General features: G+C 45.1%; 175 protein-coding genes, 3 tRNA genes, 1 other RNA gene and 10 pseudogenes (1 of these 189 running past the window's edge). 136 read left to right on the top strand and 53 right to left on the bottom strand.

Annotated elements, in window-relative coordinates; translation table 11 throughout:
* Together C400_RS0102995 and C400_RS0102990 are read right to left on the bottom strand one after the other, a co-directional pair.
* Positions 1-385: pseudogene (locus tag C400_RS0102995) on the bottom strand (IS110 family transposase); the annotation flags it as partial.
* Between the two features lie 408 nt (positions 386-793).
* Complete coding sequence (locus tag C400_RS0102990) at positions 794-2,266, bottom strand: amidase family protein (RefSeq protein ID WP_017425934.1); 1,473 nt, start codon at positions 2,264-2,266, stop codon at positions 794-796.
* A gap of 445 nt (positions 2,267-2,711) precedes the next feature.
* Between C400_RS0102990 and C400_RS27305 the strand changes: the two genes are divergently transcribed.
* The 3 genes from C400_RS27305 to C400_RS0102975 all read left to right on the top strand — a co-directional run bounded on the left by C400_RS27305 (position 2,712) and on the right by C400_RS0102975 (position 4,235).
* The gene (locus C400_RS27305) at positions 2,712-2,882 is read left to right on the top strand and encodes a hypothetical protein (protein WP_414085906.1); all 171 of its coding nucleotides are present in this window, start codon (positions 2,712-2,714) and stop codon (positions 2,880-2,882) included.
* A gap of 344 nt (positions 2,883-3,226) precedes the next feature.
* Complete coding sequence (locus C400_RS0102980) at positions 3,227-3,736, top strand: RNA 2'-phosphotransferase (protein ID WP_017425932.1); 510 nt, start codon at positions 3,227-3,229, stop codon at positions 3,734-3,736.
* A gap of 196 nt (positions 3,737-3,932) precedes the next feature.
* The gene (locus tag C400_RS0102975; RefSeq protein WP_017425931.1) at positions 3,933-4,235 is read left to right on the top strand and encodes a YunC family protein; all 303 of its coding nucleotides are present in this window, start codon (positions 3,933-3,935) and stop codon (positions 4,233-4,235) included.
* A gap of 147 nt (positions 4,236-4,382) precedes the next feature.
* On the opposite strand, the gene mtnA is transcribed toward C400_RS0102975, so the two are convergent.
* Together mtnA and mtnK are read right to left on the bottom strand one after the other, a co-directional pair.
* Positions 4,383-5,495: an S-methyl-5-thioribose-1-phosphate isomerase gene (gene mtnA, locus C400_RS0102970; protein ID WP_017425930.1), complete on the bottom strand. Its 1,113-nt coding sequence runs from the start codon at positions 5,493-5,495 to the stop codon at positions 4,383-4,385.
* Positions 5,492-6,724: an S-methyl-5-thioribose kinase gene (gene mtnK / locus C400_RS0102965; protein WP_017425929.1), complete on the bottom strand. Its 1,233-nt coding sequence runs from the start codon at positions 6,722-6,724 to the stop codon at positions 5,492-5,494. Before mtnK ends, mtnA begins: the two co-directional genes overlap by 4 nt.
* 309 nt (positions 6,725-7,033) lie before the next feature.
* Here mtnK and C400_RS0102960 point away from each other — a divergent pair, with 309 nt between their 5' ends.
* From C400_RS0102960 to C400_RS0102930, 7 genes are all read left to right on the top strand, one after another.
* Entirely contained in the window at positions 7,034-7,504 is a 471-nt protein-coding gene (locus tag C400_RS0102960; protein ID WP_013309551.1) for a Dps family protein, read from the top strand.
* 393 nt (positions 7,505-7,897) lie between these two features.
* Positions 7,898-8,680, top strand: coding sequence for a Fe-S cluster assembly ATPase SufC (sufC, locus tag C400_RS0102955; RefSeq protein WP_017425928.1), 783 nt, complete (start codon positions 7,898-7,900; stop codon positions 8,678-8,680).
* A gap of 23 nt (positions 8,681-8,703) precedes the next feature.
* On the top strand, positions 8,704-10,008 hold the full coding sequence (sufD, locus tag C400_RS0102950) for a Fe-S cluster assembly protein SufD (protein WP_017425927.1): 1,305 nt from the start codon (positions 8,704-8,706) through the stop codon (positions 10,006-10,008).
* A complete protein-coding gene (locus C400_RS0102945; protein WP_016819589.1) occupies positions 10,005-11,228 on the top strand; it encodes a cysteine desulfurase in 1,224 nt (407 codons plus the stop codon). Before sufD ends, C400_RS0102945 begins: the two co-directional genes overlap by 4 nt.
* Positions 11,218-11,640, top strand: coding sequence for a Fe-S cluster assembly sulfur transfer protein SufU (gene sufU / locus C400_RS0102940; RefSeq protein ID WP_013309555.1), 423 nt, complete (start codon positions 11,218-11,220; stop codon positions 11,638-11,640). The genes C400_RS0102945 and sufU overlap by 11 nt, the downstream gene beginning before the upstream one ends.
* 30 nt (positions 11,641-11,670) lie before the next feature.
* Complete coding sequence (sufB, locus tag C400_RS0102935; protein ID WP_016819590.1) at positions 11,671-13,068, top strand: Fe-S cluster assembly protein SufB; 1,398 nt, start codon at positions 11,671-11,673, stop codon at positions 13,066-13,068.
* A gap of 257 nt (positions 13,069-13,325) precedes the next feature.
* Positions 13,326-13,688, top strand: a complete 363-nt coding sequence (locus C400_RS0102930; RefSeq protein ID WP_016819591.1) for a YmaF family protein — start codon at positions 13,326-13,328, stop codon at positions 13,686-13,688.
* A gap of 213 nt (positions 13,689-13,901) precedes the next feature.
* On the opposite strand, the gene C400_RS0102925 is transcribed toward C400_RS0102930, so the two are convergent.
* A complete protein-coding gene (locus C400_RS0102925; RefSeq protein WP_016819592.1) occupies positions 13,902-14,741 on the bottom strand; it encodes a manganese catalase family protein in 840 nt (279 codons plus the stop codon).
* A 227-nt stretch (positions 14,742-14,968) separates the two neighbouring features.
* Here C400_RS0102925 and C400_RS0102920 point away from each other — a divergent pair, with 227 nt between their 5' ends.
* A complete protein-coding gene (locus tag C400_RS0102920; RefSeq protein ID WP_017425926.1) occupies positions 14,969-15,823 on the top strand; it encodes a manganese catalase family protein in 855 nt (284 codons plus the stop codon).
* A 171-nt stretch (positions 15,824-15,994) separates the two neighbouring features.
* Here the strand turns inward: C400_RS0102920 and C400_RS0102915 are convergent, their stop codons facing one another.
* Entirely contained in the window at positions 15,995-17,059 is a 1,065-nt protein-coding gene (locus C400_RS0102915; RefSeq protein ID WP_017425925.1) for an HD-GYP domain-containing protein, read from the bottom strand.
* Positions 17,060-17,329: 270 nt separating this feature from the next.
* Between C400_RS0102915 and C400_RS0102910 the strand changes: the two genes are divergently transcribed.
* From C400_RS0102910 to C400_RS0102875, 7 genes are all read left to right on the top strand, one after another.
* Positions 17,330-18,784, top strand: a complete 1,455-nt coding sequence (locus C400_RS0102910; RefSeq protein WP_017425924.1) for a bifunctional metallophosphatase/5'-nucleotidase — start codon at positions 17,330-17,332, stop codon at positions 18,782-18,784.
* Positions 18,738-19,898, top strand: a complete 1,161-nt coding sequence (locus C400_RS0102905) for an HD-GYP domain-containing protein (protein WP_017425923.1) — start codon at positions 18,738-18,740, stop codon at positions 19,896-19,898. Before C400_RS0102910 ends, C400_RS0102905 begins: the two co-directional genes overlap by 47 nt.
* A gap of 97 nt (positions 19,899-19,995) precedes the next feature.
* Positions 19,996-21,126, top strand: a complete 1,131-nt coding sequence (gene yfkAB / locus C400_RS0102900) for a radical SAM/CxCxxxxC motif protein YfkAB (protein WP_013370310.1) — start codon at positions 19,996-19,998, stop codon at positions 21,124-21,126.
* Between the two features lie 106 nt (positions 21,127-21,232).
* Entirely contained in the window at positions 21,233-22,591 is a 1,359-nt protein-coding gene (locus C400_RS0102895) for a hemolysin family protein (RefSeq protein WP_016819598.1), read from the top strand.
* A gap of 293 nt (positions 22,592-22,884) precedes the next feature.
* A complete protein-coding gene (locus C400_RS0102885; protein WP_016819599.1) occupies positions 22,885-23,109 on the top strand; it encodes a spore coat associated protein CotJA in 225 nt (74 codons plus the stop codon).
* 1 nt (position 23,110) lies between these two features.
* Complete coding sequence (locus C400_RS28380) at positions 23,111-23,593, top strand: spore coat protein CotJB (RefSeq protein ID WP_016819600.1); 483 nt, start codon at positions 23,111-23,113, stop codon at positions 23,591-23,593.
* A 40-nt stretch (positions 23,594-23,633) separates the two neighbouring features.
* A complete protein-coding gene (locus tag C400_RS0102875) occupies positions 23,634-24,203 on the top strand; it encodes a manganese catalase family protein (RefSeq protein WP_016819601.1) in 570 nt (189 codons plus the stop codon).
* A gap of 162 nt (positions 24,204-24,365) precedes the next feature.
* Here C400_RS0102875 and C400_RS0102870 read toward each other — a convergent pair whose 3' ends face one another.
* Positions 24,366-25,439 (bottom strand): glycosyltransferase family 2 protein, encoded by a 1,074-nt coding sequence (locus C400_RS0102870; RefSeq protein WP_016819602.1) that lies wholly within the window; start codon positions 25,437-25,439, stop codon positions 24,366-24,368.
* 394 nt (positions 25,440-25,833) lie between these two features.
* On the opposite strand from C400_RS0102870, the gene C400_RS0102865 reads away from it, so the two are divergent.
* The 3 genes from C400_RS0102865 to C400_RS0102855 all read left to right on the top strand — a co-directional run bounded on the left by C400_RS0102865 (position 25,834) and on the right by C400_RS0102855 (position 30,149).
* Positions 25,834-28,677: a bifunctional glycosyltransferase/class I SAM-dependent methyltransferase gene (locus C400_RS0102865; RefSeq protein ID WP_017425921.1), complete on the top strand. Its 2,844-nt coding sequence runs from the start codon at positions 25,834-25,836 to the stop codon at positions 28,675-28,677.
* A 24-nt stretch (positions 28,678-28,701) separates the two neighbouring features.
* A complete protein-coding gene (locus C400_RS0102860) occupies positions 28,702-29,364 on the top strand; it encodes a class I SAM-dependent methyltransferase (protein ID WP_017425920.1) in 663 nt (220 codons plus the stop codon).
* A gap of 83 nt (positions 29,365-29,447) precedes the next feature.
* Positions 29,448-30,149, top strand: a complete 702-nt coding sequence (locus C400_RS0102855; RefSeq protein ID WP_016819605.1) for an HAD family hydrolase — start codon at positions 29,448-29,450, stop codon at positions 30,147-30,149.
* Between the two features lie 102 nt (positions 30,150-30,251).
* Here C400_RS0102855 and C400_RS0102850 read toward each other — a convergent pair whose 3' ends face one another.
* From C400_RS0102850 to C400_RS0102825, 6 genes are read right to left on the bottom strand one after another with little or no spacing between them, the layout of a single operon-like run.
* Positions 30,252-31,430: a YheC/YheD family endospore coat-associated protein gene (locus C400_RS0102850; protein WP_017425919.1), complete on the bottom strand. Its 1,179-nt coding sequence runs from the start codon at positions 31,428-31,430 to the stop codon at positions 30,252-30,254.
* Entirely contained in the window at positions 31,412-31,927 is a 516-nt protein-coding gene (locus C400_RS0102845; RefSeq protein WP_016819607.1) for a GNAT family N-acetyltransferase, read from the bottom strand. Before C400_RS0102845 ends, C400_RS0102850 begins: the two co-directional genes overlap by 19 nt.
* An 18-nt stretch (positions 31,928-31,945) precedes the next feature.
* The gene (locus C400_RS0102840) at positions 31,946-33,052 is read right to left on the bottom strand and encodes a YheC/YheD family endospore coat-associated protein (protein ID WP_017425918.1); all 1,107 of its coding nucleotides are present in this window, start codon (positions 33,050-33,052) and stop codon (positions 31,946-31,948) included.
* A complete protein-coding gene (locus tag C400_RS0102835) occupies positions 33,049-34,419 on the bottom strand; it encodes a YheC/YheD family endospore coat-associated protein (protein WP_016819609.1) in 1,371 nt (456 codons plus the stop codon). Before C400_RS0102835 ends, C400_RS0102840 begins: the two co-directional genes overlap by 4 nt.
* A 12-nt stretch (positions 34,420-34,431) precedes the next feature.
* Positions 34,432-35,586 carry a YheC/YheD family endospore coat-associated protein gene (locus tag C400_RS0102830; RefSeq protein ID WP_017425917.1) on the bottom strand — a complete coding sequence of 385 codons (1,155 nt, stop codon included), beginning with the start codon at positions 35,584-35,586 and terminating at the stop codon, positions 34,432-34,434.
* Between the two features lie 43 nt (positions 35,587-35,629).
* On the bottom strand, positions 35,630-37,009 hold the full coding sequence (locus C400_RS0102825) for a YheC/YheD family endospore coat-associated protein (RefSeq protein WP_016819611.1): 1,380 nt from the start codon (positions 37,007-37,009) through the stop codon (positions 35,630-35,632).
* A gap of 162 nt (positions 37,010-37,171) precedes the next feature.
* On the opposite strand from C400_RS0102825, the gene C400_RS0102820 reads away from it, so the two are divergent.
* The 3 genes from C400_RS0102820 (at position 37,172) to C400_RS0102810 (ending at position 39,363) form a co-directional block, all read left to right on the top strand.
* Entirely contained in the window at positions 37,172-37,516 is a 345-nt protein-coding gene (locus tag C400_RS0102820; RefSeq protein ID WP_016819612.1) for a YlbF family regulator, read from the top strand.
* Between the two features lie 72 nt (positions 37,517-37,588).
* Complete coding sequence (locus C400_RS0102815) at positions 37,589-37,873, top strand: hypothetical protein (RefSeq protein ID WP_017425916.1); 285 nt, start codon at positions 37,589-37,591, stop codon at positions 37,871-37,873.
* 155 nt (positions 37,874-38,028) lie between these two features.
* Positions 38,029-39,363, top strand: a complete 1,335-nt coding sequence (locus C400_RS0102810; protein ID WP_013370334.1) for a DRTGG domain-containing protein — start codon at positions 38,029-38,031, stop codon at positions 39,361-39,363.
* A gap of 44 nt (positions 39,364-39,407) precedes the next feature.
* Here the strand turns inward: C400_RS0102810 and C400_RS0102805 are convergent, their stop codons facing one another.
* Together C400_RS0102805 and C400_RS0102800 are read right to left on the bottom strand one after the other, a co-directional pair.
* Entirely contained in the window at positions 39,408-39,905 is a 498-nt protein-coding gene (locus tag C400_RS0102805) for a hypothetical protein (protein ID WP_016819615.1), read from the bottom strand.
* A 12-nt stretch (positions 39,906-39,917) separates the two neighbouring features.
* On the bottom strand, positions 39,918-40,247 hold the full coding sequence (locus C400_RS0102800; RefSeq protein WP_013309582.1) for a YtrH family sporulation protein: 330 nt from the start codon (positions 40,245-40,247) through the stop codon (positions 39,918-39,920).
* A gap of 137 nt (positions 40,248-40,384) precedes the next feature.
* Between C400_RS0102800 and C400_RS0102795 the strand changes: the two genes are divergently transcribed.
* The 6 genes from C400_RS0102795 to pyk all read left to right on the top strand — a co-directional run bounded on the left by C400_RS0102795 (position 40,385) and on the right by pyk (position 48,672).
* Complete coding sequence (locus C400_RS0102795) at positions 40,385-44,050, top strand: DNA polymerase III subunit alpha (RefSeq protein ID WP_017425915.1); 3,666 nt, start codon at positions 40,385-40,387, stop codon at positions 44,048-44,050.
* A 168-nt stretch (positions 44,051-44,218) separates the two neighbouring features.
* The gene (locus C400_RS0102790) at positions 44,219-44,716 is read left to right on the top strand and encodes a phosphatidylglycerophosphatase A family protein (RefSeq protein ID WP_025364511.1); all 498 of its coding nucleotides are present in this window, start codon (positions 44,219-44,221) and stop codon (positions 44,714-44,716) included.
* A gap of 153 nt (positions 44,717-44,869) precedes the next feature.
* Entirely contained in the window at positions 44,870-45,058 is a 189-nt protein-coding gene (locus tag C400_RS0102785; RefSeq protein ID WP_007429680.1) for a hypothetical protein, read from the top strand.
* Positions 45,059-45,238: 180 nt separating this feature from the next.
* Positions 45,239-46,132, top strand: coding sequence for an acetyl-CoA carboxylase, carboxyltransferase subunit beta (accD, locus tag C400_RS0102780; RefSeq protein WP_016819618.1), 894 nt, complete (start codon positions 45,239-45,241; stop codon positions 46,130-46,132).
* Complete coding sequence (locus C400_RS0102775; protein ID WP_016819619.1) at positions 46,133-47,116, top strand: acetyl-CoA carboxylase carboxyltransferase subunit alpha; 984 nt, start codon at positions 46,133-46,135, stop codon at positions 47,114-47,116.
* A gap of 125 nt (positions 47,117-47,241) precedes the next feature.
* Positions 47,242-48,672: a pyruvate kinase gene (gene pyk, locus C400_RS0102770; RefSeq protein ID WP_016819620.1), complete on the top strand. Its 1,431-nt coding sequence runs from the start codon at positions 47,242-47,244 to the stop codon at positions 48,670-48,672.
* A 95-nt stretch (positions 48,673-48,767) separates the two neighbouring features.
* Here pyk and C400_RS0102765 read toward each other — a convergent pair whose 3' ends face one another.
* Positions 48,768-49,655 carry a LysR family transcriptional regulator gene (locus C400_RS0102765; protein WP_017425914.1) on the bottom strand — a complete coding sequence of 296 codons (888 nt, stop codon included), beginning with the start codon at positions 49,653-49,655 and terminating at the stop codon, positions 48,768-48,770.
* A gap of 206 nt (positions 49,656-49,861) precedes the next feature.
* On the opposite strand from C400_RS0102765, the gene C400_RS0102760 reads away from it, so the two are divergent.
* From C400_RS0102760 to C400_RS0102730, 7 genes are all read left to right on the top strand, one after another.
* On the top strand, positions 49,862-50,785 hold the full coding sequence (locus C400_RS0102760; protein ID WP_016819622.1) for a phosphate ABC transporter substrate-binding protein: 924 nt from the start codon (positions 49,862-49,864) through the stop codon (positions 50,783-50,785).
* 105 nt (positions 50,786-50,890) lie between these two features.
* Positions 50,891-51,823 carry a phosphate ABC transporter permease subunit PstC gene (gene pstC, locus C400_RS0102755; protein ID WP_013370343.1) on the top strand — a complete coding sequence of 311 codons (933 nt, stop codon included), beginning with the start codon at positions 50,891-50,893 and terminating at the stop codon, positions 51,821-51,823.
* Positions 51,823-52,719, top strand: coding sequence for a phosphate ABC transporter permease PstA (gene pstA, locus C400_RS0102750; RefSeq protein WP_016819623.1), 897 nt, complete (start codon positions 51,823-51,825; stop codon positions 52,717-52,719). Before pstC ends, pstA begins: the two co-directional genes overlap by 1 nt.
* A gap of 17 nt (positions 52,720-52,736) precedes the next feature.
* Positions 52,737-53,579 (top strand): phosphate ABC transporter ATP-binding protein PstB, encoded by an 843-nt coding sequence (pstB, locus tag C400_RS0102745; protein WP_016819624.1) that lies wholly within the window; start codon positions 52,737-52,739, stop codon positions 53,577-53,579.
* 206 nt (positions 53,580-53,785) lie between these two features.
* A complete protein-coding gene (pelA, locus tag C400_RS0102740; RefSeq protein ID WP_017425913.1) occupies positions 53,786-54,994 on the top strand; it encodes a pectate lyase in 1,209 nt (402 codons plus the stop codon).
* Between the two features lie 135 nt (positions 54,995-55,129).
* Positions 55,130-55,648: an acyl-CoA thioesterase gene (locus C400_RS0102735; RefSeq protein WP_017425912.1), complete on the top strand. Its 519-nt coding sequence runs from the start codon at positions 55,130-55,132 to the stop codon at positions 55,646-55,648.
* Complete coding sequence (locus C400_RS0102730; protein WP_013370347.1) at positions 55,645-56,043, top strand: FxsA family protein; 399 nt, start codon at positions 55,645-55,647, stop codon at positions 56,041-56,043. Before C400_RS0102735 ends, C400_RS0102730 begins: the two co-directional genes overlap by 4 nt.
* Before the next feature lie 29 nt (positions 56,044-56,072).
* Here the strand turns inward: C400_RS0102730 and ytvI are convergent, their stop codons facing one another.
* Positions 56,073-57,191, bottom strand: coding sequence for a sporulation integral membrane protein YtvI (gene ytvI / locus C400_RS0102725; protein ID WP_017425911.1), 1,119 nt, complete (start codon positions 57,189-57,191; stop codon positions 56,073-56,075).
* A gap of 344 nt (positions 57,192-57,535) precedes the next feature.
* On the opposite strand from ytvI, the gene citZ reads away from it, so the two are divergent.
* The 15 genes and pseudogenes from citZ (at position 57,536) to C400_RS0102650 (ending at position 74,409) form a co-directional block, all read left to right on the top strand.
* Positions 57,536-58,648 (top strand): citrate synthase, encoded by a 1,113-nt coding sequence (gene citZ, locus C400_RS0102720; protein ID WP_017425910.1) that lies wholly within the window; start codon positions 57,536-57,538, stop codon positions 58,646-58,648.
* Positions 58,649-58,795: 147 nt separating this feature from the next.
* Positions 58,796-60,091, top strand: coding sequence for an NADP-dependent isocitrate dehydrogenase (gene icd, locus C400_RS0102715; protein ID WP_016819629.1), 1,296 nt, complete (start codon positions 58,796-58,798; stop codon positions 60,089-60,091).
* A 16-nt stretch (positions 60,092-60,107) separates the two neighbouring features.
* Complete coding sequence (gene mdh / locus C400_RS0102710) at positions 60,108-61,049, top strand: malate dehydrogenase (RefSeq protein WP_016819630.1); 942 nt, start codon at positions 60,108-60,110, stop codon at positions 61,047-61,049.
* A 387-nt stretch (positions 61,050-61,436) separates the two neighbouring features.
* Positions 61,437-61,853, top strand: a complete 417-nt coding sequence (locus C400_RS0102705; RefSeq protein WP_017425909.1) for a hypothetical protein — start codon at positions 61,437-61,439, stop codon at positions 61,851-61,853.
* 218 nt (positions 61,854-62,071) lie between these two features.
* The gene (locus tag C400_RS0102700) at positions 62,072-62,941 is read left to right on the top strand and encodes an SDR family oxidoreductase (RefSeq protein ID WP_025364514.1); all 870 of its coding nucleotides are present in this window, start codon (positions 62,072-62,074) and stop codon (positions 62,939-62,941) included.
* A gap of 120 nt (positions 62,942-63,061) precedes the next feature.
* A pseudogene (gene pnpS / locus C400_RS0102695) lies at positions 63,062-64,865 on the top strand (two-component system histidine kinase PnpS).
* A 128-nt stretch (positions 64,866-64,993) separates the two neighbouring features.
* The gene (locus C400_RS0102690; protein WP_017425908.1) at positions 64,994-65,725 is read left to right on the top strand and encodes a response regulator transcription factor; all 732 of its coding nucleotides are present in this window, start codon (positions 64,994-64,996) and stop codon (positions 65,723-65,725) included.
* 157 nt (positions 65,726-65,882) lie between these two features.
* Positions 65,883-67,007: a methyl-accepting chemotaxis protein gene (locus C400_RS0102685; protein WP_017425907.1), complete on the top strand. Its 1,125-nt coding sequence runs from the start codon at positions 65,883-65,885 to the stop codon at positions 67,005-67,007.
* 127 nt (positions 67,008-67,134) lie between these two features.
* Positions 67,135-67,893, top strand: a complete 759-nt coding sequence (pstB, locus tag C400_RS0102680; protein ID WP_016819635.1) for a phosphate ABC transporter ATP-binding protein PstB — start codon at positions 67,135-67,137, stop codon at positions 67,891-67,893.
* A gap of 40 nt (positions 67,894-67,933) precedes the next feature.
* Positions 67,934-68,593, top strand: coding sequence for a phosphate signaling complex protein PhoU (gene phoU, locus C400_RS0102675; protein ID WP_016819636.1), 660 nt, complete (start codon positions 67,934-67,936; stop codon positions 68,591-68,593).
* Between the two features lie 175 nt (positions 68,594-68,768).
* A complete protein-coding gene (gene polA / locus C400_RS0102670) occupies positions 68,769-71,423 on the top strand; it encodes a DNA polymerase I (protein ID WP_016819637.1) in 2,655 nt (884 codons plus the stop codon).
* A gap of 71 nt (positions 71,424-71,494) precedes the next feature.
* Positions 71,495-72,325, top strand: coding sequence for a DNA-formamidopyrimidine glycosylase (mutM, locus tag C400_RS0102665; protein WP_016819638.1), 831 nt, complete (start codon positions 71,495-71,497; stop codon positions 72,323-72,325).
* A 111-nt stretch (positions 72,326-72,436) separates the two neighbouring features.
* Positions 72,437-73,241: pseudogene (locus C400_RS0102660) on the top strand (MntP/YtaF family protein).
* Positions 73,242-73,251: 10 nt separating this feature from the next.
* Positions 73,252-73,849: pseudogene (gene coaE, locus C400_RS0102655) on the top strand (dephospho-CoA kinase).
* On the top strand, positions 73,846-74,409 hold the full coding sequence (locus C400_RS0102650; protein WP_013370365.1) for a lytic transglycosylase domain-containing protein: 564 nt from the start codon (positions 73,846-73,848) through the stop codon (positions 74,407-74,409). Before coaE ends, C400_RS0102650 begins: the two are co-directional and overlap by 4 nt.
* Before the next feature lie 118 nt (positions 74,410-74,527).
* Here the strand turns inward: C400_RS0102650 and C400_RS0102645 are convergent, their stop codons facing one another.
* Positions 74,528-74,752: an alpha/beta-type small acid-soluble spore protein gene (locus C400_RS0102645; protein ID WP_013309613.1), complete on the bottom strand. Its 225-nt coding sequence runs from the start codon at positions 74,750-74,752 to the stop codon at positions 74,528-74,530.
* A gap of 105 nt (positions 74,753-74,857) precedes the next feature.
* Between C400_RS0102645 and nrdR the strand changes: the two genes are divergently transcribed.
* The 3 genes from nrdR (at position 74,858) to C400_RS0102630 (ending at position 75,614) form a co-directional block, all read left to right on the top strand.
* Positions 74,858-75,325 (top strand): transcriptional regulator NrdR, encoded by a 468-nt coding sequence (gene nrdR / locus C400_RS0102640; protein WP_013370366.1) that lies wholly within the window; start codon positions 74,858-74,860, stop codon positions 75,323-75,325.
* 129 nt (positions 75,326-75,454) lie between these two features.
* Positions 75,455-75,530 (top strand) — tRNA-Ala (locus C400_RS0102635).
* 11 nt (positions 75,531-75,541) lie between these two features.
* A tRNA-Lys gene (locus tag C400_RS0102630) sits at positions 75,542-75,614 on the top strand.
* An 85-nt stretch (positions 75,615-75,699) separates the two neighbouring features.
* Here C400_RS0102630 and C400_RS0102625 read toward each other — a convergent pair.
* Genes C400_RS0102625 through C400_RS0102615 form a run of 3 tightly spaced genes read right to left on the bottom strand, consistent with a single transcriptional unit; the run spans position 75,700 to position 78,129 of the window.
* Positions 75,700-76,704, bottom strand: coding sequence for an alpha/beta hydrolase family protein (locus C400_RS0102625; protein WP_017425905.1), 1,005 nt, complete (start codon positions 76,702-76,704; stop codon positions 75,700-75,702).
* Positions 76,688-77,353, bottom strand: coding sequence for a GNAT family N-acetyltransferase (locus tag C400_RS0102620; protein WP_017425904.1), 666 nt, complete (start codon positions 77,351-77,353; stop codon positions 76,688-76,690). The genes C400_RS0102625 and C400_RS0102620 overlap by 17 nt, the downstream gene beginning before the upstream one ends.
* Positions 77,350-78,129: a helix-turn-helix domain-containing protein gene (locus tag C400_RS0102615; protein WP_017425903.1), complete on the bottom strand. Its 780-nt coding sequence runs from the start codon at positions 78,127-78,129 to the stop codon at positions 77,350-77,352. The genes C400_RS0102620 and C400_RS0102615 overlap by 4 nt, the downstream gene beginning before the upstream one ends.
* 169 nt (positions 78,130-78,298) lie before the next feature.
* Here C400_RS0102615 and C400_RS0102610 point away from each other — a divergent pair, with 169 nt between their 5' ends.
* From C400_RS0102610 to C400_RS0102600, 3 genes are all read left to right on the top strand, one after another.
* Positions 78,299-79,177, top strand: a complete 879-nt coding sequence (locus C400_RS0102610) for a radical SAM/SPASM domain-containing protein (RefSeq protein WP_016819646.1) — start codon at positions 78,299-78,301, stop codon at positions 79,175-79,177.
* A gap of 101 nt (positions 79,178-79,278) precedes the next feature.
* A complete protein-coding gene (locus tag C400_RS0102605; RefSeq protein WP_017425902.1) occupies positions 79,279-81,189 on the top strand; it encodes an AraC family transcriptional regulator in 1,911 nt (636 codons plus the stop codon).
* 414 nt (positions 81,190-81,603) lie between these two features.
* The gene (locus C400_RS0102600) at positions 81,604-83,298 is read left to right on the top strand and encodes a methyl-accepting chemotaxis protein (RefSeq protein WP_017425901.1); all 1,695 of its coding nucleotides are present in this window, start codon (positions 81,604-81,606) and stop codon (positions 83,296-83,298) included.
* Between the two features lie 98 nt (positions 83,299-83,396).
* On the opposite strand, the gene C400_RS0102595 is transcribed toward C400_RS0102600, so the two are convergent.
* The 3 genes from C400_RS0102595 to C400_RS0102585 all read right to left on the bottom strand — a co-directional run bounded on the left by C400_RS0102595 (position 83,397) and on the right by C400_RS0102585 (position 85,459).
* The gene (locus C400_RS0102595) at positions 83,397-83,807 is read right to left on the bottom strand and encodes a DUF4183 domain-containing protein (RefSeq protein WP_017425900.1); all 411 of its coding nucleotides are present in this window, start codon (positions 83,805-83,807) and stop codon (positions 83,397-83,399) included.
* Between the two features lie 89 nt (positions 83,808-83,896).
* Positions 83,897-84,709: a DNA alkylation repair protein gene (locus C400_RS0102590; RefSeq protein ID WP_017425899.1), complete on the bottom strand. Its 813-nt coding sequence runs from the start codon at positions 84,707-84,709 to the stop codon at positions 83,897-83,899.
* Positions 84,710-84,784: 75 nt separating this feature from the next.
* Entirely contained in the window at positions 84,785-85,459 is a 675-nt protein-coding gene (locus C400_RS0102585) for a Crp/Fnr family transcriptional regulator (protein WP_017425898.1), read from the bottom strand.
* 205 nt (positions 85,460-85,664) lie between these two features.
* On the opposite strand from C400_RS0102585, the gene C400_RS0102580 reads away from it, so the two are divergent.
* Positions 85,665-86,747: an ankyrin repeat domain-containing protein gene (locus C400_RS0102580; protein ID WP_017425897.1), complete on the top strand. Its 1,083-nt coding sequence runs from the start codon at positions 85,665-85,667 to the stop codon at positions 86,745-86,747.
* Positions 86,748-86,834: 87 nt separating this feature from the next.
* Here C400_RS0102580 and C400_RS0102575 read toward each other — a convergent pair whose 3' ends face one another.
* Entirely contained in the window at positions 86,835-87,722 is an 888-nt protein-coding gene (locus tag C400_RS0102575; RefSeq protein ID WP_017425896.1) for a LysR family transcriptional regulator, read from the bottom strand.
* Between the two features lie 126 nt (positions 87,723-87,848).
* On the opposite strand from C400_RS0102575, the gene C400_RS0102570 reads away from it, so the two are divergent.
* From C400_RS0102570 to C400_RS0102555, 4 genes and pseudogenes are all read left to right on the top strand, one after another.
* Positions 87,849-88,520 (top strand): O-methyltransferase, encoded by a 672-nt coding sequence (locus C400_RS0102570; RefSeq protein ID WP_017425895.1) that lies wholly within the window; start codon positions 87,849-87,851, stop codon positions 88,518-88,520.
* A gap of 358 nt (positions 88,521-88,878) precedes the next feature.
* Positions 88,879-89,626: pseudogene (locus C400_RS0102565) on the top strand (DeoR/GlpR family DNA-binding transcription regulator).
* Between the two features lie 2 nt (positions 89,627-89,628).
* Positions 89,629-90,539: pseudogene (gene pfkB, locus C400_RS0102560) on the top strand (1-phosphofructokinase).
* Between the two features lie 68 nt (positions 90,540-90,607).
* Positions 90,608-92,536 carry a PTS fructose transporter subunit IIABC gene (locus C400_RS0102555; RefSeq protein WP_017425894.1) on the top strand — a complete coding sequence of 643 codons (1,929 nt, stop codon included), beginning with the start codon at positions 90,608-90,610 and terminating at the stop codon, positions 92,534-92,536.
* A 105-nt stretch (positions 92,537-92,641) separates the two neighbouring features.
* Here C400_RS0102555 and C400_RS0102550 read toward each other — a convergent pair whose 3' ends face one another.
* Positions 92,642-93,550, bottom strand: coding sequence for a LysR family transcriptional regulator (locus C400_RS0102550; RefSeq protein ID WP_017425893.1), 909 nt, complete (start codon positions 93,548-93,550; stop codon positions 92,642-92,644).
* A 112-nt stretch (positions 93,551-93,662) separates the two neighbouring features.
* On the opposite strand from C400_RS0102550, the pseudogene C400_RS0102545 reads away from it, so the two are divergent.
* The 8 genes and pseudogenes from C400_RS0102545 (at position 93,663) to C400_RS0102510 (ending at position 101,806) form a co-directional block, all read left to right on the top strand.
* Positions 93,663-94,050: pseudogene (locus C400_RS0102545) on the top strand (tautomerase family protein).
* Positions 94,047-94,382: a carboxymuconolactone decarboxylase family protein gene (locus C400_RS0102540; protein ID WP_016819660.1), complete on the top strand. Its 336-nt coding sequence runs from the start codon at positions 94,047-94,049 to the stop codon at positions 94,380-94,382. Before C400_RS0102545 ends, C400_RS0102540 begins: the two are co-directional and overlap by 4 nt.
* Positions 94,383-94,624: 242 nt before the next feature.
* Positions 94,625-95,482 carry a BglG family transcription antiterminator LicT gene (licT, locus tag C400_RS0102535; protein WP_017425892.1) on the top strand — a complete coding sequence of 286 codons (858 nt, stop codon included), beginning with the start codon at positions 94,625-94,627 and terminating at the stop codon, positions 95,480-95,482.
* Positions 95,483-95,664: 182 nt separating this feature from the next.
* Positions 95,665-97,545, top strand: coding sequence for a beta-glucoside-specific PTS transporter subunit IIABC (locus C400_RS0102530; RefSeq protein ID WP_017425891.1), 1,881 nt, complete (start codon positions 95,665-95,667; stop codon positions 97,543-97,545).
* A 74-nt stretch (positions 97,546-97,619) separates the two neighbouring features.
* On the top strand, positions 97,620-99,029 hold the full coding sequence (locus C400_RS0102525) for a glycoside hydrolase family 1 protein (RefSeq protein WP_017425890.1): 1,410 nt from the start codon (positions 97,620-97,622) through the stop codon (positions 99,027-99,029).
* Between the two features lie 136 nt (positions 99,030-99,165).
* On the top strand, positions 99,166-100,068 hold the full coding sequence (locus tag C400_RS0102520; RefSeq protein ID WP_017425889.1) for a LysR family transcriptional regulator: 903 nt from the start codon (positions 99,166-99,168) through the stop codon (positions 100,066-100,068).
* Positions 100,069-100,193: 125 nt separating this feature from the next.
* Entirely contained in the window at positions 100,194-101,333 is a 1,140-nt protein-coding gene (locus C400_RS0102515) for a 5-methyltetrahydropteroyltriglutamate--homocysteine S-methyltransferase (RefSeq protein WP_017425888.1), read from the top strand.
* Between the two features lie 218 nt (positions 101,334-101,551).
* Positions 101,552-101,806 (top strand): YciI family protein, encoded by a 255-nt coding sequence (locus C400_RS0102510; RefSeq protein WP_017425887.1) that lies wholly within the window; start codon positions 101,552-101,554, stop codon positions 101,804-101,806.
* 145 nt (positions 101,807-101,951) lie between these two features.
* On the opposite strand, the gene C400_RS0102505 is transcribed toward C400_RS0102510, so the two are convergent.
* Entirely contained in the window at positions 101,952-102,290 is a 339-nt protein-coding gene (locus C400_RS0102505) for a helix-turn-helix domain-containing protein (RefSeq protein WP_017425886.1), read from the bottom strand.
* Positions 102,291-102,637: 347 nt separating this feature from the next.
* Here C400_RS0102505 and C400_RS27295 point away from each other — a divergent pair, with 347 nt between their 5' ends.
* The 3 genes from C400_RS27295 (at position 102,638) to C400_RS0102490 (ending at position 103,780) form a co-directional block, all read left to right on the top strand.
* Positions 102,638-102,907, top strand: coding sequence for a hypothetical protein (locus C400_RS27295; protein ID WP_231124964.1), 270 nt, complete (start codon positions 102,638-102,640; stop codon positions 102,905-102,907).
* Positions 102,908-103,007: 100 nt separating this feature from the next.
* Complete coding sequence (locus C400_RS27290; protein ID WP_014599622.1) at positions 103,008-103,106, top strand: hypothetical protein; 99 nt, start codon at positions 103,008-103,010, stop codon at positions 103,104-103,106.
* A 227-nt stretch (positions 103,107-103,333) separates the two neighbouring features.
* Positions 103,334-103,780, top strand: coding sequence for a DUF6386 family protein (locus tag C400_RS0102490; protein ID WP_016819669.1), 447 nt, complete (start codon positions 103,334-103,336; stop codon positions 103,778-103,780).
* A 130-nt stretch (positions 103,781-103,910) separates the two neighbouring features.
* Here C400_RS0102490 and C400_RS0102485 read toward each other — a convergent pair whose 3' ends face one another.
* Entirely contained in the window at positions 103,911-105,044 is a 1,134-nt protein-coding gene (locus C400_RS0102485; protein ID WP_017425884.1) for a phosphodiester glycosidase family protein, read from the bottom strand.
* A gap of 132 nt (positions 105,045-105,176) precedes the next feature.
* Here C400_RS0102485 and C400_RS0102480 point away from each other — a divergent pair, with 132 nt between their 5' ends.
* From C400_RS0102480 to nspC, 7 genes are all read left to right on the top strand, one after another.
* On the top strand, positions 105,177-105,650 hold the full coding sequence (locus C400_RS0102480) for a DUF7716 domain-containing protein (protein ID WP_017425883.1): 474 nt from the start codon (positions 105,177-105,179) through the stop codon (positions 105,648-105,650).
* Between the two features lie 55 nt (positions 105,651-105,705).
* The gene (locus tag C400_RS0102475; protein ID WP_017425882.1) at positions 105,706-107,019 is read left to right on the top strand and encodes a PQQ-binding-like beta-propeller repeat protein; all 1,314 of its coding nucleotides are present in this window, start codon (positions 105,706-105,708) and stop codon (positions 107,017-107,019) included.
* Positions 107,020-107,175: 156 nt separating this feature from the next.
* Positions 107,176-107,799: an SMI1/KNR4 family protein gene (locus C400_RS0102470; protein ID WP_016819673.1), complete on the top strand. Its 624-nt coding sequence runs from the start codon at positions 107,176-107,178 to the stop codon at positions 107,797-107,799.
* Between the two features lie 181 nt (positions 107,800-107,980).
* Positions 107,981-109,861: a molecular chaperone HtpG gene (htpG, locus tag C400_RS0102465; RefSeq protein WP_017425881.1), complete on the top strand. Its 1,881-nt coding sequence runs from the start codon at positions 107,981-107,983 to the stop codon at positions 109,859-109,861.
* A 155-nt stretch (positions 109,862-110,016) separates the two neighbouring features.
* Positions 110,017-110,277: a bacteriocin immunity protein gene (locus C400_RS0102460; protein WP_016819675.1), complete on the top strand. Its 261-nt coding sequence runs from the start codon at positions 110,017-110,019 to the stop codon at positions 110,275-110,277.
* A gap of 316 nt (positions 110,278-110,593) precedes the next feature.
* Positions 110,594-111,793: a saccharopine dehydrogenase family protein gene (locus C400_RS0102455; RefSeq protein ID WP_016819676.1), complete on the top strand. Its 1,200-nt coding sequence runs from the start codon at positions 110,594-110,596 to the stop codon at positions 111,791-111,793.
* Between the two features lie 8 nt (positions 111,794-111,801).
* Positions 111,802-112,941 (top strand): carboxynorspermidine decarboxylase, encoded by a 1,140-nt coding sequence (gene nspC, locus C400_RS0102450; protein ID WP_017425880.1) that lies wholly within the window; start codon positions 111,802-111,804, stop codon positions 112,939-112,941.
* Between the two features lie 93 nt (positions 112,942-113,034).
* Here the strand turns inward: nspC and C400_RS0102445 are convergent, their stop codons facing one another.
* Together C400_RS0102445 and C400_RS0102440 are read right to left on the bottom strand one after the other, a co-directional pair.
* Positions 113,035-113,529, bottom strand: coding sequence for a hypothetical protein (locus tag C400_RS0102445; protein ID WP_017425879.1), 495 nt, complete (start codon positions 113,527-113,529; stop codon positions 113,035-113,037).
* A gap of 335 nt (positions 113,530-113,864) precedes the next feature.
* Positions 113,865-114,368, bottom strand: coding sequence for a hypothetical protein (locus C400_RS0102440; RefSeq protein ID WP_017425878.1), 504 nt, complete (start codon positions 114,366-114,368; stop codon positions 113,865-113,867).
* A gap of 298 nt (positions 114,369-114,666) precedes the next feature.
* Between C400_RS0102440 and C400_RS0102435 the strand changes: the two genes are divergently transcribed.
* Positions 114,667-115,182, top strand: coding sequence for a hypothetical protein (locus C400_RS0102435; protein ID WP_017425877.1), 516 nt, complete (start codon positions 114,667-114,669; stop codon positions 115,180-115,182).
* A gap of 71 nt (positions 115,183-115,253) precedes the next feature.
* Positions 115,254-115,763 carry a GNAT family N-acetyltransferase gene (locus tag C400_RS0102430; protein WP_017425876.1) on the top strand — a complete coding sequence of 170 codons (510 nt, stop codon included), beginning with the start codon at positions 115,254-115,256 and terminating at the stop codon, positions 115,761-115,763.
* A gap of 102 nt (positions 115,764-115,865) precedes the next feature.
* Here the strand turns inward: C400_RS0102430 and C400_RS0102425 are convergent, their stop codons facing one another.
* A complete protein-coding gene (locus C400_RS0102425) occupies positions 115,866-116,300 on the bottom strand; it encodes an N-acetyltransferase (RefSeq protein WP_017425875.1) in 435 nt (144 codons plus the stop codon).
* 379 nt (positions 116,301-116,679) lie between these two features.
* Between C400_RS0102425 and C400_RS0102420 the strand changes: the two genes are divergently transcribed.
* Positions 116,680-116,764, top strand: a tRNA-Leu gene (locus C400_RS0102420).
* Positions 116,765-116,856: 92 nt separating this feature from the next.
* Here C400_RS0102420 and C400_RS0102415 read toward each other — a convergent pair.
* Positions 116,857-117,387 (bottom strand): NAD(P)H-dependent oxidoreductase, encoded by a 531-nt coding sequence (locus C400_RS0102415; protein WP_017425874.1) that lies wholly within the window; start codon positions 117,385-117,387, stop codon positions 116,857-116,859.
* Positions 117,388-117,584: 197 nt separating this feature from the next.
* Between C400_RS0102415 and C400_RS0102410 the strand changes: the two genes are divergently transcribed.
* Both C400_RS0102410 and fabV read left to right on the top strand, forming a co-directional pair.
* The gene (locus tag C400_RS0102410; RefSeq protein WP_017425873.1) at positions 117,585-117,941 is read left to right on the top strand and encodes a winged helix-turn-helix transcriptional regulator; all 357 of its coding nucleotides are present in this window, start codon (positions 117,585-117,587) and stop codon (positions 117,939-117,941) included.
* A gap of 215 nt (positions 117,942-118,156) precedes the next feature.
* Positions 118,157-119,335: an enoyl-ACP reductase FabV gene (gene fabV, locus C400_RS0102405; RefSeq protein WP_017425872.1), complete on the top strand. Its 1,179-nt coding sequence runs from the start codon at positions 118,157-118,159 to the stop codon at positions 119,333-119,335.
* A 109-nt stretch (positions 119,336-119,444) separates the two neighbouring features.
* On the opposite strand, the gene C400_RS0102400 is transcribed toward fabV, so the two are convergent.
* On the bottom strand, positions 119,445-119,648 hold the full coding sequence (locus C400_RS0102400) for a hypothetical protein (RefSeq protein ID WP_016819686.1): 204 nt from the start codon (positions 119,646-119,648) through the stop codon (positions 119,445-119,447).
* Between the two features lie 167 nt (positions 119,649-119,815).
* Here C400_RS0102400 and C400_RS0102395 point away from each other — a divergent pair.
* The 3 genes and pseudogenes from C400_RS0102395 to C400_RS26535 form a co-directional block, all read left to right on the top strand.
* Positions 119,816-120,966, top strand: a pseudogene (locus C400_RS0102395) (sn-glycerol-1-phosphate dehydrogenase).
* 191 nt (positions 120,967-121,157) lie between these two features.
* Positions 121,158-122,243: a GntR family transcriptional regulator gene (locus C400_RS0102390; protein WP_017425871.1), complete on the top strand. Its 1,086-nt coding sequence runs from the start codon at positions 121,158-121,160 to the stop codon at positions 122,241-122,243.
* A 273-nt stretch (positions 122,244-122,516) separates the two neighbouring features.
* Positions 122,517-122,684, top strand: a pseudogene (locus C400_RS26535) (FGGY-family carbohydrate kinase); the annotation flags it as partial.
* Positions 122,685-122,883: 199 nt separating this feature from the next.
* Here the strand turns inward: C400_RS26535 and C400_RS0102380 are convergent.
* Positions 122,884-123,468, bottom strand: coding sequence for a helix-turn-helix domain-containing protein (locus C400_RS0102380; protein WP_013370447.1), 585 nt, complete (start codon positions 123,466-123,468; stop codon positions 122,884-122,886).
* 987 nt (positions 123,469-124,455) lie between these two features.
* Here C400_RS0102380 and C400_RS0102370 point away from each other — a divergent pair.
* From C400_RS0102370 to C400_RS0102305, 14 genes are all read left to right on the top strand, one after another.
* The gene (locus tag C400_RS0102370) at positions 124,456-124,767 is read left to right on the top strand and encodes a hypothetical protein (RefSeq protein ID WP_017425868.1); all 312 of its coding nucleotides are present in this window, start codon (positions 124,456-124,458) and stop codon (positions 124,765-124,767) included.
* Between the two features lie 818 nt (positions 124,768-125,585).
* A complete protein-coding gene (locus tag C400_RS0102365; protein WP_231124965.1) occupies positions 125,586-126,107 on the top strand; it encodes a hypothetical protein in 522 nt (173 codons plus the stop codon).
* Positions 126,108-126,618: 511 nt separating this feature from the next.
* Positions 126,619-127,758 (top strand): polysaccharide deacetylase, encoded by a 1,140-nt coding sequence (locus C400_RS0102360; RefSeq protein WP_017425866.1) that lies wholly within the window; start codon positions 126,619-126,621, stop codon positions 127,756-127,758.
* 333 nt (positions 127,759-128,091) lie between these two features.
* Positions 128,092-128,517 carry a phage holin family protein gene (locus tag C400_RS0102355; RefSeq protein WP_017425865.1) on the top strand — a complete coding sequence of 142 codons (426 nt, stop codon included), beginning with the start codon at positions 128,092-128,094 and terminating at the stop codon, positions 128,515-128,517.
* 81 nt (positions 128,518-128,598) lie between these two features.
* On the top strand, positions 128,599-128,886 hold the full coding sequence (locus tag C400_RS0102350) for a Dabb family protein (RefSeq protein ID WP_017425864.1): 288 nt from the start codon (positions 128,599-128,601) through the stop codon (positions 128,884-128,886).
* Between the two features lie 24 nt (positions 128,887-128,910).
* Positions 128,911-129,351: a DUF86 domain-containing protein gene (locus C400_RS0102345; RefSeq protein ID WP_016819696.1), complete on the top strand. Its 441-nt coding sequence runs from the start codon at positions 128,911-128,913 to the stop codon at positions 129,349-129,351.
* 8 nt (positions 129,352-129,359) lie between these two features.
* On the top strand, positions 129,360-130,007 hold the full coding sequence (locus C400_RS0102340) for a helix-turn-helix transcriptional regulator (RefSeq protein WP_016819697.1): 648 nt from the start codon (positions 129,360-129,362) through the stop codon (positions 130,005-130,007).
* A gap of 97 nt (positions 130,008-130,104) precedes the next feature.
* Positions 130,105-130,428, top strand: a complete 324-nt coding sequence (locus tag C400_RS0102335; protein ID WP_017425863.1) for a YtxH domain-containing protein — start codon at positions 130,105-130,107, stop codon at positions 130,426-130,428.
* Positions 130,429-130,638: 210 nt separating this feature from the next.
* Complete coding sequence (gene racE / locus C400_RS0102330; RefSeq protein WP_016819699.1) at positions 130,639-131,448, top strand: glutamate racemase; 810 nt, start codon at positions 130,639-130,641, stop codon at positions 131,446-131,448.
* A gap of 120 nt (positions 131,449-131,568) precedes the next feature.
* A complete protein-coding gene (locus C400_RS0102325) occupies positions 131,569-132,822 on the top strand; it encodes a M14 family metallopeptidase (RefSeq protein ID WP_017425862.1) in 1,254 nt (417 codons plus the stop codon).
* 136 nt (positions 132,823-132,958) lie between these two features.
* Positions 132,959-133,225, top strand: coding sequence for a hypothetical protein (locus C400_RS0102320; RefSeq protein WP_017425861.1), 267 nt, complete (start codon positions 132,959-132,961; stop codon positions 133,223-133,225).
* Positions 133,226-133,432: 207 nt separating this feature from the next.
* Positions 133,433-133,735 (top strand): heme biosynthesis protein HemY, encoded by a 303-nt coding sequence (locus tag C400_RS0102315; protein WP_013370462.1) that lies wholly within the window; start codon positions 133,433-133,435, stop codon positions 133,733-133,735.
* A 23-nt stretch (positions 133,736-133,758) separates the two neighbouring features.
* A complete protein-coding gene (locus tag C400_RS0102310; protein WP_013370463.1) occupies positions 133,759-133,980 on the top strand; it encodes a DUF1450 domain-containing protein in 222 nt (73 codons plus the stop codon).
* A gap of 93 nt (positions 133,981-134,073) precedes the next feature.
* Complete coding sequence (locus tag C400_RS0102305) at positions 134,074-134,343, top strand: hypothetical protein (protein WP_017425860.1); 270 nt, start codon at positions 134,074-134,076, stop codon at positions 134,341-134,343.
* Between the two features lie 92 nt (positions 134,344-134,435).
* On the opposite strand, the gene C400_RS0102300 is transcribed toward C400_RS0102305, so the two are convergent.
* Positions 134,436-136,418 carry an LTA synthase family protein gene (locus tag C400_RS0102300; protein WP_026065346.1) on the bottom strand — a complete coding sequence of 661 codons (1,983 nt, stop codon included), beginning with the start codon at positions 136,416-136,418 and terminating at the stop codon, positions 134,436-134,438.
* A gap of 186 nt (positions 136,419-136,604) precedes the next feature.
* On the bottom strand, positions 136,605-137,765 hold the full coding sequence (locus C400_RS0102295) for a THUMP domain-containing class I SAM-dependent RNA methyltransferase (protein ID WP_017425858.1): 1,161 nt from the start codon (positions 137,763-137,765) through the stop codon (positions 136,605-136,607).
* Positions 137,766-137,921: 156 nt separating this feature from the next.
* Between C400_RS0102295 and C400_RS0102290 the strand changes: the two genes are divergently transcribed.
* A complete protein-coding gene (locus C400_RS0102290) occupies positions 137,922-138,566 on the top strand; it encodes an O-methyltransferase (protein ID WP_017425857.1) in 645 nt (214 codons plus the stop codon).
* Positions 138,567-138,671: 105 nt separating this feature from the next.
* On the opposite strand, the gene C400_RS0102285 is transcribed toward C400_RS0102290, so the two are convergent.
* The gene (locus tag C400_RS0102285) at positions 138,672-139,892 is read right to left on the bottom strand and encodes an MFS transporter (RefSeq protein WP_016819707.1); all 1,221 of its coding nucleotides are present in this window, start codon (positions 139,890-139,892) and stop codon (positions 138,672-138,674) included.
* Between the two features lie 231 nt (positions 139,893-140,123).
* Here C400_RS0102285 and hemE point away from each other — a divergent pair, with 231 nt between their 5' ends.
* From hemE to C400_RS0102240, 9 genes are all read left to right on the top strand, one after another.
* Positions 140,124-141,170 carry a uroporphyrinogen decarboxylase gene (hemE, locus tag C400_RS0102280; protein ID WP_017425856.1) on the top strand — a complete coding sequence of 349 codons (1,047 nt, stop codon included), beginning with the start codon at positions 140,124-140,126 and terminating at the stop codon, positions 141,168-141,170.
* A gap of 32 nt (positions 141,171-141,202) precedes the next feature.
* Complete coding sequence (gene hemH, locus C400_RS0102275; RefSeq protein ID WP_017425855.1) at positions 141,203-142,144, top strand: ferrochelatase; 942 nt, start codon at positions 141,203-141,205, stop codon at positions 142,142-142,144.
* Between the two features lie 7 nt (positions 142,145-142,151).
* Positions 142,152-143,597, top strand: coding sequence for a protoporphyrinogen oxidase (gene hemG, locus C400_RS0102270; RefSeq protein ID WP_017425854.1), 1,446 nt, complete (start codon positions 142,152-142,154; stop codon positions 143,595-143,597).
* A gap of 137 nt (positions 143,598-143,734) precedes the next feature.
* Positions 143,735-145,108 (top strand): CapA family protein, encoded by a 1,374-nt coding sequence (locus tag C400_RS0102265; protein WP_017425853.1) that lies wholly within the window; start codon positions 143,735-143,737, stop codon positions 145,106-145,108.
* A gap of 81 nt (positions 145,109-145,189) precedes the next feature.
* Entirely contained in the window at positions 145,190-145,960 is a 771-nt protein-coding gene (locus tag C400_RS0102260) for a glycerophosphodiester phosphodiesterase (RefSeq protein ID WP_017425852.1), read from the top strand.
* 39 nt (positions 145,961-145,999) lie between these two features.
* A complete protein-coding gene (locus C400_RS0102255; protein WP_017425851.1) occupies positions 146,000-146,623 on the top strand; it encodes a fumarylacetoacetate hydrolase family protein in 624 nt (207 codons plus the stop codon).
* Between the two features lie 165 nt (positions 146,624-146,788).
* Positions 146,789-147,595: a DUF92 domain-containing protein gene (locus C400_RS0102250; RefSeq protein WP_017425850.1), complete on the top strand. Its 807-nt coding sequence runs from the start codon at positions 146,789-146,791 to the stop codon at positions 147,593-147,595.
* A 65-nt stretch (positions 147,596-147,660) separates the two neighbouring features.
* Entirely contained in the window at positions 147,661-148,239 is a 579-nt protein-coding gene (locus C400_RS0102245) for a TetR/AcrR family transcriptional regulator (protein ID WP_017425849.1), read from the top strand.
* 121 nt (positions 148,240-148,360) lie between these two features.
* Positions 148,361-150,310, top strand: a complete 1,950-nt coding sequence (locus C400_RS0102240) for an ABC-F family ATP-binding cassette domain-containing protein (protein WP_016819716.1) — start codon at positions 148,361-148,363, stop codon at positions 150,308-150,310.
* Between the two features lie 89 nt (positions 150,311-150,399).
* Here the strand turns inward: C400_RS0102240 and C400_RS0102235 are convergent, their stop codons facing one another.
* The 5 genes from C400_RS0102235 to C400_RS0102215 form a co-directional block, all read right to left on the bottom strand.
* Positions 150,400-151,437, bottom strand: coding sequence for a M42 family metallopeptidase (locus C400_RS0102235; RefSeq protein WP_017425848.1), 1,038 nt, complete (start codon positions 151,435-151,437; stop codon positions 150,400-150,402).
* A 13-nt stretch (positions 151,438-151,450) separates the two neighbouring features.
* The gene (locus C400_RS0102230) at positions 151,451-151,873 is read right to left on the bottom strand and encodes a LapA family protein (RefSeq protein WP_016819718.1); all 423 of its coding nucleotides are present in this window, start codon (positions 151,871-151,873) and stop codon (positions 151,451-151,453) included.
* A 56-nt stretch (positions 151,874-151,929) separates the two neighbouring features.
* On the bottom strand, positions 151,930-153,726 hold the full coding sequence (gene pepF / locus C400_RS0102225) for an oligoendopeptidase F (RefSeq protein WP_017425846.1): 1,797 nt from the start codon (positions 153,724-153,726) through the stop codon (positions 151,930-151,932).
* Positions 153,727-153,925: 199 nt separating this feature from the next.
* Positions 153,926-154,114, bottom strand: a complete 189-nt coding sequence (locus C400_RS0102220) for a hypothetical protein (protein WP_016819720.1) — start codon at positions 154,112-154,114, stop codon at positions 153,926-153,928.
* A gap of 7 nt (positions 154,115-154,121) precedes the next feature.
* Complete coding sequence (locus tag C400_RS0102215) at positions 154,122-154,355, bottom strand: hypothetical protein (protein WP_014599632.1); 234 nt, start codon at positions 154,353-154,355, stop codon at positions 154,122-154,124.
* A 173-nt stretch (positions 154,356-154,528) separates the two neighbouring features.
* On the opposite strand from C400_RS0102215, the gene C400_RS0102210 reads away from it, so the two are divergent.
* The 5 genes from C400_RS0102210 to C400_RS0102190 all read left to right on the top strand — a co-directional run bounded on the left by C400_RS0102210 (position 154,529) and on the right by C400_RS0102190 (position 158,989).
* Positions 154,529-154,726 carry a cold shock domain-containing protein gene (locus tag C400_RS0102210; RefSeq protein ID WP_016819721.1) on the top strand — a complete coding sequence of 66 codons (198 nt, stop codon included), beginning with the start codon at positions 154,529-154,531 and terminating at the stop codon, positions 154,724-154,726.
* Positions 154,727-154,934: 208 nt separating this feature from the next.
* Positions 154,935-156,350 (top strand): MATE family efflux transporter, encoded by a 1,416-nt coding sequence (locus tag C400_RS0102205; protein ID WP_017425845.1) that lies wholly within the window; start codon positions 154,935-154,937, stop codon positions 156,348-156,350.
* A gap of 237 nt (positions 156,351-156,587) precedes the next feature.
* Complete coding sequence (locus tag C400_RS0102200) at positions 156,588-157,667, top strand: tetraprenyl-beta-curcumene synthase family protein (RefSeq protein WP_016819723.1); 1,080 nt, start codon at positions 156,588-156,590, stop codon at positions 157,665-157,667.
* 23 nt (positions 157,668-157,690) lie between these two features.
* A complete protein-coding gene (gene pfkA / locus C400_RS0102195) occupies positions 157,691-158,662 on the top strand; it encodes a 6-phosphofructokinase (protein ID WP_016819724.1) in 972 nt (323 codons plus the stop codon).
* 117 nt (positions 158,663-158,779) lie between these two features.
* The gene (locus C400_RS0102190) at positions 158,780-158,989 is read left to right on the top strand and encodes a DUF3906 family protein (RefSeq protein ID WP_017425844.1); all 210 of its coding nucleotides are present in this window, start codon (positions 158,780-158,782) and stop codon (positions 158,987-158,989) included.
* On the opposite strand, the gene C400_RS0102185 is transcribed toward C400_RS0102190, so the two are convergent.
* From C400_RS0102185 to C400_RS0102170, 4 genes are all read right to left on the bottom strand, one after another.
* On the bottom strand, positions 158,986-160,356 hold the full coding sequence (locus C400_RS0102185) for an MATE family efflux transporter (protein ID WP_017425843.1): 1,371 nt from the start codon (positions 160,354-160,356) through the stop codon (positions 158,986-158,988). The genes C400_RS0102190 and C400_RS0102185 overlap by 4 nt on opposite strands.
* Positions 160,357-160,549: 193 nt before the next feature.
* Positions 160,550-161,728 carry a putative glycoside hydrolase gene (locus C400_RS0102180; protein ID WP_017425842.1) on the bottom strand — a complete coding sequence of 393 codons (1,179 nt, stop codon included), beginning with the start codon at positions 161,726-161,728 and terminating at the stop codon, positions 160,550-160,552.
* A gap of 217 nt (positions 161,729-161,945) precedes the next feature.
* On the bottom strand, positions 161,946-162,134 hold the full coding sequence (locus C400_RS0102175; protein WP_014599634.1) for a hypothetical protein: 189 nt from the start codon (positions 162,132-162,134) through the stop codon (positions 161,946-161,948).
* 172 nt (positions 162,135-162,306) lie between these two features.
* Positions 162,307-163,128: a YitT family protein gene (locus tag C400_RS0102170; RefSeq protein ID WP_026065345.1), complete on the bottom strand. Its 822-nt coding sequence runs from the start codon at positions 163,126-163,128 to the stop codon at positions 162,307-162,309.
* A gap of 326 nt (positions 163,129-163,454) precedes the next feature.
* Between C400_RS0102170 and C400_RS0102165 the strand changes: the two genes are divergently transcribed.
* The 4 genes from C400_RS0102165 (at position 163,455) to C400_RS0102155 (ending at position 166,872) form a co-directional block, all read left to right on the top strand.
* Positions 163,455-165,032 (top strand): DEAD/DEAH box helicase, encoded by a 1,578-nt coding sequence (locus tag C400_RS0102165; RefSeq protein ID WP_013370492.1) that lies wholly within the window; start codon positions 163,455-163,457, stop codon positions 165,030-165,032.
* A 217-nt stretch (positions 165,033-165,249) separates the two neighbouring features.
* Positions 165,250-166,011: a YesL family protein gene (locus C400_RS0102160; RefSeq protein WP_016819729.1), complete on the top strand. Its 762-nt coding sequence runs from the start codon at positions 165,250-165,252 to the stop codon at positions 166,009-166,011.
* A gap of 58 nt (positions 166,012-166,069) precedes the next feature.
* Positions 166,070-166,264, top strand: a non-coding RNA gene (ssrS, locus tag C400_RS26425) — 6S RNA.
* A 215-nt stretch (positions 166,265-166,479) separates the two neighbouring features.
* Positions 166,480-166,872: a DUF1499 domain-containing protein gene (locus C400_RS0102155; protein ID WP_017425840.1), complete on the top strand. Its 393-nt coding sequence runs from the start codon at positions 166,480-166,482 to the stop codon at positions 166,870-166,872.
* A gap of 94 nt (positions 166,873-166,966) precedes the next feature.
* On the opposite strand, the gene tpx is transcribed toward C400_RS0102155, so the two are convergent.
* On the bottom strand, positions 166,967-167,485 hold the full coding sequence (gene tpx, locus C400_RS0102150; protein ID WP_013370495.1) for a thiol peroxidase: 519 nt from the start codon (positions 167,483-167,485) through the stop codon (positions 166,967-166,969).
* A 121-nt stretch (positions 167,486-167,606) separates the two neighbouring features.
* Here tpx and C400_RS0102145 point away from each other — a divergent pair, with 121 nt between their 5' ends.
* Positions 167,607-168,230 carry a rhomboid family intramembrane serine protease gene (locus tag C400_RS0102145; RefSeq protein WP_016819731.1) on the top strand — a complete coding sequence of 208 codons (624 nt, stop codon included), beginning with the start codon at positions 167,607-167,609 and terminating at the stop codon, positions 168,228-168,230.
* Between the two features lie 98 nt (positions 168,231-168,328).
* Positions 168,329-169,258, top strand: a complete 930-nt coding sequence (locus C400_RS0102140; RefSeq protein ID WP_025364562.1) for a LysR family transcriptional regulator — start codon at positions 168,329-168,331, stop codon at positions 169,256-169,258.
* A 97-nt stretch (positions 169,259-169,355) separates the two neighbouring features.
* On the opposite strand, the gene C400_RS0102135 is transcribed toward C400_RS0102140, so the two are convergent.
* Both C400_RS0102135 and C400_RS0102130 read right to left on the bottom strand, forming a co-directional pair.
* The gene (locus C400_RS0102135) at positions 169,356-170,027 is read right to left on the bottom strand and encodes a zinc metallopeptidase (protein ID WP_016819733.1); all 672 of its coding nucleotides are present in this window, start codon (positions 170,025-170,027) and stop codon (positions 169,356-169,358) included.
* A gap of 42 nt (positions 170,028-170,069) precedes the next feature.
* Positions 170,070-170,501 carry a MerR family transcriptional regulator gene (locus C400_RS0102130; protein WP_023988024.1) on the bottom strand — a complete coding sequence of 144 codons (432 nt, stop codon included), beginning with the start codon at positions 170,499-170,501 and terminating at the stop codon, positions 170,070-170,072.
* A gap of 294 nt (positions 170,502-170,795) precedes the next feature.
* Between C400_RS0102130 and C400_RS0102120 the strand changes: the two genes are divergently transcribed.
* From C400_RS0102120 to C400_RS0102105, 4 genes and pseudogenes are all read left to right on the top strand, one after another.
* Positions 170,796-172,199 (top strand): ammonium transporter, encoded by a 1,404-nt coding sequence (locus tag C400_RS0102120; protein WP_017425837.1) that lies wholly within the window; start codon positions 170,796-170,798, stop codon positions 172,197-172,199.
* A gap of 48 nt (positions 172,200-172,247) precedes the next feature.
* Positions 172,248-173,330 (top strand): DUF294 nucleotidyltransferase-like domain-containing protein, encoded by a 1,083-nt coding sequence (locus C400_RS0102115; RefSeq protein ID WP_017425836.1) that lies wholly within the window; start codon positions 172,248-172,250, stop codon positions 173,328-173,330.
* A pseudogene (locus C400_RS0102110) lies at positions 173,327-174,063 on the top strand (exonuclease domain-containing protein). The gene C400_RS0102115 and the pseudogene C400_RS0102110 overlap by 4 nt, the downstream one beginning before the upstream one ends.
* Positions 174,064-174,266: 203 nt before the next feature.
* On the top strand, positions 174,267-174,866 hold the full coding sequence (locus C400_RS0102105; RefSeq protein ID WP_232795299.1) for a TlpA family protein disulfide reductase: 600 nt from the start codon (positions 174,267-174,269) through the stop codon (positions 174,864-174,866).
* Positions 174,867-174,922: 56 nt separating this feature from the next.
* Here the strand turns inward: C400_RS0102105 and cimA are convergent, their stop codons facing one another.
* Positions 174,923-176,539 carry a citramalate synthase gene (gene cimA, locus C400_RS0102100; protein WP_016819740.1) on the bottom strand — a complete coding sequence of 539 codons (1,617 nt, stop codon included), beginning with the start codon at positions 176,537-176,539 and terminating at the stop codon, positions 174,923-174,925.
* Between the two features lie 292 nt (positions 176,540-176,831).
* On the opposite strand from cimA, the gene C400_RS0102095 reads away from it, so the two are divergent.
* The 3 genes from C400_RS0102095 to C400_RS0102085 all read left to right on the top strand — a co-directional run bounded on the left by C400_RS0102095 (position 176,832) and on the right by C400_RS0102085 (position 180,102).
* Positions 176,832-178,112, top strand: a complete 1,281-nt coding sequence (locus C400_RS0102095) for a DNA polymerase IV (RefSeq protein ID WP_016819741.1) — start codon at positions 176,832-176,834, stop codon at positions 178,110-178,112.
* A gap of 160 nt (positions 178,113-178,272) precedes the next feature.
* Positions 178,273-178,515 (top strand): ferredoxin, encoded by a 243-nt coding sequence (locus tag C400_RS0102090; protein ID WP_013309730.1) that lies wholly within the window; start codon positions 178,273-178,275, stop codon positions 178,513-178,515.
* A gap of 156 nt (positions 178,516-178,671) precedes the next feature.
* A complete protein-coding gene (locus tag C400_RS0102085; RefSeq protein WP_017425833.1) occupies positions 178,672-180,102 on the top strand; it encodes a L,D-transpeptidase in 1,431 nt (476 codons plus the stop codon).
* 27 nt (positions 180,103-180,129) lie between these two features.
* Here the strand turns inward: C400_RS0102085 and C400_RS27285 are convergent, their stop codons facing one another.
* Positions 180,130-180,327, bottom strand: coding sequence for a hypothetical protein (locus C400_RS27285; RefSeq protein ID WP_162472768.1), 198 nt, complete (start codon positions 180,325-180,327; stop codon positions 180,130-180,132).
* A gap of 166 nt (positions 180,328-180,493) precedes the next feature.
* On the opposite strand from C400_RS27285, the gene C400_RS0102075 reads away from it, so the two are divergent.
* From C400_RS0102075 to C400_RS0102065, 3 genes are read left to right on the top strand one after another with little or no spacing between them, the layout of a single operon-like run.
* Positions 180,494-181,588, top strand: a complete 1,095-nt coding sequence (locus C400_RS0102075) for a quinone-dependent dihydroorotate dehydrogenase (RefSeq protein WP_016819744.1) — start codon at positions 180,494-180,496, stop codon at positions 181,586-181,588.
* Positions 181,589-181,622: 34 nt separating this feature from the next.
* Positions 181,623-182,435 (top strand): GTP pyrophosphokinase, encoded by an 813-nt coding sequence (locus C400_RS0102070; protein ID WP_016819745.1) that lies wholly within the window; start codon positions 181,623-181,625, stop codon positions 182,433-182,435.
* Positions 182,436-183,005 carry a DUF309 domain-containing protein gene (locus C400_RS0102065; RefSeq protein WP_017425832.1) on the top strand — a complete coding sequence of 190 codons (570 nt, stop codon included), beginning with the start codon at positions 182,436-182,438 and terminating at the stop codon, positions 183,003-183,005.
* Positions 183,006-183,090: 85 nt separating this feature from the next.
* Here C400_RS0102065 and C400_RS0102060 read toward each other — a convergent pair whose 3' ends face one another.
* Entirely contained in the window at positions 183,091-183,561 is a 471-nt protein-coding gene (locus C400_RS0102060) for a thioredoxin family protein (RefSeq protein ID WP_017425831.1), read from the bottom strand.
* Between the two features lie 221 nt (positions 183,562-183,782).
* Between C400_RS0102060 and C400_RS0102055 the strand changes: the two genes are divergently transcribed.
* On the top strand, positions 183,783-185,450 hold the full coding sequence (locus C400_RS0102055; protein WP_017425830.1) for an RsmB/NOP family class I SAM-dependent RNA methyltransferase: 1,668 nt from the start codon (positions 183,783-183,785) through the stop codon (positions 185,448-185,450).
* Complete coding sequence (locus C400_RS0102050; RefSeq protein WP_016819749.1) at positions 185,447-186,229, top strand: pseudouridine synthase; 783 nt, start codon at positions 185,447-185,449, stop codon at positions 186,227-186,229. Before C400_RS0102055 ends, C400_RS0102050 begins: the two co-directional genes overlap by 4 nt.
* A gap of 125 nt (positions 186,230-186,354) precedes the next feature.
* On the opposite strand, the gene C400_RS0102045 is transcribed toward C400_RS0102050, so the two are convergent.
* Positions 186,355-186,570 carry the 3' portion of a GGDEF domain-containing protein gene (locus C400_RS0102045; protein ID WP_016819750.1) on the bottom strand. The gene runs 966 nt beyond the window's last position, so 216 of the gene's 1,182 nt are visible here — the last part of the coding sequence; its start codon lies off the right edge, out of view — the gene reads right to left on this strand; the stop codon is at positions 186,355-186,357.

Raw genomic sequence — 186,570 nt, 5'->3', positions numbered from 1 at the left:
TGCACACCTCTTTTTTTAAAAGGTTCAAACTCTTCCTTGTAGTACAACTCTCCCAATAGGTAAGCGTCCGCAGCATCCGTCTTTACTTTACGAAGTTGAGACTTTCTAAGCCGATTGAGATGAGCGGATTAATGATAATGTAAATGTAGTGATGTTCTTCTAGGAACTGAACAACGGGACTTTGGTAATGGCCGGTTGCTTCTAGAATAAGCAGAGGACGTAGTTTGGATGCAGTCTCAACATCCTTCAAAACTTGATGTAAATTTGCTAGGCCATCACGAGTGTGCTCGAAGTGGAATGTCCCTCTGAAAGGCTTTCCGCGCGCTAAAAAGGCTTGTCCATGACTTTCTTCTTTTGAAATATCTAGACCGACAACTGGATTCATTTCATCTCTCCCTGTAAGTTTAGGTTCCCCGGCATCCCTAAGGTTCTTCTTGTCGCTCCATAGCATCGCTTGTTATACGGGATCTTACGTCCCAACCAGCCTCAATCATGGTCATGACAAGTAGGGCGAACACTATAGCGCTCGGGATCAAGTCCCACAGGCAGGTACGTTCGACCAGGCTACCTTAATCCTCTATGCAAATGAAAAAAGGATCAACCAGAAAGAACTGGTTGATCTCATAATACGAACGGGCAGTATGGCGTAGCCATGATATTTGAATATATGATACGGTTCACCGTACCGTAGTGTATTTAAACACAAAGTACAATTTGACCACAAAATATACCTCTATATAAAGACAAAGCCACTCCTTACAATGAAGTGGTTTCTTTGCATGGAACTTCTCTTTTACTTATAACTAAGTAACGGCTTTTTTCTATGTTTTGTTCGTTGTTCATATGCAAATGCTATACGAATTAGCATAGGTTCACTAAATGCCTTTCCTGCAAACGTAACTCCAAATGGTCTGCCGTTGTCTTTGAAGCCAGCGGGAACAGCTACTGATGGATACCCTGCCCTTGCACAAATTTCTGCTCCCACATATGATGGAAACATAATTGCATCCAATCCGTATTTCTCTATGGCATAATCTATGCCTTCATTCTGGGAATAATATAAATCAGTTAAAGACTCTAATATATAGTTCGGATTCTTCAATGGATTCACTAAATGTTGACGGTTCTCCAGTAAATCTTGTCCATATTTCAAAGCCTTCTCGGAGTTTTTTTCGTTCCACTCAACCAATTCACTAAATGTATGTACAGGCATACTTTGTGGAAGGTTTCGGAGATAGTTATCAAGACCATGCTTAAATTCGTTATTCAACTTGTTCCAATTCCATTTCCTATCGAAGGCTGGCATTTCAATGTCTTCAATGACGATTGCTCCCGCTTTTGTTAGTTCCTTTACAGAATTATTAAATAATATTTTATCATATTCGTCAGGGTCACGAAATTGCTCTAATGGTACATCTCTATAAACCCCAATTTTCGCCCCTTCTAAGCCATTCTTGTCTAAGTAAGTTGAATAGTCAATCGTATCATCATTTTTCCATGTAGCAGGGTCATTATCGTCTTTACCTGCAAGTACACTAAGTAAGATTGACGCATCTGATACGGTCCGTGCAATTGCTCCAGCGGTATCTTGAGAATAGGAATAAGGTATTATACCTGTACGACTTATAAGCCCAACTGTAGGCTTTATACCAACAATCGAGTTTTGAATAGCTGGACTTAAAATTGATGCTGAAGTTTCCGTTCCAACTGCAACACTTGTAAAATTTGACGCCACAGCTACAGCAGAACCAGAACTTGACCCACCCACGAAAAAGTCACCGTATGGATTTAATACTTGTCCGCCTTTAGAACTGTAACCTGCCCACATTTTTGAGGATACGCCGTTTGCCAATTCAGTCATGTTTGTTTTTCCAAGGATAATGGCTCCAGCTTCTCTAAGTTTTTTTACAAGAAAGGCATCCGTTTCGCTAATGTTGTTTTCCAGTGCCAACGCTCCTGCACTCGTCCGCATTTTGTCCTTTGTTTCAATATTTTCTTTCAACAAAACAGGTATACCATGTAAATACCCTCTAATTCCTCTTGTTTTTCTTTCTTTGTCTAGGGCTTCTGCAATAAAAATCGCATCTGGGTTGATTTCCATTATAGAATTTATATTTTGACCACTCTGGTCGTGTGTTGCAATACGATACATGTAGTACATAACAAGTTCCCTAGAAGTAACCTCCCCTTTTCCCATTGCTTCTTGCAATTCAAAAATGGTTACTTCCTCACCATTTAGATTCTTAAGTTTAAAATTAGGTTCCATTTAGTTGCTCCTTCCAATGATGAACTTTTCTATTAGAAATCACATGAAATCTATGCTTTGTATACTATCTTCTATACTACCATATGTTGGAACTCCCTACTATATCCGTTATCGCTTCATATTCTGCTTATAGTCGGTCTATGGAAGTGCCTACGGTATATGTGATAACTCTGATTACGAAATAGCTCAAGTATGGGACAGATTACAAAAAAGGATTACAAACAGAAAAAGATATGGATTTGCTTAACCATGAATTGTTTGAATCCAGATTTGAGGGTATATTTAAAACAGACTATGAGACTGCTCATAAAGCTGCGGTAAGGTCGGGTCGTCCATGGGAAATAGAGTAGAGGAGATTTTATAATGGGAGCATTTGTTTTACTTTTTAAAAGAACATGAAGATGAGAATGTAGTTATTTATAGATATGGCCCTAATGAACACATTATGGGGAAAATTCAATTGAACAAAGAGACTAAGTTATTCTCTGAAATTGAACCTTTACCAGATCCGAGCCATTCAAATAAATTTTATTTTGATAGGGCTGCACAGCGGATGGCACGTTGCTTCGTTAAAGAAGGGGGGATATTTCCCGATAAGATGACATTTGAATCATAAAGTAATTTAATAATATGAACCAAGCTTGCTCCTTTGATAATAAAATGAGAGTAGGCTTTTTTTCATAGCAATCCATCTGATAAAGAGGAAAATTCTCATCTACCCTAGAATTAAGAGACGATGTTAAAAAGGAGAATCTTCAATTACACAGTTAGTTAAACGAAGAAACTTTCAACTCGTGATCCCTCAATTCGGTGAAATGCTCAATACTTTCAATCATGGTGGACTATTTAAAGGATGGAAAGCTATATCTAAAATTCCAGATCAATATAGATAAACAAATATTTTATTAGAAGGAGTACATCATGTTAACATCAAAACAAGAATAGAGCCTCAGTAAATTTATGAGTAAGATTCTTAGGCATACACCAGAACAGTTTGGTCTTGAGCTGGACCATGAGGGTTATTGTGACGTTCAAGACCTGATTCAAGGAATAAGATCAGAGAATAGATGGTCTGAGGTCAGTGAGTCGGATATCAAGCAAGTAGTAAGCCATTGTCCAAAACAAAGATATGAAATGGTTAATGGGTACATAAGAGCTAATTATGGGCACAGTGCAGGCAGATTAAATTATGAGGAAGCTACTCCACCAACGATTCTCTATCACGGTACAAACACAAAGGTAATCCATAACATTTTCACCGAAGGAATTAAGCCGATGGGGAGAAAGTATGTACATCTGTCTGAATCGCTTGAGTTTGCAATTTTAGCAGGCAAAAGACGTGGAGAACTAGTGATCCTCGAAGTCGACACAGCAAAGGCATTAGCTAATCAAGTGAAGTTTTATAAAGCCAACCATGGTGTTTGGCTTGCCGACTTTGTACCGCCACAGTACTTAAAGAAGTGTGAATAAAGCACAGAGCTAGAACATTAACGATGATCATAGAGACTAGATGGAATGATTTTGTCTAGTCTTTTTGATATTGCCTGTTTTGCTGTACATACGTGATCCGCCTAAAATTTTGAATGTATCCACGGGTGTCCACACCCACCTGCAAATGCCGCATAAAATATTCCGGATGAACAAAGAGGAGGTGCATGTAATAACCATGATACACATGGAACCCATTCAAGTGGGTGAGCATACATTTATCGGAGTCGAGGTCAAACTGCCTAAAACAACGCTGTTGACGATCTCCAACTCCCGTGGTTACATCATGTGTGGTGCGCTGGATGTCGGATTGCTCAATGAACGGTTGGCGGATCGGAAAATTCTGGCCGCACGAGCTGTGGGGGTAAAAACACTAAAGGAACTGTTGGAAGCACCAATGGAGTCAGTGACGACGGAAGCTGAGCAACTTGGAATTAAGCCAGGGATGCCAGGCTATGAAGCATTATTGAAACTGGTGTAAGAAGCCTAGTAATAGTTGTTGGATAAAAGCAAAAAAGAAAAAGTTAAAAAACCGGGCGCTACAGCTCCGGTTTTTTCTGTGAAATTTTCCATTCTATCGAGTATAACTATTTGAATTATATACGAAGTGTATAACCTGCAAGAACAATTAATCGGCGGCAAACAAAGCGGTGAGGTTCTCGCTAAATGGGGCCTGGACAATTCCCTTTTCGGTAATGATGGCGGTAATGTACTCATGTGGTGTAACGTCGAAAGCCGGGTTGTAGACTTTGATACCTTGTGGGGCAGTTCTTTTGCCAAAGCTCTCGGTAACTTCCTCCGCAGAACGCTCCTCAATCGGAATATCTGCGCCTGTAGCGGTCTGTAAATCAATGGTAGATAGTGGCGAAGCAACGTAAAAAGGTATACCATGCGCCTTCGCCAACACTGCCAGGCTATAGGTGCCGATTTTGTTGGCCACATCCCCATTAGCGGCGACTCTGTCTGTACCGACAATGACAGCTTGCACCCATCCTTTAGACATCACCATGCCTGCCATATTGTCACAGAGCAGGGTGACATCTATGCCTGCCTGCTGAAGCTCAAAGGCGGTCAGACGCGCACCCTGCAATACGGGGCGGGTTTCATCAGCAAATACTTTCAGGTGGATTCCGTTCTCCTGAGCCAAATACATAGGCGCGAGCGCTGTTCCGTATTTCGCTGTTGCCAAGCCGCCTGCGTTGCAATGAGTGAGTACGCCCATCCCATTCTCGAACAGAGGTAAAGCATGGATGCCGATTAGGCGGCAAACTTCTTCATCCTCTGCCTGAATGGCTATAGCTTCACGCTCCAGCCCTGCATTCCAGTCTTCGATCTGGCCCACCTCAGCCTCTGTGACGAGTTCGCCGGCTCGCTTCTTCATGCGGTCCAGAGCCCAGAACAGATTTACGGCAGTCGGCCGTGAGGTAGCCAAATGTCCGCACACCGCGTGTACATGCTCCAGCCACCCAGCAGCGTCATTGCCGCGATAGGAGGCAGCACCCAGTACAACACCATAGGCTGCGGCCATCCCGATGGCGGGGGCACCCCGTACCTTCATGGCATGGATGCCTTCCCAAACTTCCTCGGTCGTGAATAAATCCAGCATGACTATCTTTTCGGGCAGTAGACGCTGATCCAGCATGGACAAGTGGTTTCCCTTCCATACCAGTGAAGATAGAGCCTGTTCAGACACAGTTGCTTCATGGGAGGATGCGGGGAGAGATTCTTTATTTTCACTCATATGCGTGATGCTCCTTTAGTTTGGGTCGCTGTTGCTGTCCGAACAATATCTTCTAGTTCCCAGATCGAATGAAGCTCGCGATTGCGCAGAACCAAGGCTTTTCCGATCGATAACGCAAGACGTTCCGCAGCTTCCTTGATATCAGGATCGGCAATGGTATCGATATCCGCCACATGCGACAGGCTGATGATCCGGCGAATCACTTTGCACCCTGCAAAGCCAATCGTATCCTGCAGTACTTTCTGGAGGTACAAGTCCTGATATCCGGGTGTACGTGCCAAATGATCGGTGACGTGCTCGTTCCACAGTGTACGAAACCTGCTCTCAAACTGCTTCCATACTTGAATGGCAGTCTCCAGGAGCCAGTCACGTCGTTCCTTTAGCGCCGTCTCGCTAGAAGTCCATCCGGGCTGTGCTGCGTAGTTCAACAGCAGATTGGCGATGACCGCTCCGATATCAAACCCCATGGGGCCGTAATAGGCAAATTCAGGATCAATGACTTTAGTCGATTCAGCTGTTACAAAAATACTGCCTGTATGAAGGTCGCCGTGTAGCAGTGCTTCTGTTCGTGTCATAAACTTTTCTCGCAGCAAAGCTACTTCCAGATGAAGCAACTGATCTGTACGGAGTGCCTCTGCTTCGTCTTCAATGTACATACCATAGTTGTTATTATCTGAAAATCGGTAGGGTTCATCCAAAATCAGATCCTCAGTTATTTTGCAGAGTTCAGGGTTAATAAAGCGTTTAACCAGCTCTTTTTTAGCCTGCTGATTCATGCCCAAATCTGAGGTGAAAAAGAGCGTGCGTGCCAGAAATTCGCCAATATGATTAGCAAAAAGAGGGTATGTGTTGCCTTCAATTAGTCCCTTACGCATGATTGTGTGTGAGCTAAGATCCTCCATCACGGTTAACGCAAGCTCATCGTCATAGCCTAGTACCGCAGGAACCAATTCGGGGCAAAGCCGGTGCTCCTGCTGAAGTGCCTCGCGTTCAATACGGGCGCGATCCAGCGACAACGGCCAGGATTCACCCACAATTTTTACATAGGGAAGTGCCTGCTTGGCAATGATACTCTTGTTAGATTTGGAATCTGTAATATGAAAAACCAGATTTAAGTTGCCATCGCCGATTTCTCGGCATTCCAGATGAGCTTCCTGGCTAAAAAATCCGGGAATGTTCTTCACGAATTCGATTGCTTCTTCGGTCGTTAAGGGATGATATTTGGACAATGAGGTCACCTCCGTAAATTGCGCACATGTAAATGGTAAGAAAAAACATCACAATATTAAACCAAGTATTTTGATAGGATAGAGAAAGTATAACGAAAATCACTGAATTTTTGTACATTTTTTTTATGATGGATTGGAAGAGGTGGGCTTCTTCTTTTTGTTTCGTCTCTGTATAGAAAGGGTAAATATGAAACAGACGTCCGGCAGGTGATATTCAAATGCCCGCTGGCGTCTTACCGTCAGCAGGGACGGTGATGAATACGTAAACGCTTCTGAAAGTCAATTTGATGAAAAAGGAAGGGATTTATGATGGCTAAAACAACAAGTAACTCGAAAAATACGCAAACCAAATCGGTGGAGGAACTTTTAAACCGTCAAGTCGCTAACCTCAATGTGTTATATGTAAAAATTCATAACTATCACTGGTACGTGAAAGGCTCCAGCTTTTATACACTCCATGTTAAATTCGAAGAATTATACAATGAAGTGACATTGAAAATGGATGAGATTGCCGAGCGCTTGCTTGCCTTGAAAGGTTCTCCTTCCGCAACATTGAAGGAATACCTGGAGCTGTCCTCAATTCAAGAGGCTACCGGTAATGAAGATGCTCCAAAAATGGTGCAAACCCTGATTGAGGATTTTGCGACGGTATGTGAGGAGTTTCAGGAAGGTATCGAATTGGCGGAAAGTAATTCCGACCAGCCTACTGCAGATTTGCTGATCGGCTACAAAGCAGATTTGGAGAAACACATGTGGATGCTTCGCTCTTATTTGGGCTAACTCATCAGGCTTTCGCACTAAAATAACCCCTTTACATGTAAAACGCTACTGACGTCAAGCTGTCAGTAGCGTTTTTTATGGCTAAAAAAGAGATTATGTATCCCATGGTTTTTGTACTACACTATAACTATGTAATCATTCGAAGGATGTATTTTGCCATTTGTGTGATTGGTAGGATGAACATTTTATGAAGAAAGGTGGATAACGTGCGTCTGTTGGTTGCACCCTTAAAGATATTTATTATAAAATAACTTGAGAATCATTGAGAATCAGTTTAGAATGATTATAAATAAATTTTTAATTATTACATTTGCTTGAAATCAGGGGGCTCCCCTGTTTAAATATCTTTCTGATTTCGACACCACACTACATTTTTTGGAGGGTATTGCGAATATGGCTACAAACTTTAAGATTGAAGGTCTCAAAGCGACCATTGAAGGTAAAGAAATTTTGAAGGGGATTAACCTCGAAATGAAGGGCGGAGAAATCCACGCCATCATGGGTCCTAACGGAACGGGTAAAAGTACGCTCGCATCTGCTTTGATGGGTCATCCTAAATATGAAGTCACAGATGGCAAAGTAACTTTGGATGGAGAAGACGTGCTGGATATGGAAGTGGATGAGCGTGCACGTGCAGGATTGTTCCTGGCGATGCAGTATCCAAGTGAAATTGCAGGGGTAACAAACTCCGACTTTTTGCGTAGTGCTATCAACGCGCGCCGTGAAGAAGGACAAGAGATTTCCCTGATTAAGTTTATCCGCCAAATGGAAGGCAAAATGAAAGAGCTTGAAATGAATCCTGAGTTTGCTCACCGTTACCTGAACGAAGGTTTTTCCGGTGGTGAGAAAAAGCGGAATGAAATTCTGCAAATGATGATGCTTGATCCCAAAATTGTCGTTCTGGACGAAATTGACTCCGGTCTGGATATCGATGCTTTGAGAATCGTAGCTAACGGCGTAAACGCTATGCGTTCTGAAGACCGTGGCTTCCTTGTGATTACTCACTACCAACGTCTGTTGAACTATATTAAACCAGATTATGTACACGTAATGATGCAAGGACGTATCGTTAAATCCGGTGGTCCTGAGCTTGCTGAGCGTCTGGAAGCGGACGGTTACGACTGGATCAAGGAAGAGCTGGGTATCGTTGATGAAACTGTAGGACAAGAGGCGTAAGCCGGAAGCGAGGAGGAAAACTGATGACAACACAAACAATCCTTCCGGTAGATTCCGAGCAACTGCGTGTTCTGTCCGAACGTAATGGCGAGCCATCTTGGCTGGCCGAAGACAGACAAAAAGCACTTGAGCTTGCAGGCCAACTGGAGCTTCCGGTATTTGAAAAAACAAAAATCGAACGTTGGGATTTAAACGACTACGGTCAACATAAATTGAGCGAGGTCATTGCATCTGTAGGCGAGGTTCCTACAGCCATTGCTGATCTGGTTAAAGAACAGCAAGAGGGCGGTCTGATCATCCAGCGCAACTCTGGTGCGGTATACGTGAAGCTGAGCGAGGAATTGGCGGCGCAAGGCGTCATTTTCACGGATTTGCAAACGGCGGTCAAAGAGCATGCTGATTTGGTCAAAGCTCATCTGAACACTGTTATTAAGGCTGAAGAAAATTCATTGTCGGCATTGCATGCAGCACTCTGGAACGGTGGAGTATTTGCTTATGTGCCTAAAAATGTAGAACTGAACGTACCGCTTCAAGCTGTGTTCCTCACGGATGATGCGACTGCAACTTTTGCGCCGCATGTGCTGCTCATAGCTGAAAACCATAGTTCCGTGACGTACGTAGACAACTATGTATCTGCAGATTTGGCGGCACCTGTTCTTCATAACGGTGCGGTAGAAGTGGTTGCGAATGCAGGCGCTAAAGTACGCTATGCGACAGTGCATCAGTTTGGAGAGCAAGTAACGGATATTTCCATTCGTCGTGCCACGCTCGGAAATGACGCTGCTATCGAATGGATTGTAGGCGAAATGAACAACGGCAATACAGCGAGCAATACCATGTCTGTGCTCAAAGGCAATGGCTCCAACTCGGATGCCAAGGTTATTGCTGTAGGTTCTGGTTCACAAAAGCTGAACTATACGACACAAGCACAGCATTTTGGTAAAAATTCTGCTAGTCAGATGATTACACGCGCAGTTATGCGTGAAGAAGCATCTTCCATCATTAACGGAATTACGAAAATTGAAAAAGGCGCTACCAAAGCAGACGGTCAGCAAACGGAGCGTGTACTGATGCTCAGCCCGAAAGCACGTGGTGACGCTAACCCGATCCTGTTGATTGATGAAGATGATGTAACGGCTGGACACGCAGCCTCGGTTGGTCAGGTTAACCGTGAGCAAGTGTATTACTTGATGTCCCGCGGAATTAGCCGTGCAGAAGCTGAACGACTGATTATTTATGGCTTCCTGGCACCTGTCGTATCTGAAATTCCGCTCGAAGGACTTCAACATCAGCTGCAAAGCCTTGTTGAAAGGAAGTTAGGCCAATGAACACTGCATTGATCCGTGAACAATTCCCGATTTTACATCAGGAGATTAACGGTCATCCGCTGGTTTATTTGGATAATGCGGCCACTTCGCAAAAGCCGCTAGCGGTCATCGAGGCGATCAAGCACTATTACGAGTTTGATAATTCGAATGTACACCGTGGTGTGCATACCTTGGGTAGCCGTGCTACGGATGCTTATGAAGGTGCGAGGGAGAAGGTAGCCCGTTTTCTGAATGCCAAGCGCAGTCAGGAAATCATTTTTACACGCGGGACAACAACCGCGCTGAATCTGGTGGCTTCTTCTTACGGTAGAGCTAACTGTAAGGAGGGTGATGAAATTGTCATCACTCCGATGGAACATCACAGTAATCTGATTCCGTGGCAACAGGTAGCCAAAGCCACTGGTGCGACTTTAAAATATATTCCGCTTCAAGAGGACGGTAGCGTTGATCTTGCAGACGTGGAGAAAACCGTCACAGAACACACAAAAATTGTTGCGATTGCGCATGTCTCCAATGTGCTTGGCGTTGTGAATCCGGTCAAAGAGATTGCTGCTATTGCACATCGCAAAGGTGCAGTTATCGTTGTCGACGGTGCACAAAGTACGCCACATATGAAAGTAGACGTGCAAGACATAGATGCTGATTTTTATGCTTTCTCTGGTCACAAAATGTGTGCTCCTACAGGAATTGGTGCACTCTACGGCAAGAAGGCGTTGCTGGAAAACATGGAGCCCGTTGAGTTTGGCGGTGAAATGATCGACGATGTGGGATTGTATGAATCCACATGGAAGGAGCTACCTTGGAAATTCGAAGGTGGCACCCCGATTATTGCTGGGGCAGTTGGCTTGGGAGCTGCCATTGATTTTCTGGAAAGCATCGGACTAGACGCCATTGCACAGCATGAGAGCCGTCTATCGAATTATGCACTCAAACGTCTCCGTGAAGTGGAGGGTTTGACGATCTACGGACCTGCTGAACGTCATGTCGGGCTTGTAACATTCAACTTGGATGATGTGCATCCGCATGATGTAGCTACTGTACTGGATAGCAAAGGGGTGGCCATACGTGCGGGCCATCATTGCTGCCAGCCATTGATGCGCTGGTTGAAAGCCAGTGCAACTGCACGTGCCAGCTTTTACCTCTATAACACGGAATACGATATCGACGCTCTGGTCAGCGCCTTAATCCAAACGAAGGAGTATTTTGGCGATGCAACTTGATGACTTGTACCGACGCGTGATTATGGATCATTATAAAAATCCGCGCAATCGCGGACGTTTTGAGGACGATGCTGTTACGGTGGATTTGAATAATCCTACGTGTGGTGACCGGATATCCCTTCAACTCAAAACGAAAGACGGCGTAGTCGAGGATGCCCGTTTTACAGGTGAAGGCTGCTCGATTAGTATGTCCTCGGCTTCGATGATGACAGAAGCGGTCAAAGGAAAAACGATTGATCAGGCCTTGGATATGGCGAGTCGCTTCTCCTCTCTGATGAAGGGCGAAGCGGTCGAATTTGATGATTATGAAGAATTGGAAGCTTTGTCAGGGGTCAATAAGTTCCCGGCTCGCATTAAATGTGCGACATTGGCTTGGAACGCGCTGCGCAAAGGGATTGACGAAGATAAATAATTTAAATAGAACAGAGGAGGTTTGAGAAACATGGCCAAGAAAGCACCGGAAATGGAAGAGTATAAGTATGGCTTTCGTGACGAGCACAAGTCCATTTTCCAAACAGGTAAGGGTCTCACTCCGGAAATTGTAAAGGAAATCTCCAAAATTAAGGGTGAACCGGATTGGATGTTGGAGTTCCGTCTGAAAGCATTGAAGCAATTTGAAAAAATGCCAATGCCAAAATGGGGCGGAGACATGGATGAACTGGATTTCGATGATATCCAGTACTATGTAAGACCTTCCGAGAAGCAAGGGAAAACGTGGGAAGAGGTTCCTACAGAAATTAAGGAAACCTTTGATAAACTAGGGATTCCTGAAGCGGAACAAAAGTTTTTGGCTGGTGTATCCGCACAGTATGAATCCGAGGTTGTCTACCACAGCATGCAAAAGGACCTGGAAGAGCAGGGTGTCATTTTCATGGATACCGATACAGCGTTGCGTGAGCATCCTGAGATTCTGAAAGAGTATTTTGCCACAGTCGTACCTCCTGCGGACAATAAGTTTGCGGCCCTGAACAGTGCGGTATGGTCAGGCGGTAGCTTTATCTACGTGCCTAAAGGTGTGAAATGTGAAGTTCCATTGCAGGCTTACTTCCGTATCAACTCGGAAAACATGGGTCAATTTGAGCGTACGCTCATTATTGCTGACGAAGACAGCTTTGTGCATTATGTAGAAGGCTGTACAGCTCCAATTTACAGCACGAACTCGCTGCATAGTGCTGTGGTTGAAATTATTTGTAAGAAAAACGCACGCGTTCGTTACACAACGATTCAGAACTGGGCACCAAACATTTACAACCTGGTAACTAAACGTGCGGTTGCTGAAGAAAATGCAACGATGGAATGGGTTGATGGCAACATCGGTTCCAAGCTGACAATGAAGTATCCTGCCGTTGTATTGAAAGGTCGTGGAGCGAAAGGGATGGTCTTGTCCATCGCTGTTGCAGGCAAAGGCCAGCATCAGGATGCAGGTGCGAAAATGATCCACTTGGCACCAGATACTACATCCACCATTGTATCCAAATCGATCAGTAAGCACGGTGGTAAAGTAACGTATCGCGGATTAGCTTCCTTTGGTCGTCAGGCTCAAGGTGCAAAATCGAATATTAAGTGTGATACGTTGATTTTGGATAATCAGTCAACTTCAGATACTATTCCTTATAATGAGATCATGAATGACGATATTACACTTGAGCACGAAGCAACGGTGTCCAAAGTATCGGAAGATCAACTCTTCTATCTGATGAGCCGTGGTCTGACCGAAGCTGAGGCAACACAAATGATCGTTATGGGCTTCATTGAGCCGTTCACCAAAGAACTACCGATGGAATATGCGGTAGAAATGAACCGCTTGATCAAGTTCGAAATGGAAGGTAGTATCGGTTAAAACGCGGTAACCCTTTGTGAGACAAGGTACTTGAGGTAATTAAAGCTGTTTAATCCGAGTCGTGCCGATTTTGTGCCGACTCGAATTTCCTTTTAAATGTAGAAGGCGAACTTTTTAAGTTCGTCTTCTTCTTTTTTTCTAATGCCATGTGAAACCAAAAATTTATTGTTAGGACTGCAGATAATCGCCTAGCACGTAACTATGTTTGCTTAATAGGATACTGTAAAAACTGCAAAACATAAGGAGGCAGGCAACGGATGCAGAAGAATAAACCTGTAGTCAAGAAGAAAACAATCTCAGCTAAACAGACACAGAGGCATGTACATGAATTTGAAGGTAGTACCAAACTGGCTGAAGCAGGCGCAGACCGACATAACCACCGCTTTGCAGGTGTTACTGGGCAAGCGATTCGAGTTGGAAGAAGTCATGTCCACGAAATTGATCTTACGAAAACTGATTTTGTGAACCATTTTCATAATCTGAGAAGGATTAGAACAGGACCAGCTATTCCAGTCGGAAATGGAAAACACGTACATTTCGTTACGGGCCAGACTACATTAAATGATGGTCATGTACACCAGTTTAATTTCGCAACATTGATTGAGGAACCTCTTGTTTAATGAACGATGGTTTGACTGAAGCAGAGGCCGATTGTGTACCGACTCGGATCTCCTGCTAGTATAGAAGGCGAACTTTTTTAAGTTCGTCTTTCTTCTATTTTTTTTGGTTACGTGTAAATACGTGTTTACGTTTGAAGTGGGTTTACAGATCCTTAATAGGTCGACAAAAAGCCAAAGCCGCCCCAAAAGTTGGGACAGCTCGCTTCTACATATTTATTTATCTGAAGTTTTATGGTCTAAGTCATGATGCAACTCGGTTGCTGGTATTTTGGCATTATAGATCTGTCCTTTGGCAATGGGGTTAGAGATGTATACATAGCTTCCGGTTCCATCCGGCGCACTTCCTGTTGCCCACAGACCTTCACTAGATTCTTCGCCTTCTGACAAGTTCCAAAACTCATATGCTTCAGGCTGAGATTCTTGCTCTGCTTCAGGAGGGAAGGAAGCCGGTACCACAACACCATTTTTTTCTTCTAATTCTTGAATTGCCGCCATCCATTGATATTGATGATAGCGGTCGCGTGCTAGCATTTTCCGTAATGTAGCCCTAACGCTTTCGTCTTGCGTCATATGATATAGTCTTGCTACCTGCAATCGACCTTGGCTCTCTGCATGCAGGTTGGACCGCATATCTGCCAAAAGATTGCCACTAGCCACAATGTAAGAACCATTCCATGGAACTCCATTGGAATTAGTAGGCAATCCACCAAGACCGCTGACCAGCAGGTGCTGCGGGTTAATTCCTCCCATAATGGCAGCTGTAACAGGGTCTTTGGCAGCTTGCTCCTGATCTTCTGGTTTAGCCCCATCAAGTAATTGACTAATTAAAGCACACAGCATCTCCACATGTCCTATTTCTTCTGTTCCAATATCCATTAACATATCTTTATATTTTTCATCACCGCGACAGTTAAACCCCTGAAACAAATATTGCATCATCACGGTCATTTCTCCAAATTGGCCTCCCAAAACTTCTTGTACCTGTCGGGCAAATAGAGGGTCAGGTCGCTCTACTTTCACTTCGAACTGCAACTCTTTTTGATGTCTAAACATAATTAGTCCTCCTATAGGTTAAAAGCAGTTTAGTGAATCCATGCTATATTAACCCATTCAATGCGCAACAAAACGAGGATATGCCTAACCATAAAATCCCCTAATACTGCTAGAATGATAGAATCCTTCATGAAAATAACTTTTCTGGTTCTTTGACTTGTATAAAAATGATAAAAAAGGGTAGCATATGTTTCACTTCAAAATAAAACTCTAAGGGGGTTTTGGTATTGTATTTTTATAAAGAAGATTTAATTAACATAATAGTACCTGATAAACCCGACCCAGCTGCTGCAAAAGTGATTCAGGAGGTATTGGGTGGTCGATTTGGAGAAATGCGTACCATGATGCAGTTTTTCTTTCAAAGTAATAATTTTCGTGGTAATGCTGTTCAATATAGGGATTTGATTCGAGGAGTTTTTCTAGAGGAGCTTAGTCATGTTGAACTGGTCCAACATACCATAAATCAACTTCTGACTGGCTCAGGTGAAGACCAAGCCGGCGATGCTGGAGTTGATCATGCTCCTTTGGATGAAGCGATAAAATATGCCAACCCTCATCATTTTATTATGGGAGCTCAAAGTTCCTTACCCGTTGATGCAAGTGGTAATCCTTGGTTAGGCAGTTATGTCTATTCCCACGGCAATCTGATTAGTGATTTGCTTGATAATCTCGTACTCGAATCTACAGGGGTTCTGCAAAAATCTCGAATTTACGAAATGAGCTCGAACAAAACATTCCGGGAAACATTGGCTTTTTTGATTGTACGGGATAATGCTCATCAAAATGCATTTGCCAAAGCATTAGAGACACTTGGAGTGGATTGGGGAAAATTGTTCCCGGTTCCAAACTACGATATTAACAAGTATCCAGAATGTCGGAAGTATGTTGAAATGGGCTTTCACAATGCACAGTTTAATTTTCGATTGGATTCTACCCGTATTGGAGAAATATTCAATGGGCAAACTCCAAGCAGAAACGGTGGGGATTTGAATGTCATTGACCCTCCAGAAGGCTTCCCTCTTCCGTATATGCCTGAATTGCCTAATGAACATAGCCCAGGTCTACAAGATCTTAATTCCTAGGATTAAATATATAAATACAGATAGTAACTAGGCTTATGTCCGTAACACAAAAAGAGGCTGTCCTTTGTAGGAAAAACCTACGGATTAAGGACAGTCTCTTTTCATTCGTGTAACCTATGCTTCGAACAATCATTCCATACAAACAAAGTAACGCCGGGTGGCAGTGGCAGATCAGGATTCCAGATAAATCTCATCAATGGATACATGGCGTTCCCTGGATAAATCTATATATTCATCGTCGTTAATTCTTACTAACGGTCTGAAGTAATCCACAGGATTGTTCAGAATAATGGTTCCTGTCTGGCCTGTAGTCAATAGAACCTGCTTATTAATAAAATTCGGAAGCATATGTCTGATGAACACTTGGGTAGTTTCTGGATTCAGATGTCCAAAACTCATACTGTGCAGCTCACGTAATACGGTGAGCAACTCCTGTTTTGTCTGATACACACGGTTGGAAATCATCGCGCTGTATACGTCGGCAACAGCTGTTATGCTGGCAAAAGGATGAATCTCTTCCTTGAACAGTCCGTGGGGGTATCCACTTCCGTCTTCGCGTTCGTGATGCTGCAAGGCGACAATTGCTGAAATATCATCGCTGGTTGAATTGCGAATAATATCATAGCCATACAGAGAATGTTTCTTCATCTCATGAAATTCTTCAGGTGTTAGTTTATCCGGTTTATTTAAAATTTCATCTGGTATCATAGACTTGCCTATATCGTGTAAATATCCAGCTTTTCCCGCGGCATATGCCTCTTCCTCTGTATATCCAAGCCAAGTGGCAATGTAATATGACAGTATACCTACTTGGAGAGAATGGTTATAGGTATAGTGATCTCCCCGTTCCATAATTAACAGTAGAGATACGACATCTTTTTGACGAGCCAGCTCTGAAACAAGAGGGGCGAACAGCTCATCAACTCGATGTTCATCAAATTTTCCAGTTGAGGAAGCTTCGAGGAACATGCTTTCAAAGCCACTGATCGTTTGCTCCATGAGGGGAACGGCGCGTTTGAGGGACTCGGGGGAAGCAGGAACATCGGGGGCAAAGCCAACCGGAATGCTCGTAGAACCAGCATCAATGTCAATATAATCGACACCATGCATAATGAGCTTGGAAATATCGTCATGCTGAAGCTCGGTGCCCTGAATCAAGACAGGTACACCGTGCCCATTGTATGTATCGGATTTGAGGCGATCTCCCGGCTTGGCATCGGTAACGTGAACTCTCATGTGCTAACCTCCTTGTCGTAAATTTGTCGAAAATACGAAACAAACTTAATATATCAAGAATTATATGGGATGACAACGACTAATTTACTATTATTCCAAGCTGTAAAATAGGTCCCAAGGACCCGTCTCCTCTGAGTTACATATAGAAGGCAATGTCAATGATTTTCACTATCTATGTCCACCTCATATGTACCATATTGCTAAATAACATGGTATGCTTAAACATTAGAAGCTCCAAAGTCGATATATAAAATATAGAGGAGGGCGGTTATGGAGATGACGACTCGGCAAACGTTGACCATTTTGCATACCAATGATATCCATAGTCATTTTGGCAGTATGCCTTCGATAGCCGCGATGATTAATGAACGAAAAGCTGCATCAGGGGATGCGCTTCTTGTGCTGGACATAGGAGACCACATGGATCGGATGGCCCCCGAAACGGAAGGAACGCTCGGTGGGGCAAATGTGGATGTGATTAATCTGACAGGATACGATGCAATTACGATCGGTAATAATGAGGGACTGACTTTTACCTCGGATATGATTGAACAGGCATATGCGGGCATTCATTGTCCAGTTGTATGTGGCAATCTGACAGAGCGTGCTACGGGGAGGATTCCTTTGTGGATGAAGGAATCTGTTATTCTAAACAAAGCAGGAATCAAGATCGGTTTACTAGGTGTGACGGCTCCTTTTACAGAGTTTTATCAATTGTTGGGCTGGGATGTGCTCGATCCGTTTGAGGTGCTGGGGAAGCAGATCGCGTCACTCAGAAAGCAGGTGGATGTGGTGGTCGTGATGTCTCACCTGGGTTTACCCTCTGATGAGAAATTAGCGTCCCAGTTTCCTGAGATTGACGTTATCCTTGGTGGTCACACCCACCATGTGCTGGAGGAACCGCTTCGGATCGGGAACACCGTTTTATGTGGGGCTGGGAAGTTCGGAACGTTGCTCGGTGAAGTGACGCTAACCCGTAACCATAGTCTTGAACCGTTTCGAGTTACCTCAGGCGGCGTAGTTCCTGTGGATCAGACGCTGCTAGACGAAAAAGTGGCATCGGCCATTGTGTTGCATCGCAGACAAGCAGAACGCGCCATGGAGAGCACGGTAGCAGTAACAGATCGGGAATTGGAGATCGCCTATAATGAGGAGTCCCCTTTCGGGAATTTGCTGGCACAATCGGTGTCCCATTTTACAGGAACCGAAATTGCCCTCGTCAATGCAGGTCAACTGCTTGGTCCATTGCCTCAAGGAGATATTAGCAAAGGAATACTGCATTCCTTATGCCCATCGCCGATTAATCCCTGTGTTATGAAGTTGCGGGGAAGAGACATTCGGTTGGCCCTGGAGCAATCTTTGCTGCCTGAATTTACAGACAAGCCCATGTCGGGCTTTGGCTTCAGAGGCAAAGTGCTGGGCACGATGTGTGTGGAAGGGTTGACCATTCAGTATGATCCGGACCGTGCTCCTTATGAAAAAGTGACGGACATTCGTGTAGCGGGTCAACCTTTGGAAGAAGATGAGGAATACACAGTGGGCACGTTGGATATGTTCACTTTCAAAGCAGGCTATAAGGTGCTTGCGAACGGAACAGATCTCCGATTTATGCTTCCAGAATTTTTACGGGATTTGATTGAAATGGAGTTGAAGCGTCCGGGCGCGATGGAAGAATGTTTTGCAGCTAGGTGGCTTCAGGTATCAAAACAATCGGGAGAGGATTAAGCTGCGACTGGTACCTGTTACATTATTGAGAGCCGGCATGAAGCTGGGCAAAAAAATATACAATGAAAATGGAATGGTGCTGCTCTCGGAAGGTGTTGAGCTTACTTCGCGATTGATTGAACGTCTAGGCCAAGTCGGAATTGGATATGTATACATTGAGGATGCTGTGACAGAAGATATCGTCATACCCGAGATGATCCATGAACAGACAAGGGCGGCGGCGCTACAGGAAATCAAAAAGCAGTTTCAGGGTTTGTCATCCTACTCCGTAGATCATAAGCACAAATATTTTGGCAAGTCATTTTATAAGGTCATGGAATCGATTCTGGACGATATTGGAGGCCGCCAGGATGCCATCATTATGTTGATGGATATCGGGGCCGCGGATCAGGATTTGTATCATCATTCTTTGAATGTATGCTTGTATTCACTAGTCCTGGGGATATCCAATGGCTACGATAATAATCAGCTCATGGAGCTAGGGATAGGTTCATTACTGCACGATATCGGTAAAATGAAGATTTCACCTCAAGTGCTCTATAAGCCGGGTAAATTGACGGACGAGGAATATGAGCATATGAAAACACATACAGTGATCGGCTATAAGCTACTTAAAGACGAACCCGGGATTCCCTTGTTGTCAGCTCATTGTGCATTACAGCATCATGAGCGTATTGACGGTAGTGGATACCCACACGGTTGGAAGAAGGACCAAATCCACGAATATGCGAAATGGATCGGTCTGGCGGACTCGTATGACGCGATGACGGCAAGTCGAATCTACAAGCAGGCTTTGTTGCCTTATGAAGCAATGGAGGTGCTATACGCCGGGGCAGGAACGCTGTATGAGCAGCGGATGCTGGAAGCCTTTCGTGACTGTGTAGCTATTTACCCTCTGGGGCTTTCTGTAATGCTCAACACAGGGGAAGAGGGAGTCGTAGTGCGTATACATTCCAAAATCCCGCAAAGGCCTGTCATTCGTATTGTAAGAGACCGGGATGGGCAGGAACTGAAGGCGCCTTATGATGTGGATTTATCCGTATCCCTTTCGGTTATGATTACAAATACATTAGGCGCTGCTACCGGCCCTTTCGGAGGAGTACGCGTAGATTAGCAGAGGATGTGGAAGAAAGCATGCAGGCACTTTACACATCATGATATGATAATTATACGTCTTTTGAGGTTAATAACAGAAATAAGGTGAAAACATAATGACAGTTCTACAAAATAACACACTACCCCAAATATCGCCAACGTATGATCCGTGGGACCCGATTGTCTCACTGCGTACACATGGTCGTCATTTGCTTACAAGTGTGGAAATGACCGTAACACATTTATGTAATATGCGCTGTGAGCATTGCGCTGTCGGCGATATGCTGGTTATGAAGGAGGCCCCTTTCCTTCCTTTAGATTTGATGCTGAAGCGGCTGGATGAAGTTGAGCATCTGGAGACAATAAGTATTACAGGCGGAGAACCTGCATTGCTTGATAAAACAGTGGACGATGTGATCGTTCCGCTGTTGAAGTATGCTAAAGAGCGCGGTATTCGTTCGCAAATTAACTCCAACCTGACATTGGATATCAGAAGATATGAGAAGATGCTTCCGTATCTGGATGTCATGCATATATCGTTTAATTATTTAAATGCAGACGATTTTTATGAAGTGGGATTTGCAAATACCGGACGTCCGACTCCACGCGCGGGTGCTGTGCGCCTGTATGAAAAAATGATAGAGAATGCACGCAGATTGAGCGAAATGGGGATGTTCATTTCAGCTGAGTCCATGATTAATTATCGGACACATACGAAGCTAGAAGGCATTCATCAGTTGATCAACGAAATGGGATGCCGCCGACATGAGGTTCATCCGATGTACGCATCGAATTTTGCTTCTGCCTTGCCTGTACTGTCCCTTGACGATATGCGGAACTCTATTGATAAGCTGCTGGATGTGCGAAATCAGGACATGTGGATGTTATTTGGGACACTACCGTTCTTTGCTTGTTCTGAGCGGGAGGAAGACCGTAAATTGCTTCGTCGCTTGCGTCAAGAACCGAATATTACGGTGCGTAATGATCCAGACGGAAGAAACCGTGTAAATGTGAATATGTTCACGGGTAGCGTATATGTGACGGATTTTGCAGACATTCCAGCTTTCGGAAACATTCAGGAAAACAGTCTGGACAATATTTTCGGTGAATGGCTGAATGAGCATCCGCTGAATCAGACCGTGAACTGTCATTGCGATGCGGCTGCGTGTTGCGGACCGAATCTACTCGTAGCAGATATGTATTACAAGGGTGTAGACTTTAAATCAAGAAAAGCTTTGCAATTATAAGCATTTTTACATGATTACAATTACAGTTTTCAATCATAAATACTGAATTGAATAACTTACAAGTCGAATGGTGCAAAATGCTAACTAAAGAAATGGGGAGTTCGTATTGGATGGTCATACCGAGTTTCATTGGGGATTGCTAGGGGTGAATCTCTTCTTGGTACTGCTGCTTGTCTTTCTAAACGGTGTTTTTGTGGCCGCAGAGTTTTCGCTGGTCAAAATGCGCCAATCCCGATTGACGCAGCTCCAAAGTGAGGGTCATCGCCTGGCAGGCTATGCGCTGAAGGTGAACCAAAAGTTGGATGCTTATCTGTCTGCCACCCAATTGGGCATTACGCTGGCCTCATTGGGGCTAGGCTGGATTGGTGAGCCAGCAATATCCGGCTACCTGATAGAGCCACTCATGCACAAACTCGGTGTAACTGACGGTACACTGATTACAACGGTATCCGTTGTCGTCGGATTTTGCGTCATTACTTTTTTGCATATTGTATTGGGCGAACTGGCTCCCAAGTCTTTGGCGATTCAAAAGACTGAAGGTGTGGCGTTGTTTTTATCGGCGCCCTTGCTGCTTTTTTATAAGGTTTTTCTACCTGTAATCTGGGTGTTAAATGCTGCCGCAAACATGTTGTTACGGGCATTCGGCATTCAGCCGGCGAGTGAAGCCGAAGCGGCACATTCTGAGGAAGAGATCCGTATATTGATGAATCAGAGCGCCAAGAGTGGTGTAATCGATAAGGATGAAATCAAGCTGATGGATAATATCTTTGATTTTTCCGACTTGCTTGCTCGTGAAATCATGTTGCCGCGTACTGATATGGATTGCTTGTACACGAATTTGTCGTTTAAGGAAAATTTGAAGATTATCAGTGAGACCAAGCATTCCCGTTACCCGGTAGCAGTCGAGGATAAAGATCAGATTATCGGTTTTGTCCATATTACAGATCTTCTGTTAGCCGAGCAGGGTGAGCAACTGGATCTGGCCTCGGTGGTGCGTCCTATTCTGAACGTGCCTGAGTCCATGGAAGTAAGTCATGTGCTACGCCTTATGCAGAAAAAGCATTCCCAAATGACTCTCGTGGTGGATGAATACGGTGGAACCGCCGGTCTGCTGACAGCGGAGGAAATTCTGGAGGAAATCGTCGGGGATCTCTATGATGAGTTTGAGGATGAACGTCCAAGCGTGGAAATGAAGGAAGACTTTATCTCTGTGGACGGTCGTATGCTCATTGAGGATGTGAATGATTTAACTGGAGTGAACATTGAAGACGACGAAGTGGATTCCATCGGAGGCTGGCTGTTCAAGGAATTGGAAGGCAGTCCGGTGAAAGGGAAGAAAATAGAGTTTTATAATCTGACCTTTGAAGTGGAGGAAGCAACAAGGCTTCGCATTATGAGAGTGAAAATTCACCGTAAAACTGAGCCTGTCATTGAAGATGAGCTTTCTAACGATGAGGAATCCTAATCCACAGAGATAGCCATGATTAGTTCAGATATGTAGTTATATAGAGTGCTGAAAGAAAGAGCCTTTAAATCCACGTTATCGTGGTTTTAAAGGCTCTTTTTGAGTTAGTTACTACTGCAATTCAATCGAAATATAGATAGCGGGGAGGATGCCATAATCAGCTTGAGCAGCAGTTCGATAGTTTATTTCTTTGAACAAAAATTTGTATCCGTTATTTTTTTGTTCGAGACTTGGGCGATGCGGCATATGTTGAATAGTAAAGCAGATGGATCAATTAAAGGAGGTCCCGGCCCGTGAAATTTCCACAGCAAGGTCAGTATGCCCCGTTTGTCGGCCCGTTCGATCCGTGTCCGCCCGTTCTGTGCAAGACTTATGTGCTCCCGCCAAACTTGTTTATACAATTTCAGCCCCCTGGTCTGCCACAATTCAGTCCAGAGGAAGCACTGACGAAAGGAACGCTATGGCCATTGCTTTACAGTCCTTATGAGCCTAGGAGAAACCAGGGGGGAGGCGAATAAAATGGAGAATCCAAATCAGGGTCAGTCCCCAAATCAATTCCAACAGCCAAATCAGCCTGAGGGTGGACATCAACAGCCGAATCAGTCTCAAAGCCCTTATTCAAATTCATATCAATACCAGAACCAATATCAATATCAGAACCAGTATCAAAATCAAGCCCAGGACTATAGTCAACCCAGAGAACCGATCCAAGGTTATACGCCCCAAGCCTATGCGCCTCAAACCAAGCCGGGTGATGCCCAGTTTTATGCGCTATTGGAGAAGCTCCAAGCGGTGGATTTTGTGCTGGTGGAACTGAATTTGTATCTGGATACACACCCGGATGATTTGCAGGCCATCGAACAGTTCAACAAGCTGACACAGGAAAGAACGGCGATTGCTAACGAGTATCAACTCCTATATGGACCCTTACAGAATTTTGGTCGTGCCTATTCCAAGTATCCTTGGGAGTGGAGCCAATCACCTTGGCCGTGGCAGGTATAGGTAGGGAATCGTCAACCTTTTGTATAAAGGAGGAACATAAATGTGGGTATATGAGAAAAAACTGCAATATCCCGTACGTGTCAGCAAATGTGATCCTCATATGGCTAAACTGCTGATGGAGCAGTATGGCGGAGCGGATGGCGAGCTGGCAGCGGCATTGCGCTATCTGAATCAGCGGTATACGATTCCCGATAAAGTGATCGGTGTACTCAATGACATCGGCACTGAGGAATTTGCGCACCTCGAGATGATTGCGACTATGATTTACAAGCTAACCAAGGATGCGAGTGTGGAGCAAATGGAGGCAGCCGGTCTAGGCGAATATTATGCGGCACACGACCATGCGTTATTTTACCAAAACGCTTCCGGAGTGCCTTTTACAGCGGCCTATATCCAAGCTAAAGGTGACCCGATTGCTGATCTGTATGAGGATATTGCGGCAGAGGAAAAGGCGCGAGCTACATATCAGTGGCTGATTGATTTGACAGACGATGTGGATTTGCAGGATAGTTTGAAGTTTCTGCGTGAACGTGAGGTGATTCATTCGTTGCGTTTCCGTGAGTCAGTAGAAATTTTGAAGGGAGAAAGAGACCGGAAAAAGGTGTTCTGAAGGAGTCTTGTATGACGAATAGGAAAGGCCATCTGCAAGCATCACGTGCAGGTGGCCTTTCCTATCTATAAAACTAGTAACTTGTAAACAAAGCAGATTGTAGCTAATAAAGTCGATTTACTACAAAAGAAATCGACTTTTTTAATGGCGCTCAACAGAATATTATTTTTGGTCTAGCTGTGCAAAATACTGCTCGTTATATAAAACACTTGGATGAGTAGGATGGTGCAACTGGGCTATGCGATGATGCGATTTTGCTTTTTCGATGTCACCGATTCGGTCATAACAGAGACATAATTGCAAGTGTGGAAACCAGGTATAGTACGACGAATTGGTTAAGGCCATCACATTTTGCGGGGGCTCAATCAGCGTCGCCTGACGAAACCAATAAATGGCTTGAGCATACTGCTCATCTTCAATGAACAAATTGCCGAAAGCACAGCAGAATTGGGCGCGTGGTACATCGAGGGTAAGTGTGCGGAGCAGTGCCATCCGTTGCTCCTGTTTTTGTGCTTGACGACCGTAGCAATCCGCAAGCTTAAAGCAAGCAGCAATCCGATCTTCTATCCATCCTTGATTTAGCCCTAGATAATGTTCGTACTGCTGAATGGCTTCTAGTGTGCGTCCGTTATCATATAATTCATTGGCGAAGTAGTAGTGATCTCGTTCAGAAAATACGGTGCCCTGCTCCCGATGCTTGAGATATATGTGCAAATTACGAGCAGTATAAGCTCGTGTTTTGTTATGAGTCACCGCCATATTACTATGAAAGATGCTGCCTGTTACATTCAGGAACTCGTGAACAAATCCGGTCCATCTGAATCTGCGATCACGCCGTACAATTCGGTTTCTTTTGAGCTTATACAACGGCTGTCCTTGTTCATCTACGGATAGCACATAATCCATTGTAATGCTGTCATAAGAGAGGGTGGCTTGTTTTTTCCAGTTGAGAAAGGATAGTCGATCTTTTTCTTCCAGTATGTCATCGGCATCCAGCCAAAATTGATATTCTTGCGTGGCCTGATCAAACGCATAATTACGGGCAGCGGAGAAATCATCGCACCACTCAAAGTTGTATATCCGAGCGTTGAATGATGCAGCGACCTCTTGGGTTCTATCGGTAGATCCAGTATCAACGATAATGATTTCATCCACCAGGTCATGGACTGATTTCAGACAGGTATGAAGGGCTTCTTCTTCGTTTTTGACAATCATACATAAGCTGACAGTCACCATGCTCTTTGTCCCTCCCCAAAAAACTTGGTATAATTTCCATTTTATTAGGATAGCTTGCTCATTATGTAGTAATTCGGTTTGAACATGTAAGGGGATATGATGATCATAAATTCAGTTCTGCTCTAATAAATTAGAAAATCAAAGCTGGATGTTTGGGGGAAGGGTATGGATTGAAGATGTGGGTGACGTTCCGGGTTAGGATGTGCGACAGGATGGGTTTTATCGTTGAATGGGGAGATTGTATTTTGTATTGATGTCGTTTTCATTGATATTTCCAGGTGTAAGTCCATTCATACTACGCTCACTCCCATATCGCTTGGTCGCAATTATGGTATGCGTTAGGACATGGAGGGGGAATGGTTATGAGGCTTCCGCCTGATGGAGGCGTTGACACATGCGTATACTAATCGGCAGCCCGGTGCACCAGAAGCCGGAAATTTTGTCTTTGTTCCTTCAAGCATTGGAGCGTCTGGAGGCACCTGACGTGCTACCGGATTATTTGTTTGTCGATGATAATGACAATCCGATTTCAAGCCAGTGGCTAGTTGACTTTTCCAATCGACTTCCGGGACGGGTTTTACCCTTGTTAACAGGCTCGCAGCAAGTGGAAACCCGAAGTGATGAGCACACTCATTATTGGCCGCCTGCGCTTGTCTGGAAAGTGGCTGGCTTTAAAAATCGTCTTATTGATTATGCACTTCAGCACAATTATGACGCGTTGTTTCTGGTCGATTCAGACCTGGTTCTCCATTCCCGTACCTTGTGCAGGTTGGTGGAGACGGAGAAGGATATTGTATCAGAGATTTTCTGGACACGCTGGCAACCGGAAGGACCGCTATTGCCTCAAGTGTGGGTTAGTGATGAATATAACTTGTTCCATCGTGAAGATGGCGAAGTGTTGTCGGCAGAGGAGCGAGCGCAACGTGAGTTGCATTTTATACACCAGTTGCATGTTCCAGGTTTGTATGAGGTGGGTGGTCTAGGCGCGTGTACCTTAATCCGCAGACGGGCGCTGGAAGCAGGGATTCATTTTGGTAAAATCAAAAACGTTTCTTATTGGGGAGAAGATCGACATTTTTGTATTCGAGCGGCTGCATTTGGATTTCCACTTTTTGTAGACACACACTATCCGGCAATGCATCTATATCGGGAAGCCGATCGAATGAAGGCAGAACAGCTATTATTCACCCTAAAGTACTTTACATCGAACCGCCCAGAGCATGTAACACATGCGGAACACTCCGATATTTCTCCAAGCTCTCCAGCCTTCAATCGTCCCGCATCGTCAAGAACCCCTAAATTCAACGAACCTCCAGTTATACCCGATGATCTCCGCGAAACTGCTGTCTTTGCCAAGTACACGGCAGATTCGTTTGTTGTACCCCCGGCGTTCACTGGTCCACGACAAAGTGAGCTTTATACACCGCCTGTCTCTAATCCTAAATTGACGCTGACCATGACGGTATGCAATGAGGCAGATCGCAAGCTTACAGACGTGCTGCTGAGTCACCGGGAATACATTGATGAAGCAGTCATTATTGATGATGGTAGTCATGACGATAGCGGAGCGTTGTGCCGGGAAATCTTACAAGGAATCCCTCTGCGTCTGATCCGCAATGAAACACCCTCTTTTATCAATGAAGTCGAACTTCGAAAGCAGCAGTGGAGAGAGACATTGGCTTCCTCTCCCGAATGGATATTAAGCATGGATGCTGACGAAATGTTCGAATCCCGCTTTGCCCAAGGGGTACATTCTTTGTTAGCGGGAACGAAAGCGGATACGATTTGTTTCAGGTTGTTTGATATGTGGTCTTCGACGCATTACCGTGATGATGACTATTGGCAGGCTCATCGGTATTACCGTCCTTTTTTAATTCGATATAAAGAGGGGTTCCCTTATAAATGGAAGGAGCAGTCCTTGCACTGTGGGAGATTACCCGAAAATGTACTTGACCTTCCCACAGAGATCAGCAACTACCGTATTCAGCATTGGGGATGGTATACACCTGCTATTCGCATGGCTAAATTTGAGCGGTACCAGCTGCTTGACCCAAGTGCTCGTTATGGATGGAAAGAGCAATATGAATCCATTTTGGACTCGAATCCACGACTCACGCTCTGGGTGGATCAGGACAACAAAAATACAGAAAAAGAACCTACATCAGAATATGAACCTGACCATCAGGTGAACGCCTTGGATGTCGCCAAGGTGGCTAGTGTACAGGTCATGAACAAACCCGAACTACAAATAAAAAGTGAAGCCAAGGACACCTTTTATGCTACGGAGAAGGGGAAAGGAGCAGAGCAGAGTGTAAAATGCAAACTGTGTGGCTTATCTGACACGGTAGTATTTCATGATTATCAACGCTTTACCTTGATGGGATGCGGCTCCTGTGGATTGGTTTTTCGTAAGGATGTAGATCATATTCAGTCTGAGGAAATGATAGCAGAGATTTATAATGCCAATTGGGTTGCTATGCGGGATAGTGCGGCGACGTCCACCTATGGGGATCATGCTCTTTTTGGACTTATGTTGCTCGATATGTTCAGTCCCAAAAAAGGAAAGCTGCTTGAGATTGGTTCAGGGACTGGAGAATTTATCCATGCTGCCCTTCAAGCTGGCTGGAATGCAGTGGGCATTGAGCCGTCCAGTGAATCGCGTGCCTATGCCAAGTGCAAATATGAGGTGGAATTATTACCGGGTTATTGGAACGGTGAAACAGAGCTAGATGCTCAAATTCAACAATCTCTAGAAATTAATCAAGATTATAAAGATCAGGAAGCGATTGAGACTGAAAGTTTAGAGGAAGAAGCCGACTTACCTCTGGAGCACCAATACGAAGCCATAGCATGCTGGCATGTACTGGAGCATATCGCGGACCCGATCAAATTTTTGACGGATTTGCGTGATCAGCTTCAACCTGATGGAACGTTATATATTACGGTGCCCAATAAAAACTCGTTTACCAACGAGGCTTATGGCGTTCACTCACCTTTATTTACGGAGGAAGATCATTTGTACCATTATTCGGATCATACACTGACGCTCTTGCTGGAAAAGTCCGGCTTGCGCCCGGTGGCTTTGTTCACCCGCCAGCTTCCTGCTGGTTTGGATGCCTTGCTGCAAGCACATCCTTTGTACGGTGAGCTTGCCTTTACAGAGCAAATGGGATTGTTGGCTAAGCTTCAAGGTGAGAAACGGGGTCATGAATTATGCTGTGTAGCAAGAGTAATCTAAACATCTCCAAAGGAGGCTACATTCATGAATATGGCTGACCCGTATCTGTCTCGCTTTTTTGTATATTCTGATCCCAATTCGTCCAATATGATTTACAGACTCCCTCAAAGCTGGTGGAGTCGTCCCTATGAGTATGAGTGGTGTCTCCAATTTATGTCCGGGCAAGATACAGTATTGGACGCGGCATGTGGAATCCCTCATCCATTCAAATTTGAGCTGGCCCGTCGTTGCGCTCAGGTCTATGCCTGCGATCTGGATATACGAATCGTTTCTGTAGATGCTATCTTGGCCGAGGTGCGGCGGAATATTGGAGAGGAGGCTGCTGAGCGCATTCAGGAGATTTTACCGGTTCGGCTCCACTCCGCACATGCCAATTTAACTGCTCTGCCCTATGAGGATGCCAGTTTTGACAAAATTGTATGTATATCAGTGTTGGAGCACTTAACCCCCGATGAATCTTTGGCAGCTTTGCGTGAATTTCACCGAACTTTACGGGATGACGGCATGCTTCTGTTGACATTTGATTATCCTACAGTGGATCTTTCAACGATGGAACAATGGATAGAAGAAGCGGGGTTTTCGTATTGGAGTGGTGTGGATCTTAAGCTTCCACGGGGGGCTCTACACACAGATATGTGGGGCGGTTTACATTGTTTTAGGACTGTTCTAAAAAAATATAAGAGTTAACGGTATGCGCAATGAGGTTTACACAGACCTCTCTTATTGCTTATCATGAGAGGGGTTGGAGTGTAAACTTACATAGGAAAGGAATGACTGATAACTACATGAACAATGCACCTGTGTTGAAGAAACCTGAGGCTATGGTATTTGATATGGACGGTACGCTTTTTCAGACAGAGACGCTATTGCTTCCTGCGTACCACAAGCTGTTTGATACGCTGCGCGCCGAAGGGCTTTATGAAGGAGAGACTCCTCCCGAGGAGCTTATTTTGAATAGTTTGGGTATGCTGCTGGATGAAATCTGGAGAAGAGTGATGCCAGAAGCCAGTGAAGCGGCTCACAGAAGAGCGGACGAGTTGTTGCTTCAGCTGGAGCTGGAGGGATTGAAGAATGGAAGTCATGCTCTGTATCCACATGTAAAAGAAACACTTCAGGCACTTCATGAGCAAGGTGTCCGATTATTCGTAGCCAGTAACGGGCTGGAGGATTATGTAAAGGGGATCGCTGCAGCGTATGAAATGGTTCCTATTTTTGAAGGACTGTACAGCGCTGGGGAATACAGTACGCTTTCCAAAGTGAATTTGCTAGAAATTCTGTTGAGCAAGCACGATATTTCGAATGTATGGATGGTAGGAGATCGTTCCTCAGATGTGGAAGCTGGCAAAAAGAACGGACAGACAGTGATCGGCTGTGCTTATGCTGGATTTGGTGTGAATGATGAGTTGGAAGGGTCCGATGCGATTATTACAGACTTTACGCAGTTGCTTACGCTTTATAAAAACGCAGAGTAACGGTGAAAACGCAGATAAGAGTTATAAATCGCTGTGGCGTACCATATAAATAATACATGCAAACGATGTTAAGCAGATAACAAAACAAAGGAAGGCAGCCACTTAGGCGGAGCCTTCCTTTGTTTTACTTTCTGTCTTATCTTCTGTTTGTTCTTCTGCTTTTTGTTCCGTCTGCGGCTTCGGATTAATCTGAGTGTGGTAGACCCATAGGGCATATTCCATAGGTTTGGTGATGGCACGACGATAGGTTTCTTTTTCGCCAATGCGTGAAAATACCTCGCGAGCCGGCTTCGGGTTGACCTCAAGCACGTAGATATGACCGTCCTTATTAATTGCCAAATCGAGCGCAAGCTCACATAATGCCCCATAGCTTTCTTCCAGATATGCAGCAATGTCCAGTCCGAGCTTTTCCCCTTGCTTGATGATTTTCTCTCTGTGGCCTTCATCACGAATCCATTGCGTCAGCAATTGCTTCATCGGTACTGCCTTGCCTCCGCCATGCAGGTTGGAAGTGACACTCCGATGTGCCCCGATGCGCCCGGCACATCCCGTTAGCTCCCATACTCCCTGGCTATTTTTCTGTACCAGCATACGGTAATCATGGACCCTGCCATTCGGCAACTGCACAGGAATGCCTTCCTGAACAATATAGTTATCCATGTTCCAGCTGCTCAGACGCGGCTCCAGACGATCCAGACGTACCCGTTGCTGGGGAATAATATGGCGCTTGCGATTGCGTCCCTCAATCAGATACAGGCCACTCTGCTTGTTAACAGGCTCAATGCGTAAAATGCCGCGGCCTCCTGTGCCGTTAATTGGCTTGAGGTATACTAGTGAATTCTGTTTGAGCATTCGCTTTACACTATGAAATCCATCGAACGGCTCTGTTGCAGGCAGATGGGGGCGAAAGGCAGCCTTTCTCGCAAGCTGCTGATGAATGGCCCATTTATTGCTCAGCGGTCGGTTTAAATAAACAAGGTCTGTATACTGCAATCGGAATTTCTTTAATTGACGATACCGCTCACTGCGCTGCACTCGGCAGCGGTCGAAAATCATATCCGGAAATTCCCGCCATTTTCGAGTCCATTTACCGCTATGTGGATCATAAATTTGGGCAAGGAGCAGTCTGCGATCCTTATGGACATCCGCAGGAGTGAACACATACATATCCAGCCCCAGCCTTTTGCCTTCTGCGATCATGCGTTCATATATGTCACGTTCCTCCAGTTGCTTCTTACTGTTCAAATACAAAGTCATGATGCCTAGGACAGGTTTTGGCACAGCATTCCACCTTCCTCTGCCGTCTGCTCATCTTCGGACAACTCCCCACAAAATATCAGCGTGGGCTTTCCCGTCGGTCCAGTCGTCATTTCATGCGCAATAAGTCCAGCGCCGAAACAGGTTTTGAGACTGGCCATATTGTCGGTGGCTACGCTGCACGTCAGACGGCGCAGCTGTTGGAGCTGGGCGGACAGCAGTCTAGCGCCCAGTCTGCGGCCCCGGTAAAGCGGACGAACAATCACGATGCAAGCATCTTTCCCATAATTCAGAGCGAGGGAAAATCCCGCAATCCGTAGCCCCTTCTCCGTGCGCACATATGCGCACAGGAGGGAGGAGCCAGGGGTGTTCAATTGCTCCGGCGTTAAAACAGCCAACTGCCGCAGAGCATTGCGAGTAATGCGCATGCCGCCCGAACTGCGAGCCAGAAACAGCAACTGTCGTCGTCTCAGTACCCAACTCCGGGCAGGCAAATGTTGAACATCGCTAATTTGCGGCATGATTCCACTTCCTTGAGATTATTTCATTCGTTCGGCCAAAAAGGAGCTGTATTGAAATATACGTCTAAGTGATTTTTGACGGATTTCGGGCTCGTCGAATTTCATCGGTTTGGCATTGGCTTCAAAAAACCAGAGGGTCCCGAGTGTGTCTACGCCCAAATCCATAGACATTTCACCGTGAGAAAGACCGGATGCGCGTTCAATTTGACGTGCAATCTGAATGGCCGTACTTTTAACCTTATCCAGCAAATCTGTGCTGTCCTCAGGTCCAAAGATTGAGGATAGCAGCTTGAACGGATCCTCCACACTTCCCCCACGCGGAACATGTGTTGTAATACTTCCCTTACCCGCTAGTCTGGCGCCTACTCCGGTAATGCTCCATGCGCCACGGGCATTTTTTTGCACCAGAAGCCGCAAATCGAAGGGCTTTTTCTGATAGGTTGCCAGATCGATACCCTGCTGAATGATATAAGGCGAGTTGCCTGTTTCTCGGCGAATACGTCCCCATAACCGAGACAAGGATACAGATCGGTAGGTTATGCTTTTTTTGTCATGTTGAATGGTCAATCTGTATGCCATCAGATGCTCAGGGTTGAATCTGAGAATCATAATTCCCTTTCCGGCTTTACCGTTTTCCGGTTTGAGATACAGGTATGGATATGCAGACAGCATTTTTCCTAAGGAAGACAGGTTGCTCAACCGTTTGGTAATTGGAACAAGCTGACGAGTGGATTCCGAGGTACGGAGCCATTTGAACAGTTCCCATTTGTTAAAAAAGCCCGGATTGTACAGCTCAACACCTGAGGCATGTGAAATTTCATCCAGCTTTGCGCGCACAGAAGTTTTAAGTTCATAATTACGGTTGGGGATACGATTATAAATGACCTGTGGAGATGGGAAATCTTGTTCCTCCCATATCTGTGAGTTTTTGTTGTAGATGTAGCCCTTCACTGTTTCATCTGCCAGCTTCAAGTCCCTGACAGTAACAATGTACACCTGATACCCCATGCGCGTTCCCGTTTCTAGAATATCCCTGAAGTTTCGCTGATTTCCCTTGAAAAATTGTTCATCGTCGTGCACTGTCAATACAGCAACAACTGGTTTTTGCTCCGCCCGGGTATTCATAGTTCCTCTTTTCTGCGGAATTTACTGAGGTAAAGACAGTGGTCCAAAATATGCTCCACGGATGCTTTACCCTCCGCACGCAACGATGGATGCTGAAAAATGGATCGACCTGGCTTAGAATTGGCTTCAAACATCCATACCTTTTCATCCTGATCAATGCCCAGGTCGAATCCGATTTCACCCAGTAGATGCTGGTGGTGATATTCAATGGCTTCTGCTAGCGTAACTGCTACATTCTTGGCACGTTGAAGCACTTCACCCGCTCGGTCTCCGAATACCCGACCGAGCGCTTGCTCGGGTGTCATCAGGGAACCGCCGTTTTTGATATGAGTCGTGACACTGCCACGTCCGGCTTTTTTGGCTCCAATGCCAACGACGACCCATTGGTTATTGCCGTCTTTGTGCATATGAAACCGGAAATCAATCGGGCAATTATCAATCTCGATCAGCTGAATGCCCTGCTGAATGACGTAGCCTTTTAGCGTCTGTCCCTTATTGGAGTGAAGCATCCGCAGCATGGAGTTAAAAGTGGTAAACCGCAGCAGTACATTGCTATTTTTCTTCCGATACCTCACATAGTATCCTTGCTTGGGGACATAGGACAGACGATAGATTCCTTTGCCCAGACTGCCGCTACTTGGCTTATAATAAGCAAATTGATGCCGCTCCAGCATACCTCGGATACGTTCAGAGCTGGGATTCATATAGGATTCAGGGACATAACGGTTAACCTCTGGATTATTTTCTAGCAGATGATAGATATCGGATTTATTGAAAAAGCTCCAGTTAAAGAAAGGAATTCGTTTGCGGGAAAAGCGTTCGCGTAGTTGATTAATCGCTGGGGAAAAATCTGAGCGGCGGCTCGGCAAACGATTATAAATTACGTCCGGCAGAGGTACGAGTTTACGTGTAAACTCCCCGCTGGATGACAGGAAATAGCCGTTAATCGTATCATTTTGCCAGTTGATATCCCGTGGGGTGAAGGCAAAAATATAAGATTTTTTGCTGCCTTCCTTCAAAAGTTGTTTAATAAAGCCTGTGCGTGATCCGAAAGGGCGGGTGGTGGAGTTAGTAGCATCAGACAATACTCCAATCAACGGTCCAAGCTGAACATCTCCGTCCAGATTCCGCAAATAAATAGACCCGCTTTTGGGAACACGGATTGCGTTGCGCAAGCCGGAGGTCAAGTATAGATGACGTCCCGCCTTCTGAATGGGTTTTACTGTTGCGGGAATCTGATCCTTGCCAAGTCGCAGACGAATGGACTTGGCTCCAGATAACTTAAGGCTTTTCAACAAGGCAGTGGATATATACGCCACCTTGTCGGGCTGCTGTGAGAAATGCACATTGCAATGCGTTAAACTCATCTGTTTATCCTCCTATACCGTATGTTCAAGGGAGGCGCCCGCGCCCTTTGGCCCTGTCGCTTTGGAATGGGTCATTAAATATCGAGCATATTCGAGCGGGCGGTTGACCGACCGAAAAGCGCACTCTGGCTGACGAGTCTGAAAAAAGGAGGCCCGGCCAGGGCGGGAATTAACCTCCAACAGCCAGATATTCCCGCTCCGGTCAATACCATAATCAATTCCCAACTCGCCAAGGCGGCCATAGCGTTCCTCCAACGCCCCGGCAATGGTCAAGGACAGCTCTATCATCTGTCCGATGATGAGACGTGTGCTGTCCACACCAAATTGTTCACGAAGGTAAGGCTCTGCCGGATGGGCTTCGCCCCCACCGTGCAGATTGGAAGTCAGAGTTCCTTTTCTGCCTTCCCTCACGGCAAAGCCCGTCAGGCGCCAACAGCCGTTGCCGTCCTTTTGCATGAGCGCGCGAACATCAAAGGGATGATTGCTTTGGCTTGTTAATTTCAAATAAGGCTGCACGATATAGGCGCGTTTGTGTGCAATACCGTCAATCCATGACAATCCTGCATCCAATTCAGTAAACAAGCGACGGAACGGGCGGTTTTGGGAGTTCCTGCCTTGTACGTACAGTCCCTGCCCTCCTTCCGCCAGCCGGAGATACAGCGTGCCCTTGCCATGTGTTCCGGACTGTGGTTTCATAAATAGCTCCGAATGGCGTTGCAGCCACTCCACAAGCTGGGTCGTATCCCGGTATGGGGCCGTAGGCGGTACAAAGGGCCGTACTTTATCTACCGTATGCAGAGCGCGATACACCTGCCATTTGCCTGGCAAGTTACGCGACCAGTAGATGAGCTTGCGCGACTTTTGCTCCGCTATGTCTCCCAGTGTGCGCTTGACATTCTGGCTCTCATGGATATGGAGACAGCGGTTATAAATAATATCCGGCAAGGGAAAGCGGCCAAATGTCCATACTCCAGCACGATAAACATAACCCCGTATGGAATGATCTTCAGGTGAAACTCCTTCGGCGGTAAACGCCATTACGCTAATACCAGAGCGCTTGCCCAACAAGCTTAGCCTGCGGCAGAAGTCGGCTTCGGTAATAGGGGGAGTAGCGTCCTGCTTTCGGCTAACAAGCACGCCCAGCATGCCTGGCATAACAAGAGACACCGACAACAGCTCCTTTGGCAGCCGGACTCTGGAAGAGATGGATTCATTTGAATCCGGCTGAATAACAGCAATATTCAATCATTTTTTTTACGGACGGGCGGGTTTTCTGATCGTTTAACGGCGTATTGTCATTTTTTGATGGTTTGGAATTGACCTCCAGCAACCAGATACGCCCCGTGCTGTCAATCGCCAAATCAATACCAAATTCCGCGAAATGGGCGGGAATTGCCTTTTCTACTCCGCTTGCGATATCCAGTGCTGCTGTTTTAAGAGAGGTAAGACCATTCGATTTAACAGTTGCGGGCAGCGTGGTTTTGGCCAGTGCTTCCTTGACTGTACTGAGCGTACCGCCTCTTGCCAGATTGGATACAAAGTGGCTGCCTCCGGCGATCCGAGCGACAATGGATGTTACGGTCCAGGTTCCAGACGCATTTTTTTGTACAAGCGCGCGAAAATCGACCGGACGTTTACCGTGATCAATCAAGGTAAGACCCTGTTGCAGCTGAAAGCGTGTTGATTTCATTTTTCCCGCTAAGCTTTTGTACAGTTTATCGACATTGGCGTACGTTTGCTTTCGGGGTGTGCCTGCTGTCGTGGATAGCACTGAAAAGGTACCATCGGTTTGCTTGTTAATGCGCATGATGCCTTTACCAAGGCTTCCGCGCACGGGTTTGAGAAAAACAGAGGGATACTGGGTGCACATTTTTTTGAAAACGGCAAAGGTTTGCAGCAAGTGGGACTCGGGTAAATACTTGCGTAGGGAAGAATTCGATTTGAGTGCATCAAACACTTCATTCTTATCCAAAAACTTTTCATTAAAAAAGGCTGTGCCGTACTGCGATTTTACTTCTTTCATGAAATGCTGTACGCTAGTTCTGTTCTCGAGTTTACGGGAGGTAAGCCGGTTATTGACGACATCGCCGGCAGGCATGACCGTCTTTTTCCAGCCTCCGTCATACACCCATCCCTGAACTCGCCCGGGCTGACTTCCGATATGCTCCGGGGTGAAGAAATACACATATGCTCCTTGTCTGCGGCATTCCCCGACTAGTTCACGGCAGAACAGGGTGATCGACCCGAAAGGCTTGTCGGGTTGTTCGGGATAATCCCGACTAACCAGCACGCTAATAAGTGGGCCCACTCGAAGTGTCCGGCGGCCTCGGCTGTAGGTTACTCGCAGATTACAACTGTCATGACTGGCATGAAGCCCCATTTTTCGGGCCAGTACGCTTCCCACGCGTAGACCGCTGTATCGGGGTACCGATATGACGGTAACCTCTTGGCGGAACGAACCGAAGGCGAGCTGAACGGGGTGGCCTGCGGATATTTTCCATTTGCGAAGCAGGGACTCGCCGACCATGAGTACGTCATCCTGCAAGATGCCCGATCCGATGATTTGAATCGTTGTTTTTTTGATGGACATCGTGGATCTCCTTCCGGGCAGCAACTTGATGTCTTGAAAGTAACGGGAAACGTGAATGGGCTGTAATAGCACTGATTCATCATATGAGGACATATATACCTTGGTGATTGACGGACAATGTGAAATGTTGACACAAAACTTGTAATGGAGGAATGAACAATCATGAATATCTATGACAAAGCCCATGATTTAGCAAAAGCATTGAAAGAAAGCAAAGAGGTAGAGGAAATTACGTCAGCGATGAAGCTGATTGAAACGGATCCAGAAGCCAAGAAAATGCTCGACGATTTCCGTGAACGCCAAATGGAAGTGCAACAGCGGATGATGAGCGGCGATATGCCAGCACAGGAAGAGATGGAAAAGATGGAAAAAATGTTCGAGGTACTCAGCTTGAACCTCAACATCCGTCGTCTGTTCGACGCTGAACGTCGCTTGAGCGTGATTATTGAGGACGTAAATAAGATTATTGCGGACAGTCTTCAACATTTGTACGGTTCGTCTCTGTAAGTTTGTCTCATATTCCTTCCTGTCCTCTCATAGACTAGATACATAGAGTCACAGGGAGAGGAAGGGATACGATTGGGTTCATTTAAGAAATGGAAACACGGTTTGTACACACTGATTGCATTGGCTATGGTATTGGTCGCATTACCACGCATCTCGTTGGCAGGTGGTTTGAACTGGGTCAACGGCTTTGGGATGGTATGGGTACTTTTTGCATTGCTTGTCATCGGAGCGAACCTCCATTTTTTGCTGGGTGTAGATGAGGAAAAGCGTAAAACGCTGGAGCGTGTGCGACGGGCCAAAATGCAGCAGTGGCAGATGAAATGGGATAACAAAGCTGACAAAGGCAAAATGCTGTAAGTGTTTCTAGTACGAAGCGGTCTCTTGTAACAAGGGACCGCTTTTTTGTTATTTTCAAAGCAAAGATATCCTAATAACAAGGGTCTAAAACAAAGGGGTTTTGTGGTATAATAGATACAGAATGATACAGATTGAACGTTGGGGGTGTAACAGAGTTGGACGGGCTAGATGAAACAGTTACGAAGCATGAGCAGCTATTGCGTCATATCGAGCAGTTAAAAATAGGCTCCAAAATTTCTGTGCGCAGGTTGGCTAAAGAAATGAGCGTTAGCGAAGGCACGGCTTATCGGGCTGTGAAAGAAGCAGAGAATTTGGGAATTGTCATTACCAAGGAACGGATCGGAACAGTACGAGTGGAGAAGCGTCCACGCGGCTTGTCTGAGCAGCTGACCTTTGCGGATGTTGTGAATATTGTAGAGGGACATGTGCTGGGCGGAAGCGAGGGGCTCGAGAAGCCGCTGCACAAGTATGTGATCGGGGCGATGCGTGAGGAAGCCATGGCTCGTTATATTGACGCAGGCAGTTTGCTGATCGTAGGTAACCGAGAGGATGCGCATTCGCTTGCATTAGAGCAAGGAGCAGGTGTGCTGATTACAGGGGGGTTCGGTACGAGTCGGGAGGTTAAGCAGCTTGCAGACCAGATCAGTCTGCCGATTATTTCCTCGCGTCATGATACATTTACCGTGGCTTCTATGATTAATAGGGCGATATTTGACCGCTTGATCAAAAAGAAAATTATGTTGATTGAAGACATTGCGGCCAGCAAACCGAAGACGCTGACCTTGAAAATCAACAGCACGCTGACCGAATTTGAAGAGCTATCAGCGACCACGGGATATCATCATTTTGCCATAGTGGATGAATGGAATCGTTTAATTGGTATCGTCAGCCGTAAAGATGTGGAAGGACTTCAACCTGAGCATACGATGGATAAATGTATGATCCGTAACCCAATTACGGTCACCTACCAGACCTCGCTGGCTTCTGCTGCTCAAATGATGGCATGGGAAGGTGTAGATTACTTGCCGGTCGTGGACCGCAACCGTAAGCTGCTCGGGTCCGTTACACGGCGTGAGGTGCTGGAGGCGCTGCGTAACGCCCAAAAGCAGCCACAACTTGGCGAGACGTTCGACCAGCTGATCTGGAACGGTTTTGCTGAGGAGCGTAATGAGGACGGATCATTATTTTTTCGCGGCTTTATCATTCCACAGATGGCTACCAATTTAGGGACGATCTCGGAAGGCGTACTGGTCAACGTGATGACACAAGCGGGCTACCGGGCAGCTAGAGATATGAGCGGCAAGGATTATGTGCTGGATAATTTGACAACTTATTTTATTCGACCAGTACAGATTGAGGATGCTGTCGTTCTTCGTCCTTTACTGCTTGAGATGAGTCGCCGCACATGCAAGCTAGAAATTGCGATTTCTCGGGAAAATCATTTGGTGTGCAAAGCAGTGATGACGCTTCAATCCATTGAACATGGTTAATCCACCTCTGGATTGGAGCAGAAGATGGAGTTAAATAGATCGACTTAGTGGCTTTGAGGCAGTCTTTCTTTGGCCTCCAGCCAGATTTGCAGCACACCTTCCATTACAAGCATCGTTTTGACCTGGATTGTATACTCCTTGTCACGAACGGTGTATTTTTTTTGGTGCAGCAACATACGTACCAGCTTGCTGTCAGAGTCAATCTCAAACATATCTCTGCCGCGCAGCACCTCCAGATCACGACTGACGCGGCGAAGAAGCTCTTTCAGATTAATAGAGTCAATTTTTTCAGCCGTGGCTTCCTCCGCAATCAGCTTGATTTCTTTGATGACGGTTTGGCGCTTGCTGTATTTACGTAATGTTTTGTTGTCCTCTTCAGCTTGCTGGAGCTGGAATTGAAGGTCCTGGTTGTTCATCCACAGCTGATTGAAGCTCGCATGCCAGATGGCATTGTAGATCAATCCTCCCGTAATCATACCGAGTACAAAAACGGAGGATAATTGCATAAAAGGGCGCAGGCGCTCAAAGGGAGGGACTCTCATAGTCGTTTCACCTCACGGCCGTCCGTTGCCGCATACCCACTTGACCAGCTCTGCACCCATATGAGCGCCTAAAAAGGCGAAAATCAAATACAATATCTGCTTAATGGCAGGTGACAAATTACCATCCAACATATTGCTCTCAATGACCCGGATCGGGTCCATCGTTCCTCCCACAGCGGCGGCAAGCGCCCATATTTTAATCCTTCCTGCAACCTCCAGCATCGTCTGGGTAGGCGGCTGAAGCGATACTACAGCTCCCATTCCGCCGAGCATGGCTCCTCCGAGCACGATGCCGAAGGCAATGAAGAAGTCGAGAATCGCTTTGGATATAAAAGTGCTCATGCTCTTTTCCTCCTTGGGTATACGAATCAGGACCGCGCTTGTCCGCCCGGGTCTGTACTTTTATTCTATGGGCGCTACTAACGTGGATATGATAAAATAGTTTGAAGAAAATCAAGCGGTGAAGGGAAGAGAAGCGCATGAGTTCATTTGTGCATTTGCATGTTCACAGCGAGTACAGCCTGCTGGACGGCGCGGCTCGTACCGCGGAATTGGTCAAACAGGCATCAGCTTATGGAATGGAGGCGCTGGCTCTTACAGATCATGGGGTCATGTACGGTGCCATTCCTTTTTATAGAGCATGTGTAGAGAACGGCATTAAGCCGATTATCGGGTGTGAGGCTTATATGACGGCAGGATCGCGCAAGGAGCGTGGCAGCCGGAAGGATCAGCCCATATATCATTTAATTTTGCTCGCCAAAAATAAAACAGGCTATCAAAATTTGATGAAGTTGTGCTCCATTGGCCATTTGGAGGGTTTTCACTATAAGCCGCGCATCGATATGGATGCTTTGGCTGCCCATCATGAAGGCATCATATGCTTGAGCGCTTGCTTGGGCGGTGAAGTGCCGCAGCATTTGCTGCATGGTCGGGAAGCCGAAGCACGGCGTGCGGCCGAACGATACCGTAGCATTTTTGGCGAAGATTTTTATCTGGAGCTTCAGGATCATGGTCTGTCGGAGCAAAAACGCGTAAATCCTCAATTGATCGCATTGGCGAAGGAACTGGATATTCCGCTAGTGGCGACGAATGACGTGCATTACTTAACCGAGCCGGATGCTGATGTCCAGGACGTTCTGATTTGTATCGGAACAGGGAAGACAGTTGACGATGAGGAGCGCTTGCGTATACCAACACGTCAGTTGTATCTGAAAAGTCAAGAGGACATGGCTCGTTTATTTCCACATGTAGCAGAAGCCATTGCTAATACGGTGCGTATTGCTGAAAAATGCGAGCTGGAGCTGGAATTCGGCCAATCGATTTTGCCTGAATATCGCCCGCTGCCAGAGGACATGACATCTTCGTCCTATTTGCGTAGTCTGTGTATGCAAGGGCTAGAGCGTCGCTACGGAGGCGATCCTGTATGGGAGCAGCCGGAGGAGCGGGAAAGACTGGACCAGCGGCTAAACTACGAATTAAATACGATTGACAGTATGGGCTTCAGCGATTATTTCTTGATTGTATGGGATTTTATTGCTTTTGCTCATAAGCATAAGATTGCAACCGGTCCGGGACGGGGTTCCTCCGCTGGTAGTTTGGTCGCCTATGTGCTTAATATCACGAATGTCGATCCGATAAAATACAATCTGCTCTTTGAACGGTTTCTGAACCCTGAACGGATCAGCATGCCAGATATAGATATTGATTTTAGCGATGAACGCCGTGACGAGGTTATCGACTATGTAGTACAGAAGTACGGAAATGAGCATGTTGCGCAAATTATTACCTTTGGGACATTAGCGGCAAGAGCCGCAGTCCGTGACGTCGGCCGTGTATTGAATGTGCCGTATGGTGAGGTGGACAAGGCGGCCAAGTTGATCCCGGCGCAGCTCGGTATTAATATCCGGCATGCGCTGGAGATTACCCCTGAGCTGAAGGCTCTGTATGAAACGAAGCCCAAGACACGTGAACTGCTGGATATGGCGATCAAAGTAGAAGGAATGCCTCGCCATGCTTCGACACATGCGGCGGGTGTTGTCATCTCGCGGACTCCATTGACCGATGCGGTTCCGCTGCAAGAGGGGAGCGAAGGGGTTCCTTTAACGCAGTACTCAATGGAAAATCTGGAGCGCATTGGTTTGTTGAAAATGGATTTTCTTGGACTACGTACGCTCTCCATTATTGAACGGTGCATGCGCTGGGTTGCGGAGCAGCATGGAGAAACACCTGACTTTAGCCGTATTCCCGACGATGACCCGCATACCTATGACTTGCTGGGCAAAGGGGATACAGGGGGCGTGTTCCAGCTGGAGTCGGCCGGTATACGCCGGGTACTCAAGGATTTGAAACCGAGTGTTTTCGAGGATATCATTTCTGTCCTGGCTTTGTATCGTCCGGGCCCAATGGGTTTTATCCCCAACTTTATACAGGCTAAGCACGGACAGATTGAGGTTTCTTATCCGCATCCTGATCTTGAACCGATCTTAAAGGATACGTACGGTATTATTGTGTATCAGGAACAAATCATGCAGATTGCATCGCGCATGGCTGGCTTTTCCTTGGGAGAGGCCGATCTGCTGCGCCGCGCGGTGTCTAAGAAAAAACGCGAGGTGCTGGATCTGGAGCGGGGTCATTTTGTCGAAGGCAGTATTAAACAGGGGTACACAGAGGAGGAAGCCGGCAGGGTTTACGATATGATCGTCCGTTTTGCTGACTACGGTTTTCCGCGTGCCCATGCAGCTGCTTATGGTGTGCTAGCATTCCAGACGGCTTATCTTAAGGCCCATTATCCAGTACAATTCATGGCTTCCATGCTGACGGCCGTCATGGGAAGTCATCGAAAAGTGGCTGAATATGTCGTCGAATGCCGTCGTATGGATATCGCAGTGTTGCCGCCTGATGTGAATGAGAGTGGGGTGCTGTTTACCCCATTACAGCAGGGTGATATCCGCTTTGGACTGGCTGCCATTAAAAATGTCGGCACACAAGCAATGGAAAGCATTCTTGCTGTTCGTAAGGAACGCCCTTTCGACAGCTTGCTCGATTTTTGTCGACGCGTTGATTTGAGGGTGTGTAATAAGAGAGTGATTGAATCGCTCATTCAGGCAGGGGCATTTGATTCATTGACAGGCCATCGGGCACAGTTGCTTGCCATGCTGGATGAAACGGTGGATGCAGCTGCCAAATGGCGCAAGGAACGTGACGATTTGCAAATTGATATGTTTGGCTTTGTGGAAATGCCTAATTGGGATATTGAATACCCCAATGTACCTCCATTTAGTACCAGCCAGCAATTAGAGCTGGAACGCGAACTGCTGGGACTGTATTTGTCTGGGCATCCGCTAGATGATTTTGAGTCGCTGCTGGAAAGCAGCCAAGCGGATCGTCTGATGGAGCTGAGCGACGTGCCAGATGAAACAGTTATTGTAACCGCAGGCATGGTGGTGTCACTCAAGACGATTACGACCAAGCAGGGAAAGGCCATGGCCTTCATTGAGCTGGAGGATCAGATTGAGCGCTGTGAGGTTGTGCTGTTTCCTGAGGTATGGAAGCGAAGCCAGCAGTGGATTGAAAAGGGTGCCTTGCTTGCACTACGTGCCAAGATGCAGCAGCAGGACGAGCACTTCAAGCTCCTTGCGGATGAGGCAGCCCCGCTGGCGGAAGACGCGTTGGCAAGGCTTCTTCAGCGCCGGCGTACCGGCGCACGTTCGTCCGCAGCAGCTGGAACATCCGTGCCAGCTGCTGGCAGTCCGGGCGGGAGAGCGCCGCGTACGTCGCCCTTGCCTTCAGCAGCCGCTCCATCAGCTTCGCCGCAGCAGAAGGCGGCTCGTCCCGTAGCGGCCCCCTCACAACGCGGAGGCGAAGCGGCTCACGGTGAGCAGGTGCCTTCCCCGCGCGGCTCGGAAGCGTCCGCCCGTCAGCGGGTGTTTGTCAAAATCACCCGCCAGGCCGAGGCGGACGCCAGCTTGCTGGTCAGCCTCAAGGCGTTGCTACAGGAGCATCCCGGTGCTGTGCCTACCGTACTTTTTTACGAGAGCAACCAGCGTCTGCTGGCGTTGAGTGATGCTTACAGCATTAAGCCTTCTCCTCAGCTTTTTGATCGAATGGAGTTGATGCTAGGTGAAGGCACCGTGAAAGTCAAATGACAGACACACAGCAACCCGCCCTTATTGTAACGGTTTAATGAACATTTTCCTTCCCTTTCGCATACACTTGGAAAACTGGCGGAACAGGAGATTCAACACGTGTCCTGCACCATTAGGTCCCGCACGGTGGAAGAATTAGAACTGCATGGTGAAAGCGGGAGGGAAATTATGTCCTATGAATATGCAGAAACCTTGTTAAATCGCAGAGGCATTCGGATCGAGTCCATTGCGGACATTGTTTTTCAGCTTCAGCTAAAATATTATCCTCATTTGACTATGGAAGAATGTGTAGAAAGTGTCAAAGCGGTTTTGCAAAAGCGAGAGGTACAATATACACTGCTGACTGGCATTGCACTCGATGAGCTGGCCGAAAAAAAACTTCTTCCCCAGCCACTTCAAGCCATTATGGAGGCAGACGAACCGCTGTATGGAGTGGACGAGACAATGGCTCTTGGCATTACGAGCGTGTACGGCATGATTGGCTTGACCAGTTTTGGCTATCTGGATAAAGAAAAGATTGGAATTATCGATAAGCTGAACCAAAAAGGCAGTGGCATTCATGTGTTTTTAGACGATCTTGTCGCCGGATTGGCTGCCGCCGCTTCTTCGCGTATTGCCCATCGGAGCCTTCATGCCAAGCATTATCCTGCATCATTGGATGTTTAATTGGCCTGAATAAACAGAATTAATGATTATCTAGGCCCTCCGACGGAACTTGAATGATCAGGAGGGCTTTTGTTGCGGGAAAAAAGTAAGGTATGTTATCATGAGTCTATTATATGGGCTCAAAACTTGAGGCTTAGGGGGTAGAAACAAGGCATGTGGACGGTGATATATATTGCACCGACGGCCAGACTGGCTGACATGATTAAGCTCAAACTGTCTGAAGAAGGTTTTATGGTGCAGACCCGGGCCATCAGTGCATCCAAGCAACAGTTTGAGATACTTGTGCCTTCGGGTGAAGTCGAAGAAATACAGGAAGTGCTTAATTCGATTTTGCGCCCTTGAGTCCGGAACGGCGGAAGTGATACAGCAGCATGAATGGAACAAAGGATGCACGATCGGCGGTAATGTTGTATTAACAGGCGTTGACGTGTGTATGAACATAATGCTTAGAGGTGCCGCATCGACGGCAGAGGACCTTGTATCGGTTACGGCTGACAAATAAACGGCTGGAGAGGTGTAGTTGTGTTTAAAGATTTATTCCAAAAGAAGCGTAAATACGCGACCATCCCTTCGGAACGGGCGCTGAGCGGCGATCAAGCGGACATGCCGGATCGTCCCAAACGGGAAATTCCCGAAGGTCTTATGACCAAATGTGGCAAGTGTGGAAGTATTCAATACAGCAAAGAGTTGGAGAAAAATTTGAAAGTGTGTCCGGTGTGCGGATACCATATGCGTTTGAATGCAATGGATCGCATTCGCATGGTGCTCGACGAAGACACGTTTACGGAATATGATGCCGATATGATTTCGGTTGATCCGCTGGACTTTCCGGGATATGCAAGTAAGTTGGAGCAACAGACCCTGAAATCTGGCCTGCGCGAGGCTGTCGTTACGGGCGACGGCCTTATTCATGGGCATCCTGTTGTCGTAGCGGTGATGAGCTTTGACTTTTTTACAGGCAGTATGGGCTCGGTCGTAGGAGAGAAAATTACGCGTGCCATTGAGCAGGCGATTGACAAGCGCTTGCCGCTTATCATCTTCTCCACATCCGGTGGGGCACGTATGCAGGAAAGTATTCTGAGTCTGATGCAGATGGCCAAAACAAGCGCTGCTCTCGCTCGTCTGGACGAGCAGGGATTGCTCTATATTTCTGTGATCACTGATCCGACTACAGGTGGAGTCTCCGCCAGCTTTGCTATGCTTGGAGATATTATTATTGCAGAGCCAGGTGCTGTATTTGGTTTTGCAGGTCGTATTGTAATTGAGCAAACGATCAGACAGAAGCTGCCGGATGATTTCCAAACTTCCGAATTTAATTTGCAGCACGGACAATTGGATATGGTTGTACATCGCAAGGAACTGCGTGATACCCTTGGGCAATTGCTTGATCTGCACAGTGTGAAAGGGGAGGAATAAATGGCTGGCGAATTGCCTTATGAAAAGCCCCTGGTCGAGATGCGACAGAAGATCGAAGAACTTAAGCAATTCGGACAGGACAAGCAAATTGATTTTACAGATGAAATTAACCGTCTGGAAGAACGTTATCTCCAGATGGAAGAAGAAATATACACGAACATTACAGCATCGCAAAAGATGCATCTGGCTCGTCATCATCAAAGACCAACGTCCCTTGATTTGATCGAGCAGGTGTTTACAGATTTTATTGAATTGCATGGCGACCGCTTGTTCGGAGACGATCTGGCGGTTGTGGGCGGGATTGCCAAGCTAAATGGTATTCCGGTGACCGTCATTGGTCAGCAACGTGGTAAGGATACGAAAGATAACATTGCACGCTTTTTTGGTAGTGCTCATCCGGAAGGATTCCGTAAAGGCTTGCGGCTGATGCAGCAGGCTGAAAAATTTAAGCGTCCTATTATTACATTTATTGATACGAAGGGCGCTTATCCGGGTAATACAGCAGAGGAGAGAGGTCAATCGGAAGCGATTGCCCGCAATTTGCGGGAGATGGCAAAGCTTTCGGTGCCTGTTATTTGTGTGGTCATCGGCGAGGGTGGAAGCGGCGGTGCGCTTGCGTTTGCAGTGGGTAACCGTGTGCTGATGCTGGAACACGCCATTTATTCGGCCATTTCTCCGAACGGCGCAGCCTCGATTCTATGGAAAGATGCTTCTAAGGCAGATCAGGCAGCTGAAGCGATGAAGATCACCGCTAATGACCTCCTGCGCATGGAGATTATCGAGGATATCGTGCCAGAGCCGAAAGGGGGCGCACATCGTAACTATGAAGTGACTGCTGCCGCAATCAAGGAGTTATTAGAACGTCATTTGGCAGACCTTACGAATATGAGCTGCGATGAATTGAGAGAAGACAGGTATCAAAAATTCCGGAAAATAGGACAATATACTTTCTTAAAACCTTCGGAATCTGAACCTATGTTGTAATACGCTGGAAACGGGTAACAATAAATATGACGAACTTCCTATACAAATAGGAAAAAGTGTAGTAGATTTAATTGTTGGAAAAAGATATAAAGAGTAGCACCTTTGAAAACGGAGGAAAAACCCAAATGCGCAAAACTAAGATTGTATGTACCATCGGTCCTTCCAGTGAATCATTGGAAAATGTGAAGAAACTGATTATGGCTGGTATGAACGTAGCCCGCCTGAATTTCTCTCACGGTGATTTCGAGGAGCATGGCAACCGGATTAAAAACATCCGTCAAGCTTGTAAGGAGCTTAACAAAAATGTTGCTATTTTGCTCGATACGAAGGGGCCGGAAATCCGGACAGGAAAGCTCGAAGTTGAACCTATTGAGCTTGTTCAGGACGAGTTCATTACGCTGACAACGGAAGAAATTCTCGGTACGCAAGATCGTATCTCCATTACGTACAAGGATCTTCCCTCGGACGTGGAGCCCGGCTCCACCATTCTGATCGACGATGGTCTGATCGGACTCACCGTTATTGAAGTATCAGGCACTGAAATCAAATGCCGCATTGTCAATGGCGGAACGATCAAAAGCAAGAAGGGCGTTAACGTTCCAGGCGTTGCTATTTCATTGCCTGGTATTACGGAGAAAGATGCGAATGATATCATTTTCGGTATTGAGCAGGACATTGATTTCATCGCGGCTTCTTTTGTTCGTAAAGCAAGTGATGTACAGGAAATTCGTGAATTGCTGGCGAAGCACAACGCAAGCCACATTCAAATCATCTCCAAAATAGAAAATCAGCAAGGTGTTGACAACCTGGATGAAATTTTGGAAGCTTCGGATGGTCTGATGGTTGCCCGTGGTGACCTCGGTGTGGAAATTCCTGCTGAAGAAGTACCTCTGGCGCAAAAATTGATGATTAACAAATGTAATGTAGCTGGCAAGCCTGTTATTACAGCAACACAAATGCTGGATTCCATGCAACGTAACCCGCGTCCGACTCGTGCGGAAGCAAGTGACGTAGCCAATGCTATTTTTGACGGAACAGATGCAATTATGCTGTCCGGCGAAACAGCTGCGGGTAAATATCCGGTAGAATCTGTATTGACCATGTCACGTATTGCCGAAAAAGCTGAGTCTTCTCTGAACTACCGCGATTTGTTCAAAAAACAAAGAACGGCTCAAGAAATTAGTATTACAGAAGCAATCAGCCAATCCGTTTCTATTTCTGCACTTGACCTGCATGCCAAAGCAATCCTGACGTCCACACAAAGCGGAACAACGGCGCGTATGATCTCTAAATACCGTCCAGAAGCTCCGATTGTCGCTGTGACAACACAGGAAAGAACCGTTCGCCGTTTGGCTCTGATCTGGGGCGTACATGCAGTACAAGGCAGACCCATCGTTGACACAACAGATAGTCTGTTTGACAATGCGCTGGAAGGTGGTCGCAAATCTGGCCTCGTTAAAGAGGGCGATTTGGTTGTGATTACAGCGGGCGTACCTCTTGGTGATTCCGGTTCCACGAACCTGATCAAAATTAGCTGCGTACCAGCACAAGCGTAATTGTAGTCCCCGCAAAGTAATACAGGGATGGCATTTACTCGTTACAATAAGTAAAAGAGCATTCAGGTCCATAAGACCTGAATGCTCTTTTTTTGTTAACTAGTTTTTATTCCTTCTCGTCGTATAAAATCAAGGAATGTCTGTTGCATCATGTTCCTATGTGTATCTTGTTGATACACGATGTTTATTTGATAATAGCTCTTTTTTTTGTCAGCTTCGGGAAAAGGAAGCCATTCCACCGAGGGGACAGTATGATCCTCGCTACGAACTCCGCAGGCAGGAAAGAAGGCAAGCGCGTCACCGCCACTTACCACTTGCTTTACTGCTTCCCAAGAGTTAATTTCCAGATGGGATTTAATTAGCGAAGAATAGGAATCTACAACGGATGCCCCGCTATATTTTACCCATATGTGCTTATCCAGCGTATCGAGCCCATTGATGTCCAATGACTTGGATGTCTCAGCCGATGCAGAGCGGATAATCCCCACCTGATCTGAAGCCACTGGTTCTGCCACCGTATTCTCCAGAAGAGATTCTCCATCGTCGAGAAAAGCAAAATCAATATCTCCCTCTTTCAGTAGCTGCTTGATTACATCCGGAGATTGAATCTCTAACTGAATACGCCATTCTGGATATTGTTGTGCAAATTCAGCCATGATAGTTGGGAGAAGATACATGCCTGAAATCGACTCTGCGCCCAGATGTAAGAGGCTCTGAGATTCTTCTGTCTGTTCATCTACAGCTTGTCGGGCCTCTTGCTCAAGAGAGAGAATCTGCTTTGCGTAAGGCAACATTTTTTTACCAGCCTCGGTTAGCATAATTCTGCCTTGTTGGAGAGAGAACAGAGTCGCACCTATTTCCTTTTCCAGACTTTTCATATGAAAGCTGACGGTGGGCTGTTTGATTTGTAAAGTTTCGGCCACCTCCGTCGCTTTATGGTATTTATCGATCAGCACTAAGATGCGCAATTTTAAAATATTCATAGAATCGAACAACTCTCCTTACTTGATATTTATGCGTGAATTTAAACTATAGATTAATTATATACCGAAAAATAATTTATCTATCAATATTTTATATTTGTTTTACAAAACCTAGTCGTTCGTCTAACATTCCGGGCCTACAATGTAAAAGTGTTGATGGTCATAAATAAAAAACCGTCACTTAACTAAGGGGAGGACAATAAAAAATGTTGAAAAAATGGCCGTTCATTCTGATGACTCTCACCATGGTATTTGCACTTGCAGCTTGCGGATCCGGTAACAATGCTGCACCACAAGGAGACGCTGCTGCAGGAACAGACAATAAAGCAGCTGCTGAACTGACAGGTAACATTCTGGCTGTTGGCTCCACTGCACTTCAACCATTGGTAGAGCAAGCGGGACAAAAATTTATGGCTGTCGATAAATATAAAGGCATTGCGGTTCAAGTGCAGGGTGGCGGTAGCGGTACTGGCTTGACCCAAGTTTCCGGTGGACAAGCGGATATCGGTAACTCTGACGTATTTGCAAAGGAAAAACTGGAGAGCGGCGCAGAAGAGCTGGTCGATCACCAAGTAGCTGTTGTAGCTATGTCAGCGGTAGCGAATCCTAAAGTAGGCGTAACAGACCTGAAAAAAGATCAACTGGTACAAATCTTCACAGGTAAAATTACGAACTGGAAAGAAGTTGGTGGTGCAGATCAAAAAATCGTGATCGTGAACCGTCCAAGTAGCTCCGGTACTCGTGCAACCTTTGAAAAATACGCGCTGGGACAAAAAACAGAAGATCTGCCAGGCTCCATTCAGGAAGATTCCTCTGGTACTGTGAAAAAGCTGATTGCTGAAACACCTGGTGCGATTGGTTACCTGGCTCTGTCCTACATCGACAACACAGTAACTGCTTTGAAGTACGACGGTGTGGAAGCTAACGTTGAAAATGTAGAACAAGGTAAATATCCAGTGTGGGCATATGAGCATATGTACACTAAAGGTGAGCCAAAAGAACATGTAAAAGCATTCCTGGACTATATTCTGTCTGATGAAATCCAAAAAGCAGACGTTGTAGACCTGGGATACATCCCGGTATCAGGTATGCAAGTGAAACGTGATGCTGACGGTAATATCACGAAATAAGGAGAGCGATCTCCTGTTCGGATGAACGCAGCTAACGCGAGTATATTCACGAAGAAGAGGCGGACTAACGTCCGGCCTCTATTCTTCGCTTAAAGGAGTTACAGTATGGAACCAATTGAAGGGAAGGCATACATGGAACAGAATAAACGATCCCGAGTTATGAAAGAAAGACATTACTGGGAAGAATGGACCGGCCGCATCTATACGTCGGTTTGTGTCGTTTTTTTAGTTGCAGTCATTGTCTCCATCGTATATTTTGTTGCCTCCAAAGGTGTAGCTACATTTGCGGTGAATGGAGTCAGTCTGCGAGAATTTTTCTTTGGAACCAAATGGAGCCCGGATGGCGAGCCCAAGTCCTTCGGCGCGCTTCCGTTCATTACGGGTTCTTTTGCCGTAACCATACTAGCGGCCTTAATTGCCAGTCCGCTTAGCTTGTGCGCAGCTTTGTTTATGACGGAAATCGTGCCGAAATCGGGTAAACGTATCCTTCAGCCTGCCATTGAATTGTTATCCGGCATTCCGTCGGTTGTCTATGGCTTTGTCGGCTTGACCGTAATCGTCCCATTGCTGCGAAACGTGTTCGGGGGACAAGGCATCGGTATTCTCGCAGGTTGCCTTGTGTTGTCGGTTATGATATTACCGACGATTACGAGTATTATGGCGGATGCGTTGTCTTCCCTGCCGGGGGGACTGCGAGAATCCTCTTATGCATTGGGGGCTACCCGCTGGCAGACAATTGCCCGTGTTATTATCCCGACGCTGCTGCCTGCTCTTTTAACAGGAATTATTCTCGGGATGGCTCGTGCCTTCGGAGAAGCGTTGGCTGTACAGATGGTCATCGGGAATGCTCCGCACATACCGCATTCCTTGCTGGAATCCGCTTCGACCTTGACCAGCGTCATTACACTTAGCATGGGCAACACAGCGATGGGCTCCGTTCATAACAATGCACTCTGGAGTATGGCGCTTGTTCTTCTGCTCATGACATTTATTTTCGTGCTGCTGGTAAGGCTGCTTGAAAGGAGAAACCGGGTTTGATGAAAGCTAAAACGACCGACAAGATCGCTACATTTGTAATCTGTTTCTTCGCCTTGTTCATTGTTGCACTTTTGGTGGGATTGCTGGGCTTCATTTTGGCCCGTGGAGTCAGTCATATTTCTTTTGACTTTCTAACCAGTGCTCCGCAAACGTTACGTGCAGGTGGCGGCATTGGTCCGCAACTGTTTAATTCTGTATTTTTGCTAATCTTAACTTTGATTATCACCATTCCAATTGGCTGGGGCGCCGGCATTTACATGGCGCAATATGCAAAGCCGGGAAAAATTACGGACTTCATACGACTTGTCGTCGAAGTATTGTCCTCGTTCCCGTCGATCGTCATTGGATTGTTTGGACTATTACTCATCGTCAATACATTTAATTTTGGCTTTTCCCTCTTGTCAGGGGCGCTGGCTCTAGCCGTATTCAATCTGCCGCTGATGGTTCGCACAACTGAGCAGGCTTTCCGTGCTGTACCGAAGGAGCAAAAGGAAGCCGGACTTGCGCTCGGATTGTCCAAGTGGAAAATCATTACTTCCATTTTGTTGCCAGCAGCGCTGCCAAGCTTGATTACGGGTACCATCTTGGCCGCAGGCCGTATTTTTGGGGAAGCCGCCGCATTGCTGTTTACAGCAGGGATGAGTACACCGCCGCTTGATTTTACCGATTGGAATCCATTGCATGCCAGATCGCCTATTAATCCGATGCGACCTGCCGAAACATTGGCTGTTCATATTTGGAAGGTCAACAGTGAAGGCATTGCTCCTGACTCCAAAGATATCGCCGCAGGCGCTTCTGCGGTATTGGTGCTGCTCGTTCTGGTCTTCAACTTGAGTGCAAGATGGTTCGGAAGAGTCGTTTACCGTCGGTTGACAGCTGCCAAACGAATGGATTAGAAAGGGGATGGAGAACAATGGAACATGTGATTACACGAACGGCAAAAACCGCCACACCAGCAACATCCGTTCAGTCTACGCGTTCAGAACAACTTGCGGGGCAAGCGCCACATCCGTTCAGTACTGAGGATTTGAGTATTTATTACGGAAGCTTTGAGGCCGTGAAAAAAGTAAACTTAGCTTTTCCAGAGCAGACCGTGACCGCCCTGATTGGGCCTTCCGGCTGTGGTAAATCGACTTTTTTGCGTTCCCTTAACCGAATGAATGATGAGATTGCGTCTTCATCGACAACGGGACATATTTGGATGGACGGACAGGATTTAACGGCACCTGAGACGGACGTGATCAAGCTGCGTCAGCAAATAGGCATGGTGTGGCAACGGCCTAACCCTTTTTACAAATCGATTTATAATAACATTGCGTTCGGTCCTAAATACCGGGGAGTGCGCAAAAAGAAGCAGCTCGATGAAATCGTCGAAAGCAGCCTGCGTAAGGCGGCATTATGGGATGAGGTCAAGGATCGTCTTCACGATTCGGCTCTTGCTCTGTCTGGCGGGCAACAGCAGCGGCTTTGTATTGCACGTGCACTTTCCGTTCAACCGAAAATTCTGTTGCTTGACGAGCCAGCTTCCGCGCTGGACCCTGTGTCTACAGGCAAGGTGGAAGAGCTTATTACCGAATTGAAAAAAGAACTGCGCATCGTTATTGTGACGCACAATATGCAGCAGGCTGCACGAATTTCCGATTATACTGCCTATTTTTATGTTGGAAGTTTGGTGGAACATGGGAAAACAAACGATATATTCACCAATCCTGAAAACGAGTTGACTCAAGAGTATATCATGGGTCGCTTTGGATAAGCCGTCCAGATTGACGACTTGTTATAGATATAAAACATGATAAACATCTTACTAATCTAGTATTGGTAAGATGTTTTTTTATTAGTTTAGTAAACTCTTACATTTGTATATAATAAAATATATTGATTATTTGGTTATATTTTCATATAATACATGTGTTTAATAGTTCTTGAAATACCACAATCCAATTAAAGGAGAGGTTTGCAATGAAGTTTAACGTTAAAAAATCTGTCAAATGGATTGCTTTTTCTGGAATGGCTATTACCCTAACAACTGGACTTGTTAGCCCTTCATGGGCAGCAGCTGAGCAGAATGTGACTGATGCAGGTGCGAGTGTTACCCAAGCCGTATACAATGATGCAAACGTTTACAAAAATGCTGTTGTTCCACTGGCTAGTGTGAATGTGAGTAGTTTGCTGGATAAGTATCGTGATTTTAGTAAATTTTCTACAGGAAATACATCCAAGGACACTACGCTTGCTTTGAATATTGTATCGTGGCAATTGCCGCATGGTGGATTCTTCAAAGCGATGGAAAAGAATTATAAATCCAAATGGGATGGCAAGGCAGCACGTTCTACATGGAAGAGCAAGGATGGTGTTGAACTCGGAACGTTTGATAACGAGGCCACGACAACCGAGATCCGCTTTTTAGCGGATGTATACAAAAAAACTAAAAACAAAGACATTAAAAACAGTGTACAAAAAGCAGTTGATTTCGTACTAACCTCTCAATATTCCTCTGGCGCTTGGCCGCAGGTATACCCTAAACGTGGTAATTATTCTGATGCCGCAACCTACAACGATGATGCTATGGTTAGAGTGATGGTACTGGCAGATGACATTGTAAACAAAAGGCAGCCGTTTGATAGCGATATTCTTGACAATACATATCGCTCCAGACTTCAGCAGGCTCTGAATAAAGGCGTACAGTATACACTAAAAGCTCAAATTGTAAACAATGGCACACCAACAATTTGGGGAGCACAGCATGATCCGGTTACTTATGAATCTGTGCCTGCGCGAGCATTCGAGCTTGCTTCCAAAACAACGACGGAATCGGTAGGCATTACCGCATTCTTAATGTCTCAACCTCAGACGACTGAGGTGAAAAAAGCAGCTCAGAGTGCCTTGAAATGGTTTGACACGAATCGGATCGACGGCATGAAATACAATCGTCAAGGTCCGGAGTTTTTCCAAAAGGATGCATCAAGCGTGATGTGGTATCGTTTCTACAACGTGGAGGACAATAAGTATTTCTTCTCAGACCGAGATGGCAAAAAGTATACGGACATCATGAAAATTAGTGAAGAAAGACGACTTGGTTACGCCTGGGCGGGAAGTCAGGCAAAGAGCTTACTGAAACTGGCTTCGGAAAGTGGATATTATAAACTGTCCAAGCCGTTGCCACAATAATAAAGCCATCATTCTAAATGCTTTGAGAGGGAGAGCCGTATGGTTCGGCCCTCTTTTTGTTCCCAGGCGGTAAATATGGTTTAATGGAGAGAGGGCAAAATAGAGATAAAGATGCACAAAGATAGGAGAGCTTGTATGACTCAAGAGGAGAAACAAACGCAACTACGATGGTATGGCGCACCTCTACGTGTCCGTTATCAGGAAAGCGACCAGATGGGGGTCGTGTATCATGCGAATTATTTAAACTGGTTTGAGATCGGGCGTACGGAAATGATTCGGCAGGCAGGCTTTAACTACCGGAGCATGGAGGATCGAGGAGTTTTGCTGCCAGTTATTGAAATCAATGCGAAATATGCGAGCCCTGCTCGATATGATGATTTAGTTACTATCTATACCGCTATTACGGACTTCTCCAGACTACGTCTGAACTATACTTATGAGGTTCGACGGGTAACGGATGAGGAGCACCAAAACAATGTGGGAAAGGTATGGACAGAGGCTGACACGCTGCCGGGAGAACTGCTGGTCACAGGATCGACACGACATGTGTGGTTGAATACCGACTGGAAGCCCGTTCGGCTCGATCAGGCACTGCCTGAGTTGTACACTGCGTTAAGGTCTGCTTTTACAGGCGGGGAGGGACAGAAGTCATGATGATGCGTAAACGTCTGTGGCTGTTGCTGCTGCTCATTCCTTTGGCGGAGCTGTACGGGTTTATATGGGTAAGTCACTGGATTGGAGCGGGGAAAACTATTCTGCTCATTATTCTGACGACCCTGATTGGCGCTGCCATGATGCAATTTGAAGGTCGAAAGGTGATTGCCGATGCCAAAAATGAAATGAACCGGGGCCAAATGCCTGGCCGTAAAATGCTGGATGGATTATGTGTGTTTTTCGGCGGGAGCTTGCTGCTTATCCCTGGATTTATAACGGATATTATTGGTTTTACGTTGGTGTTTCCTTTAACACGAGTATTGTACCGACGTTTTTTATTAAAGTGGCTGGAGAAAAAAATGAAAAACGGCAGTATTACGTTTCGGCGGTTTTGACTGAGCTGCCGTTGTCCCCTCTCTATAACCTAGCGGACTCTTCCAGCAAGAATGTAGTTGCGCAAGTCCTGAATGACATTTGCACGATTCAGTGCATCAAGAACGATGAGTGATACAGGTCCGATAATGAGTCCTAAAACGCCAAACAGCTTGAGCCCGATGAACATACCGATGAGGGTGGGAAGCGGGTTCAATCCCACGCTGCTGGCCAGCACCTTAGGCTCCACGATCTGCCGTCCAATCAACAGGATGGCATAGAGGATCGACAATCCAACCCCTAGTGCCAAATTCCCTGACATATACGCATACAGTGTCCACGGAATCATCACAATGCCAACCCCTAAATAAGGTAACAAATCCACCAGCCCGATCATCAAACCGATGGTAAAGGCCGATTCCACACGCAAGATGAACAGCCCAATGATAACCGTTAATGCCGTAATGGAAATGATAATAAACTGTGCACGCAAATAGCCGTACAATGCTTTACGCAGATCGTGCCAAATATCTGACAATGGTTTGCGGATCGTATCAGGAACCGTATTCGAAAGTATTCGACTATGTCGATCCCAATCCTTACTAATAAAAAAGGCCGCTAATACAATAACCATTAGCACAGCTCCCATATTAGGCAGAGAGGTTAGCAAATTTAAAACCCCATTAAAAAATTGACCGACTAGCGTAGTAACAGCAGAACTGACGGTTTGAGTCGTTTTATCAATATTGCTGTTAATGGTGTGTTGGTAATCGGGATTATCCCGAATAAAATGGTTGATTTCAATAATTATATTTTGGATTAAATCGCTTTGCGTCCAATCAATAAACAGGCTTTTAAAACGCTCGATATGCCCGTCAAAAGTCATGGCCAGCTTAATCATTTCTCGAACCATTCGGGTGATTGCAGCAGACAGGATGATTGTGATTCCGCCTAAATATACAAATAAGGAGACCGTGACAGCCGCCCAACGTGGCATACGAGCCTTGTTACGCAAAAAAACGACCAATGGGTTCATAGCATAGGCCACAAGCCAGGCGAATAGGAAAGGATAAACGAGAGGGAACAGCATATATATGCCCAGCAAGAGAGCTACAATCACGATTACGACCCATAGAGCACGAAATATGCGATTCAAGATTAACCGACTCAAGCTCTCACGACTCCTTTCTTTTCGATGGCACTCCTTAAAGGAGGTGCTCTACTATACTTATGCGGGAGGAGAGGAAGACAAGACCTATGTAAAAAAGTGCAAATGAACGCATATATTTTGTAAGGGGTTTCAAAAATTTCTTTATAGATGCGATAAAACATTTGAATGTGTTGGAATAGCCCTCAATGTTCACATAAACGACAAAATCCAGTATAGTGAAAGAAGGTTTAAATATTGACATATGGCGTTAACATTACTCAGCTAAATAAAAGACATATCTTACTTTTGAAAATGTTTACATTGCAAGTCCGTTCACAATGTTTTTACAAAGGAGAGATGTAACGATGACAGCGACTAAAGGTCTGGAAGGGATCGTAGCGACCACTTCCTCCATAAGCTCTATCGTAGATGGCGTTCTCACGTACCGGGGTTATAACATTGATGATTTGGCTGTTAACGCCGATTTTGAAGAGGTAGCTTATTTGTTGTGGTTTGGAAAATTACCTGACCAAGAGCAATTGCAAGAGCTTCGCAGCCAGTTAAACGAATATGCTGCTATTCCGGATGAAATTATTACTCAATTAAAGTTATACCCGAAAGAATTGAGTACGATGGCTGCCTTGAGGTCAGCTGTATCGTCTCTTGCTTTGTATGACCCAGAGGCGGATGATATGTCAAGAGAGTCCAATGTGACCAAAACCGTCAAGCTTCAGGCGCAATTGCCCACAATTGTGGCAGCCATAGCGCGTATACGCGAAGGCTTGGAACCAATTGCGCCTAAAAAAGGTGTTTCCATTGCTGAAAACTTTTTGTATCAGCTGACTGGCAAGGACCCGGAGGAGACGGCTATTAAGGCGTTCAATCAGGCTCTCGTGCTGCATGCCGATCATGAATTGAATGCTTCGACCTTTGCTGCGCGTGTAACGGTAGCCACTTTATCAGATATTTATTCCGGGATCACGTCTGCCATTGGGGCCTTAAAAGGACCGTTACATGGTGGGGCCAATGAGGCTGTTGCCAAAACACTAGAGGAGATTGGCGGATTGGATCAGGTGGACTCCTATATTCAGGCCAAACTGGATAACCGCGAAAAAATTATGGGCTTTGGGCACCGTGTCTATAAAAACGGTGATCCGCGTGCCAAACATTTGCACAAAATGTCCCGCGAGCTGGGAGAAATGAACGGCGACACTACGTTGTTTGATATGTCAGTTCGAATTGAGAGTATTGTAACAGGGCAAAAAGGCTTGAAGCCGAATGTGGATTTTTATTCTGCCTCCGTATATACCCAGTTGGGTATCAAGAGGGATCTGTTTACTCCTATCTTTGCTGTAAGCCGTGTATCGGGGTGGACTGCACACATTTTGGAGCAGTATGAAAATAACCGTTTGATTCGTCCGCGTGCGGAATACACAGGTCCGATGGATCAAAAATATGTGTCCCCAGAGCTGCGCTAACCTTTGGAGGAAGATTGAGGTTGTATACCCTGAATTTAAAAAATAAGGTACAATAGAAGGGTCGGCGAGAGATATACGTTTTTGTCTGTGATAAAGATCATGTCTTTCGTCCTGTACCCATTCATATCTGAGGAGGAAAAGGAACTTATGGCGAAATTTGAAAAGTTTGAGCTCCCAACTGAAGGCGAAAAAATTACAATTGATAACGGTCAACTGCAGGTTCCAAATCATCCGGTAATTCCGTTTATCGAGGGTGACGGCACAGGTCGCGACATCTGGAAAGCTTCCAAGCGCGTACTGGACGCGGCTGTAGAAAAAGCATATAACGGCACGAAAAAGATTGCCTGGTATGAAGTATTCGCTGGTGAGAAAGCTTTCAATACATACGGCGAGTGGCTCCCTAACGATACTTTGGAAGCCATCCGTGAGTATATTGTAGCCATTAAAGGTCCACTTACGACACCTATTGGCGGTGGTATCCGTTCATTGAATGTGGCATTGCGCCAAGAACTGGACTTATACGTATGCCTGCGTCCTGTTCGCTACTTTAACGGTGTCCCATCTCCAGTAAAACGTCCTGAGTTGGTAGACATGGTCATTTTCCGTGAGAATACAGAAGATATTTACGCAGGGATCGAATATGCCGAAGGGTCTGAAGACGTGAAAAAGGTAATTCAGTTCCTTCAGCAAGAGCTGGGCGTGAATAAAATCCGTTTCCCTGAAACCTCAGGAATTGGGATTAAGCCAGTTTCCTCCGAGGGTTCAAAGCGTCTGGTACGGGCAGCTATTCAGTATGCCGTTGACCATGGGCGCAAGAGTGTAACGCTCGTACACAAAGGTAACATTATGAAATTTACCGAAGGTGCCTTCAAAAACTGGGGTTATGAAGTAGCTGAGCAAGAGTTTGCAGATAAAGTATTTACTTGGGCTCAGTATGATGTCATCAAGGAAAAAGAAGGTGAGGATGCGGCAAATGCAGCTCAAAAAGCAGCTGAAGATGCAGGCAAAATCATTATTAAGGATGCGATTGCTGATATTGCACTTCAACAAGTGCTGACTCGTCCTTCTGAATTTGATGTCATTGCTACGCTGAACCTGAACGGGGACTATCTGTCCGATGCTTTGGCTGCTCAAGTTGGTGGAATTGGGATCGCGCCAGGTGCAAACATTAACTATGTAACCGGGCATGCTATCTTTGAAGCTACGCATGGTACAGCTCCAAAATATGCAGACAAAGACGTAGTGAACCCTGGTTCCGTAATTCTGTCCGGCGTTATGCTGCTTGAACATTTGGGCTGGAAAGAAGCAGCTGACCTGATTTACAAGGGGCTGGAGACGTCCATTAATAAAAAGATCGTAACTTATGACTTTGCCCGTCTGATGGACGGTGCTACACAGGTGAAATGCTCCGAGTTCGCGGACACTATTATTAGTAACCTGTAAGGAAGGGGAATACTACTTGACCATTCAACGCAAAAAAATATCCATTGTTGGCGCCGGTTTTACCGGTGCCACTACCGCATTGCTGCTGGCTCAAAAGGAGTTAGGTGATATCGTACTCATTGATATTCCGCAACTAGAGAATCCGACTAAAGGCAAAGCGCTTGATATTTTGGAAGCTGGTCCAGTGCAGGGATTTGACACCCAGATCATGGGCACTTCTAATTATGAGGATGCAGCCAACTCGGATATCGTCATTATTACAGCCGGGATCGCGCGCAAGCCGGGGATGAGCCGTGATGATTTGGTCAATACGAACGCAGGAATTATAAAATCCGTATGTGAGAATGTGAAGAAGTACGCGCCCAATGCTATCGTCATTATTCTGAGTAATCCGGTCGATGCTATGACCTATACGGCGTACCAAACGCTTGGCTTCCCGAAAAATCGGGTTATTGGCCAATCAGGTGTGTTGGATACGGCTCGGTATTGTACCTTTATTGCACAGGAACTGAATGTTTCGGTTGAAGACGTGCGCGGTTTCGTTATGGGAGGGCATGGTGATGATATGGTACCGCTCGTACGCTATTCCAGCGTAGGAGGTATACCTATCGATAACCTGATTTCTCAGGAACGTATCGAAGCGATTGTACAACGTACACGAGTGGGTGGCGGAGAAATCGTTAACCTATTGGGTAATGGCAGCGCATATTATGCTCCAGCAGCTTCGCTTGCGCAAATGACAGAAGCGATTGTAAAAGATAAAAAGCGGATTATACCAGTCATTGCTTACCTGGAAGGAGAGTATGGCTATCAGGACCTGTTCCTCGGTGTACCTACACTTCTTGGCGGGAACGGCATCGAAAAAGTGTTCGAGTTGGAATTGACAGCTGCAGAAAAAGCAGCGCTCGATCAATCTGCCGAAGCGGTTCGTAATGTGACTAAAATAGTCAACGTATAAATACGATTTGCTACTAAAACGGTATACTTTTTTACTTAAAGAGGTGTCCACAAGTCATAGTTATGGCTGTCGGTCACCTCTTTTATTTTTAAATAGTCTATTGTTTTCTTCCTTTTCTTTTAATATTGAAAGTTTCAGTTTGGATTTGCTGGCACCAGCGGAGCGAACGGAATGATTGCGGACAAGTATCCACCCGAGTTGAAACTTTCCCCCTCATATTCCTTTGCTTTGACCCACTTCCCCGGTATAATAGAGTTCATATGCACTAATAGTTACATAGAAAAGCATGTCCCAAAACATTGCAAAGATGCTAGTCATTCGTTGGAATATGATCGTTCTATGGAAAAATCAGTTTGTAAGAAAACAAAGAATTGGAGGTTATAAAGAATGTTTTTTATTCACATTATTGGATCACTGGCAATGGGCTTTTATTTATTGCTTCCCTTCGTCGTGGGCAAAATCGACAAATTGGCTCCAAGTGCGCAGGAGGGAACGATATCGGCTGTGCAGCTATTGAACCGTTTGGCGCAATTTGCACTAATCCTTGTGCTTATTAGCGGCATCTATATGATTTTTGCTTGGAAGTCTTATTCGGTAGCATGGATCGTTGTCGTGTTGTTGTTGTTTCTTGCTATTTCTGGTATCGCAGGTGCTATGGGTAAGCCATTACGATTGTCACTGGAAGCGGTTCGCAACCAACAGCCAATTACGCAATACGCTGGTAAAGTGCGAATGTTCAGTACACTGTTGGCCGTCTTCATGATCTTAATTACGTTTTTAATGGTATACAGCCATATTATTTAATGAATCATTTTATGAGCGGTTGGAATTGAATAATAACAACGGCTAACGTTGAAAAAAACGGTCTGTGCAGAATAAGCATAGGTCGTTTTTTTTGTGTACTCACATAGCTGGATTTTTCTTTTTTCGTTTAACGGATAAGTTTGTGTGGTAAATCAGGAGTAGAGTGGATGCAAATGTTGCATCCTAAAAAATATCTGATTTTGAAGGGAGAATGTACAATGGCTAAAAGCAACCAACCTCAGCAAACCTTGCCCCCGCAGCACCAGGAACAGCAACCGGGGATTGAGTCCAAAATGACGCCTGCACCGCAATTTGAAAAACCAACTTACAAAGCGGCTGGCAAGCTAACAGGCAAAGTTGCACTGATTACTGGTGGAGACAGTGGAATTGGGCGGGCTGTAGCTGTCACGTATGCCAAAGAAGGTGCGGATGTAGCTATCGTCTACTTGAATGAGCATAAGGATGCGGAAGAAACCAAACGTCAGGTCGAACAGGAAGGACGCAAATGCGTGTTGATTCCTGGCGATATCGGAGATGACCAATTTGCCAAAAAAGCGGTGCAACAGACGGTGAACGAATTGGGCAAGCTTGATATCGTCGTGAACAATGCGGCCGAGCAGCATCCACAGCAAAAGCTGGAGGATATCACCAAGGAACAGCTGGAGCGCACGTTCCGCACGAATATCTTCGGTATGTTCTTCCTAACACAAGCGGCATTGCCGCATTTGAAGAAAGGGAGCGCGATCGTCAACACAACGTCAATTACCGCATACGCTGGGAATAAGACGCTCATTGATTATTCTTCCACCAAAGGGGCAATCACATCATTCACTCGTTCCCTATCACTCAATTTGGCGGATCAAGGTATTCGAGTGAACGCTGTAGCCCCAGGGCCGATCTGGACACCGTTAATCCCGTCTACCTTTGATGCCAAGACGGTCAGCGAATTTGGAGGAGCACAGCCCATGAAGCGACCGGGTCAGCCGGAAGAACTGGCGCCAGCTTATGTGTACCTTGCTTCAGACGATTCGTCTTATGTAAGCGGGCAGGTTATTCATATCAATGGCGGTGAAGTTGTAAACGGGTAAGAGGATAAAGAAAAGGTTGGGGCAGTCTTTTGCTCTGGCCTTTTTTCTTTTCACAGTGGAACATAATGCAGGTAGCCTGTAGAATGAGATTAACTTACATAAAAGGATGGGCAAATTTCTATGAAATCGTTTCGTTTCAGGCTTACCCTGATCATGCTGATTTTGATTGGCGTATCTGTCCTTGCTGCTGGGATCACTATGGGACAAATTTTTAAAAATTCGAATATGAAGGTGCTAGAGGAGAACATGGGTCGTGAGATCGATCTGCTTCGCGCTACTTTCCCATTTGTTAATGCTGATGCCCTATCCAGCACAGATTACGTCTCCTATTATTCTCAGAAGGCGAAGGAAATTGCCCATCTGACCGATTCGCGAGTGACCTTCATTCGTAAGGATGGAACGGTGGTGGGTGATTCGTTAAGCGATCCACGCAAGATGGAAAACCATGCATCGCGTGAAGAAATACGGCAAGCTACGTCGGAGGGAATCGGACGGACGATACGCTACAGTGAAACTTTGCAACGAAACATGCTATACGTCGCTGAGTCTGTTGTATCGGACAAGGGCTTTGACGGATATATCCGTTTGTCCATGAGTCTGAAAGCGGTGGAAGAGGGAATGCAGCGAGGCTGGACGGCCATCGGGATCGGTCTTGTGTTGCTGTTTATTGCTGCTGGACTGATGAGCTATCGTATTGCTCGCAGCCTCACCTCGCCCATTGAACATATTACAGGGGTAGCCAACCGCATTTCAGGACTAGATTATGACGCTAGGGTCGGTGTACAGCGCCGGGATGAGGTAGGACAACTAGGTGAAGCCATTAATCGTATGGCTGACAGCCTCCAAAACCAAATGAAAACGATTCGTGACAATGAGGATCTGCTGCAAAGCGTCATGAGTAATATGACAGGCGGGATTCTGATGATTGATGCTCGTGAATGCATAGCGCTTGTCAACCGTGAGTCTGAGCGAATGCTCGGTGTCGTGGGTAAGCGGGTGACAGACAAGCCGTATCATGAGCTGAAGAAGCACTATGAGCTCACAAAGCTTATTGAAGGTAGTATACAAAGCCGAGAAAGGCTGCATGGTGAGGTGCATTTGTACAATCCTGAGGAACGACTCGTTTTGCTGGATGGTGTCCCTATGTATGAGGATGAAGGGGGATACCGGGGGATGCTGTTCCTTTTGCAGGATATTACAGCTATTCGACGGTTGGAAAATATGCGAAGCGAATTTGTGGCAAACGTATCCCATGAGCTAAAAACACCGATTGCCGCAGTCAAGGGTTTTGCCGAGACATTGCTTGGTGGTGGGGTTAAAGATGAGGAAACGGCCCGTTCCTTTTTGCAAATTATATATGACGAAAGTGAACGACTGAATCGACTGATCGGCGATATTCTGGAGCTTTCCAAAATCGAGTCCAAACGGTCCCCCCTGGATTGCTCTCCAATTCATATCTCATCTTTTATAGAATCATTGCTGGAGAAACTGAATAATGTAGCAGCCAAAAAAAAGAATTACGCTGCACATGGATATCCCGGATGAACTGTTTATGGAGGCAGATGAAGATAAGCTTCAGCAGATTTTCCTGAACCTTTTGTCTAATGGCATTAACTATACCCTTGATGGCGGCAAGGTAAAGATCAAGGTTATAACGTTACAACGGGACAATGACACAGAAAAGGTCGTATTTACAGTCAGTGATACGGGTATTGGGATACCGAAGAAGGACCTGCCACGTATCTTTGAGCGCTTTTACCGGGTGGACAAAGGACGCTCGCGCAACTCGGGCGGAACGGGACTGGGATTGTCCATCGTCAAGCACCTGGTCGATCTACATCATGGTACACTCTCGGTCGAAAGCGAGCTTGGTTTGGGTACCACGTTTACCGTTGAATTACCATTATTGCAACAGGAAGAATGAACTATAACATTTTTTACATTGTGTTAACAATGCCGTGATAAAATAAACGGGTGTCGCATGAGTATGGAAAAGATTTCAGGATTTTGACCAATGCGCCTTTAACAGGTAAACAGGAGATGAAGTTATTAATGGGACAACGTTTGCTGGTTATTGAGGATGAACCAACGCTTGCCAGATTGCTATCCTACAATTTGATACAAGAAGGTTTCGAAGTGGACACGGAGGATCATGGCAGTGCTGGGTTTGAAAGAGCCTCCAGAGAATCCTACGATTTGATCCTGCTGGATTTGATGCTGCCGGGGATGAATGGACTGGATATTCTCAGCAGACTTCGCCATCAGGGGCTGACAACACCTATCATTATTCTAACCGCTAAAAACGGGGAGGCTGAGGTGGTCCAAGGACTGAAGTCGGGTGCTGATGACTACATCACCAAGCCTTTTGGCGTTTCTGAGCTACTGGCCCGCGTAACGGCTGTACTGCGAAGAACATCCGGAGGGGATGAAGGAGTGTTGTCTGAACAGAAAGATGGCTCCAAAATTCAACTGGGCGAGCTGGAGATCTACCCTGAGAAATATGAAGTCATTCTTGGAGGTCAGTCCATCAACTTAAGACCGAAGGAATTTGAGGTGCTCCTCTATTTGTCCCGCAAGCCGGGTGTGGTCCTGACTCGGGATGATCTAATGAATGCCGTGTGGGGCTTTGACTACATCGGCGGTCAACGGACAGTGGATGTACACGTCAGTTCCTTACGTAAAAAGCTGGAGCTTGATCCCGACTCGGTTCATATTGATTCAATCCGTGGAGTGGGGTACAAGCTGGTTGTAAATAAAAAAAGAAGCGCTTCTCATTTGTTATAAATGAGGAGCGTTTTTCTCTTTCCAGGCAGTAGCAGCGACTTTTATGTCCATTTTGTGATTTTACATTTCATTAACAAAAATAGTCGTTAAAATCAACAAATGACCGATATGATGTTCCCGTCACTTCAAGTAGTAAAAAAAAGGGGACTTCAGAACGATGATAACGGAACCAAAGACCCAGACGAGTTCCACTGCCGTGATTGAACGTGAAACGTTCAAGCCGATTACTACCTATGTGCCATGCCGGGAGGTTCCGATCATTGGCACGGATATGTCTTGCAAAGAACTGTTAGCACTCATGAAAACACAGGGAGATATTCCCTGTGTCATCGTCGTGGATAAAAATGATCTTCCTTTGGGCATCATCATGAGAGATGCGTACAATCGTCATTTTACGGGCAGGTTTGCTGCGGCATTGTTCTATGACAAACCGGCTTCCCTATTTGCCGATCCGAATACATTAATTGTGGATTTGAAAAGTCCAGCAACGGAAATTGTAGAACAGGCGATGATGCGTGAAGATCAGCGTTTTTACGATTGTTTATTGATAAAGGAAGGGACAAGATTACTCGGTGTACTCACAATTCGTGATATCCTGTCTGTCGTTCAGCGAATGCAAAGAGAAGCAGACGAAGATCGGGGCGATGTGATTCGACATAGCTATGACGGAGTCCAGCGTATTCGGATGACTGTTTTGGATGCAGCGAAAGAGGCGGATGACAGTGTGCAGCTAACTCGCTCAATGAGTGAATTATCCCGCCGTGGTAAAGTGGAACTGGAGGATGTTCTGCTTTCTTATCATGCAGTAACGGAACAAATGAAGCGCCAGCATGAGCAGATGACAGCCTTAACCCAATCGCTGAATGATATTGCGGGCATGGCCTCATCCATTCGTGCATTGGCAGATCACAGCGGATTGCTGGCGATCAATGCGTCTATTGAAGCGGCCCATGCTGGCGAACACGGGCGTGGCTTTCAGATTGTGTCTCAAGAGGTTCGGAATATGTCACTCCAGACCAAAGCTTTTTCTGTACAGATTACCGGCTTACTCACTCATATTGAGCAAATGCTGCGTGACACTGCTGAACTGACGGATACGAGTATGCAGCAGATTCATACAGGCTCTAAATTTATATCTGCCGGAACCCAAACGTTTGCCAAATTATTGCAGGCAGTCGATGAAATAGAGGCTAAAAATAGTGAAATGTCCCGTTCCGCAGAAGAAGCGGCCTTGAATGCAGCTGGAATAGCACAGGAGCTTGAGCTCATGCTGAGTTCTTGATCATTTTACATACCGTTAACAAATCCACCACACTGAATTTACACACAGCTTATATAATCTTCATATTGTGCAAATCAGGTGCAATGCTTGAGGACCATAACTGCAACACGAAGGAGATCATAAATCCATGAATGATTCCGTAATCCGGATTGATAAGCTGAATTTGTATTATGAAAAATTCCACGCGCTGAAACATATAAACCTGGATATTCCTGAAAAAACGGTAACAGCCTTCATCGGCCCATCCGGCTGTGGAAAATCAACCTTGCTGCGTACGCTAAACCGGATGAATGACATGATACCGGGAACGCGTATTGAAGGCACCGTGAGCATCGCAGGTCAGGATATTTACGGCGATACTATGGAAGTAGAAACGCTGCGTAAACAGGTGGGAATGGTTTTTCAACAGCCTAACCCGTTTCCCAAATCCATTTATGATAACGTGGCCTATGGTCCGCGGTTGCATGGAATCCGGCAAAAGGACAAGTTAGATGAACTGGTAGAGCAAAGCCTACGGCAGGCAGCACTTTGGGAAGAGGTTAAAAATTTTCTCAAGCGTTCTGCTCTGAGTTTGTCCGGCGGACAGCAACAACGGCTATGTATTGCCCGGGCGCTTGCTGTACAGCCAGATATTTTACTTATGGATGAGGCTACATCTGCGCTGGACCCGATCTCGACGATGAAAATTGAAGAGCTGGTTCAAGAATTAAGAGACACGTATACCATCGTCATGGTGACGCATAACATGCATCAGGCAGCGCGTGTGTCTGGTCGAACTGCGTTCTTTTTGAATGGGGTTGTAGTAGAGGCAGCGGATACAGAGGCGATGTTTTCCACGCCACAGGATTCACGTACGGAAGATTATATTTCCGGGCGTTTTGGCTAAAGCCAAATTTGATGATTATGCGAGAAGGGGTGACTTCGAAATGATACGTAGAAAAGGTTTTGATGAAGGATTAGAAGAACTGAGAGCCGTACTGCGCGAAATGGGTGCACACGTTTCGAAGGCGCTCGATCAGGCTATTGAATGTTTGCAGACCAAAAATACAGAAATGGCCCAACAGGTAGTCAAAAATGATGCATCCCTTAATACAATGGAAGAAAATATTCTGGATATGGGCTCCAAGCTCATTATTACCCAGCAGCCAGTAGCGAAGGATTTACGCCGGATCATTGTTGCATTTAAAATTTCCAGTGATTTGGAACGTATGGGTGATTTGGCACTTGATATTGCCAAGGTCACACTTCGCTTGGAAGGACAGCAGGCGATGAAGCCGTTGGTGGATATTCCACACATGGCTTCCATTGTTAAAGAAATGATCGACAATGCGATCAAATCCTATTTGGATGAAAATACAGATCTGGCCTACAAAATGGCTAAAGAGGATGATCGGGTGGATTCCTTGTACAGCCACATGATCAGCGATCTATACGCTTTTATGGTAGAAAAGCCAGCAGAGGCTTCACAAGCCATGCTGCAACTGCTCGTAGGACGTTACATTGAACGCATTGGCGACCATGCTACGAATATCGGTGAAAGCACTGTATATCTCGTGACAGGAGAGCGGCCAGATTTGAACCAGTAAGGCTTTTAGTATATAGCGGTTGTTTCTAATCCAGATTTGTCTTTGAGCAAAAGGCAAATTTGGCTAGGAAACAGCCGTTTTTTTCTGAAAAAGAGTCTTGTATGTTAAGATAGGAAGAGGAATGCGTAATACGTAAGAACGTTACGAATGCATTGATGAACTTGCGAGGTGCGAAATGGATAAACTCATGCTTATAGATGGTAACAGTATCATATACCGGGCGTTTTTTGCTATGCCGCCGTTGACGAATTCAAGCGGACAGCAGACGAATGCGGTGTACGGATTTACGACAATGTTATTGCGGCTTTTGGAGGAGCACAAACCAACGCATATTTTGGTTGCGTTTGATGCTGGTAAAATTACGTTTCGCCACAAAGGGTACGAGGATTACAAAGGTGGACGGGAGAAAACGCCGCCGGAGCTGTCCCAGCAATTTCCGCTGCTGAAAGAGCTATTGACCGCCTTCGGCATTGCCCAATTTGAACTGGATGGCTATGAGGCAGACGATATTATAGGCACCCTGTCCAAAACAGCGGACGAAGCGGGTTTTAATGTGCTGGTTGTGACCGGCGACAAGGATATGCTTCAATTGGCTTCAGACCATGTCACAGTCGGCTTGACCCGCAAAGGGGTTACCGAGGTGGAAACGTATGGACCTGAGCAGATTCAGGAACGTTACGGCTTAAAGCCGCTGCAAATCATAGACCTTAAGGGCCTAATGGGCGATACGTCGGATAACATTCCTGGTATTCCGGGCGTGGGTGAGAAAACAGCGCTCAAGCTGCTGCATCAATATGGTTCAGTTGAAGAGGTGCTGGCGCATACGGATGAGCTGAAGGGTAAAATGAAAGAACGCGTGGAGACTCATGCTGACGATGCGCGAATGAGCAAGGATTTGGCGACCATTTATCGGGATGTAACGTTGGACAAGCAACTGGAAGATGTGGTTTTCAGCGGGCTACAGGCAGAGACGGCTGGACCAGCTTTGGCGAAGCTGGAGTTCAAGTCCCTGCTGGAGCGTTTATCCTTTTCGGGCGAGGTCGGCAGTGCTGGAGTCGGCGTAGAGGAAGCCGTAGCAGACGTGACTGTGCTGGATGAACAGCGGATCAGCGAATTGGTAGAAGTGCTGAATAACGTAGATGTGCTGCATGTTGAGACGCATGGTGATAATCCGCATCATGCTGAGATTGTAGGCTTGATATTTGCCGCAACAGGGCGTCAGTTTTTTATGACACTGGAAGTTCTACAAAGTGATGCAGCTACCCCTATTCGGGAGTGGCTTGCCGACCCTGAACGCAAAAAACGCGGTCATGATCTGCATCGTACGGACTTGGCTTTACACTGGCATGGAATTGAGTTTGCTGGAGCTGAGTTTGATGTGCAGCTGGCCGGATACTTGCTAGATCCGACAGACGCCAATCAGACATTGAGTGGGCTGGCAGCCAAGTATGGCTTGTCATCGATTCGTCCAGACGACGAAGTGTTTGGTAAAGGAGCTAAATATAAAGTTCCTGACGTAGATGTACTATCCGATCATGTGGCGCGTAAGGCAGCGGTGATCGAAGCGTTGGTACCTGTGCAGCAGGCGGAGCTGGAAAAAACGGAAATGCACAAGCTGTTCCATGAGCTTGAGATGCCGTTATCCCGCATTCTGGCGGATATGGAGAAGCAGGGTATTTTGGTGAATGTAGAGGAACTGCGCGCTTTGGGAAAAGAATTTGAAGCCCAGATTACAACGTTGGTGGGTGAGATCTACAGTATTGCAGGGGTAGAGTTCAATCTTAATTCGCCTAAGCAGTTGGGTGAGATTTTGTTTGATAAGCTGGGTCTGCCCGTTATTAAAAAGACAAAAACCGGGTACTCGACCGATGCAGAGGTGCTGGAAAAGCTTGCGCCATATCATGATATTGTGCAAAACATATTGCAATATCGCACCATTGCCAAACTTCAATCGACGTATGTCGAAGGATTGCTTAAAGAAATTTCGGAGAAGACAGGTAAAGTGCATACGTATTTCCGGCAGACGGTTGCAGCAACTGGACGCTTGAGCAGTCAATTTCCGAATTTGCAAAACATTCCGATCCGTCTCGAAGAAGGACGCAAAATCCGCAAAGTATTTGTTCCATCGGAGCCGGGCTGGTCGATTTTGGCGGCAGACTATTCACAAATCGAGCTGCGGGTGCTGGCTGATATTTCGGATGATGAGCGTTTGAAAGAGGCTTTTGTTCACGATATGGACATCCATACCAAGACCGCATCCGATGTGTTCGGTGTACCGGCAGAGGCTGTAGACTCCGATATGCGCCGTTCTGCAAAGGCGGTCAACTTTGGGATTGTTTACGGGATTAGTGACTATGGTCTGTCGCAAAATTTGAATATTACGCGGAAGGAAGCGGCTCGCTTTATCGACCAGTATTTTGACGTGTTCCAGGGTGTTCGCCGTTACATGGATGATATTGTGAAGGATGCGAAGAGGGATGGATACGTAAAAACGTTGTTGGAACGCAGACGATATTTGCCAGAGATAAACGCCAGCAATTTCAACCAGCGTTCGTTCGCCGAGCGTACAGCGATGAATACGCCGATTCAAGGTACCGCAGCCGATATTATCAAGCTGGCGATGGTGCAGATGGACGCAGCGCTGCGTGAGCGCAATCTTCGCAGCCGTATGCTGTTACAAGTACATGATGAGCTTGTATTCGAGGTTCCGCCTGAGGAAATGGAAACGATGAAAGAGCTTGTTCCCGCTACCATGGAAGCTGCATTAAAGCTGGCTGTGCCGCTTAAAGCGGAAGTAAGCTATGGCAGCAATTGGTATGAGGCCAAGTAAGATATTTCAATGAGTAGATAGTCCCAATTTGACGTTGCTTCCGTTATAATATAGGGTGAGGTGAAGACATCATGCCGGAATTACCGGAAGTAGAAACCATTAAACGAACACTAAACGAGCTTATAGTCGATAAACATATAGATCATGTAACCGTAAATTTGCCGCGTATTATCCAACGTCCCGATGATATTCACGCATTTGCGATGGAATTGGCTGACCACCGGATTATTGGGGTGGAAAGACGCGGTAAGTTTCTGCGGATTTTGCTGGACGGGCTAGTGCTTGTCTCCCATCTTCGAATGGAAGGACGCTATGGATTGTATTCACAAGATGATCCTGTGGAAAAGCATACCCATGTCATCTTTCATTTTAAAGATGGTACAGAGCTGCGTTATCAGGATGTGCGCCAATTTGGTACAATGCACTTATTTCCGGCAGGACAGGATTTGCTGGAAAAGCCGCTGAATAAACTCGGTCTGGAACCGATGGACGAGGCTTTTACACCTGAAATGCTGCGTGCCGCTGTTGGAACTCGTTCGACTTCGATCAAGGCAGCGCTGTTAAACCAGTCATATGTGGTAGGCATCGGGAATATTTATGTAGATGAATCGTTATTTAAGGCAGGGATTCATCCGGCACAGCCAGCCAAAAGCCTAACGGATAGCCAATTTCGAGTACTGCATGAAGCTATTGTCTCCACGCTGGGCGCGTCGATTCAGGTTGGTGGCTCGTCCATCAAATCTTTCGTTAACGGACAGGGCAAAACGGGCGATTTCCAGCATCAGTTGCAAATCTATGGACGCAACGCGAAGCCTTGTATTAACTGTGGTACATTGATCGAAAAATCCGTCGTAGCTGGACGTGGCACACATCATTGCCCGGTCTGCCAGCCTTTGCGCTAAACAGGCACAGTCACCCCAAGCCCATCCCTCTCATATATTGTTCCAAGTACCAATACTGCGAAGGGAGTCGGTTGCTGTAAGGCCCAGCCTTCGCAATGGGAGGGAATTGGAGTGGCTAATCATTGGGGAGCCCTGCTGTTACTGGCATTTGCGCTAAGTTTGGACAGTTTCGGAGTCGGTGTTACATATGGTCTGCGCAAAATGAAAATTCCATTGTTGTCGATTGCTATCATCTCCGTATGTTCAGGTTTGGTGATCGGCATATCCATGCAGCTCGGCGCATTACTATCCCGTGTCCTGTCTCCTGTATATACGACGGTTTTCGGTGCTGTCATTCTGATCTGTATCGGCTGTTACTCTTTGATTCAGGCTCTGCAACGCAAGGAAGATTTGACGGAAGAAACAGCGGAAGTCCCTCGGGATCTGCACCTTACGGAACAGGTTGATTCAGATTCAGGGCATATATCAGCTCTTGCGGAGAAAAAAAAGTGCTGAGAATGCTAATACAGAGTCTCTAACCAGCTCAGGAAGAGATCTATCGACAGAGACTTCTTTGGAGCTACAGCAGGAGGAGCGAACGTTATTTTCGCTGGAGTTCCGCAAATGGGGGCTTGTTATTCGGATTCTTCGAAGCCCGTCTGCTGCGGATATGGACCGTTCCGGCAGTATATCTGCTACCGAAGCGGTTTGGTTAGGTATTGCATTATCGGTCGATGCGTTCGGAGCGGGCTTAGGTGCAGCCATGCTTGGTTTTCAGCCCCTGTCTACTGCGCTGGCTATTACGTTATTCAGTGGTGTATTTTTGATTGCTGGTATGAAGGCAGGGTTCTTCCTGTCAGCATTTCGATTTATGAAGGCGCTCGGCGTATTGCCGGCATTATTACTGATTATGATGGGTATATTGAAGCTGTTATGAGGTGAAGAGCATGAATATCGGATTAACCGGAGGGATCGCTACCGGAAAAAGCACCGTGTCGGCTCTTTTGGTCGCCAAGGGTGCGCTGCTGATCGACGCAGATGCCATTGCCCGGGAAGTTATGCTTCCGGGGCATCCGGTGCTGGCGGCGGTCATACAGCATTTTGGACAAGCTATAGTGAACAGTGACGGAACCCTGCACCGCAAAAGACTGGGAGAGATTGTATTCAGAGATCCTGTACAGCGACAGGCACTTAACGATATTACGCATCCTGCTATTCGTGAGGAAATGCGTCTGCGCATGGAAGCTTATGAACGGGAGCAGCCGGACAAGCTTGTTTTGGCAGATATCCCGTTAATGTATGAGTCTGGGCTGGAGAGCCTGTACGAGGAAATTATGGTTGTATATGTACCACGTGATGTTCAGCTCCGACGTCTGATGCTCAGAGACGGTCTGACAGAAGAGCAAGCCGAGCTTCGTTTGTCCGCACAAATGGATATCGAGCAGAAAAAAAAATTTAGCTGATATTGTTATTGATAATAGCGGAACACAGACTGAGACGAAGCGGCAAATTGATCAGTTTTGGCAGCGAAAGGGACTTGCATGAACATTTTACGTAAGAAAAGAGTCCTGCTCATTTTGTTTGTCGGATTTGTCCTGATTCTGTTCCTCAACTCAAATTGGATGTCGTGGTTTTACCCGATTCAATATAAGGATGAAATTCGGCAATATTCACAGACGTATGAAGTGGACCCATTTTTGGTGGCATCTATTATCCGCGTGGAAACAAACTTTAAAACCAGCAAGCAGTCACACAAGGGTGCACTGGGACTTATGCAGATTATGCCGAATACCGCCAATTGGATTATGGACAGTGCCCAGATTCAGAAGGTCCCGCTGGACAGTGTAAAGCACGAGCCCGGCACCAACATTGAGCTGGGAACCTGGTATCTGCATAACCTGTCTATGAAGTTTCAGGATAATCCTGTGGTCATCGTAGCGGCATACAATGCTGGTCCAGGTAAAGTTAAGGAGTGGCTGGATCAAGGGGTGTGGGATGGCAAAGAAGAGTCCATTAAGCAAATCCCTTTTGGTGAGACACGGCATTATGTACAGCGAGTCATCTACTATTACAGGCAATATACAAAAATTTATAATGAGTTTTAAGTGACAGGTTAATGACAATATGAACCTTTTCGCTTTAAAATGAAAAAAGCGCAGGACAGGCTGTTTTTAGCAGCCTATCCCTACACTTTTTCGTATTACTTCTTGATTATTACCGAGATTATTGGTATTGACCTGCCAATTGTTGTTCGGCGATCGTTACGAGGCGTTTTGTGATGTAGCCCCCGATCGAACCGTTCTCATAGGAAGTCATGTTGCCTTGGTATCCATCTTGAGGAATGCTGATACCCAGCTCTTGAGCGATTTCATATTTCATTTGCTCCAGAGCACCGGAGGATCTGCTGACTACCAGGTTGTTGGAGTTGCCATTGTTTCCTTGTGCCATTGTTGTTCACCTCCTCGCGACGTGGTAAACATATTATGATCCGTTTCGACAAAATTATTACTAAAAAGCTTCGGGAATTTATTGGAAAAAGGAAGTGATGAGATTATGAAGTGCCCATATTGTGCCTACAATGGCACGAAAGTGTTGGATTCGCGACCAGCGAATGATAATAAGTCCATCCGCCGCCGTCGCGAATGCGAACAGTGTGCCAGGCGTTTTACCACCTTTGAAATGGTAGAAGAGACCCCACTGATGGTCATCAAAAAAGATGGCAGCCGTGAAGAGTTTAGCCGTGATAAAATGCTGCGCGGTCTCATTCGAGCCTGTGAAAAGCGTCCAGTATCAGTCGAGCAACTCGATCTGATCGTATCTCAGGTGGAGAACGCTATACGCAACACAGCAGCCACAGAGGTGGATAGCCAGCAGATTGGTGAGCTAGTCATGGAACAGCTCTATCCTGTGGATGAAGTCGCCTACGTACGCTTTGCGTCCGTCTATCGGCAGTTCAAAGACATCAATATGTTTATGAAGGAACTGAAAACACTGTTATCCAAAGATACAGACAGCGACTGATCGCTGACTGTATCTTTTTAGGGCCGTGGTGGGAAGAGGATTATATTTTTTTTATAAAAGTATTGACACAGGGTCGAATATTTTATATGATATAGAAGTCGCTTGAAACGTTAATTACCTACATGAGACGGGGCCTTAGCTCAGCTGGGAGAGCGCATCGCTGGCAGCGATGAGGTCAGGGGTTCGATCCCCCTAGGCTCCACCATAATTTTATATGGACTCTTAGCTCAGTTGGTAGAGCAGTTGACTCTTAATCAATTGGTCCAGGGTTCGAGTCCCTGAGAGTCCATCCTTTAAAAAAACGGCAGAAATGCCGTTTTTTTGCTGTTTATATATCTATTCCCGGTCTAATAGAGTATACAGTAGTTCCAAGCTTAACGCTGACTAACATAATCGGCGAGAATTTGTAGATAATCATCATTTACCAATTGTCTAGGGGCAAATACGGCGGTTAAGAAGGTTAGGGACTTGGAATGCGCAATTTGTTCATTCATCATGGAATGGTCAACTTCTGGCAAATGAATGACAGACAGCAGCTCTGGAGATATCTTTTGGCGATATACTCGCTCGGTGTCTTTTACATCTACGTTCATATCTTTCCCAGCCAGAACCAAGAGTACAGGAGATTTAAAGTAGCTTAATTCTTCCGTAGAATCAGAACGAAAATTTTTGCCTATAAAGCTCCATCTTTCTTTGGAAATGATATCGTTAGGACTGGCTATGCTTAGGTATTCTTCATAGGAAGCATGATTTTTCAGTAATTGTAGAACCTTATGGTCGTAGTCCAGTCTCTTTTTAATTTGCTGCGGGCTAGCTCCTGCTTGTTCCAACTCTTTTTTTGTGTTAAATTGCCCTTGTGTAATCCAATTCACAGCCGGCGATACAAGGATGCTGAATGCAATATCATGCTCCTCTTTAACGATCTTCGGAATGACCCAGCCTGCTTGACTGGCTCCCCAAAGGCCGATTTTGTGCTTATCAATCATCGGTAAGGTTTTGGCCCAGTCAACTGCATATCGAATCTCCTGTGCCCGGTCCTCCATGCTCTGCTCCAGCCAATCGCCTGGTGCGCAGTTAATACCGGGCTTATTCAGGGATAAGGAAGCATACCCCTTAGAAGCAAACCTTTCCCACAGCGGTTTGTATCCATCATCATACGTGTCATTGATTGGACCATCTCCATGGACAAAAACAACCAGTCCAATCTTTCCCGAGTAGTTCTCAGGCAAAGCTAGTGTACCTGTTAATACTCCTTTGGGAGTCGCAATTTGTATTTTTTCTTCCGTCATCTTGTAGGAATTTTGATATAAAACAATCAATATCAAGGCAACAGCCAGACCTGCCGCAATACCAAGGGTTAGCTTATATGTTTTTTTCAATGCTGTTCTCTCCTCGAATGCAGTTTCGTTCTTTCCAGCTCATTAGATGCCATACAGGCTCCTTGAACCAAAAATGTCGCCAATAATTATATTGAGACTGCTCAATTTCAAATGCTAGATTGTGGTACAAGCGGATAGCCTGCTGGTTCTGATGTGCTACATGAAGTGTCAACGCATGGAAACCGGATTCAACCGTAAACTGCTGTGCGAAAGCTAGAAAACGTCGCCCGATCCCTTGATTGCGATGACTTGAGCGAATTGCCAAATGATCAATGTAACACTCATCTATGGTAGGTTTATAGTCCAGCGCATACATGCCTGTCAAAAATTTAAATACATTGAAGCAGCCAAACTGTATTATAAGCGAAGCCAAAGAAGTGAGATTTGTTTTAGGAAGTGAAGAGGAGGGAGTCTTCCATTTGAGCGAAAGGACACCAACAACATCGTCGTTCTCTTTAACCACAAATTGCTTCCCAGATGTAGAATCAGGATGTTGAACCCAAACCTGCATTAATAAACGCTGTATATCTTGATCCTCCAAAGTAACAAGAGCTTGAAATTTTGCCTTAAACGATTCCACTAAGAGCTTACATACGGCTTCATGGTCTTGCTCTTGAAAAGCAACCATGTCATAGGATTGTGGACTCATGTAACGTCCTCCTGCACATCAGAAATTTTTACTTGAATCTCATATTGCAGCTCGTTGCTGTCGAATATGGATAGATAGGATTTTTCCACCACAATGACCTTGCTTAGGCATTCATATTGGTGCTGGGTCGCATAATGCTCCAGTTGTTGGACTTGGTGTTCGATCTCAGCGTCTTCAGTGGCAGAGAAGTGCTTATAAAGATAGCTGCCTTCTTCCAGAATATAGTCAGCTGCTCCTGATGTCGTTTCATAATATAGTTTCACCTGTCCAGAATCAGATAGATAATGTAGATCATTTTCAAATAATTGTGGTGGTGCAGGCCGCTGCTCAAATAGATTCCTGGCCGTGAGTTCTTGATCACTCTCCAATGCAAACCACAGCTTTAAATGTCGAGTATCCAAAAGCTTGATTCGATACTCATTGTTTTGCCGGGTAAGGTTATGATGTTCTTTTAGCACTTTATGAATAAACTGTTCGAGCAGCTTTAAGTTAGCGATTTCATCCTGTACCTTCTGTAACGAATGTTCTAAAAGCTGGTTGTAATCATCGGCCGTGTAGGAAGTCATGCATTCTTCAATTTGACCGACAGGGATATTTAATTTACGTAGCATTAAAATATGGGAAAGTTGATAAATTTCATGAAGTCCGTACATTCGATATTGATTTTCATCTGTGTATAACGGATAAAGGATACCCTTTTCTTCAAAATACCGCAGCTGATGTACAGATACATTCATGAGCTGAGCAAGCTGACTAATCGTAATGTGTTTTTTCAATGACAGGTCTCCTTCTTGATAATTGAATAACTTCACTATAAACCTTAGGTCAGACCTAAGGTCAATAGAAAATATCCGCAGAGTTTACCTCTCGTTCATAACCCGTTATAATCATAAGATTAGTGAGCATAAACCAAATGTTCAGGATGAAGGTTAGAATGGGGAAATTATGTTGAAGACATTTAAGAAGGTATACATTGAGATAACAAGCATTTGCAATCTTGCATGCAGTTTTTGCCCTCAGACACAACGTGTCAAAAAATTTATTGATCCAGAAGTCTTTCGGAATGTGCTTGATCAGGTCAAGCCGCATACGGATTACATTTATCTGCATGTCAAAGGAGAGCCTTTGCTCCATCCCAAAATTGATCTTTTGCTGGAGAGTGCGCATGAGAAAGGCTTAAAGGTCAACATTACCACCAATGGTACCTTGCTGCCGAAGACCGGACATAAGCTGCTTGGTCAGCCGGCATTACGGCAGATGAACTTTTCTCTTCATAGTTTTGACGGGCATGAAGGTTCTGTGGATCGAGAAGGTTATTTGGGTCATATTTTCACGTTTGTCAGAGAAGCTGTGAAGCACAATGTCATTATTTCATTCCGTCTCTGGAACCTGACTCAAGATAATTTGACTAATGTGCAGCGTCAGCGCAACCGCGAGACACTGGAGCAATTGGAGCAAGAGTTTGGGCTGGACTATCGTATTGAAGAAAAAGTAATGCCGGGCAGTGGGGTCAAAATCGCCCCCAATGTATATTTGAATCAAGACTACGAATTTGAATGGCCTAGCCTGAGTGCACCAGAAGATGACGGAAAAGGCTTTTGTCATGCGCTTCGCAGTCAAGCGGCGGTTTTGGTGGATGGAACAGTGGTCCCTTGCTGTCTTGATGGAGAAGGCGTCATTAATTTAGGAAATGTGCATGAGCAAACTTTTTCCGAGATCGTGGAAGGTGAGCGTGCAAACCGTCTGTACTTTGGATTCTCCAAGAGAGAAGCAGTGGAAGAGTTGTGCCGAAAGTGTGGTTATCGCAAACGATTTGGAACCTAATCATATCGGTGGAAATCCAAGCGACAATTGAATGGTTTACAAAAAAAGATAGCCCTTTACAGGGCTTTTTCTTATATTTGGATAGGGGGTGAGCGGTAGTAATGAAGTTGAACGATCACATTTTATTGTGGAATCATGTGTTTATACAAGTGATGGATGTTCGCCATAAGAAAATGGATAAAGGGGAAGAATTGCGAAACTACAGACTTCCGGTCAGTGCGTTTTTATATACTGTACGCGGAAGTGCGCGGGTATGGTTAGATGACAGTGTTCATAGGGTGGATCGTTTTCATGTCCTGCATGGGGGAAAAGGAATGTGCCTGAGCGTCATGACGGAGGATGTGCTTGAATATTACATCATACTGTACAAGGCAACTTTGGCCCTACATGGTCGGAAGGAGATCGCACAATTGCTGGAAAAGGGAAATCCTTTTCAGAATCAGTATGCTTTCGCACCTCATTACCTGCTGCCCCTGTATGATAAAGTAAAGCTGTTGGAGCAAGAATGGCATAAGGGATCGGGACTTGGTAAACTGCACGTCAAAGCTTTATTTCATCATTTTGTCTTCGAATTGTTACATCAATTGGATCGACAAGGCATTCAGCCCCTTAAGCCTGACTTGGTAGCGCAAGCTGTAACTTATATTTGTGAGCATTTTAGTCGGTCTATAACACTAGAGTCCATTGCGGAGGAGCTAGAGTGCAGTACCGGACATTTATCAAGGCTGTTCAAAAGTAAAATGCATACCAGTCCAATTCATTACTTGGGCCAGATACGGGCAAATCGAGCGGCAGAGCTGCTAATGCAGACGGATGCCACTTTGCAGGAGATCGCAGAGCGTGTGGGATATCCAGATGCTCATTCATTAAGTCGCAGCTTCAAGAAATATAAGGGACTATCTCCTGTACGATTCAAAAAAGAACGGCAGCAGCATATCCAGGCGCAAGATCAGGATATGCCCCAAACGAAGCTTAAATATGCCCTTCAGCGGACAGCTTTCACCCGTTATACTGATATTGATTATCAATATCGGTATCATGCGGAAGGGGATTTATTCATGCACGGAAGAGGCAAAATTACAGCAATGATGATCATGTTGTTCTTATCATTGATGCTGGGAGCCTGCTCAGCTCCGACGAATACAAATGGAAGCTCGCAAACGAAAGCCAATCATACAGCGACATCATCCAACAGCGATGGACAAGCGGCAGTACAAGCACAGACCAGAACGGTTAAGACACTAAAAGGCGATGTGGAAGTACCTGCTAACCCGAAACGAGTAGCATCGGATCAGTATATGGGTCATCTTTTAAAACTGGGGATTATACCTGTAGGGGTCAGAAGCTTTATGTTGAATGAGGCTTGGATTGATCAATCGGGATATCCCAAAGAGAAGTTAGCCGGAATCAAAGATCTCGGGGATTTTCCTATGGATTTGGAGGAACTGACCGTACTGCAACCGGATTTAATTATCGGCTCAATTGAAAAGAACATCGACAGCTACCAGAAGGTAGGAACGACTGTGTTCCTGCCGTATTGGGAGGGTGAATCTACAGCGGGACCACTGGATAAATTCCGCAGAATCAGTGAAATATTTGGTAAGCAGAAAGAAGCCGAGCAGTGGATTGCTAAATATGAGAATAAAGTTGCAGAGACTAGAACTAAAATTGACGGTATTATTAAAGATGGAGAGACGGTTTCGATCGTACAAGTCGCCAATAAATCAATCTATGTTTTAGCGGCGAAAGGCGGTAACTACGGAAGTCCAACCATATATCAAATGCTACAGCTGCCACCCACTAAGAAAGCATTGAATATGAAAGAAGGATTTGAAAATATTTCGCTTGAGGTTTTACCCGAGTATATGGGAGATCACATCTTTGTATATGGCTCAGAAGATGAAGGGGCCAATCAGATTCTACATAGTGAGCTATGGAAGGGGCTTCCGGCTGTAAAAAAGGACAGGTGTACATGTACGGTTCATTCAGCGAAAAAGGGGATGAGTTTGTGATGGAAGATCCCTATTCGCTGGAGCTTCAACTGGATACTATAGTTAATCTCTTATTAGCCCACAAAAAATAATACTGGATGTAGCTTAAACAAATCGGTGCATTTTCCTGATGGAATAACTTGATTGATAGAAAAATAGACCGCTAAAGACAAGGGTAAACCTCTGTGTTTAGCGGTTTTTTATCGTATTTTATGAAGGCTTTTACATCAGTCCCTTATTGGTAGTTATCATGGTGTCATGAACGACTGCGCTGCAACGTTCTCGTTTACAAAAAACAGCGACAAATCTCACATAAAACGACATATTCCGACACTGGAATGCCATATTATTAGTAAGTGTTGATAGGCTATAATCGTAGCAGTGAAAACTGATTGTCATAAAAATTTATTAGAGTCAGGATTGGTGGTTCAAATAATGAAGCTCGCAACAAAATTAACCTGGATGATGCTCATCATGTTCCTCCTCGTAGGCTCCTCCATAGGATACTTCGGATATCGTACCGCTTACCATCAAGTGGATGAAGCTGCAGGGATCGAGCTGGTGGGCTGCGCCAATATTACGACAGGTCTTATAGATCCCGCGGATATATCGGGTCTGGTCAGTGGAGATAAGAGCAAACTTACTGCCATTGAAAAGCGAATTGGCTGGATCGTAGCCCATAAGCCTATTTTTAAAGAGGCTTTCATCATGTCTTTAGATGGAAAAATTCTGGCCGCCGACGCCAACCTCAAGCAAAGAGGCTACCAAGCTGGCGATTCCTTCTATTTCACGGATGAAGACAAAGAAATGATAACTACAATGAAGCATTCAGCATATTCCAAGGTTTATACATATGAAGGAACCTCGCTTAAAACTGGTTATGGTCCCATTTACCAGGATCATGATCCCACCAAGCCCATTGTTGCACTGATGGCCATCAATTTTGACGGCTCATTAATTCAGGAACGGACGTTGGATATTATTGTTCATCCCTTTATTATTGGCGGTTCTATTTTTATCGTGGCTATCCTTGTTGCTTACCTGTTGATTCGCCATATGGTAAGTCCGCTTACCAAGCTGTCAGCCTCTGTGAATACCATTACCAATGGCGATCTTACCCATGAACCACTTCTTTTCAAAAGCAAGGATGAAATCGGGACTCTGGCCCGCGACTTCAACGATATGACAATGAATTTACGCAACCTGATCACTCAGGTCAATGACACCTCTATACTGGTCGCTTCTTCCTCTCAGGAGTTGTCAGCCAGCGCACAGGCAACGAACCGTGCTGGGGAGCACAGCGTGAATGTTACGATTGAGCTAACAGATGGGGCGCATACCCAATTACAGAATCTAGAAGAAAGCTACAAAGCGGTTCAGAATATATCTCGCTTCATCAGCGATATTGCGGGCAATGCAGACATCGCAAGGAACAAGGCAGTCGATAATGTCCAGAAAGCGCGTCTTGGTCGGGAATCGATGGATTCCACCACCTCCCAAATGGGAGTTGTGAGTGAAAGTATCGGCGATCTCTCAAGCATTATTAATACGCTTGGCAGCCACTCCAAGGAGATTGAGAACATTGTCGGCACCATCGCCAGTATTGCCGAGGAGACTAACTTACTATCTCTAAATGCAGCGATAGAAGCTGCCCGCGCTGGAGAAGAAGGCAGGGGCTTTGTCGTTGTCGCTGACTCTGTCCGCAAGTTGGCCGAACGTTCAGCCACATCCGCCACACAAGTTAGTGAGCTGATCAGTTTGATTATCGCCCAAATGGACAAGGCGGGACAAACTGTGAAGCGTTCCACGGACGAAATGCTGCAAGGGAAAGCGTTGATTATATCGGCCGGACGTTCCTTCTCCGAGATTGAAGCCTCCGTTTCTGATGTCTCTTCCCAAAGTGAGCAAATATCAGCTACAGTTCGGGATCTGGCACTGATCTCTGAAGGGCTCGTTCAAGCCATTCAGAATACCGTGCTCGTCTCTAACCATACAGCTAAAGGGGCAGAATCTCTATCGGCTTCTTCAGAGCAACAGCTTGTTGCTATGCAAGAAGTGGAATCCTCCGCAGAGCTCCTCTCATCACTGGCCGAGAAGCTTCAGGTACTTGTAGAGAACTTCAAGATTTAAAAATTTTTTTAATTGTGTAACGGGAAAAACCATCTGTATTCATCAAGGATAAGCCCTGTGTTTGGCGTTTTTTAAGTGGAATTTGCGATAGTTTTCCTTCAGTCGCTTATTGTGGTCGTCACGGTGACGTTGTTGACAGATGTTGAGGAAGCGCTGGTGTTGAAATTGATCACCTCAATAACTACGGTAGCGCCAACTAACAAGCCAGTATTTATGATTAGATTAGTAGGAGAAAGTGTCGTTAATCCGCCTCGCTGCAACGTTCCATTCACGAATACATTGTAGTAACCGTTACTGGTCGGAACCACCAGACTGTTTGCCGCAACTGAAGTTCCGCTATCATTCGTAAAATTTTGTGCCGGGATGGTGGTCACTCCCCCTAGGATGTTGCCGAGCACAACAACGGCTGTGTACCGATTGACAATTGGAGTGACATTTATATTCGTGGTGATGGCAATGTTCCCAGATACAACACTGTCTGCTTCCAGATAGATTCGGATAATAGACATAGGAATTCCTCCATTCCTAATATTCCAGATGTATCTCATAGTTTATGTAAATATTCTAGCTATGGATTGGATGGGGAGGAGTCTCCAGATTATTTCATTTTGTTCAAGCTTCTTTGTGCCCGAGTTACTATTCGCTTCGTTTCCTTTGTATCTGAAGCCAACAGCCATGTATCACATACCTGAATTACCCATTCCGGGTTAGTTTTGCTGGCATCATTCAGCCAATTGCTCACCGAGTCTTGAACATATTTGACAGGGTCAGATTGAACCACTTCCAAAAGTGGAAGGGCTAACTCGGGATGTTCTTTTAGTTCAGGGATGTGTTTGGCCCAAACGCCTTGTGGCCGGGTTAATTCTATAGCAAAACGACGTATGTTAGCATCCTTGTTTCGCATCCAGCTGTTTAACAGCACAAGCGCCTCATCCAGTTGCAAGGATATAGGTTCTCTCATTGCCATCCAGGCAATTTCACGTACTCCGAAATGGGAATCTGCTGCAAATGGTCGAATGCCAGCTAATTTTTCTTCTAGACTTAAACGGGAATCTACCCCGATGATGTAGGCAGCCCAGCAGCGAATGCTATCTGAAAGATGAGAGGCCATCGCGTCAAAGATACGAGTACGCTCTTCTAACGTTTGTTGCTCAAACACATGAAGCCATGCTTGTGCTATTGCGGGTATTATTTTCATGATCTTTTTTTCCTTTAGATGATCCAATTCAGTCAAGAAGACATTGAATGATCGCTGCAATCCAAACTCATCAAGAGCGTTCCGCAGAAGTACAATATGATCTACAGCCAGCCATTCGGTAAGATTCACAGTCTCAAGTTGTCCCTGTTGTAGCAATTGAAGTACATCAGTAGGGATATCTGTTCTTTTGCGAGCCCCTTTGCGGTGTAGCATTTCATCACTCCATATCGTATATTTGCTGGTAGGTATACGATAATTCTTTTGTCAGGAGGAAAGATGTAATGTAGATTACAACTTCACTAGCTTTTGGCGATGGATGTAAATTGTCTTAAAGCCGGTCTTAATGACCCTTTCTTTGACGAGCTCCTGTAGAGCGGTTGTTACAGCTTCACGGGTGGCCCCAACCAAATTCGCTATTTCCTGGTGAGAAAGCGGAAAATCAATTTTATAATACTCATCATGACTTTGAAGGGCAAATTGATCACATAATTTTAAAAGAACATACATAATTTTATCTTGTAAATTCCCCAAAGCTAGATGCTGGGCTAAACTGCTCATTCCTGAGATCCGGTCACTTAGTACCTGAATCATGTTCATCATAAACCGGGGATGCTGGATTAAAAAATGTTCAAATCGGTCTGTGTCCATCAAGCAGATATCGCATTCTTCTATCGTTTCTATGTACATGTCCCGTGTCCCCAGCGAAATCATGTCCATTTCACCGAATACATTTCCCTCACTGAGAAGATCCAAAGTGAACTGCTTCCCATCGGCATTCAGCTTGTAGAGACGTACCTTTCCCCTTTTCACAAAATAAAGCCCCTTGGAGAAGGTATCCGGGGTTTGAATAAATGTGTTTTTTTGTATAGTCGTAATAGAGGTCATTTGATCCATTTCAATCAAATCTTCTCGTGAGAGACTATGTAGCAAATTGAATTGGGATAAGTATTGAATGCTATTCATATGTTCTCCTTTTCGTTGCATCGAGTATACAGAATCATAATACTATACAATTATAGCTTCTCTAAGGTACTTTCACCTATACTACTCACTTGTTTGCATTAAAAGTGAGCAAATAAACTGGGAAGTCAGGCGGATTTATGTAAAAGAGAGATTGGTATAAAATAGATTTGCATGATAATAGATACATAAAGAGTGAGGGTATACAATGATCCAATTAAAAAATATTGGCAAATTTGACGTTCTTCCCGAAATCGCAATGCATATTGTAGAAGGCAATATATCGGCATTACGCCAAGCGCTGACCGAAGGCTGGGATATAGAACAAGAAATTAAACTCAGCAAACATACGACGTTAAGTCCATTAGACCTTGCGCTTATTTCTCAGCGAATGGACGTGTTAAAGCTGTTGGTGGAGCAGGGAGTTCAACTCAATGCAAAAGATCGCCCTGCATTTTTAACAGCTGTTCGCTACTGCTCAGAAGAGATTGTCCGCTATGTGGTGGCTCATGGTGCCAAGCTGGACGGAAAAAATCAAGTCAAATCTGGTGCCTATGAGCAAGCCTATTATGGCAATAAAAAGAATATCCCGCTGATTCACGAACTTGGCCTCGATATAAAGCAGCATGGGGGAGCAACGCTGCGCAACGCAGTTAGTAACCATGACCTGAACACTGTAGCACTGTTGTTAAAGCATGGTACAGATATTAATTACAATGCCCCTAATATGGTATATCCCTATAAAGCGACTCCTTTAACTGTGGCAGCACGAAATAATGATTTTGCGATGGTGAAGTACCTGGTCGATCATGGGGCTGATGTGACACTGGCAGAAAAGGATGGAGATCGGGCATATACGATTGCTGTTAGCAATAAGAACGTGGAAATGGCCGAATATCTAAAGTCTGTGGAACCGCCAGCGTTTCATAATCTGGAGAATAAACGACATGCCTTAAAAAGCTACAAGCTTCCGAAGGATCTTATAGCCTTTCTAATGGGGGATCAGCTCCGTGTGGATCTGCCAGAAAATGATTTAGGTATCCAATTTGTTGAGTTCTTCTCTTTCATAGATACGGTTGAGATGAAAGTAGGTCGGCAAAAGCTGTTGCGTTTGTCTCTAGAAGTAGATAACTATTCGGATATCCTTTTGGTGTGGAATCCCAAGCACAAGTGTCTGGGCTATTACGATGAAGAGCATCAGGAATATGCGGATGTATGCAGCTTTGCTGAGTTTCTTGCGCAGCCGGGAGATTACCTGGAGAAGATGATTGAGGGTGAATATTTATCATAACGAGGTGAGCCATGAATGCGGTATGCACGCAGTCATGGCTCTTGTTATTAAAAGAAGGCGCAAGTGTACACAGGTATTCCATACTTATCAAGAATGATTGCGAATAAGCTGGATGAAATTCTGGGTAGCCGCTGATTGTGGCTCATTTTTGCGAGTACAAATAGCGATTGAATTGAGAAGCTGGACACCCTCCACATATACCCGGCATAGCTCACCGCGTTCTACATATTCACGCACGACTAGTGAGGACACAAAGTTTGCACCATAACCGGCAATCACTGCGGTAATCGCCTCATGCAGCCCTGTGAAGTTAAGTGTGACTTTGGGAGCAGGGGCATTGTAGGTTCGACATAAGGAAAACAATCTCTCTCGTGTCGAACTTCCCTTTTCACGCATAACAAAGGGCTCCTGCATCATTTGCAATAATGAAACCTGCTGATTCGCATACCGATGATCCGGCGCTACTACAAACCATAGCTCATCACGAAACAATTCTTCGGTCTGAATCATATCGGAGTACTGCTCAGGCAGTCCTCCATAGATCGCCAAATCTACTTCGATATTCAATAGCTGCTGCAAGGCATCATTGGAGTTCGTGGTATGAATCGTCATTTCAACTTGTTCATATTGCTGTTTGAATTTTGCGATCCAGGCCGGAATGAGGAAATGAGCCGGTAAATAAGTAGCAGCCAGCCGAATATGACCATGGGCTCCGTCACGATAATCCTGTGAAAATTGTTCGATTTGCTGTTCGACAGCAAAGAGCCGTTTGGCGAGAACAGCAAGCTTTTCACCAGCATCGGTTAAGGTAATCCCTCTTCCCATGGGCACGAGCAGTGTGAGGGATATTTCTTTTTCGAATTTTTTAATCTGGGCTGTTATCGCAGGTTGGCTAATATTTAATAGCTCAGAGGCACGTGTCACACTTCTTGTAGAGGCGACCACGTGAAATAAGCGTAATGCATGCAGGTTCAAGACCGGACTCCTTTCTGATTAACTCATACATATAAATTATGAATAGAGTAAAAACATATATTATTTTTATAATAGTAATTCATTTACAATCAAATTGTAAGTTGAAGCCAAAGGAGAGTGGAGCAAATGCATTCAACGAATACGTGGGAACAAGTAGATCATTATATCTCGGAGCGTCTTATTCCGCATGATGCTGTCTTGGAAAAGGTATTGGCTACTAACCAACAGGCAGGATTACCTCCGCATGATGTGTCGCCTAATCAGGGAAAGCTATTAAATATCTTGGCTCAAATGCAAGGCGCACGACGTGTGTTGGAGATTGGTACCTTGGGAGGCTACAGTACAATCTGGCTGGGTAGGGCGTTGCCGACAGATGGAAAAATAGTTACGCTGGAAGCCCATCCGGTTCATGCTAAAATTGCTCGGTCGAATATATCGTTGGCTCAGTTGGATGGAATGGTGGAACTTCGAGAGGGAGACGCATTGGAGCAGTTGACACAAATGAAGGATGAGGGCGTTGCACCTTTTGACCTCATTTTTATTGATGCGGATAAACCCAATAATCCATTATATCTGGAGTGGGCACTTCGTTTTTCACGTTCTGGCACCGTTATTATCGGGGACAATGTTGTCCGTGAAGGGGAGATCATTCAAGCTTACAGCACAGACCCTCGTGTGCAGGGCGTAAGAAAGTTTTATGATTTGCTGGCTGAGGAATCGAGAATTACAGCTACAGCCATTCAGACCGTGGGGAGCAAGGGATATGATGGTTTCGTTATTGGAATCGTTAAGGACTGAGTGTCAGGGACGTTAAGCGTCCAAAGAGCTAAATACTGAGGACGAAGTCCCGGTGATTAGCTCTTTTCTGACTAAAATAAGGTTGGGATGAATGGTACGTAGAATGGTAAAATAGTACTAATTGGAGTGTCAGAACGTTTTTGAACGTTTACTGCTGAATTCCTATGTAAGAAGAATGAATTTACATAAAAGTAGCTGAATTTTCTTTAAAATGTAAACGCAAACATGCTGATTGGAGCAGGAATTCACCATTTTGTAAAAAAATGAAGTTGGAATGAATTTTTTTGAATCTTTTTGGAGAAAAATGATTGTTTTTTGCTAGGTTTGTGATACGATAAGAACAGTTGGGGGAATGAAGATGCTGACGGAAGAAAGATACAAGTTAATAATACAGCGCTTACAAGAGCGTGGTGTTGTAAAATTGCAGGAATTGGCTGATCTCTTGGGAGCTTCTGAGTCAACGATTCGGCGTGATTTGATAGATCTTGAAGGCCGTCAGTTGTTAAAGCGGATTCATGGCGGGGCAACCTTGCTGAATCAGAAAAGTCAGGAACCTGGCATGGAAGAAAAAACATTCAAAAACGTTCAACAAAAAAAACGCAGTCGCTCGTATGGCAGCCAAAGAAATTTTGGATGGTGAATGTATCTATCTGGATGCGGGAACAACAACGATGGCGATGATTCCTTACATTGAAGCTAAAGACGTGACGGTCGTGACGAATGGTCTCTCCCACGTAGAAGCACTGGTAAGCAAACGAATTAGAAGCTATCTACTGGGAGGGATGATGAAAATTCATACCAAAGCCGTAATCGGGAGTATTGCCCTACAGAATTTGGACAATTTCCGATTCGACAAGTGCTTTCTGGGAACGAACGGGGTAGACGTGGAGATGGGGTATACCACTCCTGATCCTGAAGAGGCGCTGATCAAGCGGCGTGCCCACCAGCTGTCCGGCAAAACATATGTGTTGGCCGATTCCAGCAAAATTGGAGAAGTAACCTTCGCCAAATTGTTCGAACTCAAGGAAGCTATCCTTATTACTGAATCGGTGCCAGAACGTTCACGCCGATCCATCGCACAGAAAACTAAGATAATCGAGGGATAACGATGATATACACAGTAACGCTGAACCCTTCCATTGATTATATCGTGGAAGTTGACGATTTGAAGCTTGGTGATTTGAACCGGATGAAACGTGATTTAAAACTGCCAGGTGGCAAGGGAATTAATGTATCACGTGTACTAAACCAGTTGGGGGCAGACAGCACGGCGATTGGTTTTCTCGGAGGGTTCACAGGCAGGTTTATCGACGATACATTGCGGGAAGAATCCATTAAAACTGATTTTGTAATGATCGAAGATGATACACGGATCAATATTAAGCTCAAGCATGGTGATGAAACGGAAATTAACGGTTTGGGGCCTGCGATTCGTGAGCAAGAAGCCGATGCATTGGTGCAAAAGCTGGCGAGTCTCCAGAAAAATGACATTGTCGTCTTGTCGGGAAGCATCCCGCCATCCTTGGAGGGGACTTCTACGAGCGACTGATTCGCGTATGTCAGCAAACCGGGGCTGAATTCGTTATCGACACCACAGGTGGGGCGCTGATGAAGGCCTTGGTTCATAAACCGCTGCTCATCAAGCCGAATCATCATGAGCTGGCTGAGTTGTTTGGCGTAACTATTCATTCTGAGGAGGAGATCGTCACTTACGGTCGTAAACTACTGGAAGCAGGTGCAAAAAATGTACTCATTTCCATGGCAGGAGAAGGGGCTTTGTTCATTACGGCAGATGAAGTGTATCACGCAAATGTACCAGCAGGAATGGTGAAAAATTCTGTAGGCGCAGGTGATTCTATGATTGCTGGATTCGTGGGTACGCTGGCTCTACAGGGCGATCCGATCGAAGCCTTCCGTGCAGGAGTGGCATCCGGAAGCGCAACTGCGTTCTCCGATGATCTGGCTACGAGAGAGAAAATTGAACAATTACGGCCGCAAGTCACGATTTCAAAACGGTAATCCGGCTACAGCATGAGCTTATTATGCGTGTGTCTTACACGCTGATCGAACTTAGGAGAGTGTGAATAATGAGAATAACAGACCTGATGATTAAAGAAACGATGATCATGGACCTGCAGGCGACGACAAAGGACGGGGCGATTGAGGAACTCATCACCAGTCTCGAAGCAAGTGGACGTATTAATGACCGGGCCTTGTTCAAAGAAATGATATACAAACGCGAAGCTGAATCCAGCACTGGAATCGGCGGTGGTATTGCGATGCCGCATGCCAAGACGAAAGCCGTGAATGAAGCGACCGTCGTTTTTGCCAAAAGCAGTAAAGGCGTAGAATTCGAATCGCTGGACGGTGAGCCCGCGAAGGTATTCTTTATGATTGCAGCTCCAGAGGGAGCAGCAAACACACATCTTCGCACACTGGCTGCCCTTTCTCGGTTGCTCATTGATACTGATTTCATCGACAAGCTGATGAATACACAAACACCGGATGAAGTAACCGAGCTATTTGATACTAAGCAGGCGGAAGAAGAAGCTGCCAAGAAAGCAAAAGAGGCCAAGAAAGAGGCAGCCAAAGCACAGCAAACGCCGGACGTTATCGTTGGCAACCCGGATTCTGATGAGTTTGTAGTTGCGGTGACCGCTTGTCCTACAGGCATTGCGCACACGTTTATGGCTGAAGACGCTCTCATTAAGAAAGCGAAAGAAATGGGAGTCAATATCCGGGTAGAAACGAACGGCTCGGAAGGCGCACAAAACGTACTGACAGCAGATGAAATCCGTCGTGCCAAAGGCGTCATTGTTGCAGCTGACAAGAAGGTTGAAATGGCCAGATTTGACGGTAAACCTGTATTGCAAAGACCGGTAAGTGACGGTATCCGTAAATCTGAAGAACTGATTCGCAAAGCGCTGAACGGCGAAGCGCCAATTTACCGTAGTGAAGGTAAAGGCAACGCTGAAGAGTCAAAAGCCGAGAAGACCAGCGTAGGCAGTAAAATTTACAAGGATTTAATGAACGGGATTTCTCATATGTTGCCATTCGTTGTCGGCGGGGGGATCTTGTTAGCGATTTCCTTCTTGATCGAACAAGTGGCTGGAGAAGATAATGTACTATTCCAACTGCTGCAAACGATTGGCGGAGGAACAGGTGCGTTTCACTTCCTAATTCCGATACTGGCCGGATTTATCGCAATGAGCATTGGAGACCGCCCGGCACTGATGCCAGGTATGGTCGGTGGTTTGATGGCTGTAAACTCCAATGCAGGGTTCCTTGGCGGTCTGGCAGCTGGTTTCATGGCCGGTTATGTAGTTATCTTCCTGCGTAAAGCTCTGGCAGGTCTGCCAAAAGCTCTGGACGGTTTAAAACCAATCTTGTTATACCCTGTATTTGGACTCCTAATTTCAGGCGCGATTATGTTCTACCTGTTCGATCCAATTTTTGGTGGTATTAATACGTGGCTTGTCAATGTTCTGAACAATTTGGGAACTGGTAATGCGGTTATTTTGGGTCTGATTCTGGGCGGAATGATGTCGATCGACATGGGCGGACCTTTCAACAAAGCAGCATACGCATTTTCGATCGGTGTCTTTACTTCCAGCGGTAACACAAACGGGGCTATGATGGCAGCTGTTATGGCAGGCGGTATGGTGCCTCCACTGGCGATCGCACTAGCTTCGACGTTCTTCAAAAATAAATTTACCGAGCAAGAACGCAAGTCTGGCTTGACAAACTATGTACTCGGATTGTCCTTCATTACGGAAGGTGCCATTCCATTCGCGGCTGCTGACCCTATGCGAGTCCTGACCTCTTGTATTGTAGGGTCGGCGATCGCTGGCGGTCTGACGCAATTCTGGCAAATCAATCTTCCAGCTCCGCATGGCGGAATTTTTGTAGCAGCTCTTGCCAACCATGCGTTGCTATTCTTGCTTGCAGTGGCGATCGGCTCCGTGATTTCTGCGCTCATTCTGGGACTGTGGAAAAAACCAGTTGAAACGAAATAACGAGTATCACAAGAGTATAGAAATTAAAAGAGGAGCCGAACTCCTCTTGGTCTTATCATAGGAAAACCGCTAAACACTCGTATATCGAGGTGTTTAGCGGTTTTTTTATGGGCTCATAATATTTTCAACTCCAATGAGAGTCATTCCCCATTGCTCCTTAACCAGCTGCATAAACAGCCTTTGGGCCGAAGTCAGGTATTGTGGGTGCTGATTGTTTTGTAATAGTCCGATGGGGATATTCGGATCTGTTAGCTGGAGAGGAATGGTGACCAGGTCCTTCTGCAAAGGCATTGACGACAGAACCACTCCAACCGAAGGAAACGTATGTACAAATGAGGGTATAGACGAAATTTGACTGACGGTATAAAAAAAAGGCATCGACGGGAAGCGGGAAAGCTCCTTCTCCAGTCGTATATGATACAAGCAGTTCTTACCTCCGACGATAAGCGGATACTCATACAGATCTTCGAGCTGAAGCTCACTTCTTACCGCGAAGGGATGACTGCGGGACACGATAAAAGCAATTTGTTCATGATACAGAGGTTCGAAATGTAGGGAAGGAATCGAGTGAGGTTCTCCAGAGATTGCAAAATCCAGCGTACCGTCCAACAAAGCTTTGGAGAGTGCATCCGTGTTTCCCACTGTAAAGTGGCACGTAATATTCGGTTTATGCTCTCGAAACTGTCGTAGAATCAACGGCAGTGCGATAGTAGCTACCGTTTCAATCACACCGATATGGAGCGTGCCAATCTCTTCATTTTTCAGCGACTTCGCCTGATCCATTACAAAATTCCAATGCTGAATAAGACCGTCAACCTCTTCGGCATACATTTTTCCAGAGGCGGTTAATTCCGCATCCCAGCCTCTTTTAAAAAGCTGAAATCCCAGCTCTTTCTCTAGCCTCTGGATTTGGTTCGTAACTGTAGATTGTGCGTAGTTTAATTTAGCGGCAGCTTTTGAGAAGGTTCCTTCTTCAATAATGGTACGAAACGTAGTTAACTCTTTTAAATCCATATGGACTCATCTCCATCGATAAAATTGAATATGCTTATGATTATTTTCAATTATACAGATGAAGATAAGGAGAGTACAATCATCTTATCCCAACGGATAGGAGAGAATGAATATGCCTTTTGTACGAGTAGGTTATTTGGAGCAACAATACACAGAGCAAGAGCTGCCTGGCATTAGCCGCTGTATCATGAATGCTTTGATTGAACATTTTCAGGTCCCGCCCAAGGATTATTTTCAGGTTTTTCATGCTCATAAGCAGAGCGAATTTTATTATAGTCCCGATTATTTGAATGTACCCAGAACAGACAAGCTGCTCTATATCCAAATTACGATGGGATCGGGTAGAACTACGGAACAAAAAAAAGAGTTTTTACCAAAGATTAGCCGAACTCATATCTATTAAATGCAAGATTAGACCGGAGGATGTATTTGTGACACTGGTAGAGACCGAATTAGAGGATTGGTCCTTTGGCAACGGACTTGCCCAGATGATATTATGAAGCATAAATTAATTAGATCGAGTGTTCGGGAAACGATAGGTGATTTTGCACCCGCTTTTGTAACCTATACGGAGGAGGTTCTTTTTGGAGATGTATGGAGAAGAAGTGAGCTATCTCTTAGGGAACGGAGTCTCATTACAGTTGCCGCTCTGGTAGCGGGGGAGCATGTGAATCAACTTCCTTATCATCTGAACCTGGCCAAGGAGAATGGGATTTCGGAGGAAGAATTGATTGAGGTTATTACACAGCTAGCCTTTTACGTAGGATGGCCGCGAGCAGCCTCAGCAGTTCAGGTTGCCAAAGACATATTTTGCAAAGAAAAAGAACGTTAAGCATCAACTTAAAAACTGCTGAGCACAGGGATTTCGAGTGTTTGGCGGTTTTTTGGCATGATTGTATTGTTATTCTGCTTTGAAAGCGGTATAGTAAGAGTAATTGAATGAGGGGCATAGTGTCCTTCGGGATTGTTACTGATAAGCAGGCGATACCCAAATAATGACTAATGGACTTAGTCGTTATTTGGTTTTTTTTGTTATTCCAACTTTGTTATTACATCAATGAGGTGAGCAGATAGATGATCATTCGGCAAATATTTAACAACAATGTCATTCGGGCCGAAAATCAGGTAGGTCATGAGTTTGTTGTCATAGGGAACGGTCTGGGTTTTAAAAAGAAAAATGGACAAAGGGTCGATGAAGAAAAAATAGAAAAAACCTTTGTATTAAAGTCCGATAAAATTCCACAAAAATTAATTGATCTCATTGGGGAGACATCTATAGAGTATTTAAAGGTGGCGGATGAAATTGTAGGCAGCGCCAAAAAAGAAATGGGAGATATTTTTAGTGATAATATCTATATTTCGTTGATTGACCATATCCAATTTGCCATCTCTCGATACAGGAAATCTGTGGGGCTTAAAAATTCACTGTTATGGCAGATCAAAAAATTTTACAAAAAAGAATTTATGATCGGTATGAATGCATTGGACATCATTCATGCTCAATTTGGCATTCAAATGGATGAACATGAAGCAAGCTTTATTGCCATGCATTTTGTCAATGCAAGACAAGACGGTCAGGGCATGAAACAAACAGTTGAGATTACAGAGGTCATTGATGACATTTTCAATATTGTAACCGATTACTATCAAATTACCTTGGATGAAACCTCATTTAATTATTCGCGATTTATTACACATTTGCAGTACTTTGCCCAACGTTTGCTGAGCAATGAACAAGAGCAATTAGCATCAGGGGATAACTTCTTGTATGACCAAGTCAAAGAGAAATACGAGAGGGCTTTTCAATGCACCCAATTAATTAATCAATACTTGGAATTGAAGCATGAAAGTGCGATGTCGATTGACGAGAAAGTGTATTTGACGATTCATATACAGCGTGTAACCTCCAGAAATGATTTGGCTGATGCTTAGAAAAAAAGCTTGCAAACGATTTCGGAGTGTTTTATAGTAGGCTCACAACTTAAATTTAAGGATTGTTACTGATAAGCAGGCGATACCTAAATGAATGGCAGTGATCATTTTCTATGATCATGCAGGCCTTTCGTTTAGGTATTTTTTTGTTTTCAGGCAATCTGCCCAAGAGGAGAATGAACATGGACCATAAGAAAATGGGCGAGGATATCGTACGTCTCGTTGGAGGAGAAGAAAATATCAATGGGCTTGTCCATTGTGCTACACGGCTCCGATTTGACCTGAAGGATTCACGAAAAGCCGAAAGAGAAGCGCTTGAGAAACACGAGGGAGTCATTACTGTTGTTGAAAGCGGAGGACAATTTCAAGTCGTGATTGGCAGCCATGTTGCCTATGTATATACGGAAATCATGAAAAACAGGGATTTTGGGTCAGACAACTCTATGGCTCACGAATCCAGCGGAAAAAAGACATCCGTCATATCCACAATCTTTGAGGTTATTTCCGGAAGCTTCTCCCCGTTGATTCCGGCGATGGCAGGCTCGGGGATGCTGAAAGCCCTCTTGACGGTTTTGACCTTGCTGGGCTGGATGTCCGCAACAAGTGATACCTATCTGATCCTGTCTGCTGCCGGGAATGCTGTATTTTACTTCTTGCCGATTTTACTAGGGATTACGCTCGGTATAAAGCTAAAGGCGAATCCTTATGTAGCTGGTGTGATCGGTGCAGCTCTCCTGGAACCCAACTTTACGGGACTGATGGACAAAGGTTCTGATGTATCGTTTTTGGGAATACCGGTGGTCATGATGAACTACTCAGCGAGTGTTTTTCCGATATTCATATCTATCAGCATCTATGCGTTGGTAGACAAGTTTTTGAAGAAGATCATTCTTAAGGATTTGCAGCTGTTTTTAGTTTCGATGTTGGCTTTAATGATTATGGTTCCTTTATCTGCACTAGCATTCGGACCGTTTGGTACAACAGTAGGAGATTGGATTTCTTCGGGTGTGACATGGTTAATCGGTGTAAGCGGCATTTTGTCAGGGGTTGTGCTTGGCGGTTTTATGACCTTTATGGTCGTCTTCGGACTTCACTGGGGCTTTACCCCGATCACGATTCAAAATATCGGTGTTGGCGGTGATCCGATTGAGGCTATGGCGGCTGCGGCTGTATTTGCTCAAATTGGTGTCGCATTCGGTATCTTCCTGAAGGCGAAAAAAGATAAAACACTTAGAACCCTTGCGGGTTCCACGAGTATTACAGGCTTGCTGGCGGGTGTAACAGAGCCGATTGTGTATGGTCTGGTGCTTCGCTTTAAACGAGTCATTCCAATTGTCATTATCGCAGGGGCTATAGGCGGTGCCATCAATGGACATTTTGGAGTGAAAATGACGGCTTATGTGTTTCACAACATTTTTGCGATTCCGGTCTATACTCCGACCTTGGTTTACGTAATTGCCATCGCATGCTCGTTCGCGGTAGCCACGGTGCTGACTCTTATTTTTGGCTATGAAAGCAAGGTGAAGGGGGAGACGGCAGCAACCGTTGAGACCACTAAGACGGAAGAACCTCTACTAGCTGTTACAGCAACTAAGGCTGTTGACATCAAGAAAGAAACGATATACAGCCCGATCACAGGCAAGACTACACCACTGAGCCAAGTGAATGATTCGGCATTTTCTACAGGGGCAATGGGAAAAGGCTTAGCCATTGAACCATCTGTCGGTGAGGTCGTAGCGCCTATTGATGGAGTTGTAACCTCGCTGTTCCCTACAGGACATGCCATCGGCTTGACTTCCAAGGCGGGTACGGAGATATTAATTCATATCGGAATTAACACCGTCGCGCTGAAAGGAAAGCATTTTAATCCGGTCGTTCAAGAGGGAGATATCGTAAAACAAGGGGACTTGTTAATCCAATTTGACAGAGAGCAGATTATAGAAGCAGGGTACGAAATCGTAACCCCTGTCATTGTCACACTGACGAAAAACAAAGTGGACGTATTTGAGACAAGTCAGGAGCAGATTCAAAAAAATGAAGTATTGCTAACTTTGGTGGTGTAATACAGGAAAGCTCATCCTCACGTACATGAATTGCGAAATCAGAAGGATATAACGATAACTGGAGGGACTATAGCATGAAACATAATCAATTGAAGGCATTTCCTGAAAACTTCTTCTGGGGAGGTTCAACTTCCGCCTATCAAGTAGAGGGTGCATGGGACGAAGATGGAAAAGGACCCTCTGTCATTGACATGGCTAACCACGTCGAAGGAGTCACTGATTTTAAGGTAACCAGTGATCATTACCATATGTTCAAAGAGGACGTAGCTCTGATGGCTGAAATGGGCTTTAAGGCGTACCGCTTCTCGATCGCTTGGACACGCATCTATCCACTAGGCGCGGGTGAAGTCAATCCGAAGGGAATTGCATTTTACAGCTCATTGATTGACGAATTAATTAAATATGGTATTGAGCCCATTGTTACTATGTATCACTTTGATCTGCCCTATGCGCTTGAACAACAAGGCGGATGGTCCAAGAGAGAAACGATTGATGCCTTCGAGCAGTATGCCAAAACGTTGTTTGAGAACTTTGGGGACAGAGTCAAATACTGGCTAACCATTAACGAACAAAACATGCTGATTCTCCATCCCGGTTCTATTGGTACATTGGATACAAGTCTGGAAAATCCACAAAAGGTACTGTATCAACAAAATCATCATATGTTAGTTGCGCAGGCGAAGGCAATGGTATTGTGCCATGACATGCTACCTAATGCGAAAATTGGACCAGCACCGAATATTGGGGTCATTTATCCAGCTAGTTCCAAACCGGAAGATACGCTGGCAGCTGACAACTATGCAGCTATTCGCAACTGGCTCTACCTGGATATGGCTGTATTTGGCCGCTACAACCACATTGCCTGGAGTTATTTGGTCGAGAAGGGCTATGAGCCTGTTATTGAAGAAGGGGATATGGATATATTAGCGAAAGGAAATCCAGATTTTATCGCCTTTAACTACTATACCTCCCAAACCGTAGGGGAAAGTTTGGATGATGGAAATGATTTTTCACATACAGGCGATCAGCACGAAATTGTGGGTGAACCCGGAGCATATCGAGGTTCTGTGAACCCCAACCTGCAAAAGACGGAGTTTGGTTGGGAGATTGATCCGGTTGGTTTTAGAACCACATTACGTCAAATATATTCTCGCTACCGCCTGCCTTTAATCGTGACAGAGAACGGCTTGGGTGCATTTGACAAGCTGGAAGAAGGGGATGTAGTGAACGATCCTTATCGTATTGACTTCTTCAACAAGCATATCGAGCAGATTCAATTGGCTATTACAGACGGCGTAGACGTATTCGGTTTCTGTCCGTGGTCTGCGATTGATCTTGTGAGTACCCATCAGGGCTCCAGTAAGCGTTACGGGTTTATCTATGTGGATCGTGAGGAATTTGATCTCAAAGATCTACGCCGCATTCGTAAACAAAGCTTCTACTGGTATCAAAAGCTGATCGCTACAAACGGTGAAGTCCGTTAATTAATACAACCGTGCAAAAGCACCTCCTTGAAATGGATGTTACCATTTTGAGGAGGTGTTTCTATTATCCCTTTGCCCAGAAGCGTGATTATGTATTATATAATAGAAGAAACACAAACGGAAAGGACATCATGCATTGACCTTACAACAATTAAAATATGTCATCGAGGTTACCAATCGTGGCTCCATGAATGAGGCGGCGAAGCGGTTGTTCATTTCCCAGCCCAGTCTGTCGAACGCGATTCGCGATCTGGAGGAAGAAATTCATATCACCATTTTTGAACGTACCAATAAAGGCATTTCTTTGTCCAAAGAAGGCGTGGAATTCCTCGGTTATGCACGTCAGGTTGTTGAGCAGGCGGAGTTGCTGGAAAATCGCTATCTGGATGCCAAGCCTTCACCACAGCATTTTGCTGTGTCCACGCAGCATTATGCTTTTGCAGTAAATGCATTCGTAAATCTGGTGAATCAATATGGACAGGATGAATATGAACTGGCTTTGCGGGAGACCAAAACCCATGAAATCATACAGGATGTCAAAAGCCTGCGCAGTGAGATCGGAATCCTGTATCTGAACGAATTTAACGCCAAGGTCATCAACAAGCTGCTAAAAGATGCAAATCTGCAATTCAACAGCCTGTTTACGGCCAAGCCGCACATCTTTATCAGTGCCAATAATCCGCTATCCCGGCAGTCTAGCGTGACCATTGACCAGCTTCATCCTTATCCATACCTGTTCTTTGAGCAAGGGGAGTACAATTCCTTTCACTTCTCCGAGGAAATTCTGAGTACGTTGTCGCATCCCAAAAGCATTCATGTTAATGACCGGGCGACCCTTTTTAATCTGCTTATTGGCTTGAACGGTTATACCATTTCTACTGGGGTAATTAGTGCGGATCTGAACGGTAACGAGATAATTTCCGTCCCTCTGGAGTGTGATGAGTCTATTAATGTAGGATGGATTTGCCATAAAAACGTCGCGCTCTCCAAGCTGGCTACTGTCTATGTAGAAGCGTTGCATGAGGCGATAGGAGAATAAAAAAAGTTTGATATAGCCTTAGGCTATAACTAGCTATAGTTTATTGGAGTTACCTTATAGCTGAGAATGTATGTTATCTTTCTTACAACAACTTCACTACTGAAGCGAAAAAGGAGATAACCCTAATGAGCAGCATCCTTGACAATGCATCCCAACGTAAAGTGACCCCTTTCAGACATGACATGGTCGGCAGCTTTTTGCGCCCGCAAGCGATCAAAGACGCCAGAACTCAATTTCAAAATAATGAAATCTCTGCGGACGAGCTGAGAAAGATTGAAGATGAAGAAATTATCAAGCTGGTCGAAAAGCAAAAATCCGTAGGACTTCAAGCTGTGACGGATGGTGAATTCAGACGGTCCTGGTGGCATCTTGATTTTATGTGGGGACTGGACGGCGTGGAAAAGGTACAGCTTGCAAACGGCTACCAATTCCAAGGTGTGGAAACAAGAGCGGAAACCGCACGCTTGTCCGGTAAAATCGGACATTCTCATCATCCTTTCATTGAAGATTTCAAATTCCTGAAGCAAGTCGCAGGAGAGGATGCTATCGCCCGCCAAACGATTCCGGCACCTGCGCAGTTCCTGGCTGAGCTGCTGCGCGGAGAAAATAAAGAAACGACCGATACGTATTACAGCAATCTGGATGAACTGGTGACGGACATTGCCAAAGCCTACAAATCTGTGATCCAAGCGCTGTATAATGAAGGCTGCCGCAGCCTGCAACTGGATGATTGCACATGGGGCATGCTCTGTGATAAAAACTATTGGCAAGCTAGACAGCATGCGGGTGAAAATGTGGAAGATACCAAAAAGCTATTCGCTCGCGTGAATCAGGAAGCCGTGAAGGATCTTCCAGCCGATTTGGTCGTTACAACCCACGTATGCCGTGGTAACTACCATTCCACCTGGGCATCTTCAGGCGGCTATGAGCCTGTAGCCGAAACCCTGTTCGGCATCGATAACATCGACGGCTACTATCTCGAATTCGATACCGACCGTGCGGGTGATTTCACCCCGCTTAAGCATCTGAAAGATGAAAAACAAGTCGTATTGGGTCTCGTTTCCTCCAAAACAGGTGAACTGGAAGACAAACAGACGGTCATTAACCGCATTAAGGAAGCGACTCAATTCGTGGACATTAACCACATCTGCCTCAGCCCACAATGCGGCTTTGCTTCGACAGAAGAAGGTAATATTCTGACCGAAGAGCAGCAATGGAAAAAGCTTGCTTTCATAAAAGAGATTGCGGACGAAATTTGGAAGTAAGGGTTTAGTTTAGAGGAATTGAATTGTAGAGATTCGTGATTACTAAAACACGCCACTTGAGGGCGTGTTTTAGTTTGAGAATCCGCTAAAATTGACCAAATTCCCTTATAGTTGCATTTCATTTTTAAGGACTTTTATTACAATAGCTAACGCTGTAATATCTTCTTAAAGAAACGCCAGATATTTTTTATTACAAGGGAAATATGGAGGGGAAATCAATGAATTACTTTTTATTAATTACTACACGAACAAACAAGTTCAATACTGATGATATCAAAGGGCACTATGACCATCTGGAAAAGTTAAAGAAAGAGGGAGCTCTTGAAAAGTATGGTCCATTTAGCGATAGAACGGGAGGCGCTTATTTAATAAAAGCAGCGTCACTTGAGGAGGCGACAAAGATTGGGAATTTAGATCCGCTCATTCAAAATGGTTCTTCTACATTGACAATAAAGGAATGGCTGTTGCGTTAAATTACATCTAAGAAGGTCACGACAAAAAACTGATGTGTCTTTTTGGTATTAAATAGAAAATGAGGACTGCGATTTTCTGAAAATGAAAAGAATGGTCCTTATTTTATTTCCCAAGAGATTGCTCTCACAATTTTTGAGAATCTTCTTAGTTGATAATCTCCCGTATCACATTCCTCGCCAAACGTACCTTCTCTGGACTCGTCTTTTGAAGTATATTTACGATTTCTTGTATACCATCTTCATGCTTCGTAACCTTGATATCCTCATTTACATAAGCGAAAAGCTGAATCAAATTAACATCCAGTGCATCAGCGATTTTAGCTATGTTTATTAAAGATACGTTTTTCTCTCCACGTTCAATCTGCCCTATGTATGAAAAATGGAATCCGCCTTTTTCCCCAAGCGACTCCTGAGACAATCCTTTTTCTTTTCGCAAAGCGCGTATTCTGGCACCCACTAATTTGAGGACTTCTTTGTCTTCCATCGTCTACACCTCACTATTCTAAAAGTGTAGACAAGAAATCTAAATGAAAACATTGAATATTAGATACAATAAATATTTTTGATATCTATAAGTATTATTTTAGCGTATAATAAGACTATTCTTGAATCTCTGGAGGAATAGATATGAAAGAAGCTCCTTCTACCTTTATTCCAAGTCCCACTCAACCGTCCAGACCCTCACAACACCTACATAATTCAATAACTGATTTCCACACTCTATCCCAATACCACATGAAGCTAGCCAAAATCCTGTACAAGCACAATCAAGTCCAATGCTGCATTATCCTATGTGACTGGGCTTTGACCTCCATGTTAAAAGCTCTATATATGAAAGAAACTAATAGCATTTTCCCTCCGAGACTCTTGTCGATGGCGGATTTGTTGCACTTATTACATACTGACACCAACCCGGGATTGGATGTTGTTGTATTTATAGGCACCACTCAATTTCTTTCATCCCAGCTAGAAAACCCTCTGATTCAGAAGATGAAGCAGAAGGATGTGAGTAGGCTGCTGCGCAGAACAGACGACATTCTTTGCCAGTTGTCATCCCGAGTCATGACTGATTCATCCGAAACGTATCAGTCCATTTTCTAAAAAGCCCCTCCATGGCAAATAAACTTGCCGATTCGCCCTGTCGTTATCCGCTTTTCTACATACGATAAGAGTAAGCTTTAACGCAAGGAGGGATTTAGATATGGGTGAAGTAGGTTACGGTGGAGCATGGACATCCACAGGCGCGATTTTGGTATTGTTCATTTTGCTGGTGATTATCACCAAATCTTTTCTGATCTAACAGCAGGTTCAGATTTCTTAAAATTCACAAAGCGGCCCTTTTTCACGACAGCGTGAGGGAGGGCTTTTTTAATGCAGAATGGATGGTAGTGCTAGTATGTTGTCTGGCCCTGCAAGCATTGTTATACTTTACATACAGGGATAATTTCCCTCAAGTGTATAGCAATTTGGATAGCGGAAGACGTGAGAAAACGGAAATTCGCTGACCATGATCAGGAGGATCGCATGATGAACATGGCAGGTAGTCCATTTCAATTTACGACAGACACGGCGACTCTTTGCCTATTCGATACGCAAGCTCTGAAGCATCGCTTGAACGATGCGCCGGATTGGTGGTCCATCGAAGAGGACGAGCTGGGGGAGTTGAATGCGGGAAACGCTGCTTTTTTGAATCTAGGAGCGGACGGGACGTATGAGGTTGTGATAGCAGATCATATCGAGCAGCCGATGGTGCGGCTGTTTTTGAAGGTTCCCTCAGGAAACATATTTATTGGTGCAGGAGAAGAAGTCACAGGTGGTGAGTTGGAACCTGATTGTGTATGGGGAGGGTCATTCCTATCTGTGCAACCCGGACTTTATGAATGCTTGGCCAGCAGAGAAAATAACCGTATATACCTTTCTTTTAAAAAAGGAAGCGAAGGCAGCAACAGCTTTACCAGTCTGATTCGATTGTAGATTGTAGGATCAAACTATAACGGATCAGGCAAGCCGCTTCAACACAGGGAATCTATAATAACCGTGACTGGGAAAATGAAAAAGGCTATCCCCACGGCTTGTATATCCGTGAGAACAGCGCTTTATTCGTCTATTGATACTTTACAATAATGGCGTTGCTGATTTGGCGGCCGGGTGTGGTGAGGTAAGAGCCGTTGTAGTACAGTCCGCTGGAAGCACCGCCATCCAGATTCATAGCCTGATAAGCGCCAGCCTGCTTCATCATTTGGGCGAGCTGCGGAATAGTCGCTCCGCTTGTGGTCAGGAGGATCAGCTTATGATCCCTAGTAATTCCAAGTGCGCTACGGGCGCCGCCGCCTGTTAATATTTTAGGGTCCTTGAAGCCTTCGGCTTTGACATTTAGGGAAACCTGGCCGTTCGTGACCAGACGAGGTCCAGCTTGAAGAGCACCTTCGACGCTACCTTGGGTTGTTAACCGTTGTTCAAAGGCAGAGCCCGACACGAGCTCGGCTAAATGGTTAGCATCGTAGGTGAAGACAGTGCGTTGATCGCCGGAGCTTTTTTTCAACATCTTGCCATGGCTGACCAGATAGCCGTAAGGTGACTTGTAGGAGCTTTTGGTATAGGCGTCAAAGAATGTGCCATTAATGGCTACAACCGCTTGATTGCGTTTGGCGAGACTGCTTAAGTTTTCCACTTTACCAAGGGTATCCCCCGCCACTGCTACGTCCAAACTCACCTTGGGATGGAGCATGGAGATGGTGATCACCTTGGCGGAAAAGGTACGAGATCCAACCTTGAAGCTTTTATGAGCTGTCGTGATGGGGGAAGTATTTCCGGGTAGCTTGCCGGTAAGTACCGGAAGCGTAACAGACGTTGTACCTTGCGTAATACGCACAGCTGAGTTTTCTTTTAGCCATAAGACTTGCAGGTTTAGATGTTGGCTGATGAACTGTAAGGGTACATAGGTAGCGCTGTTGTCGGTAAAAGGTGCATTTTGCATACGAACCGTTTGATCATTCACTTTAGCAGTAGATTGTCCCGTAAGTAATGTAAGCCGGGTATTGCCTTGCGCAATTTCTATTTTTTTGTCTGCTGGATTGCTGTGAAGCGTGATCCCTTCATAGCTATTCAGGAGACGAAGCGGGATGAAGGAGTGGTTACTCTGATCCACATAAACCAGCATAGGTATTGGTGCAGCAGCGTAGATCGGGGTTACAAGTAAGAGCATAGACAGAATAATAAGTGCGGTGATTCTTTTCATGAATAGATCAATCTCCTTATGTAGTCTTAACTATTGACAAGGTGCTTGTACTTATATCGGGTTTTATGAGTTATAAATGTATGTTACGCGAATTTTGAGTGTTTGGATGATACAGAAACGGGGTGGCTGGAGATGAGCAGGTATGAGACAAGACTTGAGGATTACCGTCGCAGGGAGCGCCCTTCTTATCGTGTATTTGAAGGATTGCAGGAATTGGTGCGCAGCGTGGGGCAACTTCATAATAACTGGTTATATGTGAATGTGGATCAATGGGATCAGGACCCTGTTCAAACACCGATTTATTATTTGGATGAGCATTGGCTGGAGGAATGTGCAGAGGACGGTACAGCCGCAACCAACGAACAGGACGAGTATATTCCCCTATGGATATCACATCGTCAGGTTCAAACTTGGTTTGAGCTGGCCACCTTTGAAAGTATTGTAGAAGTTCTTAAGGCTGCTAGACAGCCAGTGACGATTCAGATGGTGATTGTGGCGGTCAAATATTACGAACAGCACGATGCCTACCTGGATTATGAGGAGGTAAAAGCAGTGACAGACCTGTGGTCTGTGTTGACGAAGGTGAGAAACCACCTAACAGAATGAATAAAGCCTGTAGAACAAACCGGGCATACATAGACGACTGGGATGGGGGAGCAGAATGAACTGGTTGAATCATGAATTGGCAGCACAGTGGCGACAGGAAGGGAAAAGGTATGCCGCAGATGTGAACGAATTTGTCAGAATCGGTATGGAAAGCCAGTGGCAACAGGAGCAGCCAGAGCCAAAGCAGGACGAACGCTCTAAGCTAGCCAAAGATATTTTTCGTATGATTCAGGTAGCGAATCAGGCAGGGGAAACAGAGCGGTTACGTCGGGAAATTCCGGCTGCATCCTGGCCGCTTACACCAGCGTTTGAAGAGGCCTTGCAAGCCGTTAGACCGATGGCATTTATGAATGGGACCAATGAAGTTATTCTACATGCAGGCAACCCTCGGGAACGCGGCAAGATCTATCTGGCGGGAAAAGATGGAATTAGGCAAATTCTCGGACTGCATCGCGTAGGTTGTTCGCCGGACGGGAGTTATTTTGCGTTGGTGGATGGGAATGGGATTCGGATTGTTCGACAACCGGATCGAAATTTACAAGGGGAAGAGACAGCGTTTTTTCAGTGGAAGGATATACAGGCCCGCTTAAAGGCAGCTATTCCTGGCTTGGAATGCTTGGCGGATGAGGAGCACCCCGAGGATATATTAGATGAAGTGATTCCGTTTGGCGATGGACAGCGCTTGTTGCTGGTTTGCGGTTACGGTGTTTATTTGCTGGCTGGTGATCAGGTGGATTTGATCCATCCCAAGGCGTCTGAACGAAGAGAATTGGGACTGGAAGACACGATTGTGGATATGGCGCATGGAGCTGTGTCGAAGGATGGACGCTGGATCGCTTATGGAAGCCAGATGAGTGAGCATTTGCTCATGGACTTAACGGATAAGACGGTGCATACATTGGAGCCAGGCTCCAGCTATCCGCATTATGCTCTATTTTCCAAAGATGATCTGGATGTCTGGTACAATGCCTGTCATTTCTACAACGGTGCCACCATTCAGGTGCCGATTGCCGAAGTGGAGCAGGGACTTGCTCTGAATACGGAAGAATGGCCGATAATAAATGAAGAAATGCGAGTATACGCTGCAGTAGCGCTGACGCAAGGAGCTATTCTAGGTGATGCCTACGGATATCTCCGTCTTATGGATAGAGAGGGACGTGAACTTTGGCGCTATTTTGTCGGAAGTACGATATCTGGACTGGCAGTTACATCTGATGAAGGCATGTTGGCGGTTGGAACGTATGGCGGTATGCTTCATTTGATTGATATGCTGAATGGGGCAAAGGATGAATATACCATTGGCACTGCTCCAATTCACGAGACAGAGCGTTGGTTGCTCTGGCGTAACTATGAGCCATTTCGCTGGTAATACTAATATTCCGCAAATGGTGAAAAAAGCAAGTTCTGATAAGCTGAACATAAAAAGAGCAGTGGCATATGATTGTAATGCTATTTTCATATAGAGACGCATGAGGCATACATCTATGATGCAAAATGCGAGTAAAAAGGAAAGAGGTGTGAGGACATGGACAAGAAAGCGGATATTCGCACATCCATGAAGGAGTTATTTGCACAGATGGATGAAGCCTTTTTTATGGATGTGGAAGAAAATGTACCGTTCGAAATGCGTGATGGGAACGTCGATGAGGAGGGATGGATCAAGTGGAAGCCCCTTCCTTCACAGATTACAGAACAGGAAGTTCGGGAAATGGAAGAAAAATACCATTTTGAGCTGCCGCTTCTGCTGAGGAATTTTATCATGTCCTACCATTATGTATCTTTACAATTCGATAATGAATCTATTCCGGGAGTATACTGGAGCGATTGTACGTTTGTAGAGTTTCCACGTCTGCCAGCAGGTCAAGGCTTAAAGGCATTTTATGATTTGATCGATCAATGGTCACCTTTGTTGTCAGCAGGCTATATTCCATTTGCCATTGCAGAAGACGATCAGGGCCCTGTATGTTTAAATGTAGGCAGCAGACATAAGGACGGCGATTATCCTATTGTCTGGTTCTTTCACGAGGATCTCCGGCATTTGGATGAGGATGAGCTACAGATTAGGAGTAACCTGCTTCCCCATGTGCAGGGGCTATTTCCATCCACTGTCGAAATGTTTAACGTTATGTTTAAGCAAATCGGGCACTAACGATTCCCTGAAATGGAATTTCACTGTGCAGATTAACCAAGATATTGACATAAAAAATGAGGAATGTTATAAAAAAGGTAGGCTAGCACTCGAATGATGGGAGTGCTAACAAAGCTGCATCGTTTGCATAGCTCTTATCCGCTGGCCTTACATAGGTTTATATTTGAAAGGAGATATTCGAATGGAGAAAAAACAGTTTCAGGCTGAGTCCAAGCGTCTGCTCGAAATGATGATTAACTCGATTTACACTCAAAAGGAAATTTTCCTAAGAGAGCTGATCTCCAACGCAAGTGATGCGATTGACAAAATCTATTACAAAGCACTGACTGACGATCAATTAGTCTTTGACAAAGAGAATTATTATATTAAAGTAATTGCCGATAAGGATCATAGAACGCTAACTCTGCGTGATACCGGGATTGGGATGACCAAGGAAGAACTGGAAAATAACCTGGGCGTCATTGCTAAAAGTGGCTCACTGGCATTCAAAAATGAAAATGAGTCCAAGGATGGTCATGACATTATCGGTCAATTCGGCGTCGGCTTCTATTCAGCTTTCATGGTAGCAGATGTAGTTACAGTAACGACCAAGGCTTTGGGAAGCGATACTGCTTATAAATGGGAATCTACAGGTGCTGACGGTTATACCATTGAGGTGGCTGAGAAGGACGAGGTCGGAACCGAGATTGTTCTGAAAATCAAGGAAAACACCGAGGATGAGTCCTACGACGAATATTTGGACGAGTACCGTTTAAAAGCGCTTATTAAAAAATACTCCGACTTTATCCGCTACCCGATTAAAATGGATGTTACAGGCAAGCGTCTGAAAGAAGGAAGCGATAACGAGTTTGAGGATTACAAAGAAGAACAGCGTATTAACAGCATGGTGCCCATCTGGAGAAAAAATAAAAGCGAGCTAACCGACGAGGATTATCAAAATTTCTACGCGGAAAAACGCTATGGCTACGACAAGCCGCTCCAGCATATCCATGTCAGCGCGGACGGCGCGGTAGTGTACCAAGCGATTTTGTTTATTCCTGAGAATATTCCGTTTGATTTTTACTCTAAGGAATATGAAAAAGGGCTGGAGTTGTATGCTAACGGTGTGCTAATCATGGAAAAATCTCCTGACCTGCTGCCGGATTATTTTAGCTTTGTAAAAGGTATGGTTGACTCCGAAAGCCTGTCACTCAACATTTCGAGAGAAATGCTGCAGCATGATCGTCAGTTGAAGCTGATTGCCAAAAATATTGAAAGCAAAATTAAAGGCCAACTGTTGACTCTGCTCAAAAATGATCGGGAGAAATATGATCAATTCTACAAATCATTTGGAAGACAATTGAAATTTGGTGTGTACAACGATTACGGCAGACATAAAGAAACCCTTCAGGATCTGCTTATGTTCTACTCTTCTACAGAGAAAAAGCAGGTTACTTTGGACGAATATGTATCTCGTATGCCAGAGGATCAAAAGTATATTTATTATGCTTCCGGGGAGTCCAATGAGCGTATTGAAAAGCTACCGCAGACCGAATTGGTGGCCGATAAAGGCTACGAAATTTTGTACTTCACTGATGATATTGATGAGTTCGCTATTAAAATGCTCTTAAGCTATAAAGAGAAAGAATTCAAATCCGTATCGAGTGGCGATCTGGGCATTGAGTCTGACGAAAATGAGAAAGAAACTGAAGCGGAACAAAACGACAACAAGGAGTTGTTCGAGTACATGAAGGGCTTGCTGGAAGGCAAAGTATCCAGTGTTAAAGCCTCCAAGCGCTTGAAGACACATCCGGTATGTCTGTCCGCTGATGGCGAAGTGACTATTGAGATGGAGAAAATTTTGAACGCCATGCCGAATAACGCTGATGTCAAAGCAAATAAAGTGCTGGAAATCAACGTGAACCATGCGGTGTTCAACTCTTTGAAAGAAGCCTTTGCCGAGGATAAGGAGAAAGTGAACCTCTATACGGCATTACTGTACAATCAAGCTTTGCTGATCGAGGGCTTGCCACTGCAAGATCCGGTTGAATTCACGAACGATATTTGCAAAATCATGGTTTAATATGCTTTATTACGATATAGAGCCGTTCCCACACCGGGGGCGGCTTTATTTATTATGACACTTCTTAAAGCTCCATAATAGGCCATATAACGCTTACAGTAGAAGCATAAGGCCTTGCACTGTGCCGACTATTCAATACCTAGGAGGGCGATTGTATGAGTCTGGATCGAGATCCATTGAACCCCCAAAGTTTAAGCCGAAGTGAGCTTATACAGTTGGTGGAAAAAATCATCAGAGGCGAGGGAACAGAGGAGGAACTCGACAGCATGCTGACCGTAGTCATGCAAAATACACCTCATCCGGGGATTAGTAATTTGATCTACTGGGATGACCGTGATTTGAGCGCGGCAGAGATTGTAGATGAAGCATTACGCTATCAGCCCATTTTTCTACCCCCTCATGAATCTTCTTCATAGCATGCGGAGGGGTAGTCTTTTGTTAAAAAATAAGATAATATAATTTTTTTAAAGGTTATGAGCATTATATTCAAGAAAACTTCCGTTAAAGGTGTGCTGGCTTCCCTGTAATGTATGGAGAAATGTTTGCTTTTTGCTCGCTTTACGGAGAATTTATGCCTAATTTTGGGGTTTGTAAAATTTTTGTGACATGCTTCTGTGAATTTTGACACAGCAAATTGTCGTTTTTCTTGATTATTTGGTGGGATGTCTTTATAATCATTTTGTTTGCAAGAATGAATAGCGATTAGCGTATGGAATAAGGAGGTTATTTATTTTGGGAAAAGCATTGATTATTGGCGCCGGTGGCGTGGCCAGCGTTGTGGTGCATAAATGTTGCCAAAACCCAGATGTATTTGAAGAAATTTGTATCGCAAGTAGAACTGTTGAGAAATGCGATGCGCTTAAAGAGAAGCTGGGTGGAGGTCGTACGAAGATCCAAACGGCTCAGCTTGATGCTGACAACACCGACATGGTCATTGACTTGATTCGAAGCTTTCAACCGGATGTAGTTATCAATGTGGCTCTCCCTTATCAGGATTTGACGATAATGGATGCTTGCCTTGAGACAGGTGTTCATTACGTTGATACGGCGAACTATGAACCGCCGGATACGCCGAAGTTTGAATACAGCTGGCAATGGGCCTACAAAGAAAGATTCGAAAAAGCAGGAATTACAGCTCTGCTGGGCAGCGGTTTTGATCCAGGCGTGACTGGAGTATTTACGGCTTATGCTCAAAAGCACTATTTTGATGAAATTCATACGATTGATATTGTGGATGCGAATGCAGGGGACCACGGATATCCTTTTGCAACTAATTTTAATCCGGAAATCAATATTCGTGAAATTACAGCGAAAGGCCGTTACTTTGAAAACGGAGAATGGATTGAAACTGAGCCACTTTCTGAGAAAAAGGTATACGACCTGCCTGAAATTGGACCGAAAAATATATATCTTTTGTACCATGAAGAACTGGAATCTCTTGCAGTGAATATTAAAGGCGTGAAAAAAATCCGCTTCTGGATGACGTTCTCGGACAATTATCTGAATCATTTGAACGTACTTCAAAACGTGGGCATGACTTCGATCGAGCCTATTGATTATGAAGGGCAACAAATCATTCCACTGCAATTCCTGAAAGCTATTTTGCCGGACCCGGCTTCTCTGGGACCAAGAACAAAAGGCAAAACAAACATTGGCTGCATCATCCAAGGCGTGAAAGATGGAAAGCCAAAAACCTATTATGTTTACAACGTTTGTGATCATGAAGAATGTTATGCAGAGGTTGGCTCCCAAGCCATTTCTTACACAACAGGTGTTCCGGCTATGATCGGTGCAATGCTTATCATCAAAGGCCTCTGGAAAAAACCAGGCGTTTACAACGTTGAGGAATTCGATCCAGATCCATTCATGGAAGCACTAAATAAACACGGATTGCCATGGCAAGAGAACTTTACGCCAACGTTGCTTGATTGAGGTCTGCGATGAATATTGATATTACCGGACTCCCATCACCTTGTTATCTTGTTGACGAAAGACTTCTTGTCAAAAACCTTGAGGTTTTGAATTCTGTACAAGGGCGGACAGGTTGCAGTATTCTGCTCGCTCTTAAGGGTTTTTCGATGTTTTCGACCTTTCCTCTGGTTGGCAAATACTTAAAAGGCGTAACCTCCAGCTCGTTGTTCGAGGCAAGACTCGGTCGCGAAAAAATGGACAAGGAGGTTCACGTATACGCACCAGCTTATGTTGACAGTGAATTTGATGAGCTATTGGAGTATGTTGACCATATTGTTTTCAACTCCTTTGATCAACTGAAACGCTTCAAAAGCAGAGTGCAAGGCGTAACTTCCAAAAAAATCGATATCGGCATTCGAGTGAATCCGGAATATTCGGAAATCGAAACGCCGCTGTATGATCCTTGCTACAACAACTCCAGAATGGGTGTGACTCTGGCTAACTTTAGACCTGAGGATCTGGATGGCGTGGACGGTATTCATTTTCATACGATGTGTGAACAGAATTCTGATACGCTTGAGCGCACCATTAAAGTCGTGGATGAGAAATTTGGGCCATATATTAAGCAAATGAAATGGCTCAATTTCGGCGGCGGTCACCATATTACCAGAGAAGACTATGACCTGGACACGCTGGTGCGTTGTATTCAATACTTTCAGGATAAATACGGTGTGCAAGTTTATCTTGAGCCAGGCGAAGCTATCGCTCTGAACACCGGATATCTGGTTGCAACTGTATTGGATACAATGAAGAACGGAATGGACATTGCCATTCTGGATACTTCGGCTGAATGTCATATGCCTGATGTACTGGCTATGCCTTACCGCCCGAATATCATTGGCGCAGGCAAGCCTGGTGAGTATGCACATACTTACAGACTCGGTGGACTTACTTGCTTGGCTGGCGATGTCATTGGTGACTATTCCTTTAAAGAACCATTGAAGCCAGGAGACAAGCTTGTATTCTGCGACATGGCCCATTACACGATGGTCAAAAACCACATGTTTAACGGAGTCAACCTGCCAGCCATCGCCAGCTACAATGACGAAGAAGGCATCAAGGTAATCCGTCAGTTCTCCTACGAGGACTTTAGCTCGCGTTTGTCGTAAAGAAAAGGTTACTAATATGCAGCAATACAAAAAAGCCTCGCCCCTAAAATTAGGAGTGAGACTTTTTTTGTATAGGAAACTGAATTAGTATCTTTATTCCTCAATTTTGGCGGAAATCTTGTACCAGAACAATTGACCGATTTCATAGCCTGGCACTCCCACTTCTAAGTAGTACTCTTTGCCAGCCTCAAGTTTTTTACCTAAAGTATTCTGTCCTTCTTCTGTTGTTTTAATCATATGACCATCGCTATCTGTTAGAGTCAAATTTAACCATGCATTAGGATACTTATCCCCTTCAATTTTAAAATCAACCCATTTGGTCTGAAAAGCCTTAAATTTATACATATCGTAAGTATCATAGTCTCTTCCTTCAATGAGTTCCCCTATGGTTCCGTATATATCACTACCTAGCCAAACTTCGCTGGCCTTATCATACCAATTGTTAGGCTCCCTGTCAGTTCCATTACCGAAGAGTTGGTTGGATTCCTTTGCAACTGGTACAGAATCTGCTTCTGCAGCTAAAGCGACACTGGCAGTAGTACTCAACATAAGTGTAAGACCTAATGAAGCTAATAATGTTTTTTTCATGAATCAGAGCCCTCACTTTTTTTTGGTTTATATTCATTTACATAAATATACTGGTGATTTAATTTTGGGTTATTATCTATATTATTCACTAGATAATCATATACACAAAAGAAATAATAATATGTGAGTATAATAGAATTCTTGCTATGAGATGGTGATTTTCCATGATGCAGAGGTAAAAACAAACCACAAGTAGGAAGAAGGTATCAACATAAACCGTCAATTCTCCTACGGGGATATAGCTGCGTTTGTCGTAAGACAATAGGTGTTCAAAGATGAAAACATAGTCCCTGTAAAAGGATTACGTTTTTGATATGCTCCATTGGCTGTTTAGTTTATTTAATCGTAGAAAAAACTCTATAGTCGAACAATTGACCAACCTCAGGATTGGCTACCTCTACTAACAAGTAATAATCTTGTCCAGCTTCAAGATTTATACCTAAACGGTATTGACGATCTGCTGCACTTCTTTTGATGCTTCCATTGCTGTCAGCTACACTAAGCATCATCCATGAATTAGGATATATTTCCCCTTGAATGTTAAATTCATAAAATCCAGACTGAGGGGCTGTAAACTTATAATAATCTGCAAAGTCATAACCTATATTGCCTTCAGAAATGAATTTTCCGAAGTTCCCATAGATATCGATGCCACCTCCTACTGTTATTCCAGTGGCTTGATCAAACCAGTTATTAGGCTCTACGTCGGTATACCATGAAGATGAAAGCTGGATAGATTCCTTTTGTAATGCGGGTGCTGCTTCTTGAGCAGATGCAACGGCGGTGGATGTACTTAATAGAAGTGCAAGACCTAGTGTAGAAAAAACTGCCTTTTTCATTTAATCATCTCTTCCCTTCTTTTATTTTGGAATTTATACGAATATATAACCAATCCCATCCAGTATTATATATTGAATCCCAATAAATTGGAATAAAAATGTAACAATAAACAAAAATATATATTTTTTTGTCACAATTATGAGTTTTTACAAATTTATTCACTAATCTTCAATTAAGAGTTAGCCAACTTACTGTATACTATAGAATTCCATTTTAATACGCTTTCATGATAACGGGCATTTTATTTTGGGAGTAACAGCTGTTATGTTATACTCAATAATTGGAGGTGAATTGCACATGTTCGACCCGACCGTTTTTGATAATTTAAAAGTAGCTATAGAAAATGCGGTTTACGATCTGGATAATCTGGATTCTCGTATTAACATTACACAGCGGACCGATAGGTTGGAGATGTCGGTAATGTCCCGTGAATTTGGCGTACAGTTCAGCCTGAGAGAACAGCCGGGTGTGACGGCAGAGCTTCAACTAAAGATGGATTTAAACAACCTGGCTGCAGAAATATTGGAAATGGAAGATCAAACTCCGGGATGTAGCTTGTTGCTGTATTTTGATATGAAGATTCGAGAGATGGAGACACAATGCAGCCAGATTGAAAATATACTGACCGACATTTGGAAGCCCGAACTTCGACCAGTACAAACGTTAAGTCAGATTTACGGAGAGAAGACGTCTACATACCAAAACAGGATTGAACTCCGATTTTCCAGGCAAATCAACGAAGATCAGATGGAGGATATTTCAGAGTTGTTGGAACACGTGTTGCTGACGCTTATGGAATTAAACAAGGTCTAACCCCCTCTTTCTCTTAATGAAAGACAGGCTGTGTCGTTGGGGGGATGTAGAGGTAAAGGAGCTAGGGATATATGATAAATGAACACGATTTTTCTGAAATATATGCGATTATGGAATCTTCTTTTCCAGCATCAGAATGCAGGACGTTTGAGGCTCAAAAGGCTTTATTGAAGCATCCTAGCTATCGTATTATCACTGAAAAAAATGAGCAGGGGAACATAGTGGCTTTTTTGGCAGGTTGGGAATTCGCGCATTTTCGGTTTGTAGAGCATATTGCGGTAGATTCCCGTATACGAGGTGGCGGATTAGGCCAAAAGCTTATGGGTAGATTTATATCGCAGTCTGACCAACCGGTAGTGCTGGAGGTTGAGCCTCCAGTGGATGAATGGTCACGGAGAAGAATTGGTTTTTACGAACGAATGGGATTCCATCTGAACCATTTTGAATATGTACAGCCCCCTCTAAGAGAAGGACAGACGGATCTGCGGCTTCAGATTATGAGCTATCCAGGTGCGTTGGCTGAATCGGCGTTTGCTCCGTTTAAAGAGACTTTATATACCGAGGTTTATGGGCTTAAATAAGAGACTAGACAGTAGTAGATAAAAGTAAAAGGCTCTGCTTGTTCCGTATGGATACGGAAGCGGAGCCTTTGCTCTAAAAGGCTAGAGGTGCCTTCATTGTTGTTAATGTTTTGTCCATACCATCACAAATTCCTTCTCATCAGTTTCAGCATCCACAGATTCCTCTTGAATCGCAAATCCATTTTTAGTATAAAAGTTAAATGCTTTCGTGTTGGACTGGTACACTTTTAGCTGAATCTCATCATGCTGCTTCTTAACCCAATCTAATAGTAATTTGCCATAGCTTTTTCTTTGAGAATCAACCCGTATAAACAGAGCAGCCAAGTATCCGTCCATCATGGAAATGAAGCCGCCGATCGTATGGTCATCTTGTATGATAACGTAGTTCTGAGCGAGGGGAAGGTACTTGTTCTCCATCTCGGCAGCTTTAGATGTCCAATACTCCCGAGCAATAAAATGGTGGGCTTCTACGGAAGCGTCCAGCCAAATGGCTACCAGTTCTTTCAACTCTTCTACTTTCGCAGGTCTAATCGACATTGTAACGCCTCTTTTCACAATATGTAATCGTATCTGTAGTAGAGTATGATGTTGAAATAAAAAAGACCGTCCGTGGACGGTCTTTCTACCGTGGCGCTTAATTAAAGCCTTGATCCGTATCCCGCGCCTCCGTCAACTCTGTAAATTAGAGAATAACGGACCGGGTAAGGGATACGCTCAACATATGATTATTGATGTTGACGCACCTCCTTTCCTGATGCGTTCATCTTACCATATCTGGTTGGTGATATCCAGTGATTTTCTTATATTTACTAGCATTATTCATAGAAAATATAATATAAATCAGCTTGCTTTTAAGCTCTATTCAAGATATAATTTTAATTACGGCGATTAAAGTATCGCCATCAATACATAGTATGCGGTCGTGGCGGAATTGGCAGACGCGCACGGTTCAGGTCCGTGTGGGCTAACCCCCCGTGGAGGTTCGAGTCCTCTCGACCGCATTATACCTAACAATTACAGGTTCTTGGATTGGCTGAATGCCTCCAAGAGCCTGTTTTTATATGGTTAAGATGCGTGCTATTAAACAGCCATTTTATTTATGCTGGAATATATATTTAATATAATCTTTTGCACTCTGGTTAATGTCTTCATCACTTGCTTGAAACGAGGCTCCGAAGACAGCGAAATAGGGTAATGTTACGGCGCCCACATGTACTGCGCTTGCTTTAAAAGGGGCTATAACTTCATCTACCGTAAATGTAACGGAACCAGTAGATAAGTAGTTTTCTTTTTTATCGCCAATCGACATGGCGATCCCTAGCTTCTTTCCTTTTAACTTATCACCTTTTGAACCATAAGCCCATCCATGGGCAAAAACATCATCAAACCACTTTTTTAATAGAGGAGGGTAACTATACCAGTATAAAGGGAACTGAAATATGATATTGCTGTGTGCTTCAAGTAACTTTTGTTCTTTCAAAACATCAATATTCCAGTTGGGATACTCTTTATAAATTTCATGAATTGTAATTTCATTGGAATATCGAAGCAATTCTTGTTTCCATCTTTGATTTACTCTGGAATTTTCAATATTCGGGTGTGCTAAAATTACGAGAGTCTTCATTATAAATCACCTTTCTTACATCGCATCATTTGCTTTTTGTGGATACGTATTATTATTCTGTAGGCTATAAAAAAAGTAAATACACACAATAAAGTAATATAGTTACTTGAAAGTGTGCATGGTACTTAGAATGAAGATATGTGATTATAAAATGAATTCGATAAACTTAGTTATTTTAGTCTTGAAGAGGTGGTCGTATGAAACAATATAATTTAGGCATAGAAGCAACACTGGAGATCATCGGAGGTAAGTGGAAATCCTTAATCATATGCTTATTAATGTCTGGTAGAAAGAGGACCAGTGAATTACAGCGTAGTATTGCAGGCATTTCTCAAAAGGTTCTTATACAGCAACTTCGTGAACTTGAGAAGGATGGGATCATAGGCAGACATGTGTATAATCAAATGCCTCCAAAAGTGGAGTACTATATAACGGAATATGGAATTACAGCAAATGAAATTATTGATTTAATGTGTACCTGGGGAAGGACTAATATCAAAATAAGACAAGAGAAAGGAGAAGATGTGATATTGCTAGAAAATAAGTCCAAATGAATATTGGAGTTAAAGAGCGCTGTAGACTATGATGTTTACGGCGATTTTCTTTTTGGCGTAGAGTCGCAGTTCGGGGATATCTGTGTCATAGTATTTGATCGTTTACCTTCAAGACCATGTTATATGTTGAGCCGCAAGCTGATTTGTAATATAGTTATGACTGGACAACCATTCCATCAATATTAAATGAATGCCAAAGTAGGGGGACCCTTGCAATGATTATTAAACCGAAAATTCGTGGTTTCATATGTACGACTGCGCATCCTGCAGGATGTGCGGCTCACGTTAATCGTCAAATCGACTACATCAAAGACAGCACGGGATTACAAGGAGCTAAAAAGGTACTTGTGATCGGAGCATCCACAGGTTATGGACTGGCTTCCCGCATTGCTGCGAGCTTCGGTATGGGAGCTGACACCGTAGGAGTATCCTTTGAACGTCCTGCTTCAGAGGGGCGCACGGCTTCGGCAGGCTGGTACAATACAGTGGCCTTTGAAAGAGCAGCCAGAGCGGCTGGCTACATAGCGGAGAGCATTAATGGAGATGCTTTTTCCCATGAAATTAAGCAGGAGACGTTGAAGCTGGTCAAAGAAAAGCTGGGCAAGGTAGACCTGATTGTATATAGTGTCGCCTCACCGCGACGGACACATCCTGATACGGGAGAAACCTTTAATTCCGTTCTCAAGCCCATTGGACAGCCGTTTACGAATAAAACGGTGAATACGAACACAGGTGTTGTGTCGGAAATTACGCTTGAACCAGCAACGCAGGAGGAGATTGATAACACCATCACGGTCATGGGTGGCGAGGATTGGTCCCTGTGGTTAAAAGCGTTGGAAGAAGCCGACCTGCTGGCTGAAGGGGTAACCACACTGGCTTACTCGTATATTGGTCCTGAGATTACGGAGGCTATTTATCGTAAAGGAACCATTGGCCAAGCTAAAAATGATTTGGAAGCCACAGCACATACGTTAACAAAGCAACTGGAGCGTTATCGTGGGAAGGCCTACGTTTCAGTGAATAAAGCTTTGGTTACACAATCCAGTTCGGCTATACCTGTTGTGCCTCTGTATATTTCCTTACTGTTTAAGGTCATGAAAGAAAAGGGACTGCACGAGGGTTGTATTGAGCAGGCGCAACGTCTGTTCGAGGCATTATACAGTGGGTCCACTGTGGAAACAGACGATGAAGGACGCATTCGTCTGGACAACTGGGAAATGAGAGAGGATGTGCAGCAAGCTGTTAAAGCGGCTTGGTCTGAGATCACTACCGAAAACGTATCCGAACTGGGTGATCTTGAGCAATATCGTCTGGATTTCCTTCAATTGTTTGGATTCGGTTTTGATGAAATTGATTATGAATTGGACGTTGATCCAGAAGTTCACACAACTTAGGTGAAAATGTGCTAAACCAAAAACGGGTACTCTCAAGCTGCAAATGGCTTGTGAGGCCCGTTTTTTTATGTATGCAGTCAAATTAAAATGGTCTGGCTTTCAACAGAATTCATTGAGAATTGGACGTAGAAAGCGACTTTCGGTGCAGCAAGCGAAAAACGGCAATGGTAATGATAATCCCTGCAATGCCAAAAACCGTGACTGAAGTCAGTGCACGATAAGCTTGCCAGCCGAACAAAAAAGCAACCCCACTACCAAACGTTGTACCTGCCAGTAACCCGAGTGCACAGGCAATATCTGTTCCAAATTTCATAATATTGTTCCTTTCGAATGGTTGAATTGAATCGTAACTTGTACGTTTTTTCTGGACTTGTACCTACATTTGTGCGTACAATTAAATAGTAATCGTTTTCAAACGGAATCTATTATTAGTATGGATCATTCTTGTACAAATTATTCCTTTTTCAGGAGGCTGATGAAATGAATATGAATGAGCAGATTAAGCTGTGGAACGAAGAGGCGCAGGCTAGTAACACTGATCATCCTCACCGAAAGGTTGAATTGTTTATCGAGGTACGGGATGGAGCACTTGAATCCATTGCTTCTTATTTGAATCAACAGAATTATAAGCATGTTACTCTAGTAGAGGATGAGCATACTTCAGCGGCAGCAGGGAAGAAAGTAGCTGAATTAATCCGTGAAGCAGGTTTGACAGTTGATGTAGTTCGGCTGCCTCCGAATGCGGTAGGGGATGTTATTGCTGATGAAACTTATATCATGAAGGTTTTGCTGGGTGTGGCGGATCAAAGTCAGGCTGTGCTTGCTGTAGGGTCAGGTACGATTCATGATCTGGTTCGCTTTGTGTGCTATAAAATGAATCGTCCGTTCTTGTCAGTCCCAACGGCTGCATCTGTAGATGGTTTTACCTCAGCTGGGGCCCATTAATTGTGGATGGCAGCAAGCAGACGTTCCAAGCCGTTCCGCCTGAGGCGATCTTCGCTGACTTGTCCGTACTGGCAAGTGCCCCTCAAGTGATGACTGCCGCGGGTTTTGGCGATATGCTCGGTAAGTTTACCTCATTAGCGGACTGGCATGTGTCCAGAGATTTGGGAAACGAGCCGTATTCACCTGTAGCTAATCGAATTACCGAGGAGGCTTTACGTGCTTGTGTAGAGCATGTCGATGAGATCGCGGCCGGCAGTAAGGCAGGGGTCGAGGTGTTGATGAATGCGCTGATTGCATCCGGTATTTCGATGTTGATGATTGATCATTCCCGTCCTGCCTCAGGGGGAGAACATCATATTTCTCACCGAATTGAAATGGATTTTATTGCAGAGGGGCGCAAGCAAGTTTTGCATGGTGCCAAGGTGGGCGTTGCCTCCGCTTTGCTGTCTGACATGTATAGGGAATTGGCTGCCACTCAGAAAGTGGAGGCATTTGAAGTATATCGGACTTTGCCTACATCGGAACAGATGCGTGCATGGCTAGCTCAGGTGGGAGGTCCGTCTACCATTGCTGAGCTGGGGGTTACACAGGAACAACTTGCTCGTGCTTTGCGCACGGCACATACTTTGCGTGATCGCTATACCGGACTCAAGTATATGAATGAACACCAGTTGCTTCGTTCGTAATGTGTGTTACACCTACACTAGAGTCCTTTAGATACTCAGTTTAAGCATGAGGAAGGGATTTGTGAATGGGTTTACGCCTCCGGCAGCTATACAACAATAACCTGCTCTTGTTACATTTGTATGTACAAATGGACGATATGCTATAATCGGAATACGAATAGGTACATGATATGGCAATTACGGAGGACATTATGGCGCCCAAATATATACAAGTTAAACAGGAGATTTTATCATGGATTCATTCATCTAGACTGGAGCCGCAAAGCCAGCTTCCTTCTGAACATGAAATGTCTGAACAATTTGCAGTTAGTCGGCAAACGGTGCGTCAGGCGCTGGGTGAGCTGGTACAGGAAGGTTGGCTGCTTCGCATACAGGGCAAAGGAACCTTTGTCGCGGTACGGGATCATAAGCAGCCTGAAAATCCAAGGACGATTGGAGTTGTGACAACTTATATATCGGATTATATTTTTCCATCCATTGTACAGGGAATTGAATCCAAGCTAAGCCGGCAGGGCTACAAGCTGCTGCTATCAAGCACAGGCAATGACCCTGAACAAGAACGTCAGTGCTTGGAAATGCTGCTGAGTCAACCACTGAGCGGAATTATTATTGAGCCGACCAAAAGCGGGGAACGTAATCCCAATTTGAACTATTATTTAACCGTGGAGAATCGCCAAATCCCTTATTTAATGATCAATGCTCGTTATGAGGAGATGGATGCACCTTGTTTGCGTTTGGATGATGAAAAGGGTGGTTTTTTGGCGGCAGAGCATTTGATCAAGCTGGGGCACCGGCGATTGGCCGGATTTTTCAAAACCGATGATATGCAAGGAATTCTGCGGATGAAGGGATTTGTAGCCGCTCACCGTAAATATGGAGTGATGTTACATCCGAACGCAGTAACTACGTACCGGACTGAAGAAAAAAATGAGCTTCCGTTACAACGCGCATCGCAGCTGTTGGCGATGAAGACAGGGGAACGTCCGACCGGATGGGTGACCTATAATGATGAACTGGCGGTGCGGCTGCTGGATATTGTACGTTCGGCGGGCCTGAGTATTCCCCAGGATCTGTCACTGGTTGGGTTTGATGATTCATTTTTGGCGACAGCCACGGAAGTCAAACTTACAACCATTCGGCACCCCAAGGAAGAATTGGGGTTACGTGCCGCCGATACCATGCTATCGATGATTGAAGAAAAGGAATATCGTGAAGAAGAGCGTCAATGGATTATACCCCCAGAGTTAATTGTACGCGAATCCACGGGGCCGGCTTAGGAAATATTTAGTTAATTTTAAGTTGATGGTATGTTACTGGATACACGGAGCAGCCTGTTTTCTGGATTGCAGAAAAGGGGCTGTTTTTCTATACATTTTGAAAATGTGTACATAAATCTATCAAAAAGATATATAAAAAAGGTTGATTTAGTTGTACGTACAAGTGTGCGGTGAGAGTGGTGCCAGAAATGAAAGTAAGAAGAGTGACCTATGTATGTTAGAAACATTAAATAAGGACGTTTGGGAGGTCAAACTGGCAGCCATGGCTATGGGAGCTTCAAGCCAATCCCTGAGAACGTGGACATCTATAATAAGCTCTATGAGGAATACAGCCGTCTTCACGACTACTTTGGATGTGGGGGCAACCCGGTTATGAAAAGGCTGAAGGCCACCAAGGCAGAAGCTGGACGTTCAACTGAAGCGGCAAGCACTCATTCCTAAGAAGTTACAAATTATAAGCAAGAAGCATTTAAATTTTGCTATCTAAAAAGCACAGTACGCCAGAATCGGCAGACTGTGCTTTTTTGCTTTTATATTCTGTAAATCACATGATGTGAAAGCCTTATGCATGAAAGATGGTAATGCGTTCCTTTCAAAGACTTTCATGAAAGTTTCAATCGTTTCGTTTTAAAGGACATTGTTACTTTTTCAGCATGGCATCAGCAAACAAAATGGATTTTGGAATACGGAAAAACTGTTCCGCCTGATCCTGGAAGGTTTGTGAAGGAACGGTACCCTGATGCAACCATTTCCGAAATGTACCCGGGTGAACGCCAATCCAATGACTGACATCGGTCACCGAAATATCATGTACCATGCACAAACCCGCCAAAATCCGGTTTTTAACCGGAGAACGAGTTACAGTCCGTTTCATAAAACGGGACGGCGATGGTTGACAAATAAGCGGTGAACGCCGGACAACCTCTTCATTAAATAGAATATGGTGTGGATAACCAAGTGTGTTACACGTCTTTTCCAGATTAGTGTTGCCGGGAATACGGCCTTCATATACCCACGCGCTGACGCTGCGAGAGGAGATGGAAAGCTCCTCGGCAAGTTGGGACAGTTTAATGTCATTAGCCATCAAAACGGCAAGCAGAACGCGATTGCGTACTTGACAGCGTGTTGGTTTGCGAAAACGTTTGACACGCACGCCTTTTCCCAAATATTTGCGATTGATCAGAGACCACGCCTGAATGGAATGTTTGTCTTGTTGTTTAGGCATATACCCTCCGATTTTTTTTTAAACACATACTACTATACCCGAAGGGGGCTTTGCAAGTGACTCTTCTCCTGATTTTCTTTTAATCCCATGGGCTTAACCGGTTTATGGAAAATAAGGTCCATTTGGCCTATAAAAATGGAAGTTTAAGGTGTCGATATATTAAAATGTGACATTTTTTATGGAAATGGAGGTAATATGTTCTTCTCTTATGATTGTAAGGTTGTACAGAGAGAACAGTGGGTTTTTACAGCCCAACATGCAATTTTTTTGACGAGAAAAAGGGAGGTTATATAGCTAGATGATTTGTAAAAAGGTAATGGTATGGTAAATGTAATTAAGATCGGAGTTAAGGTTCTCTCTAAGGATGAAACGACTGGCGAGATAGCTTATAAAGAGGTTATGGCTACGCTCAATTACGAAGCGGATTAGATTTACAAAATTCATTTGAGCGGTCAGATGATTGAATCTACCGATAGCCATCTGTTTTGGGGGGATAGGACAAGGGATGGACGTTTATTAAAAATTTCAAGGTTGAGACTTGCTTATTCAGAGTGACGGGAATGCACTTAAGAAAGACAGTATTAAATTATTACACAAGCAGGCAACGGTTTACAACATGACAGTCGATAGTTCCAAACGCACCTCGTAAGCGACCTTAGTATTTGGTGCACAGTATAGGTACGTGTGGAATATTAATAGTGGTAATTCAACAAACATATAATAAAATTCTAAAAAAAATATACAAGAAAAAAGCGGATACAGCTTTTAAGCAATTTCAAGGAGAATCCGGACCATCCAAATCTGAATTTCGAGTATCTAGATGGTGTCCCAAATGGTAGAAAGTATGTGTCTGCCTGAGTTTATGGTTCTTACCGGGCTTATGGTAATTTGAGAACGGTATAATTGAGTGACTTGGAATGATCAACACGACTACAAGACCGACCTTAGGGAATTAAATGCTGCTTATTAAGTTTAAAGAGGAGTCTTATGGGATGGAAACATATTATTCTAGAGGCAAATTGTTTCTATGAAGATAATGAAGAGAATCATGATTCAAAATGTTGTAAGGGAAATATAGGTGTTCATTGTTTAACTTACAACCAAGATGGTCACCAAATTTGTCCCAATCTGGTTTTTGGTAAAAGTAGGACATCTGTTATTGCAATCGATAAAGATGGTAATGCTGTAGACTCTTCTACGTTCTGGACGGACGAAAAATTAAGCCCTGAAGAATGGGTGAGAAGAGAAGAAGAATGGCTAGATGAGAAGAGAAGGCTAATGAATATGAATGGTAAGTAACAGCATTTAAAAAAGTTTGGGCAAGAGAAAGACTTTGAAAATATACCATTCTCAAGGTCTTTACTTTTACCCCCACCAAATGCCCAATGAATCGGGCGGTATACTACGAAAGATCCGCATGAAGATCCTCTTATATGCCTCTACCACATGTATGAGGTTGATAATTATATCTCTTTATCACATCACTAACCTCTAATATTTGGGTCCATAACACTAACTGTGTGCAAGCATGGATTATAAGAGATACCTGTATTGGTCTTCAGAATACATTCGGTAAAGAAGCTGCTAATTAATTCTCAAATGTAATGAAAAAATGGATCTGCTGACTTTATATTTATTGAACAAGAAGGCTTTATTATTAAAAAAGATGGAAGGGTTTTTGAAAATGATGGAAGGACTATTAACACTCAATTTTCCAATACAAATGAATTACTTGCTAAGTAGCATATTAAACTGATAAGTTGGGACTCTACCCCACCAATCAAGGATAATTTTCCTGATGCCAAATAATAAGGAAAAACGCGTGTATATGATGTCATTATCAAAGCTGCAAAGGACGACTATACGAGTAACTTAAAACAAAATTATAAAGCACTTGAAATTCCTTATGGTGATTTCAGGTGCTTTTATTTGTGTTCGTATAATTTTTCCCTAATACGCCTGTACACCAGATAGTTTCGTGTTATGATCTTTTTTATTATTACTTCTTGACTGATAACAAATCTATGATCCTGACCAAATATTCCAATGCAATTTCAATATATTGACCCTAGGACAGGTAAAAATACATCGGATCACTATTATTTCGGATGAATAGGATGATGAATTTGGAAATAAATCTTAAACGGCCTTATGGTGTGATTAAGCATAATATGTCAACGGAGAATATTGCTGACTTGATAAGGTTATTCATTGAAAAGGATTCAATTGTATTATTTTCCTTTTACGAAAGGAACATGAATTTATTTGATGTGAATACACAGAATTTTATCTCAGAGAGATGTGTTTTTGTGAATTCCGAGTGGGTGTTGCCATGGAAGGAATCTATACCTCATTGGAATGAACCGAATCAGACACCGCCGAAAATAATGTGGTTTTCGGCAATGCAAAAGGAAGATATTATTAAAGCAATTGACATTGATCATTTATTTAGATGTATTGTCATTAAAAAAGGTTCAGATTTTAAACAACATTTCAATGTTTTATTTCATCAGGAATATTATTCATCTATTGATGAGGGAGACTATGAATATTATTTAGGCTTTACAAATAAGAATTTATTTCTTGACAATTATCTGGATGAAGTTACAAAGAGATTTGAAGTATCATTAATAGAATAGGCAACTGGAGAGACCTTGAGGACGACAATTCTCAAGGTATTCTTTATATCAATACCTAGTACCAAGTAAACGGGTTAAATGATACTCCTCTACGACACTCCATATTCTATTAGATATACAATACCCTCAGATACCACTGCTATTTTGCTCCAAGCACTTTACCTTCATTTTCATCCGATAGGCCCCTAATTCCATTAAAAGGATATACTACTCACTTGTATTCTTTTTAACTCAGTCGATTTATTCACAACTTTGTAACTTATTTGGTAAGATGGATTGCGAGATTGTTTTCAAATTGTTTTACTATATTTACCTACTATAGTCTGGTAATCTATTAATATGTATAGGGGGCCAAAAGACGTCCGGTTCAGTCGGTTGAGATGCGTTTATGTTCTATATGTTGAGTGAATGTCTATATTGCCATGTCTATATCGTCATGTCTGTATAACTTCATAGACAAGCTAGAGATAGCTCCCGCACATTATAAAATACAGCACAGGATGGTGTAATGATGAAGCTTTTAAAAGTAAAATGGATGGCTGTATGCTTGATGGCAATCTGTTGTTTGGGGTTGCTGGGTAGTATACATACGAATACAGTGAGTGCACAAGCGAAGGCTCCTTTACTTGGGGTCAATGATGTGTTGCTAGATTCGAATACAATTAAGCCCGTAATGGAAAATGATAAGTTGTATGTTCCTATCGTGACACTGGGGCAAAAGATGGGCATTTCTACTTCGGCCAATGGAAATACATTGGTGCTGACTGGGCATAATCGCAGCTTTACGCTGGATTTGAACAAGGGTGATGTGTTTGAACGTGGAGGACGTACGATGGTGCCAATCCGCACTTTGACCGATGCGTTTGGCTTCACTATTACGATTCCTACGAGTAATGTGTATCGAATTCAGAATGCAAACGCTAGTTTGTCTGATGCTCAGTTCTTGAATACATTTGCGGCAGAAATTAAACAGTATGCAGCTGTTAAGCCAGGCAAAACTAGCAATACAGGCAGCACGGAAAATGCCAAGCCTTCCAGCCGTACAATCTATTTGAGCTTTGATGATGGTCCAACGGCGCACACGTCGCAGCTGCTGGATATTCTGGACAAATATAATGCCAAGGCTACGTTCTTCATGTTGGGACCTGAAATTCGTCAACATAGCGCGGTGATGAAGAGAATGGTAGACGCAGGGCATGGTTTGGGCCTGCATGGGATGACACACCAGGTGAAAAAGATCTATGCATCCCCGGCAGCGGCACTGGCAGAGATGAATCAGGATAATGAGATTTTATTTAAGGCCACAGGGAAACGCACTTCTTTGATTCGTACACCTTATGGCAGCAAACCCTATTTGAAGAAAGCATACCGTGATCAACTGACGGGTGCAGGCTATCATATTTGGGACTGGAACATAGATTCGAATGATTGGCGTTATACTAAAAATCCGGAGCATTTTGTACAGACGGTCCTCAGTGATATTAAGAGATTGAAAAAGCAAGGCAGAACACCAGTCGTTCTTATGCATGATAAGCCATCTACGATCAAGGTGCTTCCACAAATCATGGCGGCCTTGCAGAAAGAAGGATATTCGTTCGAGCCGTTGAATGATAACCTGACTCCGCTTAATTTTTGGAACGATCACCGTTAATAGAATAAACTTGAAAGGAAAGCAGGCTGCCCTACTTCAATTTTTTGAGAGGGGGTAGCCTGTTTTTTTATATAAACGATAAGCAGAAACCAAGCGTCATGGATAAAGTAGATGCACAATTGTTATATTCCCTCAAAAAATAAGTAAGGCACCTTTATCGCTCCTTTATAGGGGCTTTGAAGGTGCTTTTATTGTATTTGCTCGGAAATGGTGAATTTCACAGCTTGTTTTATATGAATCTATGAATTGATATCTATGCACAGGTCATATGACTTTACGGGTGACGACGTCGCTGCATATATTACAATAACCGCCCCGAGAGGAGGAGCAGGTATGAATATTAATCCGAGTATGTTTAGTATGATTTGTGCCACCGCAGGAGCCATTATTACGTTTGCCTTTGGCGGCTGGAATCAGCTTATGGTGCTATTCACGGTTGCCATGGCTGTTGATTATGTAACTGGAGTCGCTGCTGCCGTGAAGACTGGACAAGGGTTAAGCAGTAAAGCTGGCTTTTGGGGGTTGGCGAGAAAGGCTTTAATGCTCATGGTGATTTCTTTGGCGCATCATATGGATCTTCTGATGGGTACGGAAATCATGAAGGGGGCGGCAACGTATTTTTATTTATCCAACGAATTGATCTCGGTTACGGAAAACTGTTCACGAATGGGTCTGCCGCTGCCACCGAAGCTTAAGAATTTTTTTGCCCTACTAAAGGACAAGGAGTCTGATGGTAAAAATGGTGGAAAAGATCGCTAAGATTACAAAGTTTCTTTCCGTATGTGGGGCGTTATGATAAAATTTTCAAGAGAACATTTTTAAGATAAGGAGCCTATACGCATGATTAAACATATTGTTTTGTTCAAATTGAAAGACCGCTCCCCTGAAAGCATTGAACATACGGCATCTATTTTGCGCAGCATGACTGGCAAGATCAAGGAGCTGCTGTCACTTGAAGTAGGTACGGATGTGATTCGTTCGGAACGTTCTTATGATATTTCCCTTACCGCTGTGGTAGAAACACTGGAAGACTTGCAAACGTATCAGGTACACCCTGTTCATCAGGAAATTATTGTACACATGAATGAAGTGAAGGATGTATCTATCGCAGTTGATTATGAAATCTAAAGCGGTTACTGGAGGTGCAGAACTTTGTATTATGTCAACCGGGAACAAATTGAGCTTCGACTAGGGGCTGTTCCCGACATTGTCGACGGCCTTCGCCAGACATCCGCCGCCTGGAAAGGCGATCTGTTGCAGGGGCTAGTGCAGGAGCGGTGTCTTCATCTGGCCATTGAGACGGTAACGGACGTAGGGAGCTATATCATCGACGGTTTTATTATGCGTGACGCCAGTAGCTATGAGGACATTATCGGTATCATTCATGAGGAAGGTGTATTGGATGATACCGTATTTCATTCACTATTAGAGCTGGTAGCCTTGCGCAAACCCTTAGTACAGGAGTATTTTTATTGGGACCGGACAAGCCTTCACCCACTCACACCTAAGCTGCCTGGGTTGCTGGAGCTTTTTGTATCTAGCGTGCACGATTATTTAAATAAGGAATTGGGTCCTCAGCCCGAGGGAGTGTAAAGGCAAAAGTGACGGATAAGTATATCGTACCCGAAATGCCCACTAGGCGCATGATCTTGACACTATTGAAAACCCAGGGACCTGTGGGCGTCGGAAGCTTGGCGGCTCAATTGGGCATTACCGAAATGGGGGTGCGCAGGCATCTCAAATTGATGGAGCAGGATGGTCTGATTGTGGCTACGATCCTGAGACAGGCGATGGGACGTCCGACGTTTTTGTACAGCCTGAGCGATCAGGGAAGCGAGCAGTTTCCTCGTAATTATGATCATCTGTTACTGGAACTGTTAGAGGAGCTGGATGAAGAGCAGGGAATGGAAGCTGTTCACTCGTTGTTTGATGGTAGAAAACGTAAAATGATGAAGCGCTACGCCCCTCACATCGAGAGTGAGTCTACACTAGCTTCACGTGTAGAAAAGCTTTCGGGCATCCAGAACGCTTCAGGTTATATGGCAGAGTGGCGTGAGGAAGAGGATGGAAGTTACTCTATTATGGAGTACAATTGTCCTATCTCTCAGATTGCCAATCGTTACCGTAAGGCTTGTGAGTGCGAACAGCAAATGTTTGAGGAGCTGCTTGATGCCGAGGTTGTCCGTGAGGATTGTTTGGCGGATGGAGGCCGTTGCTGCTTGTATCGTATCCGCTCCAAAAATAAGTAGAAATTTTTCTGGCTTGTTCTCTGTATCATGACAGGCTCTCCATGCTTATAATGCATTAACAGATGGGCATTCGCCCGGGCACAAGGGAGAGATGAATATGAAGGAGAACTACAAAAGCTTTATCCGTGGCGCGTTGGCAGGCAGCATTGCTGGTTCGGTTGCTGCGTTGTTATTTGCTCCTAAGTCAGGTCGCGAGCTGCGTCAGGATATTACAGACCAGGCACGTCACGTGAGTGACAAGGGGCAGGAGCTTGTAGGGAAAATATCAGACACCTCCATGGAGTATACTGACAAAATTAAGGAAACAGCCTCAGCCGTCATTCACGAAATAGGTCAATGGCGTAAAAAGAGTAATATTGTTCCAGAGGTTAGCATTTCATCCGTGCCTGATCAAGAGAATAAGGAAGAGGATGCTTTGTAACTGTCCGTATGTCGTAGGTGAAACAACTGGCTATAGCTTGAGTTTGTGGCTTCTCCCGTTGGGGTGAAGCCTTTTTGTTGATCGCTTCCTCGTTTTAGGGTAATCTTTGGGGGTACCTTTTACGCTAATACGACATAAGTTATGTAGCAACGGATAGATTTCTGAGATGAAACAACTCATATTTAAACAAAAAAAGGAAGCGGTGTGTACGTGCAGCAAGCGATTGCAATATTGGATTCCGGTGTAGGAGGTTTGACGGTTGTTAAAGAAGTCATGCGTCAGCTTCCGCGGGAAAAAATCATTTATTTTGGAGACACTGCGCGCACCCCGTACGGTCCCCGGCCATCGGAAGAGGTTAAAAAATTTACAGAGCAAATGGTTGATTTTCTGATTCAGTTTAATCCGAAAGTCATTATTATTGCTTGTAACACAGCAACGGCTGCGGCATTAGAGTATATAAGCCAAAAGGTATCCATTCCGGTGATCGGAGTTATCCACCCTGGGGCTCGTGCTGCGATCAGTGCGACCGCTACCGGGTATGTCGGGGTGATTGGAACTGTCGGTACGATTCGAAGCGGAGCATATACAGCTGCGCTCAAGCAGTTGTCTCCCTATGTAGACGTGGTGAGCCACGCTTGCCCTGCGCTTGTGCCTTTGGTGGAACAAGGGTTGTTCCGCTCCAAAACGACATCGCAGGTTGTGGAGGAATCATTGAGACCTATTCAAACGTATCCGATTGATTGTCTGATTCTTGGTTGTACGCATTATCCTTTTTTGAAGGAAACGATTCAGGAAGTCATGGGTCCTGCGGTGAAGCTCATTAGCTCGGCAGATGAAACAGCGCGCGAGACAAGTACCATTTTGTATAACAAGGGCAAATTGGAGGCCGGGGACGAAACGCCAGTGCATCAGCTTTTTTGTTCCGGCGATCCAGAGTTGTTCCAGCGCATTGCCGCACAGTGGCTTGGGGAGCAGATTCGGCAAACGCCTGTTGTCTGGCAAGTCACTCATCTGGATTAACGAGACAACCAACTTTTTTTGTCATTGGACAAAAGAAGTTGGTTGTTTTGCTTTTCGCTACATCAAGACACGCAGCGTCTGCATAACATGCAGTAAGGCAGATGGAAGGGGCGTAGTAAGATGAGGGAATATATCGTTCAAAAAGGAGATACATTGCACCGGGTCGCCTCGGCTTTTAAACTATCGGCGGATACTTTGATCGCAGATAATCCGTGGGCCGCCACGCAACCCTATCTGATTTGTGGTCAATTGCTATATATTCGTCCGTCTACGGATCGTAAATACGTTATTCAGCCTGGGGAGAATGCAAGACAGATTGCCAAACAGTTCGGTGTAGAGCTTGATGAGCTGCGGCTCGCTAATTCGGGACTTGCGGAGCATAATTTCGTGGAAGGAAAGATAATTATCATTCCTGAAGACCATCGGGATCAGATTGTACGGTTACGTGGAGAGTATAGCTATGAAGATTTAATGGAAGACCTGAAGGCATTGGTCCACAGATTTCCGTTTATTGAAGTTGGCAGCATTGGCACCAGTGTCATGGGGAAGGATATCCCTTATATACGGATTGGGCAGGGAACGAGGAAAATTCATGCCAACGCTTCTGTACATGCTAACGAATGGTTGACGACACCTTGTTTGCTGCGTTTTATAGAACAATATGCACGAGGGATTGATGGGGCTGAAGGACGGGATGCTGAGCAACTTCACGATGAATGGGGGAAACCGACAGGAAATCCATGGGTGTATGGAGGCTCTCCGCAGGATTTAATGGAGCATACATCCTTGTGGGTGGTACCAATGGTCAATCCAGATGGAGTGGAGCTGGTGCAACAGGGTGTACTCCCAACTCATCCGCTGTATCATGAACTCAGAAAATGGAATGAAGGACGTGCTGATTTTCGTGGCTGGAAGGCCAATATTCGCGGTGTTGACCTCAACGATCAGTTTCCGGCGTATTGGGAGGAGGAGGTGCGCAGACGCGGTAAAACAGGTCCGTCTCGACGAGACTATGCAGGACCTGCACCTTTGTCTGAGCCAGAGTCCAAGGCCCTTGCCAATCTAACGGAGCGCGAACAGTTCGACATGGTATTATCCATACACAGCCAGGGACAGGAAATCTATTGGAATTATCGGGATCTAGAGCCTAAGGAGAGCCGAGATTGGGCATTGCAGCTGGCTGCCGCAACAGGGTATCGGGCGGTAAAGCTGGGGGGAAGCGATGCAGGGTATAAGGATTGGTTTATACAACGGTTTGGTAAACCGGGATTTACCGTTGAAGTTGGTCTGGGCGTAAATCCGCTGCCTATGCGTGATTATGAGGATATTGCAGCAGAAGTTGGCATGTTAATGGCGACGGTGCTGTCATGGTAACAGATCGGACCTGCTGAAACGTATTGCATCATTTGCGCGTATTAGGAGGAGCACGTTTTTTACACGTGTTCCTCTTTACTTGTCCCTTCCATAGGGTATATATACTTAGGAGCATTGGAAATGGAGTGAACAACCTATGAAGTGGAAAAAACTACTATCTCTCCGTCAGTGGTCACATGTATTTCGTCGTATTCCCCGATTGATTACCTCTTCGAGGATTCCTTTGGGTGAAAAATTACTTTTTGCGGTGCCTGTATTGCTCTATTGGATACTGCCTGATGTCATGCCTTTTATGCCCATCGATGACATTGGTGTGACGTTATTGCTTATGAATTGGTTCGTCACCCGTGCTGAACGAAAATATCCTGATGTGATTGAAAAACAGCACGTACGTGTTCGATAGATGTAAACTTATGATTTTCGTGATTGCGATTTTTTGCGATTTTCTTTACAATAGGAATATTGCCTTGTGCTATGCTGCACAACTTCTTTTCATCAAGGAGAGGGGCTAATTTTTGGAATTGTTGATTTTATCCGCTAGGTTGTGTGGTGTGGATATATTTCCATCGAACCACATTTCATTTAATGAATATGAAGGAGATGAAGTTTAATGAACTGCAAAATTACTCGTAATGCAGCTAAAGTATTGAAGCTTGAATTGGATAAGGAAGAGAACCAAGGGAAGAGCCTACGCGTTGTTATTACTCATGCTCATGGAGATCATGCTCATTACGGGCTAGATTTGGACACGCCTAAGGAAACAGATACTGTTGTATCTACAGATAAAGGTATTGATGTAATTTTGGAAAGCGGTCAGCCGTTGCTGGATGGTGTGAAAATTGATTACTTGTACTTCCCCGAAGAAGGATTTGTTATTACTAACCCTTCCCAAGGTAATCACGGCGACCACTAAGCCGGAGCTCGGAGGGATGACAGATGGCCAATGATATTCGTGTATGTGATGAGTGCAATCATATCCGCTTAAAAACGATCTTGCCTAAGTTGAAAAAGATGGCACCCGATGCGGAGATCAAAATCGGTTGCAAGTCGTATTGCGGTCCTTGTGGAAAACGGGCGTTTGTGTATGTGAACGGACGTTATGTGAGTGCGGCCACAGAGGATGAAGTATTAGAGAAGGCTGCACGCTTTATAAAATAGTTCGAGTGCGCATCGTTGGCACCTTTTGAATAGTTCCCCTCCTTCTGATCCATGCTAATGAATGTAGACCATGCCCAGAAGGAGGAGTGACTCATGGCCCAATATGATTCCAATCTCGACAATCACAGTGTCGAAGCTCAAACACAAAACTCGGTGGACAAGCTCCATAATGCCGTGTCTCAGGCATTGTCACATCCGGCTGAACAGCTGATTGAGCAAGCGGAGCAATCTCGCACTCATGCGGAGCAAGCTATACAGCAGGCAAAGGATAGCCTTGGTGACGATGCAGTAGAAGTTGCTGAGGAAATGCTTGGTGAAGAGGTACAACGTCTTGATCAGGCTAAAAAAACGTTGCGTTCCTGAGTATTTGTTAATGGTAACAAGCGCAGTCCAATGACTGTCAATACAAAAATCCCGATCCACAGCCCTAACAAGCTGATGGATCGGGATTTTTGTTATTTCTTGGCTTCAGTCTCCCATTCGCGAATAAGATCATATGTGATGACCTGATCGGATATGTTCAATCGATTGAGAGCCTCAGTATAGCCCGGCCCGCAGGCATTCACATCTGTAGGTTGACCTGTACTCAGATTGTAACAGGTTCCCTTGGAGAATGTACCATCCTCAGATGGAATGTAATACACTCGTCCATCCGTGAAAGCACCAGTACGCAGCACAACCATACGAGGCTTTCCGCTAAACAAATCATTACCCATAAAATGATATGGTTTTGTAGAAATCCCAAGTAGATGCATTACAGAAGGCGTTAGATCTAGCTGTCCTGCCGGTTCTGGATACGTGCCCGCCTGACTTCCGTCAGGAAGATGCACAAGTAATGGCACCTGATTCATGATTTTCTGCATGTCCAGATCTGTAAGTGGCTTGCCTAAAAACTTTTCATATAGTGCTTTGTCTTTAATGGAATTGTCGTGATCCCCGTAGAACATCAGGATCGTATTATCCCACAATCCGTCTTTCTTCATCTGATCTACCAATTCACCCAAAGCCTCATCCACATAATGGACGGATTTCAGATAGTCTCCGAACATCGTACCTTCAAATTCACCAACATCCAAATCTACAGCGTCAGGTGACAGGTTGTACGGATGATGGCTGGAAATACCGACCATATAGGCGTAGAACGGCTGCTTCACTTCGGTTGTGAGATCGTTGAGCGTTTGTCTAAAAAAGGATTTGTCTCCCAGGGACCAGCCGAGGGGCTCATCTATTTTAAAATCCTTTTTACTGTAGAACTTGTCATAGTTCATCGCCTTATACATTGTGTAACGGTTCCAGAAGCTGCTGTCGTACACGTGAAACGCATTAGGACTATAACCTGTATCCTTCAAGATGGAAGGCAACGTATCGAATTTATGGTCCGCATAACGGATAAATACAGAACCCGTAGGGAGCGGATGCAGCGAAGCGTGGGTAGAGAAGTCTGCGTCCGATGTACGACCCTGTGCAGTTTGATGGAAATAATTATTGAAATACATACTTTCTTTCGTCAGTTTGTCAAAGTTAGGCGTAATTGCTTGACCGTTGATCTGTTTGCCGATAAAAAAGTTCATGAACGCTTCAGCTTGGATGACCATCACATTTTTGCCCTTATACTTGCCGTAGAGGTCATTTTTTACCTGAAGTAATTTCTGGTGTTGATTGAACCATTCTTTATCTTTATCGGATTCCACCTGAGCCAATGTAGGCTGTGGCCCAAGATGGTCCTGACCGTAGCGGTAGATATCATATCCATGAAATCCGATCAATCCGGTTACGTTGTACAAGGCCATTGACCACCAGTTGCCGACAAATATGCCGGTTGCCCAAGTAGAGGTATATATTTTGATCGGTCCAAATGTCAAAACATAGCCAATCAGGAAAGCCAATGCCCCCTTGGAGAAGCGAAACAGAAATTTTTTTGTGAAAGAGCTTCGTGATGCTTCCAAGTAATGATCATTCGTTGTAAACCGACGCCGTAACGAAGCCACGAATATGACATACGGAATGAATAAAATCCAGTCTGCAAAAAAGAAAATATCCCACCAGTACATAAGGGATGCGATGCTTCCACCCAGAGAATCAACTTGTCCAGCTTGAAGCAAAACGGGAATCGTAATGAAATCCTGGAAATACCGATAATAAACCATGTCGGAATAAATGAGCGCGGTGAGCAATATATCGAGCACCACAAGAGCAATCAAACGTCCGCGACGTGGCAGCCACAAGGTCCAGAAGCTTACAAGCAACAGCGACCCAATAGCAATGACATAATCCAGCGGATTCATGTCGATATTTTGGGCATGCAGGTTATAGTGAATCAGTACAAGCTTGCCAATCATAAGTACAAAAAACAGAACTAAACCGAAATATTGAGACAGCAGCAGTCTGCTGAACATGTTACCAGTGCGTCTTGCACTGGTCGTGCGAATAACCAACACTTTACCCCCTCCGGCAGAAATGTTCGGCTAGTATAAACTACACATTAACGTAATGTTAAAACCGAAATGCCTTTAATTATTATAGCGCTCATCCTGCGCATTTCAATGATTAAGTAAAGAAACACGGCACAAATGAGGCCAGGACAACGAACAAAGGGTTCGTTTCCTGGCCTATATCTCGAACATTTAGGACTGCAACGGCGAAGTATCTTTGCGGCGCGGAGGCAGAGGGCCCAGATACTGATAGTATTGGCATTCAATTCGGCCGTTAAACAGCTTACGGCGCTTGTCGGCTTTGCGGCCCCAATAATGCTCAAATTGCTTGGTGGAGCTGATGGCAAAGAAGGACCAAGTCTTCATTTCGGCTGCCGTGCGTGCGAGTGTACGAATCAGCTTTTCCACCTCGGCTTGCTCGCTCAGTCTTTCGCCGTAAGGTGGATTTGTAATCATTACACCATACTGGCCCTCAAGCCTAACCTTGCTGGCAGGCAGCACCTTTAGTGGGATGTCTTTAGCAAAGCCTGCTGCTTTTACAGCTGCTTCAGCAACTTGTATAGCGCTAGGATCGATATCGCTACCTGCAATCTCAAAAGGAATGTCATCACGAGTCAGATCCATCGCCTCGTCGCGAGCCTGATTCCATAATTCTCTACCAATAACAGGCCAGTCTTCCGAGTTAAAGGTACGTCTCAGGCCTGGAGCAATGTTCCAGGCTTGCATAGCAGCTTCGACCAATAAAGTACCGGAACCGCAGCATGGGTCATAGAAGGGGCGATCCGGGCTCCAGCGACTAAGCTGAATAAGAGCGGAAGCCATTGTTTCCTTGAGAGGCGCCTCTGTAACAAGCTTGCGGTAGCCTCGTTTGTGCAGTCCTGGACCAGTTGTGTCCAGCGTTATCAGTGCACGGTCATTCAATAGAATAACCTCAATGACGTAACGAGGACCATCTTCAGCAAACCAGTCTGTATGGTAGGTTTCCTTGAGTTTCTCTACGATCGCCTTCTTGACGATTCCTTGACTGGCTGGTACGCTACTAAGCTGTGATTTGTGTGAACGTCCCTCTACGGGAAATTCACCATCTACAGGAATCCAATCCTGCCAAGGCAATGCCTTAGTACCCTCGAACAGCTCGTCGAAGGTAGTTGCAGCAAATTCGCCCATTTTAATAAGAACGCGGTCAGATGTGCGAAGCCACAGGTTGCATCGGCATATATCCTTATAATCTCCGGAAAAAACGACGCGGCCATTCTCGACGGTCAGATCCATGTACCCCAGTTCTCTGAGTTCTCGGGCCACAACGGCTTCCAGTCCCATCGGCGCAGTTGCAATTAGTTGCAGTTGAGTCATTAAACGTATTCACTCCGTCTCATAATCATGTAAGCTTGGTTCAATCCCTATAGTATAGGTCATTGTACTCGAAGAGACAAATCGTTAAGGCAAATAATTTACGAAGGACACCGCGTCCAACCTGCGTTATGATAAAGCAAGAAGGAGAGATGAAACGTGGAAATCACACCTAATATGACACCTGAACAATATGTAGACCAGCTGGTACAGGAAGATGAAGCGCTGCGCAACATTAGGGAGGCTATTGTTAAGGAAGGGATGCCGGAGGTATCGGTTGCTCATCCTTATGGAAAGCTGTTGACCTTTCTCATTGAAGTCTCAGGCGCACAGCAGGTACTGGAGATCGGAGCATTAGGAGGATACAGTGGATTATGCCTAGCCCGTGGGCTGGGAGAGAAAGGTCGCATCGTGTCTCTGGAGCTAAAAGAGGCGTATGCAGCGCTGGCTCATCAACATCTGAAAAACAATGGCTACGGTGATCGTGTCGAGTATCGTATTGGACCCGCAGTGGACAGCCTGAAGAAGCTTCAGGAAGAAGGAAAGACTTTTGATTTTTTCTTCATTGATGCGGATAAGGAAAATTACCCAGTGTATCTAGAGTATGCGATTGCACTGGCCAATCCAGGCGCTATAATTGCCGGAGATAACTGTTTTCTTCGGGGACGGACACTGAACACAGACAAGAACGGACCTGCCGTGCAGGCCGTGAGACGTTTTAACGAAACGATAGCGACGGACCCACGGCTAGTCAGTACGCTTTTGCCAGCTTATGATGGATTGGCATTGGCACGAGTGAAGTAACGGGAGTCCCTAAGTGAAGCTATACCAAAAGAACCTCCTTATCCACAGTAACGTGGAGCGGAGGTTCTTGTCTGTTAAGGCAGGCTGTCCTACCTGAAGGTTGTCTTACCTGAAATGAGGCGTAGCCTTACGATCAAAAAGCTTCATACGTACCCAGATGATATTGACGATCAGCAGCACACCAGACATAATGAACAGTCCTTCGATGCCGATAAATCCGGAAAGCACTCCGCCAATGACCGCACCCAGCATATTCCCGAGCGCCAGCGAACTGGTATTGAATCCGAAAGAGCGGCTTTCCATTCCTTCAGGTGTATAGGTGCGAATCAGCGCATTTACGCTTGGTAGCAGACCGCCCATAAACACACCCATGAAAAAACGGATAATGACAAGCTGCCATACTTCATTGACAAAAGCTTGCGGAATGAGCATAACTGCCGTTCCAAGCAGTGCGATTGTCAAGATCTTGTGTGCTCCTATTTTGTCACTTAATCGTCCAAGGAGCGGTGCGGCTACCATATTGGATACGCCTGTAATAGCGGTAACGAATCCGGCAACTAGTGCAATTCCTTCTGCCGAGCCATATAGCTTTTGCACATACAAAGGTAGCAGAGAAACGGTACTGATCATAGCAAACTGGAGTAAGAACGTTACGGTGAACAAAGCCGGAAGCTGGGGCGTATGGCTTAGCTCCTTTAATCCGGCAAGAACCGAAATTTGTGGAATTCGTGCGGCTTCCGCTTTGCTGAAATTTTCTTTAACCAAAAACATTGCCATTAGAGAGGCTAGGAAAATAAGAGCTCCTGTAATGTAAAAGATCGGTCTGAATCCCACCCAGTCAGCCAAAAATCCACCTAGCAAAGGGCCGAGAATCGTGCCAGCCATTTGACCGGATTGCATAATTCCCATAGCAAATCCGGTTCGCTCTTTGGGAGTGGTACCCGACACTAGGGAAATAGAAGCCGGGTTGAAACCCGAAATTGTACCGTTTAGCAGGCGAAGCGCCAGCAGTTGCCATGGGTGGGTGACCAAACCCATACACCCGATGACCAAAGCCATACCAAAGCCTGAGCGAAGCAGCATGACTTTACGTCCATATCGGTCGGCCAGCTTGCCCCATAATGGCTGAAATATAAACGAGGTCAAAAAGTTAGCTGCAAAAATAACTCCTGCCCACAGTCCTATATCGTGCTCGCCCTTCACATGGAGGTCTTGAGCCAAATACAGGGCAAGGAACGGAGTAATCATTGTAATTCCCGCATTGACCAGAAACTGACCGAACCAAAGCACAATGAGATTGATTTTCCACGTCTCCCACGTTTTCAATGTGCTTTCACTTCCTTTCTGCCATTCTCATCCTGTTGTAAAGGTACTTATTCATGTATAACTTACCCGGAGCTTTAAAAAAGCCATTTCTCTAGTATAGCACACTTCATTGAAACTTTATCCAAATGTCATGGGTTTGTCATGGTTTGTTTGAGAGCGGCGGTTGTTACGACTCTTGAAAAAGGGCATAATAAAATATAGTATTTATGATTCGAACTGGAGGCTGAAGTCATGACCTACAATGATACTTTTATCCGCGCTTGCCGCAAGCAAGCTGTGGATCATATTCCCGTATGGTACATGCGGCAGGCCGGAAGGTATGACCCTGAGTATCGCAAAATTAAGGAAAAATATACGCTGCTTGAAATTTGTCGCCAGCCCGAGTTGGCCGCAGAAGTGACGTTGATGCCCGTCCGCAAGCTTGGGGTGGACGCTGCAATTTTATATTCTGATATTATGAATCCGGTAGCCTCGCTAGGGGTTGATTTTGATATTGTCAAAAATATTGGCCCGGTTATTGATAATCCGATCCGGTCAGCTGCAGACGTAGACAACTTGCGTCCGATTGATGTAGAACGCGATTTGGGTCATATTTTGGAAACCATCCGTATTTTAGACCGTGAGTTGAACGTGCCATTGATTACGTTTGCTGGAGCGCCTTTTACTATTGCAAGCTATTTAATAGAAGGAAGACCCTCCAAGGGATATATTCGCACCAAAGCGATGATGTATGGAGAGCCTGAACTGTGGCGTCGTTTGATGGATAAGCTAGGGGATATGGTTATTACATACGTGCGGGCCCATATCGCTAACGGCGGTAAGGCTTTTCAATTGTTTGATAGCTGGGTAGGTGCACTCTCGCCTTATGATTTTCAAACTTTTGTGTTGCCGACCATTGTACGTATTTTCCATGAGTTATCTGATCTGAATGTGCCTAAAATTTATTTTCCAGGCGTAAGCTCCGGTGAATTGCTTCCGCATTTGAGCGGGGTAAAAGCCGATGTGATTGGACTGGACTGGCGGGTAAGTATACCTGAAGGCCGTCGCCGCTTGGGTAACAATTTTGGAGTACAGGGGAATTTGGACCCTTATGTACTTACTGCGCCGATGAATGTGATCAAGCAGTATGCAAAAACCATTGTAGATGAAGGCATCCTGGAGCCGGGCTACATTTTTAATCTTGGTCACGGCTTATTTCCTGAAGCCTCGCTAGATAAGCTAAGAGAGCTTACCGATTATGTACATGAGTATTCTCGCTCTGTTTTGTCAAAGAACTAAATACAACTAGAAAAGATAAGAGGGATCTGCCAATGAAAACCAAAGTGGGTGTACTGGTCATGTCCTACGGGACGCCGGAGAGTCTGGACCAGGTTGAAGCGTATTATACACATATTCGCCGTGGTCATGCTCCCTCACCGGAGCAGTTGAAAGAATTAAAAGATCGCTACGAAGCCATTGTGGGCGGCGTGTTTCCGTTGCGTCAGAACACAGATCGACAGGTTCACAACCTGCAGGAAACCTTAAACCAGGAAAATCGCAACCCGGACATAGAATTTGTCTGTTATCAGGGGCTCAAACACGCCAAGCCGTTTATTGAGGACGGTGTCGAAGCGATGGTTCAAGATGGCATTCGTACGGCGGTGGGTGTCGTGCTGGCTCCGCATTATTCCGTTATGAGTGTAGGCTCTTACATCAAGCGTGCACAGGCTAAGGCACAGGAACTGGATCTGGCCATATCCTTTGTGGAGAGCTATTATCTTCATCCAAAGCTGATCAAGACGCTGACTGAGCGTGTGAATGCGAAACTGGCGCTTTTTGAAGAAGCGGGAGCCAAGCGGGACGAAGTTCGAGTTCTGTTCAGTGCGCACAGCTTGCCTGAGCGGATTTTGGCTATGGGTGATCCTTATGTGGAGCAATTAATGGCTACTTCGCAGGCTGTTGCGGATAAGGCGGGAATTACCAACTGGCAGTTTACGTGGCAAAGTGCCGGCCGTACAGCAGAACCATGGCTAGGACCAGATATTTTGGATACCATGCACAGTCTGAAGGAAGAGCAAGTGGATTATGTGCTGGCTGCTCCAGTCGGCTTTGTTTCTGATCACTTAGAGGTGTTATACGACCTGGATATTGAAGCACAGGCTTTGGCAAAGGAACTGGATATGCGTTTTCAGCGTATTGATTCACTCAACAGTGACCCACTGTATATGGAGACGCTTAGTGATGTCATCATAGACCAATGGAAAAAGGGATGAGGACATAATGGAGCAAAAGGTACGTAATATTGTAATTGTAGGCGGAGGCTTGACCGGGCTTAGCACTGCTTTTTATACACGGAAAATGTACAAAGAAGCTGGCTACACACCTCGAATTACGCTGGTGGAGAAAGCTTCTGTGCTGGGCGGAAAAATTGAAACATTGCATAAAGATGGTTTTGTCATTGAAAAGGGGCCAGATTCCTTTTTGGCCCGGAAAACGGCTATGATAGATCTGGCAAAAGAGTTGGAGCTGGATCATGAGCTTGTAAGCACGAATCCTGAGGCTAAAAAGACATATATTTTGCATGAAGGTCGGCTTCATCCGATGCCTCCTGGGCTGGTGCTGGGCATTCCAACAGAGCTGAAACCCTTTTTACGCAGCGGCTTGATCTCTTTAGGTGGAAAAATGCGGGCTATGATGGATTTTGTCATTCCGCCTCGTCGTGAACCGGGAGATGAGGCGCTGGGTGATTTTATTGAACGCCGACTGGGCAAAGAAGTGCTGGAGAATGTAACCGAGCCACTGCTGGCGGGAATCTATGCTGCCAACATGAAGACGCTAAGTCTGCAGGCTACTTTTCCACAGTTTGCTGAGGTGGAGCAGCAATATGGAAGCCTCATTCACGGAATGATGACAGGTCGAAAACCTGCTGAAACGCATACAGGTACCAAGAAAAGCGCTTTTTTGACCTTCCGTCAAGGCTTGCAAAGTTTGGTGCATGCATTGCTGAATGATTTGTATGACTGTGATTTACGCACTGGAATTGCTGTTACCGAATTCACAAAGACGACTGAAAATGAAGGAAGTTCCTATCGCGTTATGTTGGACAATGGAGAGACGTTGGAGACAGACGATATTTTTGTAACGACTCCTAACTTCGCTGCTGCGCCGCTACTGCGAGATCATGTAAATGTGACTGCACTGGAAGCTGTAAAATATGTATCCGTAGCGAACGTAGTCATGGCCTTTGATAAAACAGATATTGAAAACGTCTTTGACGGCTCCGGTTTCCTGGTTCCTCGCAAGGAAGGACGTAGCGTGACTGCATGTACGTGGACGTCCGCCAAATGGCTACATACCAGCCCGGACGATAAGGTACTGTTGCGTTGTTATGTAGGGCGAGCAGGTGCTGAAGAAACAGTAGAATTACCGGATAATGAGCTGATTGCGGTGGTCCGCAAGGATTTGAAAGAGATGATGGGAGTTACAGCAACTCCGCTATTCACAGAAATTACGCGACTTCGTCATTCCATGCCGCAATATCCGGTGGGGCACCCACAGGCTATAGCTGATCTGCGGGAAGAGCTGCGCAGTGCGATGCCAGGTGTGTACGTTTTGGGCGCTGGCTATGATGCGATCGGTTTGCCGGACTGTATCCGTCAGGCCAAGGAATGGGCTTCCCATGCTGTTCAAGCGGCACAGCAGGAAGCCGTTAAGGTACAGGTATAAATGTTCGATAATGAACCCTTCGCGATCCAGGCGAGGGGTTCTATTTATATAGAAATTTGATATATAATGGAGAAGGTGTAAAATTCGCCAGCTAATAAGGAATTCATGCATATGTAGTAGCATAGAAGGAGTGAAGAATGTACCCTCCCAGGTCACAGAGAAATGAAGGTCGAAAGAAAGCGAGAAAACCAAAAATAGGCAAGGCTTGGATCATTACGAATCTAGTCTTGCTGCTAATGATCGTAGGCCTTTTCGGTTATTATTACATATTTGAACGCGATAGTAGTGCTTCTCTTGCGGAAAACGCCCAGTATTCGCAAACTAAAAAGAACATCCCAACGGGGTCTGCTAATGATGATGAGTACCCTACTCCCTCAGGAAGTGGAGAAGTTGTTAATGAAACGAAGGAATCTACCGTTCCTGACACAAGCAGTTCTCCCGTGACAACGCCCGACACCAATGCCTCCGAAGGCAGCTCTTCAGGAGCAAAATCATCTTCGGAGAAAGACAGGCAAGCACAGGAGAATTCGCCAAAGAAGGATACAAACAATGATGATGGCAATTCTCCAGCAGTTACACTTCACTTCATAGGGGATGTGCAGTTCTCTGGTAAAGTTGAGCAGCGGTTGGAGCAGAATGGGTTTGATTTTCCATACCAATATCTCGGGAGCTTGTTCCATAAAGACGATCTAACGATTGCCAATCTGGAAACACCGGTGACCACTAATGGCGTTGGAGCGTTAAATAAAACGTATGTGTATAAATCTTCGCCCAAGGCGCTAACTGCAATGGCAGCGGCAGGGATCGATGCTGTAAATTTGGCCAACAATCATATTTTGGATCAGGGGACAAGCGGATTACTGGATACACTGAACTATTTGGATGAAAAGGGTATAGCCCATGCTGGAGCTGGACGCAATGCCAAAGAAGCGTATGCGCCGCATTATTTTGAACGTAACGGGATTAAAATTGCGTTGTTGGGGGCTACACGTGTCATGCCTGAAGCCAACTGGAATGCAGGTGCCCAGCAGCCCGGTGTAGCGGGGGCTTATGATTCGACCGCGATCGTAAAGTCCATTCGTGAGGCACGAAATCAGGCTGATTTGGTGATTGTGGTTGCCCATTGGGGCAAGGAGCGAGCCACTGCACTTGAGCCCCATCAAACTGAGTTATCTCACGCTTTTATTGACGCTGGGGCTGATCTTGTCGTTGGCGGTCATCCTCATGTGCTACAAGGGATGGAGCAATATAAAGGCAAATGGATTGCATACAGCACAGGCAATTTTATTTTTTCTAAATCAACGGTGCCAGCCACCTGGGATACAGCGATATTTCAGGCCACCTGTACCCGGAACGGGGACTGTAAGATGAAGCTGACCCCTTACCGAGTGGACCTGGGTCAACCGATTCCATTGAAGGATGCGGAGGCCAGCAAAATTTTGCAGAAAGTAGCGGCACTGTCACCAAGCAATGTCTCGATAGGTGTGGATGGTATGGTAAGCGTTCAGTAGCAGTAAGAAAGAAATTGTTAATATGGACATGGACGGAACGATCGTATGAGCGACTCCTTTGTGAATGGAGGTCATAACGGGATGAATCATATGTGCGTGGCTCACCGCGGCTTCTCGGGAATTGCTCCCGAGAACACGATGGCAGCCTTTAAGCTTGCACTGGAACAGCCTTTTGTGCACTGGATTGAACTGGATGTACAGCTGTCAAAGGACGGTGTTCCGGTGGTCTTTCATGATTTTACGCTGGAGCGAACGACGAACGGTACGGGACGAGTAAAGGATGCAGACTGGAAAGACTTACAACGACTCGATGCAGGTAGCTGGAAAAATGCACAATATCACGGGGAACCTATTCCGTCCCTCGCCCAAGTGCTTGATCTGTGCCAGGGACGTGTGTCGCTCAATATTGAGCTCAAAACTGCTGGTGATATGTATCCGGGACTAGAGAAAGCCGTCCTTCGTGAAATTATAATGAGGGGGATGGAGGGTGAGGTGGTTTTAACCTCTTTTGAGCGTGCGGCCTTGCGCCGAGCAAAAGAACTGGCACCCGAAATCCGTACCGGGCTGATTATTGATGCGCGTCCAGACGATTTGGCAAAGCAATTAGAAAATTTACAATGTACATTTTTATCTATGGGTTATCCACGGTTGGACCGAAAGCTCTTGAAAGATTTGATCGGGCGGGGGATTACGGTCATGGCGTGGACGGTGGATGACCGGCGTATCATGCGGAGATTGTCCTCATTGCATCCTGAATTGATGATCTGTACCAACTGGCCGGATCGCTGGGAGCAGGTTTTTTTGCTTTCCAAGTCCCGGTTGTGGCACTATATACGTAAACTTATTCGTTAATCAATTGGACTACATACGCAGAAAGGGTGACGGATCGTAATGAATGTGGAAATTCGTAATGTTTATTGTGTCGGACGCAATTATAAGTTGCATGCGGAGGAACTGGGGAATGATGTTCCCTCAGAACCGATGATTTTCTTGAAACCATCTCATGCGGTTGTGCCATTGGATGGTGCTAAGCTGGAGCTTCCTCAGGGTAAGGGAGATATTCATTTTGAAACTGAACTGGTGGTGGCTGTAGGACGTAACTACGAACCAGGCATGACCGCAGATGCGTGTCTGAACGCTTTTGCGTTTGGCATTGATTTTACCCTGCGTGATGTACAAAGTACGCTCAAGAAAAAAGGTCATCCATGGACTGCTGCCAAAGGTTTTAAATCGTCTGCACCTGTGACACCGTTCCTGCCTTTAGAGAGCTTGGACATGCTGGGACAGCAAGATTTTTCCTTATTCAAAAATGGACAAGAGGTGCAGCGTGGGCATATCAAGGACATGATCTTTTCCATCCAGCACATCGTTGAATATATAGCGACTCAATATGGACTGGGTGAGGGTGACATTATTTTTACAGGCACTCCGGCGGGTGTAGGGCCTACAGCGAGCGGGGACCGCTTTGAGCTTTATTGGGGGAGTGACCGTCAGGGAAGCTTCATCATCGGCTAAATCTACAGACGGCATTAATGAAGAAGTTTTTTAAAAAGCCTTGTGAAGGCCGTGTCCTGTGCGAAAGCATGGGGCACGGCTTTTATATAAGCGTATAGCATTGTACAATGATATACAGAACTAAAAGCGAAAAACAGAGATTCATCTCAAATGCGGGGGTATATCATGGACTGGATCATCGGATTACTTTCCGCTGCTGTAGTGGCGGGGGCTGCATTTTATAAAAAATCCTTAACCTTATCCGGCTTTGCTGCGGCTGTACTGATGGGAACTGTGTATTATGGGGCGGGCAACCTGTTTTGGTTCGGCACATTGCTCTTATTTTTTATCACGTCCACTCTATTGTCGAAGTTCAAAAAGGAGCGCAAGGCTGAGCTCGAAAAGTCATATGCCAAAACCGGTAACCGGGATGCAGGACAAGTGTGGGCCAATGGGGGCTTAGGCATGCTACTATGCCTAGGTTATGCGATATGGCCTCATGTTGCCTGGCAACTAGCATTTGTTGGTGTTATGGCTACGGTCACAGCTGATACGTGGGCAACGGAATTTGGAAGCCTGAGTCGTAAGCCGCCTCGTTCGGTGCTTACCGGGAAGGTGCTGGCACCCGGAACCTCAGGAGGAGTATCTGTATTGGGAACGGCTGCGGCCTTGGCCGGTGGCATATTGATCGGTATAGGCGCATGGGGTTTTGGACACGTCGTAGGAATGCCGGAATTGCCATTATGGCTGTGGGCACTGATCGGAGGGTTATCCGGCAGTGCTGGAGCCTTCGCTGATTCCTATCTTGGTGCTACAGTGCAGTTGATGCGTTCCTGTCCAGTGTGCAATCGGGAAGTAGAAGTAGATTCGCATTGTGGTCAAGCGACAGTTTATCTACGAGGCTGGCATTGGATGAGCAATGATCGGGTGAATAGCATCAGCTCTATTTTCGGAGGATTGGTCGCTCTTGCAGGTATCTTCTTTATGCTATGAGCCAGGCTGGAGATCGTTCTAGAGAATAACTGCGTGCTTCAATCATTGTTTCAGGAGGTGCAAAGATGGGGGATATGCACGGAGATAAATATGAAGCTATTTTGGACGCCGCTTACACTGTCTTCGGCACCAAAGGCTTTTATGAAAGCAAAATTTCCGAAATTGCAGAACAAGCGGGTGTTGCTAAAGGCACGGTATACTTGTACTTTAAAAGTAAAGAGCAGTTATTTACAGCAGTCACACGTAGAGATTGCGAACAATATCTATCCGAAATGCAAGGTGCATTAGTCAATCGTACTTTGGGAGAGGGACTGCTGCGGATGGCGAATTTGCATCTCCACTATTATTACAAACGCAAGCAGCATACTAAATTATTTTTTATGACTCCGAATAGTGACCCTGATCTTATGGAGTTTATGCGGGGATTTATTCAGGACTATACCGATCTGGTCAAAAATAAACTGGCGTCAGAGGGTGTGCCGCAGCCCGAATTTCATGCCAAGGCATTCATTGGTATGATGGAACGCCTAAAAATGGATATTTTGTTGAATCAAGATTTCCGTGCATGTGACGTGGATCAGACGGCTGCATTGGCAGCTAATTTATTTATGCATGGCTGTGAGGCCGGAGTACAAAAATTCTGACATGTGGTCTTTTAAAACCGTACTGGCTTTGTTCAGCTAACGGTTTTTTTAATCATTGGCTGTGTCTGTGTTAAAATAAACAAGATGCATCACAAAATTGGGGAAGAGTAGGGAATCTGTAATGAATATTATGACCGTTGAACATATAACCAAAAGCTACGGCGAGAAAATGTTGTTCGAGGATGTTTCCTTTGGTATGGATGAGCGTGACAAAATAGGGGTTGTTGGTGTAAATGGTACTGGCAAATCAACGTTTTTACGTGTAATTTCCGGCCTAGAGCCGCCAGATGATGGTAATATTGCAGTGAACAACGATGTGCGAATTCAGTATCTGGCACAAAATCCGGAGTTTGATCCTGAAATGAAGGTACTCCAGCATATTTTTCATGGCAACCAGCCTGAAATGAAAGCAGTGCGTGAATATACAGAAACGATGGAATTACTGGAATTGAATCCGGGTAGCGAGGAGCTCCAAAACCGCCTGCTGCGAGCAAGTCAGCAAATGGATACGTTCCAAGCATGGCAGCTGGAGAGCGAGGCCAAAAATATACTTACCCGACTGGGAATCACTCAGTTTGAGTCTCGTATGGGAGTTCTCTCTGGTGGTCAGCGTAAACGGGTTGCTTTGGCTGCGGCTTTGATCCAACCTTGTGAGCTGCTCATTTTGGACGAGCCTACCAACCATATTGATAATGATTCCGTTGCGTGGTTGGAGCAATATTTGCAAAAGAGACGTGGTGCGTTGTTAATGATCACGCATGATCGCTATTTTCTGGATAGAGTTGCTAATGTCATGTTAGAGCTGGATCATGGTCGCCTTTTCCGTTATGAAGCTAACTATACCCGTTTTCTGGAGCTGAAGGCAGAACGCGAGGAGCGGGAAGCATCTTCGGAACAAAAAAGGAAGAACCTGCTGCGTAATGAGCTGGCCTGGATTCGTCGAGGTGCAAAGGCACGTTCGACCAAGCAGAAAGCGCGTATTGACCGATATGAGCAGCTTAGGGATCAGCAACCGGAAGCTCGTTCTGGATCTGTAGATATGTCCGTGGCCTCCACACGTCTGGGTAAAAAGATATTGGAGATCGAGCATTTGTCCAAATCGGTAGATTCCCGTAAGCTGATTCAGGATTTGAGTTACATTGCGGTTCCTGGTGATCGTGTGGGCATCCTGGGACCTAACGGTAGTGGAAAATCCACTCTGCTCCAAATGATTGCCCAGCGTGTAGAACCAGATTCCGGCAGTGTTGTATTGGGACCAACTGTGAAACTCGGTTATTTTACTCAAGAACATCAGGAAATGGACGAATCCTTGCGTGTCATTGAATATATTAAGGAAGAAGCGGAAGTGATTCGTACGGCAGACGGTTCGACGATTACAGCTGCGCAGATGCTGGAGCGTTTTCTGTTTGCACCAAGTGCGCAATGGACGGTTATTTCTCGTTTGTCCGGGGGCGAAAAACGTCGCTTGTATCTGCTGCGTGTCCTTATGTCCGCACCAAATGTACTATTGCTGGATGAACCGACAAATGATCTCGATATTCAGACTCTTTCCGTTTTGGAAGACTATCTGGATGAATTCCCAGGCGTAGTTTTTATCGTTTCCCATGATCGTTATTTCCTGGATCGGACCGTGGACAAAATACTGGCATTCGAAGGGAATGGACAGGTACGTGTACATGTAGGCGACTATAGCGAGTATGCAGAATGGATCAGTAAAAATGCACAGCTTTCTGCGAATACGTCTGTCTCGCCGGGCACAGCTTCCTCGAATCGGTCTTCTGCACCTAAGTCTGCGGGTCCTTCCGAATCAGTCAATGGGGCAAATAAACCCAAGCTTAAATTTACCTTTAAGGAACAGCGGGAATATGAGCAGATTGATGAGCTGATTGAACAAGCCGAACAGAAATTGGTCGACATTCAGCGACAGATGGAGGAATCTTTCAGTGATTCGGCACGGTTGCAGGAGCTGATGGCTGAGCAAGCGAAGGCTGAACAGCATCTAGAGTACCAAATGGAACGTTGGACCTATTTGAATGAGCTAGCCGAGCAAATTGAACAAAGTAAATCTTAAAAATAAAAGCAAGTCTCCATTTAGATGGAGGCTTGCTTTTTTGTAGAAGTAGAAGTATGTGCACCTGTTTTCCATGCAGCATAAAATGGTTAGGCTGTTACATAAGCCGCAAGCAGACGGGCAGTGTTTAATACGGCCTGCTTATGCGTGCGCTCCATTGCGTGAGAGGCGTGTACGCCAGGTCCGATCAGTGCGGCACGAATGTTATTGCCTGCTTTAAGCGCAGCCGAAGCGTCTGAACCATAGTGCGGATAAATATCTACCGCATACGGAATATTCAACTCCTTGGCCAGCTCAATCAGACGGGTCGTCATGTTATAGTCGTAAGGGCCTGAGGAGTCTTTGGCACAGATGGAAACGTCCGTTTCCTTGCAGCTCAGATCTTCACCTATGCAGCCCATGTCGACAGCAATCATCTCACTGATTCCTTCAGGTATGTAGGCCGCTCCGTGCCCCACTTCCTCATAGTTGGAAATGAGCAATTTAACAGTATGTCGAGGCTTCCAGCCTCCATGTACAGATGATTCTAATAAACCAAACAGTGCCGCTACGCTGGCTTTATCATCCAAGTGCCGCGACTTGATAAAGCCACTGGGCGTTACGACTGGGCGCGCTTCGAACGAAATAAAATCGCCCACCGAAATACCGAGCTGAAGCACGTCTTCTTTCGACTCGACAAGCTCGTCAATCCGTACCTCCATATGGCTCTCCTTGCGCTCAAAGCTTCGTGCATCATCATAGACGTGTACGGATGGGTGACTGGACAGAATAGTGCCCGTATACGTTTGTCCGCTTCTGGTATGAATAAGGCAGTATTCGTTCTCAATGCTGTTCATCATGAAGCCACCCACAGATGTCAGGCGTAGGGTACCTTGCGCTGTAATCGAACGAACCATCGCCCCCAATGTATCCACATGCGCGCTAAGCGCCACTGTATGGTCCGTTTCTTCACCTTCCAGAGTCAGGATAGCACCACCTTTTGCATTCCATTCGATGGGTACCCCTAGCTTTTCGGCTTCCTTACGAATCAGCTCCATCACATGATGTGTATATCCGCTAGGACTGGGCGTGTTCAAAAGCTGATTTAAAAAGCTCATGATATAGTTTTCATTGAATTGAATTGTCATTTGTTGCTCCTCCTCATTTGGACAACCGATCAGGGTTAGAGGACGGTTGCTCTATACCTGGGTCGGATGTAGACACCGTGCTGGAAGAACCAGTCGTGTCATTGGACACATTCGCGTATGCTTCCACTGCCGATGTGTGCTCTTCTTGTAGTGTATGAAGCTGATTAGTCAGACGCTTGATCTCTCTCTGAAGCCTATATTGACGGAAGATTCCGAAAGAACCGACTATAAGTCCACCTAAAAGAGTGCAACCGAGAATAAGCAGAATCAAAGGAATGCTGACCCTGCTAAACAGAAGGTTCACTTGAACCGAATTGACATTAATAACAGCAAAAACAGCTGTTAACAAAGCTATAACAAGTGCTGCAATCAAAGACCATTGTGTTTTCAAAATGCCACCTCCTCCCGTTACATTATAAAATCCCTTGTCCTCCATGGACAAGGGATTTATCCGTGCATCTTTTTAATGCGGGATTCGAAGTGTGCACGGTTTTACTTTCCTTCAGTTAGCTTTTCCATTTCCGTAATGACTTCTTCAAATACGCTCATGGCTTCGCGAATCGGCTGCGGAGAGGACATGTCAACGCCAGCTTTCTTCAAAATATTGATTGAATAATCACTGCCACCGCTCTTTAGGAAGCCTAAGTAACGGTCAACGGCTGGCTGGCCTTCTTCCAGAATCTGTTTCGAAAAACTGGTTGCTGCCGAGAAGCCGGTAGCATATTTGTAGACATAGAAGCTGTTATAGAAATGAGGGATTCGTGCCCATTCCATTTCTATGTCTTTGTCTACCTTCATGCCAGGTCCGTGATATTTCACATTCAAATCATAGTAAATCTCCGACAAAAGCTGCGGTGTAAGGGATTCTCCCTGTTCAGCACGCTCATGTACAATCTTCTCAAATTCCGCAAACATCGTTTGACGGAATACTGTTGTACGGAATTGGTCCGCATAGTAGGTGAGAAGGTACATTTTCTCTTTTGGATCGGTAGACTTGTTCAGCAAATAATCCATCAGCAAGGCTTCATTAGTAGTGGAAGCCACTTCAGCCAGGAAAATGGTGTACTGTGCATCCCGGTACTTCAATGCGTTGTCTGAATAGTACGAATGCAGCGCATGCCCCATTTCATGCGCAAGCGTGAACATGCTGTTCAGGTTATCTTTATGGTTCAGAAGCACATAAGGGTGGGTGCCATAAGCTCCCCAGCTATAGGCGCCTGTACGTTTATTTTCATTTTCGTATACGTCAATCCAGCGCTCATCATAGCCTTTTTGCAATGAAGCCAGATAGTCCTCGCCCAGAGGCTTAAGGCCTTCTTTGGTTTGCTTTTTGGCGTCTTCATACGTAATGTCCATCTTGTATTCGTCCACAAGCGGAGCGAATAAATCATACATATGAAGCTCATCCACACCTAACAGCTTCTTACGCAGCTTGATATAACGGTGAAGCAGGGGCAAGCTTTCATGAATCGTATCAATAAGATTCGTATACACTTCTTTCGGAATATTATCACCGTATAGTGACATTTCCAGTACGGAAGGGTATTTGCGAACACGAGAATAAAAAATATTTTTGTTCACATTAGCACTCAATGTAGAGGCAATCGTATTTTTATTTTTGGCATATGTGTCATATACCGCTTTAAAAGCACGTTCACGTACTTCACGGTGTGGACTTTCGAGAAATTGAATGTAGCTGCCATGAGTCAGCTCGACCTCTTTGCCATGCTCATCCTTGATTTTCGGAAACTTCAGATCCGCGTTGTTAAGCATCCCAAAAATTGTTTGCGGGGCTTGAGCCAGATTGCCAACTTGAGCGAGCAGTGCTTCTTCTGTTTTGCCTAAAATATGCGCTTTTTCCCGCTTCATTTCTTGAAGTGTAAACTTATAATCCGAAAGCTTCGGATCTTCAATGAAGGCATCAAGCTGATGATCGGGCAGCGCCAAAATTTCAGGTGTCACGAATGAAAGAGACTCGCTGACTTCCACGCCTAGTTTTTTAGCTTTTTGCGAAAGACCCTGATATGTAGGTTCAGCCGTATCTTCATCATGGTGAAGATGGGCATACACATATACACGCTCGGTTTTAAGTGACAGCTCATCTTCGAGTTTGAAGCAGTTGCCAATCGCTTCGGCTGAATTGAGCTTGCCTTGGAATTGAGCAGCCTTTTTGGCCAATTGTTTGACTTCTTCGTATTCTTGATCCCATGCCTTGCGGTTGGGGAACAGGTCTTCCAGTTTCCATGTATTTTCCACTGGCGCATCAGCGCGTTTTACAATTTCACTCATGGAGAGCCTCCTCTGATCGAACGTAATGTGGGATAGGGCTGCGGCGGTAAGGGACGGATGCCAAAACGAAGAAACCGCCACGCTTACCGTAAGCAGCAGGGCAAGAGGTTTTACAGGATGCATGTAACGGCATATCCTCCTTATACCATGGCTTGTTATGCCATAGTATGACCTTTTGCCCCTGAAAGTATAATTTTCCTTACTGTGGGTTGGAACCTATATTTAATAAGCTGTATACAATAAGATAAAAGGCAAGGCAAATCATGATTACGGCAGTGAGGGCCATCCACTTTTTGAGAGGAGTCGGTATCGTTTCACGCTTCATGATCAGCACTCCGCCCAGCGTGAAGGCCAGAATAATGAAGATGAGATAGCTGTTGGACACCATGAATAGGCTACACCTGTTTGAAAGCGTTCATGATCCGCTGCCACTCTTCCTCATTATCTTGAAAGGACTGCTTGGGGAAACGATTTTCAGCCCAATGCATCAGCGCCGGACGGCTCAAAAACGTGTGAGCTTCCTCGCCCCAATCATCAGATATTTCCCGCAGAACGATGTAACGGCCCTGCACCTCGACAGTCATCATATTCCACTTGTCTTTTTTGTATATTTCGTGTTTTTTCATCATATGCATGTCTCCGATTTTATAGATGTTTTGGTTCATGATACCGCAGTTTCTGCCGCAAAAGCAAATCATTCCAGACCGTAAAACCCGGAAAAACACCAATTGCAATGTGAAAAAGCATGAAGTATAATATGGATATTCGCCATAGATGGCGGTATTTTTAGGAGGTTGTTCACTTGAAAGGTACAGTTAAATGGTTTAACGCAGAAAAAGGTTATGGCTTCATCCAAGTGGATGGTGGCGAGGATGTATTTGTACATTTCTCCGCAATCCAAGGCGACGGTTTTAAAACTTTGGAAGAAGGTCAAGATGTTGAATTCGAAATTACTGAAGGCAACCGTGGACCACAAGCAGCTAACGTAATCAAACTGTAAGTGTAACTGAATTGTAAGAAATGTTCCGTTTTTACGGATGTCTTATATATTACGGTTAAACGATGAATTGAGAGCGCAGTTCCTTACATTTAAGGAGCTGCGCTTTTTTGCATAAAAACGTTTATGATATGAGAAGGTTGGGCCGGAATAGGGTATTATACGTAATAAAACTAAGCGTGAGTTATCTTAAGTTGAGGGAGCTGAGAAAATGAGTGCAGCAGAGGCTAATCGTAATCCTTCCCTGATTGAAGGCCCTATTGCCAAAACACTATTTATGTTCTCTTTGCCGATGCTGTTCGGAAACATTTTGCAATCCTTGAATGGAACGATTAATTCAATCTGGGTTGGGAAGTTTCTGGGAGAAGCCGCATTGACTGCCGCTTCGAATGGAAATATTATAATGTTCTTTCTGATCAGCTCGATTTTTGGAGTCACCATGGCGGCCACTATTCTGATTGGACAACATATCGGAGCGGGTGACATAGCAGAAACGAAGCGTGTAGTAGGTACAAGCGCTGTCTTTTTCCTGGTGCTTGCTTTTGCTATAGGTATTATTGGGTTTTTGGGCTCACCTTGGATTCTTCATGTACTCAATACGCCTGCCGAATCAGTCGATATGGCGATCACCTATACGCGCATTATTTTCGCGGGTATGCCCTTTTTGTACGGCTATAACTACATCATGACCGTAATGAGAGGGGCTGGAGATTCCAAAACACCATTTTATTTTCTGCTCGTTTCCGTCGTACTGGATGTTTTACTCAACCCACTACTCATATTCGGATGGGGGCCGATCCCTGCTATGGGCATCGGAGGCTCCGCCACAGCTACCCTGATTGCTCAAGGGATCAGCTTTGTATTGATTCTCATTTACCTATATCGTGTAAAATACTTTCTGCGCATTACATCTTCAGAGCTTCACTTACTTCAATTTGATTGGAAGATTATTTGGACTCTTATTCGTAAAGGAGTCCCGATGGGACTGCAGATGATTGCTGTCTCCACCAGTGCGATTGCTGTAATGAACCTGATCAACGGCTACGGGACAGTCGCAGCGGCAGCCTATACAGCAGCTAACAATTTGTCCAGCTATGTGCAGATGCCGGCCATGGCATTAGGTGCAGCCGTATCTTCCTTCGCCGCTCAAAATATCGGAGCCGGACGCTGGGATCGAGTGCGCAGGACAACCTGGATTGGGATTGTGTATAATTTTGTATTGACTGGTGGGGCTGTAATATTCATTTACGTATTTAACCGTCAAGCCTTACTGATGTTTCTTCCTTCTACGGGAGGGGCATTGGAACTGGGTATGCAGATTAATCTGATCACCTTGTGGTCTTTTGTTATATTCGGTATTACCAATGTCATTACAGGGGTTGTTCGATCTACGGGCTCTGTAATGGTGCCGCTGTTCATTACCATTATTTCATTATGGGGCATTCGTATACCTTTGGCCTATGCATTTGTCGATGAGTATGGGCTGGATGCTGTATGGTGGAGCTTTCCTATTGGTTTTACGATCTCCGCCGTAGCAGTTATTTTCTATTACGTTTTCGGAAAATGGAAGCAGGCTAGCATGGGAGAGGGAAACCAAGGCATGAAGCTGGCCGAGGACAAGGGATAGATAGGACAATTCTACTATTTGCGATTAAAGTTTTATAAGGGTGGATCTAGTTTGACTGTTATTTTTGGCTAATTCAGTGGCACGGCTACAAAGCGTTTTTGTGAGAAGAGCTCATTTTTCTTGAATAGTAAAGAAAAAAGTGAGGTTGTTCATTTGTGCTAAAAGGTCGATCATATTATAATGAATATGGTTTGGATAGGTATAATTACGTAGACAACAATGTGGAGGCACCGTCATTTGAGTTATGTTGAGCAAGGACGTTATCAAGTACCGAGAGGCCCCATAGGTCTAATGAGCCGAATGTACAAGCACATTCTCCCTGAAACGAAACAAGAATTGAGTAACTGGAAGAGCAAGGCCGAACAAATTCCGGACCCTGAGCTGAGAAGTCAGGCGCTTGCGAGCATAGCAGAGAAGACGTTTCACTGCGTGGGGGGAGCGGTTTATGCTGCAGCCAATATGTCTGACCGGCAGACGCTAATTCCACTGATTGTGGCGTACCAGACGATTAGCGATTATCTGGACAACCTGTGTGATCGCAGTACGTCGATGGACCCGGATGATTTCAGGTTGTTGCATCAGTCGATGCTGGATGCGGTTAATCCGACGGCTAGGCCAGTGAATTATTATGAGTTGCGTCGTGAGCAGGAGGATGGCGGTTATTTGACCGGGCTGGTGACAACCTGTCAGTCTTGTGTAAGCAGGCTTCCGGGCTATGAGGCGGCAATGCCTTACGTTCAGGATTTGGCGCGATTATACACGGATTTGCAAGTATACAAGCATATTAAACCCGAGCTGCGGGAACAAGCGCTTTTGGACTGGTGGTCGATTCATAAAGATCGTACACCCGAGCTGCGCTGGAACGAGTTTGCCGCGGCTACTGGCTCAACCCTGGGGGTCTTTATGCTGTTTCTTGCTGCCAGCGACCGGCATCTCACAGATGCGGGGGCTGCCTCAATACATGCATCGTATTTTCCACATGTGTGCAGTCTTCATATTTTGCTGGATTATCTAATCGATCAAGACGAAGACCGGAAGGGCGGAGATCTTAACTTTTGCAATTATTATGAAGATACCGACATGATGCTGGACCGGATCGCCTACGTTGTGAATCGGGCGCGGGCTGATATTGCAGATGTCCCTGCCAGCTCCTTTCACCGGATGATTATCGAGGGATTGCTGGCTTTATATTTATCCGACCCCAAAGTTAGTGAGCAGCAGGATGTTCGCGCTGTTTCGAGACGTTTAATGAAAAATAGTCCGCTCATGCGTTTGTTTTTCTTATTAAACAGTCGATGGATAAGAAGGCTTATATGATTATTTTGAGGAGGTCATAAATCATGACAGCAGTTAAGAAAATTGCAGTATTAACAAGTGGTGGAGATTCACAAGGGATGAACGCGGCAGTTCGCGCCGTCGTGCGTAGCGGATTGTATTTTGGACTGGAAGTATTCGGGATTCAACGTGGATATCAAGGCCTTTTGAACGATGATATTTTTCCAATGGACCTGAGAAGCGTCGGAGATATTATCCAACGTGGGGGTACTGTACTTCAATCTGCAAGATGTCTGGAATTTACGACTGAAGAAGGTCAGAAGCGTGGCGCTGAAATTTTGCGTAATCGTGGAATTGACGGCGTAGTCGTCATCGGTGGCGACGGTTCTTATCAAGGGGCTAACAAGCTGACCAAGCAAGGCATTAAAACCATGTGTCTTCCAGGAACAATTGACAATGATATTTCCTTCACAGACTACACCATTGGTTTTGATACGGCGGTAAGTATTGTAGTGGACGCAATCAACAAGCTGCGTGATACGATGTCTTCCCATGAACGTTCTTCCATCGTGGAAGTTATGGGACGCCATTGTGGAGATATTGCTCTCCATGCGGGTCTGGCTTCCGGTGCAGAAACGATCTTGGTACCTGAGGTAGAATTTGACCTGAATGAAGTATCCGATCGGATGAAACAAAACTTCAAACATGGCAAACGCCACAGTATCATTATCGTTGCTGAGGGTGTAGGCAAAGGCGAAACAGTAGCCAAAGTAATCCAAGAAAACTGTCCGGATTATGAGCCTCGTGTTACAGTGCTTGGACACATTCAACGTGGAGGTACACCAACCGCGTTTGACCGCAACCTGGCAAGCCGTTTGGGTGACTTTGCTGTTCGTCAATTGATTGAGGGTGTATCTGACAAAGCTTGCGGAACGATCGACGGTAAGCTGGTAGCTACAGATATTGGCAAGGTTGTAAGCACCAAAAAAGATTTCAACATGGAGCTTTATGAGTTGGCTCTGCGTTTGTCCCAATAATAAGAACCTTTACGTTTAGTAGATGGGCTCTGATATGGGGAAAATTAAAATTATGCGGATGACCTGAGTCATCCGCTATTTTTTTAGCTTTGAATAGGGGGCAGGAGGTAATCATGCATGTATTTATTCAAAATGGAAGTGGACAGCTCGGAAGGAGCACTGACCGTCATTCTTGCTGCTGAGAATGAGGAACAGGCATTTGAGGAAATGGACCAACATGTGGAGAGACACTTTTTATATCCCCCCGAGTTAAAGGAAGTGGCTATCGTAGAGAAGAAACGAATTACTGCTGGTGTAGCATATGTAATCGAAACACGCAAAGACTAAATAGCCTTTGCGTGTTGTTTTTGTTCGGCAAAACGATGTTGCACTCTTACCAAACGCCAGAGAAGTAAAATGGCGCCTACGGCCAGACCTGTAATCAAGCCAATCCAGTAGCCGTAAGGTCCCCACGTGGTCCAGCGTGCGAGTATATACCCTACAGGAAGCCCAATTACCCAATAGGACAGGAATGTGAGTAAAAAGGCCGGATTGACATCTTTATACCCGCGTAGCGCTCCTTGTGTTGGTGTAGCGACAGCATCAGAGATCTGAAAGAAAATCGCATAGATTAAAAAGTGCTGGGCCAATTGAATGACCTGCAGGTCAGTAGAGTAAAGTCGAGCGACCTGTTCACCCCAGATAAGCAGTATAATAGCTGTAATCAATGATAGGCCTACTGCGCTGCTAATGCCCATTACGCTATACGTTTTGGCATCTCGTGGACGGGAAGCTCCTGTTTCAAATCCGACCAAAATCGTAAGTGCCATGCAAATACTGAGTGGAATCATATACAGCGTAGATGCAAAGTTCATGGCTGCCTGATGAGCGGCTATGGTAGCTGTGTTATAGCTGCTCATGAAGAGCGTGACAGCTGAAAAGACGGCAGTCTCAAAAAATATAGCAAATCCAATAGGTACCCCGATTTTGATAAGCTCTTTTAAAGCACTGGCCGCAATCCCGTATATTTTGCTAAAGATTCGGTATTCGGCAAATATTTTCCCCCGATGTGCAGTAAAACCAGCGACCAGCATAATAATCCAGTAGGTGGTAGCCGTTGCTACCCCGGAGCCTACACCCCCCAAACGGGGAAAACCCCAGTTACCATAAATAAGTAGATAGTTCAATAAAACATTGATGGGCAATGACATGAGCGTGATCAACATCGTAAAACGGGTCTGTCCTAATGCATCCATAAAGCTTCGGAGCACAGTGTAGGCAAATAGAGGGACAACACCAAAGGCCATCGCACAAAGATAGTACAGAGCCACATTATGAACTCTCAATTCCAGATTCATACCGTTTAATATAGGCTTTACCAAAATGATGCCAGCAATTAAAACGACGATGGATAGGGCGAGAGACAGCCAAAGAGCCTGAATGACATAGTAGGAGACTTTATCTTTGCGTTGTGCACCCACCAATTGGGATACAATGGGGGTAATAGCCATAAGTATGCCATTAAGGCCTGTTTGTACAGGGACCCATAGGCTTACTCCGATAGCTACTCCAGCTAGATCGGCAGGGGAAAAGTGTCCCGACATATTCGTGTCGAAAAAAGTCATGGCAGATAGTGCAAGCTGGGTAATCAGAATAGGGAGCAAAATGTAAAAAAGCTGCTTCCATTTCTGTCCCATGGTTAGAGTCAATTGCATTTTTGTTATCCTCATTTACTAGGGTTTGATTATTTGTACATATCATAACATGTAAATTTTATTGTAAGGGATACTGCAACAATTGAACAGCCATAAAAAAGACTGCATCCGTTCGTCAAACAACGGGGCAGTCTTCGATAATAAAGATATAAGTTCTAAAATTCGTATAAAAAAAGAGGAGTCAGAAGGATAGTTATTTGTAGGTTACTCCGCTTGTATAGCGGTTAGTGGCATTCCAGAGTAAATATTCGTCCACCTTCATGTCCTTAAGCGCGCGAATTTGGTCCTCGACTTGTGTTTTCCCATATTTGGCATAATGTCCGCTTCCTAACCAACTTGCGGTAAAATCCTGAATCCACGGACGAATAATTGGCTTTAGCTTGCCTGTAGGATCGAGTTTTTTGTGTGTATCGGCCATGGAGCCTTTGATCGTCTGGTAGGGGTTTTTATCTGGGTCCTTTACACCAAACCAGCCTGTTGTATAGTGACTTGGATAAACCATCGGTGAAATGACATCCACATTTTCAGAAATTTTAGTGAAATCCTGTCCGATACCCTCGGCAGCAGGAACGGATGCGGCATATCCGAAAATATCTACTGATACCCTCACACCTAGTGGAGCAAGCTCTTTACGGGCATATTGTACGAATTCAGCGACCGTATCCGAGCGGGATTGATCGGATTTGGTATATTTTAGTTTGTCTGCTCTTTTTTCAAAACCTTCAGGGAAACGTACATAGTCAAATTGGATTTCCTTAAAACCGAGTTTTGCTGCTTCCTTGGCAATGGCGATATTATAATCCCATACTTCTTTATTATAGGGATTGACGAACCCATCTCCCTTGCCGTTTTTCCAAACAGAGCCGTCAGCATTGCGGAAGGACATCTCAGGATTTTTGTTGGCCAATACCGTATCCTTAAATACAACAATACGAGCAATCGGATAGACATTATGTTTTTTCAAACGGTCCATCAAACCGGAAATATCTTTAATGAATTTTTGCGGCTTGCCCAATTTCAGAAGCTCGGGGTTGGTCGTTGGATAAGTGATGTAACCTGCATCGTCCTTAATATCGATAACCATAGAATTGAGCTCTGTCTTGTCCAGTAATTCGAGTAGCTGAGTCATACGTGAACCGCCTGCGCTATAGGCTGTGACATAGATACCTTTAATAGCTGGCGTGGTCGGCTGTGGGTCAATTTTAACCGGCGGATTGGAGGCATCTACCTTTGTATTACTGTGTTGTGCCTGGATCATGGCACTGCTGATTGTCGTTGCCACCGTATCTTTTACATTTGGAGCGTTGGCTGACTGGCTCCCGTTTCCGCCTATTCCCATTGCCAATAGCATAATTGCCCAAATCATATTCATTTCCTAACTCTCTCCCTTATGTATGGCGCTTACCTGATTATACGTAAAGTTATGGATCGAAAAAACAACACGCTTGTAACCAATACTGGTATCATCAGGCATAGTCTTACATGATTAACCTAACTATCGCTCGATGAATCCGTAAATAGGCATAAATAATGCCGCTCTCTTCACGGTTGTGGATGCAACCGGAAGAAGCGGCACTTGGCAAAAAAATTTATTGAAGATAGTTATTGTCTTGGTGCTCACAAATACTGTACTGAATAATTTCAAGCGCATCCGTTGGCTTGAGTATGGACAACCCGTCTCGAAGCACAATCATCGAGTTTAGCTCATTCTTTTTGAGAGAAGGGAGCATTTCCGGGTACCATCTTAAGACAATGTCGGACAGTTTTACCGTTTCCATTTCCACAAAAATCACCCTTTCCTGCTCGGAATCATTCCAAAAGAATCATTCAATACGATTCGGAAAAGCAAAGTGCCTGTGAAATAGCAGGTAAAGCTGGTCTTTATATACTATGGGAACAGCGCACATATAGTGTACCACAAAAACAGTATTTTGACACTTGGGTTTGTGCTTATCTTCGGCGGAATGAACCCATTACACCAACCGTTTCCACAATATTGACAAAAGCAGAAGGGTCTACTTCCTTAATGATGCGTTTTAATTCAACAAGCTCGTAGCGTGTCGTAACAGTCATCAGCATGTCCTTTTCGGTATGTGAAAATGCACCTTCAATTTTTATTTTGCTGACACCTCGTGGCGTGGTCAACATTCGGCTGAGTAGCTGGTCAGTGTGCTCTGTAATGATGTAGACGGTGATCTTCGTATGACTTACATAGATTTGATCCAACACTTTACCAGTCACAAAAATGGATAACATAGAAGCCAGTGCAATATTCCAATCATCGTTCAAATATCCTGCTGCGAGAATGACCAGTCCATTCATGCCCACAAGTACAGTTCCGACGGGGAAGTCACGATATGTGGTAACGATGGAACCGATTATGTCAAAACCGCCCGTAGACCCCCCTACCCGAAAGGAAATTCCTGCTCCAATGCCTACCATGACCCCACCAAAGACAGAGGCCAGCAGGGGATCAGACACAACAGATTGTACGGGTACCCAGGCCAAAATCCACGTGGTAACGATAACCGATAGAATGCTCAGACTAATAAAACGCTTGCCTAAAATAAACCAGCCTGCAATAAGCATTGGGATATTGATGATAAAATACATGGTGCTGATATCGAATTTTGTGAAATAGCCAATTAGCATGGAAAGTCCGGCTACTCCCCCGCTCAGTAAGTGATGTGGGACGAGAAACAGATTAAAACCGCATGCTATGGCAGCGGCTCCAAGAATAACAGTTAAGCAGTTTAACACTATTTTTAACAACTTTTTTTCACCTCATTTTAATTATACAGAAAGCAACTTACTGGTATTCATGAATTGTTCTGTGCTATAATGCGATGTGGATATTCTTGAGTAGGGACCTATGTCCAGAGAAACACTTAAAATTTAAACTGTTTTAAAAAGGATAAATTCGTTTAAGATGTATCGGATAGGGTTCCCCGAATTCATTACAGAAAGATGCAGTTATAGAGTTAAATAAACTGTCACTGTATTGGGGAAAACTTATACAATAATATCGCTACTTAAGAATACAGACAACATTGTGGATTGTCCACCACATCCACCATTATGAAGGAGTTTGAATAAATTTGACGACATTTGCAGAATTTGATCTTGAACCGAAGGTAATTCAGGCGATTACGGAGCTGGGGTTTGAAGAAGCAACACCTATTCAATCCAAATCCATCCCGATTGCATTGCAAGGGAAAGACATGATTGGTCAAGCCCAAACGGGTACGGGTAAAACCGCTGCGTTTGGTATTCCGATGATCAATAAAATTTCTAAGAACGATGAAAAAATCAGAGCCCTGATTATGGCTCCAACACGTGAGCTTGCTATTCAAGTGGCTGAAGAAATCGAAAAACTCTCCCGCTTTAAAGGTCTTCGCACTTTGCCGATCTATGGTGGACAAGATATCGTACGCCAGATTCGCGCTTTGAAAAAGAAACCTCAAATTATTATCGGTACACCAGGACGTTTGCTTGATCATATTAATCGTAAAACCATTAAGCTAGAAGACGTGAACACCGTTGTTTTGGATGAAGCAGATGAAATGCTGGACATGGGCTTCATGGAAGATATTCAGTCCATTCTGAAGCAAGTTCCAGACGAGCGTCAAACAATGCTGTTCTCGGCTACAATGCCTCCTAACATTAAAAGATTGGCTGAGCAATTCCTTAAAGATCCTGAGCATGTATCCGTTATTCCTAAACAAGTTAGTGCTCCGCTGATTGATCAGGCCTATATTGAAGTTCCTGAGCGTCAAAAATTCGAAGCATTAAGCCGTTTGATCGACATGGAATCCCCAGAACTTGCTATCGTATTTGGTCGCACTAAGCGCCGGGTAGACGAGCTGGCTGAAGCTCTGCAAAAACGTGGTTATTCCGCAGACGGTTTGCATGGTGACTTGTCTCAAAACCAGCGTGATGCTGTTATGCGTAAATTCCGTGACGGAAGTATTGACGTACTCGTAGCGACTGACGTTGCTGCCCGTGGTTTGGACGTTTCTGGCGTAACTCACGTTGTGAACTTTGACCTTCCGCAAGATCCAGAGAGCTATGTTCACCGTATCGGACGTACGGGACGTGCAGGTAAAGAAGGGGAAGCTTGGTCATTCGTAACGCCTCGTGAAATTGACCATTTGCATTTCATTGAGCGTGTAACCCGTCACCGCATTCCACGTAAGCCTCTTCCAACGTTGGCAGAAGCTCTGGAAGGCAAACAACGTATCATCGCAGAACGCCTTCTAGAGGTTGTAGAAAAAGGCGAGCTGAACGAGTACAAAGGTTTGGCTATTCAAATGCTGGAGCAATATGATTCTGTACAACTACTCTCTGCAGCTCTGAAGCTGATGACTGGTGAGAAGAGAGAGGCATCTATTGAGCTGACTCCGGAAGATCCGATCCGTGCAAAACGTCGTAAACCAGACGTGCGTTCTGGCGGACGCAAGCCTTCCAACTATAGTGGACGCAGCAACGGTGGCTACAATTCCAACCGTGGCGGTAGCGGCAGTAAAGGTGGATACGGCGGTTACAACCGTGGCAAAGAAGGCGGTGGCTACAACCGTGATTCCGGAAGCCGCTATAGTGGAGATCGCAAACCACGCCCGAGCAGCAATGGCGAAACTCGCCGTCCTGCAAGACGTGAAGATTCCTCTTCTGAATAATAAGAAATAAATGATTAAAAAAGTCGAAGCTAATGCTAGCTTCGGCTTTTTTGATCGGTAAGTATGAATTTTATGGGATTTACTTTAATGGATCACGTATGGATTTCACTAGCGCTTTAGGGATGAAATACGGTATGATATAGTCAAGAGCCGGAATTAACAGGCATAGCAACATAAGTCTTGGAACTGCCAAGGCTTGCGGAGGGAGAGACTAACATTGGAATTTAAAGGAGCTATGGGGGGGATTTACCGCCTAACCGAGTGGATTACCCGGCTGGCGGCTAGCAATTTGTTGTGGGTGTTATGTTCATCGCCTTTTGTATTCTGCCTCATACTGAAATTACTGGTTATGAATCAGAATTTGGCGAATGAATCGTTACAAATGAACTGGGCGATGGCTATTTTGGCACCGCTTACTTTATTTCCAGCAACATCGGCTTTGTTCTCAGTGGTTCGCAAATGGGTGATGGGCGATACTGATACAGGCGTGTTTCGTACCTTCTTTAAAGGATATAAAGAGAACTATAAGCAGAGTCTGATTGGGGGTATCTTTTACACGTTACTGTTTGTCGTCATGTATGTGGATTACACTGTATATATGACACAGCTCAGCAACTTGCAAATCGTGGGCGTTATCATGCTGATCCTCATCATTATTTTGCTTGTGTCTATGTTTAACTTCTTTTCGATGGTAGCTCATTATCATATGTCTACCGGACAAATTATTAAAAATGCGGTTTTATTGACGCTGATTCGACCATTCCGTGTATTTTCCACCATGCTCGGCAGCGCCGTTGTTATATACATTGGAGTTAAATATCCCGTGCTTTTCTTATTCTTCATCGGCAGTGTAGTTGCCTGGTTCGCTTTTTTTAATTTTTACGGAACCTTCCTCAAAATGCAGGATCAAATGGAGAAAATGAAACAGAAAGACGAAGAAAAGGCAACCATTGAAGACAAGAAAAGTGATAACCTCTAAAAATAAAACATATTTCTCCTAGCATTTACTTTCTGAGTGAGAAGCGCTATAATAAGGTCACATCCTGCGATGCACGTTACGGTCATTTGTTGTTTTGAACCAATGACAATGTCTAGGGAGATCTATACGAATGAATAGCTGAAAAGCCCTGTCAATTGCTGACAAGGGGACTTCAAAAGTTTATTCTGCGGTCACCCACCTGCTAAAGCAGGTTCAGAAGACGCTATGGTCGGACGGCATCGGCGGGTACTCCATAATGTAATGAACACACTCTGGTACTGCTTATGCAGAAACAGGGTGTTTTTTGTATGCAACAATGTTAAACTAAGACATGAGGTACTAAGGTCGCATACCACAGGCATGATCGGACTCAATTTCGGTTGTTTATCGTGTTTTATAAAGCGCTTGCAGCAGAGGAAGCCGATGTGTCGTATGATAGGTAGCGATTATCGTGAAGGAGGAAATGTCTTGTCGTTGAAGAGGACTCTGGTAGGGATTGGGCGCAGCCAAGAAGGTACAAGCGACCGGGTCAAGGACCCCCAAATGAAGACACGCTATTATAACTTATCTAGAGACAAGGCTTGGGAAGAAGTATCATCTATCTTGAAAAAGATTCCTGGCTACAAGGTACTCCATGAGGTAGCATCCGTAGGTGAGATTACGTTGGAGAAGCGAACGGCGTTCGGCAGAACCGTCGACATTACCGTTTCTATTTTATCTGTCTCGCCAGTTCGAAGTGCGGTGGATATTTATTCTGCTTCACGTGGATCGTTAGGGGACTTGGGTGCGAATTACCGCATTATTTTGCAACTGTTCGCTATGATCGACAAGAAGCTGTCTGCTTATAAGGTCGTACAGTAGTAGCAGGTTGTGGGAGCAGTGATGTGGTAGACAAACATCAAAAAAAGCGAGGAAGGCAATCCTTCACTCGCTTTTTTTAATATTCGGTCCTGATTTAGACGAGTTTTTTTACAGCTGCAATCGCTTGATCATAGTCAGGATGCTCGGCCATTTCGCTCAAGTATTCTACGTAAGCGATTTTGTCATTTTGGTCAATGACAAAAATAGCTCTATGATCCAAATGGAATTCCTTAATGAATACACCATAAGCTTCACCAAAGGAATGATCTTTGTAGTCGGACAGTGTCAATACGCGATCAATACCAGCCGCACCGCACCAACGAGCTTGAGCGAAAGGCAAATCCACGCTGACCGTCAGTACCACAACTTGGTCCCCCAGGGAGTCTGCTTCCTGGTTGAAACGTCGCGTCTGTGCGTCACACACGCCTGTATCTAGAGAAGGGACAACGCTAATCAGTTTGACTTTGCCTGCAAAGTCTTGAAGCGTAGCTGCTTCCAATAAGTCTTTCTGTAATTTGAAATCAGGCGCCTGATCTCCAATTTTCAGTTCAGGACCTATGAGAGTCAAAGGATTGCCTTTAAAAGTAGCAACTCCTGTACGTTCTTGTGCCATATGTAATAGCCTCCTTTGGTTTTTGGCATTGGTTATCGTTGCCGAAATCTATTATAATCTTTTATAAAAGACATTGTCCAATTTGAATAAGGTGGAGACACCCCATGAAGGAAGGATTGCCTTGATTTTTTTACGTTATGAGAACTGGAAAAGTTATTTACGGTTTTACCCGGTAACCTGTCTGATTTTGCTTATCAATATTGTGATGTTTATTGTACTGACCGTGCAAGGTGGATCGGAAAATAGTTTGACGCTGATCCGGTATGGGGCTTTGATTAATGAGGCGCCATTCACTGACCAGCTGTGGCGGTATGTGTCAGCTATGTTTTTACATGCAGGCTTTGATCATCTTCTGTTTAATTCCTTTGCAATACTTGTATTCGCTCCTCCACTGGAGCGTTTGCTCGGGTCCTTACGATATGTGTTATTGTATCTAGTCACGGGCATTGTAGGGAATATACTGTCCATTGCACATTACAACATGCTGGCGGAAACGACAGTCTCTGTAGGAGCCTCAGGAGCGATTTATGGCATCTATGGGGCGTTTCTGTACGTTGCCTTATTCCAACGTTCCTTGATGGATGATGCTTCGCGCAAAACGCTGTACACGTTGCTTGGGTTTGGTATTCTGTTTTCTTTTGCTGTAGCGAACATTAACTGGACCGCTCACTTTGGGGGATTGCTCAGTGGGTTTTTCTTTTATGGATTACTGATTAGATTAACTGGCCAGCGCAAACGTCACTAAAGACAGCTTTATCGTAAGTTATCAGGGTAAGAAAGAGGATGATGTTCGATGGACATCTTCTTTCGGATGTTGAAAAACAGATTGGAGCGAATATCGGAGTGGAATTACGACAGTTGCAATACTTCATGAAAGTAGCGCAAAAAGAACATGTCACTCAGGCAGCCGAGGAGCTACATGTGGCGCAATCTGCGGTAAGTCGGCAAATTCATCAGCTTGAAGAAGAGCTGGGAGTTAATCTTTTTATGCAAAAGGGTCGCAATCTGCAGCTTACGCCAGTGGGACAGCTATTTTGCAAACGGGTGGAAACGATCATGAAAGACCTGGAGCGGGCTGTTTTGGAAGTGCATGAGTTTTTAGACCCTGAGGGGGGCGAAATCCGTATCGGTTTTCCGCACAGTTTGGGGATTCATCTTATTCCTACAGTGGTGGCTGAATTCCGTAAGCGGTATCCCAATGTTAAATTCAGATTTAAACAAGGAATGTACCCGAGTTTAATTCGTGATGTGTTAGCGGGTGAGGTGGATTTGGCTTTTGTATCTCCTTTTCCAGATCGACATGACCATGTCGAGGGGGATGTGGTGTTAACCGAGGAGTTATTTGCAGTTCTCCCGCCTAATCATCCTTTGGCTTCAGCCGAACACATCACATTGAGCCAGCTTAAGGGAGAAAAATTCATCTTGTTCAGAGATGGATATTCGTTACGCCCGATTGTCTGGCAGGCCTGTCTGGAGGCTGGATTTACACCGGATATTGCTTTTGAAGGCGAAGAGACTGATACGATTCGCGGATTAGTAGCTGCAGGTATGGGGGTTAGTCTTCTGCCTGAAATGGCGCTGTTTCAGACTAACCCGTTGCAACCTGCAAGGGTGTCGATTGTTGATCCAGAGGTGACAAGAACGATTGGCTTGATTCATCGCAGAGATGACAAGCTTCCATTAGTTGCTAAATCGTTCCGAACTTTTCTATTGCAATATTTTGGCCTTCATGGTAATGCTGCTACTTCGAACAAAACGGCAAAAGCAGATTGAGGGTACTAAGTATAGTTTATTGGCTTAAGATCATGAAAAAAAGGTTGTTCCTCTACCGTCATTGGTGGAGGAACAACCTTTTTTGCAACACAAGTGATTAATCCCGGCTATTAAAGATGCCGATTAGGCGGATCAGTTCCAGCAAGGAAACGAGAGCTGCAGCCACATAGGTCAATGCAGCAGCATTTAAAACTTTAGCTATACCACGTTCTTCATCACTACGGATAAATCCTTCAGAAACCATGATTTCCCGTGCGCGATTAGAAGCATTAAACTCAACTGGCAATGTAATTAATTGAAAAGCAACAGTAGCCGAGAAGAAGATAATACCCAGACCGATCAGGTTTGTAAAGCTAAATAAGAAACCGGCAATCAGCAGAAATGGTGCAATCCCGGAAGCAAAGTTTACAATCGGAAAAATCCGGTGGCGAAGTGCCAGCATAGGATAATGCTCTTTATGTTGGATGGCATGACCGACTTCATGGCAAGCCACAGCAACCGCAGAAATGGATTTTTCGTAATAAACGGGCTCAGACAAGCGCACCACTCGTTGTATCGGATCATAATGGTCAGATAGCGCGCCAGGTACTGGCTCAATAGGCACATCGTGCAAGCCATTACGATCCAGCATGTGCCGAGCTGCATCATAACCAGTCAGTCCATTTTCGTTTGGAACATCAGACCATTTGTTAAACGTACCTTTTACACGAAATTGCGCCCATAAGGATAATCCGAACGCAAGAATAATCAATATATACATACCCATCATAAAGCAACCCTCCATTATTATTCATACTACTAGCTCGGGTATCTACATCATAGAACTATGCTCCAACAGATACTTCAAAGCCTCAATACAAGCAGCGCTTTGTGGCAAAAGACCGGTAAGCAGCTTGCGAGCTTGGACAGGCTTGAGCTGTCCGAGAAGAGGTTGTAGTTCATTGACTTCACGCTCTAGACGCTGCATGTGCATTTCTAGACTCGTTAGTTTGTCAGTAACGTGCTCTTCTCCTGCAACGGAGTTCCATTTAATCAGTGTCTGTCTGATTTCCTCGAGGCTATACTTCTCTTGTTTCATTTGGTTAATACGTTCAAGCCTGTTTAAGGTTTCATCATTATAAAGCCGATAATTTTTCAATGATCGTTCTTCAGGCGTGATCAAACCGAGTTTAGTGTAATAATCAATCGTTCGTTCGCTGACACCAGCCGCTTTGGCTAGTTCGCCAATTCGATATAGCTTCATATCCCCATCTGTCTTCACCTCGCGCTCTTCGTTCAATCTTCAATAATAACATCTTAAACCGAGAGTTTATAAAGGATATTTTACATGATCCTCAACCATACAGTCAAACGTTATGCTTTTGATGAACACAAACGAGCTATTTATATAGTTAGAAAATATGACATGAAAGATTTAAAGGCTTATTTTTTTAACATAATAAAAAAAAATCTTGTCAACTTTCATGTATTCTGCTTATAATGACAATAAGAATTTCACGAAATGTAAAGAAACCTAACATTCGAGGGAGTGGTCTTCATGAGAAAAAAGTGGTTAGTTGTATTATTGGCCATGCTGACGGTTCTGGCTTTTCCTGTAGGTGCGTTCGCTGCTGACGGGCCCACAAATATCCAACTTCAAGCTGGACTAAACACGGCCTTTACGTTCTTGGCATTTATACTTGTATTTTTCATGCAAGCGGGATTTGCATTACTGGAGGCAGGCTCGACACGAATGAAGAACGCGGGTCATGTCGCTGGTAAAACGATTCTCACGACGGGTGTTGCGGCTTTGTCCTTCTGGGCTCTCGGATTTGGCTTCGGCTTCGGCAATGATGGTGGTAACGGATTTATGGGGCTGACGGGTTTCTTCATGAGCGGGACAGATGCTGCTGCATCGTTTGATACTCTTTCAGGTTTGGATGTTCCAATTACGATTATGTTTTTGTTTCACTTTGCTTTTGCTGCGGTATCTCTTTCGATCGCATGCGGGGGGATGGCAGAGCGTGCAAAATTAAGTGTATACATTATTTTCGGTATTTTGTTCTCCATCGTGATCTATCCAGTTGTAGCTCACTGGGTATGGGGCGGTGGCTGGCTTGGCAAGTTGGGAATGCAGGATTACGCTGGTTCAACAGTAGTCCATCTGACAGGTGCTACGGCAGCACTCGTCGCTACGCTGCTGCTCAAACCGCGTCTGGGCAAGTTTAATAAAGATGGCAAGCCGAACATTATCCCTGGTCATAATCAGGTGTACTCTATCTTGGGTGTTATTATTCTCTGGTTTGGCTGGTTTGGATTTAACCCAGGTAGTGCTGTTTCTGCGATGAATGACGGATTCTTTGGATATGTAGCCCTGACTACAAATATTGCTGCGGCGGCAGGCGGAGTTTTCGCATTGCTCGTATCTTGGATGGTATACGGAAAAGCAGATATTCCAGCTATGCTAAACGGTGTACTGGCAGCCTTGGTTGCCATCACAGGTTCTTGTGCCTTTGTAGCACCTTGGGCGGCATTGGTCATTGGCGCAGTTGCAGGGATCGTCACATTCTTCACAGCGCAATGGTTTGAGCGTGCGAGAGTAGATGACCCGGTATATGCTTTCTCCGTACATGGCGTTGCAGGGATGTGGGGCGCGGTATCCACAGGGTTTTTCGCTACTCCTGAGCTTGTAAAAATAACAGGTGTAGGTCAAGCGGGCCTGTTCTATGGTGGTGGTTTTACGCAATTAGGAGTACAGTTGCTTGGGCTAATTGGTACTTTGGCATTCGTATTCGTCATTTCCTTCATTATTCTGGGTGCGATGAAAGCAATTATGGGGATTCGCGTTACGGAAGAGGAAGAAACGATGGGACTTGATATCAGTGAACACGGTACGTACGGCTATCCAGAGCAAATGAAGTTAGTTACCGAAGCTGAAAAGCGTTCTGGAATTGTCAGCTAATATGTAAAATATAAAGAGCCAGTATGGGTGAGCGGAGGAGATGGAAGTATGGAACTGCAAAATATGGCCCCTTGGGTGAGTTCCGCCGAAGCGATTGATCATGCAGACACACCTGAGTCCTTAAGGCAGGCCAGGATCGATTCTCAGAAATGGCTGCTGGCTTCCCAAGCCTCCGCTCCGTTATCAGACTGGTTACGAACGGCGAATGAAATGCATGACCGCATCGCGGCCAGAGCTGTACAAATGTGCGAAAAAGGGATGGTTGAGGATGGCTTTGGGCCTCCTCCCGTCCCTTACGCATTTATAGCCTTCGGAAGCATGGGGCGCTCGGAATCGACGCTGTGGAGTGACCAGGATAACGGTATGATTATCAGTGACCTTGTGTCTGCTGACAAAGAATTGTATTTCAGCGAGTTTGGTCGCAGAGTGTCTGCGATGCTAGAGTATTTGGGATATCCCAAATGCGAGGGGAAAGTGATGTGTTCAGAGCCATTGTGGCGCCATACATTGTCTGGATGGCAAGAACAGCTATCCAAATGGTCGGAAGATTTTGCTTGGGAGCCGATTCGTTATCTTATTATCTCGTCTGATATGAGACATATCGCAGGCGATCAGCAATTGTCTGCAGAATGGAAGCGAAGTTTTTATAAGTTGTTCCGAAAACATCCCGATTTACCTTCAGCCGTACTTAGGAACACGGTAAGGCATAAAGCGACACTTAATATTTTAGGTCAGATCGTTACCGAGCGATTCGGTGAGCATGCAGGTGATTTTGATGTGAAATATGGGTTATACATTCCGTTGGTGAACGCCGTCCGTTTTTTGGCATTGCAACATGGTGTAGAGGAAACTTCTACCTTGAAAAGGCTCAGGCGTCTCGCATCACTTGAAGCGGCACCGTTGCCTTTACTTGATGCTTGCGAGCGAGCTTTTCGGAATGCACTTCAGCTTCGAATGGCTACTCCGGTAAAGGAGAAGGGTGGATTGCTTCTCAGTAATGGCTATTTGGCCGTCAAGCCGCTGAAGCAAGGGAAAGGCTGGCATGAGCTGCGCGAGGCTCTTTCGACAGTACGACGGCTGCATCGTGCGTTGCAAAGGCAGCTGCGATTTATGGAAGGGAGAAGGTCATGAAGGAACCAGCGCAGGGAGGTGGCTTCTGGAGTGCTCTCCGCAGAGGAGGGGTACCGTCGGCAATCGCATCTGTAATGGGGGCTCCTACGGCTCAGCAGATGGCGTTTATTCGGTCCTTAACACGGGAACAACGGCGTTCTGAAGTATTGCGTACCCCGCTGGAGCGTTTGGAGACGGTAGTTTTTGATCTGGAGACAACGGGATTTTCGGCACAGCATGGAGATGAGATTTTATCGTTCGGAGCGATTCGGGTAGTCGGGGATGTGATTATGGAAAAAGAGCAGTTTTATACGCTTGTTAATCCGCGGACTGAAATTCCTAAACACATCACTGAGCTTACTGGGATTACCCGGGAAATGACGGATGAAGCTCCGCCGCTTATGAATGGACTACATGACTTTATGTCCTTTGTAGGTGGACGGGTGCTTGTAGCGCATGCTAGCGCTCATGATAAGGCCTTTTTAAATGCTGCGCTATGGAAAACATCTAAAGTTCAGTTAACTCACCGTGTACTAGACACAATGATGCTCGCCAAATGGCTGGAGCCACAGCAACACCAAACCTATAGTTGGATGAATTGTTGGCCTATCAATCCATTCCGATTGAAGGGCGGCATCATGCGTTAGAGGATGCGAAGATGACCGCTAAGCTATGGGTGGCGTATGTTCAGGAAATGCTGAAGCGTAATGTGACCAATTTGGCAGATATCTACGCGCATTTAAGCCATGCCTGATCAGTACAAGGCATAACATCTGACCTCACATAATAACAGCAAGTTCGCGATTTTCGTGGGTTTGCTGTTTTTTTGTGTCCTGTTCAGATTGTAGAAGGTTAGAGGTGGGAGTAGTATGGGCATCCTATGGGGAAGGATAAAGGTCATTTAGATGAAAGGTAGGTGATAAGACTTTGAAAAGATTTCTTTTCATCAGAGCAATAATGGTATTGGTTATGGTCGGGGCTTCATGGGGAATTATTGCAAACACAGTCAATGCAGCAAGCCTTCCCGTGAGAAATGCACGGTTGGAAGAAAAATACAAGGGTGAAAAAGAGCTTGAAATTGAGAAGAATGTAGGGACTGAATCAGATGCGGCAGGGGTAATGAAAAGAATCAAACTTGGGCAACAGCTTCCTTCTATGATTTTAAAGGGATTAAACGGCAAGTCCTACGATGTAGGGGCTCCGCGAAATAAAGCGATGATCATTAGCTTTTGGGCTTCGTGGTGCGATCCGTGCCGATTAGAAGCGCCTATGCTGAATGAATTGTATAGTAAATACAAACATGCTGTAGATGTGTATGGCATCAATGTAACCCGCTATGATCGATTAGAGGATGTGCAGAAGTTTTCCCGTTCTTTGGCCCTCCGATTCCCCATTTTACTGGATGAACAAGGAGCATTTTTTGAACAATTTGGAGGAGCGGCTTTTCCAACTCATGTAATGATTGACCATCATGGACAGGTACGAGAAATCATAATCGGCATGCTCAGTGAACGGGAATTGGAGGGTAAAATAGAAGCTCTTCAAAAAATAAAGTGACTTTAGGGGCCGATTAGACCGCCAAAGTCACTCTATTAGCTCATGCTTGTATTTGATTAGTGGTTAACTAAACCGTGATGAGTAAGCTCTGTTTGTTCATTTTTTGGAGTTGGCGCTTCCAGCAATGCGTAACGGAAGCTGTCCAAGAGAGCTTCCCAGCTCGCTTCAATAACATTTTCAGATACACCTACGTTACTCCAGACGTCCTCGTAATTTTTGGACTCAATGAGCACGCGTACCTTGGCGGCAGTGGCGTCTTTTTCGTCAAGCACACGCACCTTATAGTCAGCCAAATGCATGTCCCGCAAGGCTGGGAAATATTGAGAAAGAGCCTTGCGGAGTGCGTTATCAAGTGCATTGACAGGACCATTCCCTTCAGCTGCGGTATAGACACTTGTCCCTGCAACATTCAGTTTTAAGAAGGCCTCGGAGACGACCGATCGGCCCGCTGTTTTTTCCACTAGCACTTTAAAGGATTCAAATGAGAACATTTCCTTTACTTCACCGCCAGCTTCACGAATAAGCAATTCCAGCGAAGCATCCGCGCCTTCAAACTGATATCCCTGATGCTCAAGCTCCTTGATACGACTAATGACGCCACGTGCCTCATCACTGGACGGATCAAGGGTGATGCCCAGTTCTTGCGCCTTGGACACAACGTTGCTTTGTCCGGCCAATTCGGAGACCAAGACCCGCTGCTTGTTCCCCACCAGTTCGGGAGCGATGTGCTCATAGGTTCGTGAGTCGCGCAGAATAGCTGACACATGAATGCCCCCCTTATGGGCAAAAGCAGCATTGCCAACATAAGGCTGGTTTACAGGCAGATTGACGTTGGCGACTTCGCTCACAAAGCGAGCTGTATTGTGGAGTTGTTTTAGCTTCTCGGGATCTAGACAGTCGTAGCCCAGTTTGAGCTGCAAGTTCGGAATGACGGAGCAGAGGTTGGCGTTACCACATCGTTCACCGTAGCCGTTGATGGTGCCTTGGACCTGCCTTGCACCTGCTTGAACAGCACTTAGTGAGTTGGCTACTGCCAATTCGCAGTCATTGTGTGTATGAATGCCCAACTGTGACTTCGTTACCTGGCTTTGCAGCGTAGTAACAATTTCCTGTATTTCATGTGGCAGGGTACCGCCGTTGGTATCACACATCACGAGCCAATCCGCGCCTGCTTCCTCAGCTTTTTTCATAACGGCGAGTGCATACTCGGGGTTGTTTTTATATCCGTCAAAAAAATGCTCGGCATCAAAAATAACCTCCATGCCCCCTTGCTTTAAAAAGGCGATGGAGTCGTAAATCATAGACAGATTTTCCTCCAATGTTGTCTGTAAAGCAGTGTGTACATGAAAATCCCATGATTTACCGACTAGAGTAGCGGCCTGAGCGCCGGATTCCAGAATCCGTTGCAGATTGACATCTTGCGCTGCGATGCTATCTTTGCGGCGCGTGCTGCCGAAGGCGACAATTTTTGCCTGAAGCCCCAGCTCTTGTACCCGTTTGAAAAATTCGATATCCTTGCTGTTGCTCCCGGGAATCCCGCCTTCAATATAGTGAACACCGAGATCATCGAGTTTTTTGGCGATTTTCAATTTGTCATCAGCAGACAAGCTAATTCCTTCTCCTTGAGTGCCGTCTCGCAGCGTTGTGTCAAAGATAGAAATAGCGGTGGACATGAGGGACTCCTCCTTCGCGGATTGCTCAGATTGGTGATGCTCTGCTTTTTTAAGCACATTAATTTAGTTGTTTAACGCTTAAAAACAGGAAAGCGTTAGTTTGTCGTGTTCGTATGATAGTCGATTATAACAACTAATGACTTCAAATGTAATATATAATTATCTTTTTTGAACACAAAACCTATATTTTTTATGTAAAATAGGAATAGCATTCAAGGGTAACCCAAGTATAAAATCAAAGGACATATTCCTGATCTAACGAGTGAATTACAGTTAAAAAGAAGGGTTGAGCATGAAAGATGTCAGTGCTTATTATCCGGTTGGTGGACGAGTTATTCTGCATGTGGATATGAACGCATTTTATTGTTCCGTTCATGCAGCGGAGGAGCCGGAAAAATATAAAGGATTGCCTACCGCAGTGGCAGGCAGCAGTGAGCTGCGCAAGGGTGTAATTGTAACCTGCTCTTATGAAGCACGACGATTGGGCATTTCAACAGGGATGGTTGTTCAGCAGGCTCGCCGGATTTGTCCGCAGCTCATCGTAATACAGCCTGATTTTCATTTATACCGTCGTTATTCCAAAGCATTTATGAGTATTGCTTACTCGTATACGCCTATGCTGGAAGCAACTTCAATTGATGAATGTTATCTAGATATTTCCGGTTCCAAGCAGTTTGGAACACCTTTGGATATTGCCGAGGAAATCCAGCGTAGAGTAGAAGAAGAGCTAGGCTTGCCTTGTTCAATTGGGGTAGCGCCCAACAAACTACTGGCCAAAATGGCCTCTGATCTGAAAAAGCCACGCGGGATATCTGTTCTACGTTTGCGTGATGTACCCAACATTTTGTGGAACCTTCCATGTGGGCAGTTGTTTGGTGTGGGCCGAAAAACGGCAGACAAGCTTCTACAAATGAACATTCGTACCATTGGGCAACTGGCTAAGGCAGATGAACACATGCTGGTTAGCATATTTGGTGTAACGGGTTCTTGGTTAAAATTGGCGGCAAACGGAATTAATCATTCTCCAGTCAGCACTGAGCGGGAGCCAAACAAATCCATCGGGCACACCACCACCTTGCCTATGGATGTAGTAAAGCTCGAAGAAGCCCAAAGGGTACTGCTTAACATTAGTGATCAGGTAGCCCGGCGGCTTCGACGGCACGGTATGCTGGCAGGAGGTATTCAACTGACGATTCGGACCCCAGATATGAAGACCTTTACGCGTTCTCAAGTCAGGAGTACGCCTACGGAAAGTGCAGAAGACATATATAAGGAAGCTTGTGCATTGTATCGTCGCCATTGGGGAGAGGATAAGCCGGTGCGTTTGTTGGGGATTACGCTGCAACAGCTCATCCCTAAGGAGGAAGCGGCTGTTCAATTAGATCTATTTGAATACCAGGACCAGCCTAAAAAAGAAAGTTTACTGAAAACGATGGATGCGCTGCGCGATAAGTTTGGTGAAAATGCGATTTTGACTGCGGGGATGCTGGGAGATGATCCTTCGGTACTTCTTCGTAATTCCAAGTTGCGCGGAACTTCGCTGCAAAAAGACAATCTACCCACTCCAGAGTGAACTTCGGGGAGGGTTATTGTTGTATCAGTAACACACGCTATAAGCGTTTTTTGCATGAAGGATAAAGGAAAATAATTTGTAATAATATTGGGTTTGTATTAATATGTGAATAGAATGCAAAAGCTGGTTTGTTCGATTGTATAGGAGGAAGAGAAAAGTTATGGCTAAATACACTTGGGTAGAAAAAGATACATGCATTGCTTGCGGAGCCTGCGGCGCTACAGCACCAGACATCTATGATTATGATGATGAAGGTTTGGCTGAAGTGATCTTTGAAGGGGATGCAAACCAAGGCATCAAGGCGATCTCGGAAGACCTGTTTGATGATATGCAGGATGCTTGTGACGGTTGCCCTACAGATTCCATCAAAGTTGCAGACGAACCTTTTAATAAAGAAGGTTAAGTGTAAGTTTTTTGGACAGGCATAGCACCGCCAGTACCCTTCGCCGTATAACGGTGAAAGTATGCTGGCGGTGCTGTTTTTTTATGTGCTGTCCATCAGACCTATTGTGACCGATATACATAATAGTAAGCAAGATTACACGATCAGGAGGATCCGATGGACCATTCGCCTCATCTTAAATCGTATGTAAAAAAGCACCCTGATAATAAAATGGCCTGGTATTTACTCGGTAAAGAGTATGAAAGCAGCGGCCAGGAGGGCAAAGCAAATTATTGCTTCAATCGTGCAGGGGAAGTGTTCGAAGCCTTTGAGCATAAACAGATTCCGGCAGACGTATGGATGGAATATCAGGATAAACTGGTTCAGATGTCCAAGGAGAAGGAGCGGAGAACCGCTCGAACACGCCACCTTCTAACTGCGTTAATGGTACTTCTGCTCATCTGGGTCCCTTCAGCCAATTCACCGAGCACTTTACCTGAGAGCGCATCCGTTCCATCCGGAACTGAGGACGCAGCGATTGATCATGCCGAAGTTGCAAAAGTGGCTACTGCAGATCCAAAGGAGAGGACGCAGAACGGTGAGACTTATGTTGGTGGTGTGTTTACGGCTCAAGCCAGGCAAGGAAGTGGGGCTGGAACAGCGCTTACGGATATGTTGGCAAAGACGAGTCAAATGCCGTCCAAGACCACGGTGCTGGGCATGGAGCAGAGCGGGGCGTGGCTGATCTGGAGAGAAGGCATGAAGCCGTTACTTAGTGTACAGAACAAGGGAAACGGCGGATTAGCTGTTCAGTCTTACGACGCCGCTGCATGTGCTTGCAAGCCGTCGGACAGTGAGAAACTCCGCATAACAGGTCTAAAATGGGCTGCCGGACAGGAAGAGCTGGCTGTGCTGAATAGCGCCATGCGTGCTTATCGCTCGCAGCATCAACGTCTTCCCCAGAGTCTTGAGGAACTGACCCGAGATTTTCCCAATAACACGATGTACGGTACGACAGACGGGATGACGAAGGCTTTTACACCTATGCGCAATTTACTTGCTTCTCCAGCACAGGGAACAGGGAAGGCAGGAGATCAGAACGCTGGCTCAGCGGCTGAAAGCAGTCTACTGCTGGCATCGTCATTGCACGGACGGCCTTTTCTGGGGCAACCGCTACGAATTGTGGTAGACAAATCCAAACACAGGCTAGCATTGGTGAGCGGCAATATACTTATTCGCAATTATCCCATCGGTTTGGGCGGAGAAAGAACACCGGAAGGGAAATTTGTGATTACCGATAAAGTCGTAAATCCGAACGGCAAATCCAACGGTGAGTTTGGTAGCCGTGGTATGCAACTGTCTGCAACGAATTATGCTATCCATGGTACGAACGAGCCAGACAGTATCGGCAAAAATGAGTCACTGGGTTGTGTCCGCATGGGGAAGGAAGACGTGGAGGAATTGTTTGCATTCGTACCTTCAGGTACGGAGGTGGTCATTGGTAACGGGGGACTGCCTGATCAAGTGCTTGTACCTGGTTCCCGATTTACGAGTGAGCCGCAGCACGACCAGACGAATCCCCGCAAAACCTATCAATGGCTAAATTAACGTTGTGGTGCCGCTGCTACTTGTTGATTAACGATTTCCTGCTTGTGCTAAAACAATGACCAGAACAATCACAATGATGAGTAGAACAAAGCTGATGGCGGTCCATACGATCGCTTTCTTGTTCACCTCATCCTTTTTCTTTTGCAGACTGGGCGGTTTACGCTTGGTCTTCATATCAGCATCCCTCTTTTCTTGCGGGCTAAGATCCTGTCTTACTATGTCCATTGTAAATGGTTTGATTATACATTTTCAATGACATCTCCATGACAACTGAATTGTTCTGATGTTGGACCTCGCAAATTACTTTCTTTTTGGTATGGAAAAAGCTAAACTATTTTGTAGAGATGTTTTTTTAGGATTGTGCAAGGGCATAGAACGGAGTGGATGAATCGTGTTGTATCGAAGGATCGCGAAACCTGTTTTTTTCAAAATGAGTCCAGAGAGGGCCCATCATGTAGTCATTGACGGCTTAAAACATGCTGGCTCACTTCCTGGTGGTGCGGCGACGTTGCGAGGGATGTATGGAGTCAAGGAAACGGAAGATCTTGCCGTTGACCTGTTTGACATTCATTTTCCCAACCCGATTGGACTGGCTGCGGGACTGGATAAAAATGCTGAAGCGGTTGCCGGTTTTTCTTCCATCGGTTTTGGTTTTATGGAAGTAGGCACGGTGACACCTGTCGGACAGCCCGGCAATGATCAGCCCCGTTTGTTTCGACTGCCTCCCGATGAGGCATTAGTCAATCGGATGGGCTTTAACAATCTGGGTGCTGAGAGCATGGCCCAACGTTTGGCTACCCTTAAACATCGACCTGTACCGGTTGCTGTTAATATCGGCAAAAATAAAGTCACGCCAAATGAGGATGCTCATAAGGACTATGAGAAGTGTATTTCCGCACTGTATCCGTATGCGGACTTCTTTGTAGTGAACATTAGTTCACCCAATACTCCGGATTTACGAAAACTCCAGCATGGCAGTGAACTGAAGTCATTACTGGAAGCGGTTCGGGCAGAGATGGGAGTTCAGGCGACAAAGTATGGTAAAGCCAAGTCTGTACTGGTCAAAATTGCGCCGGATGTATCGGACGAGGAATTGGAATATATGACAGATGCGATTGCAGCTAGCGGAGTGGACGGCATTATTGCAACGAACACGACGATATCCAGAACTGGTCTGACGCATCGGAATGCAAGTGAAACCGGAGGATTGAGTGGTAAGCCGCTACGTGACCGTTCCACAGAGGTCATTGGACGGGTGTACCGCCAGACGGAAGGGAAGCTGCCTATTATTGGATCAGGCGGTATTTTTACCAGTCGTGATGCCTATGACAAAATTAAAGCAGGCGCTAGCCTGATTGAAATTTATACAGCATTGATCTATGAGGGGCCGGAAGTAAACCGGGCTATACATGCCGGTCTGCGTGAGCTGCTTCGAAAGGACGGCTTTAGACATATTACCGAGGCTGTTGGTGCAGCTCACAGATAAAAAAGTGTTGTCGGAAGAGACAGGAGGTACGGGGATGGACGGAAGAGACTGGGGAACATTTTTGCTGCCATACGATCAGGCGGTGGAAGAGCTTAAGGTCAAGTTCAAAACAATGCGTGCGGAGCTGAAAAAGCGCGAGGAATACGCTCCTATCGAATTCGTAACTGGACGGGTTAAAAAAATATCCAGCATCCTCGATAAGGCGAAGAGATTACAGGTTCCACCTGATCAGCTGGAGACGGGGATCGAGGATATCGCCGGCATTCGCATTATGTGTCAATTCGTAGAGGATATCCGGCGGGTAGCCGAATATATTCGAAGACGTAAGGATTTGACGGTATTGTATGAAAAGGACTATATCACCAATTATAAAGATAGCGGCTATCGCAGCTTTCATATGATTGTGGAGTACCCGGTTCAGACAGCAGTGGGGTTAAAGATCGTACTAGCCGAAATTCAAATCCGTACGTTGGCTATGAATTTTTGGGCAACCATAGAGCATTCTCTAAGCTATAAGTATCGTGAGAGCTTACCGGATGATATGCGAGCCCGGCTGAAAAAAGCGGCTGAGGCAGCCTTTGTGCTGGATAATGAAATGTCTTCCATCCGCCTTGAAATATTGGAAGCACAGAAGAAGTTTGAGGATGAAGCCAATATCGTATCCAAAGTCCTAACAGGCATGCATCGTCTGTATTTCTACCATAAAATTAGTGAAACGATTGAGGCGCAGCGCAGATTTAATGAACTGTGGGAGCGGCACGACATGGAAGGAATCAAGCAGCTGCATGATGAGGTCAAGGAGATGCTGGAAGCTTCAACTAAGGAAGAAGACAGGGATGAGTTTTAAATGGTGAACCCTTCCTATGAACCGTTGTACGTGACTTATTTAGTATACTTCAATCGGGATCGGGATTACTTTGAATGTCATGAGGTACTGGAAGAGCTGTGGCTTAAGCTGGACCGAGACCCTGTATATAAAGGTTTGCTGCAAATTGCTGTAGGACTGTATCATTTTCGCAATGGTAACTATCGTGGTGGATACATGATGCTGGACAGTGCGGTACATAGGCTGGAACATGCTTCTTCGCACGCGCTGGGCATTAATATGGCGAAGCTGGTAGACGAGGCGCGCGCTTGCGCCCGGCAGCTTGCTGAAGCTGTTATGGAAGGTTCGGAAGAGCTTCATCGTCAACCGCCGATTTATCGGGACTTGACGATTGAAATTGTCGAGCCCGGGCTGCGTCGGGCCGTGGAGAAGGCATCATTGTCCGTTCCGGTCAACAACCCTCAGCAGAGAGGTCCTCGGCGTGGGGAAAAGCATGAACAGCGTCAGCAGGCGCTGGAAGCTTCGATTAGGCGAAGACAGGCCGCTGGCAGCTTACGCTCAGCCCAGATGGAAACGAAGGATGCGCCTTGATGTTGTAGCGTATAATAAACGAGCAGCCCGATCCGTTTTATAGGGATCGGGCTGCTTTATCATTGTCAGACGTGAGGAGATTTATCTAAGAGGTCACGTTCTTTTTATATTTCTCAAAGAAGGCTTTGAAATCGTCTAGTGTGTATCCGTTGTCTGAAGGACTTTCCTTCAACCCACCTACCATACGTTCCTTTTCCACGCCTTTTTCGTAATAAACAAGCGTGGGAGTATACTCAATCTTGTACTTGTCCCAGCCAGCCTCATACTCACGTAGGTTAAATTCGTGCATCGTGATATTCTCCTGCTTGCTCAAAGGCATGAGCTTGGGAGTAGTGGCACGGCAGTGAACACAGTCGGAAGCGAAATGATAGACGAAAAAGCTTTCCTTTTTGTCAATTTTACTTTGTAAATCTTCTGGCTTAATAATTTGCTGATAGTTCGGATCATTTAGCAGTTCCTGGGTAGCAGGATTTAACGAGGCTGTGGAAACGCCGTACAGCTTGTTTTTAGTGCCCGAGTTTAAAGCGAGCAGCACTCCAAGCAAAATGACAAGCACAACAAAAAAGCCAATGACAGGGATAAGCTTTTTTTTTGTTGGATTTTTGTGCGTTCAATGGAATCTCTCCTATCAAAATCTAAAATATGTAACTATGAATCTCATTATTATACAACATTACAGCTTGTAGTGAAAGTTTGTAAATCACACAGATATTGCCGGATAACAGGTTGATTATGGTACAATAAAATTTATTTTAACAGGACAGGATGATTACGATTATGGGTGTACAGCTCCCCACAGCATTTGTAAAGCGCATGGAACAACTGCTCGGTGATGAATTTGAGGCTTTTATGGCTGCCTATGACCACACGCCCCATGCCGGGATTCGCGTCAATACATTAAAAATTCCAGTAGAGGACTTTAAGGAACGTTCTCCGTTCGAACTGCGGCCGATTCCGTGGTGCCCCACAGGTTTTTACATTCCGCACGGCACTAAGCCTGGACTTCACCCTTACTATCATGCTGGGTTGTACTATGTACAGGAACCGAGTGCCATGTCTCCAGTTGAACTGCTCAATGTAGCTCAGGGTGAAGCTGTTTTGGACTTGTGCGCTGCACCGGGAGGGAAATCAACCCAAATCGCAGCCAAACTGCAAGGAAGCGGCATACTGGTGACCAATGATATTAGCGCCGATCGAACCAAGGCGTTGGCTAAAAATGTGGAATTGTACGGTGTGCGCAATGCCGTGGTATTGAATGAGAGCCCTGATCGTATCGCAGATGCTTTTCCTCATTTTTTTAACAAGATTTTAATTGACGCACCTTGTTCGGGAGAAGGCATGTTCCGTAAGGATGAAGATATGGCCAAACAATGGGAGACACACTCGGTGGAAAAATGTGTGGTCATGCAACGGGACATTTTGCGTGTAGCGGCCTCAATGCTGAGCGATGGGGGAAGAATTGTCTATTCGACCTGCACCTTTGCCCCGGAAGAGAATGAAGGAATGATTGCGGAATTTCTGGAGGCTCATCCCGATTTTAACGTAGTCCCTGTTCCTTCAGAAGCAGGTTTTGCACCAGGCCACCCGGAATGGGTGAATGAAAAAATTGCATCGGCACATCCGGAACTGCGGGGGACAGCACGCCTCTGGCCGCATCTTATAGAGGGGGAAGGCCATTTTATCGCTGTATTGCAGCATCAGGGTGGTGCTCGTGTCGGTTCGACAGCAGATCTTACTGAAACAGGGGATCTGGCTCCATTTACGAACAAGAATGACAGAGTATTAAACATAGAAGCAGCGTATCCGCAGAAGAAGCAACATTTGCCCGTCAAGGAAGCGCTACTCCCAAGTGGCCAAGGAAGGCGCACGACTGATGAGCCTAAACGAACCGGAAAAGGAATGGGCGGAAAGTCAGGCAAAGGAAAGACCGCGCGCGGCTTTGATGGTAACAAGTCACGTATGGGCAAAGAAAATGCAAAATCTGCTGTACGCTCCCCGCATGATGTGTTGGAATCTTATCATCAATTTGTTCAGGAGCAGTTGGAGGTTTCATTTGCAGGCTACACGGTGGTCTACGGAGATCGCATTTATCAGTCGCCGCTGGCATCACATCGTTTGGACGGGCTTAAGGTGGTACGTCCGGGCTGGTTTATGGGAACCGATAAGAATGGTCGTTTTGTACCTTCACACCCACTGGCGGTGGCTTTGCGCCCTTTTGAGGCGGTTAGAAGCATCAACCTTTCCAGCTCGGACGCTGAAGCCATCCGGTATTTAAAAGGTGAAACCTTGTCCATCCCTGTTGAGAGAATGGAGCTTCGGAATGAAGTCCAACCCAAGGGCTATACTCTTGTGTGTATTGATGGTTATTCGGCCGGGTGGGGCAAATGGCAGGACGGCATGCTTAAAAATGAATATCCTACAGGCTGGAGGTGGACATCGGTATGAGTGGAAAAGGAAGACAAACTCAGCGTTTGGACAAAATTTTAACCCATATGGGCTATGGTTCCCGTAGTGATATCAAGAGACAGGTAAAGCAAGGTATGATCACAGTAAACGGACGGATCATCAAGGATAGCGGCTTACAGGTTCATCCATATCAAGATCAAATTGAAGTGAACGGCGAACTTGTTGTTTTTAGAGAGTATATTTACATTATGCTGCACAAGCCCCCAGGTGTTATATCTGCAACCGAAGATACGAGGGAACGAACGGTGCTGGATTTGCTGAGTGCGGAGGAACGACATTTCGAGCCTTTTCCAGTAGGGCGGCTAGATAAAGATACAGAAGGCCTATTGTTATTGACCAACGATGGCAAGCTGGCGCACGAACTACTATCTCCGAGGCGTCATGTCCCCAAAACGTATGAAGCTACGGTGTCGGGACATGTCACGGAGGAGGATATTCTTCAATTTACAGCAGGAGTGGAACTGGACGATGGGTATGTCACCCTTCCCGCGCAGTTGACGATTCTTCGGCATGAACAGCCGCATCAGGCAGATGGGGAAGTCATTTCCTATATTTCGCTTGTAATCCATGAAGGTAAGTTTCACCAAGTGAAGCGCATGTTCGAGGCGGTTGGTAAAAAAGTGACCTACTTGAAAAGAACAGCCATGGGGCCATTGAAGCTGGATGATCAGCTTCCACTGGGCAGCTATCGAGAGCTGACTAGCGAAGAACTGGCATTGATCGGCCGTGATATAGTTTCCGCAACACCAGAAGCTTGATGGTAAGATTAAATATAAATGACGCACAGACTCGTACGAGATTCCTGTGCGTCATTTTATGATATAGACAATTAGACAGAGCAGTATTCATAAGCAGTCTTCGATAACGAATCGTAATTTGCGAATTATTGTGCGCGTGCTGCCCGATTTTGTTTCACTTCCGCTGCCTTATAAGCTGTAACCTTGTTTTTGCCTGTCGTTTTGGATATGTACATGGCTTGATCGGCCTGTTTGACGAGTTCATCCGGGTTCATTTCCTTCTTCACGGTACTGTGTCCGACACTGATAGTGACGATGCTTTCCTCAGCGACACGTTCGCGGATTCGTTCTGCGACCAGCGC

Source organism: Paenibacillus sp. ICGEB2008 (genome assembly GCF_000307675.1).
In the GTDB taxonomy this organism is placed as follows: Bacteria; Bacillota; Bacilli; order Paenibacillales; family Paenibacillaceae; genus Paenibacillus; species Paenibacillus polymyxa.
Note: the sequence above shows the minus strand (reverse complement) of the source record. Positions and strands in the feature narration are given on the sequence as shown.

Coding starts and splice junctions, on each gene's coding strand:
- C400_RS0102990 (WP_017425934.1), bottom strand. CDS start 2,266: ATGGAACCTAATTTTAAACTTAAGAATCTAAATGGTGAGGAAGTAACC.
- sufU (WP_013309555.1), top strand. CDS start 11,218: ATGCAACTTGATGACTTGTACCGACGCGTGATTATGGATCATTATAAA.
- C400_RS0102415 (WP_017425874.1), bottom strand. CDS start 117,387: ATGAAGACTCTCGTAATTTTAGCACACCCGAATATTGAAAATTCCAGA.
- cimA (WP_016819740.1), bottom strand. CDS start 176,539: ATGTCCACCGCTATTTCTATCTTTGACACAACGCTGCGAGACGGCACT.
- C400_RS0102550 (WP_017425893.1), bottom strand. CDS start 93,550: ATGGATTTAAAAGAGTTAACTACGTTTCGTACCATTATTGAAGAAGGA.
- C400_RS0102350 (WP_017425864.1), top strand. CDS start 128,599: ATGATTAAACATATTGTTTTGTTCAAATTGAAAGACCGCTCCCCTGAA.
- C400_RS28380 (WP_016819600.1), top strand. CDS start 23,111: ATGGAGAATCCAAATCAGGGTCAGTCCCCAAATCAATTCCAACAGCCA.
- C400_RS0102835 (WP_016819609.1), bottom strand. CDS start 34,419: ATGAGTTTAACGCATTGCAATGTGCATTTCTCACAGCAGCCCGACAAG.
- C400_RS0102765 (WP_017425914.1), bottom strand. CDS start 49,655: ATGAATATTTTAAAATTGCGCATCTTAGTGCTGATCGATAAATACCAT.
- C400_RS0102690 (WP_017425908.1), top strand. CDS start 64,994: ATGGGACAACGTTTGCTGGTTATTGAGGATGAACCAACGCTTGCCAGA.
- mtnA (WP_017425930.1), bottom strand. CDS start 5,495: ATGAGTGAAAATAAAGAATCTCTCCCCGCATCCTCCCATGAAGCAACT.
- C400_RS0102355 (WP_017425865.1), top strand. CDS start 128,092: ATGAATATTAATCCGAGTATGTTTAGTATGATTTGTGCCACCGCAGGA.
- C400_RS0102685 (WP_017425907.1), top strand. CDS start 65,883: ATGATAACGGAACCAAAGACCCAGACGAGTTCCACTGCCGTGATTGAA.
- C400_RS0102325 (WP_017425862.1), top strand. CDS start 131,569: ATGAGGGAATATATCGTTCAAAAAGGAGATACATTGCACCGGGTCGCC.
- C400_RS0102840 (WP_017425918.1), bottom strand. CDS start 33,052: ATGAATACCCGGGCGGAGCAAAAACCAGTTGTTGCTGTATTGACAGTG.
- C400_RS0102910 (WP_017425924.1), top strand. CDS start 17,330: ATGGAGATGACGACTCGGCAAACGTTGACCATTTTGCATACCAATGAT.
- C400_RS27290 (WP_014599622.1), top strand. CDS start 103,008: ATGGGTGAAGTAGGTTACGGTGGAGCATGGACATCCACAGGCGCGATT.
- licT (WP_017425892.1), top strand. CDS start 94,625: ATGATCATTCGGCAAATATTTAACAACAATGTCATTCGGGCCGAAAAT.
- C400_RS0102775 (WP_016819619.1), top strand. CDS start 46,133: ATGGCTGGCGAATTGCCTTATGAAAAGCCCCTGGTCGAGATGCGACAG.
- C400_RS0102175 (WP_014599634.1), bottom strand. CDS start 162,134: ATGGAAACGGTAAAACTGTCCGACATTGTCTTAAGATGGTACCCGGAA.
- C400_RS0102305 (WP_017425860.1), top strand. CDS start 134,074: ATGGCCCAATATGATTCCAATCTCGACAATCACAGTGTCGAAGCTCAA.
- C400_RS0102800 (WP_013309582.1), bottom strand. CDS start 40,247: ATGAGCACTTTTATATCCAAAGCGATTCTCGACTTCTTCATTGCCTTC.
- pelA (WP_017425913.1), top strand. CDS start 53,786: ATGAAGTTTAACGTTAAAAAATCTGTCAAATGGATTGCTTTTTCTGGA.
- C400_RS0102595 (WP_017425900.1), bottom strand. CDS start 83,807: ATGTCTATTATCCGAATCTATCTGGAAGCAGACAGTGTTGTATCTGGG.
- C400_RS0102370 (WP_017425868.1), top strand. CDS start 124,456: ATGGGATGGAAACATATTATTCTAGAGGCAAATTGTTTCTATGAAGAT.
- C400_RS0102555 (WP_017425894.1), top strand. CDS start 90,608: ATGAGAATAACAGACCTGATGATTAAAGAAACGATGATCATGGACCTG.
- C400_RS0102220 (WP_016819720.1), bottom strand. CDS start 154,114: ATGGTGTCCAACAGCTATCTCATCTTCATTATTCTGGCCTTCACGCTG.
- C400_RS0102485 (WP_017425884.1), bottom strand. CDS start 105,044: ATGAAAAGAATCACCGCACTTATTATTCTGTCTATGCTCTTACTTGTA.
- C400_RS0102855 (WP_016819605.1), top strand. CDS start 29,448: ATGACTGATAACTACATGAACAATGCACCTGTGTTGAAGAAACCTGAG.
- C400_RS0102515 (WP_017425888.1), top strand. CDS start 100,194: ATGAGCAGCATCCTTGACAATGCATCCCAACGTAAAGTGACCCCTTTC.
- C400_RS0102255 (WP_017425851.1), top strand. CDS start 146,000: ATGAATGTGGAAATTCGTAATGTTTATTGTGTCGGACGCAATTATAAG.
- C400_RS0102065 (WP_017425832.1), top strand. CDS start 182,436: ATGGTGAACCCTTCCTATGAACCGTTGTACGTGACTTATTTAGTATAC.
- C400_RS0102570 (WP_017425895.1), top strand. CDS start 87,849: ATGCATTCAACGAATACGTGGGAACAAGTAGATCATTATATCTCGGAG.
- C400_RS0102925 (WP_016819592.1), bottom strand. CDS start 14,741: ATGTTTAGACATCAAAAAGAGTTGCAGTTCGAAGTGAAAGTAGAGCGA.
- C400_RS0102735 (WP_017425912.1), top strand. CDS start 55,130: ATGACTCAAGAGGAGAAACAAACGCAACTACGATGGTATGGCGCACCT.
- C400_RS0102250 (WP_017425850.1), top strand. CDS start 146,789: ATGGACTGGATCATCGGATTACTTTCCGCTGCTGTAGTGGCGGGGGCT.
- nrdR (WP_013370366.1), top strand. CDS start 74,858: ATGAAGTGCCCATATTGTGCCTACAATGGCACGAAAGTGTTGGATTCG.
- C400_RS0102760 (WP_016819622.1), top strand. CDS start 49,862: ATGTTGAAAAAATGGCCGTTCATTCTGATGACTCTCACCATGGTATTT.
- pepF (WP_017425846.1), bottom strand. CDS start 153,726: ATGAGTGAAATTGTAAAACGCGCTGATGCGCCAGTGGAAAATACATGG.
- tpx (WP_013370495.1), bottom strand. CDS start 167,485: ATGGCACAAGAACGTACAGGAGTTGCTACTTTTAAAGGCAATCCTTTG.
- pfkA (WP_016819724.1), top strand. CDS start 157,691: ATGACAGCAGTTAAGAAAATTGCAGTATTAACAAGTGGTGGAGATTCA.
- C400_RS27285 (WP_162472768.1), bottom strand. CDS start 180,327: ATGGACATAGTAAGACAGGATCTTAGCCCGCAAGAAAAGAGGGATGCT.
- pstA (WP_016819623.1), top strand. CDS start 51,823: ATGAAAGCTAAAACGACCGACAAGATCGCTACATTTGTAATCTGTTTC.
- C400_RS0102590 (WP_017425899.1), bottom strand. CDS start 84,709: ATGCTACACCGCAAAGGGGCTCGCAAAAGAACAGATATCCCTACTGAT.
- phoU (WP_016819636.1), top strand. CDS start 67,934: ATGATACGTAGAAAAGGTTTTGATGAAGGATTAGAAGAACTGAGAGCC.
- C400_RS0102980 (WP_017425932.1), top strand. CDS start 3,227: ATGAGTAAGATTCTTAGGCATACACCAGAACAGTTTGGTCTTGAGCTG.
- sufB (WP_016819590.1), top strand. CDS start 11,671: ATGGCCAAGAAAGCACCGGAAATGGAAGAGTATAAGTATGGCTTTCGT.
- C400_RS0102380 (WP_013370447.1), bottom strand. CDS start 123,468: ATGCCTAAACAACAAGACAAACATTCCATTCAGGCGTGGTCTCTGATC.
- C400_RS0102120 (WP_017425837.1), top strand. CDS start 170,796: ATGAGAAAAAAGTGGTTAGTTGTATTATTGGCCATGCTGACGGTTCTG.
- C400_RS0102050 (WP_016819749.1), top strand. CDS start 185,447: ATGAGTGGAAAAGGAAGACAAACTCAGCGTTTGGACAAAATTTTAACC.
- C400_RS0102875 (WP_016819601.1), top strand. CDS start 23,634: ATGTGGGTATATGAGAAAAAACTGCAATATCCCGTACGTGTCAGCAAA.
- C400_RS0102505 (WP_017425886.1), bottom strand. CDS start 102,290: ATGGAAGACAAAGAAGTCCTCAAATTAGTGGGTGCCAGAATACGCGCT.
- C400_RS0102055 (WP_017425830.1), top strand. CDS start 183,783: ATGGGTGTACAGCTCCCCACAGCATTTGTAAAGCGCATGGAACAACTG.
- pstB (WP_016819635.1), top strand. CDS start 67,135: ATGAATGATTCCGTAATCCGGATTGATAAGCTGAATTTGTATTATGAA.
- C400_RS0102530 (WP_017425891.1), top strand. CDS start 95,665: ATGGACCATAAGAAAATGGGCGAGGATATCGTACGTCTCGTTGGAGGA.
- C400_RS0102785 (WP_007429680.1), top strand. CDS start 44,870: ATGTGGACGGTGATATATATTGCACCGACGGCCAGACTGGCTGACATG.
- C400_RS27305 (WP_414085906.1), top strand. CDS start 2,712: ATGGGGAAAATTCAATTGAACAAAGAGACTAAGTTATTCTCTGAAATT.
- C400_RS0102440 (WP_017425878.1), bottom strand. CDS start 114,368: ATGAAAAAGGCAGTTTTTTCTACACTAGGTCTTGCACTTCTATTAAGT.
- C400_RS0102700 (WP_025364514.1), top strand. CDS start 62,072: ATGGCTAAAAGCAACCAACCTCAGCAAACCTTGCCCCCGCAGCACCAG.
- hemH (WP_017425855.1), top strand. CDS start 141,203: ATGAAAACCAAAGTGGGTGTACTGGTCATGTCCTACGGGACGCCGGAG.
- C400_RS0102115 (WP_017425836.1), top strand. CDS start 172,248: ATGGAACTGCAAAATATGGCCCCTTGGGTGAGTTCCGCCGAAGCGATT.
- C400_RS0102600 (WP_017425901.1), top strand. CDS start 81,604: ATGAAGCTCGCAACAAAATTAACCTGGATGATGCTCATCATGTTCCTC.
- C400_RS0102860 (WP_017425920.1), top strand. CDS start 28,702: ATGAATATGGCTGACCCGTATCTGTCTCGCTTTTTTGTATATTCTGAT.
- C400_RS0102260 (WP_017425852.1), top strand. CDS start 145,190: ATGAATCATATGTGCGTGGCTCACCGCGGCTTCTCGGGAATTGCTCCC.
- C400_RS0102960 (WP_013309551.1), top strand. CDS start 7,034: ATGGCTAAAACAACAAGTAACTCGAAAAATACGCAAACCAAATCGGTG.
- yfkAB (WP_013370310.1), top strand. CDS start 19,996: ATGACAGTTCTACAAAATAACACACTACCCCAAATATCGCCAACGTAT.
- C400_RS0102470 (WP_016819673.1), top strand. CDS start 107,176: ATGGACAAGAAAGCGGATATTCGCACATCCATGAAGGAGTTATTTGCA.
- C400_RS0102445 (WP_017425879.1), bottom strand. CDS start 113,529: ATGAAAAAAACATTATTAGCTTCATTAGGTCTTACACTTATGTTGAGT.
- C400_RS0102240 (WP_016819716.1), top strand. CDS start 148,361: ATGAATATTATGACCGTTGAACATATAACCAAAAGCTACGGCGAGAAA.
- C400_RS0102215 (WP_014599632.1), bottom strand. CDS start 154,355: ATGATGAAAAAACACGAAATATACAAAAAAGACAAGTGGAATATGATG.
- C400_RS0102490 (WP_016819669.1), top strand. CDS start 103,334: ATGAACATGGCAGGTAGTCCATTTCAATTTACGACAGACACGGCGACT.
- C400_RS0102945 (WP_016819589.1), top strand. CDS start 10,005: ATGAACACTGCATTGATCCGTGAACAATTCCCGATTTTACATCAGGAG.
- C400_RS0102845 (WP_016819607.1), bottom strand. CDS start 31,927: ATGCCGCAAATTAGCGATGTTCAACATTTGCCTGCCCGGAGTTGGGTA.
- C400_RS0102480 (WP_017425883.1), top strand. CDS start 105,177: ATGAGCAGGTATGAGACAAGACTTGAGGATTACCGTCGCAGGGAGCGC.
- C400_RS0102705 (WP_017425909.1), top strand. CDS start 61,437: ATGTTTTTTATTCACATTATTGGATCACTGGCAATGGGCTTTTATTTA.
- pyk (WP_016819620.1), top strand. CDS start 47,242: ATGCGCAAAACTAAGATTGTATGTACCATCGGTCCTTCCAGTGAATCA.
- pstC (WP_013370343.1), top strand. CDS start 50,891: ATGGAACCAATTGAAGGGAAGGCATACATGGAACAGAATAAACGATCC.
- C400_RS0102730 (WP_013370347.1), top strand. CDS start 55,645: ATGATGATGCGTAAACGTCTGTGGCTGTTGCTGCTGCTCATTCCTTTG.
- C400_RS0102180 (WP_017425842.1), bottom strand. CDS start 161,728: ATGAATATGATTTGGGCAATTATGCTATTGGCAATGGGAATAGGCGGA.
- C400_RS0102105 (WP_232795299.1), top strand. CDS start 174,267: ATGGTATTGGTTATGGTCGGGGCTTCATGGGGAATTATTGCAAACACA.
- C400_RS0102190 (WP_017425844.1), top strand. CDS start 158,780: ATGTATTTATTCAAAATGGAAGTGGACAGCTCGGAAGGAGCACTGACC.
- pstB (WP_016819624.1), top strand. CDS start 52,737: ATGGAACATGTGATTACACGAACGGCAAAAACCGCCACACCAGCAACA.
- C400_RS0102310 (WP_013370463.1), top strand. CDS start 133,759: ATGGCCAATGATATTCGTGTATGTGATGAGTGCAATCATATCCGCTTA.
- hemG (WP_017425854.1), top strand. CDS start 142,152: ATGGAGCAAAAGGTACGTAATATTGTAATTGTAGGCGGAGGCTTGACC.
- C400_RS0102410 (WP_017425873.1), top strand. CDS start 117,585: ATGAAACAATATAATTTAGGCATAGAAGCAACACTGGAGATCATCGGA.
- C400_RS0102360 (WP_017425866.1), top strand. CDS start 126,619: ATGAAGCTTTTAAAAGTAAAATGGATGGCTGTATGCTTGATGGCAATC.
- C400_RS0102295 (WP_017425858.1), bottom strand. CDS start 137,765: ATGACTCAACTGCAACTAATTGCAACTGCGCCGATGGGACTGGAAGCC.
- C400_RS0102645 (WP_013309613.1), bottom strand. CDS start 74,752: ATGGCACAAGGAAACAATGGCAACTCCAACAACCTGGTAGTCAGCAGA.
- C400_RS0102820 (WP_016819612.1), top strand. CDS start 37,172: ATGAATATCTATGACAAAGCCCATGATTTAGCAAAAGCATTGAAAGAA.
- C400_RS0102605 (WP_017425902.1), top strand. CDS start 79,279: ATGAAGTTGAACGATCACATTTTATTGTGGAATCATGTGTTTATACAA.
- C400_RS0102390 (WP_017425871.1), top strand. CDS start 121,158: ATGGCGCCCAAATATATACAAGTTAAACAGGAGATTTTATCATGGATT.
- C400_RS0102400 (WP_016819686.1), bottom strand. CDS start 119,648: ATGAAATTTGGAACAGATATTGCCTGTGCACTCGGGTTACTGGCAGGT.
- C400_RS0102095 (WP_016819741.1), top strand. CDS start 176,832: ATGAAAGATGTCAGTGCTTATTATCCGGTTGGTGGACGAGTTATTCTG.
- C400_RS0102135 (WP_016819733.1), bottom strand. CDS start 170,027: ATGATGGGTATGTATATATTGATTATTCTTGCGTTCGGATTATCCTTA.
- C400_RS0102475 (WP_017425882.1), top strand. CDS start 105,706: ATGAACTGGTTGAATCATGAATTGGCAGCACAGTGGCGACAGGAAGGG.
- C400_RS0102460 (WP_016819675.1), top strand. CDS start 110,017: ATGAGTCTGGATCGAGATCCATTGAACCCCCAAAGTTTAAGCCGAAGT.
- sufD (WP_017425927.1), top strand. CDS start 8,704: ATGACAACACAAACAATCCTTCCGGTAGATTCCGAGCAACTGCGTGTT.
- htpG (WP_017425881.1), top strand. CDS start 107,981: ATGGAGAAAAAACAGTTTCAGGCTGAGTCCAAGCGTCTGCTCGAAATG.
- C400_RS27295 (WP_231124964.1), top strand. CDS start 102,638: ATGAAAGAAACTAATAGCATTTTCCCTCCGAGACTCTTGTCGATGGCG.
- C400_RS0102070 (WP_016819745.1), top strand. CDS start 181,623: ATGGACGGAAGAGACTGGGGAACATTTTTGCTGCCATACGATCAGGCG.
- C400_RS0102540 (WP_016819660.1), top strand. CDS start 94,047: ATGAAGCATAAATTAATTAGATCGAGTGTTCGGGAAACGATAGGTGAT.
- C400_RS0102205 (WP_017425845.1), top strand. CDS start 154,935: ATGAGTGCAGCAGAGGCTAATCGTAATCCTTCCCTGATTGAAGGCCCT.
- polA (WP_016819637.1), top strand. CDS start 68,769: ATGGATAAACTCATGCTTATAGATGGTAACAGTATCATATACCGGGCG.
- hemE (WP_017425856.1), top strand. CDS start 140,124: ATGACCTACAATGATACTTTTATCCGCGCTTGCCGCAAGCAAGCTGTG.
- C400_RS0102620 (WP_017425904.1), bottom strand. CDS start 77,353: ATGAGTCCACAATCCTATGACATGGTTGCTTTTCAAGAGCAAGACCAT.
- C400_RS0102975 (WP_017425931.1), top strand. CDS start 3,933: ATGATACACATGGAACCCATTCAAGTGGGTGAGCATACATTTATCGGA.
- C400_RS0102230 (WP_016819718.1), bottom strand. CDS start 151,873: ATGGAGGACAAGGGATTTTATAATGTAACGGGAGGAGGTGGCATTTTG.
- sufC (WP_017425928.1), top strand. CDS start 7,898: ATGGCTACAAACTTTAAGATTGAAGGTCTCAAAGCGACCATTGAAGGT.
- nspC (WP_017425880.1), top strand. CDS start 111,802: ATGAATATTGATATTACCGGACTCCCATCACCTTGTTATCTTGTTGAC.
- C400_RS0102610 (WP_016819646.1), top strand. CDS start 78,299: ATGTTGAAGACATTTAAGAAGGTATACATTGAGATAACAAGCATTTGC.
- C400_RS0102795 (WP_017425915.1), top strand. CDS start 40,385: ATGAGTTCATTTGTGCATTTGCATGTTCACAGCGAGTACAGCCTGCTG.
- C400_RS0102265 (WP_017425853.1), top strand. CDS start 143,735: ATGTACCCTCCCAGGTCACAGAGAAATGAAGGTCGAAAGAAAGCGAGA.
- C400_RS0102865 (WP_017425921.1), top strand. CDS start 25,834: ATGCGTATACTAATCGGCAGCCCGGTGCACCAGAAGCCGGAAATTTTG.
- C400_RS0102130 (WP_023988024.1), bottom strand. CDS start 170,501: ATGAAGCTATATCGAATTGGCGAACTAGCCAAAGCGGCTGGTGTCAGC.
- C400_RS0102235 (WP_017425848.1), bottom strand. CDS start 151,437: ATGACAATTCAATTCAATGAAAACTATATCATGAGCTTTTTAAATCAG.
- C400_RS0102435 (WP_017425877.1), top strand. CDS start 114,667: ATGTTCGACCCGACCGTTTTTGATAATTTAAAAGTAGCTATAGAAAAT.
- C400_RS0102650 (WP_013370365.1), top strand. CDS start 73,846: ATGAACATTTTACGTAAGAAAAGAGTCCTGCTCATTTTGTTTGTCGGA.
- C400_RS0102085 (WP_017425833.1), top strand. CDS start 178,672: ATGGACCATTCGCCTCATCTTAAATCGTATGTAAAAAAGCACCCTGAT.
- citZ (WP_017425910.1), top strand. CDS start 57,536: ATGACAGCGACTAAAGGTCTGGAAGGGATCGTAGCGACCACTTCCTCC.
- C400_RS0102365 (WP_231124965.1), top strand. CDS start 125,586: ATGATGAATTTGGAAATAAATCTTAAACGGCCTTATGGTGTGATTAAG.
- C400_RS0102430 (WP_017425876.1), top strand. CDS start 115,254: ATGATAAATGAACACGATTTTTCTGAAATATATGCGATTATGGAATCT.
- C400_RS0102090 (WP_013309730.1), top strand. CDS start 178,273: ATGGCTAAATACACTTGGGTAGAAAAAGATACATGCATTGCTTGCGGA.
- C400_RS0102425 (WP_017425875.1), bottom strand. CDS start 116,300: ATGTCGATTAGACCTGCGAAAGTAGAAGAGTTGAAAGAACTGGTAGCC.
- C400_RS0102320 (WP_017425861.1), top strand. CDS start 132,959: ATGAAGTGGAAAAAACTACTATCTCTCCGTCAGTGGTCACATGTATTT.
- C400_RS0102580 (WP_017425897.1), top strand. CDS start 85,665: ATGATCCAATTAAAAAATATTGGCAAATTTGACGTTCTTCCCGAAATC.
- C400_RS0102870 (WP_016819602.1), bottom strand. CDS start 25,439: ATGGTGACTGTCAGCTTATGTATGATTGTCAAAAACGAAGAAGAAGCC.
- C400_RS0102805 (WP_016819615.1), bottom strand. CDS start 39,905: ATGAGAGTCCCTCCCTTTGAGCGCCTGCGCCCTTTTATGCAATTATCC.
- C400_RS0102930 (WP_016819591.1), top strand. CDS start 13,326: ATGCAGAAGAATAAACCTGTAGTCAAGAAGAAAACAATCTCAGCTAAA.
- C400_RS0102510 (WP_017425887.1), top strand. CDS start 101,552: ATGAATTACTTTTTATTAATTACTACACGAACAAACAAGTTCAATACT.
- C400_RS0102825 (WP_016819611.1), bottom strand. CDS start 37,009: ATGTCCATCAAAAAAACAACGATTCAAATCATCGGATCGGGCATCTTG.
- C400_RS0102915 (WP_017425925.1), bottom strand. CDS start 17,059: ATGAGAGTTCACGTTACCGATGCCAAGCCGGGAGATCGCCTCAAATCC.
- C400_RS0102525 (WP_017425890.1), top strand. CDS start 97,620: ATGAAACATAATCAATTGAAGGCATTTCCTGAAAACTTCTTCTGGGGA.
- C400_RS0102335 (WP_017425863.1), top strand. CDS start 130,105: ATGAAGGAGAACTACAAAAGCTTTATCCGTGGCGCGTTGGCAGGCAGC.
- mutM (WP_016819638.1), top strand. CDS start 71,495: ATGCCGGAATTACCGGAAGTAGAAACCATTAAACGAACACTAAACGAG.
- fabV (WP_017425872.1), top strand. CDS start 118,157: ATGATTATTAAACCGAAAATTCGTGGTTTCATATGTACGACTGCGCAT.
- C400_RS0102185 (WP_017425843.1), bottom strand. CDS start 160,356: ATGCAATTGACTCTAACCATGGGACAGAAATGGAAGCAGCTTTTTTAC.
- icd (WP_016819629.1), top strand. CDS start 58,796: ATGGCGAAATTTGAAAAGTTTGAGCTCCCAACTGAAGGCGAAAAAATT.
- C400_RS0102315 (WP_013370462.1), top strand. CDS start 133,433: ATGAACTGCAAAATTACTCGTAATGCAGCTAAAGTATTGAAGCTTGAA.
- C400_RS0102245 (WP_017425849.1), top strand. CDS start 147,661: ATGGGGGATATGCACGGAGATAAATATGAAGCTATTTTGGACGCCGCT.
- C400_RS0102585 (WP_017425898.1), bottom strand. CDS start 85,459: ATGAATAGCATTCAATACTTATCCCAATTCAATTTGCTACATAGTCTC.
- C400_RS0102790 (WP_025364511.1), top strand. CDS start 44,219: ATGTCCTATGAATATGCAGAAACCTTGTTAAATCGCAGAGGCATTCGG.